Genomic DNA, 173116 nt, shown 5'->3' with positions numbered 1-173116 from the left:
CTCGCGGAGAGGTCGGTCGGGCAATTTGCTCCGCATTCAATCGACTTCTTCTGGTCGGCAACGCGCCATACCAGCAACGCGACCAGGACTATGATGGCGACGGTGAGCTTGGCCAATGCGTCGTGGTTCAATGTCGGCTCCGCAGAACAATCGGCATAACGAAAAAGATCAGCTGCAAGCGGAAATGTGACCCCGGCACCCTCTGGGGCCGAAGGCCGAATGCTGGGGCGTCCACCGGGCCCGCATTCGATTCGGGCCGGCGCACGTCATGATGGTACGGTCCCGGCGCGGTCTGCAAGCTTCTCAGTCTGCATGGCAGCATGGCGCAACCGGCCGCAGCCGGTTGGAACATTGTCATCGGTGTGCGGTTCAGAGGCTGTCCTCTGATTCATTGCCCCAGAGGCACACACCACCTCCTGCGGCCCCAGCCGTCACGCTGGGGCCGTAAATCATTGGAGGCACACGGACTGCTGTTGGTCACGGGGTGAGTGAACGATCTCCGAGAACCACAATCGATTTGCGCGGGCGCGTCTGCAAGAGCCGCTACTTCGCAACCTCGTACACATCGGGATCGAAGCTCGAGCTCGGATTGGCGAACGCGTGGCGCAGCGCCGGCGACATCGGCACGTTGTAATTGATACCTTTCGGCGGGGTCGGCGCTTCCAGCCATTTCCTGTACATGACCTCGATCCCGGGGCTCTTGTAGAGCTCCGCCGTGGCGCGGTCGGTGAGCGCCTTGAACGGGATGTCATCCCTGCGCAGCATGATGCCGAACGGCTCTGCCTTCGAGAACGCCTCCTCGCTGATCATGTAGAGCGAAGGCTGCTTCGACCGCGCGATCGCAACCGCGAGCTGGACGTCGTCGAGCGCGTAGGCCTCGGCGCGATCGGTCTCCAGCATCAGGAACGCCTCGGCCTGGTCCTTGGCCGGGAAACGTTGATGCCGAGCTTGCGTTCGGTATTGACCTTGATGAGCTGCGTCAGGTTCACCGAGCCCGCAACGGCGGTGACCGACTTGCCCTTGAGATCGTCGATCGTGTTGATCCCAGCGGACTTCTTGGCGGCAAAGCGTGTCGCGCTGAGGAAGTGCGTGTTGGTGAAGGTCACCTGCTTCTGGCGGTCCGCGCTGTTGGTGGTCGCCGAGCAATGCAGATCGACCGTGCCGTTGACCATCAGCGGAATGCGGTTCGACGAAGTCACCGGGAGGTAGTCGACGGCGATGTCAGATACGCCGAGCTCCTTCTTCACGGCATCGACGATCTTCAGGCAGATGTCGAGCGCAAAGCCGATCGGCCGCTGATTGTCGTCGAGATAGCTGAAGGGAACGGAAGCCTCCTGAAAGCCGAGCGTGACCTTCTTCGTCTCCTTGATCTTCTGCAGCGTACCCGACAGCTCTTCGGCCGTCGCGGGGCTTGCGGCGAGCGTGAGAGCGAAGAGGATGGCGGGCAAACGCATCGGCGGCTCCTGTGCGGTGATCAGACGGCGGTGATAGCGCACGCATGAACCCGGAGCCAGATGACGGTGTGTCTAGCAGCTATCGCACTTTGCTATGGTGCGCCTGCCACAGTTGCAGTTGCAGCCGCGGCGCATCCCTAGCGCTGCGCCCCACCCTCGAGCAGGCGGTCGCCGACCAGGCGGACCGCGCCACGGGTCCAGGAATAATCGGCTCCCATCCGCAGGCCGCTGTCGCCGCGTGAGACGACCGCGCCGCTGCGGGCGTCGCGCAGCTGGAAGCCGATCGTGTATTCGGTCCGGCTGACCCGCCTGATGACGCCGATCAGCGATTGATCGGCGCCGAGCTGCTGCGCGATCGCGGCTTCACAGCCGTCGCAGTCGCGCAGCGCACGTGCCTTGACCGGCTCCGCGGTCGCGGCGCCGGTATCGACCAGGCGGTAGCGGCCCGACTGCGCAAGCCGGTCACGCACGCCCTTGGTGACATCGGCGAGGTAGGCTGCATCGGCGTCGGCAAGGCCGGACGACGGCGCCGCGGAGGTGTCCTCGAGCTCGAATTCGAACACCGCAAGCCCGATCGGCGCGGCCGTGGCGGTCTGTGCCGGCGGCAGCGCCGCCGCGAGAACGCCGCGCACCTCGCGCGACACGAACGTCCGCGCATGGTCCCATGCCTCGTCAGTGTCGCCGCGAAACGTGTAGAGCTTCTCGTAGAGCACCTGGTTCGCTTCGACATCGATGACCGCCACCTTGGCCCACTGCACCAGCGTGCTCATCTTCTGCACGCCGCCGACCACCTTGATCCGGGCCTCGCCTGCGGGCGCCGTCGATGGCACCAGGCGATAGCGCGGCTCCGCGGCGACGTCGGCGCGCAGCGCGCGCATGAACGCGTCGAGCCGCTTCTGATGCGCGGCGGTCTGGTCGATCACCTCGCCCGAGGTGTCGACATAGCTGAAATCGTCGATGCTGACGCCAAGCGGCAACACCGTCGCTGCGCCGGCTTCGGCGCGCAGTGGACAAGGTCCGGCCAGAAGGCCGATCAACGCAAGGGCGTGCAAGACGAGACGGGACTGATGCATGGTCTGGGCCTTTCGGATGCTGGCGCGGGCGGGTCGGTCGCAGCCTAGGCCGGCGCGCCTCCGCGCCGCAGCGGAGTGCCTCCCGCCCGGTGCCGGGAAAATTTCACGACGATGGTCCGCGCCCATGGCGGCGCTTCTCGGCGCCTCCGTTCTGCCGTTTAATGTGCGCGACGGCCCTGCCCGCGACCGCGCACTGAGGCTCGTCTGCGATCTCTGAGGATACGCCAATGTGGATTTGGTCCGGAAGCGATCTGAAACTGCGGCTGACGTTGCGCGTGGCGATCGTCTCGACGCTCTGCTTTGCCGTCATCTCCGGCTATTTCCTGATCGAGGCCGACCGCTCGGTACGCGGGCGGATCGCGGCCGTCGCCGATGTCGCCGCCAAGACGCTGGAGTTGCAGCAGAGCAAGATCCAGTGGCTGAACAATGCGCGTTCCGGCTTTCCCGATCTCGACAGCGTTGCCGCTACGGTCATGACACCGGGACTGTGCATCGCCTTTCGCAGCAATAGCGGCGAGATCAGCCAACGCTTCTGCGGCGGCGCGCAGACTGACACGGCAGCGCCGCCGCTGGCCTTCGCGGCGCTTTATCGCCGCCTGTTCGATCCCGGCCGCGAGGCGGTGCGGCAGGTGGTTTCGCGCGGCAACGCCATCGGCGAGGCGGTGGCCTGGATCGATCCGGCGGTGCCGACCGCCGAGGCCTGGCACGATGCCGGCCGGCTGATGGCGGTGTTCATGATCGCGCTGCCGCTGCTCTGCGCCCTGGTCTATGCGGCGCTCGCGCGCGCGCTGCGTCCGACGCGGCAGATCCGCGACGGGCTCGAGCGGATCGCCGCAGGCGACCTCGCCGCGCGCCTGCCGGCGTTCGATCTCGCCGAACTGTCGGCGATCGGCGACGTCTTCAACCAGCTCGCCGAGCGCCTCTCCGCCGCGCTCTCCGACCGCAACGCGCTGACGCAGAAACTGATCCTGGTGCAGGACGAGGAGCGCCGGCACCTCGCGCGCGAGCTGCATGACGAGTTCGGGCAGTCGCTGGCCGCCATCCGCGCGCTCGCCGCCTCGGCGCGGCAGAGCGCGGCCGCGGATTGCCCGCCCTTGCTCGCCGAATGCGATGGTATCGCGCGGACCGCGACCGACATGATGGAGACGTTGCGCGGTGCCCTCTTCCGGCTCCGCCCGCCCGATGTCGACGAACTCGGACTTGCGGCCAGCCTGGAGGGCCTGGTTGCCGGCTGGAACGGCCGCAGCCGGGGACAGCCGCGGTTCGAGATCACCATATCGGGATCGTTCGAGCGCCTTGCCGCCTCCGTCGGCGCCAATCTCTACCGCATCGTGCAGGAGGCGCTCACCAACGCCGCCAAGCATGCCGGCGCCACGCGCGTGATGCTGCGGCTTGAGATGCACGAGGCGCCCCCCGGCGGCGGCAACAGCGCGATCGCGCTCGCGATCGACGATGACGGCCAGCCCGGCGATCCCGATCCCAAAGGCGATCCCCAGCTCAGGTCCGGCCTCGGCCTGCTCGGCATGCGCGAACGGGTCGCCGCGCTGGGCGGGCGGCTCAGCTTCGAGACCGGACAGCCCAGCGGCTCCTCGCTCCGCGTCATCGTTCCCGTCGCGGCCAGCCGAGAGGCTGCACCGGCGGAGCGCGCGGCATGAGCCATGCGGCACGAACCATCATGCTGGTCGACGACCACGCCGTCGTCCGGGAGGGCTACCGGGCGATGCTGCAGAAGCAGCCGGGCCTCTGCGTCGTCGCCGAAGCCTCCGACGGCGTCGAGGCCTACCGCCTCTACAAGGAGACCGGGCCCGACCTCGTCATCATGGACCTCTCGATGCCCGGCATCGGCGGCATCGAGGCCATCCGCCGCCTCCGGCAGTGGGACAGGCGCGCAAGAATCCTGGTGTTCACCATGCACCAGAACGCGGCCTTTGCCGTGCAGGCGATCCGCGCCGGCGCGAGCGGCTATGTCACCAAGACCAGCCCGCCGGAGACGCTGGTGCACGCCGTGATGGATGCGCTGTCGGGCAAGATCGCGATCAGCCCGGATATCGACCACGAGCTCGCGCTCAGCCACCTTGCCGGCGAGACGAAGGCTGCCGACCTCCTGACCGCGCGGGAATTCGAGGTGCTGCGGATGCTGCTCGCGGAAAACACCACCGAGGAAATCGCCGAGGCGCTGCACCTCAGCCCCAAGACGGTCGCGAACCTGCATTCCCTGATCAAGGACAAGCTCGGCGTCGGCACCGATATCGAGTTGGTCCGCCTCGCGCTGCGACAAGGCCTCCTGACGCAGCTCGATCTCGGCGAGCGCTGAGCCCGCGGCGGCGACAGCCAACTCTTGCGAGCGCGCCGGGGATTGGATAACCTTCTGCTCGCGATGAGTTCCGCAGGCTCATTCGCCCCTCGCGCGACTGGCGAGCTTACGTGGAATTGACCACGGTGAAGCGCGAAGGGTTCTAGCGCCGTTCGCCTGGGCAACCCGTTCAGCTGATGATCCAGCGTCTTAGGGAGCCCGGACCATGCCGTCATTCCGCAATGAACTCCACCTCAACGATTCGGAAGTTGCCCTTGCGCTCGAGGGCGAAGAGCGCCGCCAGCAAGACGGCGTCGAGCTGATTCCGTCGGAAAACTACACCTATCCCGAGGTTCTCGAGCTGCTTGGATCGGTGTTCACCAACAAGTATTCCGAGGGCTATCCGGGACGCCGCTATTACGGCGGCCAGGAATTTACCGACCAGATAGAGAACCTTGCCCGACAGCGAGCTTGCGCGCTGTTTCGCGCCGAACATGCCAACGTTCAGCCTCTGTCCGGGTCGCCAATGAACCAGGCCGTGTATCTGGGCCTGCTGCAGCCCGGCGATACGATATTGGCAATGGACCTGTCACACGGCGGCCATCTCACCCATGGCGCGCCGGTGTCGCACATGGGGCGGCTCTTCAACTTCGCCCGCTACAAGACGCAGCCATCAAACGGCGGCGCCATCGATTTCGATGCGCTCCGCGCCATGGCCCGGCACGTCCGTCCGAAGCTGGTGCTGTGCGGCTACAGCTCCTATCCGCGCGATTTGGATTATGCGTCCTTCAAGAGCATCGCCGATGAGGTGGGTGCACTGACCATGGCCGACGTCAGCCATTACGGCGGCCTGATCGCCGGCAACGCCTTGCGCAATCCGCTCGATGCGGGTTTCGACGTGATGACGACGACATCGCACAAGACGCTTCGGGGGCCGCGCGGCGGCATCGTTCTTTGTCGCCGGGAGTTCGCCGGCAAGATCGACGCATCGGTGTTCCCGGGATTGCAGGGAGGTCCGCACATGAACGTTGTGGCCGGAACCGCGGTCGCGCTGAAGAAGGCATCGACGTCCGATTTTCAGGCCCACGCAAGGCTGGTCATGCGCAACGCGAAGGTCCTGGCCGAAGCATTGATGGAACGCGGCATGACGTTGATCACCGGCGGAACCGACAATCACATGATGGTTGTGGATACGGTGGCCAGCGTCGGCCTGGACGGCGGCGCGGCCGAGAACATCCTCGACGCCGTCGGGATCACCGCAAACAAGCAGATCATTCCCGACGATCCGCGTCCGCCGCTCAAGCCGAGCGGCATTCGCCTCGGGACGCCGGCGGCGACCACGCGCGGCATGGGCGAGCCCGAAATGCGCCTTATCGCCGAACTCATTGCGGAATCCCTCCGGTCGAAGGGAGATGCAGCGGTCGTCAAGCGACTGAGATCGAACAGCGTCGAGATGTGCCGCGCTTTCCCCGTTCCGGGGATCGCGCCGCCCTCATAGGCGGCCGAGCCGCGCTCCTGTTCCGCGTTCGTCGCGTCGCTCGTCCGGGTGTGCGGCCTGCATGGGCACGTCATGAAGGTTCCCCGACAACGACCGGAACGGAAATTGATGCTGTTCGTTGGACCGCATGAATCTCGAAGACGGAGCGTTCAACCCGTGACCCGGAAAACCTTGCAAGCACGCTCGGAGCAGGCGCTCGTCGTCATCATTCTCAGCACCGGTGCGCTGATCGGTTACCTCGGCTTGGCGCTGTCCCGGATGTGAGAGCTACGCCCGGCGGGCACCAAGCCGCCGGCAAGCATCAAGCCGCCGGCAGGCATGCAGGCATCAAGTCGCTCGGTGCCCTGAAAGCTCGCGCGTGTGCCCGACGTGGCCCCCCCGCAAAAATATAGGTTGCAACGAAGAAAGCTCGGACAAATCATGTCGCGAGAAAGCGGATGTTTGACGCACAAGCGACAACACGCCCGGCGTCGTCCCGGCCTGGTGCGCAATTGCGCACGGGGGGCCGGGACGACTGCGGTGGATGTGGCGCGAGCTGGCGTTCTTTCTTCCTTCTGGAAGGGTAGCAAATCACGCCTTCTGCTTCGCGACCTCTCGGCGCAAGCACAGCCGTCTCTGGAATACTGGATCACCCGCATGCGGCATGCGCGGGTGATGACACTGTGCGTGCAGGGACGACAGCACGCTTAACGCCCGTCGCACACCTGCCGCACAAATCGAGGACATTGCCGCCTGCTCGCAATTCTCGTACACGGTTTCACGCAATGACCTCGCCACTCTCTCCCAACTCCGTCGACGTGCTGCTGTTCGATATCGGCCGCGTCGTGCTCGACATCAACTTTGACAAGGTGATGGCGCACTGGGCGCAGCACGCCGGCTGTGCGCCCGGCGAACTCGCCACGCGCTTTGTCGTCGACGACAGTTTCAAGCATCACGAGATCGGCCGGATCGACGACGCGGCGTTCTTCGAAAGCCTGCGCCGGACGCTCGACATCGACATCACGGACGCCCAGTTCCTCGAAGGCTGGAATGCGATCTTCACCGGCGAGATGCCGGGCATCGCCCCGCTGCTCGCGGCGGCCGCCGAGCGAATGCCGCTCTACGCCTTCTCCAACACCAATCCGGCCCATGTCGCGCATTTCTCGGTCACCCATGCCGAGCTGCTCAGCCATTTTCGCGACGTCTTCCTTTCCTCGAGCATCGGCTTCCGCAAACCCGACGCCGAAGCCTATGATCATGTGGTAAAAGCCATCGGCGTGCCGGCGTCGCGGATCCTGTTCTTCGACGACCTGGCCGCCAATATCGAAGGTGCGCGGGCGCGCGGCCTTCATGCTATCCACGTGACATCGACGGATGACGTGGCACGGGCTTTGACCGCACTTGGTATTTTAGGAATTGAGGAGCTCTGAGCGTGGCCCTGATGCCGGTTGCCGATGCCCTGTCCGCCGTCCTTGCCGGCGCCGAACCGCTGCCGGAGGAGATGGTCGCGCTCGATGCCGCCTACCACCGCACGCTGGCGCACGACCTCGCGGCGCTCCGCACCCAGCCGCCGCAGCCGATGTCGGCGATGGACGGCTATGCCGTGCGCGCCGCCGATGCGGCCGATCTGAAGGCCCGGCTCAAGGTGATCGGCGAAGTCGCCGCCGGTCGGCCGTTCGAGCGGACAGTCGGCGCCGGCGAGGCGGTGCGGATCTTCACCGGTGGCGTGATCCCCAATGGGGCCGACGCCGTGATCATCCAGGAAGACACCGCCGTCGACGGCGACCACATCACGATCACGGAGACCGCCAGCGTCGGGCGGCACATCCGCCCGGCCGGGGTCGACTTCCGTGCGGGCGAGGTGCTGCTCGACGGCGGCAGCCGCCTGTCCGACCGCGCGCTGTCGCTGGCGGCCGCCATGAACTATCCGGAACTTGCGGTGCGCTGCCGCCCGAAGGTCGCGGTGCTGGCGACCGGCGATGAACTGGTGATGCCGGGCTCGCAGCCCGGCCCCGGCCAGATCGTCTACTCCAACGGCTACGCGCTGCGGGCGCTGGCGCGCGCCGAGGGCGCCGAGACCGTCGACCTCGGCGTTGCCGCCGACACAATGGAGGCGACCACGGCCGGCATCCGCCGGGCGCGCGAGGCCGGCGCCGATGTCCTGATCACGACGGGCGGCGCCTCGGTCGGCGACCACGATCTCGTCAAGCGGTCGCTGGAAGCCGAGGGCGTCGAGATGGCGTTCTGGCGGATCGCGATGCGGCCGGGCAAGCCGATGATGCACGGCCGGCTCGGCGCGATGCGGGTGATCGGCCTGCCCGGCAATCCGGTGTCGTCCTATGTCTGCGCTTTCCTGTTCCTGGTGCCGTTGATTCGGGCGCTGAGCGGCCGGAAAGTGATTCATCATCGCCGCACGAGCGCCCTGCTCGGCCGCGACCTCGCCGCCAACGACCAGCGCGAGGACTATCTGCGGGCACGGCTCGAAGCGCGCGAGGACGGCACGTTGATCGCAACGCCGGTGACGCAGCAGGACTCGTCGCTGCTCGGGAATCTCGCTGCGGCACGGGCACTTCTCGTGCGTCCGCCGTTCGCGGCAGCGGCCGTCAAGGGCAGCGAATGCGAGATTCTGACACTGCCCGAATAGGGTTTTCATGCCCCACCGATCGTGCGTTGCCTGATCCGTTCACCGGAAATTAAGTGGTTGCGGAACACATATCGAACATATAGTGTCCGTTCATGATTTGTTTCGAGTACTGGTGTCTACAATCGGGAAGCCGCGTGGAAGCAAGTGCAACGAGCACATGCTCCTGAGGTCAGGCCCGCCTGAAGGCCCCACCAGAAGAGTCTCGGAATCGAACGACGCTATCAACCGGGGGAATGCTCGAGATGCTCACGCGCAAACAGTACGAACTTCTGCGTTTCATCAATGAACGTCTGAAAGAGGCCGGCGTACCGCCCTCCTTCGACGAGATGAAGGATGCGCTCGACCTGCGCTCGAAGTCCGGTATCCACCGCCTGATCACTGCGCTGGAGGAGCGCGGCTTCATCCGCCGCCTGCCGAACCGCGCCCGCGCCATCGAGGTCATCAAGCTGCCCGAACTCTCGGCTGGCGGCGGCAACGGCCGACGCGGCTTCACGCCCAGCGTCATCGAAGGCACCCTCGGCCGGCGCGCCAGCACGCCGCCGATCGCCGAGGACGACGGCAACCGTCCGGTCGCGGTCCCCGTGATGGGCCGGATCGCCGCCGGTACGCCGATCGAGGCGCTGCAGACCCGCAGCCACACCATCAGCGTGCCGCCCGACATGCTCGGCGCCGGCGAGCACTATGCGCTCGAGGTGCGCGGCGACTCGATGGTCGATGCCGGCATCCTCGACGGCGACATGGCGCTGATCCAGCGCAACGACGTCGCCAACACCGGCGACATCGTGGTGGCGCTGATCGACGAGGAGGAAGCCACCCTGAAGCGCTTCCGCCGCCGCGGCGCATCGATCGCGCTCGAGCCGGCCAACACCGCCTATGAAGTGCGCATCCTGCCGCCGAACCGGGTGCGCATCCAGGGCAAGCTGATCGGCCTGTATCGCAAATACTGAATTGCAAATACTTGCGGCGGCCGGGAACGAGCAACACGTCGGATCGTTCCTTGCATGATAGCGTAGCGTACGGCCTGCCCGATGCGCTCCGATACCTCTCGCGCAGCGTCGCGTGTTTGTGATCGGGGTCGGTCTCGGACCAGTCGTACAATCGCCCAGAAACGAGCAGAAGCTCGTTCGCTATCGTCCACTCTGGTAGAGGCCCCAATGCCTCAAGAGAGGCACGGGTCGCTACCTCGAAATGAGGAGCCATCCGATGTGTGACTATAGTCTGCACGCCGTGGCATCGCGCCCCGCCATTGTCGGAGAGACGCTGATCACGACGACGTTCCGCGGCACGTCGACCCGCGGTTTTGCTTCGGAGAACGATCCCACTGTCGCGGTCTGCATGCTGCCGGGCACCGAGCTCGCTTTCGCCGAGAACGTTCGCTACGACAGCCGCTGGATCTGGACCAAGACGCTGAACTATCGCGTCGGCGTATTCAACGAAGTCGAGCCCGACGTGCCCGATCGGCATCATGACGCGGTCGAATTCCCCGACGGCAGCCATGTGCTGGTGACCCAGCTGGTCGAGGGACAGCGCGTCAGCGTGCTGCAATTGCCGGCGCTGCATCCGCCGGTCGAGCAGAAGCCGAAGGTTGTGGAGCGGCGGCCCTCCGCATTCGCAACGCTGTTTTTGGGTTGAGCGCATCGTCGCCGCGGAATGGGCTGTTCGGCGGCGGATGACCTAAGCAATTTCGGGCGACCCCGGACTCCCGCTTCCGGGGCGCAGGAGGGAATTTGCGTCAGCCGGCGCCTTGGCGCATCATCGGGCACGGAGGACGTGCGCGGTGGTCGATAAGGTCACATGGCAAAAGGCTGGACGCGTCACGGAACCGGGCCGCTACATGTTCCGGTTCGGTTGGCTGACGGTGACGGCCGACGACCTGAAAGTCTGGGAGCAATTTCCCGAGGCTTCCTTCACGCTCGTCAAGAAGCCCGATGCCGGCCCCGACTCCGACGAATACCATCTCGGCCTGTTCGAGCTCCCGAGCGCCCCCTCCCCGGACCACCGCTAATCATCGCCCTGCAGATCGGTCTCGGCCGGCGTCGCATCCACGGCAGGCCGCGGTGCGGCGGCGGGTGCGCGCAGCGTCGTCTCGCTCTCGCCGTCGCCGGGAACCGCCGGCGACCACGGCCGGTCGATCCCGCCGGGCTTGACCGCATCGACGGCGTAACCGTCCCTGCTCCGCCGCAGCACCAGCGCGCCGTGGCGCCGCAGCCGCTCGGCATCGATTACCGATGCCGCGCAGCCCTGCGGTACCGGCCGCGCCGTCACGATCAGGCCTGCGCGCTCGCAGTCGTCCGCCAGCGCCTCCGGCCGGGTCGCCAGCGCGACGAAGGCGCCGCCGGGTCCCTGGGTCACGCAGCCGCCGGCATCGCACGAGACGCCCTCGCCGAGCGACGCATCGGTGGCGGTCCGCGCGTCGGCGTCCGCCGCCAGCCACTCCTTGACCAGGAACGCATCCTTGGCGCTGTGCATCAAATGCAGCCGCCCGTCGCCGCCGCGCACCGCGACGTTGCGGCCGTCGCCGGAGACCAGCACGTCCGGCTGCGGCACCCTGAGCGCCCAGACCGAGGCCGCCAGCAGCAGCACCGCGCCCGACCAGCGCAGCGGCGTGCGCAGCAGCCCGAGCAGGATGATGCCGGCACTCGCTGCGATCAGCGGCCCGATCCCGAACGCCGCTATGCGGCCGACCGCGCCTGGCAGTGCGGCGACCCATTGCGTCACCAGGATCATCCAGTCGATGCCAAGACCCATGATCGCCCAGAACACGCCGTCGAAGCCGAACGGCATGGCGACGAGCCCCAGCAGGCCGGCCGGCATCACGACCGCCGACACGACAGGCATCGCCGCGAGGTTGGCGAACAGCCCGTAGGGCGTCACGCGGTGGAAATGGAACGCGGCGTAGGGCGTCGTCGCCAGCCCCGCCACCAGCGAGGCCAGCATCAGCATCGTGAGTTCGCGGCCGCCCCACAGCGCAACCCGTGCGGTCGCCGAATGGTCGGGCGACGCGAATAGGTTCGGTAGCCCGATCTGCACCAGCGCCACCAGCCCGAGCGTCGCCGCAAACGACATCTGGAAACTCGGATGCACCAGCGCCTCCGGCGCGATCGCGAGCACGATCAGCGCCGCCACCGCCAGCGTACGGAAGGTGATCGCGCGGCGGTCGACGATCACGGCCAGCAGCACCACGGCCGTCATGAAGAACGACCGTTGCGTCGCGACCTCCGCACCCGACAGCAACAGATAGAATGCCGCGGCGACAAGCGCGGCCGCCGCGGCCCATTTCTTGATCGGATGCCCCGCCGTCAGCGCCGGAAACAGCGCGAGCAGCGCGCGCACCGCGAAGAACACGACGCCGGCGACCACGGCCATGTGGTAGCCGGAGATCGACAGCACATGGCCGAGCCCCGAGATGAACATCGCATCGTTGACCGGCGTCGAGATCGCGTCGCGCCGGCCGGTGAGCAGCGCGGTCGCGATCGCGCGCTGGTCGCCGTCGAGCGTGGTGCGAATCCGCGCGTCGATGGCGTCGCGCAGGCCTTGCATGAAGGCGGCGTAGCGCAGCGCAAAGCCGCCGGTCGCAGGCGGCTCCCTGGTTTTGACCGCGCCCATCACGAAGCCGGAGGCGCCGATGCCCTGGAAATACAGGTCGCGTCCGAAATCATAGGAGCCCGGGCGCTGCGGCCCGAGCGGCGGCAACAGCCTTGCCTTCAACTCGACGAAGCTGCCGACGTCGGGCGCCGTGCCCTTCTTCACCGAGAGCCGGACCCGATCGAGCTTCGTCATGTCGCGCGGGCTCTCCATCGAAACCACGCGCAGCACGAAACGATCGGTCTTCTCGCGGATGTCGCGCGTCTCGACGAAGCCGGTCAGCGCCACCGAGAACATCGGCCGCGCCAGCACCGTGTGAGCAACGCGCGCCGTCTTCCAGGTCGCCGTCGCAAAGCCCGCGGCCACCGCGGCCAGCATCGCGATGACGGGAAACACGCTGCGCCGTCGCAGCAGCAGCGCCAGCAGGCAGAGCAGGATTGCGACGGTGGCCGCGACCGACAGCACCGGCTCGTGCTCGGCCGCGAAATAGAAGGCGATACCGGCGCCGAACGCCACCGGCACCCATGGCAACAACCGGCCCGCGCCAGCCTCCGCACGCGCCCATTGCCGCAATGTGTCGACGACAGGCTTCCAGATGCCGACGCGCGCCGGGAGAAAGCCGCCGGCCGGCGCAGCCGCGCGCGGCGGCCACGTCCCCGCGTAGCCGCGTTTGCCGCCCGGCGTCGTGCCCTGCTCCGCCATTCCGCTTGCGATCCCTGCCGGGCGGCAGGCTAGCGGATGGCCCCGTCCCCCGACTAGCGGAACGGATGCAGAATACGGACCCGGCAACGCCCGGGTGGATCGTCCTGCGCCTTGCCGACCTCGCGCCGGGCCACAGCTGCCGCCTGCGTCATATCGATCGAGCCGAAAGTCTCATAAAGATACCGATCACATTAGGAATAGACTGTCCCGATGCCTCCACTCCCGGAGAGACAGGGATGAGGCAGTGACGGCTCGCGGCACGTAAGGCCGCTGGAGCTCCTCTCAGGCGGCCACAACTCCCCTGAGATCAGGCGTTGCGGACGAACGCGCAAATCTCGCCTGTAACGCCGCGCACCACGCGCACTCCGCGAGCGGATAGATCGCTGAAAAACGCGAGGAGTAGCGTTTGCATTTGAGAGGAGCGACACATGGCAATTCAAGTACCGAGCGATTTTCGTCGCGTGATTGTCGCCGCGTCAGTGGGAAACATCATTGAATGGTACGACTTTTATATTTTTGGCAGCCTGGCCGCGGTTCTGTCGGTCAAGTTCTTTGAGCAATCCCACCCCGTCGCAGCCCTGCTGAGCACGATCGCGCTGTTCACTGCGGGATTCCTGATCCGCCCGCTGGGGGCCTTCCTGTTCGGATGGATGGGCGATCGGGTCGGCCGCAAATATACATTCCTCATTACGCTGAGCGGAATGGGCCTGGGAACGGGAGCGATCGGACTGATCCCGACTTATCAGTCGATCGGCCTGACGGCCGCATTCATCCTGTTCGGCTTGCGGATGATCCAGGGTCTCTGCCTGGGCGGCGAGTATGGCGGCGCCATCACCTACGTCGCCGAGCATGTTCCGGACGACCGCCGCGGCTACTACACCGGCTGGCTACAAACCTCGCCGACACTCGGGATAGTGGTGTCGCTGGCCGTGATCGTTCTGACCCGAACCTGGGCCGGCAATCAGGCCTTTGACGAATGGGCGTGGCGCGTACCGTTCCTGGTCTCGTTCCTGCTGGTGGCCATCGCCATCTACATCCGCCTGCAGCTTCAGGAGACGCCGATTTTCCAGGAGATCAAGGCACGCGGACAGATGACCAGGAATCCCTGGCGTGAAGCTTTCCTCAGCGCCAACATCAAGTACATCTTGATCGCGATCGTCGTCCTGATCGGGCAGGGCGTGGTCTGGTACAGTGGTCAATTCTGGGCACTGTACTTCCTGCAGCAGGTCTCCAAGGTCGATGCGGTTACCTCGGCCTACATTGTGGGAGCCGCACTGTTGATCGCGACGCCGAGCCTGATCTTCTTTGGTTGGCTGTCGGATCAGATCGGCCGCAAATCCGTGATCCTCGGAGGCATGCTGCTTGCCGCGATCACCTACTATCCGCTCTATCTGTGGCTCGGCATGGTCACGCAGCCGGGACACATCAACTATCCGGTCGCCGTCTTCATCATCTTCATCCTCGTCTGCTACGTCGGGATGGTGTACGGGCCGGTCGGCGCGTTTCTGGCGGAGTTTTTCCCGGCCAGGATCAGGTACACCTCGGTCTCGGTGCCGTATCATATCGGCAATGGTTGGGGCGGCGGATTGGTACCCTTCATCACATCAGCCGCCTTCGCAGCGACCGGCAGCATCGGCTACGCGCTGATCTACCCGATTGTCGTTCCCGCGGTGTGCTTCGTGATCGCCGTTTTCATCATGCCCGAGACACGCAAGACCAGAATCTTGGAGCAGATCGAGGCGAAAGCCGCATCGTGACGGAGTCACCTTGCTGACGGGCGACCAGCGCCCCGTTCCGATGGGATCGGAACGGGGGTCTGGAATCTTGTTTTGACGCATTTTCTTTACGCGAAGCGGTATCCGCATTACGTCGGAGCCGGATGGAGGGGATTCCGCGCTACGCAGTTCCAACCTCTCCGGCCGCCTTTGGTGGCGGTCAGGCCAACGGCTCAGTCAGCTCCCTCTCAGCCGGCTCGGTGATGCCAGCGATCGTGCCACCAGGTGGCAAAATCACGATCCATCGCCAGCTCCCAGCAAGCGAGCACGATCACCACGATGCCGGAAAGCACGCTGCTCGTCGTGACCGATCCCTGCTGGTAGCTGAACGTCCAGGGTGCGACTACCAGAGCCAACCCCATCAGCATCTCACCCCATTCCTCCAGATAGGACGGAATGATGAATGCCTCCAAGGCGAACAGCACGACGCCCAATCCGAGCGCGATGGAGATCCAGAGAGCTGCCCCGGAGAAGCCCAGAGCAAACGGCGATGCAACCAGCCAGGCGCCCACCAACAGGCTGGCAGCATCCTGCCAGTGTTGAATGCGCATGATCCTCACCTCCTTCTTCCGAAGACATGGTGCGGCGCGGACAAAAAAGCATCGGTCCGACCTGCGATGTGTTGCCGCTGCCGATCCGTAGCCCACGTCCAGCCGGGCGTCCCCGCTACCCGGGAAAGGGCTCTTGCAATCGCGTCGCAGCAAGATGCACACTGTGTGCGCTTGACCAGGTGTCAACGTCTGCGGTTCGCGGCCCGACCGGTATTTGCGGTTGCGCTCAGGACGGGAGGAGGATGACGCCATGCGAGAAATCGAAATCCACAACTATGCGCGGCAGTTGCTCGAGGCACATGGCGCCAAGGCCATTGCGGAAGCTGCCCAAAACGCCATCGAGCTCGAAGCAAAAGGCGAGGCCGAGCTGGCCAGGACCTGGCGACATATCGAAGACGCCATGAAGCTGATGCGCGGGCCACACCAGAGCTGAGGCTGCCAGCAAGCAGAACGTGGAGCGGGACCCGTTCGAGCCTCGCGATGGCGGCTTGAACGGCAGCACAATCTCACGACGCGGCTCTCCATGACAGGAGTGAAGCCATGTTTCCGAAGTGCGCAACAGCCGAAGATATCGTGAAGGCGGTCAAGGACGAGAACGTGCAGATGATCGATCTGCGTTTCATCGATTTGCCGGGGGCATGGCAACATTTTTCCGTCCCTCCGAGCGCGGCGAGCGTCGATGCCCTCGGAGATGGAATTGGCTTCGACGGCTCATCGATCCGCGGCTTTCAGGAAATCCAGGAAAGCGACATGCTGGTTGTTCCGGACCCGACCACGGCCTTTCTCGACCCGTATTCCACCGCACCCACCCTGGTATTGATCTGCAACATCCGCGACCCTGTGACCGGTCAATCCTATAGCCGTGATGCCCGGTACATCGCCCAGAAAGCCGAAACCCACCTGAAGGCGACAGGCCACGCCGATATCAGCTACTTCGGTCCGGAGGCGGAATTCTTCGTGTTCGACAGCGTGCGCTACGGACAGGGCATCAATTACGCTTTCCACGAAATCGATTCCGATGAAGGCAGCTGGAACACCGGCTCGGAGGAAGCGCCCAATCTGGGACACAAGCCGCGCCCGAAAGAGGGATACTTTCCGGTACCCCCGACGGACAGCATGCAGGCGCTCCGCACCGAAATGGTGTTGACCATGGAGCAGCTGGGCATCCAGATCGAAGCCCATCACCATGAAGTCGCGACCGGTGGGCAGAACGAAATCGACATGCGCTTCACCACGCTGACGCGCATGGCTGACAATCTGATGATCTACAAATACGTGGTGAAGAACACCGCCCGCCAGAACGGCATGACCGCGACATTCATGCCGAAACCTTTGTTCGAGGACAACGCGTCTGGAATGCATGTTCATCAGTCGCTGTGGAAAGGCGAGACCAACCTGTTCTACGACAGGGGCGACTATGCCGAACTGAGTCAGCTCGCCCGCCACTACATCGGCGGCCTGCTGACCCACGCCTGGGCGTTGTGCGGGCTTTGCGCCCCGACCACGAACTCCTATCGGCGTCTGGTGCCGGGCTATGAGGCTCCGATCAATCTGGTCTATTCCCAGCGCAATCGGTCAGCCTGCTGCCGCATTCCGATGTATTCGCCGAACCCAAATGCCAAGCGTGTCGAATTTCGCTCGCCGGATCCTTCCTGCAATCCCTATCTGGCTTTTGCCGCAATGCTGATGGCCGGCCTCGACGGAATCCGCAACAAGATCGACCCGGGCAGCCCGATCGACAAGAACCTCTACGACCTGCCGCCCGCTGAGGCGAAGGAGGTGAAGTCGACGCCGGGGTCGCTGGATCAAGCGCTGGACGCGCTCGAACGCGATCATGCATTCCTGCTGCGCAACGATGTCTTCACCGCCGATGTGATCGAAACATGGCTCGACTACAAGCGGAAGAAGGAGGTCGATCCCATCAGATTGCGACCTCATCCCTACGAGTTCCATTTGTACTACGACATCTAGCGGCGACCGCACGCTCTGTGCGGACCAACCCAGTGCTCGATCAGGGGACTCGTCTCCGGTCACCACGGCGTCGGATGCCTGAGTCGCTCGTCCAGTCGGGGCGGTCCAACGCCCGGAAGCCGCCCTCGGCAGCCTACGACCTTCGTCCCTCCTCGCGATACAACGAGATCCGGATAGCCTGCAGTTGGGTGCAAGATCGCTTGGATGAGCGGCAGCCGCGGGTCGCGTGACGCCCGGCCCCCCGCGCACTGCTTACGCACTCTCCCTGACTACGAGGGCCCGCCGGCCCTCGACTTTTTGTGTCACGCTTCAGCGCGAAACCTAGGAGCTTCTTTTCCCGGCGCGTTTTCTTCACGCGAACCGGTGTCCACTTCGCTCGAAATCGCTCTAGATCAGCGGCGTCTGCGACGAGACGTGGTGGCAGACGATCTTCCAGTCGCCGTCCTCGCGCGCGATCACCCAGGTGATCTTGACGGCGAGCGAGGGCGCGTCGCCGTCGAGGAAGAATGACGCGATGCCCGCCATGTTGACGAGATCGGCATTGACCCGTTCCGCCCTGACATCGCTGAACCGAACCCGCGGCGCGCGCCAGCGCGGCAGACCGTCAAAATAGGCTTTGACGCCGTCGCGGCCGCGATACAGCGTCGGGTTCGAGCCGAAGAAGAACGCGCTCTTCGAATAGAGCGCGCTTAGCGCATCCGCATCGAGCCTGCTGAAGCCCGCCGACCATCTGGCGATGATGGCGGAGGCGATCTCGTTGGATTCGTCAGGCATCGATCCCCCCGTCCGCTGGTCCGCGCGGGACGCGCTTCCTCTCGGCTAGCCCTTGCCGCCGACTTCCTTGGCGAAGGTGTCGCGCAGGCCGATCGTGCGGTTGAACACCAGCCGGTCCGGCGTCGAATCCGCATCGCGCACGAAATAGCCTTGCCGCTCGAATTGCATCGGGTCGGGCGAATTGCTCTCGGCGATCGCCGGCTCGACGCGCGCATCCTTTAGCACTTCGAGCGACTGCGGATTGAGATCGGCGGCGAAATCGGCCGCGTTCGGGCTCGGATTGGCGAACAGCTGGTTGTAGATACGGATCTCCGCCGGCTTCGACTGCGCCGCCGGCAACCAGTGCATCGTCGCCTTGACCTTGCGGCCGTCGGGCGCGTTGCCGCCCTTGGTTGCGGGATCGTAGGTCGCGCGGAGTTCGACGATCTCGCCGGCATCGTTCTTCACCACGCCGGTACACTTGATGAAATAGGCATAGCGCAGCCGCACCTCATTGCCGGGCGAGAGGCGGTAGAACTTCTTCGGCGGATTCTCCATGAAGTCGTCGCGCTCGATGTAGAGCTCGCGGCCGAACGCGATCTTGCGGGTGCCGGCTTCCGGATTGTCGGGATGGTTGATCGCCTCGATCTCCTCGACCTGCCCTTCCGGATAATTCTCGATCACCACCTTGAGCGGCCGCAGCACCGCCATCCGGCGCAGTGCCGTGCGGTTCAGTTCCTCGCGGATGCAGAACTCGAGCATGCCGACATCGACCACGCTGTTGGCCTTGGCGACGCCGATGCGCTTGATGAATTCACGCACCGCCGCCGGCGGCACGCCGCGCCGCTTCAAGCCGGCAATCGTCGGCATGCGCGGATCGTCCCAGCCCGAGACGTGGCCGTCGCGGACGAGCTGCGTCAGCACGCGCTTGGACAGCAGCGTATAGGTCAGGTTCAGCCGTGCCATTTCGTACTGGCGCGGCTTCGAGGGCACCGGCAGCTTGTCGAGCAGCCACTCATAGAGCGGGCGGTGATCCTCGAATTCCAGCGTACAGATCGAATGGGTGATGCCCTCGATCGCGTCGGACTGGCCGTGCGCGTAGTCGTAGCTCGGATAGATCGACCACTTGTCGCCGGTGCGCGGATGGTGGGCGTGCAGGATGCGGTAGAGCACGGGGTCGCGCAGGTTGATGTTGCCGGCGGCCATGTCGATCCTGGCGCGCAGCACGCGTGCGCCGTTCGAGAACTCTCCGGCCTTCATGCGGCGGAACAGGTCGAGGTTCTCCTCGATCGAGCGGTCGCGGAACGGCGAGTTCTTGCCGGGCTCGGTCAGCGTGCCGCGGGAAATGCGGATCTCCTCCTGCGACTGATCGTCGACATAGGCATAGCCGGCCTTGATCAGGCCCTCGGCCCAATCGTACAGGCGCTCGAAATAGTCCGACGCATAGAACAGGTTGGCTCCCCAGTCGTAGCCGAGCCAATGGACGTCGGCCTGGATGGAGTCGATGTACTCCTGCTCCTCCTTGGTCGGATTGGTGTCGTCGAAGCGCAAATTGCACTGGCCGCCGAACTCCTGCGCGATGCCGAAATTCAGGGCGATCGACTTGGCGTGGCCGATATGGAGGTAGCCGTTCGGCTCCGGCGGAAAACGGGTCACGATCCGGTTGTGCCTGTGGGAGGAGAGATCGGCCTGGACGATGTCGCGGATGAAGTCGCGCCCTGCCTCTGCCGTCGTGTCAGTCGTCATCAAAGGGTTCCCTGGAGGAGTCAGCTCAACCTTCTGCCAAATTCGTGCCGTCCGGCCAAGTCCGGTTTCAAGCCTGGTTTCAAGTTTGCTTTGGCGGGCAAAAGGTCAGCCCGGGGGTTTAGTTATGTCCGGTTCCTGTTATACACCACGGCCGTTCCCGCATACGTCTCGCTCGATCATGACCAAACCCGTCGTTACCCGCTTCGCCCCCTCACCGACCGGCTTCCTCCATATCGGAGGTGCCCGCACCGCGCTGTTCAACTGGCTCTATGCCAGGAAGCTCGGCGGCAAGATGCTGCTCCGGATCGAGGACACCGACCGTGAACGCTCGACCAAGGAGGCGATCGACGCCATCCTGGACGGCCTGAAATGGCTCGAACTCGATTGGGACGGCGAGGTCATCTACCAGTTCAGCCGCGCCGCCCGCCATCGCGAGGTCGCCGAAAGCCTGCTCGCCGCCGGGCGCGCCTATTACTGCTATGCCTCGCCGGAAGAGCTCACCGCGATGCGCGAGAAGGCGCGCGCCGAGGGCCGCACCCGCCTCTATGACGGCATGTGGCGTGACCGCGATCCGGCCACCGCGCCTGCTGGCATCAAGCCGACCATCCGCCTCAAGGCCCCGCAGACCGGCGAAACCGTGATCGAGGACCAGGTACAGGGCCGCGTGGTCTGGCAGAACGAGAACCTCGACGACCTCGTCCTGCTCCGCGGCGACGGCACCCCGACCTACATGCTCGCGGTCGTGGTCGACGACCACGATATGGGCGTCACTCACATCATCCGTGGCGACGATCACCTGATCAACGCCGCGCGTCAGAAGCAGATCTACGACGCGCTGGAGTGGGAACTGCCGAGCATGTCCCACATTCCGCTGATCCACGGTCCCGACGGCTCGAAACTGTCGAAGCGCCATGGCGCGCTCGGCGTCGATGCCTACCGCGCGCTCGGCTACCTGCCGGCCGCCTTGCGCAACTACCTTGTCCGGCTCGGCTGGAGCCATGGCGATCAGGAAATCTTCTCGACCCAGGAGATGATCGACGCGTTCGACCTCGCGGGCATCGGCCGTTCTGCGGCGCGGTTCGATTTCGCCAAGCTGGAGAACCTCAACGGTCACTATATCCGGCAGAGCGACGATCAATCCCTCGTGACCCAGTTCGAGAGCGTGCTGGATTATGTTCCCGAGGGCGCCGCGCTGAAGGCCAAGCTCAACGACACCACCCGTGCGCAATTGCTGCGGGCAATGCCGAGCCTGAAGGAGCGCGCCAAGACGCTGATCGAGCTGATCGCGGGCGCCTACTTCATCTTCGCCGATCGTCCGCTCGCGCTCGATCCGAAAGCGGCGGCGCTGCTGACGCCGGAAACGCGCGCGTTGATCGGCCGCCTGCGTACCGCGCTGGAGACCGTCAACGACTGGACGGCGGAAACCACCGAGACCGCGATGCGGAATTTCGCCGAGCAGAACAACCTGAAACTCGGCGCCGTCGCCCAGCCGCTGCGGGTGGCGCTGACGGGACGTACGACGTCGCCGGGCATATTCGACGTGCTGGCCGTGCTGGGACGCCAGGAGTGCCTTGCCCGCCTCGCCGATCAGGCGGCGTGATCCTGCATGGACCCCCTCCAGGGTCCATCTTGCAGCGCACATGGCAATGAGCTACCCAATCCGGGACGCTTTCTCCACAAGCCGTTCCGCCCCGCCATGGGCCGCAATTTAGCGACTGGGCAAGGTCGGTTTTCGCAACGAATTCATCGGGGATATCACGATGGACGCAAAATCCAGCAAGACAGCCACACTCACCATCGGCAACAAGAACTACGATTTCCCGATCCTGAGCGGCACGGTCGGGCCTGATGTCATCGACATCGGCAAGCTCTACGGCCAGGCCGGGGTGTTCACCTACGACCCCGGCTTCACCTCGACCGGCAGCTGCCAGTCGAAGATCACCTACATCGACGGCGATGCCGGCGTTCTCGAATACCGCGGCTATCCGATCGAGCAGCTCGCCGAGCACGGCGACTTCCTCGAGACCTGCTACCTGCTGCTGTACGGAGATCTTCCGACTCCGGCGCAGAAGAAGGACTTCGACTATCGCGTGATCCATCACACGATGGTGCATGAGCAGATGGCGCGGTTCTTCCAGGGCTTCCGCCGCGACGCTCACCCGATGGCGATCATGGTTGCTGCCGTCGGCGCGCTGGCCGCGTTCTACCACGACTCCACCGACATCAACGATCCGCGGCAACGCATGATCGCCTCGATGCGAATGATCGCGAAGGTACCGACGCTGGCGGCGATGGCGTACAAGTACACGATCGGCCAGCCCTTCGTGTATCCGAAGAACTCGCTCTCGTTTGCCGAGAACTTCCTCAACATGTGCTTCGCGGTGCCCTGCGAGGAGTACAAGATCAATCCGGTGCTCGCCGACGCACTCGACAAGATCTTCATCCTGCACGCCGATCACGAGCAGAACGCCTCGACCTCGACGGTGCGCATTGCCGGCTCCTCGGGCGCCAACCCGTTCGCCTGCATCGCGGCCGGCATCGCCTGCCTGTGGGGCCCGGCGCATGGCGGCGCCAACGAGGCCGCGCTCAACATGCTCTACGGCATCGGCAAGGTCGAAAACATTCCGGACTTCATCGCCAAGGTGAAGGACAAGAACAGCGAAGTTCGCCTGATGGGCTTCGGCCACCGCGTCTACAAGAACTACGATCCGCGCGCCAAGATCATGCAGAAGATGTGTCACGCGGTGCTGAAGGAGACCGGCCACGGCGACGATCCGATGCTCAAGGTCGCGATGGAGCTCGAGAAGATCGCGCTCAGCGATCCCTACTTCATCGATCGCAAGCTCTACCCGAACGTCGACTTCTATTCGGGCATCACGCTGAAGGCGATGGGCTTCCCGGTCTCGATGTTCACCGTGCTGTTCGCGGTCGCCCGCACCGTCGGCTGGATCAGCCAGTGGAGCGAGATGATCGAGGATCCGCAGCAGAAGATCGGCCGTCCGCGCCAGCTCTACACCGGCGTCGCGCGCCGCGACTATGTGCAGATCGACAAGCGCAAGTAAGCTGCATCGCTCAAGAAAATCCGGGACGGCGCCATCATTCCTGATGGCGCCGTTTTCGTTTGCCCCGCGCGACTTCGGTCGCGATCGCGTCCAGGCGCGGCAGCCAGAACGCCCGGAACCGGCCGAGCCAGTCGTCGACCTCGCGCAGCCGCGCCGGCTCGACCGCGTAGATGCGGCGCGTACCCTCGGCGCGCACCGACGCGAAACCGGCGTCCCGCAAGATCCGCAATTGCTGCGAGACCGCCGACTGGGTGATGCCGAACTCGCGCTGCACGACGGCAACGACGTCGCCCGAACTGTGCTCGCCGGTCGCCAATAGCTCCAGGATGCGCCGGCGGACGGGATCGCCGAGGATGTCGAAGGCGTGCATCTCTCGTTAGCCTCCGCTCCCCGGCTCCGGCTCGCCGCAATAGGCCGCCGTGGTATTTGCGGCCGATCTGCGCGCCGCAGCCTCCTCGGTGCCCGCCGCGATCGAGGCCCTGCACCAATCCTCGCTGGCGCGGCGGATCAATTCCTTGCCGTCGTCGGTTGCCGGCCACGCCGACGCCGCGGCGCGGTCGAATTCCTCGCCGGGCGGCATGGCCAGATAGAGCGCGAGCCCGAGCAGCGCGAGATCCCAGCCGACGCCGACCGCACCGGCCCCGTAGCGGTCCCAGAAGTCGCCCTCGATCACCGAGAGGTGTTCCAATTCCAGGCGCGTGGCGTCCGGGCCATTCGCGGCCAGCGTCACGGTAACCCAGCTGACCGTGCCCATGGACTCCCACGTGACGGCAAGCCGGCGCGGCGGCTCACACGTCGTGATCTCGCCGCCTGCGTGGCCCTGGAACTGATAGCGGCCGCCAAGTCTCAGGTCGCCCGAGATCGGCAGGAACCAGCGCGGAATGCGTTCGGGGTTGGTCAGCACATCCCAGAGATCGGCGATGCCGGTGTCGTAGCTGCGGGTCGCGATCACCGCCCGCGCCGGCTTGCCGTCGCGTGTCCGGAAGGCGACTTCGCGAACGACGGCTCCGACATAGGCGACCGGATCGATCTTCATGGCTGGCTCCGTACTAATATTAGCTATAGCTAATATTAGTACGGTCTAAATATTCAGCGCAAGCGGGATCGTTGCGGCGGGATGTCGCCGCTGAACGCGAACACGATCGATTGGCTAAAGCATGATCCGGAAAAGTGCGATTCAACCTAATCACATCGCGCTTTAGGTCGAACGGCGGCCCATCTCTGCCAGCACGATGTCGGCTGCGCGGACGCTTGGCGGCTGGTCGCCGGTCGACATCTTCCCGTCCATCGTCGCGAACCCCACGAGCTGCCGCAGACGATCGGGTGAATCCGCAAGCACGTCGCCCAGCGCCGCCGCGAGCTTGTCCGGCGTGCAGTCCTCCTGCAGGAACTCGGGAATGATATCGCTGCCGATCACGAGATTGGCGAGGATCACCGAGGGCACGCGGATCGCACGGCGCAGGATGAACGCCTCGGCGGCGCCGACGCGATAGGCCGTCACCATGGGAATCCCTGACAGCGCGAGCTCCAGCGTCACCGTGCCCGACTTCGCGAGCGCAGCGCGGGCGATGCGGAACGCGGCGCGCTTCTCGGTCTCGCCGATCGCGAGCCGCGGCACCACCGGCCACGACGCGACGCCTTCGCGCACCATCGCCTCGAGATGCGGCATGGTGGGGAGCACGAGCTCGAACGACGTTTGCTTCCTGAGCTGGCCGAGCGCCGTGCCGAACAGCGCCAGATGATGCCTGATCTCGCTGCGCCGGCTTCCGGGCAACACCAGCAGCACCGGAGGCTGCGCATCGCGCCGCTTCTGCTCGTCCTCGTTCGGCCGCAGCGAGGCGAGCTGCTCGGTCAGGGGATGGCCGACATAGCTGCACGGCGGCCCCTGCAGCTTGCGATATTCCTCCGGCTCGAACGGCAGCAGCGCGAGCACGTGATCGACATAGCGCCGCATCGCGCGCGCCCTGCCCGGCCGCCAGGCCCAGACCGAGGGCGACACGTAGTCGACGATCGGAATGTTCGGGTTGCGGGCGCGGACGCGACGGGCGACGCGGTGGGTGAAATCGGGGCTGTCGATGATGACGAGCATGTCAGGCGCGTCGGCGAGCACGGCATCGGCTGTGCGCCGGATCAATCGCAGGATTTTCGGCAATTGCTTCACGACAGCGGCAAAGCCCATGATCGAGAGTTCCTCGATCGGAAACAGCGGGGCGATGCCCTGATCCGTCATCGCCCGGCCGCCGACGCCGGAAAACTGCACAGCGTCCCCAAGGCGCTGGCGCAGCACCTGCATCAGCGCCGCGCCGAGGCGGTCGCCGGATTCCTCGGTGGCGATGAGGAAGATCTTGGGAGCGGTGCTGGGACTGCGCACCTGCATCAGCCCGCCAGTCCGATGACAAACAGCCCTTTGGCGTCGGCGGCCTCGACCAGGGCCTGCGGCTCGGCGGCCAGCGTATTGCCGGCGATCACGGCGATGCCGGCGATGCCGGCCGCTGCCGCGCCATCGACCGTTCGCGGGCCGATGGTCGGCAGATCGAAGCGCAAATCCTGCCTGCTCTTCGGCGCCTTCACCAGCACGCCACGGCCGGCCTTGGTGCGGATGCGGCCCTCGGCGCGCAGCCGCGCGACGCGCGCGAGCAGCCCGTCGGTGCCCTCGATATCCTCGACCGCCACCACATGACCGTCGATCACCACGGCCGCCTGACCGATGTCGAACGGGCCGAGCGCGTCGAGCACGCCGCGTCCGCGTGCGATATCGGCGAGCGCCGTGCTGTCGGGCGCCGCGCGCGTCACGGCTCCCTCCGGCATCAACAGATCGGGCGCGACATCCTTGATCCCGACCATGCGGAAGCCCTGCTGCTCGAGGATGCGGCCAACGCTCGACAGCAAATGATCGTCGCCGCCGCGAAATGCGCGCACGACGTGGCCGAGCAGGCGCAGCGTGCCCCAGTCGAGCCGGATCTCCGACAGCGCGGGGCGCACCAAGGTGCCGATGAAGATCAGATCGCGGCAGCCTTCGTCGCGGAACAGCCGGGTCGCCCGCCCGAGCTGGCCGACCGAAATCCAGCGGTGACGAAACCGCTGCGCGCGCGCCGGATCGCAGGCGCCGCGCAGCGCGAACAACACCGGCGTGATGCCGCGCGCAACCAGGGAGTCGGCGACCGCGAACGGCATGGCGCCGCCGCCGGCGATGACGCCGACCGGCGAGGAAAGCGAGGGAGCCGCTGACGTCATGCTGTGGCGGCCATCCCCTGCTCAATTGCTATCGGCGGGAAGGCAGAGCGGGCGCAGCTTGCCGCCCTCGATGAAGGCCAGGATTTCCGCAATCGCCGGATCCTCGCCGGCCAGCGGCTGCACCGAGGCCAACCGCTCGGCGAAGATGCCGGGGCCGTGGAACAGCTTTTGATAGAACGCGCGCACCGTCGCCAGCCGCGCCTTGGTGAACTGGCGGCGCCGCATGCCGATGATGTTGAGCCCTTCGAGAACCGCGTACTGACCGTTGGCCAGTCCGAACGGGATGATGTCGCCGCGTACGCCGCAGACGCCGCCGATCATCACCTGTGAGCCGACGCGGGTGAACTGGTGCACCGCCGACAGGCCGCCGATATAGACGAAGTCGCCGATCTCGCAGTGGCCGCCGAGCGTCGCCGACGTCGCGAAGATCACGCCATTGCCGACCATGCAGTCATGGCCGACATGGCTGTTGTTCATGAAGAAGCCGCGATCGCCGACACGCGTGAGCCCGCCGCCCTTGACCGTGCCGACATTCATCGTCACGCCCTCGCGGATGGTGCAGGCTTCGCCGACTTCGAGGCGGGTCGGCTCGCCGCGATAGCTGAGATCCTGCGGCGGCCCGCCGAGCGCTGCGAACGGCGAGATGATGCAGCCGGCGCCGATCCTGGTATGCCCGCTGACCGTGACATGCGCGATCAGCTTGCAGTTCTCGCCGAGCACGACATTGGGGCCGATGATGCAGTACGGACCGATCTCGGTGCCGGCCCCGATCACAGCGCCATCGGCAATCCGCGCAGTGGGGTCGATCATGCTCATGAAGTTTCGGTCCGCAATTCGTTAATGGCGCCAAGGTGCTATCGAGGCGCCAGGCTGTTGATTGGGGCGGTCGTTAGCGCGACTTTGCCCGCCCTGTCCAGTGACGTATGATGACCGCCTGTTGCAAACGAGAAGGTCGCAACCGATCTCATGGTCCGGGCCGCCGCGCTGATCCTCAGCCTGCTCTCTGCGCCAATCGGCCCGGAGACGGTCGATCTCGGCGACAGCACGGCGATCGATCTCTCGAGCTTCGAATGCCGCGACATCAACCGCAGTACGATCGTCCAGCGGGTCTGCTACAGGGCGGATCAGCGCGCGCTGCTGGTCGCGGTCAGAGGCAGCTACCAGCACTATTGCGGCGTCCCCGCCGAAACCTACGACGCGCTGATGAACGCGCCGTCGATGGGCGTCTTCCTCAATCGGGTCCTGCGGATCGCGGGCGCGGACGGCCGCTACACCTGCACAACGTCGTGAGCCCGGCGCGGCCTAATCCGTCAGCATCGCACCGACGTCGGCCTCGGCGACGACCTGGCCGTTGACCTTGGCATCGCCGTGAAACCACCACATCGTCTTGCGCCGGCCGAGCGAGCGCATGTGATACTCGATGGTGTCGCCGGGCATCACCGGCTTCCTGAACTTGCACTTGTCGATGGTGAGAAAATACACCGCGCGCGGCTTCTCGGTGCCCTCGACCGACTTGATGCCGATGACGCCGGCGGTCTGGGCCATCGCCTCGATCATCATCACGCCGGGGTAGACCGGACGGTCCGGGAAATGCCCCTGGAACGGCGGCTCGTTGAAGGTGACGTTCTTGATGCCGATGCCGCTGTAGTCGGTGCGGATATTGATCACCCGGTCGATCAGCAACATCGGAAAGCGATGCGGGAGCGTCTTCAGGATATCGTTGATATCCACCAGCTCGAATTTGACCGGTGCCTCCTCCATCACTCCTGCCCCTCACCTTTGGCCTCGTTGTCGCGCACCAGACGCTCCACTGCGATAATTTCCCGGAACCACTGCTTGGTCGGCTTGGCGAAATGCCCGCCCCAGCGACCGTTGGCCGGGATGTCGTCCTTGACCGCGCTCATCGCCGTCACCTGGGCGCCGTCGCCGATCTTGAGGTGGTTGTTGATGCCCACCTTGGCGCCGAGCGCGACATTGTCGCCGATCGTCAGGCTGCCGGCGAGCCCGATCTGGGCCGCCAGCAGGCAGTGCCGGCCGATCGTTACATTGTGGCCGATCTGGACCTGATTGTCGATTTTGGTGCCCTCGCCGATCACGGTGTCGCGCAGGGAACCGCGGTCGATGGTCGAGGCGGCGCCGACCTCGACATCGTTCTGGATCACCACGCGGCCGGTTTGCGGCACCTTCACATGGCCGGCCGGCCCGAAGAAGATGAAGCCGTAGCCGTCCTGGCCGATGTTACAGCCGGGATGGATCAGGACGTTGTTGCCGATCAGCGCGAACTGGATGGTGGTCTTGGCGCCGACATTGCAGTCGCGGCCGATCTTGACGTCGGCTCCGATCACCGCGCCGGCGCCGATGATGGTGCCCGAGCCGATCTCGACCCGCGGGCCGATCACGGCCAGCGGATCGACAATGACGCCGTCCTCGAGGCGCGCAGTGGGATCGATGATCGCCGACGGCGCGATGCCGTCGGTGTCGAACCAGGATTGCGGCCGCAGGGCATCGGCGTGCCATTGCCGGGCGAGCTCGACGAACACCTGGAACGGCTTCGCCGCCCGCAGCACGGCAGTGCCCTTCGGCACCTGTGCCTCGAAGCGCGGGCTGACCAGACACGCCCCGGCCTTGGTCGCGGCAAGCTGGTCGGCGTATTTCAGATTGTCGAAAAAGGCGAGATGCATCGGACCGGCCTCGTCGAGCGAGGCCAGCCCCCTGATCTGAAGCGCGCCCCTTTCGGGGTCGACCAGTTGCGCCTTCGTTAGCGCGGCTATTTCAGCCAGCGATGACGAAGGAGGACTCTTGAAGAAGATCGGCTGCGCCATTCCATCCGTCGCAGTCCGGTTGGCAATCGGTCTTAGAACGTCGTACCGCCGCCAAACCGGAATTCTTGCGTGCGGTCAAACGCACCCTTGGTCAGCGGCACCGCGTAGTCGAAGCGCAGCGGGCCGAACGGTGACTGCCAGATCAGGCCGACACCGACCGAGGTACGGACAACCTTGCTGTCGTCGTAGCTCAGACCAAGGCACGTACCCGGAGACGGCGGATTGTTCGTCGGCTTGATGCAGCCAGGCACGTTGACTTCGCCGGTCGCCGCCCACGAGGTCGGGCCCTGGTAGTCGTACAGGCCGCCGGCGTCGGCATAGACCGCGCCCTTGAGCCCGACTTCCTTCGGCAGGAACCAGAACGGCATCTGCAGTTCCGCCGACACGCCCCAGTACTTGGTGCCGCCGATGGCGTCCATCGTGCCGTACGGGTTGATGTCACGCGGACCGATACCGTTCGGCGCGAAGCCGCGGACCAGGTTCGGGCCCATCTGGAAATGATCGAGCATGCGAAGGTCCGAGGTCCCGAGCTTGTTCAGGATGCCGCCCTGCGCGTGGATCACGCCGACGATGTCGGAGACCAGCGGGGTGTAGTACTTCGCGTCGATCGCGGTCTTGATGTAGCTGACGTCACCGCCAACACCGGCGAAGTCCTGCTTGAAGTCGACGATCAGACCGTCGGTCGGGTTCTTGTTGTTGTCGAGCGTGTTGTAGTTGAGCGTGTAGCCCAGCGCCGACGTGAGGGTCTTGCCGCCCGCCAGCTCCTTGCGGACCGGCAGCGAGGCTTCGCCGTCATAGAAGCAGCCGAGACCATTGGTCGACACCAGGCTGATCCCGTTCAGGTTCGCATAGGCCGGGCTCGGATTGAACGCGGGATTGGGCGTTCCATCCGGCAGGAGCGGCACGTTGTTACAGTTGTTCAGCGTCGACGGCAGGGTGATTTCCTGCTGGTAGATCGAGTAGCGCAGCTGCAGCGACAGATCTTCCCGCAGGCTGAAGCCGAGCCGCGGGCTGAAGCCCAGCGTCTTGGTGCCGTACGCGATGTAGCTGTTGGACAGCTGCTGGCGCTGGTAGAGGTCGAGGCCGAGCGCGACGCGGTAGTCGAGCAGATACGGCTCGACGAACGACAGCGAGTAGCCGCGGGCATACTGGCCGTAGGTCACCGACGCCTTCGCGAACAGGCCGCGGCCAAGCAGGTTGCGCTCGGAGACGCTGACTTCGGCCAGCGCGCCGTCGGTGGTCGAGTAACCGCCCGACACCGAGAAGTCGCCGGTCGACTTCTCCTCGAGATCGACGATCAGGATGACGCGATCGCTGGAGGAGCCCGGCTCGGTGGTGATCTTCACCGTCTTGAAGAAGTCGAGGTTCTTCAGCCGGCGCTCGGCACGGTCGACCAGCGCACGGTTGTAGGCGTCGCCTTCCGAGATATCGAACTCGCGGCGGATCACGTAGTCGCGGGTACGGCTGTTGCCGCGGATGTTGATGCGCTCGATATAGGTGCGCGGACCTTCGTCGATCGCGAAGGTGATCGACACCGTGTGATTGTCGAAGTTGCGATCGCCGCGCGGCCGGACCACCGCGAAGGCGTAGCCGCGGCGCGACGCCTCGATCTGCATCTCTTCGACCGACTTCTCCAGCGCCTCGGCGTTGTAGAGCGAGCCGACATTGACGCGCGAGTAGGTGCGCAGCGCGTTCGGGTCGAGCGTTGCGATCGACGACGTATAGTTGACGGACGCGACGCGGTACTGCTGACCTTCCTCGATCTTGAAGGTAACCAGGAAGCCCTTCTTCTCGGGATCGTATTCGGTCAACGCGGCCACGACCTGGACGTCGGCATAGCCATTCTTGAGGTAGAAGCGACGCAGCAGGTCGCGATCGGCCTCGACCCGGTCGGGGTCGTAGACGTCATTGCCGCCGAGGAAGCTCAGGATGTTCGATTCGCGGGTCTTGATGACGTCGCGCAGACGGGACGCCGAATAGGCGCTGTTGCCGATGAACTCGATCGACCGGACGCCGGTCTTCACGCCTTCATTGACCTCGAAGATCAGGTCGACGCGGTTGTTCGGCTGCTCGATGATCTGCGGATTGACCCGCACGTCATAGCGGCCGGACCGGCGGTAGATTTCGGCGATGCGCAGGGCGTCCGACTGGACCATCGGGCGCGAGAACGTGCCGCGCGGCTTGGACTGCACTTCGGCGGTCAGTTGTTCGTCCTTGATCTTCTTGTTGCCCTCGAAGGCAACGCGGCCGATCACCGGGTTCTCGACCACGACCACGACGAGGCGCCCGCCCCGCTGGTCGATATGGACGTCCTGAAACAGGCCGGTCTCGATCAGCGCTTTCAGACCGTCGTCGATCTGGGCCTGGCCCAGCCGACCGCCCGGTCCGGGATGGAAATAGGAGCGGATGGTTTCAAGCTCGACACGGCGGTTCCCCTCCACCGTGATCGAATCGACTGTCTGCGCCGACGCAGGCACAGACACAGCTACGGTCGCCAAGGTGGCAACCACCGGCGCGGCGAACATGACCAAGGCGGCGAACAGCCCCCCCCTCACTCGCATTCCAAACATCATGCGCAACGCGCCCTTATCTTAACGATGCCAGATCGTTCCCCAACGACCCGACAGATTCCCAACCTGCCGCTCAGCTTGTAACCAAATTTGCCTAGGGGGCAAACTTACTAGAGCTGAACATTTCCATTTTCGTTCCAAGACGTTGCCCATTGGCAACGCCACAAAAAAGCCCGTTTCAGGACCCGGCGATCCTGAGGATGTCGTTATACGTCGCAAACACCATCAGCATCAGGACCAGACCCAGCCCGATTCGGAAACCCACCTCCTGCGTCCGCTCCGACAGCGGGCGTCCCCGCAGCGCCTCCGCGCTGTAGAAAAGCAGGTGTCCGCCATCCAAAAGCGGGATCGGAAACAGGTTCAGCAGGCCGATCGAGACCGACAGGATGGCGCAAAGGTTGATCACGAACTGGAACCCGGCGCTCGCGGCCTGCCCCGACAGCTTCGCGATTCCAATCACCCCGCTCACCTCGGCCGGATTGCCGGTTCCAACGAACAGCGACCCGAGGAACTTGAACGTGCTGGAAATAATGTACCAAACCTGCTCGACGCCGATCTTCAGGGCCTCCAGCACGCCGACGGAGGCGCTGGTGGCCTCGCCGACCTGAGCCTTGTGCTCGATTCCGAGCACGCCGATTCGGTGAGCATTGCCGAAGGGGTCCTTGACCTCCCTGAGCGCCGGCGTCGCCTTGAGCGCGACGATCGCGCCATCGCGCTTCACCTTGAAACCAAGCTCTGAACCTGCATTCGAGGCTACAATGCGCTGCATGTCGGCAAAGCTCTGAATCGCGCTGCCGTCGATCTCCACGACGACATCGCCGACCTTGAAGCCGGACGACGCTGCGACGCTTTCGGCCACCAGGCCGTCGACCCGGGCGATCGTGCTCGGCTTGCCGTAGTAGAGCGCCATGCCCACGAAAATCAGGGCGCCGAGGATGAAATTGGCGATCGGGCCGGCCGCAACGATGGCGGTGCGCTTTCCGACCGATTTGTGATGGAAGCTGCCTTCGCGCTCTTCCGCCGTCATGGCGGCGAGCGTCTCGGTCGACGGCGTCGATGCCTCGCTGTCGTCGCCGAAGAATTTGACGTAACCGCCGAGCGGTATCGCCGAGATCTTCCAGCGCGTGCCATGCCGGTCGTTGAAGCCGGCGAGCTCCGGCCCGAAGCCCAGCGAGAACGTCAACACCTTCACGCCGGCCCAGCGCGCGACCAGGAAGTGGCCGAGCTCATGGAAGAAGACGACGATGGTCAGGACGAAAAGGAAGGGAACGATGGTACCGAGAAGCCCATGACTCAACGCATTGAAACTATGAATAAAATACTCGGGCATTCGATTTTCCCTCGACAAGAGCCAAAGGCTCCGCCCCCAACCCTCTAGGTTGCCTTTAAGGCAATTTGAGGCAATAGGGCGGCAGCTTTATTTCGCACGATATGGTCAACGGAAATCGCATCATCCGCCGAGCGCAGTGGTGGCCGATTCCCCGACCTGATCCAATCGTTCATCGTGGCCTCGACCAGGCGGGCGATCGCGCCGAACTTGATCTTGCCGGCGATAAACGCGGCGACCGCGATCTCGTTCGCGGCGTTGTAGACCGTCGTCGCGCCGTGCCCCATCCGCAGCGCCTCGTATGCCAGCCGCAATCCCGGGAAGCGTTCAAAGTCCGGCGCCTCGAAGGTGAGCTGTCCGATCTTGGCGAGATCGAGCTTCGCGGACGGGCCGACGACGCGGTCGGGCCAGCCGAGGCAATGCGCGATCGGGATCCGCATATCGGGCGTGCCGAGCTGGGCGACCACCGAGCGATCTGAGAACTCGACCATGCCGTGGATGATCGACTGCGGGTGCACCAGCACGTCGATTTCATCGGGCGTCAGCGCGAACAGATAGGACGCCTCGATCACCTCGAGACCCTTGTTCATCATCGACGCGGAATCGATCGTGATCTTCTGCCCCATGCTCCAATTGGGATGTTTCAGCGCCTGTTCCAGCGTCGCCTGCTCGATGTCGGCGGGGGCCCAGGTGCGGAACGGCCCGCCGGACGCGGTGATGATCACCCGCGTCAGTTCCTCGCGGTTACCGGAGGCCAGCGCCTGGAACAGCGCATTGTGCTCGGAGTCCGCCGGCAAGATGCAGGCGCCGGCCTTTTTGGCCCGCTCCATGAAGATGTCGCCGGCACAGACCAAACATTCCTTGTTGGCGAGCGCGACGGTGGCGCCGCGATCGACCGCGGCGAGCGCGGGCTTCAGCCCGGCCGCGCCGCTGACCGCCGCCATCACCCAATCGGCAGGCCGCGCGGCCGCCTCGATGATCGCGCTCTCCCCGGCCCCGCATTCGATCCGGGTTCCGGCCAGCGCATCCTTCAATTCGGAAAGTCGGGCCGGATCGGCAATGGCCGCGAACCGCGCGCCGAATTCCTTGGCCAGCTTCGCGAGGCCCTCGACATTGCTGTTCGCGGTCAGCGCCTCGACCCGGTATCGATCGCGCGCGCCGCGCAGCAGATCCATGGTGCTGTCGCCGATCGAGCCGGTGGCACCGAGGACGGTTACGGTCCGCACGGCGGATGCCGCCGCGGCCTTGTTGTTACGCAACGGAACTGCGCTCATCTCATCACCAAACCATAAGACCGCGCCCGACGCCATCGGCGCCACCACGGAGAAAGCCGAAAATCGCCGCCACAATGACGGCCGCGACAAATCCGTCCAGGCGGTCCAGGAGGCCGCCGTGACCGGGAATGATGTGGCTCGAGTCCTTCACTCCGAACCGCCGCTTCACCGCGGATTCGAAGAGATCGCCGAGCTGCGAAACCACCGACAACACCGCGCCGAGCACGAGCAGCGGCCCGGTCGAGCCGATCTCGAAGGCCGCAAAGCCGGCGGCGACCAGCAGGCTCGCCACGAAGCCGCCAACCGCTCCCGCCCAGGTCTTCTTCGGGCTGACTCGCACCCAGAGCTTCGGCCCGCCGATGCTGCGGCCCGCAAAGTAGCCGCCGATATCGGTGACCCACACGATCAGCAACACGAACATCAGCGCGGCAAAGCCCTTCGCCGTGTCGAGGCGCAGCACCACCGACGCGATCTCGGCCGCCGCCGCATAGAGCAATCCCGCAATGGCCCAGTTGCGCCGCGCGCCGGACGTCAGTGCCACCACAACCGCTCCGACGGCGAGCACGATCAGGGCCGCATCGATGCGGCCGGCCATCAGGCACAGTCCGGCGAGCAGCAACGCGACCACGCCGGGCACCACGATACGGAGCTCGCGTCCGAGTCCGGTGACAACAAGCCATTCCGCGAACAATCCGGCCGCCGCTAATGTCACGAGGAGCGACCAGGCGACGCCCCCCATATAGGCCAGCGCGATCGCAACCGGCGCCAGCACCAGCGCCGCAATCACGCGCATCGCGAGATTGCGAGACCCCTGTTCGTTTGCTGCCGCCGGCGCGGCCTCGCCCTCGGTCACGATCCGGTTTTCGCAGCGAGCCCGCCGAACCGGCGCTCGCGCCTGCCGTATTCCGCAATCGCGCCTTCGAGCGCCGCCTTGTCGAAATCCGGCCAGTGAATCGGCACGAACACGAGCTCGCTATAGGCGGCCTGCCACATCAGGAAGTTGGACAGGCGCTGCTCGCCGCTGGTGCGGATGATCAAATCCGGATCCGGAATGTCGGGCGCATCGAGATATTGCCCGAGCGTGTCGGTGTCGATGGAGTTGGCGTCGCGCTTGCCTTCGGCGACCTCGCGCGCAAGGCGCCGCGCTGCGGAAGCGATCTCCGCGCGCGAACCGTAGTTGAAGGCGACCACGAGATTGAGCTTGTCGTTATTCCTGGTCAGTTCCTCGGCTTCGTTGAGCAGCGCGCAGATGTCGGCGTCGAGGCCGTCACGCTCGCCGATCACGCGTACCCGCACCCCATCGCGGTGCAGCGTCGCCAGATCGTTGCGGATGAAGCGACGCAACAGGCCGAACAAATCGCCGATCTCGCTGGCCGGCCGCGACCAGTTCTCCGAGCTGAAGGAAAAAATGGTGAGATAGGCGATGCCGAGTTCATGGGCCGCACGCACCACGCGGCGCAGCGCCTCGACGCCGCGGCGGTGGCCCTCGACACGCGGCAGGCCGCGCGACTTGGCCCAGCGCCCGTTGCCGTCCATGATAACAGCCACATGCAACGGACTGCCGGAGCGATCCGGTCCGTCAGTTGCTGGGGCGGCGGCGTTCGACATCGGCTGTTCCCGTAGCGCCTTCAGACCGTCAGGATTTCCTTTTCCTTGGCGGCGAGCAGCTGATCGATTTCGGCGATCACGCCGTCGGTCGCCTTCTGCACCTCGTTCGACAGGCGCTCCTGATCGTCCTCGGATATCTCGTGATTCTTCTCGAGCTTCTTGATCACGTCGAGGCCGTCGCGGCGCACATGCCGCACGGCGACCTTCGCCGCTTCCGCATATTTGTGCGCGACCTTGACGAGCTCCTTGCGGCGCTCCTGGTTGAGTTCGGGGATCCGCAAGCGCAACACCTGCCCTTCGGTCGCCGGCGACAGGCCGAGATTGGAATCGACGATCGCCTTTTCGACCGCCTTCACCATCGTCTTGTCCCAGACCTGCACCGAGAGCAGGCGCGGCTCGGGCACGCTGATGGTCGCAACCTGGTTGAGCGGCATATGCGAGCCGTAAGCCTCCACCTGGACCGGCTCCAGCATGGAGGCCGCGGCACGGCCGGTGCGCAGGCCGCCGAGCTCGTGCTTGAGCGATTGCGTGGCGCCCTGCATGCGGCGTTTCACGTCGTTGATGTCAAAACCAGGTGCGGCCATGACGTTCTCCCTTTCCTAGAAACCGGCTGTCGACGCCCTCGGGTCCAAAGTCTGGACCCGGAGGCGCGGCAATCAGCCGGCGACGACCGTGCCGTGTCCGGTACCGCGCAGAATCGCACCGATCGAACCGGGCTCCGCGATCGAGAACACGATGATAGGCAGCGACGTCTCGCGGGCAAGCGCGAAAGCGGTCGCGTCCATGACCTTGTAGCCGCCCTCGATCGCCTGCGAATGGGTCAGGCGGTCGAAGCGCTTGGCTTTGGGGTCCTTCTTCGGATCGGCGCTGTAGACGCCGTCGACATTGGTGGCCTTCAGCACCGCCTGCGCGCCGATTTCGGCCGCGCGGAGCACGGCGGTGGTGTCGGTCGTGAAGAACGGGTTGCCTGTTCCACCGCCGAGCAGGACGATGCGTCCCTCGGCGAGATATTTGTGCGTTGCACTACGGGTGAATAGCTCGGAAATCTCCGGCATCACGAATGCCGACAAGGTCCGCGCCGGGGTTCCCTTGCGCTCGATCGCCGCCTCCAGCGCAAGGCAGTTCATCATAGTGGCAAGCATGCCCATGGTGTCGCCGGTCGGCCGGGAGACGCCGCGAGAGGACACCTCGACGCCGCGGACGATGTTGCCGCCGCCGATCACGACGGCGACCTCGATACCGAGCTTGCGGGCTGCGATCAGGTCGTCGGCGACGCGATCGACCGTCGGTTGATCGATACCGAACCCATTGGAGCCGGCCAGATATTCGCCGGAAAGCTTGATCACCACGCGACGATAGATCGGCTCAGCCATGATGCGATCGCTTTCTTATCCCGCGCAGGCAGGCTTCCGGCGCAAAGCGCCGGAGGCCTTGGTGTCAGCGGTTACTTCTTGCCGCTGGCGGCCGCGACTTCGGCGGCGAAGTCGCTTTCCTGCTTCTCGATTCCCTCACCGAGAGCATAGTTCACAAAGCCAGCGATTTTGATCGGCCCGCCGACCTTACCCTCAGCTTCCTTCACCGCCTGGGCAACCGACTTGCCGCTGTCGTGGATGAAGGCCTGATCGAGCAGGCAGACTTCCTTGTAGTAGGTCTTCAGGCCGGAATCGACGATCTTCTCGATGACGTTCTCCGGCTTGCCCTGCTGGCGGTACTTGTCGGCCAACACGTCCTTCTCGCGCTTGACGGTCTCCGGATCGAGCCCGGCCGGGTCGAGCGCCAGCGGCTTCGCCGCCGCCACGTGCATGGCGAGCTGGCGGCCGAGCACTGCGAGCTCATCGGCCTTGCCGGCGGACTCCAGCGCCACGATCACGCCGATCTTGCCGGCGCCCTCGACGACCGCGTTGTGGACATAGCTCGACACCACGCCCTTGCTCACCTCGAGCGAGGCAGCGCGGCGCAGCGTCATGTTCTCGCCGATGGTCGCGATCGCGTCGGAGATCGCGGTCTCGACGGTGACGTCGCCGACCTTCGCCGCCTTGATCTTCTCGACGTCGGCGCCATTGTGCAGCGCGACCTGGGCGATCATCTTGACCAAGCCCTGGAACTGCTCATTGCGCGCAACGAAGTCGGTCTCGGAGTTGACCTCGACCAGCACACCCTTGGTGCCGGAGGTCAGCGCGCCGATCAGGCCCTCGGCCGCCACGCGGCCGGCCTTCTTGGCGGCCTTGGAGAGGCCCTTCTTGCGCAGCCAATCCTGCGCTTCCTGCATGTCGCCGTTGTTCTCGGTCAGCGCCGCCTTGCAATCCATCATGCCCGCGCCGGTCGACTCGCGGAGCTCCTTGACCATCGCTGCTGTGATCGTTGCCATCGTTCAATGCCCTTCTTGCCTGTACAGAAACCGCGGCGCCCGATGGCGCCGCCGTCTGCGACAGGGAGATCGTTGTTCGTGGAATAGAAGCGGCGGCCGGGCGAAACCCGGCCACGCCGCGCAACCTTTATTCCGCTTCGGCGAGCGTCTTGGCCTGGGCGACCCAGGCGTCGGCACGGCTCGGCAGACCGACTTCTTCGCCGATCTTGTGCGCGGTGTCGTGATCGAGCTCGGCGAGCTGCCAGTAGTGGAAGATGCCGAGGTCGTTGAGCTTCTTCTCGATCGCACCGGACACGCCGGTGAGCTTCTTGAGGTTGTCGGCGGTGCCGCGCGGGCCGGCGAGGCCCTGGAAGCCGGACGGCGCAGCCGCCGGAAGGTCTTCCTGCACGGGCGTCGCCGACGCACCGATGTCGATTCCGGACTCGCCCTGAGCACGCGAGATACCGTCGATGGCGGCGCGCGCCACGAGATCGCAGTACAGCGAGATCGCGCGGCCGGCGTCGTCATTGCCCGGCACCACATAGGTGATGCCCTTCGGGTCCGAATTGGTGTCGACGATCGCGGCGACCGGGATGTTGAGCCGCTGGGCTTCCTGGATCGCGATGTCTTCCTTGTTGGTGTCGATCACGAAGATCATGTCGGGAAGACCGCCCATGTCCTTGATGCCGCCGAGCGAACGGTCGAGCTTGTCGCGCTCGCGCTGCAGCGTCAGCCGCTCCTTCTTGGTGTAGGAGTTGGCTTCGCCCGACGACAGCACGTCGTCGAGGTGACGCAGGCGCTTGATCGAGGCCGAGATCGTCTTCCAATTGGTCAGCGTGCCGCCGAGCCAGCGCGAGTTGACGAAGTACTGCGCCGAACGCTTCGCGGCGTCGGCAACGCCGTCCTGGGCCGACCGCTTGGTGCCGACGAACAGGATGCGGCCGCCCTTGGCGACGGTATCGCTGACCGCCTGCAGGGCGCGGTGCAGCATCGGCACGGTCTGCGCGAGGTCGATGATGTGGATGTTGTTGCGAGCGCCGAAGATGTAATCCTGCATCTTCGGATTCCAGCGGTGGGCCTGGTGGCCAAAGTGAACGCCAGCTTCCAAAAGCTGACGCATGTTGAATTCGGGCAGCGACATAGATCTAATTCTCCGGTTGGTTCCTCCGGAAACGTGTGAGCAAACGCGCCTGAATGGCCCGGTTGCCACCGGACGGCCTTGAGAGCCATGTTTCCGTGTGAGATGGCGCGCTATATAGCGCGATTTGCGCGAGAAGCAAGGAAATACGGCCGGTTACACCGGCCGACCGGGCCCAAATCGTACCGAAACGGCCCTGTTTGGCGCCCGAAGTCCCCCTTTTAGAGGGTCTGCACGTCGACCACGCCGGCCACCGCCTTGATCGCGCCGGCGATCTGCGGCGAGACCTTGTAGCGGCCGGGCAGCTTCATCTCCACCTCGGTTTCGAGGTCCAGCATCATCACCAGCGAAACGTCGCCATCGGCCCCTGCCGCCGGCGGCGGCGTGGCGGCCGGCTTCACGGCCGGTGCCTTTGCGGGGCCGCTCGGGGCGGGCGCGGCTTCCGGCATGTTGAGGCGGCGGGCGATCGAATCCAGCGGCTTGGTGTCGCGCACGAAGATGCGCAGGCCCTTCTGCGTCTTGGCGGCGGCGTGATCCAGCGGCTCGGCGTGCAGCACCCTCGCCCGCACGTCCTCGCCCTGCAGTTCGGCGCCGAGCTGCAACAGCACGGCCGCCCCCGGCTCGAGCACGTCGCGGTACTGCGCAAGGCCCTCCGAGAACAGCACCGCCTCGAAATGGCCGGTCGGATCCGACAGGCCCATGATGCCCATCTTGTTGCCGGTCTTGGTGCGCCGTTCCATGCGCGACACCACGGTTGCCGCGACCTTGCCCGCGGTGGCGCCGGTCTTCACCGCGCGCGAGAATTCCGCCCAGGACTGCACGCGCAGCCGCTTCAGCGCGGTCGCGTAATCGTCGAGCGGATGGCCCGACAGGAAGAAGCCGATGGCGTCGTATTCGCGCCGCAGCCGGTCCGCGGGCAGCCACGGCTCGATCTGCGGCAACATGATGCTCGGCGCATCCGCCGCGCCGCCGAACATGTCGTTTTGGCCCGAGGTCGCCGCCTCGTGGCTGCGCTGGCAGGCGGCGAGGATCGCATCGGCTCCGGCGAAGACGCGCGCGCGGTTCGGCTCCAGCGTGTCGAAGGCGCCGGCCGCCGCTAGGCTCTCGATGATCCGCTTGTTGACGGCGCGCGGGCTCACCCTTGCTGCGAAATCGGCGAGCGAGGTGAAGACGCCCTTCCTGTTGCGCTCCTCGATGATCTGCTCGACCGCCTGGATGCCGACGCCCTTCAGCGCCGCGAGCGCGTAGTAGATTGTGTTGTCGCTGACCTCGAAGGTCGCGCCGGAGCGATTGATGTTGGGCGCCTCGACCTTGATGCCGAGCCGCTGCGCCTCGGAACGAAATTCGGAGAGCTTGTCGGTGTTGTTGAGTTCGAGCGTCATCGACGCCGCGAGGAATTCGACCGGGTAATGCGCTTTCATATAGGCGGTGTGGTACGACACCAGCGCATAGGCGGCCGCGTGGCTCTTGTTGAAGCCGTAGTCGGCGAACTTGGCGAGCAGCTCGAAGATCGTCTCGGCCTGGCCCTTCGCCACGCCGTTTTTCATCGCACCGGCGACGAAGATATCGCGCTGCTTGTCCATCTCGGCGCGGATCTTCTTGCCCATCGCGCGGCGCAGCAAGTCGGCCTGGCCGAGCGAGTAGCCCGCCATCTGCTGCGCGATCTGCATCACCTGTTCCTGATAGATGATGACGCCGAAGGTCTCCTTCAGGATCGGCTCCAGGATCGGATGCAGATATTCCGATTCCTCGTCGCCGTGCTTGCGCGCGCAATAGGTCGGGATGTTCGCCATCGGGCCCGGGCGATACAGCGCCACCAGCGCGATGATGTCCTCGAAGCGGTCCGGCCGCATGTCGATCAGCGCGCGCCGCATGCCCTGGCTTTCCACCTGGAACACGCCGACGACATCGCCCCGCGCCAGCATCTGATAGCTCGGCGCATCGTCGATTGGCAGCGTCGCGAGATCGACATGAACGTCGCGCTGCTTGAGCAGCTTCACCGCGACGTCGAGCACGGTCAGCGTCTTCAGGCCGAGGAAATCGAACTTCACGAGGCCCGCCGGCTCGACCCATTTCATGTTGAACTGGGTCACCGGCATGTCGGATTTCGGATCGCGGTAGAGCGGCACCAGCTCGCTCAGCGGCCGGTCGCCGATCACGATGCCGGCGGCATGGGTCGAGGCATGGCGCGTCAGACCTTCGAGGCGCTGCGCGATATCGAACGCACGCGCCACCACCGGATCCTCGTCGCGGAATGCCTGCAGCTTCGGCTCGCCCTCGATCGCCTGCGCCAGCGTCACCGGCGCTGCGGGATTCTGCGGCACCAGCTTGGTCAGCTTGTCGACCTGCCCATAGGGCATCTGCAGCACGCGCCCGACGTCGCGCAGCACGCCGCGCGCCTGCAGCGTACCGAAGGTGATGATCTGCGCCACCTGGTCGCGGCCGTAGCGCTCCTGCACGTACTGGATCACCTCGCCGCGGCGGTCCTGGCAGAAGTCGATGTCGAAGTCCGGCATCGAGACGCGTTCGGGATTGAGGAAGCGCTCGAACAGCAGCGCAAACCGCATCGGATCGAGGTCGGTGATGGTGAGCACCCAGGCGACCAGCGAGCCCGCGCCGGAGCCGCGGCCCGGTCCGACCGGAATGCCCTGCGCCTTCGCCCATTTGATGAAGTCGGAGACGATCAGGAAGTAGCCCGCATATTTCATGCGGGTGATGACGTCGAGCTCGAAGGCAAGCCGCTTGCTGTAGTCTTCCTCGGTCATTCCCGGCGAGAGACCGTGCACCCGCAGGCGATTCGCGAGCCCCTCCTCGGCCTGGCGCTTCAGCTCGGCGGCCTCGTCGGCCGCCGCATCGGCGCTGGCGGCGGCACCGACCGTGAAGAACGGCAGGATCGGCTTGCGGGTCTTCGGCCGGAACGAGCAGCGCTCGGCGATCTCCACAGTCGAGGCCAGCGCCTCCGGGATGTCGGCGAACAGCACCGCCATTTCCGCGCGGGTCTTGAAGCGGTGATCCGGGGTCAGTTGCTCGCGGTTGGTCTCGGCGATCAGGTGGCCGCCGGCGATGCAGAGCAGCGCGTCATGCGATTCGTAGTCGTCATTGCTGGCGAAATACGGCTCGTTGGTCGCGACCAGCGGCAGGCCCTTGCTGTAGGCGAGATCAATCAGGCCGCCCTCGGTGCGGCGTTCCTTGTCGGCGCCGTGGCGCTGCAATTCGATGTAGAGGCGATCGCCGAACAGGCCGGCCAGGCGCTCGCAGCGGGTGGTCGCCAGCGCCGCCTGTTCGGCCCGGAGCGCCAGCGCGATCGGCCCGTCGGGGCCGCCGGTCAGCGCGATCAGGTCTTCGGCGTCGTCGGTGAGCCAATCGAACTTGATGTGCGGGGTCTGGTTGACCGGCGTCTCCAGGAACGCCCGCGAGTTCAGCCGCATCAGGCTGCGGTAGCCGCGCTCGCGCGCCGCCAGCAGCACGATTCGCGCCGGGCCGGTCGTCGCAAGGATGCTCCGGCTATTCGGATCGACGTCGCCGAAATCCACCGCCAGCTCGCAGCCGACGATCGGCTGGATGCCGTAGCCGGCCATCTTGTCGGAGAATTCCAGCGCCCCGAACATGTTGTCGGTATCGGTCAGCGCCAGCGCCGGCTGGCGGTCGGCCTTCGCGAGCTCGCCCAGCTTGGCGATCTTGATCGAGCCCTTCAGCAGCGAATAGGCGGAATGAACGTGAAGATGAACGAATCCGGCATTCGGCATGGCTGCTTACGGAAGCTCTTGAGTCAGGGATGGAGCGAGCGCCAGGGCCGGGAACTCGAAAGCGTCAGACCCGACTCGCAATCCCATCGTGGGGCCTGAACCCTGCCAAGTCCACGCCGAACGCGGCGCGGCGGCAAGTCCTCCCGCTTTTCCCCAAGGGCAAACCATCCCGCCGGCTATGCCCCTGTCCCCGCGAGCGCATTTTCAGAATTGGGTGATCAGCTGGGCCCACACCGCGATCATCCCGACGAACAGCGTGATCGATGCCAGCGCTGCAGCTTCCTGCACGAAAATCTTCAACATGGCCGCTCTCCCTGAACTGGAACGTATGCAGAACATTGTTCCTTTTTTGTTCTGGGAGTCAAGCAACGCCGGCGGCCCAGTTCGAGAAGTGACCTCTGTGGTTAATTCCTGACCGGCCGACGTCTCGCCGCCGACAATGATTCCGGATGGCGAGCTGGTCCGGAGGCTCCGGGAAGCTGGTTACCGCAACAGTCCCCCGCCTGCTTGGGCGGGCAAGGGATCGTTCCGTATGAGCAAAACACGCAGCAATCTCCTGCTTTCGGTTTCAGGCGAGTGCCGCAGCCCTTGCAATCGTAGAAGAACCGGCAGGCGTCGGTCGGCATCGTCTCGATGGAGACATGGCCGCAGGATGGGCACGTCAGTCTGGAGATCAGCTGCAGGTCCGTCATGCCCCGAATATGCGGCGTTGACCGTTCGGTTGGAAACCCCGCCCAATCAAGTCTGCCCCGACTCCCGGAGCGGACGAGCAAAGCCCATCCCCCGCTCTTGGCGGCCAGGCCAACAAAAAACCCCGGGCCGAAGCCCGGGGTTTTCGATGCCGCTTGAATTAAGCGAGCAATCAGTACTTCGCGATGACCGGGCCACCGAACTTGTAGTTCAGACGGCCGAGGACCATGTCGGTGTCGCCACCGGTGTGGAAGCCGGTCACGGCAACACCAGCCGGGGTCACGAAGGTCGCGCCATGGGTGTCTTCGAAGATGTGGTTGTATTCGACGCCGAGCGACCAGCCCTGCGAGAAGGCGAATTCGAGGCCAACACCAACCGTCGGGCTCCAACGGGTGTCGAAGCCGGTCTCGGACGCCAGATTGCCGGCCGCGTTGAGGAACTGGAAGTTGCGATCGGTGACCGCAGCACCGCCCTTGGCGTACAACAGGACGTTGTTCCAAGCGTAGCCGATCTGACCAGTGAACAGGCCGAACGCATCGGTCTTCGAGCGAACGACGCCGCCCGGAACGACCAGATTGCCGGTGCTGCCGGAGAAGTCAGCCCAGTTGCCCTGAGCTTCCAGACCGAACACCCAGCCGCCGGCCTGCCAGCGGTAGCCGATCTGGCCACCGACGGTGCCGCCGTTGGCGTCGTAGCTTCCGACGCCGCCGAAGCCGTCGACCGAACGGTTGTCGTGGCTCTGGCCCCAACCACCGTTGATACCGATGTAGAAGCCGGTCCAATCATAAACAGCGGCAACCATGGGCGGCGGAGCCTTGGTGTAAGGGCGAGCCGCGAGGTCAGCCGCGGAGGCAGCAGTCGCGCTGAGCGCGAGCATGCTGGCGGTGACAAGCAAAATCTTTTTCATTTTCCCGTTCCAACTTTTTCTACAGGCCCCCAAGGCCGCGAGACACTGTCATAGCAGCCCCCCGCGGAATTGCTGTAACTTCGCTGCAACAGGCAGGGCCAAACGACTTCGCTCAAATTTGAAGTTAATACTGTATTACGGGCACTTCTTGGAACTTTTGCCACATAACCGCCGCACAATCTTCACAATTGAGGTCCGCCTGCGCAGCTGCACGCAAGATCGTGTTGACCGAAACCGGCTCGTCCGATTTGGATCGTCGCCAAGGTCGAATCTTCGCAGCAAAGGAATGCACATGCGGACGATGATTCTTGCTGCTGCGTCGGCGGCCGCACTCGCAGTGCTGGGGACTGCGCCCGCGTATGCCGTCGGCGTGCGTTACCCGTTCTGCATTCAGGGCGACCGCTATCCCGGCCTCAGCAACTGCTCCTATCCGTCGTATGAGGCGTGCCTGGCCACCGCTTCGGGCATCGGGCAGAACTGCGTCGCCAACCCCTATTATGCCGGCGACAACGACCCGCGCTCCTATCTTCACGTGTCCCCGCGGGACCGCCGTGAGGGCAATTTCTTCGACCTGTTCATCCACTGACGCCCAATCCGGCAAACGCCGGCGCGGGAATGTGAGTTGATCCAACGCTGCGCGCGGGTGCCTATTCGCGCGCGCTCGGTATCAGCATTGCCGGCGCCCGACCGATGAGGAGATTTCTGATGCGCAGTTTGCTTCTGGCACTCTTGCCGGCACTTTTGGCCCTGGGTGCCGTCGCGCCGACACCAGCCGGCGCCCAGAAATACGACTCGACCTCGCCGGTCTGCAAAACCAACTACCGATGGGGCGGTGAGGATACCGACTGTGGCTACACGTCGATCGCGCAGTGCCAGGCCTCGGCGTCCGGCCTGGCGGCGATCTGCATCAACAATCCCTATTATGCCGGACCGCCGATCGACGGTCGGCCGAGAGCACCGGGCAGACGGCCTCGCCCCGCTTATTGAGAGCCAGCAGCTGTTTCGTTCCGATCGAAGCGAAACGGAAAAAAGGGCCCGAATTCTTCGCCAGTTCGCGCGACGGCGCACTATTCGAGCTCGACAATCTGTCCGTTCGACAGCGACACCCGGCGATCCATTCGCGCGGCGAGATCGAGATTGTGAGTCGCGATCAGCATCGCGACCCGGGTCGCCTTCACGAGTTGCATCAGCGCGTTGAAGACATGGTCCGCCGTGCCGGGATCGAGATTGCCGGTCGGTTCGTCCGCAAGCAGCACCCGCGGCGCGTTGGCAACCGCGCGCGCGATCGCGACACGCTGCTGCTCGCCGCCCGAGAGCTCGGCCGGACGATGGGTGATGCGGTCGCCGAGCCCGAGATAGGAGAGAATCTCGGTCGATCGTTTCACGGTTTCAGAGCGTTTGAGGCCGCGAATCATCTGCGGCAGCATGACATTCTCGAGCGCCGAGAACTCCGGCAGCAGCCGGTGCGATTGATAGACGAAACCGATATCGGAACGGCGAATCTGGGTGCGGTCGACGTCGGACATCTGCGAGGTCGGGGTGCCCGCGACATAGACTTCCCCGTCATCAGGGGTCTCCAGCAGGCCCGCGATGTGCAGCAATGTCGACTTGCCGGATCCCGACGGCGCAACCAGCGCGACGGATTGACCGGGCCACAGCGCGAGCTTGGCGCCGTTCAGGACCGTCAGCGTCGCTTCGCCCTGCCGGTATTCCCGCTTGATGTCATGAAGATAGACGACCGGTGTGTCTTCCGCCCCCTCCGCCATGTGCGCTCCTTATTCGTACCGGAGCGCGTCGACCGGATCGAGGCGCGCGGCGCGCCACGACGGGTAGAGCGTCGCAAGGAAGGACAGCGTCAGCGCCATGATCACGACGGCGAGCGTCTCGCCAAAATCGATTTCAGCAGGCAGCTTCGACAGGAAATACAGCGTGGGATCGAACAGTTCCGTGTTGGTGAGCCACGACAGGAATTGCCTGATGGTTTCGATGTTGAAGCAGATCAGCAAGCCGACCAGCAGACCGACCAGCGTGCCGACGACGCCGATCGATGCGCCGGTGATCAGGAATATCCGCATGATCGAGCCCTGCGAGGCGCCCATGGTACGCAGGATCGCGATGTCCTGGCCCTTGTCCTTCACCAGCATGATCAGTCCCGAGACGATGTTGAGCGCCGCGACCAGCACGATCATGGTCAGGATCAGGAACATCACATTGCGTTCGACCTGAAGCGCGTTGAAGAAGGTCGAATTGCGCTGCCGCCAGTCGACCAGGAAGACCGGCCGGCCGGCCGCCTCGGTCACCAGCTTGCGATAGGTTTCGATCTTGTCCGGATTGGTGGTGAACACCTCGATCGAGGACACGTCGTTGTTGCGGTTGAAATAGGCCTGCGCCTCGGTCAGCGGCATGAACACGAAGGTCGAATCATATTCCGACATGCCGATCTCGAACACCGCAGTGATCTTGTAGGGCTTGATGCGCGGCGTGGTGCCCATCGGCGTCACCGCGCCCTTCGGCGAGACCAGCGTGATCATGTCGCCGGCATGCAGCGAGAGCTGGTCGGCGAGACGGCGACCGATCGCGACGCCCTGCCCCTCATCAAAGCCCTCGAGCGAGCCTTGTTTGATGTTCTTGGCGATCGAGGTGAGGTTGTTGAGATCGTCGGCGCGGATGCCGCGGATGAAGACGCCGGCGGCGTTGAACGGCGACGATCCGAGCCCCTGCCCGTCGACCACCGGCGCGGCGAGGCGGATGCCCTGCACCTGGCTGATGCGGTCGGCGACATCCTTCCAGTCGGTCAGCGGCGACTCCAGCGGCTGCACCAGAATATGTCCGTTGAGGCCGAGGATCTTGTCCAGCAATTCCTTGCGGAAGCCGTTCATGACCGCCATCACCACGATCAGCGTGGCGACGCCGAGCATGATGCCGAGGAACGAAAAGCCGGCGATGACCGAAATGAACCCTTCCTTGCGGCGCGCGCGCAGATAGCGTCCGGACAGCAGCCATTCGAATGGCGCAAAGGGCGGGGTACGGACTGGCTCGCTCATGGTCTCATCCATCTGTCGATAATCCCATGATTCGGGCCAAATGTGGCCGGATTACCCCGCCGATCAGCGCGGCGTGAATAAACTTTAACCCGCGAGCTTCGCGACCACGTCGGCGGGGCTCATATTGTCGCGTGAGCCGTCGCTGCGACGCTTCACTTCGACCTTGCCGTCCGCAAGCCCCTTGGGTCCGACCAGAATCTGCCACGGGATGCCGATCAGATCGGCCGCGGCGAACTTGGCGCCGGCACGCTGGTCGGTGTCGTCGTAGAGCACGTCGACGCCCTTCGCCGAAAGCTCGCGATAGAGCTGCTCGCAGGCGCCATCGACCGCGGCATCGCCCTGCTTGAGATTGAGGATCGCGGCGCGGAACGGCGCGACGGCCTCGGGCCATTTGATGCCGGCCTCATCGTGACACGCTTCGATGATCGCGCCGACCAGACGCGACACGCCGACCCCGTAGGAGCCGCCATGGATCGGCACGTCGACGCCGTCGGGACCGGCCACCATCGCCTTCATGGTGTCGGAATATTTGGTGCCGAAATAGAAGATCTGGCCGACCTCGATGCCGCGCGTGTTCAGCCGCTTTGCCTCGGGCACTTCCCGTTCGAAGCGGGCAGCCTCGTGGACGTCCTCGGTCGCGGCATAGACCGAAGTCCACTGCTTGATGATCGGCGTCAGATCACCGTCATAATCGACGTCCTCGCCCGGCACCGGCAGGTCCAGCACATCGCGGTTGATGTAGACGCCGGACTCGCCGGTCTCGGCGAGCACGATGAATTCGTGGCTGAGGTCGCCGCCTATCGGACCGGTCTCGGCCCGCATCGGGATCGCCTTCAAGCCCATCCGCGCAAAGGTGCGCAGATAGGCCACGAACATCTTATTGTAGGAGCGCCGCGCGCCGGCCTCGTCGAGGTCGAACGAATAGGCGTCCTTCATCAGGAATTCGCGGCCGCGCATCACGCCGAAGCGCGGCCGCTGCTCGTCGCGGAATTTCCACTGGATGTGGTAGAGGTTGAGCGGCAGGTTCTTGTAGGACTTGATGTAGGAGCGGAAAATCTCCGTGATCATTTCCTCGTTGGTCGGCCCGTACAACAGCTCGCGCTTGTGACGATCGAGGATGCGCAGCATCTCCGGACCATAGGCGTCGTAGCGGCCGCTTTCGCGCCAGAGATCGGCGAGTTGCAGCGTCGGCATCAAGAGCTCGAGCGCGCCGGCGCGGTCCTGTTCCTCGCGAACGATCTGCTCGATCTTCTTCAACACCCGGAAGCCGAGCGGCAACCAGGCATAGATGCCGGCAGCCTCCTGCCGCATCATGCCCGCGCGCAGCATCAGCCGATGCGAGACGATCTCCGCCTCTTTCGGGTTTTCTTTCAGGATGGGCAGGAAAAACCGCGACAATCGCATGGCGTTACTCGGGAATCAGGAAAGCGTGGGAAGAACTGCAGTGAAACCGGATCGGCTGTGAAAACACAAGGCCGCCAAATAAGAAAAACCCTTCAAATCAGGCGATTTTCGGCCATTTGAACGAATTGCGTCCCGCCGAAGTGCCGAGCGCGCCGACCGCGGCTTTACCTGATCTCGAAATCGTCTTCCAGCGTCACTTTCTTGAAATCGGTCACCAGGGCGTCGATCTGCATGTGCCAGCGGCCCGGGACCGGCAGCGGCACCTTGCGCACGTGCCAATAGCCATCGGCACCGCGCGCAGCGGCGCGTTCCATCGGTTCGATGCCGCGCTCGGGCAGGCTCAGCGTCAGCGTCGCCTCCTGGGCCGCAAACGGGCTGGCATCGCCGTTCATCAGCTGCAGCACGAAGTCATTCGGCCCGACCTTGCCCGGCGCGATCAGGACCTGGAACATCGCGGCATCGGTGTGGATATGGACCGCGAGCGGAACATCGCTCGACATCGCCAGCACGCGCGGCGGCGGCGTGAAGCGCCAGAGTGCGACAAGGCCGAGAATGGCGATCATCAGCACGAATTCGAGCGCAATCGAGCGCTGCAGCGGCCGTGTCCGATGAAATTCGCGCGCGATGGCCGGCGTGAACACCAACCGGTTCAGCGCAGCGAGCCCGAACAGCAGCGCCACCAGCACCAGTTTCGCAACCAGGATGTTGCCGTACCCGGTGTCGATCAGCGCGTGAAAACTTTCGAGCTGGACGATCGCGAGCGCCAGGCCCGACAAGGCGATCAAGGCGACGACCGGCACTGCGAGCGTCGAAAAACGCCGCAGCACCCGCAGCAGCGAATCCTTGCGCTGCCAGGCAAGCACCGCCAGCGGCGCCAGCGCGCCCATCCAGAACGCCACGCCCACGCCATGGATGAACAGCGTTGCTCGCGTCAGCCATTGCGGTGAGGCGGTGGCGGCATGGCCGCTGACCGCAAACGACAGCCCGACGCAGATCATTGCGATCGCCGTGCAGACAAAGCCCGCGCGGAACGACGGGCTGCGCCAGGCGATCGCCGCGATCAGCATCGCGGCGATCGCGAGCAGCAGCGCGGGAAACAGGCTGGTGCCGGCGGCGCTGGTCCATGCCGCCCACGTCACGATGCCCGAGAGCGGCAGGTTCAAGAGGTCGACGCCCTGCAGTCCAAGCGACGCGATCGCGCCGACGAGGCCGATCTTCAGCGACCACATGATCAGCCGTTCGCCGGCCGGGCCCTGCCCGATCCAGGCCGCAAAGAACACGCCGCCGACGCCGGCAAACAGGCCCAGGTAGAGCCCGAGCCGCGCCAGCCAGATCAACACATGGAGCACGCCGTCGCTCGACGGCGCCGCCGAGCCGGTGATGACGCCGATCGAAAACAGCAGCGAGCCCGCGATCGGATGGCCATCCTGCGACACCACGCGATAGCTGACCACCTGCGTGCCGTGCGGCAGGCCCGCCGGCAGCGTCACCATCACCGACTGGTCGACGGCGCGGATCGCGACGTCACGCGGCTTGCCTGCAGCGTCGAGCAGGCTGACCGCCGTCGGCTCCACCGCTTCGTTGAAGCGGAGCACGACCGTCTTGGGTGCTTCAGCCACCACACTGCCGTCGGCCGGTTCGGCGCCGATCAGGACGGCATGCGCATGGGCTGAGGTCGCAAGACACAGCGCCACAAGCAGCGCTGCGAGGTTTGCGACCAGCCGCATCGGTTACGGCTTCGGCAGCAGCTTGACGCCGGGCGCCGGTGTCTTGCTGCCGTGGTCATGCCCGCCGCCCTGCCCGTCGGCTGGGATATCGATCCAGCGGCTGACGCCCTGCTCGCACTCCTGCACGACCGGGAAATACAGCGTGGTGTTGGGCTTCAAGGTATCGGTGAGAAACGTCTGCATCACGAACTCGTCGTAGTTCTGGTCCGCAAGCTTGCCACCGCTCCAGGCGACTTCCTTGACGCCCTCGGAAAGCCTGGCGCCGTGATAGTCGTATTGGGCGGCGTATTTGCCGGTGACCGTATCGAGAGCCCAACCCGCCTTCGGCATCGGCTTCACCCCGATCACGCCCTCCGGAATCTGCACCCGGATCTTGATCGTCGCCGAGCCCGCGCAGCCATGCGGCACGGCGAACACCGCCTTGTAATACGATCCGACCGCCGCCTGCTTTCCTTCGAGCGTGATATGCGCGATCGCCGGCTGCGCTGCGAGCAGCGCCGCCGTGGCAATGAGGAGCGTCTGTGATCGCATGGCGCGCTCACATCTTCTTCATGTCCATGTGACCGGAATGGTCGCCGTGGCCGGAATGACCGCCGCCGCCCGGCGCCTGCGCGCCGACGGCCTGCACGTCCAGCGAGACCGAGACCTTTCCGGCCTTTTCGAACTCGAGCGTGACCGGCACCTTGTCGCCCTGCTTCAGCGGATTCTTCAGGTCGAACATCATCAGGTGATAGCCGCCCGGCGCGAGCTTCACGGTCTTGCCGGGCTCGATGGTCAGGCCCTTGTCGAGCGCACGCATCTTCATCACGCCATTGTCCATCGACATCTCGTGGACTTCGATCTTGCCGGCAACATCGCCGGAGCCTGACACCAGCCGGTCGGGCGTCGTCCCCTTGTTCTCGATCGTCAGGTAGCCACCGCCGATCTTGGCGCCGTTCGGCGTTGCGCGCGTCCAGGCCTGCGTGATCACGAGGTCGCCGGCCTTGACGTCCTCGGCACGTGCGGACGTCGACAGGAGTGCAGCGGTCAGCGCTGTGAAAGCAAGGATGCGGGAGAGCGTCTTCATGGCGACGGATTTCCTTTCAAGTTGAAATTCAAGTGTCATCTGGTTGCTGCCGACTGGGCGCTGGACCATTTGTCCAGATCGGCGATTTCGACCGACCCTTCGATCGTCGTGATCGTTCCATCCCGCGCAATCAGCATGGTTCGCGGGATATCGCCTTGCCAGGCCGGATCGATCTCAAATCTCAACCGCTCGGCAAAGCCGTCGTCGAAAATCCAGTTTTCGGCCGCGCCGAGGCCGGCGCGATCCAGCATCGATCGCGTCGCCTCCGGTAGGTTGGGAACCAGATCCGCGCTGATCGTGACGACATCGATTCCGGGATGATCCTTCATGAACTGGCCAAGCTGCGGCAGCTCGACCTTGCATGGTCCACAGGTCACTCCCCAGAAGTGCACCAGGGTCGGATGACCGGCATGCGCACGCAGCAGCTTTTGCCAGCTGCCGCGTTCGAACGGCTTTGGCGCGCCCTCTCCCGCCGCCAGTGCAGTCGGCAGCGTTGCGAGCAGGATCAGCGCAGCGAGCAAATGACGCTTCATGGTTCGCCCTCGATCGCTTGAAAATGGTAGCCGTCGGCCTTCGTCATCCACGACAGATAGGTTTTCCGGCTGTCAGAGACGAGCAACGGATGGTCGGAACTGTCGGCGGTGTCCGCGATCACCGTTGGCTTCGACCATGTCGCTCCATCGTCGTGTGACGTCATGAGGTCGATGGTCGTCTTCTGGCCGTCGAATTCCTTCCAGGCCATGACAAGCCCCTGCGGCCCCGCGATAATCTGCGGCCGGGATGGGCTGCGGTTCGGCTGACCGACCGGAAGCGGATCGGAGAAGGTTTTGCCGCCATCGCGCGACCGCGCATAGAACAATCCCTTGCGCGCCTTGCCGTTGGTGTACCACGTCACATGGTAGGTTCCTTCGGACGAAATGGTCAGGCTCGGACCGTGATGCGGACAGGCCGCGATCTGCCAGTCGTCGCGGCTCACCCGATGGATCTCGCCGGGCGTGGCCAGGTCGGAGAACGTCACGATCGCATGGTCGCGCACGCCGCCCTCAAAGATGTTCCGGAATACGATCACCGGGTGGCCTGCGCCGTCGAACGCCAAAGCGAGGCGGCAGCATTCGCAGGTGTTGTCGGCGACGAGCCGCGCGTCGGAATAGGTTGCTCCGCCATCTCCCGATGACGCGAAAAACAATCCGGCACCGTCATACTTCTGGCCGCGCTCCTGCGCCGGCACGCGGTTGCGCTTGTCGAGCCACGCGGCAAACACCGCCCCCGCGGGATCGAAGCCGAACGCCTCGAACCGTTGGCTCTCATTGCTCGCGGTGATCGGCTTCGGCGCATCGAAGCTGCGCCCGCCATCGGTCGATCGCGTGGTCAGCACCTGACCGTTGAAATTCTGATCGCGGAAGATCGAGAAGGCCACAGCGATGTTGCCGTTGGCATCGATCGCAAACTTCGGCCGCGCATCCGGTCCCCAATCGAGATTGAGCCGCTCCCGGGTGACCTGCACCGGTCTGGAAAAGCTCTTGCCCTGGTCTTTTGAACTCGCGACGGAAATCTGACCTCCGGCCATCCACGCCAACCACAATGTCCCATCCCGCCCAAAGGCGGGCGTGACCTTGGTCGCGCAGCGCAGGTCCGTCTGTTCGCAGGCCGCTTCCGAGGCGTGCTGATGGCTCATCTGTGCGACGGCAAGGCTCGGCAAGGCCGCAAGCATGAGCGTTGCAAGCAACGTCAGGACGACGGGTTTGCGATAGGTCATCGATGCGCTCCTCATTTGAACGCAATCTTCATGCCCGCCACGAAGGCGCGCGGCGATCCGGCATAGATCGAGTTGGTCGAATTCGCCAGTACGCTCGCGGGATTTTGAATGCCGGCCGCGGTCACCGAATTTGAGATGTTGTTCGCGGACGCCACGTAGATCCGGTCGAAGACGTTCCTCACCTCGATGTAGAGGTTCAGCGCCTTGAAGTAATCGGAGACGAGATCGGTCTTGTAGTGCAGGTTGAGGTTGACCAGCTCGTAGCCCGGCGCCTTCAAGAGGTTGGCGTTGTCCATGTAGAAGCTGTCCTTCCGCTGCACTTCGACGAACCCGCCAAGTCCCTGCAACGGACCCGACAACTGGTCGTAGCCCAACCGCGCCGTGAGCTCGTTCGGTGAGATGCCGGGGATCTTGTTGCCGGCACGATTGAAGCTGAACACCGCGCCGTTGGTGATGTTCTCGACGTATTCGGTGTAGACCTCGTCGAGATAGGTATAGGCCGCCGAGAACCGCCAGCCCGGCAGGAATTTCCAGTCGGCGGCCAGTTCGACGCCGCGATGCTCCGATCGCGGCGCGTTGAACGTGTAGGAGATGCCCGCAAGCGGCGTGGCCTGGGAAACGAGCTCGTCCTTGAAAAACTCGTAGAAGCCGGTGACGCTGAGCTTGAGCGCGTTGTTCGGTGTCCAGTCGGCGCCGACGTCGTAGCCGAGATTCTTCTGCGTCCGGAGCTGGGTGTTATTGCCCGAGGCGCCGCTCGGCAGAACGAACAAATTGCCGACCTGCGGCGTGCCGTATCCGGTTGCCACCCGCCCGCGGAATTGCCACTCGTTGTTCAGCCGGTAGAGCAATGCGAGCTCGGGTGCGGTATTCTGGAATTGCCGGTCCGCCGTCGTGATCGCCGTGGTCGTGGTTCCGGCCGCGCCGGCGTAGCTATAGGCGGTGTTCCGCCCCGTCAGACTGGTGGCCTCCCAGCCAATGCCGGCAACGGCCGTCAGCGCAGACGTGAGCTTCAATTCCTCGCGCGCGCGAACGCCGTAATTTGTCGTCGTGCTGAGCAAATTGCTGGACAGGCTTCCGAGCGTCGCATTTCCGCCCGGCATCACATTGCGCGTATCGCTCGACGCGGTGAGCGTATTGTAGAAGCCGCCGAAATAGGTCGTCGAATCCAGCCCGAACACATCGCCGCGTCTGACGACGTCGCTCATGTAGTTGTAGGACGGGAAGTCGCCGATCGCGCTCGTTGATCCCGTCGGCTGGTTGATGTTGCGGTCGTCGAAGACGAACTGGTTGCGCCAGGTGATCTGGTTGTCGAAGTCGTGCTCCCAGCGGCCGCCGACGATGGTGCGGCGGTCGTCGCGTCCGAGACCGGCCTGAACCGCAGTCTCTTTGTCGGTTCCTGCCGCCGCGTTGAAACCGTTGTTGAACAACGTCACGGTGGCGCATCCCGGCGCGGCCGTCGCGCCGGTCGTACAGCCCTGCTGGAACGGGTTCTGGTAGAACTGGTTCAGCGAAGAGCGGATCGGCAGGCGCGTCGTCAGGTCGTTGTTGATCAGCTTCACCGTGAAGCGATCGTCCGGCGTGACCTGCAGCGTGCCGAGGAAATTGACGGTCTGGGTGTTGAACCAGCTGTTGCCGATGTAGCCGTCGCCGCGCGCGTCGCTCGCGAACAGCGAGCCCTCGAAATTCCCGACCTTCTTGCCCGCGGCGAGATAGTTGCTGAGGTAGCCGAAGCTGCCGCCGTCGACGCCATATTCGACGCCGTCGATCGTGCCGCCCGGCCGGGTCCGGAAATTCAGCGCCCCACCGGTCGCATAGTTGCCGTAGAGCGCCGATGACGGCCCGCGAATCACGTCGATCGCGCCATAGGCACGCGGATCGATCAGGTCGCTGCGCGACAGGCCGTCCGGCTGGGTCACCGGGAAACCGTCGTCGAAGATGACGAGGTTGCGGATGCCGAAGCCGTTCCGCGCATTCGACCCGCGGATCGAGATGCCGAAATCACGCGGGCCGTTGCCCTGCTTGATCGAGATGCCCGGACTGTCCCGCAGCACATCGGCGACGGAGAACGCCGGTCGGTTGTCGAACTGGCTGCGGTCGATGGTCGTCTCCGTCTGGCCCGTGGGCGCCCGGTTCAAGCCGTCGCGGATCGCGGCAAGCGTCTCCCCCGGCCTCGCGCCGCCCGCCGGGGCCGCCGTCGCGGCCGGCGCTGTCGCAGGCTTCGGTGGCCGCTGGACGGATGCCGCACGAACGCGCGGCTTCTGCGCGGCCGGTTTGGCGCGCACCGCTGTCCGGGGCGCCTCGACGGTGACGGAGGGTAGCTCCGTGCTGGGCGCCTGGGCTTCGGCAGCGGACGGCAATGCGCAAAGCGTCGCGCCCAGCGCGAGCACGCTTGCCGCCTCCAGCGGGTGATAGCGAAACATGGATGAATCCTGACACCGGCGCTTCGGCCGGCTTGCTCAAGGGCACTTGCCGGCGCGGAACGCACCGGCAGCGACAAGGTCGTCAGGAAGACAGCGGCGGCGCGCGGGCTTGCGCCGCGAGGCCGGCGCGCGAACGATCGAACTCGGAGGCGAAATCAAGCCAGGCGATCCGGCTCGGCAGGCGCTCGACGGTCTGGGCCGCAACTTGCGGGCTATCAACGGGCGCACCGGTCTGCAGCACGCTGCACGCCGAGCAGCAACCGTCATGGGCGTCGTGACCGGTCTGGCCACCCTGCCCGGCTCCGGAGCCGGCATCGCCATGGCAGATGGTGGCGGCCGCGAGCGGATCGGACGCAGCAAGGCTCGCCGCCCAGCAGGCCCCGATCGGTGCAAGAATCTGCACCAGCAGGGCAACCAGGACGATGGGCAGAAAATTCTTTAGCCGCCGGCGCATCGCAAAACCATCCGGGACGGAACTAACCACCATGAGCACCGGAAGTCGAGATCGCCGACGCGCCCCGTTTCTTCCAGCCGACGGAAATAGCCGAGCGTGGCACTTGCGTCACGGTGGCTCCGAAATCGGTCGTATCCCCTTACTCTGTCACGTGTTTTACATCTCCCGTCACAACCGCCAGTGGCGCCATCCCAATCATTTCGCAAATTGCTCGAAAATTGAACAATCGTTGCCGAAAATGATGACAAGGCTGGAAAGATAGTCTACCAATTCGGGCTCAGGCCAGCCGCGAGGTGTGTCCTGGTGGTCCAAGTCTCGGGAGGAGCCCGACGCGCACAAGCAGCGTCACCCCATCAATCAAGATCAAATCGAATTTTTGGGGCAAATAGGGTCGACACAATTTTTGGAGCAGGGCTTTCAGCCCTGCTCTTTTTTTATGTGATGATCGCAATCCGCTATGACTCTATCATCGAATCCGATCGAACGCAGCTTTGAACTCGCAGCCGAGCGTTGCGATGATCTGACACCGCTGGTCTATCGCCGCCTGTTTCGCGAACGTCCCGAGACGCAGGCGATGTTTCGCACCGACGGCAGCGAGCCTGTGAAAGGCGCGATGCTGCAGCTGACGATCGAAGCCATCCTCGATTTCGCCGGCGAACGCCGCGGACATTTTCGTCTGATCGAATCCGAAATGTTCTCGCACGACGCCTACGGCACGCCGCGCGAACTGTTCGTGGCATTCTTCGCGGTGATCGCCGATACGCTGCACGAACTGCTCGGCGAGCGATGGACTGCGGAGATCGATGCTGCGTGGCACAAGCTGCTCGGCGACATCGAAGCCATCGTGCTGCAGCAGAAACATCTCGTGGACGAGAGGCCGTAGCGTCACCGTTCCGATTGTGACACACTCGCTTTATCCGCGGCGCGTGCAACTGACGCCGACGGTCAGAAAAACGTTGAGGGAGCAAGCAATGCCAGGAACCGACAAGGGGATGGACAAGGCGTCGACGACGCGGCGCGACCTTCTGCAAATGGCGGCGGCAGGTGGAGCGGCGGCCGGCCTGTTCGGCGGAATGGGCATGACGACGTCCGCGCTCGCCGCCGAAATGGGACGCTCGGAAAAGCCGCTGAAGGCGGCGTTCTCCAATGCCGGACTGCAGGCGACGTGGTGTGCGCAGGGCAAGCAGGCCGCCGAATTCTGGGGCAAGCTGTTCAACGTCGAGGTGACCTGGTTCGACGGCCAGCTCGATGCCGTCAAGCAGCGCGCCGCGATCGACAACATGGCGTCGCAGAAATGGGATTTCGTCGCGATCCAGGCGTTCGGCATCGGCACGCTGACCCAGCCGGTGCAGAAGATGATCGACGCCGGCACCCCCGTGATCGACATGGACACGCTTATTGCTCCTCTCGATCAAATTAACGTCCACTCGTTCCTGGCGCCCGACAACGAGTTCATGGGCGCCTCGGTGACGCAGGCGCTGTGCAACGCGATCGGCGGCAAGGGCAAGGTCATCATGACCCAGGGCGCGCTCGGCCACACCGGCGCGCAGGGCCGCGCCAAGGGCTTCAACTCGGTCATCAAGCAGTTCCCGAACATCGAGGTGCTGGACACCCAGCCCGCCGACTGGGACGTCTCCAAGACCGCGCGGCTCTGGGAAACCTATCTGACCAAATACTCGCAGATCGACGCTGCCTTCTTCCACAATGACGACATGGCGCTCGCAGCCTACAACATCATGAAGGCGCGCAACCGCACCAACATCCTGATCGGCGGCGTGGACGCCATGCCGCCGGCGATCCAGGCGGTCAGCGAAGGCCGCATGTTCGCGACCGTCCGCAATCCGTCCTGCCGCATCCATGGCGGCGCGATCGTCGCGGGCGTCGCCGCCGTGGTCGGCGGCGAGAAGAGCGGCCAGGGCATTCCGAAGAACGTCGTGACCGATGGTCCGGTCGTGACCAAGGCCAACGCCGCCGGCATGCAATGGATGGAGGATCACTTCCTGATCTGAGCGGGCCTCATGACGCAGGGACGCTCGGCGATCCTCGAATTGCACCAGATCACGAAGGCCTTCGGCGGCGTCGAAGCCCTTCGTGGGGTCGACTTCGTGCTGCACGCCGGCGAGATCCATGGTCTCGTCGGCGAGAATGGCGCCGGAAAAAGCACGCTGATGAAGATCATCGCCGGCGTGCATCCGGAATTTTCCGGCCGCTTCATGCTCGACGGCAAGGAGACCCGCTTCCGCTCCACCCGCGACGCGCACGCCGCCGGCATCGGCATGGTGCATCAGGAGCTCAGCGTCGCGCCTGATCTCACGGTCGCCGAGAACGTGTTCCTCGGCAACCAGCCGACCAACCGCCTCGGCTTCGTGCAGTGGCGGCGGATGGCGCGCGAGGCCGGCGAGCAGCTGGCACGGTTTGGCATCGACGTCGACCCGATGACGCGGCTCGGCGACCTGCCGATCGGCCTGCAACAATTGATCGAGATCGCGCGCGTGCTGTTCTCCGGCGCACGCATCATCATCCTGGACGAGCCGACCTCCGCCCTCTCCCCACCCGAGGTCGAACGCCTCTTTGCGACGCTGCACAGGCTGCGCAACGAAGGCACCAGCATCGTCTTCATCTCGCATTTCATCGAGGACATTTTGCGGGTGTCCGACGTGGTCACCGTGTTCCGCAACGGGCGGAAGATCGCCGAGACGAGGTCCGCGGACACCACCAAGGGCGCGCTGATCGAGGCCATGATCGGCCGCGGTGGCGAGGCGCTGGAACACAGCTACACCGATGACCTGATGCTCCCGCAATCGAGCGGCGGCGCGGCGGTGCTGAAGGTCGATCAGCTCTCGTTGCGCCGCAGCCTGCAGGATGTCTCGTTCGAGGCCCGCTCCGGGGAAGTGCTCGGCATCTACGGCTTCATGGGCTGCGGGCAGTTGGAGCTGTCGCGCATCCTGTTCGGCAAGCTGCGGCCTGATGGCGGAACGCTGGTGGTCGACGGCGCCGCCAAGACCTTCCGCAGCACCGCAGCCGCCCGGCGGGCCGGCGTCGCGCTGGTGCCGGAAAGCCGCCGCGCCATGCTGTTCCACCAGGAGCCGGTCTACAAGAACATCTCGATCAGCATCCTCGAGCGGATCTCGGCGCTGCTGCTCAAGCCGGTGCGCGAGCGCGCGATCGCCCAGCGCCAGGTCGAGCAATTGCAGATCCGGCCGCCGGTGGTCGGCCTCGATCTCGGCATGCTGTCCGGCGGCAATCAGCAGAAGGTGGCGCTGGCGAAATGGCTCGCCTACCCGCCGCGCGTCCTGGTGCTGTGCGAGCCGACCCGCGGCATGGATGTCGGCGCCAAGAACGACGTGATCAACATCGTGCGCGATCTCCGCGCCAAGGGACTGGCGATCATCGTGCTGTCGACCGAGCCGGAGACGGTGCTGTCGCTGGCCGACCGGATCCTGGTGCTGAAGCGCGGCGCGGTGGTGCGCGAATTCGCGGCCGAAGCGGTCAGCAAGGACCGGCTGCTGGAGGCCGCCTAGAGCATGATCAGGAAAAAGTGCGAAGCGGTTTTCCGATGAGATCATGCTCAAACAAACAGAGAAAGCGCGATGACCACCTCATCGCGCTTGATGGAGAGACATGATGGCAAGCAGTGACGGCGCGACGGCCCGAGCGGATCACCAGCGGTCGCGCGGGCTGGCGCCCTTCCTGCGCTCGCAGATGCGCAACATCGCGCCGTTCCTGACGCTGATCTTCCTCAGTGCGTTCTTTGCGATCGCGAGCCCGTCGTTTGCGACCATCGACAATGTCGGCAACATCCTCACGCAAGTCTCGGTCACCGGCATCATCGCCGTCGGCCTCACCTTCGTGATCCTGTGCGCCGAGATCGACCTGTCGATCGCCAGCATCGCCAACGTCACCGGCATTGCCGTGGCGTACTTCACGCTGCAGGAATCCTACGTCAACATCGCCAATGTCCCGATACCGGGCATCGTCGCGATCCTGCTGGCGCTGGCGCTGTGCGCGCTGCTCGGCCTCGTCAACGCGCTGGGGCTGACCATGATCGGCATCCCCTCCTTCATCATGACGCTCGCCATGATGCAGATCGCGGCCGGCGTCTCGGCGCTGCTGGTGCGCGGCCAGATCGCCTACAAGGTGCCGGACCTGATCACGACGCTCGGCTCCGGCTCGATCGGCGGCATTCCCTGGATCGTGATCGTCGCCGCCGTGATGCTGCTCGGCGGCCATCTGGTGCTGACCTACACGCGGTTCGGCCGCTACGTCTACATGGTCGGCGGCAACCGCGAGGCCGCGGAATTTGCCGGCCTCAACGTCAAGCTCATCCTCGGCAGCGTGATGGTGATCTCGGCGGTTTGCTCGGGGATCGGCGGCATGCTCGGCGTCGCCCATTTCGGCAGCGCCCAGCAGAACGAGTTCGACACCTATCTCTTGGATTCGATCGCGGCTGTGGTGGTCGGCGGCACCAGCCTGTTCGGCGGCCGCGGCGGCATCGGCAACACCATCGTCGGCCTGTTCGTGCTCGGCGTGCTCAACAACGGCCTCGACCACGTCAACATCGACAGCTTCCTGAAGATCCTGATCCGCGGCCTGATCCTGCTCGCGGCGCTGATCATCAACGTCTACGCGCAGCGGCTGCGGGAGCAAGCGGCGGATTGAGGATGAACTGGGCGAATAGCTCTCTCCTGTCGTCGTCCCGGCGAAGGCCGGGACCCACACTCCGCAGCGGGTGTTGTGAATGGGACTCGTCGTTCCGACGTCGCGCAAGACAATTCCCATTTGTGGTTATGGGTCCGGCTTTCGCCGGGACGACGGTGGCATGTTGCGCGGTCTATGAGGCACACATCCGCATTCTCGCGGCATGATTTGTCCGAGCTTTGCTGTTCGTTTCGCCCTCTCTTGAGCAGAGGGCGCAGGGAAAGCCGGGTGCCGATCGCACCCATGGGCCCCGTGCAATGGGTAGAAAGCACGGGGGTAGGACCACAGGTGTAACCGGGAACTCCGGCTTTCCCTGCGCGATGGGCTACGGCTTACTTCGTGCTCTCCCCGGCGAGACTTGGCTTGTTTGTCACCGTCTTCGCCACGCGCACCGCGCAATGTGAAGAGACACCTGCCACTTGGGCGTCAGGACCACACGACTTCGCCGTCCGCCTCATGCGCGTTCGTCAACTGCGCACTCCGCGTCCACCGCATCTCGACCCACGTTCGTGACGACCGCGAAGCGCCCCTCGATCGGGTGAGACGGGCGGAATTGGATCATTGATTTGCCCGACGACGGAAGCGCTCATTTGCCCGTCGGGGTGATTTGTCGCAGGCCTCCTCCGTCGTCATTCCAGTTCGGTGCGGCGCTCCGCCCCGGAATGACAGCGGGTCATCTGGCAAAATCCGGCTGCCAGTGACGAAGCTCGCGCGCGGCGTAAGTGACCGCGCCGATCGTCGTGTAGGACGCCGCCTCCAGCATTATGTTGCGCGCGAGCTTGAGGGCGCGCGCCTCGCAGATCGCGCGCTGCTTCTCATCGGCGATCCACTCGAAATCGATGTTGTGAGCGAGACCGAGGATGCGCCGGATGGTCTTGGCCGCGGCAAAGCCGACGGTGTCCTGGAACAGGCGCGCCATATAGGCCTGCCGTTCCGCCTCCAGCCGCGCGGCGCCCGCCTCGCCTGCGAACAGCGACACCGGATAGCCGTCGCCCCTTGCGTCACTGCGCCAGAGCGCGAGAAATTTTCGGGAAAACTCGGTCCAGACGCCCTCGATGGTTTCCAGCAGCCAGGCCTCGAACGAGGCCCGCTCGCCCGGCGTGCGTTCATGGCCGGCGGAGGCCAGATAGGCCATCAGCAGATTGCCGATGACGGCACCGATATCAAAACCCATCGGGCCGTAGACGGCGAATTCGGGATCGATCACCCTGGTCTCGCTGTCGGTGACCATGATCGAGCCGGTGTGCAGGTCACCGTGCAGCAACGCCTCCGGGCTCGCCATGAATTTCAGCTTCAGCCTGCTGATCGCGACATGCAGGTCAAGGTCTTCGCGGAACGCCGCCGCCGTCGCGTCGAGATACGGCGCGGTCCAGCGGTTCTGCTCGGCGATGCGGTAGGGATCGGTGAAGATCAGATCCTCGGTGATCTTGCACAGCGCGTGGTTGCCGGCGAAATCGGCGATCCCCTGCTTCTTCTGCGCGGCCGAGAGCGCGAGATCGGATGTGAAGAACAGCGTCTGCGCCAGGAAAGTCGAGATATCCTCGACAAAGCGCGGATACCGCGTGGCCTTGATCAGGCCCTTGCGCATGATGACGTGCGGCTCGAGCAGCTCCATCGCGGTGAGCGCGAGCGGCGCATCATGATGCAGCACCGCCGGCACGAGCATCGGCGCCAGCCGCGCCTGATGCACCAGCGCCATGTGCTCGTAATGGGCCCGCGACAGCGGCAGCGGCCAGCTCTCGCCGACCAGCCGCACATAGGGTAGCGCCTGCTTGACCGCGAGGCCGCCGCTTTCGCCCTTGACGATGAAGACGAGATTGAGATTGCCGTCGCCGACCTCGCTGATCGACCAGTCGGCCGGCGCGCCGCCGAGTTGCGCGACGATGGCGGGCAGCCCCGCGAGATAATCCCGCAGATCGGCTTCCCGCAGGATTCGATATGCGCTCGGCCCGGTGTCCGGCTGGGACTGCAGGTTCATCGTGGTCGCCTCCTCCGCATCGCCAGGGCGTGGTTGATCCCCGCTCCATCGGCACCAGGTCTGGTCGATTTCCAGTTCGTAGCCCGGGTGAGCGCAGCGATACCCGGGATGGCGTTCCCGCATGTCGCTTCGCTCATGCGGGCTACGTCGCTATTCACTCACCGGTTGGGCCGGCCCCCTGCTTCCGTCAGTTATGAAACTCCGGCATCCCCATCAGTCGCGACAGCCGCTCGATCGAGAGATAGCCGGAATGATAGGCCCACATCGCGATCGCGAAGATCACCGCCGAGATCAGCGTGGTCCACAGCAGCTTGCGGCCCATGCGCGCCAGGATCGGCGCGCCGGGGTCGGTGCCGGGCGCGCCCACATTGTCCTCGTGCTGGCTGCGGACGCCGAACGGCAGCGTCAGGAACAGCACGAGCCACCAAAGGACGAAGTAGATCGCAAGCCCGGTGGAGATCTGGTATGCCGAGATCTGAAAGCCCATTGCGGCCTCAGGCCTGTTCGATCTCGACCAAGGCGCCGGAAAAGTCCTTCGGGTGGAAGAACAGCACCGGCTTGCCGTGTGCGCCGATCTTCGGCTGGCCGTCGCCCAGCACCCGTGCACCCTCGGCGATCATGCGGTCACGGGCCGCGATGATGTCGGGCACGTCGTAGCAGACATGATGGATGCCGCCGTCGGCATTGCGCTCGACGAATTTCGCGATCGGCGAGGCCTCGCCGAGCGGCTCGATGAACTCGATCTTGGTGTTCGGCAGCGTCACGAACACGGTGATGACGCCGTGCTCCGGCAACGGCACCGCATCGGAAATCTCGGCATTGAAGGCGGTGCCGTAGATCTTCGCGGCCTGCTTGGCGTCCTTGACTGCGATCGCGACGTGATTGAGCCGGCCCAGCATCTCTTTCTCCCTTTGGTTGAGCATGATCTTTTCGGAGAACCGCTTCGCGCTTTTCCGGATCACGCTTAGGCTCAAACCGTCAGAACGTGCACGACGCAGATCGGCTTCTTGCCCCATTGCTCGTTCAGCGCCGCCCGCACCGCGCGCCGCACCGATTCCCCCAGCGCGTCCGGATCGCGCCGCCGCGGCTTCGGCAGGCCCTCGATCGTCGATACCACCACATCGAACACGATGTCGTCGAGCAGTTCGCCTGCCGCATTGTTCTCCGGCATGCCGACCAGATCAACCTCGGGATCGTCGACGAGCTCGCCCTGCTCGGTCATGGCGATGGCGACGAAGGCGCAGCCGGCAAAGCCCATCCGCCGCCGCTCCACCACCGCGCGCGACTTGGCGTCCTCCAGGATGGTTCCGTCCTTGTAGAGCCGGCCCGCCGGCACCTCACCGATGATGCCGGGCTCGCCGGGCCCGAGCTTGACGAGGTCGCCGTTGCGGCAGGTCAGGACCTTGGGCACGCCGGCGGCGCGCGCCAGCTTGGCGTGCTCGGCCAGATGCAGCGCCTCGCCATGGACCGGGATCAAGAGCTGCGGCCGCACCCAGGAGATCATGTCGCGCAGCTCGTCGCGACGCGGGTGGCCGGAGACGTGCACCAGGTGCTCGCGGTCGGTGATGATCTCGACGCCCTGCATGACCAGATTGTTGATGATCGAGCCGACCGCCTTCTCGTTGCCGGGAATGGTGCGGGAGGAGAAGATCACGGTGTCGCCCTTGTTCAGGGTGACCTGCGGATGGTCGTCATTGGCGATCCGGGCCAGCGCCGCGCGCGGCTCGCCCTGGCTGCCGGTGCACAGCGCCAGCACCTTGTCGGCCGGGAAATGGCCGTAATAGTCGAAGCTGCGGAATTTATGCGAGCTATCGAGGTAGCCGCATTCGCGCGCGACCTGCACCACGCGCTCCATGGCGCGGCCGACCACGACCACCTCGCGATCGGCGGCGTTGGCGGCGTCCGCCACCGCCCGCACCCGCGCGACATTGGAGGCGAAGGTCGTGACCGCGACCCGGCCCTTGGCCGCCTTGACCAGCTTCTTGATGGTGGCGGCGACCTCGGTCTCCGACGGCGAGCGCCCGTCGCGCACCGCATTGGTGGAGTCGCCGACCAGCGCCAGCACGCCTTCATCGCCGAGTTCGCGCAGCCGCCGCTCGTCGGTCGGCTGGCCGATGATCGGGGTCGGATCGATCTTCCAGTCGCCGGTATGCAGCACGGTGCCGACATCGGTCTTGATCGCCAGCGCGTGCGATTCCGGAATCGAATGCGCGACCGGGATGAACTCGACATTGAACGGACCGATATCAACCCGCCCACCCGACGGGATCACCGTGACCGGGATTTTTGGCGGGTTGCGCTCGGCGGCGCATTTGGCCTCGAACAGCGCCGCGCTGAATTGCGTCGCGTAGATCTTGCAGCCGAGCTTCGGCCAGAGATCGATGATGGCGCCGAAATGATCCTCATGGGCGTGCGTCAGCACGAGGCCCACCAGATTGTTGCGCTCCTTCTCAAGGAAGCGGACGTCGGGCATGATCAGGTCGATGCCCGGAAGATGCTCCTCGTCGCCAAACGAGACGCCGAGATCGACCGCGAGGAAGGACCGCTGGTGGCGGTTGCCGAGGCCGTAGATCGACAGGTTCATGCCGATCTCGCCGACGCCGCCGAGCGGCGCAAAGGTGAGCTCGTCGGGACGCGCCATCAGACCGCCTTCACCGAGGCTGCGGTGCCGAAATAGACCTCGCCGGCGGTCACGGGCAGGCGCTCGCCGTCAGCGGTGCGGACGATCAGGCAGCCGGTATCATCGATGGTGTCGAACGTGCCCTCAAGGGTCGCCGAGCCGGTCTGGACCGCGACCTTCTCGCCGAGGCCGGCCGCGCGCTCCAGCCACAGCCTGCGGATCTCGGGGAAGCCGCGGCCGTCGTCCCAAATGCCGCGAAACCCGACCCAGGCGTCCGACAGCGCGGCAAACAGCTCCTCCGCCCCGATCTGGATGCCGAGCGCCGCGAGCGATACGGCCGGCGTCGGCGTCCCTTCGGGTGCTGCGACGACATTGGTGCCGATGCCGACCACGACCGCCAGCCGGCTCCCGATGGCCTCGGCTTCGAGCAGGATGCCCGAGAGCTTCTTGCCGTTGGCCAGTACGTCGTTCGGCCATTTCAGGGTGAACTTCGGGCTGTCCGGCCCGAGCCGCAGCGCCGCCTCGATGCTGACCTTCCGCAGCGCGGCTTCAAGCGACAGCCCGGCGGCAAAGCCGAGGGTGGCGGCGACTGCCGGCTGCACGTCCGTCACCTCGAGGATCGTGCTGGCGAGATTGCCGCGCGGCGCGACCCAGACCCGCTGCCGACGCCCGCGGCCCGCGGTCTGTTCGGGCGTCACAAACCACATCGGCCCCTGCTCGCCGTCGCGGGCGCGCAGCATCGCCTCGGCATTGGTCGAGCCGATCTGATCGAAGGCGGCGAGCCGGTAGCCCGCCGCTATGGCCCGAGGCCCGAGCGTGAAGGTCATGTCGGAGTTATGCGCATGATTGGTTCCGAAAGCCAGCATCCCGATTTCGGAACCGCCCGCGTCAAAATAGTGATTTGGCTGCTGCCGTAGCCACACTCACCAGCGGGCCCGGATAGGCGAAGTAGAAGATGTTGAAGATGCCCGCGACCGCCAGCACGGTGCGCAGCTCGACGCGGACCGGGTCGAGCTTGCCGAGCGGCTGGTCGAAATACATCACCTTGACGATCGACAGATAGTAGAACGCGCCCACCACGCTGGTGAGCACGCCGATCACGGCGAGCGTGAACAGATTGGCCTTGATCGCCGCGACGAACACGTACCACTTGCCGAAGAACCCGGCGAGCGGCGGCACGCCGGCCAGCGAGAACAGCAGCATCGCGAAGATGAAGGCGAGCAGCGGATTGGTGCGGGACAGTCCGGCGAAATCGCTGATCTGCTCCAGCGCCTGGCCGTTCCGCTTCATCGCCAGGATGATGCTGAAGGAACCGAGCGTCATCGCGACATAGATCGCAATGTAGATCAGAACGCCCTGGGCGCCCTCAACCGTGCCGGAGGCGAGGCCGACCAGCGCAAAACCCATATGGCCGATCGAGGAATAGGCCATCAGGCGCTTGATGTTGGTCTGGCCGATCGCGGCGAACGAGCCCAGCGCCATCGAGGCGATCGCCACGAACACCAGGATCTGCTGCCACTGGGTGACGATGCCCGGGAACGCGGTCAGCGTCGCGCGGGTGAACACCGCGAGCGCCGCGACCTTCGGGGCGGACGCGAAGAACGCCGTCACCGGCGTCGGCGCGCCCTCATAGACGTCCGGCGTCCACATGTGGAACGGCACTGCCGAGACCTTGAAGCAGAGGCCAGCGAGCAGGAACACCAGGCCGAACACGATGCCGATGCTGCCGGTGGTCGCCGCCGCCGCGATGCCGGCGAAGCTGACGGTGCCGGTGAAGCCGTAGATCAGCGATGCGCCGTAGAGCAGCATGCCCGACGACAGCGCACCGAGCACGAAATACTTCAGGCCCGCCTCGCTCGACTTGGCGTTGTCGCGCTGGCTGGCGGCGACGACGTAGAGCGCAAGGCTCATCAGCTCGAGGCCGAGATAGAGCGAGATCAGGTCGCCGGCCGAAATCAGCACCATCATGCCGAGCGTCGACAGCAGCACCAGGATCGAAAACTCGAAGTTGCGGCTCGAGGGCTGAGACAGGTACTCGGTCGACAGGATCAGCGTCGCCGCCGAGGCGATCAGCGCGAGGACCTTCAGGAAGCGGGCGAAATCATCGACGATGAAGCTGCCGCCGAAGGTCACGAGCTTGCCGGCCGGCAGCCAGAGCTCCAACGCGCCAGTCAGCACCAGGAGACAGATCGCGAGCGCCGTGACGAGCCGCGTCGTCCCCTGTCCGCGATAGGCTCCGATCATCAACAGCACCATGGCGCCGACCGCGAGCACCAGCTCCGGCAGCACCGGCTGCAACTGATAACCTGCACTGGAAAAGCTCATGACGAGGGCCTTACTGGACGGTCAGCGCGGCTGCCTTCACGGCAGTCACGGCGGTTTGGTAGTTGTTGACGAGCTGCTGGACCGAGGCGGCCGACATGTCGAGCACCGGCTTCGGATAGACGCCGAACAGGATGGTCAGCGCGATCAGTGGGAACAGCGTCACGCATTCGCGGAAGGTGAGATCCTTGATCGACATCAGGGATGGCTTGACCAGCGCGCCGAACACCACCTTGCGATAGAGCCAGAGCGCGTAACAGGCCGACAGGATCACGCCCGTGGAAGCGAAGAATGCCGTCGGCAGCGAGATTTTGAAGGTGCCGAGCAGCGTCATGAACTCGCCGACGAATCCGCTCGTGCCCGGCAGACCGACATTGGCCATGGTGAAGACCATGAAGGTCAGCGCGTAGAGCGGCATCCGGTTGACGAGGCCGCCATAGGCCGCGATCTCGCGGGTGTGCATGCGGTCGTAGACGACGCCGACGCAGAGGAACAGCGCGCCGGAGACGATGCCGTGCGAGACCATCTGGAACATGCCGCCGGCGACACCCTGCGTGGTCACCGCGAAGATGCCCATGGTGACGAAGCCCATATGCGCGACGGACGAATATGCGATCAGCTTCTTCATGTCCTCCTGCATCATCGCCACCAGCGAGGTGTAGATGATGGCGATGACCGACAGCACGAACACGAACGGCGCGAAGTCGTGCGAGGCCAGCGGGAACATCGGCAGCGAGAAGCGCAGGAAGCCGTAGCCGCCCATCTTCAGCAGGATCGCGGCCAGGATCACCGAGCCCGCCGTCGGCGCCTCGACGTGCGCGTCGGGCAGCCAGGTGTGCACTGGCCACATCGGCATCTTCACCGCGAACGAGGCGAAGAAGGCCAGCCACGCCCAGGTCTGCATCGACCGCGGCACCGCGGTGTGCATCAGGGTCGGGATGTCGGTCGTGCCGGCGTTCCAGTACAGCGCCATGATGGCGAGCAACATCAGAACCGAGCCGAGGAAGGTGTAGAGGAAGAACTTGAACGACGCATAGACCCGGCGCGGGCCGCCCCAGACGCCGATGATCAGGAACATCGGGATCAGGCCGCCCTCGAAGAACAGGTAGAACAGCACGAGGTCGAGCGCCGAGAAGGTGCCCACCATCAGCGTTTCCAGGATCAGGAACGCCATCATGTATTCGCCGACGCGCTGCGTCACCGACTTCCAGCTCGCGATGATGCAGAGCGGCATGATCGCGGTGGTCAGGATGATCAGCGGCAGCGAGATGCCGTCGACGCCCATGTGGTAAGTGATGCCGGTGGCGAGCCAGGACGCCTTCTCGACGAACTGGAAGTCGGTCGAGGCCGGATCGAAGCGCGCCACCAGGATCAGCGAGATCGCGAAGGTGATCAGCGTGGTCCAAAGCGCGATCCAGCGCGCCGTGCGGCTCGCGGTCTCGTCACCGCCCCGCGCCAGCAGATAGACCAGGATCGCACCGACCGCCGGCAGGAACGTCGTGACCGAAAGGATGGGCCAGGTTGTCATTTACTGGCCTCCCAAGCCGAACATGAACCAGGTGATCAATCCGGCGGCCCCGATCAGCATCGCGAATGCGTAGTGATAGAGGTAGCCGGTCTGCAATTTCACGACGTTGCGGGTGACGTCAAGCACGCGGGCGGAGACGCCATCGGGACCGAAGCCGTCGATGATGAAGCCGTCGCCCTTCTTCCACAGCGTGTAGCCGAGCCACTTTGCCGGACGCACGAAGATCCAGTCGTACAGCTCGTCGAAGTACCATTTGTTGAGCAGGAACTGGTACAGCATCGGCTGCTGGCGAGCGAGTTCGACCGGCAGATACGGCCTGCGGATGTAGAACAGATACGAGATGAACAGGCCGAGCGCCATCATCACGGTGGGCAGCGGCGCGAGCCAGCCCGGCATGTGCTCCATGTTCTCGAGGATGTGCGGGTTCATCTTCACGGACTCGCGGAAGAACTCCTCGACGCCGTGCGGGTTGACGAACAGCTCCTTGAACGGCAGGCCGGCCAGGATCGAGCCGGCGGCAAGCACGCCGATCGGCACCAGCATCCACACCGGGCTCTCATGCGCCGCCTCATAGTGCTTCTGGTCGTGCGGCTCGCCGAAGAACGTCTTGAAGATCAGACGCCAGGAGTAGAACGAGGTCAGGCCGGCGGCCGCGATCGTCAGCAGATAGGCATAGGCGGCGAACGGATTATGCGCCGCATAGGCCGCCTCGATGATCGCGTCCTTGGAGAAGTAGCCGGCAAACAGCGGGAAGCCGGTCAGCGCCAGGGTGCCGATGCACATCACCGCGAAGGTGTACGGGATCTTGCGCCACAGCCCGCCCATGTTGCGGATGTCCTGCTCGTGATGCATCGCGTAGATCACCGAGCCGGACCCTAAGAACAGCAGCGCCTTGAAGAACGCGTGCGTGAACAGATGGAACATGCCGACCGAATAGGCCCCCGCTCCCATCGCCACGAACATGTAGCCAAGCTGCGAACAGGTCGAATACGCGACGATGCGCTTGATGTCGTTCTGCACGAGGCCAATCGTGGCGGCGAAGAACGCCGTGGTCGCGCCGAAAAACATCACCACCGCCTGCGCGGTCGGAGACAGCTCGAACAGCGGCGACAGCCGCGCCACCATGAAGACTCCGGCGGTGACCATGGTCGCGGCATGGATCAGCGCCGACACCGGGGTCGGACCTTCCATCGCGTCCGGCAACCAGGTGTGCAGCAGGAACTGGGCCGACTTGCCCATCGCGCCCATGAACAGCAACAGGCAGGTCGGGGTCAGCGCGTCGACCTGCCAGCCGAAGAAGTTGATGGTCTTGCCGGTCAGACCGGGCGCGGCGTGGAAGATGGTCTCGAAATCGGTCGAGCCGACCAGCGCGAAGATCGCGAAGATACCGAGCGCGAAGCCGAAGTCGCCGACGCGGTTGACCACGAAGGCCTTGATCGCCGCGGCATTGGCCGACGGCTTCTGGTACCAGAAGCCGATCAGGAGGTAGCTCGCCAGACCCACACCCTCCCAGCCGAAGAACAGCTGCACGAGGTTGTCTGATGTCACCAACATCAGCATCGCGAAGGTGAACAGCGAGAGATAGCCGAAGAAGCGCGGCCGGTTCGGATCCTCGTCCATGTAGCCGATGGAATAGAGGTGGACGAGCGCGGACACCGTGTTGACCACGACCAGCATCACCGCCGTCAACGTGTCGACCCGCAGCGTCCAGGCCACTTGCAGGTCGCCCGAGGTGATCCAGGGCAGCAGTACGACGCGCGCGTCATGGTGCATGAAGCCGACATCGACCAGCGCAAACCAGGACAGCGCCGCCGAGACGAACAGCAGGCCCGTGGTGATCAGCTCGGCGAGGCGCGAGCCCGCCGCCGGCGGTTCGGAGACGTGGTGGTCGTCATGGCCATGGTCATCATGGCCGTGATCGTCATGGGCCGCGGAGGCATGGGCATCGCCATGCGCATCGTCGTGATGGTCGACGGTGTCGCCGCTCGGGCAGCGCGCATGGGCACCGACCAGCGAGATAATGCCTGCGAGGATGGCGCCCAGCAGAGGCAGGAATACGATTGCCTGAACCATAACTGCGCCTAGCCCTTCATCAGATTGACGTCTTCAACCGCGATCGAACCGCGGTTGCGGAAATACACCACCAGCACGGCGAGGCCGATCGCGGCCTCGGCGGCGGCCACCGTCAGAACCAAGAGCGCGAACACCTGGCCGACGATGTCGCCGAGGAAGGTCGAGAACGCCACCAGGTTGATGTTGACCGACAGCAGGATCAGCTCGATCGACATCAGGATGACGATGATGTTCTTGCGGTTGAGGAAGATGCCGAGGATCCCGAGCGTGAACAGGATCGCGCCGACCGCGAGATAGTGTCCGAGCCCGATCGTCATTTCACCCACTCCGCCGCGTCGGCATCCTGCAGGCCCTGCCCCGACGCCACCTTGCGCATCGCCATCGCCATCTCGGGCGTGCGCGCGTTCTGCACGTTGATGTTCTGCCGCTTGACCTTGGCCTTGTGGCGCAGCGTCAGCACGATGGCGCCGATCATCGCGACCAGCAGCACCATGCCGGCGAGCTGGAAGTAATGGATGTACTTCGTATAGAGCACGAGGCCGAGCGCCTCGGTGTTGCTGACATTGGTCGGGATCGCAGCCGTGATCGTCTTGGTGACCTGCGGGTTGATCACCCAGGCGCCGACCACGAGCAGGAGCTCGAACAGGAAGATGCCGCCGATCACGATGCCGATCGGCAGATACTGGATGAAGCCCTCGCGCAGCTCGACGAAGTCGACGTCGAGCATCATGATCACGAACAGGAACAGCACCGCGACGGCGCCGACATAGACCACGATCAGCATCATCCCGAGGAACTCGGCGCCCATCAGGATGAACAGCCCGGCCGCGTTGACGAAGGCCAGGATCAGGAACAGCACGGAGTGCACGGGATTGCGCGAGACAATCACCATGACCGCCGAGGCCACGCAGACCGCGGCAAACAGATAGAAGAACAGCGCCGGAAGGATCATGCCCTCACCTCACCGGTACGGCGCGTCGAGCGCGATCGACTTCGCGATCTCGCGCTCCCAGCGGTCGCCATTGGCGAGCAGCTTGGCCTTGTCATAGTACAGTTCCTCGCGGGTCTCGGTCGCGAATTCGAAATTCGGTCCCTCGACGATGGCGTCGACCGGGCATGCCTCCTGGCACAGGCCGCAATAGATGCACTTCACCATGTCGATGTCGTAACGCACCGTGCGGCGGGTGCCGTCGTTGCGGCGCGGGCCGGCTTCGATCGTGATCGCCTGCGCCGGGCAGATCGCCTCGCACAGCTTGCAGGCGATGCAGCGTTCCTCGCCGTTCGGATAGCGGCGCAGCGCGTGCTCGCCGCGGAAGCGCGGCGAGATCGGGCCCTTCTCGAAGGGATAGTTCAGCGTCGGCTTCGGCTGGAAGAAATAGCGCATCGCGAGGAAGAACGCCGAGACGAATTCCGACAGTAGAAGCGAGCGGGCTGTTGCGTTGACATTGACACTCATGACGGCCTCACTTCGGCGCGATGCCGGCGAACTGCAGCACGCCGGCCACGATCACCACCATCGCCAGCGACAGCGGCAGGAACACCTTCCAGCCGAGCCGCATCAGTTGATCGTAGCGGTAGCGCGGCACGATCGCCTTCGCCATCGCGAACATGAAGAACATGAAGAACACCTTCAGGGCGAACCAGACGATGCCCGGAATCCAGGTGAACGGCGGCAGATTGACCGGCGGCAGCCAGCCACCCAGGAACAGGATCGACGCCAGCGCGCACATCGTGGTGATCGCGACGTACTCGCCGAGCATGAACAAAAGATACGGGGTCGAGCCGTATTCGGTCATGAAGCCGGCGACCAGTTCGGATTCGGCTTCCACCAGGTCGAACGGCGGACGGTTGGTTTCCGCGAGCGCCGAGACGTAGAACACCACGAACATCGGAAATAGCGGCCACACATACCAGTTCAGGATGGTGAGCTGCGGCAGGCCGATAAGGTGCGCAAGCCCGCGGGTGTTCTGCGCCTCGACCACGGCCGACAGGTTCAGCGAGCCGACGCAGAGCAGCACGGTGATGATGACGAAGCCGATCGAGACCTCGTAGGACACCATCTGCGCCGCCGAGCGCAGCGCGGCCAGGAACGGATACTTCGAGTTCGACGACCAGCCGGCCATGATGATGCCGTAGATCGACAGCGACGAGATCGCGAAGATGTAGAGAACGCCGACATTGATGTCGGAGATCACCCAGCCGAGATCAAACGGGATCACGGCCCAGGCGGCCAGCGCCAGGATGCACGACACCAGCGGCGCCAGCAGAAACACGCCCTTGTTGGAGCCGGACGGAATCACCGGCTCCTTCAGCACGAATTTCAGGAGGTCGGCGAAGGATTGCAGCAAACCGAACGGCCCGACCACGTTGGGGCCGCGGCGGATCTGCACCGCCGCCCAGATCTTGCGGTCGGCGAGCAGGATGTAGGCGATCGCGATCAGGAGCACGACCAGCAGCAACAGGCTCTCCGCGACCATGATGATCAGCGGCCAGAGGAAGCCGGTCCAGAACGAGCTTGCGAAGAATTCAGCCATCAGGTCACGCTCACTCCGCTGCCGTCAGCATTCGGCCCGACGCCAGCCGCGAGCATTCCGCCATCACGGCAGAGGCCCGCGCGATCGGGTTGGTCAGATAGAAATCCTCGACCGTCGGCTTGAATGCCGCCTTGTCGACGCTGCCGCCCTTGCCTGCCAACGCCTTGACGTCGTCGGGCTTGCCGGCCTCGATCTCGTCGAGCCGCATCAGATGCGGATGGGCCTTGAACATCGCTTGCCGCAGCACCTGCAGCGAGTCGAACGGCAGCTTCTTGCCGAGCACGTCGGACAGCGCGCGGATGATCGCCCAGTCCTCGCGGGCCTCGCCCGGCGGGAACGCGGCGCGGTTGGCGATCTGCGCCCGGCCCTCGGTGTTGACGTAGATGCCGGATTTCTCGGTATAGGCCGCGCCCGGCAGGATGACGTCGGCGCGATGCGCGCCCTGGTCGCCATGGGTGCCGATATAGACCACGAAGGTGCCGTCCGGCGCCTTGATCTCGTCGGCACCGAGCAGGAACAGCAGGTCCAGCGTGCCGAACGTCGTCATCTGCGCCGTGGTCAGGCCACCAGCCGAGGGCGAGAAGCCGATATCGAGCGCGCCGGCGCGCGAGGCGGTATCCTGCAGCACGGCAAAGCCGTTCCAGCCGTCCTTCAGTGCGCCGACGTCGACGGCGAGCTTGGCGGCCTGCGCCAGCACCGCCGCGCCGTCGTGCCTGGTGTAGGCGCCGGCGCCGACCAGGATGATCGGATGCTGCGCGTTCTTCAGCACGTCGGCAAAGGAGTGCTTGCCGGCGACGAGATCGGCCAGCGTGTCGGTTCCCGCACCGAGATAGTCGTGGTCATAGGTGAAATCGGCCTTGGCCCCGATCATGCCGACCTTGAGCCCGCCGGTACGCCAGCGCTTGCGGATCCGCGCGTTCAGCACGGCGGCTTCCTTGCGCGGATGCGAGCCGATGATCAGGATCGCGTCGGCCTGGTCGATGCCGGCAATGGTCGGATTGAAGATGTAGGAGCCGCGGCCAGCCTTGGCATCGAACGCATCGCCGCCCTGCACGGCGAGATTGACCGATCCGAACTTCGCGAGCAGCTCCTTCAGCGCATACATTTCGTCGACCGCGGCGAGATCGCCGGCGATCGCGCCGATCCGCTTGCCGTCGCTGCGGCCGGCCCTGGCGGCGATCGCGGCGAAGGCTTCCTGCCAGGTCGCCGGCCGGAGCTGGCCGTTCTCGCGCACATAGGGCCGGTCGAGGCGCTGCGTGCGCAGGCCGTCGACGACGTGGCGGGTCTTGTCGGAGATCCACTCCTCGTTCACCGCCTCATTGATGCGCGGCAGGATGCGCATCACCTCGCGGCCGCGGGTGTCGACGCGAATCGCAGATCCCACGCCGTCCATGACGTCGACCGACTGGGTCTTGCCGAGCTCCCAGGGCCGCGCCGCGAAGGCGTAAGGCTTCGAGGTCAGCGCGCCGACCGGACAGATGTCGACCAGGTTGCCCTGCAGCTCCGAGCTCAGCGCCTGCTCGAGATAGGTGGTGATCTCCATGTCCTCGCCGCGCCCGGTCGCGCCCATTTCCGGGGCGCCACAGACTTCGGCGGAGAAGCGGACACAGCGCGTGCACTGGATGCAGCGGTTCATCGAGGTCTTGACCAGCGCGCCGAGATACTTGTCCTCGACCGCGCGCTTGTTCTCGGCGAAACGGCTGGTGTCGACGCCGTAGCCCATCGCCTGGTCCTGCAGGTCGCACTCGCCGCCCTGGTCGCAGATCGGGCAGTCCAGCGGATGGTTGATCAGCAGGAACTCCATCACGCCTTCGCGCGCCTTCTTGACCATCGGCGAACGGGTCGAAATCTCCGGCGGCTCGCCCTTCGGGCCCGGACGGCAGTCGCGCACGGCCCAGGCGCAGCTCGCGACCGGCTTCGGGCCGCCCTTCACCTCGACCAGGCACATCCGGCAATTGCCGGCGATCGACAGCCGCTCGTGATAGCAGAAGCGCGGAATCTCTGCGCCGGCCGCCTCGCATGCCTGCAGCAGCGTGTACTCCGGCGGCACATCGATCTCTTTGCCATCGACGATGATCTTGCTCATGTCTGTCTCAAGTCTTTCCGAGCTTGCAGTCGGGCGGTGCGACGCTCGCGGTTTTCAATGAGGTCTTCACCCATTGCTGGGTGTCGGCGCCGTAGGTCGCGAGATAGGCAGGCTGCGCCTGGTTCTTCTCGCAGAGGAACGGCAGATGCGGTTTCAGGTCGTAGTCACACGATGCCTGCCATTCGCGTTTGTCGGCGAATGCGGCAAAGGTCTCCTCGCAGGCATAGAGGAAATACGAGACAAAACTCTCATATTGGGACCGCTCTTCGCGACCGGCGGCCTTGATGGCCTCGTAATCGGGCTGAGCGAATTTCGGATTCTGGAATGCGAGATCGGTGTAGCCGAGAAACGCCGAACGCGCGCTGGAAGCGCGGTTCGAGGTGCGGATTTCGTTGATCTGCAGCAGGATTGCAACAAAGCCGAGCAGCGCCACGGTCGCCTGCGCCATCTGCGCAAGCGTCCCGTATTTCTGCCACCATGCGGCCTGTTGCGTCATCGCCAGCATTACTCCGCGGCTACCATGTGCATGGGATCGCGAACGCCCTGATCGTCGAGATCGGCCTTGTGCGAATACTGGTCGATACGCTCTTCGATCTCGTGTCGGAAATGCGCGATCAGGCCCTGGATCGGCCAGGCAGCGGCGTCGCCGAGCGCGCAGATGGTGTGGCCCTCGACCTGCTTGGTGACCTCGAGCAGCATGTCGATCTCGCGCTTGTGGGCACGGCCCTCGGCCATACGGGTCAAGACGCGCCACATCCACCCGGTGCCCTCGCGGCACGGCGTGCACTGGCCGCAGCTCTCATGCTTGTAGAAATAGGAGATGCGCGCGATCGCCCGGATCAGGTCGGTCGACTTGTCCATCACGATCACCGCCGCGGTGCCGAGGCCCGAGCGCAGCTTGCTCAAGCTGTCGAAATCCATCGGCGTGTCGATGATCTGCTCGGCCGGCACCATGCGCACCGACGAGCCACCGGGGATCACGGCCTTCAGATTGCCCCAGCCGCCGCGGATGCCGCCGCAATGCTTCTCGATCAGCTCGCGGAACGGAATCCCCATCGCCTCTTCGACGTTGCAGGGCCGCTCGACGTGACCGGAGATGCAGAACAGCTTGGTGCCGACATTGTTCGGCCGGCCGATGCCGGCGAACCAGGCGGCGCCGCGGCGCAGGATGTCGGGCGCGACCGCGATCGACTCGACGTTGTTGACGGTGGTCGGGCAGCCATAGAGGCCGACATTGGCCGGGAACGGCGGCTTCAGCCGCGGCTGGCCCTTCTTGCCCTCGAGGCTCTCGAGCAGCGCGGTCTCCTCGCCGCAGATATAGGCTCCGGCGCCGTGCGCGACATAGATGTCGAACGGCCAGCCATTGATATTATCCTTGCCGACCAGCTTGGCCTCATAGGCCTGGTCGATCGCCGCCTGCAGCCGCTCGCGCTCGCGGATGAATTCGCCGCGGATATAGATGTAGCAGGCATGCGCACCCATCGCGAAGCTCGCGAGCAGGCAGCCTTCGACCAAGAGATGCGGATCGTGCCGCATGATCTCGCGGTCCTTGCAGGTGCCGGGCTCCGACTCGTCGGCGTTGACGACGAGGTAGCTCGGACGGCCGTCCTTGGATTCCTTCGGCATGAAGGACCACTTCATGCCGGTCGGGAAGCCGGCGCCGCCGCGGCCGCGCAGGCCGGACGCCTTCATCTCGTTGATGATCCAGTCGCGCCCCTTGTCGATAATCCGCTTGGTGCCATCCCAGGCGCCTCTGCGGCGCGCGCCCTCGAGGCCCCAATCATGCAGGCCGTAGAGGTTCTTGAAGATGCGGTCCTTGTCGTCGAGCATGCTCAAAACTTTCCGAACATCACCGATTGGCTTGCGAATAAGCGAGCCCGGCGGCGCAGCCGCCGAACACGATGGCCCACAACAGGCTGGATTCCGCCGTGGCGCTCAGGCCGTAGCGTTGCAGCACGAACATGAAGCCCGCCGCGACAGCGGTATGCAGGGCAATCGTGCGCCAGGCCTTCATCGCAGCGCCCCTTCCCGTCTCATTTGCCAGCACCTGAAAGCCCGCCATCAGGTGGTTTCCTTCAGCGTCGTCGGCCCGCCTGCGGGCGCCGAGAACTGACGGTCGATCTGCGGGCCCGGCTTCGGCGGATTGCCGGCGGCAAAGCCGTCGAGCACCTTGCCGAAGCTTTCCTTGGTCAGGTCCTCATAGGTGTCCTTCCAGATCAGCACCATCGGCGCGTTCACGCAGGCCCCTAGGCACTCGACCTCTTCCCAGGAGAAGTTGCCGTCCTTCGACAGCTGGAAGGGATCGTGATGGATGCGATGCTGGCAGACCTCGATCAGGTCGGCAGCGCCGCGCAGCCGGCACGGCGTGGTACCGCACACCTGCACATGGGCCTTCTTGCCGACCGGCGAGAGCTGGAACATGGTGTAGAAGGTCGCGATCTCGAGCATGCGGATATGCGGCATCTCGAGCAGGTCGGCGACGGCGCGGATCGCCGCTTCCGAGACCCAGCCGTCGTGCTGCTCCTGCACCCGCCACAGGATCGCGATCGCGGCCGAGGCCTGCCGGCCCGGCGGATATTTCTCGATCTGCTTCTTGGCCCAGGCGAGATTCTCGTCCGTGAACGTGAAGCTCGCGGGCTGCAATTCCTTCGGGGCAAGGCGGCGGACGGACATCGATCAAACTCTCATTGCGCGCGGTGCGGATGCGGACATCGTCACCGGTCGACCTCGCCGAACACGATGTCCAGCGAGCCCAGGATGGCGGAAACGTCGGCCAGCAGATGGCCCTTGCAGATGTGATCCATCGCCTGCAGATGGGCGAAGCCCGGCGCGCGGATCTTGCACTTGTAGGGCTTGTTGGTGCCGTCGGCGACGAGGTAGACGCCGAACTCGCCCTTCGGCGCCTCGACCGCGGCATAGACTTCGCCGGCCGGCACGTGCACGCCTTCGGTGTAGAGCTTGAAGTGATGGATCAGCGCTTCCATCGAGCGCTTCATCTCACCACGGCGCGGCGGCGCGATCTTGTTGTCCTCGACCACGACCGGACCCTGCCCGTCGGGTGCTTTGAGCTTCTGGATGCACTGCTTCATGATGCGCACCGACTGGCGCATCTCTTCCATGCGGATCAGATAGCGGTCGTAGCAGTCGCCGTTCTTGCCGATCGGGATGTCGAAGTCCATCTCGGCATAGCACTCGTAGGGCTGCGACTTGCGCAGGTCCCAGGCTGCGCCCGAGCCGCGCACCATCACGCCGGAGAAGCCCCACTCCCAGGCTTCCTTCAGCGGCACCACACCGATATCGACGTTGCGCTGCTTGAAGATGCGGTTGCCGGTGAGCAGCCGATCGAGGTCGTCGACCACCTTGAGGAACGGATCGCACCACGCCTCGATGTCGTCGATCAGCTTCGGCGGCAGGTCCTGATGCACGCCGCCGACACGGAAGAACGCCGCGTGCATGCGCGAGCCCGAGGCGCGCTCGTAGAACACCATCAGCTTCTCGCGCTCTTCGAAGCCCCACAGCGGCGGGGTCAGCGCGCCGACGTCCATCGCCTGTGTGGTGACGTTGAGCAGATGCGACAGGATGCGGCCGATCTCGCAATACAGCACGCGGATCAGCTGGCCGCGGCGCGGCACTGTGATGCCGAGCAGCTTTTCCGCCGCGAGACAGAACGCATGCTCCTGGTTCATCGGCGCGACGTAGTCGAGCCGGTCGAAATAGGGAATCGCCTGCAGATAGGTCTTGTGCTCGATCAGCTTCTCGGTGCCGCGGTGAAGCAGGCCGATATGCGGATCGACGCGCTCGACGACTTCGCCGTCGAGCTCCAGCACGAGGCGCAGCACGCCGTGCGCCGCCGGATGCTGCGGCCCAAAGTTGATGGTGAAGTTACGAAGGTTTTGCGGCTGTTCATTCATGGCTTCGGCTCCGCCTTGGCCTTTTCATCGCCGGGCAGCGGATAGTCCGCGCCTTCCCAGGGCGAAAGGAAATCGAACTTGCGGAATTCCTGGTTGAGCCGGACCGGCTCATACAGCACCCGCTTCTCCTGGTCGTCGTAGCGAACCTCGACGAAGCCGGTGAGCGGGAAATCCTTGCGCAGCGGATGACCGTCGAAGCCGTAGTCCGTCAACAGGCGGCGCATGTCCGGATGACCGATGAAGATCACGCCGTAGAGGTCGTAGGTCTCGCGCTCGAACCAGTCGGCGCCCGGGAAGACGCCGATGATCGACGGCACCTGCGTGGTCTCGTCTGCCTGCCCGCGCAAACGGATGCGCGTGTTCAGCGTCGGCGACAGCAGATGGTAGACGACATCGAAACGCTTCTCGCGGCTCGGATAGTCGACCGCGGTCACGTCGGTAACGTTGACGAAGCGGCAGCCGGGATCGTCACGCAGAAACCTGGCGACGTCCACGATTCTGCCAATCTCGACGTCGATAATGAGTTGATTGAACGCGACCGAGTGCGCCGTGGCCGCGCCCGGAAGCGCGCTCACGATCGTCTGCCCAAGGGCGTCGAGCTTGCCGTCGTCCATACCTGAAACCTTAGCGTTCGATGGTGCCGATACGGCGGATCTTCTTCTGCAGCAGCAGCACGCCGTAGAGCAGCGCTTCCGCCGTGGGCGGGCAGCCCGGCACGTAGATATCGATCGGCACGATGCGATCGCAGCCACGCACCACCGAGTAGGAGTAGTGGTAGTAGCCGCCGCCATTGGCGCAGGAGCCCATCGAGATGACGTAGCGCGGCTCCGGCATCTGGTCGTAGACCTTGCGCAGCGCGGGCGCCATCTTGTTGGTCAGGGTACCCGCGACGATCATCACGTCGGACTGCCGCGGCGAGGCACGCGGCGCGAAGCCGAAGCGTTCGACGTCATAGCGCGGCATCGAGACCTGCATCATCTCGACCGCACAGCAGGCGAGACCGAAGGTCATCCACATCAGGGAGCCGGTGCGCGCCCAGGTGATGAGGTCATCGGCCGCGGCGACGAAGAAGCCCTTGTCGGACAGCTCGTGATTGACCTCGAGGAAAAACGGATCATTGGCGCCGACCGGCTTGCCGGTCGACGGATCAAGAATACCCTTCGGAGCCATGGCGATCTCAGATTTGGCTATCGCCGGCCGGGAGGTTGCGGCGGTGGGGCTCAATCCCATTCGAGCGCGCCTTTCTTCCATTCGTACGCAAACCCGACCGTCAGCACGGCCAGGAACACCATCATCGACCAGAACCCGGTGGCGCCGAGCTTTCCGAACGCCACGGCCCAGGGGAACAGGAACGCCACTTCGAGGTCGAAGATGATGAAGAGGATCGCCACCAGATAGAAGCGGACGTCGAACTTCATGCGGGCGTCGTCAAAAGCGTTGAATCCGCATTCATACGCGGACAGCTTTTCCGGGTCCGGCGATTGGAAGGCGACCAGGAACGGCGCGATCAGGAGCGCCAGACCGATCAGGCTCGCAACTCCGATAAAGACCACAAGTGGAAGATAATTCTGCAGGATGCCGGTCATCGGCGAGGCCTTCTTGCTGCGGTTTCGGACGTGCCGCAGATTCGTTGATTGGAATTGTTCTTGAGGCTTTAGCGCAGCGCAACAGGGGGCGCAAGACAAGCTATTTTGACGCTTTTACCGTCCTTCCGGCGGGCTCTCGGCCTCGTCAGGCGGATGCGCTTGCCTCCATGGGCAACGCTGCGGCAGCCATCCTGTGCCCTGCGCTCTTGCCATATCAGCCCAGCCTCCGTTCGGCAGCGAGCATCTCGGCGGCGGTCAGGGTAAGCCGATCGATGTGTCCGAGCAGCAGCTCGAGATCCGCGGGCGCAAGCTGTTCCAGCAGGCGCCGGTTCCGCTCCTGCGCGCCGGCCACGATTGCATCATGGGCGGCCAGGCCGGCCTTGGTAAGCGAGACCAAGGTCTCCCGATTGTCGCGCGGATTGGCTGCCTTCGCCACCAGCTTGCGCGCCACGAGCTCGGCGAGTGCCCGGCTGATCTGCCCCTTGTCCATGCCGACGGCCTCGGCGAGCCGCACCACGCTCATCGGCGGCCGCCGGCCGAGCGAGGCGACCAAGCCGAACTCGACCGAGGACAGGCCGGTCAGGCGCTTGTAGCGCAGCATCGCGCCGCGCCTGAGCAGGTTCGCCAGCACCATCAGCCGCGACGACATCATCGCGGTGATCGGCGCCAGTTCGGAATCGACAACGGCCTCCGGCGGCAAGGCCCTCTCAGTCCTGAGCTTCTCGGTCATCACCAACCTCTGCCAACAAAGCCGCGCGCTGCCAAGCCGAACGAGATCGTTGACATTGTCATCGATCTATCGTTGACTTGGTCAACGATAGATCAGCCGCCGGCGCCAGACCAGCGGCCGGGAGGACAACATGACGATCACCCAGCGGGACCGCGATCTCGGCACGGCCTATGCGATGAAGCCGTCCGGCACCCGGACCGAGCTCACCTCGGTCGGCCGCGGCACGCCGATGGGCGAGTTGCTGCGCCGGTATTGGCACCCGGTCGGCCTCACCGGTGACGCCACCGATATCCCCAGAAAAGTCCGCGCGCTTGGCGAAGACCTGATCCTGTTCCGCGACCGGCATGGCCGGGTCGGCCTGCTGCATGCGCGCTGCTGCCACCGCGGCACCACACTCTATTACGGCAAGGTCGAGGAAGACGGCATCCGCTGCTGCTATCACGGCTGGAAGTTCGACACCGAGGGCCGCTGCCTCGAACAACCCTGCGAGCCCGACGGCGGCCTGTTCAAGGACAAGGTGCGCCAACCCTGGTATCCGGTGCAGGAACGCTACGGCCTGATCTTCGCCTATATGGGCCCGGTCGAGAAGAAGCCGGTGCTGCCGCGCTACGAGTGTCTGGAAAACATGGACGACGGCGAGTTCGTCGAGGCCGACGATTCCTCGATCGGCGGCGGCGGCCCTGCCGTGATCCCCTGCAACTGGCTGCAGCATTTCGAGAACGTCGCCGACCCCTACCATGTGCCGGTGCTGCACGGCTCGTTCTCGGGGCCGCAGTTCACCAACGTGATGGCCTCGATGCCCGAGGTGAAGTTCGAGATGTCGCCGCGCGGGGTCGCGGTGCGTTCGATCCGCAGGCAGGACGACGGCAAGGTGTTCTATCGCGTCACCGAGGCCGCCCTCCCGACACTCCGTGTCGTGCCCAATCCGCGCGTCGCGCAGTTCGCGCGCGTCGAATCGATCGGCTGGACCTTGCCGATCGACGACACCTCGTTTCGCATCTACGTCGCCGGCCGGGTCAAGAACGCGGGCGATATCGGGCGGATGCGCTCGAAATTCAACGGCAAGTTCTGGTGGGACATGACCGAGGCCGAGCACCAGCAATTCCCCGGCGACTACGAGGCCCAGGTCGGCCAGGGCGCGGTGACGATCCATTCGCAAGAGCATTTTGCCCAGAGCGACCGCGGCATCCTGATGATCCGCCGGATGCTCTCTGATCAGCTCGAGGCCATGGCCACCGGCCGCGACCCGATCGGGGTGTCGTTCGACGCCGACACGAGGCCGATCGAATTCGAGGCAGGGAACTACATCCGCGAGGTGTAAGGCCCGCGCGCAAGCAACGCCAGAGAAGATCTGGGGAGGAGGTCATGGTCGATGTGGCACCGCAAGCGGCCGCGCCAACCCAAGCTGCGGCCGCGCCATTGGCGCGCCGCTACTACGTCCTCGCCTTGCTCACGATCATCTAGGCCCTCAACTTCCTCGACCGCACCATCTTCAACGTGCTGATCGAACCGATCAAGAAGGAGTTCACGCTCAGCGACACCACGATCGGCCTGCTCGCCGGGTTCGGCTTCGTGCTGTTCTATTCGCTGCTCGGTATTCCCATCGCGCGGATGGCCGATCGCCTCAGCCGCCGCAACATCGTAGCGATCGCCTTCGCGTTCTGGAGCGCGATGACCTATCTCTGCGGCCTCGCCTCCAGCGTCACGACGCTGGCATTGGCCCGGGTCGGCGTCGGCATCGGGGAGTCAGCGGGAACGCCGGCCTCGCAATCGATGATCGCCGATCTCTTCGACAAGAACGAACGACCGCGCGCGCTCGGCATCTATGCGATCGGCACCTATCTCGGCGTCTTCCTCGGCTATTTCATCGGCGGCTATGTCAACCAGCACTATGGCTGGCGGATGGCGTTCTTCACCGCGGGCCTGCCCGGCATCGCGCTCGCCGCCGTGCTGTGGCTGACGATCACCGAACCGAAGCGCGGCGCAATGGCCGAGACCTTCAAGGCCGAACCGATCGGGCCGACGCTGCGCTTCCTGGTAGCGCAGCCGAGCTTCGTCATCGTGCTGGTCGGCTTTTGTCTGACGACCTACACCAATTACGCCACTGCGGTGTGGATCCCGCCGTTCCTGGCGCGCATCCATCACCTCACCAGCGCCGAGATCGGCACCTATGCCGGCACCTTCAAGGGTCTCGCCGGCATGGCGGGCACGCTGGTCGGCGGCCTCGTGGTGGCGCAGATCGGCCGCAGCGACGACCGCTGGAAGCTGTGGGCGCCCGCGATCATGTCCGGTCTCGCCGGCCCGATGTTCGCGCTGTGCATGCTGACGCAAAGCTTCACGCTGATGGTCGCGACCCTGGCGCTGACCTCGTTCATGGTCGGCTTTCATCTCGGCCCGATCTTTGCGATCGCGCAGACGGTGGCAAAGCCCAGCATGCGCGCGCTGGCCTCGGCGATCGTGCTGCTGACCGCGACCTGCTTCGGCCAGGGCGTCGGCCCCCTCGCCGTCGGCATGATCAACGACGCGCTGAAAAGCACCTACGGCGTCGATGCGGTTCGCTACTCGCTGCTGTCGGCCGGGCTCACGACGACGCTCGGTGCCCTGCTGTTCGCCTGGGCGGCACGCGCGATCCGCGCCGACATCGCGCGCGCGAGCTAAGCATCCATGAACGCCAGCAGGTCAGCCATCAAGCGCGCGCTGTGCGTCAGCGGCAACGCGTGCGGCGCGCCTTCATAGACGGCCAGCCTGCTTCCTTTGATCAGCTTTGCCGTCTTCGCGCCGGTCAGCTCGAGCGGTGCGCTGGCATCCTTGTCGCCATGCACGATCAGCGTCGGGCAATCGATCCCGCTCGCCGCGGCACGCAGATCGGCAAAGGAAATGGTCGTGCGGCAGGCCAGCGCCACCGGCAGCGGCACGCTCAGCATCATCTCCCTGATCCAGGCCCGCGTCACCTCAGGTGTGTCGGGCATGAAGAACGGCGCTTCGTTCTCGCCCATCCATTTCGAAAAGTCCTGCGCGATCGCCGCATTTTGCGCGTCGACCATCGCTCTCGGCACGGCGTCCGGATTATCCTCGGTCTGCACGATGAACGGCGTGGTCGGCGCCACCAGCACCAGCCGCGCGATTCTCTCTCCGCCATAACGCGCCAGATAGTTCACCGCCTCGATCGATCCCATCGAATGCGCGACGATCGTGACGTCGTGGAGATCACGCTGCTCGATCACGGCGGCGACGTCATCGGTTAGCGTGTCGAGATCGTATCCCGCCATCGGCATGTCAGAGCGGCCGTGTCCGCGCCGGTCAGGCGCGACGCAGCGAAAACCCTTGGCGTTGAGCGCCACGATCTGGCTACCCCAGATGCTGGCATTGAACGTCCAGGCGGCAAGCAGCAGCACCGGCCGGCCCGAGCCCCAATCCTGCACGAACAGCTTTGTGCCGTCTCTGGCGGTTGCATGAAGCGGTTGGGCCATCGGGTATCTCCCTTTGCGGATCGATCGGCACCCATCGCCGCCGATGCACCGACCATCGCAAAGGGAGATCGCACGCGCGATTACGCGTCGGGTAATCGCGCGCGTGATGTCAGGCTGCGCTCACGTCAGCTTGCCGGTGTATTTCTCCAGCGCCGCCCAGGCGTCCGCGCCGTAAGTCTTCTGCCACTGCGTGTAGAAGCCGGCCTTCACCAACGCGGCCCTGAACTGCACGGGATCGGGCTTGTTGAACGTCATGCCCTTCTCGGTCAGCTCGGCCTGCAGCGAGCGGTCCATCTCGACCAGATCGGCGCGCTCCTTCACCGCCGCGGCGTCGAACGCGGCATTGATGAGCTCGAGCAGATCGGGCGGCAGGCCCGCCATCGCGCGGCGGTTGCCGAGGATCCAGTAACCGCTCCAGCAATGGTTCGAGAGCGCGCAGAATTTCTGCACCTCGTAGAGTTTTCCGGTGGAGACCTGCGCCAGCGGATTCTCCTGCCCTTCAACGATGTGGGTCTGCAGCGCCGAATAGAGCTCGCTGTAGGAGATGCTCGATGGCAATGCGCCGAGCCCTGAGAACAGCGACGTCAGCAATGCCGTCACCGGCACGCGGATCTTGAAACCCTTGAGATCGTCGACGCTGTTGAGCTGCCGGCTCGACGACGAGGTGATCTGGCGGAAGCCGTTGTCCCAGACTTTCTTCAGCGGCACGACGCCGGTCTTCGCGATCGCCTCGCGCACGAGATCGCCGACGCCGCCGTCCATCGCCGCCCAGACCTGGTCGTAGGACTGGAAGGCGAAACCGATGCTGGGCAGCCCCGACAGCGGCACGAGCGTCGACAGCGTCATGCTGGGCGCCGCCAACAGTTCGATCCCGCCGGCCCGGACCTGCGACAGCATCTCCGGATCGCCGCCGAGCTGGCTGTTGGCGAACACCGTGATGTTGACCCGGCCGGACGACTGCGCGCCGACCGCCTTGGCGGCTTCGGTCAGGCGGATTGTTAGCGGATGGGTTTCCGGAGTGTTGACGCCGAGCTTGAGATCGAACTCGGCGGCGGCAAGGGCTGGCTTACCAAACATCGTGGCGGCAACTGCGGCAGAACCGGTTCCCAGCAGTCGGCGGCGGGTTATGCTCATTGTTTTCATTATTGTTTTTCTCCCAAGCGCAGTTCCGCGCCTGGGGTCAGTTTTAGCCGGCCGCGAGTGTGACGCAAGGCACGGTGAAACCAATCCGCCCGTGGCACGAAACCATTTCCGGGAACTCACGAAACGATCCGGAAACAGATGGGGCTTACCAGTACCTGCCATAGACGGCGCACAGACGCCCGGAGGCGACCATGAACCACTCGATCCATTCAGCTGACCGCGCGACCCATCTCAAGATTGTGGTGGTTGCCCTTGTTGCGGCGATCGGGATTGCGGCGCTCGGCATCTCGGCCCGGAACAACGCGGATTTCACCCAGACTGCCCAGACGACGCAGGTCGTCAAGGCCGGCAAACCGGTAGCGATCACCTCCTCGGGCACCTCGACGGTCCGCTAAAGATTTCTGCTGGCTTCCACAGGAAAGACGGCCGCCCTCGGGCGGCCTTTTTGTTGGTCCCGATCGTCTCAAGCTCGGACCAGGATGGTGTGGCCTTTGCGAGCAGGTTCGGCTACGGCGGTTGCAGGACCACCGAGACCGGAGTGCGCACAATCGACGTGTGCAAGGTCGCAACCCGGCTGAGCGCCGCGAATGACTGAGCCTCGCCTCGCCGGCGACGACATCGCGAAGCCGCAGGATGCTTCCCGCACCGACGGGTTGTCCCCTTTGCTCGGCCTCCCGGCATCGCTGCCGCTCGTACTCGACCTCGACGGCACGCTGATCACCGGCGATCTGCTCTATCTGAGCTTCTTCTCGATCCTGCGCCGTAATCCGTTGATCGTCGTGTCATGCGCCGCTTGGCTCACGCGCGGCCGCGCGGCATTGAAGCGCCGGCTCGCACAGCGCGAGCACATCGACTGGAGCCGGATCGAACTGCACCAGGACGTCGTTGCATTGGCCGAGCGCGAGAACGCGGCCGGCCGCCGCATCGTGCTGGCAACTGCTGCCGACGCGCTGCTCGCACAGAAGCTGGCATCACGCCTGCCTTGGATCGACCAGGTGCTCGCCTCCGACGGCGAACATAATCTCAAGGGCGCCAACAAGGCCGACCTGTTGCGGAAGACATTTCCCGAGGGCTTCATCTACGCCGGCGACAGCGCCTCCGACCTCGCGGTCTGGGCCCACGCTGCCGGCATCATCACCGTCAATGCCCGCGAAGCCGTGCGCGCCGCCGCGGCCGGGCTCGGCAGGCCGACGCTGCAGCTGCAGGGCCGCGCGGCCGCGGCGAAATCTTAACCGCGTCCTAACTTGGTCGCTCGATTGCAATCCGCTCCGCGACCCCAGTCTTAAAAGTTGTTCGGCTAAGGTCGGCATCAACAGAGGCGCAGGCCACAATGAATTTGCAGCAGCAAGTAATTTCAACCGGCTTCAAGATCATCTGCACGGATTGCGGCAGCCTGGCGATCAAGCTCGCCGATCCGGCGCACGCATCCGGCGATACCATCATCGAATGCCGCCGCTGCAATGCGGTGCGCGGCACGGTGGCTGACCTGCACAACCTGGCGCGGCACGGCCGCGACCTGTTCGAATTCTAACCGCGGCCCCGCCGATGCTGTCAGACCCGAAGGCAACCGTGCAGGGCGACGTTCCCTTGGACACGGTCTGGTCGATCCTCGAGGCCGCCAACGAATTGGGCGACACCCACACGGTTGACGCCTGCCGCCGCGTGATCGACGCCAATCTGCGCGGCGACACGCCGCGACAATCCGACCTCAACGCAGTCGCCGCATTCTTTGCCTGATCAAGGCAAAGTGTTGCCGTTCTGTGAATTCAATAAGGCGTCGCGGTGACGAAGCGCCGGGCAGAAACATAACAACACAGACCGAGATATTGCTTAACTTGCTTCGTCCAGGGCCGACCGGCTAGCTGCCTGGCAGCTTTCGGATTCAGACGGACCGATGACATTGACGCGCGATGACCTGGTTGTCGGGGTCACGATCCCCGGGTTCTTCGTCCTCAGCGTCGTCTCGATGATCGCCTGCGGGCATGCATTCCCGGCGATGCATGTCTGGCGATCCGGCATCACCGCGCAGGCCGTCCTCGGCACCGCCATCATGGTCGCGTTCGTCCCGGCGTTCGTCGCGGCACGATTCAGCTTCGGTTATCTGGTCGGCTTCTCGCTGCTGTCGGCCGTGTTCGGGTTCGTCTGGCTCAGCTTCTTCAGCGCGTTCGACTATCCGCACGCCATCGCCCGCTGGGCCATGATCGCCGCGCTGGCCGCCGCGATGATCCCTCTGATGTTGCAGAATATCCCGGTTTGGCGGCCCGATTTGTCCGATGCGACCATCAAGCGCATCGCGGTTCTGCTGCTGGCGTCGTGCTTCGCCGTTCTGGTCGCCAACATCTCCTACGGGGCCAATCTTGGCAATCCCTATGGCGCAGCCCGCACCGCCGTGGTGCGGCCGGCGCTGCTCAATTATCTCACCGGGATCATGATCGGTGCGGTCCTGCCCTACCTGTTCGCGCATTTCGGATCGCGCAGCCAGTGGATGCCGGCGGCCGGGATGCTGCTGCTTGCGCTTTGCTTCTATCCCGTCGTCAACAACAAGACCGTGCTGCTGCTGCCGATCTGGCTGCCGTTTCTGTTCTGGCTGTACGGCCGGTTCGACCCGCGGCTGGCCACGGTGCTCGCATTTCTGATCCCGATGGTCGTCGGCCTTTCGGCTTTCGCCATTCTCGGCGCCGACAAGAACTACATCGTGTTCAGCACCATCAATCTGCGCTTCGTCGCGATCCCGTCGCTCGCGCTCGATCAATACGCCGACTTCTTTGCGCACCGCGAGCTCACCCGGTTCTGCCAGATCACCGTCCTGCGATACGTGACCGCCTGCCCGTACGGCGAACTCGGCCCGACGCTTGGAGCGATTTATCAGGACGGCAATTTCAACGCGTCCTTCCTCGCCACCGAGGGCATCGCATCGGTCGGTCTTGCGCTCGCCCCGCTGTCGGCGCTTGTCTGCGGCCTGATCCTGTCGGTGGGATCGATGGTCTCAAAGCACCTGTCGCCGCGCTTCATCGCGGTTTCGTCCGGCATCGCTGTCCAGGCGATCATGAACGTGCCGCTCACGACAGGCCTGCTGTCGAACGGGATAGCGCTGCTGTTCCTGTTGTGGTGGCTGACTCCCGAACAGCGCGTGGCATCATCCGTCAGTCGCGAGCAGGCCGCTCAACCGGTCGGCGTCGTTGGCCTTGCGGCGTCCCGAGCAGTCGCGACAGTTGCCAGGTGCAGTGAACAGGAGGGCAAGCAACGCGTTACAGCATCGGTCCAGAGGGTCCGATGGTTCCGGGCCAAACACGCTGCTAAGTCATTGAAATGAATGGCGCGAGAGACGGGACTCGAACCCGCGGCCTCCGCCGTGACAGGGCGGCGCTCTAACCAACTGAGCTACTCCCGCGGATGCCGATCATCGGATTGATCCGCGCAGGACCGAGGGCATAAAGGCCCGCATCCGGTTAGTCAAGGAGGTTGCGGATCCCTGCACAGCGTCGGCATTTTCGCAGCGCCGGCGCGGATTGTCGCCTGTTTTCAGGGGAAACGGCGTAGTCAGCGAAGCCCCGAATCAAATAAGGCCTGATACGTCTGGGTTTCCTGTGGCCGGCCCGGCGCTGCCCGTTCCCGGAACCGGCGGTTTTCAGGACCTTTCCGGACGCATTTTCCCGACGCGAACGGCGCGCCATTCGCGTGAAAGCAGCAATCCAGCCATTCAGCAACGAGGAGGGCCAGACATGGCGAAGAAAGCAGCGACACCGGCGACGATCACGCTGAAGCATTTAGCGGCGGCCATCGCCGAAGAGCAGGAGCTGTCCAAGAAGCAGGCCGAGGCAATCCTGACCGACATGGTCACAAGGATCACCAAGCACCTCAAGAAGGGCGAGCGCATCAGGATCGTCGGCCTCGGCATCCTGCAGGTCCGCAAGCGCGCCGCCCGCATGGGCCGCAACCCGGCGACCGGCGAACAGATCCACATCAAGGCAAGCAAGAAGGTCGCCTTCCGCGCCGCCAAGGAGCTGAAGGAAGCCGTCTAGCGCCTTCTCTGTCCGTTAAGACAAAGCGCCATTCCGGCTCGTGACGCGGCCCCGGAGTGGCGCTTTTCTGTTATAGGATTGTCCTTCGAAGCTCGCCTTGACGCGGTTTGCTCGCGCGAACCAACTTCGCCAAAGCGCATTGTTCCTTTCCCCTGTTTTTGCGCGGTTTTCATGCTGGCACCGGCTCTCGACTTCAAGCACACCGTCACCGAGCGCTTCCTGCGCTATGTCGTGATCGATACCCAGTCCGATCCGGATTCACCGACCTGCCCCTCCACCGAGAAGCAGAAGAATCTCGGGCGGCTGCTGGTCGCCGAGTTGCAGGCGATGGGGATATCCGACGCGCATCTTGATCCGCACGGATACGTTTATGCGACGATCCCGGCCAACACCGACAAGGCGGTGCCGGTGATCTGCTTCTGCTCGCACATGGACACCTCCCCCGACTGTACCGGCAAGAACGTCAAGCCGCAGGTCGTGAAGAACTACCGCGGCGGCGACATCGTGCTTCCCGCCGATGCCTCGCAGGTGATCCGCGCCGCCGAGCACGAAGCGCTGGCCGACCAGATCGGCAACGACATCATCACCACCGACGGCACCACCCTGCTCGGCGCCGACAACAAGGCGGGCCTTGCCGAGATCATGGATGCCGCGCATTTCCTGGTCGTCAATCCGCAGGTCAAGCACGGCACCATCAAGATCCTGTTCACGCCGGACGAGGAGATCGGCCGCGGCGTCGACAAGGTCGACATCAAGAAGCTGGGGGCCGATTTCGGCTACACCATGGACGGCGAGACCGCCGGCCATATCGAGGACGAGACCTTCTCGGCCGACGGCGCCAGCATCATCATCGAAGGCGTCGCGACCCATCCGGGATTTGCCAAGGGCAAGATGGAGCACGCGATCAAGATCGCCGCCGCGATCGTCGATCGCCTGCCCAAGGACACCTGCTCGCCCGAGACCACCGAGGGCAAGGAAGGATTCCTGCATCCGGTCGCGATCTCGGGCGCGCTGGAGAACGCGCGGATCGACTTCATCGTGCGTGATTTCACCGAGTCCGGCCTGAAGCAGAAGGAAGCGCTGCTGGAAGGCATCGTGAACGATGTCATGAAGGGCTATCCGCGCTCGACCTACCGCATGGAAGTCAAGCAGCAGTACCGCAACATGAAGGATGTGATCGATCGCCACCCGCAGATCGTGGCCTATGCGATCGAGGCGATCCAGCGCGCCGGCCTCACGCCGGTGAAGACCTCGATCCGCGGCGGCACGGATGGCTCGCGGCTGTCCTTCATGGGACTGCCCTGCCCGAACATCTTCGCCGGCGAGCACGCGTTCCATTCGCGGCTCGAATGGGTCAGCCGGCAGGACATGGAGAAGGCCGTGCAGACCATCGTGCACCTGGCGATGATCTGGGAAGAGAAGGCCTGATCAGGCCCGCGCCGTCACGATCCAGATCGCGCCGGGCAGCAACACCGCATCGCCCTTGACAAACGGCGCCAGCGCCTCGCGCATCGAGGCGATCGCAGCAGCGCGCACGTCATCCGCGTGCCCTTCCAGCGCGCGGCTGGCCGGCCCGATCTCGAGCGCGCCCTGGATCGCGGCATCGATGCCGCGCCCGGTCGCGACATCGAGCTCGAGCCGGCACGGCTCCATGGCAATGCCGGAGAAGCCGGCTTCGCCCAGGATCCGCTTCACCCTCGCCTCGGAGGCGAACGCGAACGGGCCGGGATCCTCGGGCCCGAGCGGCGGCAGTTTCGGCACGTGCTTGTAGACGGCAGCAAGCGGCGTCATGAAGAACGGATTTTCGCGCGGCTCCTGCCAGCAGGCGAAGGCGAGACGGCCCGTCGGCTTCATCGCTTTGTGCAGATTGGCGAACGACACCACGGGATCGGCAAAGAACATCACGCCAAAGCGCGAGGCCAACAGATCGAAGCTCTCGCCGACAAACGGATAGACGGTCGCATCGGCCAGCGCGAACTCGACCGGCAAACCCTGCGGCGCGCTCTGCCGCGCCCGCGTCAGCATCGGCTCCGAGACATCGACGCCGAGCACGTGACCAGCCGGCGCGACCTTGGCAGCCAGCGCGAAGCTCGAGGCGCCGCTGCCACAGCCGACATCAACGACGCGCTCGCCGGCTTTCGGCGCCGCGCGATCGATCAGGAGGTCGAGCACCGGTTGCAGCACGATGTCCTGCGCGGCCTGCCGTGTGGCCCAGCGCTGACCGCCCGGCCCGTTCCAGTATGCGATCTGATCGGCGTTTTGCGGGTGGCCTGCGTTCATGCGATCCAACCTTTTCAGGAAGCTTCTGTCGTCTCACGTTTGGGTATGATCTTTTCGGAAAACCGCTTCGCACTTTCCCGGATCATGCCCTAGCAGCTCTCGCGTGTCGCAGCGCGCAGCATCGGCATTACCTGATAGGTGAATCCGGCATTGGCCTTGGTGACGGGATCGTTGGCGACGATCTCCTGCGGATCGGCATCGTCAGGCAGTTGCAGCACGCCAAGGCCCCAGAGGCCGGCGGGATCGGCGACCGGCCCGAACACCAGCGCCTTGCCGGCCTGCAGCAGCTCGCCGCAATAGGCGACGTGCGCCTGCATGATGGCGGCTTCCTCCGGCGTCATGTCCTGCGGAAAGGTCGGGCGCGGTCCGGTCAATTTGCAGACGTAGTATTTCATCGACCCGATCCGCGCTCGGAGATTATTTGGCGGCTGCGCTCGTCGGCTTGCCCGGCTTCGGCTTCGCGGCATTCGCCTTGGGCGCGCCCTGCCCGTCGCTGCGCGCAATGCCCCAGGGATCGGTCGGCTTCTGATCCGGCACACCGCTGAGCGCACGCTGATAGGCGCGCTGCTGCCGCGCCTCGTTGGCCGCATCGGCCGGCGACTTCTCGACCTCTTCGCGATAGCGCTGAACGTGATCCGACTGTGCGACTGCGGGTCCGGCAATCATGGTGAGAAGAAAGATCGCGGCGAGTTTGCGCATGCATCAAGTTCCCGGTTAGGCGGACAGAATAGCATCGCGGCAGCATCGGCATCAAACCTGCGCGCGTGACTTTCGGCACCTTTCGCACCGTCGGGTATCGGATGACATTCGGCACGCCAGCGCGGAGCAAGCGCGGTCCCGGCCATCCCCATGAGACTACCCCACGGCCGGGATCGCGCCCTCTCCGCGCGTTCACCGAGAGCCGTGCAATGGCCTTGCTCCGTAGGGCTCATCAACCAGAGGCCGCCTTGCAGCTCGTGAAACACCGCGCCACCGTCATCCTGCGCGAGCATGTGCAGGCGGAGGCGGAGTTGGTCGGACGAGCCGCGGTTCTCACCGATGGAACCGCAGGGACCGTCGAGGGCGTGTTTCTGGACGAATCTCATGGGTTGCGCATCTCGATCAAGGGCCACATCGGGAAGTGGCCGATCGCGACCATCAGGATGCTGCAACCGTAGGCTGGATCCAAAAAGGGGAAGCATGCCCGCACGTTTAGGCAGCCAGTCCACCTGCACTCTTCGAGCTTCGGCGCGACTGCCTTCGCCCCGCGAACCGAACAAGCGGATGAATTCGTGCTCAAATGGCTGGCTCGCCAAGCCGTAGCCCGGAGGGCGAAGGCTGGTAGGCGGCGAGAGATTCGAACTCCCGACCCTCTCGGTGTAAACGAGATGCTCTAACCAGCTGAGCTAGCCGCCCTTACCTGCGCGCCTCTTTAGCCTCGCCTGCCCCCGAGGCGCAAGGCCGCAACGCCTCAATCCGTCAGCTCCAGTCCTTGGGCCGCGCCGGCAATTCCTTGAGATCGTTGATCCATGGCGCGGCAGAGCGGCACCAGACCTGGCGTCGCGGGGGCAATCGGTCGCGCTGGCGAATGCTGCCCCAGCGGATGCCCCAGTCGTCGGGCCCGCCGTCCTCGCCACTCGTGAACAGCGGCGAACCGCAATCGCCGCAAAAGTGCTGGAAGCGGATCCGGCCGTTATCGCCCCGCTTGCCGTAGACCTTCGGCGCACGTCCGGTCAGCCGGACCTGCTCGGCGGCGCAGATCACCGTGACGCGGTAGGCCGAGCCGGTCAGCGCCTGGCAGTCCGTGCAATGGCAGATCAAGACCCGTTCGGGGTCGATCTCGGCCTGATAGGTGATAGCCTCGCAATGGCATTGCCCGTCGATACGCATGTGGCGCACTCCGATTCCATCCAACAAAGCGGCCGCCGTGGGCCTGGTTCCATCGTCCAGGGCTCCGGCCCTCGGCCCGCCGTCTCCTTTTTTGCTGGAGCAACGCCGGTATCCCGTACCCGCCTTGTTTGGGATACCAAATCGGGATACGAAAGCTGTCAGACCGAGATTCCGTGCCCGCAGGGGCGGCCAAGGGACGGCGCCATGTCGCAGATGCTTCAGATCCACGACCAGCTCCGGGAGATGATCCTGTCGCTCGACCTGGGTCCCGGCGAGCGGCTGACCGAGCGCTGGCTGGAGAGCCGGTTCGAGGGATCGCGCACGCCGATCCGGGCCGCGTTGGTCCGGCTCGAAGGCGAAGAGCTGGTGCGTCGGGACGGCCGCAACTGGATCGTCGCCCCGATCGACCTCGGTGAGCTGGAAGCGCTGGCCGAGTTCCGGATTCCGCTGGAGACGACGGCGGTCCGCCTCGCCTGCGCACGGGCCAGCGCGGCCGATATCGCCGGCGTCGAGGAAATGCTGGACGCCTGCCAGTCCGGCGCGCCGCGCGAGGAATGGCATCGGGTCGGCAGCGATTTCCATGTCGAGATCGCCCGCCTCTCCGGCAATCCCTTCATCGTCAAGGCGATCGCCGGCGCCATGACGAGGCTGTCGCGGGCGCGCTGGCTGGAAGTGTGGACCGAGCCGTCGCGCGAGCAGGCCTGGCGCGAGCACCGGCGCATCCTCGGCTTCATCAAGGCCAACGATCCGGAGGCCGCCGCGCGCGAAGCCGCCGACCACATCAAAGACACCCGCGATCGCCTGCTCCGTTCGCTCAACGAAGACCGCCGCGGCCTGCGGGCGCGCGGCTTCGCCGTCATCGGGCTGCGCTGACATGAATATCGAAGTCGATCGCGAAGCCCTGCTCGACGCGGGCCCCTGGAAACGCAATTTGATCGTCTGCGTGTTCGGCTCCTTCACGACAATCGTGGGGATGACGCTGCTGCTGCCGTTCCTGCCGCTCTATGTCGAGCAACTCGGCGTGACCGATCATGCCGCGATCGTGCAATGGTCGGGCGTCGCCTATGGCGCGACCTTCTTCAGCGCCGCACTGACGGCGCCGTTGTGGGGGCGGCTCGCCGACCGCTACGGCCGCAAGCTGATGCTGATCCGCGCCAGCCTCGGCATGGCGATCGCCATGTCGCTGACCGGCATGGCGCACAACGTCTATGAGTTGGTCGGCCTGCGGCTGCTGACCGGCCTGCTCGGCGGCTACGCGTCGGGCTCGACCGTCCTGGTCGCGGCGCAGACGCCGAAGGCGCGGTCCGGCTGGGCGATCGGCGTGCTGTCGGCCGGCATCATGGCCGGCAGCCTGGTCGGTCCCTTGATCGGCGGCGTGCTGCCGGGGCTGATCGGCATCCGCGCGACCTTCTTCCTGATCGGCGGCGTCATCTTCTTCACCTTCCTCGGCACGACGTTCCTGATCCGCGAGGAAGCACGCCCGAAGGCCGCCAAAGGCGGCAAGGCGCATGGTGGCTGGTCGCTGGTCCCGGACAAGCGCCCCGTCGTCGCGATGTGGGGAACGGGCCTGCTGCTGATGGTCGCCAACATGTCGATCGAGCCGATCATCACGGTCTATGTCGCGCAACTGGTCGAGGCACCGCAGGTGACATTCGTCGCCGGCCTCGTGATGTCGGCGGCGGCCTTCGGCAGCCTGCTGTCGTCCTCGCATCTCGGCAAGCTGGCCGATCGGGTCGGCCACTGGCGGATCATCACCATCTGCCTTGCGCTCTCGGCGCTGCTCCTGATCCCGCAGGCGTTCGTGGTCAGCGGCTGGCAGTTGATCCTGCTCCGGTTCCTGATGGGGCTCGCGCTCGGCGGCCTGCTGCCCTGCATCGCGAGCGTGATCCGACACAACGTGCCCGATGCGGTCACCGGCAGCATGCTCGGCTATTCGATCTCGGCGCAATATGCCGGCCAGGTGATCGGCCCGCTCGCCGGCGGCTTCATCGGCGGCCATATCGGCATGCCCGCGGTGTTCCTCGGCACCAGCGTGCTGATGGCGCTCGGCGCGATCGGTAATTTCGTCGTCGAGAAGAAAGAGTAGTCGCCCTCGACCGTGCTGCCATGCAGCGGCCGCGAAAATCCGCCTCGCGTGCGGATCGGCAAAACAAAAACGGCGCCCGAAGGCGCCGTTTTCTATTTCGACTGAAGCCTGCTTCAGTGCGCCGTCAGGCCGCCGGACGCTTCATCGGAAGCATCAGGCTTGACGTCAACCTTGCTGGTCTCCTCTTCCCAGACGATCGGCGCGGGCACGCGGACCAGCGCCTTGGCGACGACCTCATCCAACCGCGAGACCGGAATGATGTCCATGCCACCCTTGATCGCATCGGAAATCTCCGTGAGATCCTTGGCGTTGTCCTCCGGGATCAGCACCGTCTTGATGCCGCCGCGGGCGGCAGCCAGGAGCTTCTCCTTCAGACCGCCGATCGGCAGCACGCGACCACGCAGCGTGATCTCGCCGGTCATCGCGACATCGTGGCGAACCGGAATGCCGGTCATGACCGAGATGATCGCGGTGGCCATCGCAACACCTGCGGACGGACCGTCCTTCGGCGTTGCGCCCTCCGGCACGTGAACGTGGATGTCGCGCCGGTCGAACATCGGCGGTTCGATGCCGTAGGTGATCGCACGGGAGCGGACGTAGGACGCCGCCGCCGAGATCGACTCCTTCATGACGTCGCGCAGATTGCCCGTGACGGTCATCTTGCCCTTGCCGGGCATCATGACGCCTTCGATGGTGAGCAACTCGCCGCCGACATCGGTCCAGGCCAGACCGGTGACGATACCGACCTGATCCTCGTCGTCGATCTCGCCGAAGCGGTACTTCGGAACGCCGAGGAACTCTTCGATGTTCGCCTCGGTGACCTTCACCGACTTCTTCTTGGAGATCATCAGCTCCTTCACCGCCTTGCGGGCGAGTGTGGAGAGCTCACGCTCCAGGTTACGCACGCCCGCTTCGCGGGTGTAGCGGCGGATCATCAAGAGCAAGGCCGCGTCGTCGATCGACCATTCCTTGGAGTCCAGACCGTGCTTGGAGAGCGCGCTCGGGATCAGATGCTTGCGCGCGATCTCGACCTTCTCGTTCTCCGTGTAGCCGGCGATCCGGATGATCTCCATGCGGTCCATCAGGGGGCCGGGAATATTCAGCGTATTCGCGGTCGTGATGAACATCACGTTGGAGAGGTCGTAGTCGACCTCCAGGTAGTGGTCGTTGAAGGTCGAGTTCTGCTCGGGGTCCAAGACCTCAAGCAGCGCCGACGACGGGTCGCCGCGGAAATCGGCGCCCATCTTGTCGATCTCGTCCAGCAGGAACAGCGGGTTCGAGGTCTTCGCCTTGCGCATCGACTGGATGATCTTGCCGGGCATCGAGCCGATATAGGTGCGGCGGTGACCGCGGATCTCGGCCTCGTCACGCACGCCGCCGAGCGACACGCGCACGAACTCGCGCCCCGTGGCCTTCGCGATCGACTTGCCGAGCGAGGTCTTGCCGACGCCGGGAGGCCCGACCAGGCACAGGATCGGTCCGGTCAGCTTGTTGGCGCGCGACTGCACCGCGAGATACTCGACGATGCGGTCCTTGACCTTCTCGAGCCCGTAGTGATCGGAGTCCAGCACCGCTTGCGCGGCCTCGAGGTCTTTCTTGACCTTGGACTTCTTGCCCCACGGGATCGACAGCAGCCAATCCAGATAGTTGCGCACGACGGTCGCTTCCGCGGACATCGGCGACATCTGGCGCAGCTTCTTCAGCTCGTGCTGCGCCTTCTCGCGCGCTTCCTTGGAGAGCTTGGTCTTGGAGATCTTCTCCTCCAGATCGGCCAGCTCGTCGCGACCTTCGTCGTCGCCGAGCTCCTTCTGGATCGCTTTCATCTGCTCGTTCAGGTAATACTCGCGCTGGGTCTTCTCCATCTGGCGCTTGACGCGCGAGCGGATGCGCTTCTCGACCTGCAACACCGAGATCTCGCTCTCCATCAGGCCCAGCACCTTCTCCAGGCGCTGCGTGACGGACAACGTCTCCAGGATCGCCTGCCGATCGGCAATCTTGACCGCGAGATGCGAGGCAACGGTATCGCCGAGTTTGGCGAAATCGGTGATCGCCTGAACCACGCCGACGACTTCGGCGGAGATCTTCTTGTTCAGCTTCACATAGCTTTCGAAGTCGGACACGACCGACCGCGCCAGCGCCTCGGCTTCGACCGAGTTGGCGTCCGTGTCGGCGAGTGCGACCGCGGTCGCCTCGTAATATTCGCTGCGGTCGGAATACCTCTCGACGCGCGCGCGCTCGAGGCCCTCGACCAGCACCTTCACGGTGCCGTCGGGAAGCTTCAGGAGCTGCAGGACGCTGGCGAGCGTACCGGTCTCGTAAATCGAATCGGGTGCCGGATCGTCATCGGACGCGTTCTTCTGCGTCGCGAGCATGATCAGCGCGTCGTTCTTCATCACCTCTTCGAGCGCGCGGATCGACTTCTCGCGACCGACGAAGAGAGGCACGATCATGTGCGGGAAGACGACGATGTCGCGGAGCGGCAGCACCGGATAGGAGTGGCTTTCGCCGTGGACGATCGTTGGCCGGGGTTTTGAGGTCGTCATGGCCTTATCCTTTTGTTTTGCCCCCTTGCACGCAGTCCGCCTGCTTGCGCAACCGCCACAAGGTGCCTTGGTGATCCGGAAAAAGATTGCCGTCAGCAGTCGCTTATTCCGTATCGAAAAGCGACGAATCTCAACGCATGAGATCCCTTCGCCGATAGCATTAGGTGGCTATCAGGCAGGGGGGTGTCAAGTCTGAGAAGTGCCCGGAAATTCAGGCTAAACAGGCATTTACTGCAAATGCCGCAGCGGTGCTGCTGGTGCGCCGCAGCGGCCGCCGGATCGCCCGGCAGCCGCGTGAATTGCGACGACAGAAAACTGCGCTTCTTACGCGCTCGCGCTGCTCTCGACGGCGCGGTCGGAACGATCCGCGTAGATGTAGAGCGGACGCGCCGTTCCCTCGACGACCTCGCGCGAGATCACGACTTCCTCGACGCCTTCCAGGCCCGGGAGGTCGAACATGGTTTCGAGCAGGATGCTCTCCAGGATCGACCGCAGGCCGCGCGCGCCGGTCTTGCGCTCGATCGCCTTGCGGGCAACCGCGCCAAGCGCCTCGTCGGCGAAGGTCAGCTCGATGTTCTCCATCTCGAACAGCCGCTGGTACTGCTTCACCAGCGCGTTCTTTGGATCGGTCAGGATCTTCTTCAGCGAGGTCTCGTCGAGGTCCTCCAGCGTCGCAACGACGGGCAGACGGCCGACGAATTCCGGGATCAGGCCGTACTTCAGCAGGTCTTCCGGCTCGACGTGACGGAATATCTCGCCGGTGCGGCGGTCCTCCGGCGCGAGCACCTGCGCCGCGAAGCCGATCGAGGTCGAGCGGCCGCGCGCGGAGATGATCTTCTCGAGGCCCGAGAACGCACCGCCGCAAATGAACAGGATGTTGGTGGTATCCACCTGCAGGAATTCCTGCTGCGGATGCTTGCGGCCGCCCTGCGGCGGGACCGAGGCCACCGTGCCTTCCATGATCTTCAGCAGCGCCTGCTGGACGCCCTCGCCCGACACATCGCGGGTGATCGAGGGATTGTCCGACTTGCGGCTGATCTTGTCGATTTCGTCGATATAGACGATGCCGCGTTGCGCGCGCTCGACGTTGTAGTCGGCGGCCTGCAGCAGCTTCAGGATGATGTTCTCGACGTCCTCGCCGACATAGCCGGCTTCGGTCAGCGTCGTCGCGTCAGCCATGGTGAAGGGCACGTCGAGGATGCGGGCCAGCGTCTGCGCGAGCAGCGTCTTGCCCGAACCGGTCGGACCGATCAGCAGGATGTTCGACTTCGCCAGCTCGACGTCGTTGTGCTTGGTCTGATGGTTGAGCCGCTTGTAGTGGTTGTGGACGGCGACCGACAGCACCTTCTTGGCATGGCTCTGGCCGATCACGTAGTCGTCCAGGACCTTGCAGATTTCCTTCGGCGTCGGGATGCCGTCGCGCGACTTCACCAGCGAGGACTTGTTCTCCTCGCGAATGATGTCCATGCACAGTTCGACACACTCGTCGCAAATGAAGACAGTCGGTCCGGCAATCAGCTTGCGAACTTCATGCTGGCTCTTGCCGCAGAACGAGCAATATAGCGTGTTCTTGGCGTCGCTCGTGCCGACCTTACTCATTCATTATCTCCGTCCGCCGTTCGATCTTGTTTGCCAGATCGACCCAATCCGGCACAAAACCGGGGTCTTGGGTAGATAGAGCAAATTCCGTACCAAAAAAGACCCTACGCAATACTGACCGTGTGGATCACGGTTTATTCGAATCTCCGCGATCATAGCCGATGCATCACAGCCAACCATGCTGGCACCCGACTATCAAGAATTCGCTAATCGGATGGCCGGCTCAAGACCGTGACAATACCGTGATTTTCAACGATCGCACGTGGAATACGTGCCGAAATCCACGGAACGTTGCGGGATTACCACGTCGGTATATGAGCACGAAACCGGAACTTTCCGCCTGTGCGCATGCACTCGTCCGCGGGTCCACCGCCCTGCTTTTGCCGGTTATGTGAGGCGTCAATGTGGAGATCACACCGACGCCTCGAGATGCCTGCCCAGATCAGGCCGCCTTCGCGGCGGCCGGATCGTCCGGACGCTTGTCGATAACCTTGTCGACGAGGCCGAACGCCTTGGCGTCCTCGGCGGTGAGGAACTTGTCGCGCTCCAGCGCGTCCTCGATCGCCTTGTAGGTCTGGCCGGTGTGCTTCACGTAGATCTCGTTGAGGCGCTTCTTGAGATTCAGGATCTCCTGCGCGTGCAGCATGATGTCGGTGGCCTGGCCCTGGAAGCCGCCGGAGGGCTGGTGCACCATGATGCGGGAATTCGGCAGCGTGAAGCGCATGTCCTTCTCGCCCGCAGCCAGCAGCAGCGAGCCCATCGAGGCCGCCTGCCCCGTGCACAGGGTCGATACCGGCGGACGGATGAACTGCATCGTGTCGTAGATCGCAAGGCCCGACGTCACCACGCCACCCGGCGAGTTGATGTACATCGAGATTTCCTTCTTCGGATTCTCCGCCTCGAGGAACAGCAACTGCGCGACGATCAGCGTCGACATGCCGTCTTCCACCGGACCGGTGACGAAGATGATGCGCTCCTTCAGCAGGCGCGAGAAAATGTCGTAGGCGCGTTCGCCGCGATTGGTCTGCTCGACGACCATCGGCACGAGGTTCATGTAGGTTTCAACGGGATCGCGCATGAAAGAACCCAAGGGTTAGGGGTGATGCAGAACTTTGCTCGAGATTACTTGGCTCAAGACTACTGCCTCAAGGCTTAACCCAGATATGGGCCAATTTCCGGCCGACAAGGCCGTCAACTCGCCGCACTAGCCACCTGGGCAGGTCGCAGAAGTTCAAGCTGATTCGCGTCTGCACGCCTAGCGACGGGGACCTTCGCCAGGCGCGCTTTCGCGGTTCATCATTAACGCGAGGTGCCGAAATTAAGCGGCAGTTTTCTCGGCGTCTTCATCCTTGAACAGCTCGTCCTTGGTGACCTTCTTCTCGGTCACGTTGGCGAGCTCCAGGACGAAGTCGACGACCTTGTCCTCGTAAATCGGGGCGCGGAGCTGGGCCAGCGCCTGGGCGTTGCTGCGATAGTAGTCCCAGACCTCCTTTTCGCGGCCGGGCATCTGGCGTGCACGCTCGATCACGGCGCGCGACACCTCGTCGTCGGTCACCGTGATCTTGTTCTTCTCGCCGATCTCCGACAGCACGAGGCCGAGGCGGACGCGGCGGTCGGCGATCTTGTGGTACTCCTCCTTTGCCGCTTCCTCGGTGGTATTCTCGTCGGCGAAGGTCTTGCCGGACGAGTCCATCTCGGCCTTGATCGAGTTCCACATCAGGTTGAACTCTTCGGCGACAAGCGACGGCGGGGCCTCGAATTTGTGGCTCTCGTCGAGCCGGTCGAGCAGCGCGCGCTTGACCTTCTGGCGGGTGGCGCCGGCGAACTCGGCCGTCAGGCGCTCGCGGGCGGCTTCCTTCAGCTTGTCGAGCGACTCGAGGCCAAGCGTCTTGGCGAACTCGTCGTCGATCGTGGTTTCACCGGGCGCCTCGATCAGCGTTGCGGTGGTCTCGAACTGGGCCGGCTGGCCGGCGAGCTTCTCGTTCAGATAGTTCTTCGGGAACGAGACCTTCAGCGTGCGGGTCTCGTTGGTGCCGATGCCGATCAGCTGCTCCTCGAAGCCCGGGATGAACTGGCCGGCGCCGATCACGACCTGAATGCCCTCGCCGGTGCCGCCCTCGAAGGCTTCACCGTTGATGGTGCCCTTGAAGCTGATGGTGACGCGGTCGCCCTTCTCCGCCGCCCCCTCGGTCTTCGCATTGTACGGGCGGCTGCCTTCGGCGATCCGCTTGATGGCATCGTCGACATCGGCGTCGGAGACATCGACCACCGGCTTCTCGACCGAGAACGACTTGAAATCGGCGAGCTGGATCGGCGGCACGACCTCGATCGCGACGGTGTAGGTCAGGTCGGTTTTGCCCGACAGCAGTTCCTCGACCTGGTCCTTCTCGGTTGGCATCGTGATCTTCGGCTCGCCGGCGAGGCGGAAGCCGCGATCTTCGAAGATCTGCCGGTTGGTGTCGCTGATGGTCTGGTCGATGGTCTCGGCCATCACCGAGCGGCCGTAGATTTTCTTCAGATGCGCCACCGGCACCTTGCCGGGACGGAAGCCGTTGAGACGGACCTTGTCCTTGAGGTCGACCAGCTTGGCGTCCGCCTTGGCATCGAGATCGGATGCCGGGACGCTGATCTTGAATTCGTGCTTCAATCCCTCGTTGAGGGTCTCGGTGACCTGCATGGTATCAATCTTCTTCCGCTTTTGCCGCGGCCCGAGCGGCCGTGGCAGTGTTCAATCTGTTCGACGATGGACCTTGCGGTCTAACGTCTGTGGGTTCGGCGAACCCTCACCCCATCGGGGCCAAAGGTTCTCCAAGAATTCGTCATGCAAACGCTGTAAGCGCTTGGTGCGGGCGGAGGGACTCGAACCCCCACAACTTTCGTCACTGGAACCTAAATCCAGCGCGTCTACCAGTTCCGCCACGCCCGCGCGAAAAGCATCCCAGTCCGGCCGCGATGCCGCGGGCGGCCGGGCTTATAACATGCGCCCGCCGGTTCGCAGCAAAAAAATGGCCGCTGTTGAGCCCGCCCTGCGACCGATCGCGACTGGACAGGTACACTTGAAAATGGTCCGCATCGGCCGGATGGCAAGTCCTCCCGCAAGTCCCGAATTTTCACTTACCCGGCGCAACCTGATCGCCGCCCTCGGCGCCGCGGCGCTCTGCCCCGCCCTGCCGGCCACCGGCGTGGCGCAGGGCCGGACCGCGGTCGCGCTCCAGGCCAAACCCGGCCGCATCTCGCTTCGTTCGGGCGACGGACCGGGTCCTGGCGGACCGGGTCCTAGCGGACCGGAGACACCGGTCTGGTCACTCGGCAACGGCGACCTCCGCTTCAAGCGCGGCGAGGTCCTCGACGTGACCTTTGGCAATGACCTGCCGGTAGCGGCCGCGCTGGATTGCCACGGGCTCGACGGCATCGCGGCGGCGGAGCCACTGGCTTCCCGGGCGCTGCTTGCCGCCGGGGCCAAGGATAGCTTCCAGTTGCCGCTTCGGCATGCCGGCACCTTCCTGTGCGAGCCGCTGTTCGGTGATGGCGGCACGGCGCCGGTACGGCCGCGGCCGCTGATCGTGACCGGCACCTCGCCGGTCGCGGTCGATCGCGACGAGGTCCTGCTGATCGAGGAGTGGCGCCTGCGGCCGGACGGAGGCGCAATCCCGGCCGGCAGTGATCCAAAAGATTCGACGCAGATTCATACAATTAACGGCAAAACCTCATACGATATCTCGGCACCAGGCAATGCCCGCCTCAGACTCCGCTTTATCAACGGCAGCCAACGCAGCGTGCTGGCGGTCAAGCTGGAGAACGTCGACGTCCGGGTGATGGCGATCGACGGCCAGCCAGCCGAACCGTTTCCGGCCCGCAACGGTGCGCTGGTACTGGCTCCCGGCAGCCGCACCGATGTCTTTGTCGATGCGGTCGGACCGGCCGGAACCAGCTTTCCGATCCTTCTGCACGACGGCAAGCAGGCCCGCCCGGTCGGCAGGCTGGCCGTCTCGAACGACCCGCCGATCCGCCCGGCGCCGTTCCCGCCAGCACCGCCGCTGCCGGGCAACGACATGCCCGCCCAGCTCGATCTCAAGAGCGCCGCAAGATTCGAACTAACCCTCGGCACGCCGACCGAATGGTTCCGCCCGGCGGACTTCAAGCCATCGGCCGCTCCGGCCTTTCAGGCCAAAGCCGGCCGGTCGGTCGTGCTGGCGCTGACCAACCGCGGCGCGATCGCCAGCGTCTTTCATCTGCACGGCCATCACTTCCGTCTGCTCGACCGGCTCGACGACGGCTGGAAGCCGTTCTGGCTCGACACGCTCGCGATTGAGCCGGGCCAGACCCAGCGCATCGCCTTCCTCGCCGAATATCCCGGCCGCTATTTGATCGAGCAGGTCGCGACCGACTGGGCCGCGCCGCGGCTGGTCCGATGGTACAGTGTCCAATAGCAACAAGGGGAAACGTCCATGAGCCAGACAGTTGCAGCGATCCGCGGAGTTCGGGCGCGAAGCGTCGTGGTGCCGCTGAAGCGCCCTGTAAAGAACGCCTTCGGCGTGATCGATTCCGGCCCGCTGGTTCTGATCGATGTCGAGACCGATCAAGGCATTACCGGCCGCAGCTACATCTTCGCCTACAGCAAGCTCACGCTTAAACCTCTTGCCTATCTGATCGAGGAGATCGGCCGCGAACTCATCGGCAAGCCGGTCGCGCCGTTCGACCTGATGAAGGCGATGGACGCCAAGTTTCGGCTGCTCGGCTGGCAGGGCCTGGTCGGCATGGCGGTGTCCGGTCTCGACATGGCCTATTGGGATGTACTCGGCCAGCTCGCCGGCCGGCCGCTGGTCGAACTGCTCGGCGGCTCGGCGAAGCCGATCAAGGCCTATGACAGCTACGGCGTGGTCGATCCCGTCGCCGATGAGCGCGCGCTGCGGCGTTCGCTCGACCAGGGTTTTCGCGGCATCAAGATCAAGGGCGGCGACGGCGATGCCGCCAATGACGAGCGCGTCGTGAAGGGCGTGCGCGCCCTGCTCGGCCCCGACATCGCGCTGATGATCGACTTCAACCAGTCGCTCGATCCGGCGGAGGCGACCCGCCGCATCGCCCGCCTTGCGCCGTACGATTTGCACTGGATCGAAGAGCCGGTGCCGCAGGAGAGCCTGTCCGGCCACGCAAAAGTCCGCGAGACCTCGCCGACGCCGATCCAGGCTGGTGAGAACTGGTGGTTTCCGCGCGGCTTTGCCGAAGCGATCGCGGCCGGCGCGTCCGACTTCATCATGCCCGACGTGATGAAGGTCGGCGGCGTCACCGGCTGGATGCAGGTCGCGGGACAAGCCGACGCCGCCTCGATCCCGATGTCGAGCCATCTGTTCGCGGAAGTCAGCGCGCATCTGCTCGCGGTGACGCCGACTGCGCACTGGCTGGAATTCCTCGACTTCGCCGGCTCCATCCTCACAAGGCCCGCCGAAATCGTCGACGGTGCGGTGACCGCCCGTGGTCCCGGGCTCGGAATCGAGTGGAACGAGCCCGCGGTCGCGAAGTATCTCGTGACCTAAAGCATGATCCGGAAAAGTGCGAAGCGGCTTTCCGAAAAGATTATGCTCAAACAAAGAGCTAAAGCGCGATAACGATTCAACCTAATCACATCGCGCTTAGCGGCGATCCCGGCTGGTGAGCGCACGCTTCACCTTTCCCGTGCGTTCATGTAGGCCAACCGGACATCGGAGCGCCCAATGTCGACCAACAACAAGCTGACGCTCAAATTCCGTTGCCCGACGGAGCTCGAGGGACTGATACCGGCCCCCATACCGGCGGCGCAGGGCGTTCCCGACTGGCTCAAGGCCATGCCGGCAACGGCCTTCTCTTCGATCAACCTGCACGACGAGGACACCATCAAGCGCTGCCCGCCGTTCGTGGATGCGATGACCTGCGGGTTCTTGCTGCCGCTGGTTTGCGATCTCAAGGTCGAGGACGGCGAAATCACCTGGGACCAGGATTTACCGCCGGGAGGCACGCCGGAATTCCCGCGCTCACCGATCGGCTTCCACGACCCGGGTCAGGTCACCGGCACCCCGCTGTTTGAAGAGGGCCGCTTCTTTCTCAAATTCCACAATCTGTGGACCGTCGAAGCCCCGGAAGGCTACGCGATCTACTTCACCCATCCCGTCAACCGCTTCGACCTGCCATTCACCACCCTCAGCGGCCTGGTCAATTCCGATCTCTATGCCGACAATTGGGTGCACTTTCCGGCGTACTGGCACGACAGGAATTTCAGAGGCGTCCTCCCAAAGGGGACTCCGATCGCGCAATGCATTCCCGTCAAGCGAGACGACTGGACCGCACAGGCATCGCCGTTCACCGCGGAGGACGCCAAGCGGGTCGGCGAACTCCGCACCGAGCTCAAACGGCAGCCGAACCTCTACCGGAGAAACTTCAGGGCGTAAGGCAAGGCGGAATGTCGTCCGCCGCGCTCAATCCCTCTCCGCCGAGGAACTTCGCAGCGGCGCTCTGGGAGAAGAAGAAGCGGCCGTGAGATCCCGAGGCCATGACGAACGCCGCGCGTCCAAACAGCTGGGGCTGACCGCGCATCACCGAGCGCAGCGCCGCCTCGGCAGCATCGCGCTCACCCTGCTCGAAAAGGCAAGTGGCGAGGTGGGCGCGGGTCGAACGATCATCCGGGTAATGCGCGAGCACGCGGCGGAACGCATCCGCGGCTGCAGCGTAGTCGCCTCGGAGGATCAGGACCCGCCCGAGCTGGTTGAGAACGTCGGGGCGTCCCGGCGCAGCATCGCGTGCCGCCGTCAGGACGCTTGCAGCCCGCGCGATGTCATTGGTCTCCTGCAACAGGCGCCCGAGATCGAGCTTCAGGTCGACGCTCTCAGGGGCCAGCACGAGACCGGCCTCGATCGTGCTGATCGCCTCGTCGTGTTGACCGGCCTTGGCAAGCTGCCCGGCGAGTTCCTGAAAGGACGGAAAATATGGCGGGCGGCGCGCCGCCGTGCGCCGAAGCTGTGCGATGCCGTCGGTGACGCGGCCCGCGCCGCACAGCAGCGCGCCGAGCAAAGTCTCGACCTCTCCATCGCCGCCGCGGCGCGCAACCCGCTCGAGCGCTGCGATCGCCTCGCCTCCCCGGTTCTGCCCCATCAGGGCATGCGCCAAAAGAAGCGCGGCGTGTCTGTCCGTGCGGTTTGATTTCAGGATGTTCATCGCAATCTGCTCGGCCTGAGCAAACTGCTGCGCCCGCAACGCCAAGGCGCCTTGTTGCAGTGCCTGAGCGAGGAAATTGTTCTGCCTGCCGCTCACGAGCGAGATTCACGGTGCCGAGGGAATACCCTGCGCGTTTAGCCCGCATCTTCCGACGCGTCCACCAAAAGTATCGTCTGACGGACGAGGCCCGGATGTCCGCATGCGTTGATCACGCGAAAATCGCTTGCTTCGTTCCGCTACTCGCCTCGGGCGGCGATCCCACCGGGGCTTGGTTGCAGCTTGCCGCGCACCTCCGCGGATGACGCTTCGCCATCCATCGCCTCCGGCCGCAACGCCTCCAGCGGACGCTTGCGGGTCTCGATGCCGAGCACCGCAACCGCGATCGCCTGCACCACCAGGAGCCCGGCCACCACAGAGACGACGCCGGTGACACCGAACCTTGTGAACAGCTCGACCACGATGAACGGCGTCACGATCGACATCAGGCGACCGGCAGTGTTGCAGATGCCGGACCCGCGCATCCTGAGCTCGGTCGGAAACAGTTCGGGGATGTAGAGCCCCCAGGCCAGCGCCAGCATCACCGCCACCGTGAAGACCAGCAGGAAGCCGATCACGACGAAAGCGACGGGGTTGATGAACATCGGATAGATCAGCCCGAGCCCGGCCGCCGCGAGCGACAGCACGATCAGCGACGGCTTGCGGTCGATCTTCTCGCCGATCCACATGCCCGACAGCGTGCCGAGCGGGCTGCCAAGCGTCATCAGCATGGTGTAGCCGAGCGATGACGACAGGTTGATGCCCTGCTTGACGAAGAAGGTCGGGATCCAGGCGATGAAGCCGTAGACCGCGGTGTTGAGCCCGATCAGGATCAGGCAGCCGACGATGGTCCGCGCGATCAACGCCCGCGAGAACAGGCGCGTGAAGCGAACGTCCGGCTGCACCGGGGCCGGCTGATAGGCCGGGGTCGGCAGGGTCCTGCCCTTGCCGACCTCCTGCTCGATCGCCGCCAGCACCGCCTCCGCCTCGGCGCTCTTGCCCTGCGTCTCGAGCCAGCGCGGCGATTCCGGCAGTGAGCGCCGGAGGAACCAGACGATCATCGCGCCGACGCCGCACAGCGCGAACATCCAGCGCCAGCCGAGATGCGGAATGACGACCCAGCCGACCAGCGTCGCGACGAACAGCGCACCATTGGTGCAGGTCGCGAGGGCCGCGCCCCAGCGGCCACGCTGCTGCGGCGGGATGAATTCGCTGAGCACGACATAGCCGACGACGATCTCGGCGCCGAGCCCGAGGCCCATCACGAAGCGGGCTCCGATCAGCCAGTTCATCGACGGCGCCAGCGTTGCCGCCAGCGCGCTGAGGCCGAAGATCAGGAGGTTGGCCTGGTAGGCGAACTTGCGGCCGAAGCGATCCCCGGCGACGCCCGCCAGCCAGGCACCGATCAGCATCCCGACAAAGGTCGCCGAGATGAAGCGAGCATTCTGGGCCAGGTCCGAATAGCCGGACTGAACCAATGCGCCGAGAATGCTGCCGGCGAGGAAGATCTCGAAGCCGTCGACGAACAGCCCGGCTCCGATCAGCGCGAAGATCCGGTAGTGAAATCCGGCGATCGGCAATCGGTCGAGCCGGCCCCCCGCGTTAACGCCCTTGGTCACTTCAGCCTCCCTGATTTTGATTTTGTTTTGATCGTTCTCTGCGCCGGCGTTCCGTGCCGACGCTATCCGGTCGGGACGCGCGCCTCTTCGTCGGCCACGCCGGCATGCGCGGCCTGCGGCCGCGGCAGGCCGAGATTTTCGCGCAATGTGTCACCCTGATACTCGCGCTGGAACAGGCCGCGGCGTTGCAGCTCGGGCACCACGAGGCGCACGAAGTCCTGGTAGGTGCCGGGCACGTGGGTGGCGGCGACGACAAAGCCGTCGCAGCCGCCTTCGCAGAACCAGCTCTCCATCTGATCGGCGACCGCCTTGGGTGAGCCGACGAAGGTCGGCAGTTCGGCGAGTGTCCCGCGCCCGCTGAACTGCACGAAGTCCCGCGGCGTGGGATTGGGCTTGCCGCTGAGATTCATCACGCGGTCGCGGATCGCCTGCAACCCGCTGATCGAGGCCAGCTCATCCGATGTGAACGGCTCGTCCATCGGCTTGGCCGCGAAATCGTAGTTCAGCACCTCCGACAACAGCGTCAGCGCGTCGATCGGCTTGGCGAGCCGGCTGATCGCCGCGAATTTGTCCTCGGCCTCGGCCTGGGTCTCGGCGACGACCGGATAGACCGCCGGCGCGATGCTGATGTCCCTGCCCGTCTTGGCCAGCGTTCCCTTGAGGTCGGCATATTGCTTCTTCGCAAGATCGAGGTTGGGATAGATCACGAAGATCAATTCGCCCCAGCGCGCCGCGAAGGTCTTGCCGCGGCCGCTCTGGCCGGCCTGAATGATCACCGGATGGCCCTGCGGCGAGCGCGGCACCGTGAACGGGCCGCGCGAGCGGAAGAACTGCCCCTGATGGTCGAGCCGATGCACCTTGGCCGGATCGGCGAACAGCCCGCTTTCGCGGTCGAAGCTGACGGCGCCGTCCTCCCAGCTGTTCCAGTGGCCGAGCACGACCTCCATGAACTCGTCGGCGCGGTCGTAACGCAGATCGTGGCTGAGATGCTGCGAGGCACCGAAATTCGCTGCCTCGGAGTCGTTCAGCGAGGTCACCACGTTCCAGGCCGCGCGGCCGTTCAGCAGCAGGTCCATCGTCGCGAACACCCGCGCGACGTGGAACGGCTCGTAATAGGTGGTCGAATAGGTCACGCCGATGCCGAGCCGCTCGGTCGCCAATCCCATCGTCAGCGCGACCGAGACCGGATCGAGCTTCGCCGCGCGCACGCCGTGGCGGATGGTCTCGCGAAAATCGTCGCCGAAGCGATCGGGAATCGCGAGCCGGTCGTCGAAGAAGGCGAGATGGAACTTGCCGTGCTCCAGCGTGCGCCCGATCTCCTGATAGTAGTCGCGCGAGAACCAGTTCGGCTTCGAGTCCGGGTGGCGCCAGGAGGCGGGATAGTTCGAGCAGTTCTGGGCCTGCAGGAAGCCGATCAATTTCATCTGCCTGGTCATGGCGTGGTTCCTTCGTGGCCGCGGGAGAATTGGGGCATGTCAGATCACCCCGTCGCTGCGCAGCGCGGCGAGCGCCGCCGCGGTCGCGCCGGCAAGCGAGGTCAGGACTTCGTCGGTGTGCGCGCCGAGCGCGACGCCGGCATGCTTGAACTGCGGCGGCGTGCGCGACATTTTCGGGATCGCACTCGGTACCACGATCGGCCCGGCGCGGGAGGGGACCTCGGCGATGTTGCCGCGGGCGCGGTATTGCGGGTCGGCAAAGATGTCACTGATGCTGTAGATCGGCCCGCAGGGCACGTCGTAGCGCTCGCATTCGGCAAGCGCCATCTCTTGCGGCATGGAGCCGATCCAGTCGGCGACCATCCCGTTGACCTCCTCGCGCCGCGCCAAGCGGCCAGCCATGGCCGCATAGCGCGGGTCGGTCGCGAGTTCGGGGCGCTGCATCGCCTGCGCCAGGCGCTCGAACATCTTGTCGCTCGAACAGGCCAGCGCCACCCATTTGCCGTCGGCGGTCTGGTAATGGCTGTGCGGCACGACATTGACCGTGTCGGCGCCGAGGCGTTCGCGGACGAAGCCGGTCTTGGCGAACACGGTCGCCATTTCATCAAGCAGCCGAAACACCGATTCATAGAGCCCGATATCGACCACCTGCCCGTGTCCGGTGGCCTCGGCATGCCGCAGCGCCAGCAGCACGCCGAGCGCGCCCCATAGCCCGGAAATATAGTCGGCGAGCGAGGTCGATCCCGGCATCACCGGCGCCCGCCCCGCCTCGCCGGCAAGATAAGCGAGCCCGCTGAAGCCGTGCGCGATCCGGGCAAAGCCGGGCTTGTCGCGCAGCGGGCCGTCCTGCCCATAGGCGCTGATGCGCAGCATCACGAGTTTTGGGTTGATCTCGCGCAGCGCCTCGAAGCCAAGTCCCCATTTCTCCAGCGTGCCCGGCCGGAAGTTCTCCAGCACCACGTCGGATTGGCGGACCAGCTCGCGAAACAGCGCGGCGCCCCGCTCGCTGCGCAGATCGAGCGTCACCGACTTCTTGTTGCGGGCTTCACTGAGCCAGACATAGGTGTCGCCACAGTCGCTCGGCGTTCCGAACCGGCGCAGGGGATCGCCTGTGCCCGGCTGCTCGATCTTGATCACCTCGGCGCCGAAATCGGACAGCACCGTCCCGCAGAACGGCGCCGCCACGAAGGTCGCGATATCGAGCACGCGAATTCCGGCAAGCGGTGGCTCATACGACATCCCGCGCTCCTGCCCTGCCCGCCGCCTGAATTGCGTCATGGCGGTCGATGATCGCCTGCGCGCGCTTGAGCACCGCAAGATCGATCAACACGCCGTCCTGCCCGAAGGCGCCGTCGCCGCCGGCGCTGGCGGATTGAATCTTGGCCGTGATCTCGCGCGCCCAGCCGATCTCGCGTGCGGTCGGCGAGAACACCTCGTTGGCGGTCTCGAGCTGCGAGGGATGGATCGCCCATTTGCCCTCGCAGCCGAGCGCGGCCGCCCGCGCCGCACTGGCGCGAAAACCCGCGGCATCGCCGAAATTGGCATAGGGGCCGTCGATCGCGCGCAGGCCATGGGCACGGCAGGCATTGGCGATCCGGGCGAGCGCGAAGTGCCACTGGTCGTTCCAGTGCACGCGGCGCGCGCCGCCCTCGTCCGCATCGGTGAGCACGGCATAGCGCCGATCGGAGGCGCCGATAATCTCGCCGCAGGTACGCAGGTCGATCGAGTAATCGCCGATACCGAAGATCACAGCCTCCAGCCGCTCCGACGCCTGCACGATGTCCTCGACGTTGGCGAGCCCAAGCGTGGTCTCGATCAGGATCTCGATGCCCATCGGCCTTGCGCGCGGGAACTCGCGCTCGAGCCCCGTCAGCAGCGCATCGACGAAACGGACGTCGAATGCGGTGCCGACCTTCGGCACCATGACGAGGTCGAGGCGCGGCGCACGGCTGACGATCTCGATGATGTCGCGATGCGCCCATTCGGTGTCGAGGCCGTTGATCCGCACCGCCAGCGTCTTGTTGCCCCAGTCGATCCGGTTCAGCGCCTCGATCGCGATCTCGCGCGCCTCCGGTTTTCGCGGTGGCGCAACCGCGTCTTCCAGATCGAGAAAGATGAAATCGGCGACGCTACTCGCGGCGCGTTCGAAGAAGTGGGTTGAGGTCGCGGGAACGGCGAGTTCGGAACGCTGGACGCGGCGCGTGCGCGGCTTGGTGACGGTGAAGGACATTGGAGCATCTTTTCTGCATCGCGCCGCAGGATCGTCTCCCGCGGCCAACACAACCATGCTAGATGTCCGGCACTGATCCTTCTAACGAGATTATCTTAAGAACTGTTCAGGTCTTTGGGACAATCCTCCGCGGGGCAAAACGATGTCGCAGATCAATTTCAAGCTGCTGCACATGTTCATCGCGGTCGCCGAGAACAAGAGCTTTCGCCAGGCCTCCGAGCAGCTCAACCGCTCGCAATCCGCGGTCAGCATGCAGATCAAGCTGCTGGAGGACCAGGTCGGCGCCGCCCTATTTCATCGCACCACGCGGCGCGTCGAGCTGACCGCGGAGGGATTGCAACTGCTGACGCATGCCCGGCGCGCGCTCGGCGAATGGGAGAACGGCCTGCGCGAGATCCGCGAGGTCATCGACATCCAGCGCGGCACGCTGTCGCTGGCCTGCGTTCCCACCATTGCCGCGACCATCCTGCCGCAGGCGCTGCATGCCTTCCAGGCGAGCTATCCCGGCATCAACATCAATCTGCGCGAGCTTGCTGCCGAGGACATGCTGGACTGCCTGCGCCGGCGCGAGGCGGATTTCGGCATCGGGCCGGAGATGGACGGCTCGACCGAGTTTCAGTTTGCGCCGCTGTTCAACGACCCGATCTATGCACTGGCGACGAAGGCATTTCCGTTTCGCAAGCGCAGCGCGGTCGACCTGACCGAGCTGTCCGCCTACCCGATCCTGCTGAACTCAAAGTCGGCGGCGCTGCGCTCGATGCTGGAGCGCGCGCTCGCCACGCGCAATCTGCAGATGAAGATCAAGTTCGAGGTCGAGCACAGCTACACGCTGGCCGCGCTGGCCGGCGCCGGCCTCGGCGTCGGTATCCTGCCGAAGGTCGCCTTGCCGCGGCCGGTCAGGAAGACGATGCAGGCGCTGCCGATCGTCAATCCTGTGCTGGAGCGCACGGTCTGCATCGTCTCGCTCCGCGGACAATCGTTCTCGCCGGCCGCCGGCGCGCTGACATCAGTGATCCATAAATTCCTCAAGCCGCGGCCTTAGGTCCGCCGGGCCAATCCGCAGAACGCGCCACCAAAATAGATCAGCGGCGTCTCCGCCTCACGCAAATGCATCGCGCGGACCGCACCGACGAAGATCGAATGCGTGTCGTGCGCATGCTCGTCGATCAGCTCGCAGTCGAGCCCGATCAGCGCACCCTTAAGGATCGGCGCGCCGGTGGCAAGCGACAGCCAGCCGTCGGCATCGGAAAAGCGATCGTCCCGCTCGATGCCGCGGCGGCCGGCGAACACATTGGCCAGCTCGGCCTGGTCGGCGTGCAGCATGTTGAGGCCGAACGCGGCGGTGCGCCGGATCAGGCCATGCGCGCTCGCCGAGCGGTTGACGCAGGCGATCAGCCGCGGCGGCGTGTCCGACAGCGAACAGACCGACGTCGCCGTCATGCCCGTTCTGTCGCCCGGCCCGCCCGCCGACAGGATCGTGACCGCGCCGGCGTGGTGGCGCATCGCCGCACGATAGGATGCGGGATCGACGTCGTGGTGAGGCGCGCCGGCGGTCCGTGCGGCGGTAGAGAGCTGGCTGCTCGGTGCGATCATCTGACTGTTCCGCGCAAGTGACAAGGATGCCGATCCTATAGGTCAGTCGAACCGATCGCGGAAACGCAAATATCTAACGAGTTGTTCAGTTCAGCCGATCAATGCCACACGCTCATCGGAGAGGTCCGGCGATCTCCAGTTCGCCTTGGGCAATAAAACGTAACGTGCCGCTCGCACGGAACTGTTTCAGTATGGCTGAGCCAGATGCGGATAGGTCAGCTCAAGCGCGTTTGCGATGATCGTCGGTTGGCCGAGGGTGATTGAACCCCGCCAATCCGGGCGGCCAGCTTCGTTTCCTCCCGTACCATGTCGACGAAAGCACGAAGTCCAGCCGTCATGTGACGGTGCCGCGGATAATAGAGACACAAGCCGGGAAATGGCGGCGTCCAGGCGTCCAGGACTGCCCGCAACGTTCCGGCGGCGAGATGCCCCGTCACCCAGAAATCGCTCACGAACGCCAGTCCCAGGCCCTCGAGGGCGGCCTCGACCATCAGGCTGTCATTGTCGAGGGTCAACCTGCCCGGGACATCCAGCACCATCTGCTCGCCGCCGCGCTTTTCGAACTCCCAGTGATAGAGCTTGCCGCTCGGCATCCGCCTGCGAATGCATTCATGGGCGAGGAGATCAAGCGGAGATCGAGGCACCGACGAGCGCGCGAAATAGCTTGGCGCGCCCACGACGATGAAACGAGTTTCCGGGCCGCAGGGAATCGCCACCATGTCCTGCGGCACGGCTTCGGCCAACCGGATGCCGGCATCAAAACCTTCCGCGACAATATCGATGGCACGCCCCTCCAGCGTTAGCTCGACCTTCATGTCAGGATAGCGCCGCATTAATCAAGCCGGACTATATCGAGCCCGCAATCTGGATCTAAAGGACATCTCCTATGGCAAAGACTTTCCTGATCACGGGCGTTTCGTCCGGCTTCGGCCGCGCGCTGGCGGAAGCCGCGCTGAGTGACGGCCATACCGTCGCCGGCACCGTGCGCAACGCAAACGACAGGCAGACGTTCGAAGCGCTCGGCGAAGGCGTGCACGCGGTGATCCTTGATGTCACCAACTTCGAAGCCGTCGCGCCCACCGTCGCCGAGGTTGAGAACCGTATCGGCGCGATCGACGTTCTCGTGAACAATGCCGGCTACGGCCACGAGGGCATTTTGGAGGAATCGTCGATCGACGATCTGCGGCGCCAGTTCGAGGTCAACGTCTTCGGCGCGGTGGCGATGATCCAGGCGGTGCTGCCCTTCATGCGCAAGCGCCGCGCCGGGCATATCATCAACATCACGTCGATGGGCGGAATCATCACGATGCCCGGTCTCAGCTACTATCACGGCAGCAAGTTCGCGCTGGAAGGGATATCCGAGGCCCTTGGCAAGGAGGTCAATGACCTCGGCGTCAAGGTCACCGCGGTCGAGCCCGGCGGCTTTCGCACCGACTGGGCTGGACGATCGATGGTACGGGCAGAACGGTCGATCGCGGACTATGACGCTGTCATCGATCCAATCCGCAAGCGCCGCATGGAAATGAGCGGCCGGCAGGTTGGCGATCCCAAAAAGGCCGCGCAGGCGATGCTGAAGCTCGCAATGTCGGCCGATCCACCGGCGCATCTGTTGCTCGGCAGCGATGCCGTGCGGCTGGTCGAGGAAAAATTCAAACTGCTGCAGGCCGAATTCGAGGCGTGGAAGGGCGTGTCGCTCTCCACCGACGTGGCCTGAATCGCGGCGGCCGCTCAAGCAAGAAGCCGAAGCTTCGGTCCTGATTCAATCAGAACCGAAGCTCTGGCGAACTTTGCCGTCCATCAAGCTGCAGAGTTGATGAACTCATTGCGCAAGCGCCGTGGCCCTCACCGCAGGCGTATCGTCCAACTCGGCAATCCGGCGTTCAATCTCACCGATCACGTATTTCGAGAACGGCCCGAAGTGCAAGTACAGCGCCATCAGCATCACGATGTAGCGAAGTGCGCCTGGATTGGACTTGGCGACCCCGACGAAGGTCTTCCAGAACGGCTCGCGAACCTCCGGCAGGGCACTGATCACCCTGTGTACGCCTTCGATGCCGCCAAGCCGCTTGCGGATGTCGCCATCCGGTAGGTCGCGGCGCCGGTCCGAGCGGTCGAGCATGGCGGCAAGCCGCGACAGCCGTCCTGCATAGGCCGTCGGGCTGTACACGTGCTCGAGCACGGTCTTGTAATCCGTGAGGATGTCGCGAAGCGGACGCTTGGTGTCGAAATTGCAGCCGAGCGTGCATTGGTCGCCCGCCTGCTCGACCTTCATGAGATCATGGCCCTCGTGCAGGCGGCCCTCCTGGGCCAGCCGCCGCGTCAGTTGCGTGCCGGGCAGCGCGTAGAGCAGCCCAACCATGCAGACTGGAATGCTCGCCTCCTCGATGAAGTCGATCATCGCCTGCGCCATCGAGACTTTCTCGGTGTCGAATCCGACGATGAAACCCGCGGTCACGAACATGCCATAGTCATAGATCTTGTGAACGCTCTCGGCGATGTTGCGCCTGGTGTTCTGCTTTTTCTTCATCTGCACGAGGGTCTCTGGATCCGGACTCTCAATGCCGACGAAAATGCCGAAGAAGTTGGCGTCCTTCATTGCCTGCAGCAGTTCGCTGTCGTCAGCGATATTGATCGAGGCTTCGGTCGAGAATTCGAACGGATAGTCCCGTTCTTCCAGCCAGGCTTTGAGCCGCGGCAGCAAGACTCGGAGGTTTTTCTTGTTGCCGATGAAATTGTCGTCGACGAAATCGACGTGCCCTCGATAACCATGATCGTAGAGCGCTTGCAGCTCGGCGAGAATCTGATCGGGGGTTTTGGTACGCGGCACGCGCCCGTACAGCTCGATAATGTCGCAGAACTCGCAGGTAAACGGGCAGCCGCGCGAATACTGCACGCCAATGAAGAGATAATGCTCGAACTTGATCAGATCGTAGCGGGGCATCGGGCTTAGCGTGACATCGATCTTGAATTTCTCGGCGGTGAACACGCCCTTGCGCTCACCGCGTTCCCAGGCGGCGATGAATTCCTCGATGATGTGCTCGGCCTCGCCGATCACCTGGAAGTCCGCATCCGCGTAGAGGTGCGGGCTGGAGGAGACGTCGGGCCCGCCGACACATACCGGCTTGCCGTGCTGGTGGGCGAGATCGATCAGGTGGAGAAAATCAGGCTGCTGGTTGAGCATACCGCCGATCATGACGAGATCGGCCCAGTCGAGGTCCGCGTCGGTCGAAGGCTCGGTGTTACGGTTGACGAGGCGAATCTCCCAGTGCTTCGGCAGCATGGCGGCCACGGTGATCAGTCCGAGTGGCGCCGCCGGATATTTCGCGCCGACGAGTTCGCAAGCCTCCGTATAGTTCCAGAAAGAATCCGGAACGAACTTCGGATAGATCATGAGGACGCGGCAGGGACTCGTCATGTTGCTCCGGTCCGTACCACAAAACCTCAAGGCTCAAGGGTACATTCGCTGGTCGATACAGGCATTAAGTGCTCAAAAGGTGGCGGATAGCCAGACGATATTTCGCCTTACCGCGAGCCCGGTCCTATCCCCGGGCCTGCCTGCTGTCAGCTATTCCGGTCAATATCACTCACCCGCCGGCCGGTGCGTCCAGCGATAGCGCACGCCCGGCTCCCTCTCCTCGTTGCCGCTGCCGTCGATCTCCTCAACCGCGACAAAACCGCGCGTCTCGTAGAAGCGGCGCGCGGGGGCGTTGCGCTGAAACGTCCAGAGCTGCAGCCGGCCCGGGTCTTGCGATCTCGAGCAGCGCGCCGCCGATGCCGCGGCCCTGTGCGGCCGGGAGCACGTCGAGCTGCTCGATCCGGCCGTCGCGGAAGGCGATCACGCCGCTCATCGCCGCGCCGTCGAACGGCCCCCATAGCGTGCAGGTAGCAAACATCCGCTCGCGATAGAACCAGCGATCTTCGTCGGGCGTGTGCAGGCCGGCGAGCCACGGCAGCGCCTCGTCGAGCGCCGCGCGATGCACGCCCGCGGCGGCATCCGTGTCGGCCGGCGCGAGCCGCCTAATACTCAATCCCGAACTCGTCATAGAGGCGGCGGAACACGGCGGGCAGCACTTCGGTGAGATCTTCCGCGATCAGGCCGGGACCCGCCTCGCTCGCGCTCTCGCCGTGCATCCAGACGCCGATGCTCGCGGCCTCGAAGGCCGCGACGCCCTGCGCCAAGAAACCCGCGATGATGCCTGCCAGCACGTCGCCGGCGCCGGCGGTGGCGAGCCACGGCGGCGCGTTGGCGGCGACGGTGGCGCGGCCGTCGGGAGACGCGATCACCGTGTCGGCACCTTTCAGCAGCACGACGGCGCCGGAGCGCTCGGCCGCCGCGCGCACGCGCTCGAGCTTGGAGCGACCGGGATGCTTGTTGGAGATATCGCTGAACAGCCGCGGAAACTCGCCCTCATGCGGCGTCAGCACCACCTGCTGACCGTCGCTTGCCCTGATCGCCTCGAACAGCCGGTCCGGCGCGCCGGCAAAGCTGGTCAGCGCGTCGGCGTCGAGCACCAGATGCCGCTGTGCCGACAGCGCGGTGTGGACGAAGTCACGGGTCCGCGCGCTGACCCCGGCGCCCGGACCGATCACGCAGGCATTGAGGCGCTTGTCGCCGAGCAACTCGGCGAACTGGATCGGGTTGTCGACCGCACGCACCATCACGGCGGTCAGCGCGGCGGCATTGACGGCGAGCGCGTCGCGCGGCGAGGCCAGCGTCACGAGGCCGGCGCCGGCGCGCAGCGCCGCGCGCGCGGCGAGCCGAGCCGCCCCGGTCGAGGCGAGATCGCCCGACACCACGACGGCATGCCCCCGCGCGTATTTATGGCCGTCGATCCGCGGCACCGGAAACGACCAGCGCCAGGCCTCCGGCAAGTTCTCCGCGGTCAGCGGCTTGATCTCGTCGAGCACCTGCGCGGCGATGCCGATGTCGGCAACCCGAACCCGGCCGCAATACATCCGGCCCGGCAGCAACAGATGCGCGGGCTTCTTGCGGAAGAAGGTGACGGTCTCGGTCGCCTGCACGGCCGCGCCCATCACCGCCCCGGTCGTGCCGTTGATGCCGCTCGGCAGGTCGACCGCCAGCACCGGCGTACCATTGGCATTGATCGCCGCGATCATCTCCAGCGGATCGCTCTTCACCGGCCGGTTGAGGCCGGCGCCGAACAGCGCGTCGATGATCAGCGCCGGCTTGCCCAGCGCCTGCGGGTTGAACGGCAGCACCGGATATTTCCAGCCCTTCGCCGCCAGCGCCGCGTCGCCCTGCAGGCTGTCGCGCTCGCAGAGCAGGATCACCGAGACCTCGCGGCCGCGCGCGGCAAGCTCGGCGGCGGCGACAAAACCGTCGCCGCCATTGTTGCCGCGGCCGGCGACCACCACGATCGGCCCCTTCTCGACCAGGTCCATCGCGGCTTCCGCGACGGCCTGGCCAGCGCTCATCATCAGCGCGAAGCCCGGCGTTCCGGCTGCGATGGTCAGCCGGTCGGCGCGTTCCATCTCGGTTGTGGTCAGAACGTCCATGCCGAATCCTCAATCGCTTCGCCTTTTCGAGAGGCAATTCCTGTGACGTTCGCGGGGTTTCTACTGGCCGACTGCATACGGTTTGATCTATTTGCCTATTTGTTAGGCTTGGATATCATAGCCCATGTGGTTCGATATCAGCCGATTGCCTGTTAAAAGGCTGATAACATTCCGAAATCGGGGACCTTAACAACTTGGCATAGACCCTGCTTTTGAGGAAGCCGCGCGCAAGGCCGCTTCATGCGACCATTGCGCGTGTTTCCGGCCACCGGCCGGAAGCCTTAAGACCAACCAGACTGCGCCCCACGCGCATCGAACTCGACCCTGCAATCTGCAATGCCCGGGAGGCGCTCAGTGAAGAAGATTGAAGCCATCATCAAGCCCTTCAAGCTCGACGAGGTGAAAGAAGCGCTCCAGGAAGTCGGACTGCAAGGCATCACCGTGACCGAGGCCAAGGGATTTGGCCGCCAGAAGGGCCATGCCGAACTGTATCGCGGTGCGGAATACATCGTCGACTTCCTGCCCAAGGTGAAGATCGAGATCGTGATCGGCGACGACCTCGTCGAAAAGGCGATCGACGCGATCCGCCGCGCGGCGCAGACCGGCCGGATCGGCGACGGCAAGATCTTCGTCTCCAACATCGAGGAAGCCATCCGCATCCGGACCGGCGAATCCGGGCTGGACGCTATTTAAGGGCGGTGCTATCCGGATTTTCTGACGGCAAAAGAGAAAAAAGGCTGCTTCGGCAGCCTGATTTCGTTTGAGTAGTCACACGAACTCGCCAAAAGCGGGAATAACGTCGCTCTCCGCTGGAAACCGACCCGCACATCCATAAGGGGTATTCATGAAGACCGCCAAAGACGTCCTGAAATCGATCAAGGACAACGACGTCAAATACGTCGACCTGCGCTTCACCGATCCGCGCGGCAAGTGGCAGCACGTCACCTTCGACGTCAGCATGATCGACGATGACATCTTCGCCGAGGGAACGATGTTCGACGGCTCGTCGATCGCCGGCTGGAAGGCGATCAATGAGTCCGACATGTGCCTGATGCCCGACCCGGTCACCGCGACGATCGACCCGTTCTTCGCCGAGACCACCATGGTCATCACCTGCGACGTGCTCGAGCCGACCACCGGCGAGCCCTACAACCGCGACCCCCGCGGCATCGCCAAGAAGGCCGAGGCGATGGTGAAGTCGATGGGCGTGGGCGACACCGTGTTCGTCGGCCCCGAGGCCGAATTCTTCGTGTTCGACGACGTGCGCTATTCGGCCGAGCCCTACAACACCGGCTTCCGCCTCGACTCCTCCGAGCTGCCGATCAACTCGGCGACCGAATATGAGGGCGGCAACCTCGGCCACCGCATCCGCACCAAGGCCGGCTACTTCCCGGTGCCGCCGCAGGACTCGGTGCAGGACATGCGCTCGGAGATGCTCGGCGCGATGGCCAAGATGGGCGTCAAGGTCGAGAAGCATCACCATGAAGTCGCTTCGGCCCAGCACGAGCTCGGCATGAAGTTCGACACCCTGACGCTGATGGCCGACCAGATGCAGGTCTACAAGTACTGCATCCACCAGGTCGCCCACATCTACGGCAAGACCGCCACCTTCATGCCGAAGCCGGTCTATGGCGACAACGGCTCGGGCATGCACGTCCACCAGTCGATCTGGAAGGACGGCAAGCCGACCTTCGCCGGCAACAAATACGCCGACCTGTCGGAGACCTGCCTGCACTATATCGGCGGCATCATCAAGCACGCCAAGGCGATCAACGCCTTCACCAACCCGTCCACCAACTCCTACAAGCGTCTGGTCCCGGGCTATGAAGCCCCGGTGCTGCTCGCCTACTCGGCGCGCAACCGTTCGGCGTCCTGCCGCATCCCCTACACCGCGAACCCGAAGGCCAAGCGCGTCGAGGTGCGTTTCCCCGACCCGATGGCCAATCCCTATCTCGGCTTCGCCGCGATGCTGATGGCCGGCCTCGACGGCATCAAGAACAAGATCGATCCGGGTCCGGCGATGGACAAGGACCTCTACGATCTGCCGAAGGAAGAGCTGAAGCAGATCCCGACCGTGTGCGGCTCGCTGCGCGAGGCGCTCGAGAGCCTCGACAAGGACCGCGCGTTCCTCAAGAACGGCGGCGTGTTCGACGACGACTTCATCGACGCCTATATCGAGCTCAAGATGACCGAGGTCGCACGTTTCGAAATGACCCCGCACCCGGTCGAGTTCGAGATGTACTACTCGCTGTAAGTTTTACGGCACCGACGACATGCGAAAGGCGCTTCCACCGGAAGCGCCTTTTGTTTTTGTACGCGACTACACCTTCGCCTTGGCGAGCCGCCGTCCGCCGGCGTCGAGCGCGCCGAATTTGCCCGCGATCATGTCCGGCGTCGGGATCATGCCGCCGAGCGACCAGCTCGCCGGCTCGCCCTCCTCGATCTTGACCCAGACGTTGGGGCGGAAGTCCGGGTTGCCCTGCCCCTCGATCTCGACCATGAGATCGGTGACGCGCTCCAGCAGCGCCTGTTTCTGCGCGACATCCAAGATGCCGCGGACGGTGGAAATGGTGACGTAAGGCATGGTCTCTCTCCATTGCTGAGGGTGTGACAACGCAGCGAAGATGGACCGGCCCCGGCACAATCAGGCAGTGGCCGATCGGACAGAGATCGGGCAATATCTGCCACCGCCGGATCGCGCTGATCGGCTAGCATGGCGGCAAATTCCGGAGATCTCATGAAGCTTGCGATTCTCGCGCTGGAAGGCTGCATGCAATCGGCGGTCGCCGGCATCGCCGACATCCTCACCCTCGCCAACCACGTGATGCAGCTGCGCGGCGGCAAGGCGCGCTTCAGCTGGCAGACGCTCTCGCTCGACGGCAAGGCGGTGCGCGCCGGCGGCGGCAAGTTGCTCGCCGTCGATGGTGCGGTGGGCAGGCGGACGGCGTGCGACGCGATCATCGTGCCGGGCAGCCTGGTCGATCATCTCACCGCCGAGCGCCTGCAACCGCAATATGACCGTGCCGGCGCCTGGCTGCGCCGGCAGCATGCCAGCGGCCGGCTGATCGGCGCGTTCTGCAGCGGCGTGCTGCTGCTCGCCAATGCCGGCTTGCTCGACGGCCGCCGCGCCACCATCACCTGGTGGCTGCAGAGCGAGCTTCGCCGCCGCCACCCCAAGGTCGATCTCGCCGGCGATGCCGTGATCACGCAGGCCGATCGTCTGGTCTGCGCCGCCGGCCCGATGTCGTGGGTCGATCTCCTGCTGCGGCTGATCGAGCTCGTCGAAGGCGCGGAGGTCGCAAAAATTTGCGCCGACTATGCGGTGATCGACACCGCGCAGCGCACCCAGGCGATCTTCATGCCGCTCGGCTACATGCTCGGCCAGGACCCGCTGCTGATGAAAGCGGACATGCTGGTGCGCCGCACCGGCAAGAACCCGATCACGGTGCGCGGCCTCGCGCACGCGCTCGGCCTCAGCGAACGCACGCTGAACCGCCGCTTCCGCGAACTGACCCACGAGCCGCCGCAGGCTTTCATCATGCGCCGCCGCGTCGAGCACGCCCGCACGCTGCTGGAGACCACGGCGCAGCCGATCAAGGCGATCGCCCGCGCCACCGGCTATGAGGACGAGAGCAGCTTTCGAAAAGCCTTCCGCAAGCTCACGCTTACCTCACCCCAGGCCTACCGCGCGCAGCGATCGATGCGCGCGGCCTGATCGCAGGAAGCCCGGAAGACTACGGTCAGCAACGCTGACGAACCTGATGACGTGCTGCGAACCGCATACAAGGTTGTGTTTCCGGGATCGACAACGCCTGGGGCTCGGGTGTTCACTGCCGGCAAGGACCCGAAAAGCGGCTTTCGATAAAACACACATTCATTTTGTGCATGGGGAGAAACGAGATGTCTTTCGTCGCTCGACGAATGGCGGCGCTTTCGACCGCTATCGCCATTCTCGCTGTCTGTGCTGGCAGCGCATTTGCCCAGAAGAAATACGACACCGGCGCAACCGATACTGAAATCAAGATCGGCAACATCATGCCCTACAGCGGGCCGGCATCCGCCTACGGCACCAGCGGCCGGGCCCAGGCGGCCTATTTCCGCAAGATCAACGCCGAGGGCGGCATCAACGGCCGCAAGATCAATTTCATCTCCTACGACGACAGCTACAGCCCGCCGAAGACGGTCGAGCAGGCGCGCAAGCTGGTCGAGGGCGACGAGGTCCTGCTGATCTTCGCCTCTCTCGGCACCGCATCCAACGGCGCGATTCAGAAATACATGAACGTGAAGAAAGTACCGCAGCTGTTCATTCAGACCGGTGCCACCAAGTGGAACGATCCGCAGAACTTCCCGTGGACCATGGGCTGGCAGCCCAGCTACCAGAGCGAGGGACGAATCTACGCCAAGCACATCCTGAAGGAAAAGCCGGGCGGCAGGATCGCGGTCCTCTACCAGAACGACGATTATGGAAAGGACTATCTCAAGGGCCTGAAGGACGGCCTTGGAGACAAGGCGGCGTCGATGATCGTCATCGAGGATGCGTATGAGGTGGCCGAGCCGACGATCGACACGCACATCGTCAAGATGAAATCGATGAATGCCGATGTATTCGTCGACATAGCCACGCCGAAATTCGCGGCGCAGGCCATCAAGAAGGCGGCCGAGATCGGCTGGAAACCGCTGCACATCCTCAACTCGGTCGGCTCCTCGCTCGGCGCCGTGATTCAGCCTGCCGGCTTCGAGAACGCGCAGGGCATCATCTCGGTGGCCTACCTGATGGATCCGCTCGATCCGCAATGGAAGGACGATCCCGGCATGAAGGCGTTCGACGACTATCTCTCCAAATATTTCCCCGAGGGCAATCGGGCCGACAGCCTGATTATGACGGGGTACAATGCCGCCCAGACGCTGGTTCAGGTGCTGAAGCAGTGCGGCGACGATCTCACGCGTGCCAACGTGATGAAACAGGCCGCCAGCCTGAAGGCCTTCCGGACCACCAACCTGCTTCCCGGCATCACGATGAACACCAGCCCGATCGATTTCGCGCCGATCAAGCAGATGCAGCTCAGACGACTCAGGGGCGAGCGATGGGAGCTCTTTGGGCCGATGCTCAGCGCAGAGGTGGGAGGTTAGCCGACCGCGGCCCCTCCCTGCGCCGCCCGGACTGTCCGAGTCCGCGTCATTGCGAGGAGCTCGCGACAAAATTGCAAAGCAATTTTGCGCTGAAGCGACGAAACAATCCACCTCCGCGTACGCGGAAAGATCGATTGCTTCGCGGAGCCTGTCATCCGGCGGCGCTTCGCGCCGACCGGGTGGCTCGCAAGGACGCTAATAGCTTTGGCTTGGCGAACGCCTACACCCGGAACAGCTTGGCGTACTTCGCCTTGATCTCCTCAGACTGCACCTGCACCTGGGCCGGATCGGCTTTCAGCATTTTCAGTTTGTCGAGCGGCACGTGCCCGGCCTTCTCCTTCACCTTGCCGTGGAACGAACGGTGCGCGAATTCGTCGGCCAGCATCTGTTGGGTCTCGGCGCTGAAGAAATAGCTCTGGAACAGCCGCGCGGCATTCGGGTTCGGCGCGTTCTTGAAGATGCCGCTGGGGACGATGATCAGCGGCGCGCCCTCGGTTGGATAGACCACCTCGACCGGCTTGCCCTGATCCTTGGCCAGCACGAGGTTATAGTCGTTGCCATCGGCCATCACCGCGCGCTCGCCGAGCAGGATCTTTTTCGGCGGATCGGCCGCCGACTGCACCTGCATCACCCGCTGCTGCGAAAGCTTCTCCAGATACGGCCAGCCGAGGTCGCGTGCCAGCACGAAGGTCGCGGTCATGATCGCGCCGGAGTAGCTCGGGTGCCCCTTGACGATCTTGCCGCGCCACTTGGGATCGAGCAGGTCGGCGTAGCTCTTCGGGGCCTCCTCGCGCTTCACCTGCTCGGTGTTGTAGCCGATCACCTCGAACCAGGCGCAGGATGTCGCCGAGGTGCCGTCGGGATCGATCTGGTCGGCCGGAAAATGCCTGGCGACGTCCTCCGGGACATAGGCCGCGAGCCAGTCGTTCTTCTTCCAGTCGAGATAATGCGCGGGATCGGTCGAATTGGCGACGTCGACGGCGTTGATGCCGCTGCCCTGCTCCTGCGCGATGCGCTGGAAGATGCGCTCCGCGCCGGAGCGCTCGACGCGGACGCTGATTCCGGGATATTTCTGCTCGAAGTCACGCGCGAGACGCTCGGCCGTGTTCAGTTCCAGCGCGCTGTAGAACGAGATCTTGCCTTCCTTCTTCGCGGCTGCGATCAACTCCGGCGTCACGGCTTCCGCCGGCGGCGCCGCCGCGCGCAGCGGCTCTGCGAATACCATGCCTGCGGCGGTGGCCGCCGTCACCTTGAGCCAGTCGCGCCTCGACCATTTGCGGTCCTGCATTCCATACTCCCTGAGATCGGGCCGTTGACCGGCCGCGCCTTTGTCGCGGGAGCTTAGCGCGTAGGATGGGTAGAGCGAAGCGAAACCCATCAAATAGCGGCCGCATCGGGGATGATAGGTTTCGCGCAGTTTATCATCGGGCCGGGCGTTGCGGACCCGTTGGCATCCAGGCGACGCCGCGGTCTACGTCTTCCCGGGCGGATTCTCGCGCAGGAAGCGTTCGAGATCGGGCTGCACGGAATAAGGCTGTGGAACCGGATCGCCCTGAAAGTCGACCTGAAGATCAAGGCAGCGCCGCAGCATCCGCGCCAGCTCGCCGCGCCGATAGGGCTTGGTGAGCAGCGGAATGCCGTGGCCGCCACGCCCCTGTTGTGCGGGCAGCACGCCGTCGCTATAGCCCGAGGTGAACAGCACCCGCAGTGCCGGGCGCCCCGCCATCAGTGTCTCCGCCAATTGCCGGCCGTTCATGCTGCCGGGCATCACGATATCGGTGAACAGAAGGTCGAACGCGGTGCCGCGTTTGACGATTTCGAGCGCGGCGTCCGCATTCGCCGCGACCAGCACGTGGTAGCCGAGGCTTTCGAGCTGGCCCGTGACATAGTCCCGGATCGTCGGGTCGTCCTCGACGCACAGGATCGTCTCGTCGCCGCCCCTGACGGGCAGATCGTCCTCCTCCGCCGCGCGCTGTGCAGTGCCGTCGGCCTTCGGCAGATAGATCCTGAAGATGGTGCCGTGCCCCTGCTCGCTCTTGACCTCGATCCCGCCGCCGCTTTGCTTGACGAAGCCGAACACCATGCTGAGCCCGAGCCCGGCGCCCTGCCCGACTTCCTTGGTGGAAAAGAACGGATCGAAGATCTTCTCCAGATGCGTCGGCGAAATGCCGGTGCCGTTATCGGTCACCTCGATCACGAGATGATCGCCGGCGCGCTCGACGCCGCACGCCACGGCGTCGGGAATCCCGAGCTGGACGTTGCGGGTCGCAAAGCTCAGCGTGCCGCCGTCAGGCATGGCATCGCGCGCATTGATGGCGAGATTGACCAGCGCGGCACCAAGCTGGCTGCGGTCGACGAAGGCGAGCCAGGCGTTGCGGCCGAGTTCCGTCCTGATCTCGGTCTGCGAGCCCAGCGTCTGCGACAGCAGCCGGACCACCTCGCCGATCAGATCGTTGACGTCGGTCTCGGCGGGCTGCAGCGGTTGCTTGCGCGCGAATGCCAGGAGGCTCGAGGTGAGCTGCGCGCCGCGATCGGCGGCATCGCTGATCAGCTTGGCGATCGCGGCAAGCTGCGGGTTGTCCTTGACGCCGTCGGCGAGGATCTCGATCGTGCCGGTGATCACGGTCAGCATGTTGTTGAAGTCGTGCGCGATGCCGCCGGTCAGCCGCCCCAGCGATTCCGACTTCTGCGCCTGGATCAACTGCTCCTCGGCGATCCGGCGCTGGCTGACATCCCTGAGAAAGGAATTGATGATCCAGCCATCGCCGCGGCGCAGCGCGTTGAGCGACACCTCGACATAGAACCTGTGACCGTCGCGGTGCAGGCACTCCGTTTCATAGCGCATGCCCATGCCGCCGGCCGCGGTTTCCTGCAGGAAGCGGGTGATCCGCTGCCGGTGCGCAAGGCGCAGCTCCTCCGGAAACACCAGTTCGACCACCCGATAGCCGACCGCCTCGGAGCGCGTCCAGCCGGTCAGCGCCTCGGCCTGCGGGCTCCAGTCGAGAATGAAGCCGTCCTGGTCGGTCTGGACGAAGGCGTCGAGCGCGGTCCTGACGATGGCCTGCGCCATCTGCTCGCTCTCGACCAGCGCCTGGTGTGCCCGCCGCTGCGCGGTGACGTCGTGCAGCACGGCGACCGCGCCCCGCAGATTGCCGGTATCGTCGCGTAGCGGCCGTGCGTTGACGACAAGGAAGACGGCCGGTTGCGGCGATTGCGGTTTGACGATCAGCTCGAAATCGTCGACGTCATCGCCGCGCAGCGCACGCGCCATCGGCGTGTCCGGGATCGGCATCACGGTGGTGCCGTCGGCATAATAGTTCTGGAAGGTGCGAACGCCGGTCAGGGTATCGAACCCGGGTTCGACGCTGTACAGCCGCCGCGCCGCGGCGTTGACGATCACGATCATCCCGTGCTCGTCGGCGACCACCACCGGATCGCGGATGCTCTCGACGGTCTTCTCCAGCAGGTGCTGCCTGCTGCCCAGCTGCGCCGACAATTCGGCCAGCGTCGCCGCGAGCTGAGCGGTCTCGCCGTCATCGCTCGAGCCGAGCGAGACCTGCTGGCCGCGCGACAGCGCCTCCGCCGCCCGCACCAGCTGGGCGGGCGTCCTGGACAGCGATCTCGCAATCACCTCAGCCGTCATCAATACCACCGCAACCGCGCCACCCGCGAGCAGAATGCCCGGCCAGGTCACGCCATGGATGAAGCCCAGCGCGAGCAGGAGCGCGGCGACGGGAAACATCATCCCCATCGCCAGACGGCCCGACAAATTCATCCCGACCACCCCCTCGTGTCGGCTGCACCGAAAATGGAAAAGGAAAAACAGTAATCCGGAAAGGGGTGTCGGCGCCGGAGCAAATATCCCTGTTGCTTAGCCGAGTCCGGCGCGGCATTCCGCCACTTTCGTATCCGTATTAGTACGGAGAAAGACCGTTTCCGGCGCGCGCTCGATACCGGAAGTACGGCTGCGGCCTGTCAACCAGCCGGACATCTCGCCAGCAGCGCAACTCAACACACTGAGAATCCGCGTGAAGGCCCCGGAGTACATGTCTTGGCGCCACGGTCAGGCACCGGCCGAACGCGCCATGCAGGATGCCGACATGGTCGCTCGCCGAACATGCAGTGCTCCGCATCCCCGCGTTCGGGGTCCGGCCCAGCCCTCCCCGGCGCTTGGCGACATTCTCAACGCCGACTAACGACACCTCGAAGTACCTCGGCTCCGAGACGCATTAGATGTTCGCGCTCGATATCGTGAGGCGGCCGAACGCGACCCCGATCCACGAGCTCGAGCGCTCCATGGCAAGCGGTGTTCCCGATTGCGGACGAACAATATCTCGGTCAAAATCGTCGGGACAGTTCAGGAAGGGTGAGCTGATAAGAGAAAGACGATGTGACGTACAGGCCGCATCCTCATCCCTGAGAAACTTAAGCTGCAAATACCCATCCGGGTCCCGTTGAATGTTAGCGCGCCGAAGAGCGGATCTGCTCTCAAGGCGGGAGACCTTGCATTTGATACGGAGCACAAAATGGATTCCATGCTGGATGACAGGAGCGCGGAAGGGCGGCTCGCGAGCTTGGAAGAGCAGCTTTCGAACCTCGCGCGCGAAGCGGGAGTCACGCCTTCCAACTCGCCGACCACCAGGAAGGCGTTTCGCGCGCCGCTAGCGACGGTTCATCGATTGGCGGATTGGCGCCACCTGGCTGTTGTCGGTTCTGTGCTGGCAGCATGCATTGGTGGCGCTGCTTGGTGGTGGTCGTCACCCACAGATACGGCGATGGTGGCCTCCTCTGGACACTCCTCACCTCCTGCGCAAACCCCACCGAAAGACGCCGCGCCGAAAGACGTTGCGCCGACTGCCGCCGCACTTTCTTCCGACCTGGCGCAGCAGCTTCAACCGATGGCGCGCGATCTCGCTGCCTTGAGGCAAGCGATCGAACAGCTTGAGGTGAGGCAAGAACAATTGGTCCGCGACCATAAAGACCTCGCAAGCCAATTCGAGGCGAGCCAAGCAGAAATGGCGCGCAGCAAAGGTATCATCGACCAGATCAAGGCGACCCAGGATCAGATGGCGCGCGAAAGCGAGACGGTCACCGAGCGGCTCAACGCTAGCCAGGAACAGCTGGCCGGTGTCATCGCCAACGCCGCGGAGCCAAAGGTGAGCCCCGAACAGCCAACGGTAAACCCGGAAATACCCCTGCCGCGCGCGCGGCCGGCGACCAACGTTGCCCAGCCCCGCAAACCGGCGCCACCCCCGGCGCGGCCGCACGCCACCGCCAAACCGCAACCGCCGGCATGGCCATGGTCAGTGCGCTAATGCCGTGACGTGCTTGCTTCCTGCGCGCCATCGACGCGGCAACACCCATACCTGCATTTGCGATCAATGAAGCAACACGAAGAGGCCGCTGGCGCTGGTCAGCGGCCTCTTGAACCTGATCTTAAATGAACGTCTTGGTGGTAAAATCTTTGCTTCAGGTCCGCCATTATTAGACGGGGAATTCGCCACACAGTGAAGCCCCAACAGGTGCGACGCTCAACGGAACTCTTGTGACGTTGCAGGGACAACACACTTTGCGTTGGGGACGCTCCACACGCCTGCCGCTCGGCTCATGGCTTGCCGAACCAAGGTGCGCCAAGCCGACCCGACGGGCAACTCAGCAAAACCTGTCAATCCTCGCGCGCGAAAATATTTCGCTTTATCCGAAGCGCAACTCAGTGTATGAATTCCCCGTCTCACCCGATCGAGGGGCGCTTCGCGGTCGTCACGAACGTGGGTCGAGATGCGGTGGACGCTGAGCGTGGTGCTGACGAGAGCGCGCAAGGCGGACGGCGAAATCGTGCAGGCCTGACGCCCTAACGGCAGGTGTCTTTTCACATTGCGCGATGCGCGTTGTGGAGACGGTGACAACAAAGCCCAGTCTCGCCGGGGAGAGCACGTATAAGCCGTAACCCATCGCGCAGGGAAAGCCGGGTTGTTCCCGGTTACACCTGTGGTCCTACCCCCGAGCTTTCTATCCTATGCTCGGGGCCCATGGGTGCGATCGGCACCCGGCTTTCCCTGCGCCCTCTGCTCAAGAGAGGGCCCAACGAAGAGCAAAGCTCGGACAAAACATGTCGCGAGAACGCGAAGTTATGACCGCTGACCGCGCAACACACTCAATGTCGTCCCGGCGAAGGCGGGACCCATTACCACCGATGGTCATTGTTGAGCAGTGCTGCAATGACGAGTCCCCTCCACAACACCCGCTGCGGAGTATGGGTCCCGGCCTTCGCCGGGACGACAGCTCGTTTTCCGGAGACGACGTCGTGATTAAACGCGCAGGGACGATGGCGGTGAAACCGTCCTACGCCGCCCGCCGCCGCTCGCGCAGCGCGTCGCCGAAGGCTTCGAACAGGGCGCGGTTGATCGGATTGCGCTGCGGATCGTATTCGGCGTGCCACTGCACACCCAGCGCAAAGCCCGGCGCATCGGCGATGCGGATCGCCTCGATGGTGCCGTCCTCGGCAATGCCCTCGATCACGACGCGCTTGCCGGGCTCGAGGATGCCCTGGCCGTGCAGCGAATTGACCCGAATGGTCTCCCGGCCGAGGATTTTTGCAAACGCGCCGCCCGGCGTCAGTGCGACGTCATGACGGTCGGCGAACACAACGGTCGGGTCAGGATGGATTTCGCCGTTCTCGAGCCGCGGCATCCGGTGGTTCATGCGGCCCGGAATCTCGCGGATCTCCGGATGCAGCGAGCCGCCGAAGGCGACGTTCATCTCCTGCAGGCCGCGGCAGATGCCGAAGATCGGAACGCCGCGTGCGACGCAGGCCTCCGACAGCGCCAGCGCGACGTCGTCACGGTGGATGTCGTAGGGCTCGTGGGCGGCACACGGTTCGGTGTTGAAGCGGGTCGGATGAACATTGGCGCGGGCCCCGGTCAGCACAACCCCGTCGACCACGTCGAGCAAGGCGCCGACCTCGGTGATTTCGGGGCTGCCCGCGAACATCAGCGGCACCGCGCCCGACACCTCGGCAACCGCGCGAAGGTTGCGCTCCCCGACCATCTGGACTGTGAAACGATTTTCGATGCGATGGGCGTTTCCGATCACGCCGACCACGGGCCGTCTCATTATTGAAGTCTCGCGCAATGATTCTTCTAAGTTTGCGACGTTGCGGAAACGATCATGCCTTCGAGTTCCCGCCGGATCAACTGTCTATATCTGCACAGGGGGGCTTGCAGTCCTGCACAGATTCGCACCCCTCGGGACCCAAAGCCGGCCGGACGGCCCCACCAATCGCGCCCGGCGCCACAGCGCGTCAGCGGCAAACCGGCACGGTCCCGCCAGCTTGATCCCGGCGGGATTTTCGCCAAAGACTGTTTCGGACCGTCGCGAAGGGGGAATCACCCGTGACAGACTCGGCTGACAATCGCCTGCAGGCCCGCAACGACTTGGCGTGGGCGATCGCCGTCGGCGGCATCGGCGTGGTGCTGTTCGCTGCCCTGCTGACCTTCGCCTGGCATTTCGCCGCGACCCTGTTCCTGCTGTTCGCGGGCATGCTGCTCGGGGTCGCCCTCAATGCCATGACCACCCTGCTCGGCCGGCTAACCAAGCTGCCCCACGCGTTGCGGCTTGCGATCGTCTGCCTGGCGATGGCCGGGCTGCTGTCCGGCATCGTGTTCCTCGGCGGCACCACGATCGCGCAGCAGGCCACGGTGCTGAGCAACACGATCAAATCGCAGCTCGGCAGCGTCAAGGACTTCCTCGAACAGCACGGGGTCGACACCAGCTATCTCGATTTCACCAATGCCGCCGGCGAGGCGAAGGGCGAAGGCAGCGCCGTGACGACGACGACAACGACGACGACACCCGCGCCGTCCCAGTCCCACGGCATCCCCGGCGCCGGCGCGCTGGCCTCCAGCGGCGGCGCCATCATCAGCCAGACGCTGAAGGTGCTGCTCGGCACCGTCAGCGTCGTCGGCAACTTCTTCATCGTGCTGTTTCTCGGGCTCGCCTTCGCGGCCCAGCCAGGCATCTACCGCGCCGGGCTGTTGTTCATCGCGCCGGCGAAGTACCGCGCGCAAGCGACAGTCATCGTCGACCGCATCGGCGAGACGCTGGAGCGCTGGCTGATCGCGCAGATCATCACGATGACGGCGGTGTTCCTCGTCACCTGGATCGGGCTTGCCATCATCGGCATTCCGAGCTCGTTCATCCTCGGCATCCAGGCCGGCCTGCTCGCCTTCATCCCGACGGTCGGCGCTATCCTCGGCGGGCTGATCGTGGTGCTGGCGAGCCTGGCGACGGGATGGATCGCGGCGCTGTCGGCCTTCATCCTGTTCCTCGGCGTCCACGCGCTGGAAAGCTACGTGCTGACGCCGATCATCCAGCGCCAGGCGCTCGACATCCCGCCGGCGACGTTGTTCGCGTTCCAGATCCTGCTCGGCGTCGTGTTCGGCATCTGGGGGCTGGCGCTGGCACTGCCGCTGATGGCGATCGCCAAGGTGATGATCGACCACTTCAAGACGGAGGATCCGGCGCGGACCGCGTGACCGCTCGTCAGGAGAGCAGCAGCACGGTTCCCGCGACCATCAGCATCACGCCGGCCAGCATCACAATCGGCCAGCGGCTCTTCGGCGGCTGGTAACGCCCCTGCGCGCGCCGTTCGGCGATCAGCGCGGTCTCGTACTCATTGGAGTCCGAGAACAGGCAGGCGAAACCGCTCCGCGCCGAAACCGCGTCGGCTTCGAGCGACATCAGGGCTGACTGCGGATTGCGGGTGCTGATCGACTCCATGCCCGAAAGCATGGGATCGAATGGTTAACCATTCGTTACCGCACTCACACCCGGACGCTCGCCGGCTTTTGCCGCGCCGAAGCCGGCAGGCCCGCGGTCTTGCGCCGCCAGTTCTCCAGCGAGAGCGGCAATTCCTCAGCCGCCTCGACGCGGTTGCGGCCGCCGCGCTTGGCTTGGTAGAGCGCGGTGTCGGCCGAGGCCAGCAGCACCTCGAGCTCGGTGCCGGCGGGACCGCCGGCGACGCCGATGCTGACCGTGGTGTCGACCGCGCCTTCCTCGCAGGTGATGTTGCTGTTCTCGAAGGCTTCGCGCACGCGCTCGGCGACCAGCACACCTTCCTCCAGCGAGCACGGCAGCAGCGCCGCGAATTCCTCGCCGCCGATCCGGCCCGACAGATCGCTGATCCTGAGGCTGTTGACCACGACGGCGGAGAACAGTTTCAGGATCTCGTCACCCGCGGGATGGCCGAAGCGGTCGTTGATCGACTTGAAGTGATCGATGTCGAAGATCATCACGGTGACCGGCCGGCCGGCAACGGACTCGCGCTCGATCACCCGGGCGCAGGCCTCGGTGAAGCCGCGGCGGTTGAGCATGCCGCTCAAGGGATCGATCGACGCAGCCGTCTTGTGCACGGCCACCGCGCGGTCCGACACCATCATGAAGATCACGAATACCGTGCCGATCGCGTACAGCACGAGCTCGATCGAAAACAGCGTAACCCAGAAGCTGGAGACGAAATTCTGGCCGTTCAATCGCAGCAGGTCGCCGACCAGGATCGGCAGCATCAGGACGCAACCGTGCGCGACCGGGATGACGATCGCAAGCCAGCGCCGCTGCATCGCGCGGCGGCGCTCGCTCCACAGTTCGGAGGCGGTCAGCGCGGCGTAGATCGCGACGATCCCGGCGCCGATCGTCAAGCGCATCGCGGGATCCTCAACCGTCGTCACCGCCCCGATCCATGCGATCGGGCCGAGCACGAGACCCAGCAGGTTGGCCTTGCGGCCGTGGAAAATGCGCGCGGCATTCCAGACCAGGCCGCAGGCGGCGAAGCCGATCGCATTGAGGCCCAGCAGAACCATCGGATCGAGCGTCGAACTGCCGACCGTCCAGACCGCGACCGAGGCCGCGCCGAGCAGATAGGCGGTACCCCACCATTTCAGCGCGGAAATGTTCTCCTGCCTGCCGAACAACCACAGCATGGCGCCGAGCATGCCCGCGACCATGGTGGCGAACAAATAAAGTGTCGATGGATCGAACGACATGAACTCACCCCAGCCCGGTGTGATGCAACGTTCGCAGGCGCAAATAAATACGGTGATGCAGCGCCACTGCGAGCCCGCAAGCTAGAAGGTGCGAGTTCCAATTTCGTTTGCACGCACACGCAAGTTTTCATGAAAAACTGCGCTAATTCGCGCCGAAGCATCGCCGGTCGAGCGCAGCAAAAAGGGCGCCTCGCGGCGCCCTCTGCAACTCGATGCCCGCGGCAACTGCCGCGAATTGTAAAACTCGAATTAGCGCTTCGAGAACTGGAAGGACTTGCGGGCCTTCGCCTTGCCGTACTTCTTGCGCTCGACCGAGCGGCTGTCGCGGGTCAGGAAGCCGCCCTTCTTGAGGACGCCACGCAGCTCGGGCTCGAAGTTGGTCAGCGCCTTCGAGATGCCGTGGCGGACAGCACCGGCCTGGCCGGACAGACCGCCGCCGGCGACGGTGCAGATCACGTCGTACTGGCCGTTACGGGCGGCAGCGACCAGCGGCTGCTGGATCATCATGCGCAGCACCGGGCGGGCGAAGTAGACTTCGAACTCGCGGGTGTTGACCGAGATCTTGCCGGAGCCCGGCTTGACCCAGACGCGGGCGACGGCGTCCTTGCGCTTGCCGGTGGCGTAAGCGCGGTTGTACTTGTCGACCTTCTTGACGTATTTCGGCGCGTGGGGCGCGGCCGGCTTGACCTGCGAGAGCTGGTCGAGGGACTGCAACGTATCGGACATTATGCGGCCCTCGTGTTCTTGCGATTCAGGGAAGCGATATCGACCTTCTCGGGGCTCTGCGCTTCATGCGGATGATCGGCACCCGGATAGACGCGCAGATTGCCCATCTGCATGCGGCCGAGCGGACCGCGCGGGATCATGCGCTCGATCGCCTTCTCGACGACGCGCTCGGGGAAGCGACCCTCGAGGATCTGCTTCGCGGTGCGCTCCTTGATGCCACCGATGAAGCCGGTGTGCTTGTAGTAGGTCTTCTGGTCGCGCTTGCGACCGGTCAGCACCACATGCGCGGCGTTGACGATGATGACGTTGTCGCCGCAATCGACATGCGGGGTGTAGGTGGGCAGGTGTTTGCCGCGCAGGCGCATCGCGACGAGCGTGGCGAGACGACCGACGACCAGACCCTTGGCGTCGATCACGACCCACTTCTTCGTCACTTCGGCGGGCTTGGCCGAGAACGTGCTCATGTGTGAAATCCGTGAAAAGGAAATCGGCGCCGTATGCGCCGAACTGGGCAGCTTTCTAGAGAAGCGGCGATCACCCGTCAATGCTTACGCGCTCAATTTACATTAGCTAAAACAACGACTTACAAATATGGTGTAATAATACCGCAGAAAAGTCTATTGATTTGGAATGGAATAGGTCGCCGTGACATGAGCGATAGGATCGGGAGACGACCCGGACAGCAGGTTGACCTCGCCGACCGCGAGCCGCTTGCCGAGCTTGAGCAGCCTCGCCACCGCGAGCACATCCTGCCCCGGCTGGCCCTTGCGCAGGAAGTTGATGTTGAGGTTGGTGGTCACGGCAAGGCCGACCGGCCCGATCGCCGACAGCAGCACCACATACATCGCGAAATCTGCCAGGCCCATCAGGGTCGGCCCGGACACCGTACCGCCCGGCCGCAGCATGCGCTCGCTGAAGCGCTGGCGCAGCAGGGCGGTCTCGCCGTCGGCGCTTTCGATCCGGACATCGTCGTGGACGAACGCCTGCGGGAATTCCCTCCGCAGGAACTCCTCCACGTCAGCCACGCTCATTTTCGCTGTCGCCATGCCGTCCCTGCCCTCGCTTCAGCCTGCCTGTTACATTAAGTTGTCACAGAGACCAAAGTGGAATTTCATCATGTCCGCCCAAGCCGCCCGCGCCGAAGCGCCGCAACACCAGCCGATCCTGCTGCGTGAGACCATTGGCAGTATCGCGCTACTGACGCTCAATCGCCCCGGAGCGCGCAACAGCCTCTCCGAGGGCCTGATCGCCGAGTTGCACGCCGCACTGAACGATGTCGGCGGCGACAAGCGCATCCGCGCCGTTGTGCTCGCCGCCAACGGCCCGGCGTTCTGCGCCGGCCACGACCTCAAGGAGCTTACCGCGCGCCGCAGCGATGCCGACCGCGGCCGCGCCTATTTCGCGCAAATCATGAACGCCTGCAGCGCGATGATGCAGGCCATCGTGCGCCTGCCGAAGCCGGTGGTCGCAGCCGTCCAGGGCATCGCCACCGCGGCCGGCTGCCAGCTCGTCGCAAGTTGCGACCTCGCGGTCGCCTCCGACGCGGCGGCGTTCGCGACGCCGGGCGTCGACATCGGGCTGTTCTGCTCGACACCGATGGTGGCGCTGTCGCGCAACGTGCCGCGCAAGCAGGCGATGGAGATGCTGCTGACCGGAGAGCCGGTCTCGGCGGCAACGGCGCAGAGCATCGGCCTCGTCAACCGCGTGGTCTCCGCGGGCACCGAACGCGACGCCGCGATCGCGCTGGCCGAGAAGGTCGCGCTGAAATCGGCCTACACGGTCAAGCTCGGCAAGGAAGCGTTCTATCGCCAGGCCGAGATGAACCTCGCCGACGCCTATCGCTTCGCTGCCGAGGTGATGACCGAAAACATGATGGCGCGCGACGCCGAGGAAGGCATCGGCGCCTTCATCGAGAAACGCGATCCGAAGTGGCAGGACAAGTGACGACCTGAGGTCGTCATTCCGGGATGGTGCGTTAGCACCAGACCACAGGTGCGCAATTGCGCACCGGGAATCTCGAGATTCCAGGTTCTCGCTGCGCGAGCCCCGGAATGGCAAAACCGGAAGAAAAATGAATCACGACGCCTACGACGACAATTATATCCGCAGCATCCTGAACAACGTCAAGACGATCGCAATGGTCGGCGCCTCCCCGGTCAATGTGCGGCCGAGCTATTTCGCATTCAAATATCTGGCGCAGCGCGGCTACGACATGATCCCGGTCAACCCCGGCCATGTCGGCAAGACGCTGATGGGCAAGCCGTTCGTCGCCTCGCTTGCGGACATCGATCGGCCGATCGACATGGTCGACATCTTCCGCAATTCAAGCCACATCATGCCCGTGGTCAACGAGGCGCTGACATTGTCGCCGCTGCCGAAGGTGATCTGGATGCAGCTTGGCGCGCGCGACGACGCCGCGGCCGAGAAGGCGGAAGCCGCGGGTCTCAAGGTGGTGATGAACCGCTGCCCGAAGATCGAGTATGGCCGGCTGTCGTCCGAGATCTCCTGGATGGGCGTCAACTCGCGCACGCTGAGCTCCAAGCGTGCGCCGATCCCGACACAGGGCATGCGGCTGTCGCTCAACCGAACCAGTTTTGGCGGCGGCCAGACCGCGGCATCCGACCGCGCTGCGAAAAACAAAACCGAGACGACCTGACGTTTGCGCGGAATATTCGTCGCGATCATACGGTACAACGCAGCATGCCCGTTTCAAACCACGGCGCATCCGCCAACGCGGCTTGACGGCGAACGCCGCCGCCATCAGCATGCCGCGCGTTTCGACCAGGCCACAACAGGATACTAAAGAATGACCGATCGCCTTCCGGGATTTTCCACCCTCGCCGTGCACGCCGGCGCGCAGCCTGATCCCACCACCGGCGCGCGGGCGACGCCGATCTACCAGACCACGTCATTCGTCTTCAACGATGCCGACCACGCGGCCTCGCTGTTCGGCCTGCAGGCATTCGGCAACATTTATACCCGCATCGGCAATCCGACCAATGCCGTGCTCGAGGAACGTGTCGCGGCGCTCGAAGGCGGCACCGCGGCGCTCGCCGTCGCTTCCGGTCACGCGGCGCAGCTCGTCGTGCTGCAGCAGCTGTTGAAGCCCGGCGATGAGATCATCGCCGCGCGCAAGCTCTATGGCGGATCGATCAACCAGTTCACGCATGCCTTCAAGGCGTTCGGCTGGAATGTGGCCTGGGCCGACCCCGATGAGATCGAAAGCTTCGAGGGCGCGGTGACGCCGCACACCAAGGCGATCTTCATCGAGTCGATCGCCAACCCGGCCGGCAGCATCACCGACATCGAGGCGATCGCCGCCGTCGCACGCAAGGCCGGCGTGCCGCTGATCGTCGACAACACGCTGGCCTCGCCCTATCTGATCAAGCCGATCGATCACGGCGCCGACATCGTCGTGCACTCCCTGACCAAGTTCCTCGGTGGTCACGGCAACTCGCTCGGCGGCATCATCGTCGATGCCGGCACCTTCGACTGGTCGAAGGACAACAAATATCCGATGCTGAGCGAGCCGCGCCCGGAATATCACGGCATCCGGATCCAGGAGACCTTCGGCAATTTCGCCTTCGCGATCGCCTGCCGCGTGCTCGGCCTGCGCGACCTCGGTCCGGCGCTGTCGCCGTTCAACGCCTTCATGATCCTGACCGGCATCGAGACGCTGCCGCTGCGCATGCAGAAGCACTGCGACAATGCCAAGGCGGTGGCGGAATTCCTCTCCACCCACCCCGCCGTGTCGGCGGTGAACTATGCCGGCCTGCCCGGCGACAGGTACAACGCTCTGCAGCGCAAATATGCGCCGAAGGGCGCCGGGGCGGTGTTCACCTTCAGCCTCAAGGGCGGCTACGACGCCGGCGTCAATCTGGTGTCGAACCTGAGGCTGTTCTCGCATCTCGCCAATGTCGGCGACACCCGCTCGCTGGTGATCCATCCCGCCTCCACCACCCACAGCCAGCTCGACGACGCCGCCAAGGTGAAGTCGGGCGCGGCGCCCGAGGTGGTGCGGCTTTCGATCGGCATCGAGGACAAGGAAGACCTGATCGCCGACCTCGACCAGGCCCTGCGCGCCTGATCCCGCAATTGTTCCGGAGCGGTGCGCCGCAGCGCTCCGGCAACTTGCCTAAGGCGACGGGCCTCCCGTTAACGCTTAATACCGACGGGCCTCTCGTCAACGTTCAATCCGGCTTAAACTGGCAGTGATAGCCTCCGGATGATTCGGGAGACCATTGATGCTGCGCTGGACATTGCCGCTCGCGATCGCGCTGTTTGCGATCCCGCCTGCTGACGCCGCCGACGGCCCGGCCGTCGCCAAGAGCGCGACCGTCAAGGCCGCGAGCCAGCTGCCGGCGGGCCTGCCGCGGCGGCATTACGCCTACCGCACCACCGTTACATCGCCGACCTATGTGCGACGCGGACGCCAGCTCGTGGTTGTCGAGCCCGTGGTGATCCCGCTCAATACCGAGCCGTATATCCCGTTCGTGCCCGGCGAACCGCTGCTGCCGGGATCGTCGTCACTGCCCGGCTATTACGGCAACTGGCACTCCTACAACTACCTCGGCCCGTACTACGGCGGTGCCTATGTGACCTATTGGGACCGCCTGCCCTACGCCTGCGGCGTCTACGGCTACTGCTAGCGCGGAACGATCGCGTGGCCAGATCGCCGCAGAAATCCAGCGCACCGGCCTCGGGCAACGCGGTGACCGCCGATCTCGTCGCGGTGCTGGTCGCCGTCACCGAGGGCACGCCGAAGATCATGACCATCGCCGGCGGCTCCGCGTTGCCCAGCGGCCCGTTCGAGTTCACCCATCGCTCGCTGCAGACCGCGCTGCGGGCCTGGGTCGAAGCGCAGACCGGCCACCCGCTCGGCTATGTCGAACAGCTCTACACCTTTGCCGACCGCGGCCGCTCCGGCGACACCAAGGGGCCGCACAGCGTCTCGATCAGCTATCTCGGCCTGACCCGCGAGGACCGTGTCGGCGAAGGCTTTGAGGCACACTGGTCCGGCTGGTACGACTACTTCCCCTGGGAGGATCACCGCGCCGGCGCACCGAGTTGCCTGGCCAGGATCATCGCGCCGAAGCTGAAGGCATGGGCGAAGGTAGCACCGTCGCCAACGCTGCAGCGCGAGCGATGGCAGCGCTGCGCTATCACCTTCGGCCTCGATGATCGCGACTGGAACGAGGAACTGGTGCTGCAGCGCTATGAGCTGCTCTACGAGGCCGCGCTGATCCCGGAAGCCGGGCGCACGCACGGCCGCCAGGCGCCGATCGTGCCGGGCAAACCGATGACGGCGGATCATCGCCGCATTCTCGCGACCGGGATCGCGCGGCTGCGCGCGAAGATCAAATACCGTCCTGTGGTATTCGAGCTGATGCCGGCCGAGTTCACCCTGCTGCAACTGCAACGCAGTGTTGAGGCGCTCGCAGGCCGGCTGGTCCACAAGCAGAACTTCCGCCGGCTGATCGAGCAGCAGGAACTCGTTGAAGAGACTGGCGCAATGGCCACCGATACCGTCGGCCGGCCGGCCAAGCTGTTCCGCTTCCGCCATGCCGTGCTGGCCGAACGGGCCGTCGCCGGCACCAAGCTCCCGCTTTCGCGCACTTGACACGCCTTATGCTCAGGATAAGTATAAGCCATCTTATGCTCACGGAGAGTATAAATGGCTGCACTCGATACCGATCTGCTCACCCGCACCGCGCCGCTCTATGAGCGCGTCAAGCGCGTCATCCCGCCGTTCGAATGGGCCACGTTCGCCGAGGACGTCGATGCGATCCTTGCGCTGAAACGCCGCCGCAACGCGGTGGTGCTGGCACACAATTACCAGACGCCGGAAATCTTCCACGGCGTCGCCGATATCGTCGGCGACAGCCTGTTGCTCGCGCGGGAAGCGACAAAGGTCGACGCCGATGTCATCGTGCTCGCGGGCGTGCATTTCATGGCAGAGACGGCGAAGCTGCTCAATCCGGCCAAGACCGTGCTGATCCCCGATCTCAAGGCCGGCTGCTCGCTGGCGGATTCCATCACGGCGCAGGACGTGCGGCTGATGCGTGCGCGCTACCCGGATGCACCGGTCGTCGCCTATGTCAACACCTCGACCGCGGTGAAGGCCGAGTCCGACATCTGCTGCACGTCAGGCAATGCGCTGAAGGTGGTTGAATCGCTCGGCGCCGAGCGCGTCATCATGCTACCGGATGAATATCTTGCGCAGAACATCGCCAAGCAAACCAGCAAGAAGATCATCGCCTGGAAGGGCCACTGCGAGGTGCACGAGCTGTTCACCGCCGACGACGTGCGTCAGCTGCGCGAGGATCATCCCGATGTCACCATCCTGGCGCATCCGGAATGCCCGCCCGAGGTGGTCGCTGAAGCGGACTTTGCCGGCTCGACGGCTGCGATGCAGTCGTTCGTCGAGAGCAAACGTCCGCCGCGCGTCGTGCTGCTGACGGAATGCTCGATGAGCGACAACATCGCCGCACTAAATCCCGGTATCGACTTCGTCCGCCCCTGCAATCTCTGTCCGCACATGAAGCGGATCACGCTGAAGAACATCCGCCACGCACTGGAGACCAACCAGCACGAGGTCACCATCGACCCTGCGATCGCCGCTCGCGCGCGCAAGAGCGTCGAAAGGATGCTGGCGATATGAGCACCGATATCTCCGATCTCAACGGCCGCCCGGTGATCGTCGGCGGCGGCGCCGCCGGGCTGATGACCGCGCTTCAGCTCGCGCCCGAGCCGGTCGTGCTGCTGTCGAAATCGCCGCTCGGCGCGGAAGCTTCCAGCATGTGGGCACAGGGCGGCCTTGCCGCGCCGGTCGGCGCAGATGACAGCCCTGCCCTGCATCTCGCCGATACGCTCGCGGCCGGCGCCGGCCTTTGCGACGCGGCCGCCGCGAGCCGGATCGTCCACGCCGCGCCCGCCGCCGTCGAACAGCTGGCGAGGCTCGGCGTCGCCTTCGACCGCCACGCCGACGGCAGCTGGCGCCTCGGGCTGGAGGCCGCACATCGCCGCAACCGCATCGTGCACGCCACCGGCGACGGCACCGGCCGGGAGATCATGCGCGCGCTGATCGCGGCAGTCCGCCAGACGCCGTCGATCACGCTGCTGGAAGGCGTCGAGGCGCGCCGGCTGATCGTCGAGGACAACGCGGTCAGGGGCGTGCTTGCAGCGAGCGCAAGCGGCGCGCTGACGATCGCGAGCAACCGCGTCGTGATCGCGACCGGCGGCATCGGCGGGCTGTACGCCGACAGCACCAATCCCGGCGGATGTTTCGGCCAGGGGCTCGCGCTCGCCGCACATGCCGGCGCGAAACTGTCGGACATCGAGTTCGTCCAGTTTCATCCGACCGCCTTCGACGGGCCGTCGCGGCCGATGCCGCTGTTGACCGAGGCGATCCGCGGCGACGGCGCGGTGCTGATCGACGAGACCGGCCAGCGCTTCATGGCCGATCAGCCCGGCGCGGAGCTTGCGCCACGCGACATCGTCGCGCGCGCCGTGTGGCGCCACCGCGCCGCGGGGCATCGCACCTTCCTCGACGCGCGTGAGCACCCGGGGGCGGATTTCGCCCAGCGCTATCCCGTGATCAGCGCGTTCTGCAAGATGGCCGGCATCGATCCCGCCCATGATCCGATCCCGATCCGGCCGGCGGTTCACTACCATATGGGCGGCATCGCGGTTGATGGTTTTGGCCGCAGCACGGTGCAGGGCCTGTGGGCCTGCGGCGAGGCCGCACGCACCGGGTTGCACGGGGCCAACCGGCTCGCCAGCAACTCGCTGATGGAAGCGATCGTCTGCGCGCGCTGGGTCGCCGAGAGCATCGAAAGCGTGAGTGCGGGCCCGCGCGCCATGCTGCGCGACGACGCGATGTCACAGGCCTCCGATCCCTCCGCCGTGCGACCGATCCTCACCCAGGGGCTCGGCGTCCTGCGCGACCGCGACGGGATCGCCCGCGCGATCCGCAGCCTCTATCCACTCGCATGCGGCCACAGTGCGGCGTCCGATGCGGCATTGATCGGATTGATGGTCGCGATTGCCGCAATCAGGCGTGAGGAAAGCCGCGGGGGCCACTTCCGCAGCGATTTCCCGCACACCGCTGCGTCGGCCGTTCCGTCGTCCCTCACCCGCGTCGATGCACTCGCCGCCGCGCGCGACATCGTCGAATCCACACCATTTGCCAGGAGTGCCCTGTCATGACCCTCAGTCCCCTATTGCCGCTGATCTATGAGCCGATCGTGCAGACAGCGCTGCGCGAAGATCTCGGCCGCGCCGGCGATATCACCGCAGACGCCATCGTGCCGGCCGGCCAGCAGGCCCGGCTGGTGATGCGGGCACGGCAGCCCGGCGTGATCGCCGGGCTCGACGTCGCGCGCTCAGCCTTCCAGACGGTGTCGCCGGCGATCACGCTGCGCGCCGAGCGGCCCGACGGCAGCACGGTCGAACCCGACCAGGTCGTCGCGATCATCGACGGCCCGGCGCGCAGCCTGCTCACGGCGGAACGAACCGCCCTCAACTTCCTCTGCCATCTGAGCGGCGTCGCCACCGCAACCGCCACGCTGGTCAAGGCCGTGGCGGGCACCCGCGCGCAGATCGTCTGTACCCGCAAGACCACGCCGGGACTGCGGGCGCTGGAGAAATATGCGGTGCGCGCCGGCGGCGGCGGCAATCACCGCTTCGGCCTCGACGATGCCGTGCTGATCAAGGACAACCACATCGCGCTCGCCGGCGGCATCCGCACCGCGATCGAGCGCGCCAAGGCCAATGCCGGCCATCTCGTCAAGATCGAGGTCGAGGTCGACACGCTGCCGCAGCTCGAGGAGGCGCTGACGCTCGGCGTTGACGCGGTGCTGCTCGACAACATGACGGCCGAGCAGCTCAGCCAGGCGGCGGCGATGGCGCGCGGCAAGGCGCTCACCGAAGCCTCCGGCCGCATCACCGCGGCGACGGCCGCAGCGATTGCCGCAACCGGCGTCGACCTGATCTCGGTCGGCTGGGTGACCCACAGCTCGGCCGCGCTCGATATCGGGCTCGACTATCTGTCCTGAGAGGCTGGCTCGAAAGCGATCGATGAAATCGGTGCTTCGTAGCTCCGTCATGCCCGGCCTTGTGCCGGGCATCCACGTCTTTGCTTCAGCTGCGCAAGAAAGACGTGGATGGCCGGGACATAGGCGAGCGGAAGCGAACGCCGTCCTTCGGACAGCTATGCCCGGCCATGACGAAAGAGAACCATTTTCGTTCAGTCAGAAACCAGGCTGGCCGACCGGCACGAGGGTCGGCTGGTCCCGTTCGGTCCGGCGCGCGGCAAAGCGCTCGGCCTGCAGCACCGCGAGCGTCAGCACGACGATGGCGACCGCCTGGTGCGTCAGCGCCAGATCGATCGGCACCTGATGCAGCAGCGTCAGGATGCCGAGGGTCGCCTGCAGCGTGATCGCCGCAACCAGCCACCAGGCCCCCGCGATGACGGCGCCGCCGGCGCGCGCGCGCATGGCATCGATCGCATGCGCGATCGCCAGCACGAACAGCAGATAGGCGGTCATGCGATGTTCGAACTGCACCGTCAGCGTGTTGTCGAACAGGTTGCGCCACCACGGCGTCTCGAACCACAGCCGGTCAGCCGACGGAATGAAGCCGCCGTCGATGTCGGGCCAGGTATTATAAACCCTGCCCGCGCGCAGCCCCGCGACCAGCGCGCCGAAATAGAGCTGCACGAAGATCAGCACGAGCAGCACCGCGCTCGTGATCTTCAGCCTGAGCGGCGCGATCACGGCCGGACGGTCCGTCAGGCGCCGCAGCGTCCAGACGATTGCCGCGAAGATGAGGAGCGCCAGCACCAGATGGGTCGCCAGCCGATACTGCGACACCTCGACGCGTTCCGAGAGGCCGGACGCGACCATCCACCAGCCGACGCCGCCCTGCAGCGCGCCGAGGCCGAAAATCACCCACAGCCGCCGCCCGAGTTCGCCGCTCACCGCGCCGCGCCACAGGAAATACAGGAACGGCAGCAAATAGGCCGCGCCGATCACGCGGCCAAGCAGCCGGTGGCTCCATTCCCACCAGAAGATCGTCTTGAAGTCCGCGAGCGTCATCCCGGCGTTGAGCTCGCGATATTGCGGGATCCTCTTGTAGCCCTCGAAGGCCTGCGTCCACTGCGCCTCGGTCAGCGGCGGCAGCGCGCCGGTCACCGGCTTCCATTCGACGATCGACAGGCCGGACTCGGTGAGCCGCGTGGCGCCGCCGACCAGGACCATCAGCGCGATCAGGGCGGCGACCGCGACCAGCCATACCCTGACGGCGCGGAGCTGCGATGTCTTTGCGGAAATACCGGCCATTTCGCCCTGACTTGATTGGATTTTCGAGCCCCTTATAGTCCGCGGCGCCCGCGGCGCAAGCGCCGCCCGGAGCCTCGTTTCCGTTCAAGTCGGAAGGAAGCTCCAGAATCTTGTTTTGACGCGTTTTCTTTGCGCGAACCGGTGTCGGCTTCGCTGGAAAACGCCCTGATCACGAGTTGCACATATCCGCCATGGCCATACGCACCCGCAAACTGCTCGGAACCATCTTCCTGCTGATCCTGGTGGTGGTGTGGTCGCTGCTCGGCATGACGGTCGCCCAGACGCCGTGGCTTGCGAATTCGGGGCTGCTGCAGGCGATCTTCTACGTCGTCGCGGGCCTCGGCTGGGTGCTGCCGGCGATGCCGATCGTCGCCTGGATGTCGCGGCCCGACCGCGCCTAAATAACGCTCTGGTTGCGCGCGCTGCGCGTCGGCCGCACCGGCGCGAACATCACGCCCGACAGCAGCACCCGCATCATCCGCAGCGAGCGCACGCGGCCGTCCCATGCGATGCGCGGCAGCGCGTGGAGGTTGGTGCGGCCCTGCGCCTCGACCACCCCTGGTATGGTCGACACCGCGCTGGCAAAGCCGGTCTGTTCCGCCATCACCACGTGCGGACGGCCGAACGCATCGCGGTCGCCGAACGGGAATGCGAAATGCCTGACCTGCCGCCGCAGCGCGCTCTCGGCCACCGCCTTGCCCATCGCCATCTCGCGCTGCGCGTCGGCATCCCTGAGGCTCGACAGCGCCGGATAGTTCACGGTCGCACTGCCGAACGTCACGTTCGGATCGGCCGCAAGCTTCGCCAGATCCTGCCAGTCGAGTGACGCATTGCGTGACAATTGGGCCGCGTCGGTCGAATAGCGCCTGGCGAGATCATTCAGCGCGTAGGACAGGTCCGACGGCGGCAGCTTGCGCAGCCAGCCGGACAGGAAATCGAACAGCTCGTATTTGTCCGACAGCGTCGAGACTGCGAAGTGCCGCTCCCTGCCGTCGACCATGAGGCTGATGCGGCTCTCGCGGGCGATGATGTCCTCGAGCGCCAGCCACCACGCCACGCCCACGCCGTCCGGGAAAGCCGTCGGCAGATACAGGGTGAAGGGGACGCCGTGCCTGGCGAGCACCGGCCGGGCATGGGTGACGATGTCCTTGCTGGCGCCGTCAAAGGTCAGGCAGGCAAAGCGCCGGCGTTCCGGCAAGGTCACCGCGCGGCGGCAGGCCTCGTCGATCCCGATGATGTCATACTGCCAGCGCTTCAGCGCGCGGATCGTGCGATCGAGGAATGCCGGCGTGATCTCCTCGGACTTCAGCGGCTGAAACCGGCCGCGTCGCGCGGGACGAACGCGGGCGAAGCGCAGGATCACCCCGGCGCCGCCGCTCTCGCGTTCCTGCAGCTTGAAGGCGCCACTGAAATACGCGAGCTCCATCCGGGCCCGTCGTAAAATCCCGCTGTCCGGCGCCAAGATCCCCGTCCTCGTCAGGCGGTTCCCGCGCACCGCCGCGGCATTGTTATTACCCTTTGTTGACATTTCCCTGCGAAGGTCGGCCCCAGCCGAGAACTGTAAACTAATACCTAAAAATTTCGGATTCCGAGATGACAATGGCGGCGGCAATCGAAGGCCAGACGGCCGAGGCGCGAGCGTGGCCGAACGCGATCCGCGTTGCCGGTGTCGACATCTTTCATGATCTCACCGCGGCCGAGGCCACCTGGCGCGGCTTCGAGACACCGCAGCACAGCTACACGCCCTATCAGCGGTTCGATTTCCTCGCCGCTTGGCAGCGCCAGGTCGGCGAGCGCGAGGGCCTGCGGCCCTTCATCGTCGTCGCTCATGACAGCGAACGCCGCCCGCTGCTGCTGCTGCCGCTCGCAATCGAGGCCCGCCTCGGCGCGAACTGCGCGAGCTTCATGGGCGGCAAGCATGCGACCTTCAACATGGCGCTGTGCGCGAAGGATTTCGCCGCCAACGCGACGGAAGCCGATATCGCGGCCCTGATCGGATCGATCGCCGAACGCTCCCGCGCCGATGCGCTCGCGCTCTGCCAGCAGCCGCTGCGCTGGCAGGACCTGCCGAATCCGCTGGCGCTGCTGGCGCATCAGCCTTCGGTCAACGACTGCCCGGTGCTGGCGATCGAACCCGGCGCGGCACCGGCGACGCTGGTCAGCAACTCGTTCCGCCGCCGCCTCAAGGGCAAGGAGCGCAAGCTGCAGGCGCTGCCCGGCTACCGCTATTACGTCGCGAGCGAGAGCGCCGATGTCTGCCGCCTGCTCGACTGGTTCTTCCGCGTCAAGCCGCAGCGCATGGCCGAGCAGAAGCTGCCGAACGTGTTCGCCGAGCCGGGTATCGAGCAATTTGTTCGTGCCGCCTGCCTCGCGCCGCGCGCCGACGGCAACGGCTATGCGATCGACATCCACGCGCTGGAGTGCGACGAGGAAGTGATCGCGATCTTCGCCGGCGTATCCGACGGCCATCGCTTCTCGATGATGTTCAACACCTACACGATGTCGGCCAATTCCAAGTTCAGCCCCGGCCTGATCCTGATGCGCGATATCATCGATCGCCATGCCGGCCTGAACTACCGCGCTCTGGATCTCGGCATCGGCTCGGACGAGTACAAGCGGCTGTTCTGCAAGGACGATGAAGCCGTCGTCGACAGCTTCATTCCGCTCAGCCTGCGCGGCAAGCCGGCGGCCAGCGCGCTGTCGGCCATCAATCGCGCCAAGCGCGCCGTGAAGCAAAATCCGGCGCTGTTCGAGATTGCGCAGAACCTGCGCAGCATGTTCCGCTGAGCGTTCAGCCCGTCGCGTCGCCCTGCTCTGCGCCGCCACTCGGTACGCCGAGCCGTTTCATCGCGTCGAACAGCAGTGCCGCAGCGGGTGACAGCGCGCGTTTCCGCAGCTTGATCAGGCCATAATTTTCCAACAACAGCCTGTCGCGCAGGCGCAGCACCTTGAACCGCTGCGGATCGACCAGATCGAACACCAGCATGGGGACCGGCACGATCGCGTCGATGCCCGCGGCAATTCCGACTGAGGCAAAAAACGATTCGGTGTTGATGACCCGGCGCGGCGGCGTCACGCCGCGGCTCATGAACAGCCTCTCGAGCGCCTGGCGCATGAAGGATTCGCGCGGCTGGCAGATCCATTGCTGGTCGGCCATGTCCTCCAGCTCGACCGTCTCGCGGCCGGCCAACGGATGCTCCGCACGGACGAGCAGCACCGCCTCCTCCGCGCCGATCTCGTAATAGTCGAATTGCCGGGGATCGATGCCGGCGGGAATCCTGGCGACGACAAAATCGAACTCGAGCGCCAGCAGCCGCGTGATCAATGGCGGGCTGGTGCTGACATCGAGCGAGATGTTCACCCGATTCAGCTTCTCGCCGAGATACTGGATCACATCGACGACGAGGTCGATGCTCGGCTTGGCGACCGTTCCAACGGAGACGGTGCCGAGCTCACCGGATTTGTAGCCCGCGAACTCGTCGGTGACCTGGTCGAGATCGGCCAGCACGCTCTTGCCGCCACGGATCAGGATCGACCCATAGGCCGTCGGTTCGACGCCGCGCGCTGTGCGCTCGAACAAGGGAACCCGCGCCAGCGCCTCGATTTCGGCGAGCATCTTCGATGCCGCGGATTGGGTGATGTTCAACCGCTCGGCGGCGAGCTGCAACTTGCGTTCATTGTCGAGAGCGACCAGCAGGCGCAGCTGGCGCAGTTTCAGATTATTGATCACGGCCCGCCACCATCCTGCCCGGCAAGGGCCTTTTCCGTTCCGATCAAACCGGAACGGGGCTTCAGATTCTGCTTTGACGCGTTTTCTTGGCGCGAACCGGCAGCCACTTCGCTGCAAAACGCTCCAGGGTTCCCGCGTTTATACCGCGGTGCATCATGACAGTTTCGCCGTGGCTGCATTCCCAAATGCCATTAGTCACGCGGCAGTCGATTACACAACAATGAACAGGACTTGCAAGGGCAACGCGACGAACCGTTGCGGGTGCGCCAGGTGCGCCCCGAACAGCGCAGTGGTCGTCTGCCGAATCGAAAACAGGAAGGGATGGGAACGATGGGCGACGATGTCGAGAAGCGCGCGATCGGAAAGATGATGCGGCGGCTGATTCCGTTCCTCATCCTGTGTTACTTCGTGGCCTATCTCGATCGCGTCAATGTCGGCTTCGCCAAGCTGCACATGAACGCGGCGCTCGGCCTCAGCGAGGCCGCCTATGGGCTCGGCGCCGGTCTGTTCTTCATCGGCTACTTCTTCTTCGAGGTGCCCTCCAACATCCTTCTGGAACGGTTCGGTGCGCGGCGCTGGATCGCCCGCATTATGATCAGCTGGGGCATCGTCTCGGCCGCATTTGCCTTCATCGCGCAGATGTCCGCGGCGAGCGGTCTGTCGAGCGAGTGGATCTTCTACTTCCTGCGCCTCCTGCTCGGCGCCTGCGAAGCCGGCTTCTTCCCCGGCATCATCTTCTATCTGACGCTCTGGTTCCCGTCGGTGTACCGCGCGCGCGTCATCAGCCTGTTCATGCTGGCGATCCCGATCTCGAGCATCATCGGGGCGCCCATTTCGGGACTGCTGCTCAACCTGTCGGGCGCCGGCCTGACCGGATGGCAGTGGCTGTTCGTCTGCGAGGCATTGCCGTCGGTCCTGGTCGGCTTCGCTGTCCTGACCTTCCTTCCCGACTTTCCGCGCCAGGCCAGCTGGCTGCAACCCGACGAGATCAAGTGGATCCAGACCACACTTGAACGCGAGCGGCAGCAAACCGAGGCCGTGGAGCATATATCCGTTCTGCAGTCGCTCACCGACTCGCGGGTCCTTGCCTGCGCCTTCGTGTATTTCTGCCTCAACGCGGCAAGCTACGGCGTCGCCTTCTTCCTGCCCACCATCATCAAGGCGTTTGGCGTCACCGACACCCAGACCGGCTTGATCGCGGCCCTGCCCTTCGTGTTCGGCGCGGTCGGCATGGTGCTGCTCGGCCGCCATTCCGACAAGACCGGCGAGCGGCGATACCATGTCGCCGGCGCACTGACGCTCGCCGCCGTCGGCATCGGCCTTGCCGGGCTGATGTCGAATCCGGTGCTGATCGTCGCCCTGCTTTGCCTGGCGCAGATCGGCGTTTCGGCGGTGCCGCCGATGTTCTGGCCGATGCCGGCCAGCATCCTGACCGGCGTCTCGGCCGCGGCAGGCATTGCCGCGATCAACTCGCTCGGCAACCTGTCAGGCTTCGCCGGCCCGTTCGCCGTCGGCTATCTGAAGGACCTGACCGGCAGCTTCACAGCGGGGCTGCTGCTGCTCGCCGTGATGGGACTGGTCGGCGCGCTCGTCACGATCAGGCTGCGGATCGATCCGGTACTCGAGCGAACCGCGCGCGAGCCGATGATGGCGCATTAGACGTCAGGCGCCGCGGGAGCGGCGCCCGCAATTCGCGTCATTTGCGGGCGGCCGCCTTGCTCGCGGCCGCCTTTGCGACTTCGCGGATGCAGGCGATGAATATCTCGGCGGTCGGGCCCAACGTGCGGCCTTTCAACGTGACGATCGCAGCCGAGACGGCGGCCGCTCGCGGAAGCTGAACCGGAAGAACCTTCAGGCCGAGATCGCCGCCAGCAAAGCGCGCGACCGAGCCCGGCAGCACGGCGATGAAGCGGCCGGTCGCGGCGAGCCGGCAGCACAAATGAAGCGACAGCGTCGTGACCGGCGCGCTTGGCATCCGCATTCCGAATTTGTGAAACATCTCCGCCACCGCGGAGCCCGGAAAAGTGTCCGGCGGAGGCAACACCCAGCGCTCGTCTGCGAGGTCGGCCAATGCGAGCCTGGATGCGCGCGCCCATTTGCTTCGCCTTCCCGCGACCACGACGCGCCGATCATCGAGCAAGGGCTCGACCGCCAAGTCTGCCTCATCAAACGGCGTCGGCGTCCATCCAAGCAACAGATCGATGTTGCGCTCGCGCAGTTCGCGGTAACGCAGATCGCTGAGAACGGTCTGCGCGACATTGATGCGGATGCCGGGTTGCTGCCGCGTGAAGCGGTCGATCGCCACCGGAAGCAAGCCCGCTGCGATGCTCTCCGTACTGCCGATGCGCAACTCTCCGACGCTCGGATCGGCCAGAAACTCGAGCTCCTGCAAGCCCTGGGTAAGCTCGTCGAAGATCGAGACCCCGCGTCGCACCAGAGCATGGCCATAGGCCGTCAGTTCGATGCCGTTACGGCAACGATCGAACAGCCGAAGTCCGAGCGCGTGCTCCATGTCGCTGACCGCCCGCGATATCGCCGGCTGCGACACCGCGAGTTCCGCGGCAGCCTTCGCCATGCTACCGCGCTGCGCGATGACGAGCAGGATGTGCAGGTCGCGCAGCTTGATCCGCCGTCGGGCACGCTCGATGTCCTGCATCAGCGATCCTTACCAAAACGGTTATGGACACCTCAGACACTAGCATTGGACGTTTATCCCCGCCTCACGCATCCTCCGCGTGCGACGACGCAGATTGTCGCGCCCCGGACGGCGCGGCTCGACTACCATGGAGGCATGCATGTTGACCCGTCGTAACGTCCTGACCGCGTCAGCGGCCGGTGCCGCGCTCGCCGCCGCGGGCCTGGTCCGGCCAGGCGCCGCGCAGGCCCGCCTGAAGACCGCCCATATCCTGACCGGCTACACACCCGGATTGCCGGACGCTGTAGCAAGGCTCATTGCCGGGCAGATGAAGGATTATGCCGACGCCATCGTCGTCGAGACCCGGCCCGGCGCGAGCGGCCGGATTGCGATCGAGGCCGTGAAGAACGCCGAGGCCGATGGATCGGTCATGCTGCTCGCGCCGCTTGGGTTCATCGCGCTGTTTCCGCATACCTACAAGTCGCTCGCATACGCACCGCAGGACTTCACGCCGGTATCGACCGTCGGCTCATTCGCGACGCTGCTGGCGGTCGGCCCGAAAGTCCCGAACGGCGTCAGGAGCCTCGCCGACTTCGTCGCCTGGTGCCGGGCCAACCCGACGCAGGCGACCTATGGCACGCCGGGCGTCGGCACCACACTGCATTTCATCGGCGCGATGCTCGGCCGGACCGCGGGCTTCGACTATCTCCACGTGCCCTATCAAGGCAGAGGGGCGATCCAGGATCTCCTGAAAGGCGAGATCGCGTCGGCCGTGATGCCGATCGACAGCCTGCTGGGCCAGGTCCAGTCCGGGCAGCTTCGCGCTCTGGCGACGACCGGTCCCAGCCGTCTCAAATCTCTCCCCGATGTGCCGACGGTGGCGGAAGCCGGTTACCCCGCGCTTCAGGACGTGACCTGGTTCGGCATCTTCCTGCCGGCGAGGACGCCTCCGGCAATCGTCGCGCAACTCAACAGCGCGATCCAGGCGTCACTGCGCACCGACGAGGTCAAGTCCGGCATGGCCAAACTGTCGGTCGACGTCGACGCCATCGCGATGAACGACTTTGCGCGACTGCTCGCCACCGAATCCGATCGCTGGAAAGGGATCGTGCGCGCGACCGGATTTACCCCCACCGGCTGACGGTGGCGCTCAGGCGGCCACTACCCGCGGGCCCCTCACGGCCGCTTCCGACGCCGCGCAGGGCTTGCTCAGCATCGTCACTTCGGCGAAGCCGACCGCCCTGAGTTGCTCGACCATCGAGTGGCGGGCGTCCTGCGCCATGGCGGCGTCCGGCACGACGACCGCTTGCGCCTTCGCGGTCAGCAGTTCGGCCGGCAGGTCGACGGCCGAACCGGCGTCGAGCAGCACGTGATCGTAGACCCTGAGCAGCGCGTCGATCGCAAGTGCGAGCCGCGGCGACTGCAGATGCGAGCGATCGAAGCCCGGACGTCCGGCGCTGACGATCTGAACACGCGACTGCCGATCCTTGGTGATGATCTGCGCGAAGGTCGCCTCGCCCTGCATCAGTTCGGCAAGGCCTGGCGCCGCGGGATCGACGGTCGCCGACGTCAGCACCGGCGAGGACGCGACGAGATCGACGACGACGACCTTGGCCTGGCGCGCCATCAGACGCGCCAGCGTCAGGGCGGTCAGCGTGACGCTCTCAGCCGCGGCCGGGCCGAGCACGGTGACCTTGTGGGCGGCGGGACCGGCAGCGACGAGGCGCTCGGCGAGTTCATCGATCTCGTCGGCGGTCTCGGCGGACGCAGGCTGCGGCTCAGGTTCATGGGCAGCCGCAGGCTCCAGCGGCAGTTCGGGCTCCACCGCCGGCCTCGGCGCAACCGGCGACGCGAGCGCCGGCTCAGGCGGCAGCGCCGGCTGGTCCGCGGTTGCGGCATCCATGACCGGCTCGCGGCGCCTGATCACGGCAGCCGCCGGCGCGAAGGCGCGGCCAACCGCACCGGGCGCGGAGATGCGCAGCAGCTCACCGGTGATGATGATGCCGGACGACAGCAGCAGCGTCGCCAGCGTCGCGATCAGCACGATCGGCAGCTTCTTCGGATAAGCCGGCGTATTCGAAACCGAGGCGCGCGAGATGATGCGGCCGTCGGTCGGCGCGGCCTCGATGTTCTCGCGCGCCGTGGCCTCGCGATACTTGGCGAGATAGGCCTCCAGCAGGTCGCGCTGCGCCTTGGCTTCACGCTCCAGCCCGCGCAGTTGCACGTCCTGGCTATTGCTCGACGACGCCTGCTTCTTCGACTGGTCCAGGCTCGCCTGCAGCGCCATGACACGGCCATCGGCGACGCGGGCGTCATTGTCCAGCGAGCGCGAAACCTTGCCGGCCTCCTCGCGCAATTGCCGGTCGAGATCGGCGATCTGCGCCTTCAATTCCTTGATGCGCGGATGGTTGTCGAGCAGCGTCGACGACTGCTCGGCAAGCTGCGCGCGCAGCGTGCCGCGCTGTTCGGCGAGCCGGCGGATCAGCTCCGAATTGAGCACCTCCGACGCCTCGATCGGCTTGCCGCCCTGAAGCATCTCGCGGATCAGCCGCGCCTTGGTCTCGGCATCCGCCTTCAGCGCGCGGGCATTGTTGAGCTGCGTGTTCAGCTCACCCATCTGCTGGTTCGACAGCGGGATGTTGTTGGTGCCGACGAACAGGCTCGACTTCGAGCGGAATTCCTCGACGCGCGAATCCGCATCCGCGACCTTGGTGCGCAGCTTGTCGATCTCGCCGAGCAGCCATGTGCTGGCGGATTTGGCCTGGTCCTGTCGCGCAGCCTGCTGCAGCACGAGATAACCGTCGGCGATCGAGTTGGCGACGCGCGCCGCAAGCTCGGGATCCTCGGACTGGAACTCGATCACCATGACACGCGACTTGTCGACCGCAAAAGCCTGGAAGCGCTCGTAATAGGAATCGAGCACCCGCTCTTCCGGCGTCAGGCTGAACGGGTCACGGCCGATGCCGAACAGCGCCAGCAGCGACTTCAGCGGCGAAAAGCCCCGCAGCACCGGATCGAACTCCGGACGCTCGGCCAGCTTGTTCTTCTTGATGATGTCGCGCGCGAGATCGCGCGACAGCAACAACTGCACCTGGCTCGTCACCGCCTCGGCGTCGAGCGAGGTGCGCTCCAGGTCTCGTTCGCCGTTCGGACGCAGGAAGGCATTCTCGCGATTGTCGATCAGGATTCGCGCTTCCGACTTGTAGCGCGGCGTAACGACGTTGACCGCGGCGAGCGACAACGCGAACACCAGCACGGTCGGCACGATGATCCAGCCGCGCTTGCGCGCCAGCGCGCGGCCGAGCGCGTGCAGGTCGAGATCGGCCGCCTCCGCCGGACGCGCCGACTTGTCTGGAGCAGGCTTGTCAGGCGCGGGCTTGTCAGAGGCAGGCTTGGGCGCAGCCGCCTTCACGACAGCTTCGTCGGCGACGGGCGCAGACTTCGGCAACGCCCGTTGCACGACGGCCTTATCCTTGCCCCTACGCCAGAATGCAAAACGCATAACGAACCCCCGCGGACGCCGCGACTCCATCGCAATGGGGCGATTACAGTCCATTAAGGTTGCCGCTGGGTTAATCGGCGGGGTTGACGGACATCGCGGCCACCACCCCTCCCGTCATTCTTTGTTAACCACGAGTGCCGTTAATCGAGGCCGATATTGTCGCGGGATTCCTCACATGCGCGATCTGCGCGCTCCCCTCATTTGCCTGGTCGCCGTGCTCGCGCTGTCGGGCTGCATGGGCCGGACGTCGCCGGTCGCCGGCAATCCCGGCCTCGATTCGATGGCGTATGCTGCGGCCTATGCCGAGCCCGCACCGTCGCACGGCGGCTATAATCTCGGCCCCGGCGACAAGCTCCGGGTCGTGGTCTATGGCCAGGAAGGGCTCACCAACTCCTATGCGATCGACGCCGCCGGCGCGATCACCATGCCGCTGATCGGCTCGGTGCCGGCGCGCGGCCGCACCCCTGCCCGGCTTGCCGCCGAGATCACCGCACGGTTGCGCAACGGCTTCATCCGCGAGCCGTCCGTGGCGGTCGAGATCGAGGCCTATCGGCCGTTCTTCATCCTCGGCGAAGTCCAGGCCCCCGGCCAATATCCCTATGTGCCCAACATGACGGTCGAAAGCGCGGTCGCGATCGCCGGCGGCTTCTCGCCGCGCGCCAGGCGCGACGAGGCCACCCTCACCCACACCGATGCATCCGGCGCGGGCCGCTTCGTCGCTCCGCTGGGCACGCCGATCGCCCCCGGTGACACCGTGTTCGTCGGCGAGCGCTGGTTCTGACCGATGGCGCAGGATCCAAATCAGCAGCCGCCGCTCCGCATCCTGCATGTCGTCCGGGCCCCGGTCGGCGGAATCATTCGTCACATCCTCGATGTCGCCAACGGCCAGATCGAACGCGGCCATCATGTCGGCATCGTCGCCGACAGCCTGACCGGCGGCGCGCGGGCCGACGCGGCGCTTGCCGTGATCGAGCCGCGCCTCAAGCTCGGCGTCCGCCGGGTGGCGATCCGCCGCGAGCCGCGCTTCGCCGACTTCATGGTCTGGGCCCACATCGCCGGCCTGATCCGCAAGCTGAAACCCGATGTCGTGCACGGCCATGGCGCCAAGGCCGGCGCCTATGTCCGGCTGCGGCGGCGCTCGAGCAAGGTGATCCGGGTCTACACGCCGCATGGCGGCTCGCTGCACTACCCGCTCGACACCTGGAAGGGCCGCTTCTACAGCCAGCTCGAGCGCGCCCTGATGAACAGCACCGACCTGTTCCTGTTCGAGAGCGCGTTTGCCCGCGACACCTATCAGCGCACCGTCGGCAAACCGGCAGGCCTCGTGCGCTGCGTGTTCAATGGCGTCACCGCGGAGGAATTCGAACCGGTCCCCCGCGCCGATGATGCCACCGATGTGGCCTATGTCGGTGAGTTCCGGCGCATCAAGGGTGCCGATCTCCTGATCGACGCGGTGGCAAAGCTGCGCGCCGAAGGCAAGCCGGTGACGCTGACGCTCGGCGGTGACGGCGAGGAATTCGAGCGCCTCAAGGAGCAGGTGAAGCGGCTGTCGCTCGGTGAGGCCGTCCGCTTCATCGGTCACGTCAAGGCGCGCTACGGTTTCTCCAAGGGCAACCTGCTGGTGGTGCCCTCGCGCGGCGATTCGATGCCATATGTGGTGATCGAAGCCGCCGCAGCCGGTGTTCCGATGATCGCCGCCGATGTCGGCGGCATCCCCGAGATATTCGATACCCACACCGACGCCCTGTTCGCGCCGAGCAATGCCGGCGCGATGGCCGACGCAATCAAGGCCGCGCTGGACAATCCCGCCGCGACCACGGCGCGCGCCGAGAGACTGCGCGAGCGGATTTCGGAACATTTCTCGCAGGGCGCAATGGTCGAGGGTGTGCTGGCCGGCTACCGCGACGCATTTGCCAAACGTTAACCACTTCTTGCACACGTAACCGTTTCTTCCGATTTGTCCCCTTAAGTCACGTCCGGGGGAATTTTCGTGCTGCGCGCGGATGCACATCTGCATGCGCAGGAATGGACGTGGACTCGTGGAACCGTTTAACGCACGCTCGATGCTGGATGCCGCAGCGTCTGCGACGGCCGCTCAGCCGCAGATCGAACGGCGCCGGCGCCTCTCGCCGGCCGCGCTCGCCGTCACCAACCAGAAAGTTCGCGGCGCCTACTCGCCGGTCGTGATCGCCGGCGTGGTTCGCCTCGCCGACTTCGTGCTGCTCAGCCTGGTCGGCGTCGGGCTCTATCTCGCCTATGTCAGGCCCCTCGCCGGCGGGGTCATTCACTGGGGATACATCGCATCGATCCTCGGCATGTCGGCTGCTGCCGTTGTCTGCTTCCAGGCCGCCGACATCTACCAAGTGCAGATCTTCCGCGGCCAGCTGCGCCAGATGACGCGCATGATCTCGTCATGGGCCTTCGTGTTCCTGCTGTTCATCGGCATCTCCTTCCTGGTCAAGCTCGGCGGCGAGGTCTCGCGGGTCTGGCTGTCGTCGTTCTTCTGCGTCGGCCTTGCGGTCCTGATCGCCGAACGGCTGCTGCTGCGATCGATGGTGCGCGCCTGGGCGCATGACGGCCGGCTCGACCGCCGCACCATCATCGTCGGAGCCGACCACAACGGCGAGCAGCTGATCGAGGCGCTGAACGCCGAGGATGATTCCGACATCCATGTGCTCGGCGTGTTCGACGACCGCAATGACGATCGCGCCACCAATACCTGCGCCGGCTCGCCGAAACTCGGCAAGATCGATGATATCGTCGAATTCGCCCGCCGCACCCGCGTCGACCTCGTGCTGTTCGCGCTGCCGATCTCGGCGGAGACCCGCATCCTGGAAATGCTGAAGAAGCTCTGGGTGCTGCCGGTCGACATCCGCCTGTCGGCCCATACCAACAAGCTGCGCTTCCACCCGCGCTCCTATTCCTATATCGGCAAGGTGCCGACGCTGGATATGTTCGAGGCGCCGATCACCGACTGGGATCTGGTGCTGAAATGGCTGTTCGACCGCGTGGTCGGCGGCCTGGCCTTGGTTGCGGCGCTGCCGGTGTTGGGGCTGGTGGCGCTCGCGGTGAAACTCGACAGCCCCGGCCCGGTGCTGTTCCGCCAGAAGCGCTTCGGCTTCAACAATGAGCGGATCGACGTCTACAAATTCCGCTCGCTCTACCATCACCAGGCCGACCCCACCGCTTCCAAGGTGGTGACCAAGAACGATCCGCGCGTCACCCGCGTCGGCCGCTTCATCCGCAAGACCTCGCTCGACGAATTGCCGCAGCTATTCAACGTCGTGCTGAAGGGCAATCTCTCGCTGGTCGGCCCGCGCCCGCACGCCGTGCAGAGCAAGCTGGAGAACCGCCTGTTCGACGAAGCCGTCGACGGCTATTTCGCCCGCCACCGCGTCAAGCCCGGCATCACCGGCTGGGCGCAGATCAACGGCTGGCGCGGCGAGGTCGACACCGACGAGAAGATCCAGAAGCGCGTCGAATACGACCTTTATTACATCGAGAACTGGTCGGTGCTGTTCGACGTCTACATTCTGCTCAAGACCCCGTTCTCGCTGCTGACCAAGAGCGAGAACGCGTACTGAGAGTTGAGATTTACTGCCGTCATGCGAACGTAGCGAAGCAATCCATATCGCGGCTCGGAGATAGATGGATTGTTTGCTCGCTTCGCTCCTCGCAATGACGAAGCAGTGTGTTGAGTGCTTGTACCAAGTTGCGTGAGTATCCGATGGCCTATGCGGCGACAGCCGGGACGTCCCATTCGCTGACATCAGCACCAACGGGCGTGCTGGCGCTGCAGCGGGCGCTGGTGTGGCTGGCCGGCGCGTCCGGCGCCATCGTGTTCATCGAGCCGAGCCCGTATGAGCTCGTCACGCTGACCGCCTGCGTGCTGTTCTTCGCCACGGGCCTGCGCATGCGGCTCGTGTTCATGCCGCTGCTGTTCGCGCTGATCGTGCTCAATGTCGGCTACAGCATCGGCGCGATACCCTTCCTCGACAAGCCCGAGGTGGTGAACTGGGTGCTCACCTCCTGGTACATGGCCGTCACCGTCATCTTCTTCGCGATGGTGATGTCGGAGGACACCGAAGCCCGCCTCGACATGTTGCGCCGCGGCCTGATCGTCGGCGCGATGATCGCCTCGCTCGCGGGCATCGCCGGCTACTTCCGTCTGGTGCCCGGCGGCTATGATCTGCTGACGCTGTACGATCGCGCCCGCGGTACCTTCAAGGATCCGAACGTGCTCGGCGCCTTCCTGATCCTGCCGGCGCTGTTCACGCTGCAGAGCGTCGTCTCCGACCGCTTCGGCAAGGCGCTCCGGAACGCCATTGCGTTCGGCATCATCTCGCTCGCGATCCTGCTGTCGTTCTCACGCGCCGCCTGGGGCGGCCTCGTGATCACCGCAGCCTTCATGCTGGCGCTGATGGTGTTCACCAGCCGCTCGCAGGCGCAGCGCTCGCGCATCATCGTGATGACGCTGATCGCCGCGATCCTGGCCGTGGCGCTGATCGCGGTGCTGCTCTCGATCGGCTCGGTCGCCGACATGTTCAAGCAGCGCGCGAGCTTCGACCAGAGCTATGACGAGGGCCGCTTCGGCCGGTTCGGCCGCCACATCCTCGGCGCCCAGATGGCGCTCGAGCTGCCGTTCGGCATCGGGCCGCTGCAATTCCACACCTACTTCCCCGAGGACACCCACAATTCGTATCTCAACGCCTTCATGTCGGGCGGCTGGATCTCCGGGATCTGCTATCCGGCGCTGGTGTTCGTCACCGCGATCATCGGCTTCCGCTACATCTACATGCGGGTGCCGTGGCAGCGCGGCTATCTCGCGGTCTTCTCGGCGTTCCTCGGCTTCGTCGGCGAGAGCTTCATCATCGATACCGACCACTGGCGGCACTTCTGGATGATGCTGGGCACGATGTGGGGCATGTATGCGGCAGCCGAGCGCTATCGCGCGACGTCGACACGGATTATCGACGAGCCTTCGGCGGCATCTTGAGACTGGCGCGCTGCTCCGGCGGCATGTCGATCACCGCCTTCAATGCTCCGGTTGCTTCCAGCACACCCTTGTAGCCGTCATTGGCGAAGCGCAGCAGCAAGCGCAACTCGTCGTCGGTGTAGCTGCTCCACAGCTTGAGCATCGCCTCCTGCATCGGCACGTAGAATTTGCCGATCTCCGCTGCCTTTTCCTCCACCACCGAGATGAAGACCTTACGGCGGTCGCTCTCGTCCCGCTCGCGGCGCACGTAACCCGCCTTCTCCAGACGATCGACCACGCCGGTGATCGCGCCGGTGGTCAAGCCGGTGACTTCGGCGAGACGGCCGGCGGTCACGCGCCCCTCCAGATGCAGGATGTCCATGCATTCCATGTCGGAGTTGGAGATTCCGGCCATGTTCGCAACGGCTTGGCCGTACATCACGCCCTGCGCCGACGACCGGCGCATCGCCTCCTCGAGTTCCTGCATCAGCGCTGCACGCGACTTCGCACTTGACAAAGCGGCTCCTGTATCTTACTCGCCTTATATCTTAGATACTAAGATAGTTAGCAACTGACCTTTCCTACCCCACACGGCTGCATGGAGCAAGGCATGACCTCTCGTCCCCGTAAAGCTCTGATCATCGGCGCCGGCATCGCAGGTCCAGTGACCGCGATGTTTCTGACCCGGGCCGGCATCGAGGCCGAGCTCTATGAAGCCTGGCCCTATTCCACCGGGATCGGCGGCGGGCTGCAGATCGCGCCGAACGGCATGCATGTGCTGGCGGAGCTCGGCCTCGCCGACGAACTGATCCGCAGCGGCTCGATCGCGGAGTCCTTCGACTTCTATTCGCAGGGCGGCAAGAAGCTCGGCTCGCTCAACCAGAACATGCAGCAGCGCTTCGGCCAGCCCGCGGTGAATATGTGCCGCGCGACGTTGAACGAGACGCTGATCGACAAAGCCTGGGCCTCCAACGTCTCGGTGTTCTTCGAGAAGAAGCTGGTGAAAATCGAGGACCGCGGCGACCAGCCCGTGATCGCCTATTTCAACGACGGCACCACCGCCGAGGGCGATTTCGTGATCGGCGCCGACGGCGTGCACTCGGCGGTGCGGCGCCACGTGATCCCGGATGGGCCGACGCCGTTCGACACCGGGCTGATCGGCTTCGGCGGATTCGTGCCCCGCGCGGTGATCGAGAAACTGCCGATCGGCCAACGGGTGGCGACCACGTTCGGGCAGAGCGGCTTCTTCGGCTATGGGATGTGCAGCCCCGATCCGGACACGGGCGCGATGTGGTGGAGCACTCAGCCGTCGCACGGCATGACCGCGGCGGCCTTCCGGCTGCAGAGCCAGGACGCGATCAGGCAGCATCTGCGCGATTTCCACGCCGGCTGGCACGCGCCGATCCCTGCGATCATCGAAGCCGCCGAGAAGATCGTGGTCACCGACACGCTCGACGTCGCGACGCTGCCGACCTGGTCGCGCAAGCGCACGCTGTTGATCGGCGATGCCGCGCACGCCACCAGCCCGCATGCCGGCCAGGGCGCATCGCTAGCGCTGGAGGACGCGCTGCGGCTCGGCATCCTGATGCGCGAGGGCCAGGAGCTCGGCATGACGTTCCAGGCCTTCGAGCACGAGCGGCGCCCGCGCGCCGAGAAGATCGTGGCGATCGCCCGCCGCAACGGCAACAGCAAGCGCGAGTTCAGCCCGACCGGCGCCTGGCTGCGCGATCACATGCTGAAGCTGCTGCTGCCGGTGTCGTCCAAAGGCATGGATTTCATGTACGCGTATGATCCGCGGGCGGCGGCGTAGCGCCTCTCCCTCTCCCCGTCCTTCACGGGGTCGAGACGAGCAAAGCTCGCTCTTAGAGGGTTGGGGTGAGGGGCTCTCTCCACGAGCAATGCGATCGGACGGACCTGTACCCCCTCACCCGGATCGCATCTGACGATGCGATCCGACCTCTCCCCGCAAGCGGGCCGAGGTAAGCGAAGCTACTTCTCGACCTCGAACGTCAGCCCGGCGTGATCGACCAGGCGCTTGATGAGCTTGTGCTGCATCGCGGCTCCCGGCGTCCAGAAGCCGGGCGCAACGTCGGGCGTATCGCGCAACAGGCAGATCGCGCATTCCGAGATCATCTTCGAGGTCGAGCCATAGCCGGGATCGCGATCACCCTTGACGCCGGCGCGGACCATGCGGCCGTCGGGCGCGACCGCGAGATAGAGCAGATCGTAGCGGCCGTTCTCGCGCTCTTCCTTTGACGGGCCCTCGCCCGGCTTCGGCGCGCTTGGGCCGGTCTTCTCGGCATTGAGCGCCATCACACGCTTGGCGTTGGCCTCGCCCTTCTCGCCCGGGCCGGTCAGGACCATCTCGTCGTAGACGAAGTCCTTTCCGTAGGGAAAGCCCATCAGCATGTTGGAGCGGTGGACGTTGCGCGTGTTGATCAGCGCCATCATGAATGGCGCGGTCCAGGAGTGCAGATCCTCCTCGTAGGCCGGCTTGCTGCCGCGCGGCTGCTTCGGCCCCTCGAAGCCCGGCGTCAGCGCGAACGGGTTGTTGAGGATCGCAACCAGGCTGAGGTCCTTGGCGACCGCATCGAACGTCGCCTTGGCGCTCGCGGCGGTGCCGCCGGACAGCGTGCCGCGCATGTCGCGCACGCGGCCCTTGACGCGCCGCGCCGGCGCGCCGAACGCGCGCCTCGCTTCCTCCTGGACAAAGAACGCGCCCAGTTCGAACGGCACCGAGTCGAAACCGCAGGAGAACACGATGCGCGCGCCGCTGGCCTTCGCGGCGGCTTCGTACTTGTCGATCATCTGCCGCATCCAGACCGGCTCGCCGCAGAGATCGAAATAGTCGGTGCCGCTTTCCACGCAGGCCGCGATCAGCTCGTTGCCATAGAGCTGATACGGTCCGACCGTCGAGATGACTGATTTGGTTTGCACCAGCATCGCCTTCAACGAGGCGGCATCGCCGGCATCGGCAACGATCAGCGGCGTGTCCGCGGGCGCGCCGATCGCGTCGCGTACCGAGGCGAGCTTGTCCTTGCTGCGCCCGGCCATCGCCCATTTCAGGCTGCCGTCGCGATAATGCGCCGCGAGATATTCGGCGACGAGCTGGCCGGTGAATCCGGTCGCACCATAGACGACGATGTCGAGTTTCGACGTGGACATGGATCAGGCTCCCTGCGCAGCGAATTGGGCGCCCTTTTCTCATCGCGGGCGCGGCAACGCAATGCGCTATTTCTTGTACGATACGCCCATGCCGGCGCGCACGTCGGCCTGGATGCCGTAGGGCGCGATCGGGTAGCGCAAACCGTTCTTGGCAAGCTGCTTCATGCCGGCGATCGCCTTCACCAGATAGGCCGGCGGCAGCGCCATCAGCATCTCCTCGTCGGGCACGCCGCCATAGCGGCGTTCGGCGAAGCATGGCAGCGACAGGCTCGGCTCGCCGGTCTTCAGCGCCCGCCCCCACGAATCCGCGCAAGCGGTTTCGCCGACCACGCCCCACTCGAACTTCTTGTAGCCGGTATACTGAAGCCCGTTGATCAGGATGATCATCTGTCCGGGCGTCGCATAGACGAGGCAGATGTCGGGCGGATTGAGGCGGCCGCTGGTCAGCGGGCTCACCGCCATCGCCTGGTACTGGCCGTAAGGCACCACGTCGAGCGCCTCCTGGCGCTTTCGCGCGTCTTCGGCGGTGCCGTGCCAGACGCCGACATAGTTCTCGCCGGCAAACCACTTCTCATCCTGTGGCGCGAGCCCGATCACGGCGCGGCATTGCGCGCCGACCAGATCGTCGCCGGTGATGCCGACGGTCCAGCCGAGCCGCGAGGCCATGCTGACGATCTGGTCCGTGGTGTGGACCGCCGACGGGCGGCGGATCTTCGGGATCGCCTCCATCTCCTCGACGCGCGCGAACATCTTGATGCCGATGACCGTCGTCTTCAGCCGCAGCAGATTGTTCAGATCGGTGACGATTGCGCCGAGGTCGAACTGTTCCGGCGGTGTCTGCTGTTGCATGGCGTGAACTCCCGTGATCGGCGGCTTGGCGCCGCCTGTTGCGTCGATGTTAGAATTGGCCGTTGGAGGCGACAAGTGCCTGCGCCTCAGCGCGTGGCCGGCCCCGGCAGCAAATCATCGGTTCTGCCGGCCAGATGATAGGCCAGAAGCCCGATCCACTCCCGTGTGCCGAGATCGGCGCGCGACAGGCCCTCGATCGCAAGCGTCGCGAAGCTGAAGACATTGCCGACTCGCCAGTCGACCGGATAGGCCTCGACGTTGAATCCCGCCTTGCGGAACAGCCCGACCGAGCGCGGCATATGGTAGGCCGAGGTGACGAGCAGCCAGCGCTCGCCCGGCTTGGGATCGACCAATGCCCTGGAGAATTCGGCGTTCTCCACCGTGTTGCGGGAGCGGCGCTCGATGATCAATCGCGACCTGGCAATGCCGAGACTCTCGAGCATCTCGGCGGCATAGTCGGCTTCGCGCGCATCGTTCGAGATCAGGTTCGCGCTGCCGCCGGTGAATACGAGGCGCGCGTTCGGATATCTGCGCGCGAGCGCCGCCGCCGCGATGACGCGATCGGCTGCGCTGCGCACCACCGGTGTGCCATGCGCAACCGACAGATCGGCATCGATCGAGCCGCCGAGCACGATGATGCCGTCCGGCGCGCCGCGCGAGGCGTCCCATGGCGGGAAGCGCTGCTCCAATGTGGAGATCAGGACATTGCCGAGCGGCGAGAAGCCGCAGATCGCAAGCAGCAGCAGCGCGGCAACCATCAACCTGCGGCCGAGGCGCGCAAACCGTGTGAGCAGCAGGACGGCGCCGATCACGCCGATACCGATCAGGAAGTTGATCGGCAGCAGCATGATGCCGAGCGTCTTGGAGAGCACAAAAAACAAGAGAAGCCCCTGCGAAGTTCTGCTACAGCGTCATACGCTGCTGGGAAACTAATCAAAAGCCGTCACATGACCCATCATCATCTGAAGTCGAGCCCCGAAACCTGCCATTGGGGCTTCTTTGAAGCCAAGCTGAAACCGGTCCTGACCGTCGCGAGCGGCGACGAGATCACGATCGAGACCGTCAGCGGCGGCCCGGACGTGGTGCCCGACCGCGGCAAATTCTTCGTTCCGCCGGAGCTCGACGACATCCATGCGAAGTGCGAGCGGATGGTACCCGGACACATTCTGACCGGCCCGATCGCGGTTGCCGGCGCCGAACCCGGCGACGTGCTCGAGGTCGATATTCTCGACGTTCAGCTGCGACAGGACTGGGGTTACAATCTGATCAAGCCATTGTCCGGCACCCTGCCCGACGATTTCCACGAGACACGCGTCCTCAACATCCCGCTCGATCGCGGGCGCATGGTCGGTCGCATGCCCTGGGGGCTCGATCTGCCGCTCAAGCCGTTCTTCGGCGTGATGGGCGTGTCGCCGCCGCCGGCCTGGGGCCGCATCTCCTCGCTGATCCCGCGCGCGATGGGCGGCAATCTCGACAACAAGGAACTCGGCGCCGGCGCCAAGCTCTATCTGCCGGTGTTCGTTCCGGGCGCGCTGTTCTCCTGCGGCGACGGCCATGGCGTGCAGGGCGACGGCGAGGTCTGCGTCACCGCGATCGAGACCGCGCTGACCGGCCGCTTCCGCCTCACACTGCGCAAGGATATCAAGCTCGCCTATCCGCGCGCAGAGACCGCGGACCATTACATGACCATGGCGATGGATCCCGATCTCGACCAGTGCGTGGTGCGGGCGCTGCGCGACATGATCGTGCTGCTCGGCGAGAAGCGCAATCTGTCCCGCGAGGACGCCTACACGCTGTGCAGTCTGGCCGCCGACCTGCGCGTGACACAGACGGTCAACGGCTCCAAGGGCATCCACTGCATGATCGCCAAATCCGTGGTGCACGGCTGACACGCGGTCGATAAGCCGCACTTGTGTTCCGCGAGCACGGCTCGATACAATCCCCGTCCCAACGAACAAGAATGGACGGGGACGGATATGCTGAAGGACAGGCTTTCGCCGGCCGACGAGGCTGCGCGCGACAGGGAGATGCAGGAGACGCTCGCCGCCTGCCCGCGCATCCTCGACCTCATTGCCCGCGGCCCGCAGGGCGCGCCGGACGCCGAAGCCGCGATCTATCTGCGCTCGCCGCTCGATCCCGACCCGGTCGTGATCTCGAACGATCAGCTGATGGGCTGCATCAAGGCCGCTGAAACCTATTTCCGTAAGCAGGGCATCGGCAAGGACGATGCGGTGGCTGTCCTGCTCCCGGCGTGCCCCGCGACCGTCGTCGCGATCTTCGGCGCTGCCGCCTGCGGTGTCGCCGAGCCGCTCAACCTGCTGTTCACGCGCGAAGCAATCGTCGCCCAGCTGAACGCGATCAACGCAAAGCTGTTGCTGGCGCCGCCGCCGGGCATGCCGGGCGGGCTCTATGAGAGGGTCGAGGGCCTGCAGCGCGAGGTGCCGTCCCTGAAGCGCATCGTGATCGTGCCGCTCGACGGCAGCATCGCCCTCGACGGCGAGGTGCTGCGGCCTGATCCCGCCTGGCGCGACGACTACGGCAAGTCCAAGGATATGAGCGAGGCCGACCGCGTCGCCGTGATGCTGCCGACCGGCGGCACCACCGGCCATCCCAAGGTGGCGCGGCTCACCAATCGCGCGATGGTCGCCTCCACCGTATCCTCGCGGATGGCGCTCGATTTCCATCGCGGCGAGCGCGCGATGATCACGATGCCGCTGTTCCATGTCGGCGGCCTGTTCTGCACCACGGCCAATTCCCTGGCGGCCGGCACGACGATGGTGATCCCCGGCCCGGCCGGCGCGCGCGATCCGGCGCTGGTCCGGCACTTCTGGCAGATCATCGAGAAGTACCAGATCAACATCGCCGGCAACGTGCCGACGATACTCGGCGCCCTCGCCGATATCCCGGTCGCGGACAGCGACATCTCGACCCTGCGTGTCACCGCCACCGGCGCCTCGATCTGCCCGCCGGAGATCGAGCGGCGTTATCTTGCGACCTGGGGCGGCCCCTGCATCCAGCAGCTCTACGGCATGACCGAGCTCGCCGGTGCTATCACTCACGATGTGCACGGCGTGAAGCCGCGCGCCGAGAGCGTCGGCACCCGCAATCCGCTTGTCGAGCTCGCGATCCTCGACGGCGGCAAGCTCCACACCGGGCCGTGGCCCTCGCCGGTCGGCGAACTGCTGACCAGGGGCCCGCAGGTGTTCGCTGGCTATGTCGACAAGAAGCAGACCGAGGAGGCGTTTCGCGACGGCTGGCTGCGCACCGGCGACATCTGCCGGATCGATGCCGACGGCTTCGTCTACATCATGGGCCGCGCCAAGGACGTCATCATCCGCGGCGGCCACAACATCGATCCGCGCGCGATCGAGGACGCCGCGCTGGCGTTTCCGGGCGTGGCGCTTGCCGCGGCGGTAGGACGTCCCGACACCTACGCCGGTGAAGTGCCGATGCTGTTCGTCTCGGCGCAGCCCGGCTCCCATATCGATCCGAATGCGCTCGCCGCCTTCGTGCAGGACAACATCCTGGAGCCGCCGGCGCGCCCGCGCGTGGTGTCGGTGATTGCGGAGATGCCGGTCACGCCTGTCGGCAAGATCTTCAAGCCGAAGCTGCGCGAGATTGCCGCCGGCGAGGCCGCGCGCGAGCTGTTGGCCCTGGAAGGGTTGTCCGGCGAGGTCAGTGTCGAGGCGGTCACCGATCCGTCCCGCGGGCTGTACCTGAGTGTGAACGCCCCTCCGGACAAGGCCGAGACCGCTGAGCGGCTTCTCAGGAAGTTCCCGGTCAAGGTCGAGTTACGGTCCTAACACCCTCATTATTCAAGACAATCTGACTACAATACCGCGCCGGAACTGGCCTCCGGCGCGGCTGTAGGCGGCCGCCCGCAATTTGCGGTTCACAGCTTGACGGACCATCATATTCCTAAATAGACTCTAAATAGATACTTTTCAGTACAGGCGTTCAGGGTTAAGCGTTTCACCATGGCTACGGAAAAGGCCGAAACCGACCGCGTCCCGGTCACGCTGGCGCTCTCGACCATCGGATACCTCGAGAAGCTGGTAAGACAGGGCACCCACGGCACGAGCGTCCCGGGCGTCGCACGGACATTGATCGAGGAAGGCATTCGGCTCGCCATCAAGGACGGGTTGCTTGCAATCCGCGACAACGGCCGCACGCCCTAGAGCATGATCCGGAAAAGTGGAGACCGGTTCTCAGAAGAGATCATGCTCAAAACGGGATGAGATCGCGGCGCGATTGTCATCGCGTGGTGAGCTCAGGGGCGTGTGCCGGCGCGGCGGTTCAACACAGAACGTGGAACCGTCAGATGACTGCCATCGAACCAACCTGGACGCCGGAGCGCGTCGACCAACTCAAGATCTACTTTGAAGCCGGCCTCTCCTGCCGCGACATCGCCGTCAATATCGGCGTCAGCCGCAATGCGGTGATCGGCAAGCTGTCGCGGCTGAACCTCACGCGCACGACGCCGGACGAACGCCGGGCCCGGCGCAAGAAATCCGCAGCGCACGCCGCGCAGCGGGCGACCGCCAAGCAACAGCTCGGGTTGCTTCAGGCGGTCTACGAGCAGCCCTGCGACGATGCACCGATCGTCAGCGCCAACAATTGCTCGCTGTTCGAGCTGAGCGAGCAGCGCTGCCGCTGGCCGATCAGCACCCCGGGCGCCGATGATTTCTGCTTTTGCGGCAATACGCCGCTCGGCGGCATGCCCTATTGCTCGGGGCATTATCGCCTCGCTTATCAGGCGGGCTCGCGCCAGCGCGCGATGCGCGGGTAGCGGTCGAGTGAAGCCGTCCCGCACGCGATGCGGGACGGTCGCTCAGCCGACCTTCCAGCCGGTCGCCGTCACGATGTTCTGGTAGAACTCCGGCGTGTAGGCCTGCTCCGGCGTCTTGCGCACGCGCTCGTCGAGCAAATGCGCATCGTCGCCGACCAGAATGCGCCAGCGCTCGGCCTTGACGCCGTCGAGGATGATCTTGGCGGCGGCCGCGGCCGAGGTCGGCGCCTCGTCATGGAAGATGCGGGCACGATCGAGCGCGAGCTGCTGGATGTGGGCGTCCGACATCTTGGCGACGTCGATCCCCTGCCCTTGCAGACGCTGGCGCGCTTGCGTCAGCTCGTCGGCGGTGAGGTGATCGGAGCTGGTGCCGAGTTGCACCTTGCGCGAGTTCGACACGATCGAGGTGCCGATGTGACCGGGCATCACGACCGAGCACTTCACATGCGGCGCGTTGAGACGGAGATCGTTGATCATCGCCTCGGTGAATCCCTTCACGGCGAACTTCGCCGCGCTGTAGGCGGTGTGCGACACGCCCATGCCGACCGAGGCCCAAAAACCGTTGACGCTCGAGGTGTTGACGATGTGCGCCTCGTCGGCCTTCACCAACAGCGGCAGGAAGGTGCGGACGCCGAGATAGACGCCGCCCCAGCAGATGTTGAAGGTGCGCTCCCACTGCTCGCGCGTGTTGGAGAACAGGCTGCCGCCGCCACCGATGCCGGCGTTGTTGAACAGCAGGTGGATCTTGTCGGTCGCCTGCTGCTCGATCAGCTCATCGCGGAAGCGCTTGTAGTGATCCTCGATCGAGACGTCGGCAACGTGTGTCGTGATGCGCAGGCCCTGCGGCAGCTTCTCGACCTCGCAGAGCCGCTTGGTCTCGGCCATCGCCTCGGCCGAGACGTCGCACATCGCGACATTGCAGCCCTCGGCAACGAGCTGCCGTGCCAACTCGCGCCCCATGCCCGTGCCGCCACCGGTGATGACGGCAATCTTTCCGGCAAAATCCTTCATGTGAGATCCGTTCCTTCCCTTATTTTTCCTTGCCCTGGTTCTTCTTTGTTTCGGCCGGGCGCGGATCGCAGTCCTGACCGCTTGGCTGCGGCACCTTACATCACCGAATTGTCGCCCAGCAACGGCGCCTCCTCACGCGCAGGTGAGCCGCTTGCAGCAAATTGAAGCGGCGGCGGCGTAACGAGATCATTCCGTGTTGCGAACAATCCGACATCGACAACAGGAGACGGTGATCGTGCACATCCTGAACAGATTGGTCGCGACAACGCTCATGGCGATCGCGGCCGGAATTTCCACCGCGGCCGCCGCAGCCGAGGCAACTCCGGCGAAGCAGCGCGACAGCTGCTGCGCAGATGGACCACGTTGATCGCAATCGGCGCAGCGCGCAGCGTGGCACAGCGCGCTCGTCATGGGCGAAGCCCTGACAATGTTGGGATCACATCGCCCGAATTCGAATGCTTGTTCGCGAAGCGCGTGAGACTCCCGCGATGATCGCGCGCATCTTGGCCGCAGGCCAAGCCGCGTCATAACGCGGCCGCGCGCTATTCGGCGGTCTCGATGCGCACGGATGCGCGCCGCCGCAGGACGCCGGCACCCGCGCTCAGGGCCAGCTTGAGCAGGCCGCGCCACGAGAAATCGATGATCACCTCATGGTGCCGCAATCCCTTGCCGCCCTTCACCAGCCCGAGATCCCGGATCAGGCAATAGTGGCCGCTGCTCATGCGCGCCAGGCGGCTGTTCTTGAAGCGTCCCATGAATGGCGAGAATGCACTGCGGATCGATTCCGTCAAATCTTGACGACGTCGAATCGGCAAGACGACGGCAACCCGATCGCCAGCCGCAGCTTGCGCGGACCGCGCGCGCCACCATCGTCGACGCTGGCTGGACCCTTGAATCAAAAACCTCCGGC

The 173116-nt window shown here is 64.9% G+C and carries 160 protein-coding genes, 3 tRNA genes, 2 pseudogenes and 1 riboswitch; of the genes and pseudogenes, 64 read left to right on the top strand and 101 right to left on the bottom strand.

Annotated elements, in window-relative coordinates:
* Positions 1–543: 543 nt before the first annotated feature.
* Together E2I15_RS06055 and E2I15_RS06050 are read right to left on the bottom strand one after the other, a co-directional pair.
* Positions 544–1454: pseudogene (locus tag E2I15_RS06055) on the bottom strand (amino acid ABC transporter substrate-binding protein).
* Between the two features lie 137 nt (positions 1455–1591).
* Positions 1592–2527: a DUF3280 domain-containing protein gene (locus tag E2I15_RS06050; protein WP_170991443.1), complete on the bottom strand. Its 936-nt coding sequence runs from the start codon at positions 2525–2527 to the stop codon at positions 1592–1594.
* A gap of 227 nt (positions 2528–2754) precedes the next feature.
* Between E2I15_RS06050 and E2I15_RS06045 the strand changes: the two genes are divergently transcribed.
* The 8 genes from E2I15_RS06045 to E2I15_RS06010 all read left to right on the top strand — a co-directional run bounded on the left by E2I15_RS06045 (position 2755) and on the right by E2I15_RS06010 (position 10946).
* Positions 2755–4182, top strand: coding sequence for a sensor histidine kinase (locus tag E2I15_RS06045; RefSeq protein ID WP_137477885.1), 1428 nt, complete (start codon positions 2755–2757; stop codon positions 4180–4182).
* On the top strand, positions 4179–4841 hold the full coding sequence (locus E2I15_RS06040) for a response regulator transcription factor (protein WP_137477884.1): 663 nt from the start codon (positions 4179–4181) through the stop codon (positions 4839–4841). The genes E2I15_RS06045 and E2I15_RS06040 overlap by 4 nt, the downstream gene beginning before the upstream one ends.
* 83 nt (positions 4842–4924) lie before the next feature.
* A riboswitch (ZMP/ZTP riboswitch) is annotated at positions 4925–5010 on the top strand.
* A 36-nt stretch (positions 5011–5046) separates the two neighbouring features.
* Positions 5047–6318: a serine hydroxymethyltransferase gene (gene glyA, locus E2I15_RS06035; RefSeq protein ID WP_137477883.1), complete on the top strand. Its 1272-nt coding sequence runs from the start codon at positions 5047–5049 to the stop codon at positions 6316–6318.
* A 764-nt stretch (positions 6319–7082) separates the two neighbouring features.
* Complete coding sequence (locus E2I15_RS06030) at positions 7083–7727, top strand: HAD family hydrolase (protein WP_137477914.1); 645 nt, start codon at positions 7083–7085, stop codon at positions 7725–7727.
* Positions 7728–7729: 2 nt separating this feature from the next.
* A complete protein-coding gene (locus E2I15_RS06025) occupies positions 7730–8941 on the top strand; it encodes a molybdopterin molybdotransferase MoeA (RefSeq protein WP_137477882.1) in 1212 nt (403 codons plus the stop codon).
* A gap of 242 nt (positions 8942–9183) precedes the next feature.
* Complete coding sequence (gene lexA / locus E2I15_RS06020; RefSeq protein WP_016841600.1) at positions 9184–9888, top strand: transcriptional repressor LexA; 705 nt, start codon at positions 9184–9186, stop codon at positions 9886–9888.
* A gap of 256 nt (positions 9889–10144) precedes the next feature.
* On the top strand, positions 10145–10573 hold the full coding sequence (locus E2I15_RS06015; RefSeq protein WP_026192810.1) for a hypothetical protein: 429 nt from the start codon (positions 10145–10147) through the stop codon (positions 10571–10573).
* 145 nt (positions 10574–10718) lie between these two features.
* A complete protein-coding gene (locus tag E2I15_RS06010) occupies positions 10719–10946 on the top strand; it encodes a hypothetical protein (RefSeq protein WP_069276929.1) in 228 nt (75 codons plus the stop codon).
* Here E2I15_RS06010 and E2I15_RS06005 read toward each other — a convergent pair.
* A complete protein-coding gene (locus E2I15_RS06005; protein ID WP_137477881.1) occupies positions 10943–13228 on the bottom strand; it encodes a ComEC/Rec2 family competence protein in 2286 nt (761 codons plus the stop codon). The two genes, E2I15_RS06010 and E2I15_RS06005, sit on opposite strands and share 4 nt — an antisense overlap.
* Before the next feature lie 428 nt (positions 13229–13656).
* Here E2I15_RS06005 and E2I15_RS06000 point away from each other — a divergent pair, with 428 nt between their 5' ends.
* The gene (locus E2I15_RS06000) at positions 13657–14985 is read left to right on the top strand and encodes an MFS transporter (RefSeq protein WP_137477880.1); all 1329 of its coding nucleotides are present in this window, start codon (positions 13657–13659) and stop codon (positions 14983–14985) included.
* Between the two features lie 206 nt (positions 14986–15191).
* Here E2I15_RS06000 and E2I15_RS05995 read toward each other — a convergent pair whose 3' ends face one another.
* On the bottom strand, positions 15192–15554 hold the full coding sequence (locus E2I15_RS05995; protein ID WP_137477879.1) for an SPW repeat protein: 363 nt from the start codon (positions 15552–15554) through the stop codon (positions 15192–15194).
* Between the two features lie 250 nt (positions 15555–15804).
* Here E2I15_RS05995 and E2I15_RS05990 point away from each other — a divergent pair, with 250 nt between their 5' ends.
* Positions 15805–15987: a hypothetical protein gene (locus E2I15_RS05990; protein WP_028339672.1), complete on the top strand. Its 183-nt coding sequence runs from the start codon at positions 15805–15807 to the stop codon at positions 15985–15987.
* Between the two features lie 107 nt (positions 15988–16094).
* Positions 16095–17525 carry a type I glutamate--ammonia ligase gene (gene glnA, locus E2I15_RS05985; protein WP_137477877.1) on the top strand — a complete coding sequence of 477 codons (1431 nt, stop codon included), beginning with the start codon at positions 16095–16097 and terminating at the stop codon, positions 17523–17525.
* 387 nt (positions 17526–17912) lie between these two features.
* Here the strand turns inward: glnA (E2I15_RS05985) and E2I15_RS05980 are convergent, their stop codons facing one another.
* Both E2I15_RS05980 and E2I15_RS05975 read right to left on the bottom strand, forming a co-directional pair.
* Positions 17913–18299, bottom strand: a complete 387-nt coding sequence (locus E2I15_RS05980; RefSeq protein WP_137477876.1) for a YybH family protein — start codon at positions 18297–18299, stop codon at positions 17913–17915.
* Positions 18300–18344: 45 nt separating this feature from the next.
* Positions 18345–20024: a glutamine--tRNA ligase/YqeY domain fusion protein gene (locus E2I15_RS05975; protein ID WP_137477875.1), complete on the bottom strand. Its 1680-nt coding sequence runs from the start codon at positions 20022–20024 to the stop codon at positions 18345–18347.
* A gap of 178 nt (positions 20025–20202) precedes the next feature.
* On the opposite strand from E2I15_RS05975, the gene gltX reads away from it, so the two are divergent.
* Together gltX and gltA are read left to right on the top strand one after the other, a co-directional pair.
* Complete coding sequence (gltX, locus tag E2I15_RS05970; RefSeq protein ID WP_137477874.1) at positions 20203–21624, top strand: glutamate--tRNA ligase; 1422 nt, start codon at positions 20203–20205, stop codon at positions 21622–21624.
* 160 nt (positions 21625–21784) lie between these two features.
* Positions 21785–23086: a citrate synthase gene (gene gltA, locus E2I15_RS05965; protein ID WP_137477873.1), complete on the top strand. Its 1302-nt coding sequence runs from the start codon at positions 21785–21787 to the stop codon at positions 23084–23086.
* A 34-nt stretch (positions 23087–23120) separates the two neighbouring features.
* Here gltA and E2I15_RS05960 read toward each other — a convergent pair whose 3' ends face one another.
* The 5 genes from E2I15_RS05960 to lpxA form a co-directional block, all read right to left on the bottom strand.
* On the bottom strand, positions 23121–23456 hold the full coding sequence (locus E2I15_RS05960; RefSeq protein ID WP_137477872.1) for an ArsR/SmtB family transcription factor: 336 nt from the start codon (positions 23454–23456) through the stop codon (positions 23121–23123).
* A gap of 6 nt (positions 23457–23462) precedes the next feature.
* On the bottom strand, positions 23463–24122 hold the full coding sequence (locus E2I15_RS05955; protein WP_137477871.1) for an SRPBCC family protein: 660 nt from the start codon (positions 24120–24122) through the stop codon (positions 23463–23465).
* Positions 24123–24284: 162 nt separating this feature from the next.
* Positions 24285–25463, bottom strand: coding sequence for a lipid-A-disaccharide synthase (gene lpxB, locus E2I15_RS05950; protein WP_137477870.1), 1179 nt, complete (start codon positions 25461–25463; stop codon positions 24285–24287).
* Positions 25463–26320 carry an LpxI family protein gene (locus E2I15_RS05945; protein ID WP_137477869.1) on the bottom strand — a complete coding sequence of 286 codons (858 nt, stop codon included), beginning with the start codon at positions 26318–26320 and terminating at the stop codon, positions 25463–25465. The genes lpxB and E2I15_RS05945 overlap by 1 nt, the downstream gene beginning before the upstream one ends.
* Before the next feature lie 21 nt (positions 26321–26341).
* Entirely contained in the window at positions 26342–27136 is a 795-nt protein-coding gene (gene lpxA, locus E2I15_RS05940; RefSeq protein WP_016841582.1) for an acyl-ACP--UDP-N-acetylglucosamine O-acyltransferase, read from the bottom strand.
* Between the two features lie 150 nt (positions 27137–27286).
* Here lpxA and E2I15_RS05935 point away from each other — a divergent pair, with 150 nt between their 5' ends.
* Entirely contained in the window at positions 27287–27610 is a 324-nt protein-coding gene (locus tag E2I15_RS05935) for a KTSC domain-containing protein (RefSeq protein WP_018271838.1), read from the top strand.
* Between the two features lie 12 nt (positions 27611–27622).
* On the opposite strand, the gene fabZ is transcribed toward E2I15_RS05935, so the two are convergent.
* From fabZ to E2I15_RS05870, 14 genes are all read right to left on the bottom strand, one after another.
* Positions 27623–28081 carry a 3-hydroxyacyl-ACP dehydratase FabZ gene (gene fabZ / locus E2I15_RS05930; protein ID WP_076857667.1) on the bottom strand — a complete coding sequence of 153 codons (459 nt, stop codon included), beginning with the start codon at positions 28079–28081 and terminating at the stop codon, positions 27623–27625.
* Positions 28081–29142 (bottom strand): UDP-3-O-(3-hydroxymyristoyl)glucosamine N-acyltransferase, encoded by a 1062-nt coding sequence (gene lpxD, locus E2I15_RS05925; protein WP_137477868.1) that lies wholly within the window; start codon positions 29140–29142, stop codon positions 28081–28083. The genes fabZ and lpxD overlap by 1 nt, the downstream gene beginning before the upstream one ends.
* Before the next feature lie 32 nt (positions 29143–29174).
* Complete coding sequence (bamA, locus tag E2I15_RS05920; protein ID WP_137477867.1) at positions 29175–31715, bottom strand: outer membrane protein assembly factor BamA; 2541 nt, start codon at positions 31713–31715, stop codon at positions 29175–29177.
* Positions 31716–31890: 175 nt separating this feature from the next.
* A complete protein-coding gene (gene rseP, locus E2I15_RS05915) occupies positions 31891–33042 on the bottom strand; it encodes an RIP metalloprotease RseP (RefSeq protein ID WP_137477866.1) in 1152 nt (383 codons plus the stop codon).
* Between the two features lie 44 nt (positions 33043–33086).
* Positions 33087–34313 carry a 1-deoxy-D-xylulose-5-phosphate reductoisomerase gene (gene dxr, locus E2I15_RS05910; protein WP_137477865.1) on the bottom strand — a complete coding sequence of 409 codons (1227 nt, stop codon included), beginning with the start codon at positions 34311–34313 and terminating at the stop codon, positions 33087–33089.
* Between the two features lie 4 nt (positions 34314–34317).
* Positions 34318–35166: a phosphatidate cytidylyltransferase gene (locus E2I15_RS05905; protein ID WP_137477864.1), complete on the bottom strand. Its 849-nt coding sequence runs from the start codon at positions 35164–35166 to the stop codon at positions 34318–34320.
* Entirely contained in the window at positions 35163–35921 is a 759-nt protein-coding gene (locus E2I15_RS05900) for an isoprenyl transferase (protein WP_137477863.1), read from the bottom strand. The genes E2I15_RS05905 and E2I15_RS05900 overlap by 4 nt, the downstream gene beginning before the upstream one ends.
* A 20-nt stretch (positions 35922–35941) precedes the next feature.
* Entirely contained in the window at positions 35942–36505 is a 564-nt protein-coding gene (frr, locus tag E2I15_RS05895) for a ribosome recycling factor (protein WP_137477862.1), read from the bottom strand.
* A 72-nt stretch (positions 36506–36577) separates the two neighbouring features.
* Complete coding sequence (pyrH, locus tag E2I15_RS05890; protein ID WP_028339655.1) at positions 36578–37294, bottom strand: UMP kinase; 717 nt, start codon at positions 37292–37294, stop codon at positions 36578–36580.
* Positions 37295–37365: 71 nt separating this feature from the next.
* Complete coding sequence (gene tsf / locus E2I15_RS05885; RefSeq protein ID WP_018271842.1) at positions 37366–38289, bottom strand: translation elongation factor Ts; 924 nt, start codon at positions 38287–38289, stop codon at positions 37366–37368.
* 127 nt (positions 38290–38416) lie between these two features.
* On the bottom strand, positions 38417–39409 hold the full coding sequence (locus E2I15_RS05880; RefSeq protein WP_016846252.1) for a 30S ribosomal protein S2: 993 nt from the start codon (positions 39407–39409) through the stop codon (positions 38417–38419).
* A gap of 218 nt (positions 39410–39627) precedes the next feature.
* Positions 39628–43152, bottom strand: a complete 3525-nt coding sequence (gene dnaE / locus E2I15_RS05875; protein ID WP_137477861.1) for a DNA polymerase III subunit alpha — start codon at positions 43150–43152, stop codon at positions 39628–39630.
* Positions 43153–43556: 404 nt separating this feature from the next.
* On the bottom strand, positions 43557–43835 hold the full coding sequence (locus E2I15_RS39150) for a GDCCVxC domain-containing (seleno)protein (protein ID WP_481128103.1): 279 nt from the start codon (positions 43833–43835) through the stop codon (positions 43557–43559).
* A 179-nt stretch (positions 43836–44014) separates the two neighbouring features.
* Positions 44015–44749, bottom strand: coding sequence for an outer membrane protein (locus E2I15_RS05870; RefSeq protein WP_137477860.1), 735 nt, complete (start codon positions 44747–44749; stop codon positions 44015–44017).
* Positions 44750–45041: 292 nt separating this feature from the next.
* Here E2I15_RS05870 and E2I15_RS05865 point away from each other — a divergent pair, with 292 nt between their 5' ends.
* Positions 45042–45335, top strand: coding sequence for a DUF3551 domain-containing protein (locus E2I15_RS05865; RefSeq protein WP_246667974.1), 294 nt, complete (start codon positions 45042–45044; stop codon positions 45333–45335).
* A 119-nt stretch (positions 45336–45454) separates the two neighbouring features.
* The gene (locus E2I15_RS05860) at positions 45455–45736 is read left to right on the top strand and encodes a DUF3551 domain-containing protein (protein WP_246667973.1); all 282 of its coding nucleotides are present in this window, start codon (positions 45455–45457) and stop codon (positions 45734–45736) included.
* 80 nt (positions 45737–45816) lie between these two features.
* On the opposite strand, the gene E2I15_RS05855 is transcribed toward E2I15_RS05860, so the two are convergent.
* From E2I15_RS05855 to E2I15_RS05810, 10 genes are all read right to left on the bottom strand, one after another.
* Positions 45817–46515, bottom strand: a complete 699-nt coding sequence (locus tag E2I15_RS05855; protein WP_137477857.1) for an ABC transporter ATP-binding protein — start codon at positions 46513–46515, stop codon at positions 45817–45819.
* Between the two features lie 9 nt (positions 46516–46524).
* Positions 46525–47805: a lipoprotein-releasing ABC transporter permease subunit gene (locus E2I15_RS05850; protein WP_028339647.1), complete on the bottom strand. Its 1281-nt coding sequence runs from the start codon at positions 47803–47805 to the stop codon at positions 46525–46527.
* 72 nt (positions 47806–47877) lie between these two features.
* The gene (proS, locus tag E2I15_RS05845; protein ID WP_137477856.1) at positions 47878–49197 is read right to left on the bottom strand and encodes a proline--tRNA ligase; all 1320 of its coding nucleotides are present in this window, start codon (positions 49195–49197) and stop codon (positions 47878–47880) included.
* Positions 49198–49361: 164 nt separating this feature from the next.
* A complete protein-coding gene (locus E2I15_RS05840) occupies positions 49362–50924 on the bottom strand; it encodes a copper resistance CopC/CopD family protein (protein ID WP_137477855.1) in 1563 nt (520 codons plus the stop codon).
* A 3-nt stretch (positions 50925–50927) separates the two neighbouring features.
* Entirely contained in the window at positions 50928–51455 is a 528-nt protein-coding gene (locus E2I15_RS05835; protein WP_137477854.1) for a YcnI family copper-binding membrane protein, read from the bottom strand.
* 7 nt (positions 51456–51462) lie between these two features.
* Entirely contained in the window at positions 51463–51990 is a 528-nt protein-coding gene (locus E2I15_RS05830) for a copper chaperone PCu(A)C (RefSeq protein ID WP_137477853.1), read from the bottom strand.
* 35 nt (positions 51991–52025) lie between these two features.
* Positions 52026–52523 (bottom strand): TlpA family protein disulfide reductase, encoded by a 498-nt coding sequence (locus tag E2I15_RS05825; RefSeq protein ID WP_137477852.1) that lies wholly within the window; start codon positions 52521–52523, stop codon positions 52026–52028.
* Positions 52520–53746, bottom strand: a complete 1227-nt coding sequence (locus E2I15_RS05820; protein ID WP_137477851.1) for a sialidase family protein — start codon at positions 53744–53746, stop codon at positions 52520–52522. The genes E2I15_RS05825 and E2I15_RS05820 overlap by 4 nt, the downstream gene beginning before the upstream one ends.
* An 11-nt stretch (positions 53747–53757) precedes the next feature.
* Positions 53758–56166: a TonB-dependent receptor family protein gene (locus E2I15_RS05815; protein WP_137477850.1), complete on the bottom strand. Its 2409-nt coding sequence runs from the start codon at positions 56164–56166 to the stop codon at positions 53758–53760.
* A gap of 82 nt (positions 56167–56248) precedes the next feature.
* On the bottom strand, positions 56249–56620 hold the full coding sequence (locus E2I15_RS05810; protein WP_137477849.1) for a DUF2946 family protein: 372 nt from the start codon (positions 56618–56620) through the stop codon (positions 56249–56251).
* A 457-nt stretch (positions 56621–57077) separates the two neighbouring features.
* On the opposite strand from E2I15_RS05810, the gene E2I15_RS05805 reads away from it, so the two are divergent.
* From E2I15_RS05805 to E2I15_RS05790, 4 genes are all read left to right on the top strand, one after another.
* The gene (locus tag E2I15_RS05805; RefSeq protein ID WP_137477848.1) at positions 57078–57503 is read left to right on the top strand and encodes a globin; all 426 of its coding nucleotides are present in this window, start codon (positions 57078–57080) and stop codon (positions 57501–57503) included.
* An 88-nt stretch (positions 57504–57591) separates the two neighbouring features.
* Complete coding sequence (locus E2I15_RS05800; RefSeq protein ID WP_016848453.1) at positions 57592–58629, top strand: sugar ABC transporter substrate-binding protein; 1038 nt, start codon at positions 57592–57594, stop codon at positions 58627–58629.
* A 9-nt stretch (positions 58630–58638) separates the two neighbouring features.
* Positions 58639–60141 carry a sugar ABC transporter ATP-binding protein gene (locus tag E2I15_RS05795; RefSeq protein ID WP_137477847.1) on the top strand — a complete coding sequence of 501 codons (1503 nt, stop codon included), beginning with the start codon at positions 58639–58641 and terminating at the stop codon, positions 60139–60141.
* Between the two features lie 103 nt (positions 60142–60244).
* Positions 60245–61279, top strand: a complete 1035-nt coding sequence (locus tag E2I15_RS05790; RefSeq protein ID WP_137477846.1) for an ABC transporter permease — start codon at positions 60245–60247, stop codon at positions 61277–61279.
* Positions 61280–61991: 712 nt separating this feature from the next.
* Here the strand turns inward: E2I15_RS05790 and mtnK are convergent.
* From mtnK to E2I15_RS05680, 22 genes are all read right to left on the bottom strand, one after another.
* Positions 61992–63296, bottom strand: coding sequence for an S-methyl-5-thioribose kinase (gene mtnK, locus E2I15_RS05785; RefSeq protein WP_137477845.1), 1305 nt, complete (start codon positions 63294–63296; stop codon positions 61992–61994).
* Between the two features lie 187 nt (positions 63297–63483).
* Positions 63484–63783 carry a DUF1467 family protein gene (locus tag E2I15_RS05780; RefSeq protein WP_137477844.1) on the bottom strand — a complete coding sequence of 100 codons (300 nt, stop codon included), beginning with the start codon at positions 63781–63783 and terminating at the stop codon, positions 63484–63486.
* A 7-nt stretch (positions 63784–63790) separates the two neighbouring features.
* Positions 63791–64195 carry a methylmalonyl-CoA epimerase gene (gene mce, locus E2I15_RS05775; RefSeq protein WP_016841811.1) on the bottom strand — a complete coding sequence of 135 codons (405 nt, stop codon included), beginning with the start codon at positions 64193–64195 and terminating at the stop codon, positions 63791–63793.
* Between the two features lie 71 nt (positions 64196–64266).
* Entirely contained in the window at positions 64267–65937 is a 1671-nt protein-coding gene (locus E2I15_RS05770) for a ribonuclease J (protein WP_137477843.1), read from the bottom strand.
* Positions 65937–66743, bottom strand: a complete 807-nt coding sequence (locus E2I15_RS05765) for a biotin--[acetyl-CoA-carboxylase] ligase (RefSeq protein ID WP_137477913.1) — start codon at positions 66741–66743, stop codon at positions 65937–65939. Before E2I15_RS05765 ends, E2I15_RS05770 begins: the two co-directional genes overlap by 1 nt.
* A gap of 61 nt (positions 66744–66804) precedes the next feature.
* On the bottom strand, positions 66805–68241 hold the full coding sequence (nuoN, locus tag E2I15_RS05760) for an NADH-quinone oxidoreductase subunit NuoN (RefSeq protein WP_137477842.1): 1437 nt from the start codon (positions 68239–68241) through the stop codon (positions 66805–66807).
* Positions 68242–68251: 10 nt separating this feature from the next.
* Positions 68252–69766 carry an NADH-quinone oxidoreductase subunit M gene (locus tag E2I15_RS05755; protein WP_069276816.1) on the bottom strand — a complete coding sequence of 505 codons (1515 nt, stop codon included), beginning with the start codon at positions 69764–69766 and terminating at the stop codon, positions 68252–68254.
* On the bottom strand, positions 69767–71839 hold the full coding sequence (nuoL, locus tag E2I15_RS05750; RefSeq protein WP_137477841.1) for an NADH-quinone oxidoreductase subunit L: 2073 nt from the start codon (positions 71837–71839) through the stop codon (positions 69767–69769). It lies immediately after the preceding gene.
* Positions 71840–71847: 8 nt separating this feature from the next.
* The gene (gene nuoK, locus E2I15_RS05745; protein ID WP_027537255.1) at positions 71848–72156 is read right to left on the bottom strand and encodes an NADH-quinone oxidoreductase subunit NuoK; all 309 of its coding nucleotides are present in this window, start codon (positions 72154–72156) and stop codon (positions 71848–71850) included.
* Positions 72153–72791, bottom strand: coding sequence for an NADH-quinone oxidoreductase subunit J (locus E2I15_RS05740; RefSeq protein ID WP_137477840.1), 639 nt, complete (start codon positions 72789–72791; stop codon positions 72153–72155). The genes nuoK and E2I15_RS05740 overlap by 4 nt, the downstream gene beginning before the upstream one ends.
* A gap of 9 nt (positions 72792–72800) precedes the next feature.
* Positions 72801–73295, bottom strand: coding sequence for an NADH-quinone oxidoreductase subunit NuoI (gene nuoI, locus E2I15_RS05735; protein WP_018271854.1), 495 nt, complete (start codon positions 73293–73295; stop codon positions 72801–72803).
* A 7-nt stretch (positions 73296–73302) separates the two neighbouring features.
* Positions 73303–74373 carry an NADH-quinone oxidoreductase subunit NuoH gene (gene nuoH / locus E2I15_RS05730; protein WP_018271855.1) on the bottom strand — a complete coding sequence of 357 codons (1071 nt, stop codon included), beginning with the start codon at positions 74371–74373 and terminating at the stop codon, positions 73303–73305.
* Between the two features lie 10 nt (positions 74374–74383).
* Complete coding sequence (gene nuoG, locus E2I15_RS05725) at positions 74384–76459, bottom strand: NADH-quinone oxidoreductase subunit NuoG (RefSeq protein WP_137477839.1); 2076 nt, start codon at positions 76457–76459, stop codon at positions 74384–74386.
* 7 nt (positions 76460–76466) lie between these two features.
* Positions 76467–76955, bottom strand: a complete 489-nt coding sequence (locus E2I15_RS05720) for a hypothetical protein (RefSeq protein WP_137477838.1) — start codon at positions 76953–76955, stop codon at positions 76467–76469.
* An 8-nt stretch (positions 76956–76963) separates the two neighbouring features.
* Entirely contained in the window at positions 76964–78289 is a 1326-nt protein-coding gene (gene nuoF / locus E2I15_RS05715; protein ID WP_137477837.1) for an NADH-quinone oxidoreductase subunit NuoF, read from the bottom strand.
* A 19-nt stretch (positions 78290–78308) separates the two neighbouring features.
* A complete protein-coding gene (locus E2I15_RS05710; RefSeq protein WP_137477836.1) occupies positions 78309–78521 on the bottom strand; it encodes a hypothetical protein in 213 nt (70 codons plus the stop codon).
* Positions 78521–79132 (bottom strand): NADH-quinone oxidoreductase subunit NuoE, encoded by a 612-nt coding sequence (gene nuoE, locus E2I15_RS05705; protein WP_016847752.1) that lies wholly within the window; start codon positions 79130–79132, stop codon positions 78521–78523. The genes E2I15_RS05710 and nuoE overlap by 1 nt, the downstream gene beginning before the upstream one ends.
* A gap of 41 nt (positions 79133–79173) precedes the next feature.
* On the bottom strand, positions 79174–80370 hold the full coding sequence (locus E2I15_RS05700; protein ID WP_069276821.1) for an NADH-quinone oxidoreductase subunit D: 1197 nt from the start codon (positions 80368–80370) through the stop codon (positions 79174–79176).
* A complete protein-coding gene (locus E2I15_RS05695) occupies positions 80367–80984 on the bottom strand; it encodes an NADH-quinone oxidoreductase subunit C (RefSeq protein WP_137477835.1) in 618 nt (205 codons plus the stop codon). The genes E2I15_RS05700 and E2I15_RS05695 overlap by 4 nt, the downstream gene beginning before the upstream one ends.
* A gap of 10 nt (positions 80985–80994) precedes the next feature.
* Positions 80995–81540 carry a NuoB/complex I 20 kDa subunit family protein gene (locus E2I15_RS05690; protein WP_018271859.1) on the bottom strand — a complete coding sequence of 182 codons (546 nt, stop codon included), beginning with the start codon at positions 81538–81540 and terminating at the stop codon, positions 80995–80997.
* A gap of 50 nt (positions 81541–81590) precedes the next feature.
* Positions 81591–81956, bottom strand: a complete 366-nt coding sequence (locus tag E2I15_RS05685; RefSeq protein WP_018271860.1) for an NADH-quinone oxidoreductase subunit A — start codon at positions 81954–81956, stop codon at positions 81591–81593.
* A 214-nt stretch (positions 81957–82170) separates the two neighbouring features.
* Positions 82171–82686 carry a MarR family winged helix-turn-helix transcriptional regulator gene (locus E2I15_RS05680; RefSeq protein ID WP_137477834.1) on the bottom strand — a complete coding sequence of 172 codons (516 nt, stop codon included), beginning with the start codon at positions 82684–82686 and terminating at the stop codon, positions 82171–82173.
* 130 nt (positions 82687–82816) lie between these two features.
* Here E2I15_RS05680 and E2I15_RS05675 point away from each other — a divergent pair, with 130 nt between their 5' ends.
* Together E2I15_RS05675 and E2I15_RS05670 are read left to right on the top strand one after the other, a co-directional pair.
* Positions 82817–84007: an aromatic ring-hydroxylating dioxygenase subunit alpha gene (locus tag E2I15_RS05675; protein ID WP_137477833.1), complete on the top strand. Its 1191-nt coding sequence runs from the start codon at positions 82817–82819 to the stop codon at positions 84005–84007.
* A gap of 44 nt (positions 84008–84051) precedes the next feature.
* A pseudogene (locus E2I15_RS05670) lies at positions 84052–85344 on the top strand (spinster family MFS transporter).
* On the opposite strand, the gene E2I15_RS05665 reads toward E2I15_RS05670, so the two are convergent.
* Together E2I15_RS05665 and E2I15_RS05660 are read right to left on the bottom strand one after the other, a co-directional pair.
* On the bottom strand, positions 85341–86156 hold the full coding sequence (locus E2I15_RS05665; RefSeq protein ID WP_137477832.1) for an alpha/beta fold hydrolase: 816 nt from the start codon (positions 86154–86156) through the stop codon (positions 85341–85343). The pseudogene E2I15_RS05670 and the gene E2I15_RS05665 sit on opposite strands and share 4 nt — an antisense overlap.
* A 120-nt stretch (positions 86157–86276) precedes the next feature.
* Positions 86277–87290 (bottom strand): TRAP transporter substrate-binding protein, encoded by a 1014-nt coding sequence (locus E2I15_RS05660; protein ID WP_170991442.1) that lies wholly within the window; start codon positions 87288–87290, stop codon positions 86277–86279.
* Positions 87291–87490: 200 nt separating this feature from the next.
* On the opposite strand from E2I15_RS05660, the gene E2I15_RS05655 reads away from it, so the two are divergent.
* The 5 genes from E2I15_RS05655 to E2I15_RS05635 all read left to right on the top strand — a co-directional run bounded on the left by E2I15_RS05655 (position 87491) and on the right by E2I15_RS05635 (position 90612).
* Positions 87491–87694, top strand: a complete 204-nt coding sequence (locus E2I15_RS05655; RefSeq protein WP_137477830.1) for a hypothetical protein — start codon at positions 87491–87493, stop codon at positions 87692–87694.
* A gap of 192 nt (positions 87695–87886) precedes the next feature.
* Positions 87887–88531, top strand: a complete 645-nt coding sequence (locus E2I15_RS05650; protein WP_137477829.1) for a haloacid dehalogenase-like hydrolase — start codon at positions 87887–87889, stop codon at positions 88529–88531.
* A gap of 98 nt (positions 88532–88629) precedes the next feature.
* On the top strand, positions 88630–88830 hold the full coding sequence (locus E2I15_RS05645; RefSeq protein ID WP_137477828.1) for a hypothetical protein: 201 nt from the start codon (positions 88630–88632) through the stop codon (positions 88828–88830).
* A gap of 14 nt (positions 88831–88844) precedes the next feature.
* The gene (locus tag E2I15_RS05640; protein ID WP_137477827.1) at positions 88845–89036 is read left to right on the top strand and encodes a hypothetical protein; all 192 of its coding nucleotides are present in this window, start codon (positions 88845–88847) and stop codon (positions 89034–89036) included.
* A gap of 157 nt (positions 89037–89193) precedes the next feature.
* Positions 89194–90612, top strand: a complete 1419-nt coding sequence (locus E2I15_RS05635; RefSeq protein WP_137477826.1) for a hypothetical protein — start codon at positions 89194–89196, stop codon at positions 90610–90612.
* A gap of 1 nt (position 90613) precedes the next feature.
* Here the strand turns inward: E2I15_RS05635 and E2I15_RS05630 are convergent.
* A tRNA-Asp gene (locus tag E2I15_RS05630) sits at positions 90614–90690 on the bottom strand.
* Positions 90691–90997: 307 nt separating this feature from the next.
* On the opposite strand from E2I15_RS05630, the gene E2I15_RS39690 reads away from it, so the two are divergent.
* Together E2I15_RS39690 and pepT are read left to right on the top strand one after the other, a co-directional pair.
* Positions 90998–91321, top strand: a complete 324-nt coding sequence (locus tag E2I15_RS39690; protein ID WP_259171327.1) for an HU family DNA-binding protein — start codon at positions 90998–91000, stop codon at positions 91319–91321.
* Between the two features lie 171 nt (positions 91322–91492).
* On the top strand, positions 91493–92749 hold the full coding sequence (pepT, locus tag E2I15_RS05620; protein ID WP_137477825.1) for a peptidase T: 1257 nt from the start codon (positions 91493–91495) through the stop codon (positions 92747–92749).
* Here the strand turns inward: pepT and E2I15_RS05615 are convergent, their stop codons facing one another.
* The 3 genes from E2I15_RS05615 to E2I15_RS05605 form a co-directional block, all read right to left on the bottom strand.
* Positions 92750–93601: a class I SAM-dependent methyltransferase gene (locus E2I15_RS05615; RefSeq protein ID WP_137477824.1), complete on the bottom strand. Its 852-nt coding sequence runs from the start codon at positions 93599–93601 to the stop codon at positions 92750–92752.
* An 89-nt stretch (positions 93602–93690) separates the two neighbouring features.
* Positions 93691–93996: a YciI family protein gene (locus E2I15_RS05610; RefSeq protein WP_137477823.1), complete on the bottom strand. Its 306-nt coding sequence runs from the start codon at positions 93994–93996 to the stop codon at positions 93691–93693.
* A gap of 22 nt (positions 93997–94018) precedes the next feature.
* Positions 94019–94300, bottom strand: coding sequence for a hypothetical protein (locus E2I15_RS05605; RefSeq protein WP_137477822.1), 282 nt, complete (start codon positions 94298–94300; stop codon positions 94019–94021).
* Positions 94301–94548: 248 nt separating this feature from the next.
* Between E2I15_RS05605 and E2I15_RS05600 the strand changes: the two genes are divergently transcribed.
* On the top strand, positions 94549–94758 hold the full coding sequence (locus E2I15_RS05600) for a hypothetical protein (RefSeq protein WP_016847733.1): 210 nt from the start codon (positions 94549–94551) through the stop codon (positions 94756–94758).
* A gap of 161 nt (positions 94759–94919) precedes the next feature.
* Here the strand turns inward: E2I15_RS05600 and E2I15_RS05595 are convergent.
* Both E2I15_RS05595 and E2I15_RS05590 read right to left on the bottom strand, forming a co-directional pair.
* Positions 94920–94996 (bottom strand) — tRNA-Val (locus tag E2I15_RS05595).
* A gap of 63 nt (positions 94997–95059) precedes the next feature.
* Positions 95060–95470 (bottom strand): GFA family protein, encoded by a 411-nt coding sequence (locus E2I15_RS05590; protein ID WP_137477821.1) that lies wholly within the window; start codon positions 95468–95470, stop codon positions 95060–95062.
* Positions 95471–95674: 204 nt separating this feature from the next.
* Between E2I15_RS05590 and E2I15_RS05585 the strand changes: the two genes are divergently transcribed.
* Both E2I15_RS05585 and E2I15_RS05580 read left to right on the top strand, forming a co-directional pair.
* Positions 95675–96343, top strand: a complete 669-nt coding sequence (locus E2I15_RS05585; protein ID WP_137477820.1) for a GntR family transcriptional regulator — start codon at positions 95675–95677, stop codon at positions 96341–96343.
* A gap of 1 nt (position 96344) precedes the next feature.
* Positions 96345–97556: an MFS transporter gene (locus E2I15_RS05580; RefSeq protein WP_137477819.1), complete on the top strand. Its 1212-nt coding sequence runs from the start codon at positions 96345–96347 to the stop codon at positions 97554–97556.
* Positions 97557–97669: 113 nt separating this feature from the next.
* Here E2I15_RS05580 and lon read toward each other — a convergent pair whose 3' ends face one another.
* The 5 genes from lon to E2I15_RS05555 form a co-directional block, all read right to left on the bottom strand.
* Positions 97670–100099 (bottom strand): endopeptidase La, encoded by a 2430-nt coding sequence (gene lon / locus E2I15_RS05575; protein WP_137477818.1) that lies wholly within the window; start codon positions 100097–100099, stop codon positions 97670–97672.
* Between the two features lie 324 nt (positions 100100–100423).
* Positions 100424–101698, bottom strand: coding sequence for an ATP-dependent Clp protease ATP-binding subunit ClpX (gene clpX, locus E2I15_RS05570; RefSeq protein WP_018271869.1), 1275 nt, complete (start codon positions 101696–101698; stop codon positions 100424–100426).
* A gap of 442 nt (positions 101699–102140) precedes the next feature.
* Positions 102141–102776 (bottom strand): ATP-dependent Clp protease proteolytic subunit, encoded by a 636-nt coding sequence (locus E2I15_RS05565; RefSeq protein ID WP_016847729.1) that lies wholly within the window; start codon positions 102774–102776, stop codon positions 102141–102143.
* 240 nt (positions 102777–103016) lie between these two features.
* Positions 103017–104375: a trigger factor gene (gene tig, locus E2I15_RS05560; protein WP_137477817.1), complete on the bottom strand. Its 1359-nt coding sequence runs from the start codon at positions 104373–104375 to the stop codon at positions 103017–103019.
* A 164-nt stretch (positions 104376–104539) separates the two neighbouring features.
* Positions 104540–104624: transfer RNA gene (locus E2I15_RS05555), tRNA-Leu, on the bottom strand.
* Between the two features lie 136 nt (positions 104625–104760).
* On the opposite strand from E2I15_RS05555, the gene E2I15_RS05550 reads away from it, so the two are divergent.
* The 3 genes from E2I15_RS05550 (at position 104761) to E2I15_RS05540 (ending at position 108120) form a co-directional block, all read left to right on the top strand.
* Complete coding sequence (locus E2I15_RS05550) at positions 104761–106128, top strand: multicopper oxidase family protein (protein WP_137477912.1); 1368 nt, start codon at positions 104761–104763, stop codon at positions 106126–106128.
* Between the two features lie 18 nt (positions 106129–106146).
* Complete coding sequence (locus E2I15_RS05545; protein ID WP_137477816.1) at positions 106147–107232, top strand: enolase C-terminal domain-like protein; 1086 nt, start codon at positions 106147–106149, stop codon at positions 107230–107232.
* Between the two features lie 177 nt (positions 107233–107409).
* Positions 107410–108120 (top strand): hypothetical protein, encoded by a 711-nt coding sequence (locus E2I15_RS05540; protein WP_137477815.1) that lies wholly within the window; start codon positions 107410–107412, stop codon positions 108118–108120.
* Here the strand turns inward: E2I15_RS05540 and E2I15_RS05535 are convergent.
* From E2I15_RS05535 to E2I15_RS05515, 5 genes are all read right to left on the bottom strand, one after another.
* A complete protein-coding gene (locus tag E2I15_RS05535) occupies positions 108110–108979 on the bottom strand; it encodes a tetratricopeptide repeat protein (RefSeq protein ID WP_338134457.1) in 870 nt (289 codons plus the stop codon). The two genes, E2I15_RS05540 and E2I15_RS05535, sit on opposite strands and share 11 nt — an antisense overlap.
* A 140-nt stretch (positions 108980–109119) precedes the next feature.
* Positions 109120–110538, bottom strand: coding sequence for an MFS transporter (locus E2I15_RS05530; protein ID WP_137477814.1), 1419 nt, complete (start codon positions 110536–110538; stop codon positions 109120–109122).
* Between the two features lie 62 nt (positions 110539–110600).
* Positions 110601–111974, bottom strand: coding sequence for an LLM class flavin-dependent oxidoreductase (locus tag E2I15_RS05525; protein ID WP_137477813.1), 1374 nt, complete (start codon positions 111972–111974; stop codon positions 110601–110603).
* A 39-nt stretch (positions 111975–112013) separates the two neighbouring features.
* Positions 112014–113213, bottom strand: a complete 1200-nt coding sequence (locus tag E2I15_RS05520; RefSeq protein WP_137477812.1) for a CaiB/BaiF CoA transferase family protein — start codon at positions 113211–113213, stop codon at positions 112014–112016.
* Positions 113203–114204 (bottom strand): HpcH/HpaI aldolase/citrate lyase family protein, encoded by a 1002-nt coding sequence (locus tag E2I15_RS05515; RefSeq protein ID WP_137477811.1) that lies wholly within the window; start codon positions 114202–114204, stop codon positions 113203–113205. The genes E2I15_RS05520 and E2I15_RS05515 overlap by 11 nt, the downstream gene beginning before the upstream one ends.
* Before the next feature lie 142 nt (positions 114205–114346).
* Between E2I15_RS05515 and E2I15_RS05510 the strand changes: the two genes are divergently transcribed.
* Positions 114347–115246, top strand: a complete 900-nt coding sequence (locus E2I15_RS05510; RefSeq protein WP_137477810.1) for a LysR family transcriptional regulator — start codon at positions 114347–114349, stop codon at positions 115244–115246.
* Here the strand turns inward: E2I15_RS05510 and E2I15_RS05505 are convergent.
* Together E2I15_RS05505 and E2I15_RS05500 are read right to left on the bottom strand one after the other, a co-directional pair.
* The gene (locus tag E2I15_RS05505; RefSeq protein ID WP_137477809.1) at positions 115243–115797 is read right to left on the bottom strand and encodes a flavin reductase family protein; all 555 of its coding nucleotides are present in this window, start codon (positions 115795–115797) and stop codon (positions 115243–115245) included. The two genes, E2I15_RS05510 and E2I15_RS05505, sit on opposite strands and share 4 nt — an antisense overlap.
* 215 nt (positions 115798–116012) lie before the next feature.
* Positions 116013–116630: a LysR substrate-binding domain-containing protein gene (locus tag E2I15_RS05500; protein ID WP_137477808.1), complete on the bottom strand. Its 618-nt coding sequence runs from the start codon at positions 116628–116630 to the stop codon at positions 116013–116015.
* A gap of 53 nt (positions 116631–116683) precedes the next feature.
* Between E2I15_RS05500 and E2I15_RS05495 the strand changes: the two genes are divergently transcribed.
* On the top strand, positions 116684–117511 hold the full coding sequence (locus E2I15_RS05495) for an oxidoreductase (RefSeq protein ID WP_137477807.1): 828 nt from the start codon (positions 116684–116686) through the stop codon (positions 117509–117511).
* A gap of 105 nt (positions 117512–117616) precedes the next feature.
* On the opposite strand, the gene E2I15_RS05490 is transcribed toward E2I15_RS05495, so the two are convergent.
* The 3 genes from E2I15_RS05490 to E2I15_RS05480 all read right to left on the bottom strand — a co-directional run bounded on the left by E2I15_RS05490 (position 117617) and on the right by E2I15_RS05480 (position 121314).
* Positions 117617–119212 carry a B12-binding domain-containing radical SAM protein gene (locus E2I15_RS05490; RefSeq protein ID WP_137477806.1) on the bottom strand — a complete coding sequence of 532 codons (1596 nt, stop codon included), beginning with the start codon at positions 119210–119212 and terminating at the stop codon, positions 117617–117619.
* Between the two features lie 244 nt (positions 119213–119456).
* Positions 119457–119825 carry a GNAT family N-acetyltransferase gene (locus E2I15_RS05485; protein ID WP_338134456.1) on the bottom strand — a complete coding sequence of 123 codons (369 nt, stop codon included), beginning with the start codon at positions 119823–119825 and terminating at the stop codon, positions 119457–119459.
* The gene (locus E2I15_RS05480; RefSeq protein ID WP_137477805.1) at positions 119815–121314 is read right to left on the bottom strand and encodes an NAD(P)H-hydrate dehydratase; all 1500 of its coding nucleotides are present in this window, start codon (positions 121312–121314) and stop codon (positions 119815–119817) included. Before E2I15_RS05480 ends, E2I15_RS05485 begins: the two co-directional genes overlap by 11 nt.
* Before the next feature lie 354 nt (positions 121315–121668).
* Between E2I15_RS05480 and E2I15_RS05475 the strand changes: the two genes are divergently transcribed.
* Complete coding sequence (locus tag E2I15_RS05475; RefSeq protein ID WP_011441447.1) at positions 121669–122007, top strand: P-II family nitrogen regulator; 339 nt, start codon at positions 121669–121671, stop codon at positions 122005–122007.
* A 151-nt stretch (positions 122008–122158) separates the two neighbouring features.
* Entirely contained in the window at positions 122159–123568 is a 1410-nt protein-coding gene (gene glnA / locus E2I15_RS05470; protein WP_018271875.1) for a type I glutamate--ammonia ligase, read from the top strand.
* Between the two features lie 66 nt (positions 123569–123634).
* On the opposite strand, the gene E2I15_RS05465 is transcribed toward glnA (E2I15_RS05470), so the two are convergent.
* Positions 123635–123898, bottom strand: coding sequence for a tautomerase family protein (locus tag E2I15_RS05465; RefSeq protein ID WP_137477804.1), 264 nt, complete (start codon positions 123896–123898; stop codon positions 123635–123637).
* Positions 123899–124051: 153 nt separating this feature from the next.
* On the opposite strand from E2I15_RS05465, the gene E2I15_RS05460 reads away from it, so the two are divergent.
* Together E2I15_RS05460 and E2I15_RS05455 are read left to right on the top strand one after the other, a co-directional pair.
* On the top strand, positions 124052–125029 hold the full coding sequence (locus E2I15_RS05460; protein WP_137477803.1) for a GlxA family transcriptional regulator: 978 nt from the start codon (positions 124052–124054) through the stop codon (positions 125027–125029).
* A gap of 185 nt (positions 125030–125214) precedes the next feature.
* Positions 125215–126444, top strand: coding sequence for an ABC transporter substrate-binding protein (locus E2I15_RS05455; RefSeq protein ID WP_137477802.1), 1230 nt, complete (start codon positions 125215–125217; stop codon positions 126442–126444).
* Between the two features lie 220 nt (positions 126445–126664).
* Here E2I15_RS05455 and E2I15_RS05450 read toward each other — a convergent pair whose 3' ends face one another.
* Positions 126665–127732, bottom strand: a complete 1068-nt coding sequence (locus E2I15_RS05450) for an ABC transporter substrate-binding protein (protein WP_018271877.1) — start codon at positions 127730–127732, stop codon at positions 126665–126667.
* 183 nt (positions 127733–127915) lie between these two features.
* Positions 127916–130219 carry a hybrid sensor histidine kinase/response regulator gene (locus E2I15_RS05445; protein ID WP_137477801.1) on the bottom strand — a complete coding sequence of 768 codons (2304 nt, stop codon included), beginning with the start codon at positions 130217–130219 and terminating at the stop codon, positions 127916–127918.
* Positions 130220–130970: 751 nt separating this feature from the next.
* Between E2I15_RS05445 and E2I15_RS05440 the strand changes: the two genes are divergently transcribed.
* On the top strand, positions 130971–131759 hold the full coding sequence (locus tag E2I15_RS05440) for a coiled-coil domain-containing protein (protein WP_137477800.1): 789 nt from the start codon (positions 130971–130973) through the stop codon (positions 131757–131759).
* Positions 131760–132786: 1027 nt separating this feature from the next.
* Here the strand turns inward: E2I15_RS05440 and E2I15_RS05435 are convergent.
* Positions 132787–133557 (bottom strand): gamma-glutamyl-gamma-aminobutyrate hydrolase family protein, encoded by a 771-nt coding sequence (locus E2I15_RS05435; RefSeq protein ID WP_021079122.1) that lies wholly within the window; start codon positions 133555–133557, stop codon positions 132787–132789.
* Between the two features lie 278 nt (positions 133558–133835).
* Between E2I15_RS05435 and E2I15_RS05430 the strand changes: the two genes are divergently transcribed.
* Positions 133836–134978: an AI-2E family transporter gene (locus E2I15_RS05430; protein ID WP_137477799.1), complete on the top strand. Its 1143-nt coding sequence runs from the start codon at positions 133836–133838 to the stop codon at positions 134976–134978.
* Between the two features lie 7 nt (positions 134979–134985).
* On the opposite strand, the gene E2I15_RS05425 is transcribed toward E2I15_RS05430, so the two are convergent.
* The 5 genes from E2I15_RS05425 to E2I15_RS05405 form a co-directional block, all read right to left on the bottom strand.
* Positions 134986–135222, bottom strand: coding sequence for a hypothetical protein (locus E2I15_RS05425; protein ID WP_137477798.1), 237 nt, complete (start codon positions 135220–135222; stop codon positions 134986–134988).
* A gap of 44 nt (positions 135223–135266) precedes the next feature.
* Positions 135267–136484 carry a GGDEF domain-containing protein gene (locus E2I15_RS05420; RefSeq protein WP_137477797.1) on the bottom strand — a complete coding sequence of 406 codons (1218 nt, stop codon included), beginning with the start codon at positions 136482–136484 and terminating at the stop codon, positions 135267–135269.
* A 249-nt stretch (positions 136485–136733) separates the two neighbouring features.
* Positions 136734–137210, bottom strand: a complete 477-nt coding sequence (gene rpsI, locus E2I15_RS05415; RefSeq protein WP_137477796.1) for a 30S ribosomal protein S9 — start codon at positions 137208–137210, stop codon at positions 136734–136736.
* Positions 137210–137674 carry a 50S ribosomal protein L13 gene (rplM, locus tag E2I15_RS05410; protein WP_016840522.1) on the bottom strand — a complete coding sequence of 155 codons (465 nt, stop codon included), beginning with the start codon at positions 137672–137674 and terminating at the stop codon, positions 137210–137212. Before rplM ends, rpsI begins: the two co-directional genes overlap by 1 nt.
* Positions 137675–137827: 153 nt before the next feature.
* Entirely contained in the window at positions 137828–138256 is a 429-nt protein-coding gene (locus E2I15_RS05405; RefSeq protein WP_028340177.1) for a PaaI family thioesterase, read from the bottom strand.
* A 70-nt stretch (positions 138257–138326) separates the two neighbouring features.
* Here E2I15_RS05405 and E2I15_RS05400 point away from each other — a divergent pair, with 70 nt between their 5' ends.
* From E2I15_RS05400 to nadC, 8 genes are all read left to right on the top strand, one after another.
* Positions 138327–139154 (top strand): enoyl-CoA hydratase, encoded by an 828-nt coding sequence (locus E2I15_RS05400; protein WP_170991441.1) that lies wholly within the window; start codon positions 138327–138329, stop codon positions 139152–139154.
* A 127-nt stretch (positions 139155–139281) separates the two neighbouring features.
* Complete coding sequence (locus E2I15_RS05395; RefSeq protein WP_137477794.1) at positions 139282–139866, top strand: CoA-binding protein; 585 nt, start codon at positions 139282–139284, stop codon at positions 139864–139866.
* A gap of 150 nt (positions 139867–140016) precedes the next feature.
* Positions 140017–141297: an O-acetylhomoserine aminocarboxypropyltransferase gene (locus E2I15_RS05390; RefSeq protein ID WP_137477793.1), complete on the top strand. Its 1281-nt coding sequence runs from the start codon at positions 140017–140019 to the stop codon at positions 141295–141297.
* Positions 141298–141454: 157 nt separating this feature from the next.
* The gene (locus tag E2I15_RS05385; protein ID WP_137477792.1) at positions 141455–141859 is read left to right on the top strand and encodes a hypothetical protein; all 405 of its coding nucleotides are present in this window, start codon (positions 141455–141457) and stop codon (positions 141857–141859) included.
* A gap of 14 nt (positions 141860–141873) precedes the next feature.
* Positions 141874–142830 carry an NUDIX hydrolase gene (locus E2I15_RS05380; protein WP_137477791.1) on the top strand — a complete coding sequence of 319 codons (957 nt, stop codon included), beginning with the start codon at positions 141874–141876 and terminating at the stop codon, positions 142828–142830.
* A 54-nt stretch (positions 142831–142884) separates the two neighbouring features.
* Positions 142885–143871 carry a quinolinate synthase NadA gene (nadA, locus tag E2I15_RS05375; protein ID WP_137477790.1) on the top strand — a complete coding sequence of 329 codons (987 nt, stop codon included), beginning with the start codon at positions 142885–142887 and terminating at the stop codon, positions 143869–143871.
* On the top strand, positions 143868–145418 hold the full coding sequence (locus E2I15_RS05370; RefSeq protein WP_137477789.1) for an L-aspartate oxidase: 1551 nt from the start codon (positions 143868–143870) through the stop codon (positions 145416–145418). Before nadA ends, E2I15_RS05370 begins: the two co-directional genes overlap by 4 nt.
* Complete coding sequence (gene nadC, locus E2I15_RS05365) at positions 145415–146266, top strand: carboxylating nicotinate-nucleotide diphosphorylase (RefSeq protein WP_137477788.1); 852 nt, start codon at positions 145415–145417, stop codon at positions 146264–146266. The genes E2I15_RS05370 and nadC overlap by 4 nt, the downstream gene beginning before the upstream one ends.
* Positions 146267–146461: 195 nt before the next feature.
* Here the strand turns inward: nadC and E2I15_RS05360 are convergent, their stop codons facing one another.
* Positions 146462–147550 carry a COX15/CtaA family protein gene (locus E2I15_RS05360; RefSeq protein ID WP_137477787.1) on the bottom strand — a complete coding sequence of 363 codons (1089 nt, stop codon included), beginning with the start codon at positions 147548–147550 and terminating at the stop codon, positions 146462–146464.
* Positions 147551–147741: 191 nt separating this feature from the next.
* Here E2I15_RS05360 and E2I15_RS05355 point away from each other — a divergent pair, with 191 nt between their 5' ends.
* On the top strand, positions 147742–147951 hold the full coding sequence (locus E2I15_RS05355; RefSeq protein ID WP_016844954.1) for a DUF2842 domain-containing protein: 210 nt from the start codon (positions 147742–147744) through the stop codon (positions 147949–147951).
* On the opposite strand, the gene E2I15_RS05350 is transcribed toward E2I15_RS05355, so the two are convergent.
* Complete coding sequence (locus tag E2I15_RS05350; RefSeq protein ID WP_137477786.1) at positions 147948–148976, bottom strand: polysaccharide deacetylase family protein; 1029 nt, start codon at positions 148974–148976, stop codon at positions 147948–147950. The genes E2I15_RS05355 and E2I15_RS05350 overlap by 4 nt on opposite strands.
* 167 nt (positions 148977–149143) lie before the next feature.
* On the opposite strand from E2I15_RS05350, the gene E2I15_RS05345 reads away from it, so the two are divergent.
* On the top strand, positions 149144–150337 hold the full coding sequence (locus E2I15_RS05345; RefSeq protein WP_137477785.1) for a GNAT family N-acetyltransferase: 1194 nt from the start codon (positions 149144–149146) through the stop codon (positions 150335–150337).
* A 4-nt stretch (positions 150338–150341) separates the two neighbouring features.
* Here the strand turns inward: E2I15_RS05345 and E2I15_RS05340 are convergent, their stop codons facing one another.
* Positions 150342–151280 carry a LysR family transcriptional regulator gene (locus tag E2I15_RS05340; RefSeq protein ID WP_137477784.1) on the bottom strand — a complete coding sequence of 313 codons (939 nt, stop codon included), beginning with the start codon at positions 151278–151280 and terminating at the stop codon, positions 150342–150344.
* Positions 151281–151601: 321 nt separating this feature from the next.
* On the opposite strand from E2I15_RS05340, the gene E2I15_RS05335 reads away from it, so the two are divergent.
* Positions 151602–152939: an MFS transporter gene (locus tag E2I15_RS05335; RefSeq protein ID WP_137477783.1), complete on the top strand. Its 1338-nt coding sequence runs from the start codon at positions 151602–151604 to the stop codon at positions 152937–152939.
* Positions 152940–152976: 37 nt separating this feature from the next.
* Here E2I15_RS05335 and E2I15_RS05330 read toward each other — a convergent pair whose 3' ends face one another.
* On the bottom strand, positions 152977–153936 hold the full coding sequence (locus E2I15_RS05330; protein ID WP_137477782.1) for a LysR family transcriptional regulator: 960 nt from the start codon (positions 153934–153936) through the stop codon (positions 152977–152979).
* Positions 153937–154075: 139 nt separating this feature from the next.
* Between E2I15_RS05330 and E2I15_RS05325 the strand changes: the two genes are divergently transcribed.
* Complete coding sequence (locus tag E2I15_RS05325; protein ID WP_246667969.1) at positions 154076–155056, top strand: Bug family tripartite tricarboxylate transporter substrate binding protein; 981 nt, start codon at positions 154076–154078, stop codon at positions 155054–155056.
* 9 nt (positions 155057–155065) lie between these two features.
* Here E2I15_RS05325 and E2I15_RS05320 read toward each other — a convergent pair whose 3' ends face one another.
* Entirely contained in the window at positions 155066–157417 is a 2352-nt protein-coding gene (locus E2I15_RS05320; protein ID WP_137477780.1) for a GumC family protein, read from the bottom strand.
* A 175-nt stretch (positions 157418–157592) separates the two neighbouring features.
* On the opposite strand from E2I15_RS05320, the gene E2I15_RS05315 reads away from it, so the two are divergent.
* The 4 genes from E2I15_RS05315 (at position 157593) to E2I15_RS05300 (ending at position 162413) form a co-directional block, all read left to right on the top strand.
* The gene (locus E2I15_RS05315; protein WP_137477779.1) at positions 157593–158198 is read left to right on the top strand and encodes a polysaccharide biosynthesis/export family protein; all 606 of its coding nucleotides are present in this window, start codon (positions 157593–157595) and stop codon (positions 158196–158198) included.
* Positions 158199–158201: 3 nt separating this feature from the next.
* Positions 158202–159341 carry a glycosyltransferase family 4 protein gene (locus E2I15_RS05310; RefSeq protein ID WP_137477778.1) on the top strand — a complete coding sequence of 380 codons (1140 nt, stop codon included), beginning with the start codon at positions 158202–158204 and terminating at the stop codon, positions 159339–159341.
* A gap of 115 nt (positions 159342–159456) precedes the next feature.
* Positions 159457–161001, top strand: coding sequence for an undecaprenyl-phosphate glucose phosphotransferase (locus E2I15_RS05305; RefSeq protein WP_137477777.1), 1545 nt, complete (start codon positions 159457–159459; stop codon positions 160999–161001).
* A 143-nt stretch (positions 161002–161144) separates the two neighbouring features.
* The gene (locus tag E2I15_RS05300; RefSeq protein ID WP_137477910.1) at positions 161145–162413 is read left to right on the top strand and encodes an O-antigen ligase family protein; all 1269 of its coding nucleotides are present in this window, start codon (positions 161145–161147) and stop codon (positions 162411–162413) included.
* Here E2I15_RS05300 and E2I15_RS05295 read toward each other — a convergent pair.
* Positions 162385–162879, bottom strand: a complete 495-nt coding sequence (locus tag E2I15_RS05295; protein WP_016844965.1) for a MarR family transcriptional regulator — start codon at positions 162877–162879, stop codon at positions 162385–162387. The genes E2I15_RS05300 and E2I15_RS05295 overlap by 29 nt on opposite strands.
* Positions 162880–163002: 123 nt before the next feature.
* Between E2I15_RS05295 and E2I15_RS05290 the strand changes: the two genes are divergently transcribed.
* On the top strand, positions 163003–164202 hold the full coding sequence (locus E2I15_RS05290) for an FAD-dependent oxidoreductase (RefSeq protein WP_137477776.1): 1200 nt from the start codon (positions 163003–163005) through the stop codon (positions 164200–164202).
* Between the two features lie 179 nt (positions 164203–164381).
* Here E2I15_RS05290 and E2I15_RS05285 read toward each other — a convergent pair whose 3' ends face one another.
* The 3 genes from E2I15_RS05285 to E2I15_RS05275 all read right to left on the bottom strand — a co-directional run bounded on the left by E2I15_RS05285 (position 164382) and on the right by E2I15_RS05275 (position 167287).
* The gene (locus E2I15_RS05285; RefSeq protein ID WP_137477775.1) at positions 164382–165557 is read right to left on the bottom strand and encodes a saccharopine dehydrogenase family protein; all 1176 of its coding nucleotides are present in this window, start codon (positions 165555–165557) and stop codon (positions 164382–164384) included.
* A 66-nt stretch (positions 165558–165623) separates the two neighbouring features.
* The gene (locus E2I15_RS05280) at positions 165624–166406 is read right to left on the bottom strand and encodes a DUF169 domain-containing protein (protein WP_137477774.1); all 783 of its coding nucleotides are present in this window, start codon (positions 166404–166406) and stop codon (positions 165624–165626) included.
* An 86-nt stretch (positions 166407–166492) separates the two neighbouring features.
* On the bottom strand, positions 166493–167287 hold the full coding sequence (locus E2I15_RS05275) for a YdcF family protein (protein WP_137477773.1): 795 nt from the start codon (positions 167285–167287) through the stop codon (positions 166493–166495).
* Positions 167288–167353: 66 nt separating this feature from the next.
* Here E2I15_RS05275 and E2I15_RS05270 point away from each other — a divergent pair, with 66 nt between their 5' ends.
* The 4 genes from E2I15_RS05270 (at position 167354) to E2I15_RS05255 (ending at position 171195) form a co-directional block, all read left to right on the top strand.
* Complete coding sequence (locus tag E2I15_RS05270) at positions 167354–168295, top strand: acetamidase/formamidase family protein (protein WP_028340203.1); 942 nt, start codon at positions 167354–167356, stop codon at positions 168293–168295.
* Positions 168296–168382: 87 nt separating this feature from the next.
* Positions 168383–170209: an AMP-binding protein gene (locus E2I15_RS05265; protein WP_137477772.1), complete on the top strand. Its 1827-nt coding sequence runs from the start codon at positions 168383–168385 to the stop codon at positions 170207–170209.
* 174 nt (positions 170210–170383) lie between these two features.
* A complete protein-coding gene (locus tag E2I15_RS05260; RefSeq protein ID WP_016844973.1) occupies positions 170384–170584 on the top strand; it encodes a hypothetical protein in 201 nt (66 codons plus the stop codon).
* Positions 170585–170727: 143 nt separating this feature from the next.
* A complete protein-coding gene (locus tag E2I15_RS05255; protein WP_137477771.1) occupies positions 170728–171195 on the top strand; it encodes a GcrA family cell cycle regulator in 468 nt (155 codons plus the stop codon).
* A 42-nt stretch (positions 171196–171237) separates the two neighbouring features.
* On the opposite strand, the gene E2I15_RS05250 is transcribed toward E2I15_RS05255, so the two are convergent.
* The 3 genes from E2I15_RS05250 to E2I15_RS05240 form a co-directional block, all read right to left on the bottom strand.
* Positions 171238–172206 carry an SDR family oxidoreductase gene (locus tag E2I15_RS05250; protein WP_137477770.1) on the bottom strand — a complete coding sequence of 323 codons (969 nt, stop codon included), beginning with the start codon at positions 172204–172206 and terminating at the stop codon, positions 171238–171240.
* Between the two features lie 186 nt (positions 172207–172392).
* Complete coding sequence (locus E2I15_RS05245) at positions 172393–172617, bottom strand: hypothetical protein (protein WP_137477769.1); 225 nt, start codon at positions 172615–172617, stop codon at positions 172393–172395.
* A 131-nt stretch (positions 172618–172748) separates the two neighbouring features.
* Positions 172749–172928 (bottom strand): hypothetical protein, encoded by a 180-nt coding sequence (locus E2I15_RS05240; RefSeq protein ID WP_050999539.1) that lies wholly within the window; start codon positions 172926–172928, stop codon positions 172749–172751.
* Positions 172929–173116 lie beyond the last annotated feature (188 nt).

This window comes from Bradyrhizobium sp. BR2003 (genome assembly GCF_009720285.1).
Classification (GTDB): Bacteria; Pseudomonadota; Alphaproteobacteria; order Rhizobiales; family Xanthobacteraceae; genus Bradyrhizobium; species Bradyrhizobium elkanii.
This window is presented reverse-complemented; position numbering and strand designations above follow the sequence as displayed.

Coding starts and splice junctions, on each gene's coding strand:
- E2I15_RS06050 (WP_170991443.1), bottom strand. CDS start 2,527: ATGCATCAGTCCCGTCTCGTCTTGCACGCCCTTGCGTTGATCGGCCTT.
- E2I15_RS06045 (WP_137477885.1), top strand. CDS start 2,755: ATGTGGATTTGGTCCGGAAGCGATCTGAAACTGCGGCTGACGTTGCGC.
- E2I15_RS06040 (WP_137477884.1), top strand. CDS start 4,179: ATGAGCCATGCGGCACGAACCATCATGCTGGTCGACGACCACGCCGTC.
- glyA (WP_137477883.1), top strand. CDS start 5,047: ATGCCGTCATTCCGCAATGAACTCCACCTCAACGATTCGGAAGTTGCC.
- E2I15_RS06030 (WP_137477914.1), top strand. CDS start 7,083: ATGACCTCGCCACTCTCTCCCAACTCCGTCGACGTGCTGCTGTTCGAT.
- lexA (WP_016841600.1), top strand. CDS start 9,184: ATGCTCACGCGCAAACAGTACGAACTTCTGCGTTTCATCAATGAACGT.
- E2I15_RS06015 (WP_026192810.1), top strand. CDS start 10,145: ATGTGTGACTATAGTCTGCACGCCGTGGCATCGCGCCCCGCCATTGTC.
- E2I15_RS06005 (WP_137477881.1), bottom strand. CDS start 13,228: ATGGCGGAGCAGGGCACGACGCCGGGCGGCAAACGCGGCTACGCGGGG.
- E2I15_RS06000 (WP_137477880.1), top strand. CDS start 13,657: ATGGCAATTCAAGTACCGAGCGATTTTCGTCGCGTGATTGTCGCCGCG.
- E2I15_RS05995 (WP_137477879.1), bottom strand. CDS start 15,554: ATGCGCATTCAACACTGGCAGGATGCTGCCAGCCTGTTGGTGGGCGCC.
- E2I15_RS05990 (WP_028339672.1), top strand. CDS start 15,805: ATGCGAGAAATCGAAATCCACAACTATGCGCGGCAGTTGCTCGAGGCA.
- glnA (WP_137477877.1), top strand. CDS start 16,095: ATGTTTCCGAAGTGCGCAACAGCCGAAGATATCGTGAAGGCGGTCAAG.
- E2I15_RS05980 (WP_137477876.1), bottom strand. CDS start 18,299: ATGCCTGACGAATCCAACGAGATCGCCTCCGCCATCATCGCCAGATGG.
- E2I15_RS05975 (WP_137477875.1), bottom strand. CDS start 20,024: ATGACGACTGACACGACGGCAGAGGCAGGGCGCGACTTCATCCGCGAC.
- gltX (WP_137477874.1), top strand. CDS start 20,203: ATGACCAAACCCGTCGTTACCCGCTTCGCCCCCTCACCGACCGGCTTC.
- gltA (WP_137477873.1), top strand. CDS start 21,785: ATGGACGCAAAATCCAGCAAGACAGCCACACTCACCATCGGCAACAAG.
- E2I15_RS05960 (WP_137477872.1), bottom strand. CDS start 23,456: ATGCACGCCTTCGACATCCTCGGCGATCCCGTCCGCCGGCGCATCCTG.
- E2I15_RS05955 (WP_137477871.1), bottom strand. CDS start 24,122: ATGAAGATCGATCCGGTCGCCTATGTCGGAGCCGTCGTTCGCGAAGTC.
- lpxB (WP_137477870.1), bottom strand. CDS start 25,463: ATGCAGGTGCGCAGTCCCAGCACCGCTCCCAAGATCTTCCTCATCGCC.
- E2I15_RS05945 (WP_137477869.1), bottom strand. CDS start 26,320: ATGACGTCAGCGGCTCCCTCGCTTTCCTCGCCGGTCGGCGTCATCGCC.
- lpxA (WP_016841582.1), bottom strand. CDS start 27,136: ATGAGCATGATCGACCCCACTGCGCGGATTGCCGATGGCGCTGTGATC.
- E2I15_RS05935 (WP_018271838.1), top strand. CDS start 27,287: ATGGTCCGGGCCGCCGCGCTGATCCTCAGCCTGCTCTCTGCGCCAATC.
- fabZ (WP_076857667.1), bottom strand. CDS start 28,081: ATGGAGGAGGCACCGGTCAAATTCGAGCTGGTGGATATCAACGATATC.
- lpxD (WP_137477868.1), bottom strand. CDS start 29,142: ATGGCGCAGCCGATCTTCTTCAAGAGTCCTCCTTCGTCATCGCTGGCT.
- bamA (WP_137477867.1), bottom strand. CDS start 31,715: ATGATGTTTGGAATGCGAGTGAGGGGGGGGCTGTTCGCCGCCTTGGTC.
- rseP (WP_137477866.1), bottom strand. CDS start 33,042: ATGCCCGAGTATTTTATTCATAGTTTCAATGCGTTGAGTCATGGGCTT.
- dxr (WP_137477865.1), bottom strand. CDS start 34,313: ATGAGCGCAGTTCCGTTGCGTAACAACAAGGCCGCGGCGGCATCCGCC.
- E2I15_RS05900 (WP_137477863.1), bottom strand. CDS start 35,921: ATGTCGAACGCCGCCGCCCCAGCAACTGACGGACCGGATCGCTCCGGC.
- frr (WP_137477862.1), bottom strand. CDS start 36,505: ATGGCCGCACCTGGTTTTGACATCAACGACGTGAAACGCCGCATGCAG.
- pyrH (WP_028339655.1), bottom strand. CDS start 37,294: ATGGCTGAGCCGATCTATCGTCGCGTGGTGATCAAGCTTTCCGGCGAA.
- tsf (WP_018271842.1), bottom strand. CDS start 38,289: ATGGCAACGATCACAGCAGCGATGGTCAAGGAGCTCCGCGAGTCGACC.
- E2I15_RS05880 (WP_016846252.1), bottom strand. CDS start 39,409: ATGTCGCTGCCCGAATTCAACATGCGTCAGCTTTTGGAAGCTGGCGTT.
- dnaE (WP_137477861.1), bottom strand. CDS start 43,152: ATGCCGAATGCCGGATTCGTTCATCTTCACGTTCATTCCGCCTATTCG.
- E2I15_RS05870 (WP_137477860.1), bottom strand. CDS start 44,749: ATGAAAAAGATTTTGCTTGTCACCGCCAGCATGCTCGCGCTCAGCGCG.
- E2I15_RS05865 (WP_246667974.1), top strand. CDS start 45,042: ATGCGGACGATGATTCTTGCTGCTGCGTCGGCGGCCGCACTCGCAGTG.
- E2I15_RS05860 (WP_246667973.1), top strand. CDS start 45,455: ATGCGCAGTTTGCTTCTGGCACTCTTGCCGGCACTTTTGGCCCTGGGT.
- E2I15_RS05855 (WP_137477857.1), bottom strand. CDS start 46,515: ATGGCGGAGGGGGCGGAAGACACACCGGTCGTCTATCTTCATGACATC.
- E2I15_RS05850 (WP_028339647.1), bottom strand. CDS start 47,805: ATGGATGAGACCATGAGCGAGCCAGTCCGTACCCCGCCCTTTGCGCCA.
- proS (WP_137477856.1), bottom strand. CDS start 49,197: ATGCGATTGTCGCGGTTTTTCCTGCCCATCCTGAAAGAAAACCCGAAA.
- E2I15_RS05840 (WP_137477855.1), bottom strand. CDS start 50,924: ATGCGGCTGGTCGCAAACCTCGCAGCGCTGCTTGTGGCGCTGTGTCTT.
- E2I15_RS05835 (WP_137477854.1), bottom strand. CDS start 51,455: ATGCGATCACAGACGCTCCTCATTGCCACGGCGGCGCTGCTCGCAGCG.
- E2I15_RS05830 (WP_137477853.1), bottom strand. CDS start 51,990: ATGAAGACGCTCTCCCGCATCCTTGCTTTCACAGCGCTGACCGCTGCA.
- E2I15_RS05825 (WP_137477852.1), bottom strand. CDS start 52,523: ATGAAGCGTCATTTGCTCGCTGCGCTGATCCTGCTCGCAACGCTGCCG.
- E2I15_RS05820 (WP_137477851.1), bottom strand. CDS start 53,746: ATGACCTATCGCAAACCCGTCGTCCTGACGTTGCTTGCAACGCTCATG.
- E2I15_RS05815 (WP_137477850.1), bottom strand. CDS start 56,166: ATGTTTCGCTATCACCCGCTGGAGGCGGCAAGCGTGCTCGCGCTGGGC.
- E2I15_RS05810 (WP_137477849.1), bottom strand. CDS start 56,620: ATGCGCCGGCGGCTAAAGAATTTTCTGCCCATCGTCCTGGTTGCCCTG.
- E2I15_RS05805 (WP_137477848.1), top strand. CDS start 57,078: ATGACTCTATCATCGAATCCGATCGAACGCAGCTTTGAACTCGCAGCC.
- E2I15_RS05800 (WP_016848453.1), top strand. CDS start 57,592: ATGCCAGGAACCGACAAGGGGATGGACAAGGCGTCGACGACGCGGCGC.
- E2I15_RS05795 (WP_137477847.1), top strand. CDS start 58,639: ATGACGCAGGGACGCTCGGCGATCCTCGAATTGCACCAGATCACGAAG.
- E2I15_RS05790 (WP_137477846.1), top strand. CDS start 60,245: ATGGCAAGCAGTGACGGCGCGACGGCCCGAGCGGATCACCAGCGGTCG.
- mtnK (WP_137477845.1), bottom strand. CDS start 63,296: ATGAACCTGCAGTCCCAGCCGGACACCGGGCCGAGCGCATATCGAATC.
- E2I15_RS05780 (WP_137477844.1), bottom strand. CDS start 63,783: ATGGGCTTTCAGATCTCGGCATACCAGATCTCCACCGGGCTTGCGATC.
- mce (WP_016841811.1), bottom strand. CDS start 64,195: ATGCTGGGCCGGCTCAATCACGTCGCGATCGCAGTCAAGGACGCCAAG.
- E2I15_RS05770 (WP_137477843.1), bottom strand. CDS start 65,937: ATGGCGCGTCCCGACGAGCTCACCTTTGCGCCGCTCGGCGGCGTCGGC.
- E2I15_RS05765 (WP_137477913.1), bottom strand. CDS start 66,743: ATGACCTTCACGCTCGGGCCTCGGGCCATAGCGGCGGGCTACCGGCTC.
- nuoN (WP_137477842.1), bottom strand. CDS start 68,241: ATGAGCTTTTCCAGTGCAGGTTATCAGTTGCAGCCGGTGCTGCCGGAG.
- E2I15_RS05755 (WP_069276816.1), bottom strand. CDS start 69,766: ATGACAACCTGGCCCATCCTTTCGGTCACGACGTTCCTGCCGGCGGTC.
- nuoL (WP_137477841.1), bottom strand. CDS start 71,839: ATGGTTCAGGCAATCGTATTCCTGCCTCTGCTGGGCGCCATCCTCGCA.
- nuoK (WP_027537255.1), bottom strand. CDS start 72,156: ATGACGATCGGGCTCGGACACTATCTCGCGGTCGGCGCGATCCTGTTC.
- E2I15_RS05740 (WP_137477840.1), bottom strand. CDS start 72,791: ATGATCCTTCCGGCGCTGTTCTTCTATCTGTTTGCCGCGGTCTGCGTG.
- nuoI (WP_018271854.1), bottom strand. CDS start 73,295: ATGAGTGTCAATGTCAACGCAACAGCCCGCTCGCTTCTACTGTCGGAA.
- nuoH (WP_018271855.1), bottom strand. CDS start 74,373: ATGGCTGAATTCTTCGCAAGCTCGTTCTGGACCGGCTTCCTCTGGCCG.
- nuoG (WP_137477839.1), bottom strand. CDS start 76,459: ATGAGCAAGATCATCGTCGATGGCAAAGAGATCGATGTGCCGCCGGAG.
- E2I15_RS05720 (WP_137477838.1), bottom strand. CDS start 76,955: ATGACGCAACAGGCCGCATGGTGGCAGAAATACGGGACGCTTGCGCAG.
- nuoF (WP_137477837.1), bottom strand. CDS start 78,289: ATGCTCGACGACAAGGACCGCATCTTCAAGAACCTCTACGGCCTGCAT.
- E2I15_RS05710 (WP_137477836.1), bottom strand. CDS start 78,521: ATGGCGGGCTTTCAGGTGCTGGCAAATGAGACGGGAAGGGGCGCTGCG.
- nuoE (WP_016847752.1), bottom strand. CDS start 79,132: ATGTCCGTCCGCCGCCTTGCCCCGAAGGAATTGCAGCCCGCGAGCTTC.
- E2I15_RS05700 (WP_069276821.1), bottom strand. CDS start 80,370: ATGAATGAACAGCCGCAAAACCTTCGTAACTTCACCATCAACTTTGGG.
- E2I15_RS05695 (WP_137477835.1), bottom strand. CDS start 80,984: ATGGACGACGGCAAGCTCGACGCCCTTGGGCAGACGATCGTGAGCGCG.
- E2I15_RS05690 (WP_018271859.1), bottom strand. CDS start 81,540: ATGGCTCCGAAGGGTATTCTTGATCCGTCGACCGGCAAGCCGGTCGGC.
- E2I15_RS05685 (WP_018271860.1), bottom strand. CDS start 81,956: ATGACCGGCATCCTGCAGAATTATCTTCCACTTGTGGTCTTTATCGGA.
- E2I15_RS05680 (WP_137477834.1), bottom strand. CDS start 82,686: ATGACCGAGAAGCTCAGGACTGAGAGGGCCTTGCCGCCGGAGGCCGTT.
- E2I15_RS05675 (WP_137477833.1), top strand. CDS start 82,817: ATGACGATCACCCAGCGGGACCGCGATCTCGGCACGGCCTATGCGATG.
- E2I15_RS05665 (WP_137477832.1), bottom strand. CDS start 86,156: ATGGCCCAACCGCTTCATGCAACCGCCAGAGACGGCACAAAGCTGTTC.
- E2I15_RS05660 (WP_170991442.1), bottom strand. CDS start 87,290: ATGAGCATAACCCGCCGCCGACTGCTGGGAACCGGTTCTGCCGCAGTT.
- E2I15_RS05655 (WP_137477830.1), top strand. CDS start 87,491: ATGAACCACTCGATCCATTCAGCTGACCGCGCGACCCATCTCAAGATT.
- E2I15_RS05650 (WP_137477829.1), top strand. CDS start 87,887: ATGACTGAGCCTCGCCTCGCCGGCGACGACATCGCGAAGCCGCAGGAT.
- E2I15_RS05645 (WP_137477828.1), top strand. CDS start 88,630: ATGAATTTGCAGCAGCAAGTAATTTCAACCGGCTTCAAGATCATCTGC.
- E2I15_RS05640 (WP_137477827.1), top strand. CDS start 88,845: ATGCTGTCAGACCCGAAGGCAACCGTGCAGGGCGACGTTCCCTTGGAC.
- E2I15_RS05635 (WP_137477826.1), top strand. CDS start 89,194: ATGACATTGACGCGCGATGACCTGGTTGTCGGGGTCACGATCCCCGGG.
- pepT (WP_137477825.1), top strand. CDS start 91,493: ATGCTGGCACCGGCTCTCGACTTCAAGCACACCGTCACCGAGCGCTTC.
- E2I15_RS05615 (WP_137477824.1), bottom strand. CDS start 93,601: ATGAACGCAGGCCACCCGCAAAACGCCGATCAGATCGCATACTGGAAC.
- E2I15_RS05610 (WP_137477823.1), bottom strand. CDS start 93,996: ATGAAATACTACGTCTGCAAATTGACCGGACCGCGCCCGACCTTTCCG.
- E2I15_RS05605 (WP_137477822.1), bottom strand. CDS start 94,300: ATGCGCAAACTCGCCGCGATCTTTCTTCTCACCATGATTGCCGGACCC.
- E2I15_RS05590 (WP_137477821.1), bottom strand. CDS start 95,470: ATGCGTATCGACGGGCAATGCCATTGCGAGGCTATCACCTATCAGGCC.
- E2I15_RS05585 (WP_137477820.1), top strand. CDS start 95,675: ATGTCGCAGATGCTTCAGATCCACGACCAGCTCCGGGAGATGATCCTG.
- E2I15_RS05580 (WP_137477819.1), top strand. CDS start 96,345: ATGAATATCGAAGTCGATCGCGAAGCCCTGCTCGACGCGGGCCCCTGG.
- lon (WP_137477818.1), bottom strand. CDS start 100,099: ATGACGACCTCAAAACCCCGGCCAACGATCGTCCACGGCGAAAGCCAC.
- clpX (WP_018271869.1), bottom strand. CDS start 101,698: ATGAGTAAGGTCGGCACGAGCGACGCCAAGAACACGCTATATTGCTCG.
- E2I15_RS05565 (WP_016847729.1), bottom strand. CDS start 102,776: ATGCGCGATCCCGTTGAAACCTACATGAACCTCGTGCCGATGGTCGTC.
- tig (WP_137477817.1), bottom strand. CDS start 104,375: ATGCAGGTCACCGAGACCCTCAACGAGGGATTGAAGCACGAATTCAAG.
- E2I15_RS05550 (WP_137477912.1), top strand. CDS start 104,761: ATGGTCCGCATCGGCCGGATGGCAAGTCCTCCCGCAAGTCCCGAATTT.
- E2I15_RS05545 (WP_137477816.1), top strand. CDS start 106,147: ATGAGCCAGACAGTTGCAGCGATCCGCGGAGTTCGGGCGCGAAGCGTC.
- E2I15_RS05540 (WP_137477815.1), top strand. CDS start 107,410: ATGTCGACCAACAACAAGCTGACGCTCAAATTCCGTTGCCCGACGGAG.
- E2I15_RS05525 (WP_137477813.1), bottom strand. CDS start 111,974: ATGACCAGGCAGATGAAATTGATCGGCTTCCTGCAGGCCCAGAACTGC.
- E2I15_RS05520 (WP_137477812.1), bottom strand. CDS start 113,213: ATGTCGTATGAGCCACCGCTTGCCGGAATTCGCGTGCTCGATATCGCG.
- E2I15_RS05515 (WP_137477811.1), bottom strand. CDS start 114,204: ATGTCCTTCACCGTCACCAAGCCGCGCACGCGCCGCGTCCAGCGTTCC.
- E2I15_RS05510 (WP_137477810.1), top strand. CDS start 114,347: ATGTCGCAGATCAATTTCAAGCTGCTGCACATGTTCATCGCGGTCGCC.
- E2I15_RS05505 (WP_137477809.1), bottom strand. CDS start 115,797: ATGATCGCACCGAGCAGCCAGCTCTCTACCGCCGCACGGACCGCCGGC.
- E2I15_RS05500 (WP_137477808.1), bottom strand. CDS start 116,630: ATGCGGCGCTATCCTGACATGAAGGTCGAGCTAACGCTGGAGGGGCGT.
- E2I15_RS05495 (WP_137477807.1), top strand. CDS start 116,684: ATGGCAAAGACTTTCCTGATCACGGGCGTTTCGTCCGGCTTCGGCCGC.
- E2I15_RS05490 (WP_137477806.1), bottom strand. CDS start 119,212: ATGACGAGTCCCTGCCGCGTCCTCATGATCTATCCGAAGTTCGTTCCG.
- E2I15_RS05480 (WP_137477805.1), bottom strand. CDS start 121,314: ATGGACGTTCTGACCACAACCGAGATGGAACGCGCCGACCGGCTGACC.
- glnA (WP_018271875.1), top strand. CDS start 122,159: ATGAAGACCGCCAAAGACGTCCTGAAATCGATCAAGGACAACGACGTC.
- E2I15_RS05465 (WP_137477804.1), bottom strand. CDS start 123,898: ATGCCTTACGTCACCATTTCCACCGTCCGCGGCATCTTGGATGTCGCG.
- E2I15_RS05460 (WP_137477803.1), top strand. CDS start 124,052: ATGAAGCTTGCGATTCTCGCGCTGGAAGGCTGCATGCAATCGGCGGTC.
- E2I15_RS05455 (WP_137477802.1), top strand. CDS start 125,215: ATGTCTTTCGTCGCTCGACGAATGGCGGCGCTTTCGACCGCTATCGCC.
- E2I15_RS05450 (WP_018271877.1), bottom strand. CDS start 127,732: ATGCAGGACCGCAAATGGTCGAGGCGCGACTGGCTCAAGGTGACGGCG.
- E2I15_RS05445 (WP_137477801.1), bottom strand. CDS start 130,219: ATGAATTTGTCGGGCCGTCTGGCGATGGGGATGATGTTTCCCGTCGCC.
- E2I15_RS05440 (WP_137477800.1), top strand. CDS start 130,971: ATGGATTCCATGCTGGATGACAGGAGCGCGGAAGGGCGGCTCGCGAGC.
- E2I15_RS05435 (WP_021079122.1), bottom strand. CDS start 133,557: ATGAGACGGCCCGTGGTCGGCGTGATCGGAAACGCCCATCGCATCGAA.
- E2I15_RS05425 (WP_137477798.1), bottom strand. CDS start 135,222: ATGGAGTCGATCAGCACCCGCAATCCGCAGTCAGCCCTGATGTCGCTC.
- E2I15_RS05420 (WP_137477797.1), bottom strand. CDS start 136,484: ATGTCGTTCGATCCATCGACACTTTATTTGTTCGCCACCATGGTCGCG.
- rpsI (WP_137477796.1), bottom strand. CDS start 137,210: ATGTCCGATACGTTGCAGTCCCTCGACCAGCTCTCGCAGGTCAAGCCG.
- rplM (WP_016840522.1), bottom strand. CDS start 137,674: ATGAGCACGTTCTCGGCCAAGCCCGCCGAAGTGACGAAGAAGTGGGTC.
- E2I15_RS05405 (WP_028340177.1), bottom strand. CDS start 138,256: ATGGCGACAGCGAAAATGAGCGTGGCTGACGTGGAGGAGTTCCTGCGG.
- E2I15_RS05400 (WP_170991441.1), top strand. CDS start 138,327: ATGTCCGCCCAAGCCGCCCGCGCCGAAGCGCCGCAACACCAGCCGATC.
- E2I15_RS05395 (WP_137477794.1), top strand. CDS start 139,282: ATGAATCACGACGCCTACGACGACAATTATATCCGCAGCATCCTGAAC.
- E2I15_RS05390 (WP_137477793.1), top strand. CDS start 140,017: ATGACCGATCGCCTTCCGGGATTTTCCACCCTCGCCGTGCACGCCGGC.
- E2I15_RS05385 (WP_137477792.1), top strand. CDS start 141,455: ATGCTGCGCTGGACATTGCCGCTCGCGATCGCGCTGTTTGCGATCCCG.
- nadA (WP_137477790.1), top strand. CDS start 142,885: ATGGCTGCACTCGATACCGATCTGCTCACCCGCACCGCGCCGCTCTAT.
- E2I15_RS05370 (WP_137477789.1), top strand. CDS start 143,868: ATGAGCACCGATATCTCCGATCTCAACGGCCGCCCGGTGATCGTCGGC.
- nadC (WP_137477788.1), top strand. CDS start 145,415: ATGACCCTCAGTCCCCTATTGCCGCTGATCTATGAGCCGATCGTGCAG.
- E2I15_RS05360 (WP_137477787.1), bottom strand. CDS start 147,550: ATGGCCGGTATTTCCGCAAAGACATCGCAGCTCCGCGCCGTCAGGGTA.
- E2I15_RS05355 (WP_016844954.1), top strand. CDS start 147,742: ATGGCCATACGCACCCGCAAACTGCTCGGAACCATCTTCCTGCTGATC.
- E2I15_RS05350 (WP_137477786.1), bottom strand. CDS start 148,976: ATGGAGCTCGCGTATTTCAGTGGCGCCTTCAAGCTGCAGGAACGCGAG.
- E2I15_RS05345 (WP_137477785.1), top strand. CDS start 149,144: ATGACAATGGCGGCGGCAATCGAAGGCCAGACGGCCGAGGCGCGAGCG.
- E2I15_RS05335 (WP_137477783.1), top strand. CDS start 151,602: ATGGGAACGATGGGCGACGATGTCGAGAAGCGCGCGATCGGAAAGATG.
- E2I15_RS05330 (WP_137477782.1), bottom strand. CDS start 153,936: ATGCAGGACATCGAGCGTGCCCGACGGCGGATCAAGCTGCGCGACCTG.
- E2I15_RS05325 (WP_246667969.1), top strand. CDS start 154,076: ATGTTGACCCGTCGTAACGTCCTGACCGCGTCAGCGGCCGGTGCCGCG.
- E2I15_RS05320 (WP_137477780.1), bottom strand. CDS start 157,417: ATGCGTTTTGCATTCTGGCGTAGGGGCAAGGATAAGGCCGTCGTGCAA.
- E2I15_RS05315 (WP_137477779.1), top strand. CDS start 157,593: ATGCGCGATCTGCGCGCTCCCCTCATTTGCCTGGTCGCCGTGCTCGCG.
- E2I15_RS05310 (WP_137477778.1), top strand. CDS start 158,202: ATGGCGCAGGATCCAAATCAGCAGCCGCCGCTCCGCATCCTGCATGTC.
- E2I15_RS05300 (WP_137477910.1), top strand. CDS start 161,145: ATGGCCTATGCGGCGACAGCCGGGACGTCCCATTCGCTGACATCAGCA.
- E2I15_RS05295 (WP_016844965.1), bottom strand. CDS start 162,879: ATGCAGGAACTCGAGGAGGCGATGCGCCGGTCGTCGGCGCAGGGCGTG.
- E2I15_RS05290 (WP_137477776.1), top strand. CDS start 163,003: ATGACCTCTCGTCCCCGTAAAGCTCTGATCATCGGCGCCGGCATCGCA.
- E2I15_RS05285 (WP_137477775.1), bottom strand. CDS start 165,557: ATGTCCACGTCGAAACTCGACATCGTCGTCTATGGTGCGACCGGATTC.
- E2I15_RS05280 (WP_137477774.1), bottom strand. CDS start 166,406: ATGCAACAGCAGACACCGCCGGAACAGTTCGACCTCGGCGCAATCGTC.
- E2I15_RS05270 (WP_028340203.1), top strand. CDS start 167,354: ATGACCCATCATCATCTGAAGTCGAGCCCCGAAACCTGCCATTGGGGC.
- E2I15_RS05265 (WP_137477772.1), top strand. CDS start 168,383: ATGCTGAAGGACAGGCTTTCGCCGGCCGACGAGGCTGCGCGCGACAGG.
- E2I15_RS05260 (WP_016844973.1), top strand. CDS start 170,384: ATGGCTACGGAAAAGGCCGAAACCGACCGCGTCCCGGTCACGCTGGCG.
- E2I15_RS05255 (WP_137477771.1), top strand. CDS start 170,728: ATGACTGCCATCGAACCAACCTGGACGCCGGAGCGCGTCGACCAACTC.
- E2I15_RS05250 (WP_137477770.1), bottom strand. CDS start 172,206: ATGAAGGATTTTGCCGGAAAGATTGCCGTCATCACCGGTGGCGGCACG.
- E2I15_RS05245 (WP_137477769.1), bottom strand. CDS start 172,617: ATGACGAGCGCGCTGTGCCACGCTGCGCGCTGCGCCGATTGCGATCAA.
- E2I15_RS05240 (WP_050999539.1), bottom strand. CDS start 172,928: ATGAGCAGCGGCCACTATTGCCTGATCCGGGATCTCGGGCTGGTGAAG.